Consider the following 223,720-nt stretch of genomic DNA (forward strand, 5'->3'; position numbering starts at 1 on the left):
ATGCAGATGAATACGATGACGACGAGCGGGCTCGACAATGGGGATGCGGCACCGCAGGCGTTCGGCTCCATTCGCCTGGAAGCGGCGGAAGTAAAGGCGGATATGAAGCAGAACGTATTGTTTGAGCGCGTCAGCGCGCGCTTGAAGGCTCAGGTCGGTCAGGATGTCTACGCCAGCTGGTTCGCCCGGCTGAAGCTGCATTCGGTCTCGAAGAGCGTCGTTCGCCTTTCGGTCCCCACGACCTTCCTGAAGTCGTGGATCAACAATCGTTATCTCGATCTCATCACCGGTCTGTTCCAGGCCGAAGATCCGGAAATTCTGAAAATCGAAGTCCTGGTGCGTACGGCGACGCGCCACGGCACGAAGGCGCTCGATGAGGCGGTCGCGCCGGAACCAGCCGCCCCCACGCAGATGCGCCGCCCGGCAAGCGCTCAGCCGGCCGGTCAGGCCGTCCAGCAGGCGGTTTCGGCCGTTGCCGCCGCAAGGCCAGCAAGCTTCGGCTCGCCGCTCTTCGGTTCGCCGCTCGACAGCCGCTTTACCTTCGACACCTTCGTCGAAGGCAGCTCCAACCGGGTAGCACTTGCGGCTGCGAAAACCATCGCGGAAGCTGGTCAGGGCGCCGTGCGCTTCAACCCGCTCTTCATCCATTCGACCGTCGGCCTCGGCAAGACCCACCTGCTGCAGGCTGTCGCCAATGCGGCGGTGCAGAACCCCAGGGCTCTGCGCGTCGTCTATCTGACGGCCGAATATTTCATGTGGCGTTTCGCCACCGCAATCCGCGACAATGATGCGCTGACGCTGAAGGATTCGCTGCGCAACATCGATCTCTTGATCATCGATGACATGCAGTTTCTACAGGGCAAGATGATCCAGCATGAATTCTGCCATCTCCTGAACATGCTGCTCGACAGCGCCAAGCAGGTCGTCGTTGCCGCCGACCGTGCGCCCTGGGAGCTGGAGTCGCTCGACCCCCGCGTCCGCTCGCGCCTGCAGGGCGGCGTCGCGATCGAATTCGACGCGCCGGATTACGAGATGCGTCTCGAAATCCTCAAGCGTCGCCTTGCTGTCGCCCGGCTCGAAGATCCGTCGCTCGAAATTCCCGCCGATTTGCTCCAGCACGTCGCTCGCAACGTCACGGCCAGCGGCCGTGAACTTGAAGGCGCCTTCAACCAGCTGGTCTTCCGCCGCTCCTTCGAGCCGAACCTGTCGATCGAACGCGTCGACGAACTGCTCGCCCATCTCGTCGGCTCCGGCGAACCCCGCCGTGTGCGCATTGAGGATATCCAGCGCATCGTTGCAAGACACTACAATGTCTCGCGCCAGGAACTGGTGTCGAACCGCCGCACCCGCGTCATCGTCAAGCCGCGCCAGATCGCCATGTATCTGTCGAAGACGCTGACGCCACGCTCCTTCCCGGAGATCGGCCGCCGTTTCGGCGGGCGCGATCACACGACCGTGCTGCACGCCGTGCGCAAGATCGAGGAACTGATTTCGGGAGACACCAAGCTTTCGCACGAAGTCGAGCTTCTGAAGCGCCTGATCAACGAATAGTCGATAGGTTTTTCCGAAAAATCCACGGCCGGAAGCGATTCCGGCTGTTTTCCTTTATAAGTTTTTTATTCTATACCTCCCGCGCATCAACTGCATTTCAAAGACTGAAGCGCCAAAACGGCGCGTGGGAGGAATGAATGAGTTTCGAAAAGATCGCCGTTCTCGGCCTGGGCAAGGTCGGACGGCTGGCGGCGACGCTGTTGCATGAAGGCGGCTTCGAGGTCATCGGCGTCGACGCGCAATTGCCGCTGAGCGACGTCCCCTTCAAGTGCCGCACCGGCGATATCTCCGATCCCCAAGTGATCGGCGAACTGCTCTCGAATGTCGAGGCGGTGCTGTCCTGCCTGCCCTATCATTTGAATATCGAATTGGCGCGCGCCGCCCATCTTGCCGGCATTCATTATTTCGATCTGACCGAAGACGTTCCGACCACCAATTTCATCATCGAGCTGTCGAAGACAGCCCGCGGCCTGATGGCGCCGCAATGCGGCCTGGCGCCGGGTTTCGTCGGCATCGTCGGCGCAAGCCTGGCAGACGGCTTCGATCGCTGCCGGTCGATCCGCATGCGCGTCGGCGCCCTGCCGCAGCATCCGACCGGACTGCTCGGCTACGCCTTCAACTGGTCGCCCGAGGGCGTCGTCAACGAATATCTGAACGACTGCGAGGTCATCGAGGGCGGTGTGCGCAAGCTTGTCTCGCCGATGGAATGGCACGAGACCGTCTATGTCGGCGGCGTCAAGCTCGAAGCCTTCACGACGTCCGGCGGCCTTGGCACCATGTGTGACACCATGCTCGGCAAGATCGACAATCTCGATTACAAGACCATGCGTTATCCCGGCCATATGGAGCTGATGAATTTCTTCTTCCACGAGCTGTTGATGCGCGACAAGCGCAAGCTCGCCGGCGAGATCCTGACCAATGCCAAGCCGCCGGTTGACGACGATGTTGTCTATGTCCATGTCGCCGCCGAAGGCACCGAGAATGGCAGCCTGCGCCGCAAGGAATTCGTGCGCGCCTATTACCCGATCGAGATTGCCGGCGCGCGCCGCACGGCGATCGCCTGGACGACGTCAGCCTCCGTCGTCGCTGTCATCGAGATGGTCCGCGACGGCCTGCTGCCGGCGACCGGCTTCCTGCACCAGGAGCATATTCCGCTGGAGATGTTTTTGAAGACGCCGACCGGCAGCCTCTTCAAGGCGGGTGCGACCAGCCACGGCTAAGAAATAGCCTCCGGTGCGGCGGCAATATCAATGCCGCCGCACCGAAAACCAATCCGTCGTATGGGTGTCAGCAGGCGAGATCGGCGACGACGGAATCGAGGATCAGCATTCCGGATGGCGTGCAGCGCAGGCGTGAATTGCCGATCCGCTCGATGAATTTATGTTCGAGCAGGAATTCCTCGCGTTTCGGGTCGAGGTCGCGGCCCGAAAGCTGCTGCCAGCGGGCGAGATCGACACCCTCCCTCAGCCGCAGCCCCATCAGCAGCAGTTCGTCGGACTGTTCTTCGAAGCCGAGCCGCTCCTCGTCGAGAATGCCGTGCCCGTCACGCTCGACCATGTCGAGCCAGGCTTCCGGCTTGCGTTCGGTCGCTGTCGCGAGCTTCTCCGGGCCACGCGTCAGCCGGCCATGGGCGCCCGGGCCGATGCCGGCATAATCGCCGTAGCGCCAGTAGGTCAGGTTATGCCGGCTTTCAGCCCCCGGTCGGGCGTGATTGGAAACCTCATAGGCCGGCATGCCCTCGCGCGCGGTGATCTCCTGCGTCGCCTCGTAGAGCAGTGCCGATTGCTCGCCGTCCGGTACGATCAGCTTGCCGGCCTTGTGCAGGCCGTGGAAGGGCGTGCCTTCCTCGATGGTCAGCTGATAAAGCGAAAGATGGTCGACCGCGTAGGAGATCGCCTCCTTCAGTTCCTTTTCCCATTCCTCGACCGTCTGGTCGGGCCGGGCATAGATCAGGTCGAAGGACATGCGCGGAAAGATATCGCGCGCCAGCCTTATCGCCTTCAGCGCGTCGTCGACATCATGCAGCCGTCCGAGGAATTTCAGATCCCGGTCGTTTAGCGCCTGCACGCCCAGCGAGACGCGGTTGACGCCGGCTGCCCGGTAGCCGCGGAAGCGTTCGGCCTCGACGCTCGAAGGATTGGCCTCCATGGTGATCTCGATGCCATCAGGCACATGCCAGTGCCGCGCAATGCCGTCGAGAATGGCGGAAACCGTTTCCGGCTTCATCAGCGACGGCGTGCCGCCGCCGAGGAAGATGCTCGTCACCGTCTTCGGTCCGCTCATGGATCGGACCGCCGCCATCTCCTTCAGGAAGGCAGCTGTAAAACGCTCCTGATCCACCGGCTGGTGGCGCACATGGCTGTTGAAGTCGCAATAGGGACACTTCGCCGCGCAGAAGGGCCAATGCACATAGACGCCGAAGCCCGGCTCGCCGGTATCGGGCAGCAGGGCCGCGTCGCGCGAGGTGCTTGGCGTGTCGAAATTGTCCACGAACAGACCTTATGCCTCCAGGCAGGTTTCAACAAAGAGTTTGAAGGCGCGGGCACGGTGCGACAGCGCTTGCGGCTTGCCGACGTTCCAGCCGTGTTTTTCCTCGCCGCTCATTTCGCCGAAGGTGATGTCGTAGCCCTCGGGCTGGAAGACCGGGTCGTAGCCGAAGCCCTGCGTGCCGCGCGGCGGCCAGACGACGCTGCCTTTCACCTCGCCGCGAAACAGCTCCGTATGCCCGTCCGGCCAGGCAAGGCAGAGCACGCTGATGAAACGCGCCGTTCGCTGTTCCGGCTTTGTTGCGCCGGCGTCCTGCAGCGCCTTTTCCACCTTCGCCATCGCCATGTCGAAATCGCGCGTGCCGTCGGCCTTCTCCGCCCAATTGGCGGTGTAGACACCGGGATCGCCGCCGAGTGCATCGACCACCAGCCCGGAATCGTCCGACAGAGCCGGCATGCCTGAGGCATTGGCCGAGGCGATCGCCTTGATCGTCGCATTCTCCTCGAAGCTCGTGCCGGTCTCATCCGGCTCGACGAAATTCAGCTCGGCCGCCGATTTGGCGGTGAAGCCGAGCGGCCCGATCAATTCCTGGATCTCGCGGATCTTGCCGGCATTGTGGCTGGCAACGACGATGGTCTTCGTTTCAAGCTTTCGCATTCAGATATCCTGTTCGATGCCCCAGATTTTAGGCTCCGCGCATTCCAGGCTGTTGCCATCAGGATCGCGGAAATAGATCGAGCGGCCGCCGTTCGGCCAGCGCACCTCGGATTCGATCGCAACACCCGCCGCCGTCAGCCGTTCGGCCATGGCATCGATATTGCGGCCGGACACCCGGAAACAGGCATGGCCTTGGCCGCTCGTGCCGTGCGGCGGCACCTGCAGTGCTTCAGGCGCCGGCGGCTTCACCGTTTCCTCGGGATTGAAGATCAGGAGAACGCCGGGGCCACAGCGGAAGAAGACATGCCGGTTGGCGGCGCGGGCGATCTTTTCAAGCCCGAGAACGTCTTCGTAGAACGCCTCGGCCTGATCGAGATCCCGCGCATAGAGCGCCGTTTCCAACATGCCTTCCAGCATGGGGTTCATCCTTCGACGGCTTGCTTCTGCAGCGCCACGAGTTCACCGATGCCGTTTCTGGCAAGCTGCATCAGCGATGTGAATTCGCCCTCGCTGAACGGCGTGCCTTCGGCCGTGCCCTGGATCTCGACGATCCCGCCGGTGCCGGTCATGACGAAGTTCGCATCGGTCTCGGCCGAGGAGTCTTCGATGTAATCGAGATCGATCACCGGCTGGCTGGCGAAGATGCCGCAGGAGATGGCAGCGACGTGATCCTTCAAGACCCGGTCGACCTTGATCATGTTGCGGCTTTCCATCCATTTCAGGCAGTCGTAAAGCGCGATCCAGCCGCCGGTGATCGAGGCTGTGCGCGTGCCGCCATCGGCCTGGATGACGTCGCAATCGAGCGTGATCTGCCGTTCGCCGAGTGCCTGCAAGTCGACGACGGCGCGCAGCGACCGGCCGATCAGCCGCTGGATTTCCTGGGTGCGGCCGCCCTGCTTGCCGGCGGCGGCTTCGCGCTTCATGCGTTCGCCGGTTGCCCGCGGCAGCATGCCGTATTCGGCCGTGACCCAGCCCTTGCCGGTATTGCGCAGCCATGGCGGCGTCTTTTCTTCAAGGCTCGCGGTGCAGAGCACATGCGTATCGCCGAACTTCACCAGGCAGGAGCCTTCCGCATGCTTGGAAAAATTGCGCTCGAACGAGACCTTGCGCATCTGGTCGATTTTTCTGCCTGAAGGCCGCATTCTTATCTCCTGGGGTTTATTTGACCGCTTCTACGATTGGCGGCGCTCATTTGCAAATTCCCTTTTGCCACGGGTGTTAGTTTGACTTACTTTTCGGGAAGTATCATCAGCACGGGTTCGAAAGCTTCATGGGCATCAGGTCGACGTCGGTTTCGGATGCCGTAGCTGCGCTGGACGAGCGCTCCAGGGAAATTTTTCGTCGCATCGTCGAAGGTTATCTGGAAAGCGGTGAGCCGCTCGGTTCGCGCAACCTGTCCCGTATCCTGCCGATGTCGCTGTCGCCGGCCTCGGTGCGCAACGTCATGAGCGATCTCGAAGAGCTCGGACTGATTTATTCGCCGCATGTCAGCGCCGGCCGGTTGCCGACCCAGATCGGTCTGCGCTTCTTCGTCGATGCCTTCATGCAGGTCGGCGACCTCTCGGCCGAGGAACGCGCCAACATCGACCGCCAGGTGCGGGCCGAAAGCGGCGGCAATCCCGTCGAATCGATGATGAACGAGGCAAGCCGCATGTTGTCCGGCATTTCGCGCGGCGCCGGCCTGGTTATCACCTCGAAAAGCGATCCGGTGCTGAAACATGTCGAGTTCATCCGGCTCGAACCGACAAAGGCGCTGGCTGTGCTCGTCGGCGATCATGATCAGGTGGAAAACCGCATCATCGAGCTGCCGGCCGGCGTTACCTCGTCGCAGCTGACCGAGGCGGCGAATTTCCTCAATGCCCATATGTCCGGCCAGACCCTGCCGGAGCTTCGCAAACAGTTAAGCCGGCTGAAGGACGACGTCCGCCACGAGCTCGATGCCCTCTCTCGCGATCTGGTCGAGCGCGGCATTGCTGTGTGGGCCGGCAGCCCGGACGAGGGAAAACCGACGCAGCTGATCATCCGCGGCCGCGCCAACCTGCTCGAAGGCCTCGCCGGCGCCGAGGACCTCGACCGGCTGCGCCTGCTGTTCGACGACCTCGAGAAGAAGGACAGCCTGATCGAGATTCTCAATCTCGCCGAAAGCGGTTCGGGTGTGCGCATCTTCATCGGTTCGGAAAACAAGCTCTTCTCGCTTTCCGGCTCGTCGCTGATCGTCGCGCCCTATCGTGACGACGACGATCGTATCGTCGGCGCCGTCGGCGTCATCGGCCCGACACGGCTCAATTATTCCCGCATCGTGCCGATGGTGGACTATACAGCCCAGCTCGTCTCCCGCCTTTCGCGCAATCAGCTTTGATGCGCAGCTCTCAGTCACGCGGAATTTTCGCTTCTTTGTCACGCAGACTTGATTTTTTTCGGTCAAACCTCGATATCGGGCGCATCTGAAGACACCAACCGGAGACCGTCATGACCGATGACACGACGAAAAACGGACCTGACGCACCTGCGGCCGATGCCGCAGCCGACGCTGCCGCCTACGTCGAGAACGAAACTGCGCAGCAAGAACCCGCCCAGCCGGACCCGATCGAGCTTCTGAAAGCCGAAAACGGCGAACTGCGCGACCGCTATCTGCGCCTTGCCGCCGAGATGGACAATCTGCGCCGCCGCACCGAGCGCGAGGTGAAGGATGCCAAGTCCTATTCCGTCGCGGGTTTCGCGCGCGACATGCTCGCCGTCTCGGACAATCTGCGCCGCGCGCTCGATGCCATCCCTCCGGAGACCAGGGCTGCGGCCGATGCCGGCCTGAGCACCCTGATCGAGGGTGTCGAGATGACCGAGCGCGCCATGCTGTCGGCTCTCGAGCGCCACGGCGTTCGCAAGCTGGAGCCGGTTGGCCAGAAGTTCGATCCGAATTTCCATCAGGCGATGTTCGAGGTGCCGAACCCCGACGTGCCGAACAACACGGTCGTTCAGGTCGTGCAGGCAGGCTTCACCATCGGCGAGCGCGTGCTACGCCCGGCCATGGTCGGCGTTGCCAAGGGCGGCCCGAAGCCGGCCGAAGCCGAAACCAACTCCGTCTTCGACGAGAAAGACGCCTGAGATCGTTTCCTTCCTCCTCGCGAGGAAGGAAACGAAGTTTTAGATGCGGGCGAAGCGTTCGATCAGCAGATCGAAGAAGCCGTCCGCATCGACATAGCGCATGACCCTGGCATTGCGCTTGCGCTCGGTCACGTGCCACCAGTCGACGACCGTCATGCCGACGGTGAGTTCGGACTGAACCTCGATCTCGACATTGCAGTCGCGGCCCTTAAAAAGCTCCGGCTTCAGCAGGTAGGCGACAACGGTCGGGTCGTGCAGCGGCCCGCCGTCGGAACCGTATTTCTCGATGTCGAACCGCTCGAAGAATTCCAGCATCTCGACCATGGCCTTTGCCGGTGCCGTGCCGATCTCGGCCATGCGCTTCACCCGGTCCTTGCGGGTCAGCAATTGATGCGTCACGTCAAGCGGCATCATCACGATCGGAACGCCTGAGCGGAAGACGATATCGGCCGCCTCTGGGTCGACATAGATGTTGAATTCGGCCGCCGGCGTGATGTTGCCGCCCTCGAAGAAGCCGCCGCCCATCATCACCAGCTCACGGATGCGGGGGACGATGTCGGGCGCCTTCTGGAAGGCCATGCCGATATTGGTGAGCGGCCCGAGCGTGCACAGCGTCACCGTGCCTTCCGGCTCTCGGCGCAGCGTCTCGATGATGAAGTCGACGGCATGGCCGGGCTGCAGCGCCATCGTCGGCTCGCTGAGTTCCGGACCGTCGAGACCGGTCTTGCCGTGCACATGTTCGGCCGTCACCAGCTTGCGGGCGATCGGCGCGGCGGCGCCGGCGAAAACCTTCGTCTCCGTCCGTCCGCAGAGCTCGCAGACGATGCGCGCATTGCGGCTGGTGAGCGACAGCGGCACGTTGCCGGCGACCGTGGTGATCCCCAAAACCTCCAGCTCATCGGGACTGCCGAAGGCAAGCATGATGGCGGCCGCGTCGTCCTGGCCGGGATCCGTATCGATGATGATCTTTCTTGCGCTTGCCATTCCGATCGTTCCATCCTCGCACTGCGTGTTATCGGGGTATGCACCGATTTCTTCACGTCCCGTCACAAATCAACACATTCCGCGCGGGCACGTTTTGATGCGAGGCAGCAGACGCTTTGTCAAGGAAAGAGCCTGACGCCACCGCCTTAAATTGAGAGGCCGACGCCGGCACGTCGCGTCCCATGCCTTGCAGCGCCGGGCTCCTCTCCCCATATTGGCGGCATCCGGATGCTGCCGTTAAGGTCCGGGATGGTCGCTTGCATCAAGGACTTGAAAAGAGATGAGCCGCATTACCCCTTTCGCCAGCCCGCTCCTTCTGGGCTTCGATGCCATGGAAAAGACGCTGGAGCGCATTTCCAAGGCGAGCGACGGATATCCGCCCTATAATATCGAACGCATCGGCGCCGACAGCGGCGCCCCGGAACGCCTGCGCATCACCCTTGCCGTGGCCGGCTTCAGCGAGGAGGAACTCGATGTCTCCATTGAGGAGAACCAGCTTCTGATCCGCGGCCGCCAGGTCGAACAGGGCGAGCGGGACTATCTCTATCGCGGCATCGCCGCCCGCCAGTTCCAGCGCACCTTCGTGCTTGCCGACGGCATGCAGGTCCTCGGTGCGGCCCTGAAGAACGGTCTGCTCTCCGTCGATCTAATTCGTCCGGAACCTGCGCGAATGGTCAAGAAAATTAACATTTCGGTCTCACAGTAGCACAACGGTTTGTCGAACCGTTGGTCCCTTCTCCCGGAGGAACAGGAATGTTGATGAAAGAAGCCACGTCTCACTTGACCAAATCGGAGCTTGCCCACATCGGCAACGGCGAGGTCGCCTATATCAGAAAAATGCGGACCGATGAGGTCGCCAAGTGCTTTCCCGAGGCGCCGGATATCGATCCGACCGTCGATCTCTGGGCACTCTTCGGCGCCGACGGCACGCCGATCCTTTTGACGGACAACCGTTCCAGCACCTTCTTCAAGGCTGCCGAGGACGAATTGAAGACGGTCAGCCTGCACTGACCGTCAAATACCGTCTGTCGCGTTTCACTGCTTGCGGTGCGCGGTCGTTCTATTCGAATTTCGCTGCGGTCGGGACGGATGTCGCGACATGTGCGCGTAGCCATCCTTCAGGTAGGCCAGTTGACGCTTGATTGAGATCTTCTGTGCGTGACGGGCTCTCTTACGCGAACCGGACCGCCGTTCTCGCGCGCGCCTTTGCCGCTACCTCCTCGCGATCACGAGGAGGTTGAGACGTTTCCAGCGAATCGAGCAGCTCGCGGGCGCATGCTGCGATCGAACTGACCGCGTGCTCGAATGCGAGCTCATTGCGCTTCGACGGTTTGGTCGCTCCGCTCACTTTGCGCACGAACTGGAGCGCGGCATCGTGGATCTCCTCATCCGTCGCTGGCGGATCGAAATTGAACAGGGGTTTTATATTTCGGCACATGACTTGCTCCCGGTCATTGTCTCTCTTCCATCTGAGAGGAGGGTGGCCAGCACGGAAAATAGTCGCGCGAGCGTTAATGGCAACCGGTCCACGGCAGAACTCTACGCGTCGCAAGGCAGGGTGCAGCGCCTTCAGTTTGGTCTGTTGTCGTTGTGGGCTTTGGAACCGGATCATTTCGGATCGAATCGACCTGAAATCTGAATGCGTCTCTTCATCAGAAGCTGCCGTGTGGCGACGTCCCCTTTGCGCCGCCAATAGCGCTCATCTGTTCGAAACCGGTGCCTTTTCATGCTACAGACGAGCGCCTGTATTCCGCATTGGCTTGTTCATGGTCGGCGACGAAAGGAGCTTGCATTGAACCAATCGCACCGATTTCCATTTTACACACAACGCCCGAGAGACGATGGATGCGGGGTCTTTGTCCTGCAGATGCTCACCGGCATGAGCTACGACGAGGTGGCAGCCATGATCGATTGGGGCGACGAATCGGCGCATTATACAACCTGGAACGACCTTTGCGGCGTGTTGGCGGAGATCGGATTGTCTGTCGAAGCCCCGATCAAAACCAGTCGATGGAGCGATATCCAGGGGGTCGCCATCGTCCACGTTCAGGGGGATCACTTCATGCTTTACGACGCGGAAAACGGTCTGTTCTATGATCCAGCAGAGATGGAAGGTCCAGGGGTGGCCAGCGATCGCGTTCCAACCAGCTATCTCACCGTATATCCACCGGCGCTAACCACCGCTACACTCAGGTAAGCCATCCTTCGGCACGGAAATCCGTCAGGCCAGCGTCCAGCGCGCTGAGGAACATCATGGCGCGTTCGCCCGACCCGGCTGAGCCTCAGACCTTCCTGAAGGTCAGATAGGCCGAAGACCGGCCCTCGCGCCGCGCCTTGGCCTCGTAACGTGTGCTCGGCCAGCCCTCATAGGGGGTCAGCCAATCCGCTGCATTGTCGGCCATCCAGTCGAAACCGCCATGGTCGCGGCATTTGATCAGCGTCCAGTTCACATAGGTATCGATGTCGGAGGCGAAGCAGAACAGGCCGCCGGGCTTCAGCACGCGGTGAAAGCGGTCGAGATTGGTTTTCGAGACGAAACGCCGCTTCCAGTGCTTCCGCTTCGGCCAGGGATCGGGATAGAGCAGATCGATCTGGTCGAGTGAGCCGTCCGGCAGCCAGTCGAGCAGCTGCGTCGCGTCGTCATTATAGACGCGGATATTGGAGGCACCCGTCTCGCCGATGCGCGACAGCAGCTTCTGCATGGAATTGACGAAGGGTTCGACACCGATGAAGCCGGTCGAAGGCGTCTCCAGCGCGCGGTGGATCAGATGCTCGCCGCCGCCGAAACCGATTTCCAGCCGCAATCTTTCGACCGGAACCGGGAAGAGGGATGTCAGCGGCTCCGGGGGAGCCGCCGAGAGATCGATCAGGAATGCCGGCAGGAGACTGTTCAGCGTCTCGGCCTGCTGTTCGCGCAGGGCCTTGCCCTTGCGGCGACCGAAGAAGGCTTCGGTCGCCCGGCCGCGGCGTTCCATATCCGTCATGCTTTATCTCAGGCCTTCACGCTTTCCTTGAGCGCCTTCACGAGGTCGGTGCGCTCCCAGGAGAACGAGCCGTCGCGGCCGGCCTTGCGGCCGAAATGGCCGTAAGCGGAGGTCTTGGCATAGATCGGCTTGTTGAGGTCGAGATGGCGGCGGATACCGGTCGGCGAAAGGTCCATATTTTTGCGGATAGCTGCTTCGATCTGATCCTCGGTGACCTTGCCGGTGCCGTGCAGGTCGACATAGATCGACAGCGGCTGGGCGACGCCGATCGCGTAGGAAATCTGGATCGTGCAACGGTCGGCAAGGCCGGCAGCAACGACGTTCTTGGCAAGGTAACGGGCGGCATAGGCGGCCGAACGGTCGACCTTCGTCGTGTCCTTGCCGGAGAATGCGCCGCCGCCATGCGGAGCGGCACCGCCGTAGGTGTCGACGATGATCTTGCGGCCGGTGAGGCCCGCATCGCCGTCCGGTCCGCCGATGACGAACTTGCCGGTCGGGTTGATGTACCACTTGCAATCGTCGGCGATCTTCAGTTCGCCGAGCGCTTCGCGGATATAGGGCTCGACGACGGCGCGAACCTTCTTCGAATCCCAGCTCTCGTCGAGATGCTGGGTCGAAAGCACGATCGAGGTCGCTTCCGAAGGCTTGCCGTCGACGTAACGCACGGTCACCTGGCTCTTGGCGTCGGGGCCGAGCTTGGCGACTTCGCCGTCGCCCTTCTTGCGGGCAACTGCGAGCAGCTGCAGGATCTTGTGGGAATAATAGATCGGGGCCGGCATCAGGTCCGGCGTTTCGCGGCAGGCATAACCGAACATGATGCCCTGGTCGCCGGCACCCTCGTCGCCCTGCTGGTCGGCGGCGCTGTCGACGCCCTGAGCGATGTCGGCCGACTGCGAGTGCAGGAGCACGTCGATCTTTGCCTTCTTCCAGTGGAAGCCGTCCTGCTCGTAGCCGATATCCTTGATGGCGCGGCGGGCGGCGGCCTTGAACTTCGAAGGATTGATGACGTCCTTGCCGTCCTTGTCCTTCTTCATCAGGCTCGGCGGCAGGCGGACCTCACCGGCGATGACGACGCGGTTGGTCGTCGCCAGCGTCTCGCAGGCAATGCGCACGCCCCATGGGTTGACGCCGGTCTTGGCCGCTTCGCGGTAGACCAGATCGACGATCTCGTCGGAGATGCGGTCACAGACCTTGTCCGGATGACCTTCGGCAACAGATTCGCTGGTAAAGAGATAATTCGCGCGCATTTCGGGATTCCCCTCAAAGAACAAAAGCCAGCTAGTAGGTACTCAGTTCGAGGGCCGATGACAAGCGCAGAAGGACATAAATATATCTTTATATCTGCGGCAAAGTGACAAATTTTGCCCCAAAAACGCAAAAAAGGCGGCCTTTCGACCGCCTTTCGAATTCTGCGCTGGGTCTTGGTTCAGTCGGCGTCGGCTTCTGCGGCCAAGGCTTTCACCAGCTCTACGACCTTCCGGCGAACCTTAGGATCGGAAATCTTGACGAAGGCGCGGTTGAGCTGCAGGCCCTCCGAGGAAGACAGGAAATCGACGACGTAGTTCGAGCTGGAGGTTTCCATGCCGCCGCCGGCATTGGAATGTTCGCCGGGCGCGTCCTCGAAGAAAAACGACACTGGAACATTGAGAATGTTCGAGATGTTCTGCAGACGGCTTGCGCCGACGCGGTTGGTGCCCTTTTCGTATTTCTGGATCTGCTGGAAGGTGATGCCAAGGCTTTCGCCAAGCTTTTCCTGGCTCATGCCCAGCATCGTACGGCGGAGACGAATACGGCTGCCAACATGGATGTCGATCGGATTCGGCTTCTTCTTGTTTTCAATCATGGTCGTGCCCTAGCTAAGAATTTCAACTGTTTCTAACCGGCATGCCCCTGATCCATCCCAAAACGCCACGTTGCAAGCGGTGAGGAACCCACCTTCGAACATACGTTAAGAACGCCGATTGCCATCACTATGCAATTTTAGGGGTTTTTGGTCAATTCAACCCGGAAATAAAACCTCTGCGAGAAATTAGCGCAATCAAAATCAGCAGCGCCTCGGTCAACCAGAAGTATGTTTGCCGGGGGATTGTCGTTCCAAGTCCCGCACCGATGCTATCGAGCGTTGCATCGACGAAGCCGGTTTCTCCAAGATCGAGCCCCGCAATAATTTCCCCATGCGCATTCACCAGCGCTGAAATGCCGCTATTGGCGTCGCGAATCAACGGCAGGCCGGTTTCGACAGCCCGGACCCGCGCCTGCTGGAAATGCTGGTAGGGGCCGGGGGTTGCGCCGAACCAGGCATCATTGGTGATATTGAGGATCGCGTTGGCGTCTTTAATGTCACCGGTCATTTCACCGGGAAAAATGATCTCGTAGCAGATCAGCGGATAGAGATTGAGCCCGCCGGGCAGCGCCAGCAGATGCCGGCTTGCCGCGGCCGAAAAGCCCCCCGGCATCTCCACGACGTTCTGGATGCCGAATTCGGTGAGCACGTCCTCGAAGGGCAGGTACTCGCCGAAGGGCACCAGATGCACCTTGTCGGAGGCGGCGATGATCTGTCCGCGGCCGTCGATCACGTAGATGGAATTATAGTAGCGCGGCGGCGTACCCGGTCCCATCTCCTCGGCGCGTACAGCGCCGGCAATCAGGATCTGATTGTCGTCGAGCGTATCGGCAATCCGCGTCAGCGCATCCTGGTTGTCGGTCAGGATGAAGGGGATCGAGGTTTCCGGCCAGACGATGATATCGGGTTTGCGCCCGCCATTCTTCGGCGCTTCGGTCGACAGCTTCAGATGCGTCTCGAAGATCGCGGCGCGGTCGACGTCGTTATCCATCTTCGCCGCCTGGTCGATCGCCGGCTGCACCAGCCGCACTACCGGCCGCTTGTCTTCAGGCAATGTGTCCGGCCGCGGCGCGAGATGGAGGGCATAGGCACCATAACCGAGATGGGCGGCAAAGAGCAGGACGGCGAGCGCGATGCCCGGCCGTGCCCCTTGCGACGTCCCGGCAAGGGCAGGCGCGGAAAAGACGAAGACGGCAAGGGCCGTCACGCCCATCGCCCCGATCAGATGCGCCGACTGCATCATCAGCGGAACCGGCATCATGCCGTAGCCGATGGCGTTCCAGGGAAAGCCGGTGAGGATTACGCTTCGAAGCCATTCCATCAGCCCGAAGCCTGCCGCAAGCGCGGCGATCCGCCCCATGCCGTCAGACCAGAAGATGCGGGCAAGGGCGGCCGCCAGCCCGTAGAAGACCGCAAGACAAGCCGGCAACCCGAGGATTGCCAGCGGCAGCGCCCAAGCGAATTCTTCCTGATCGACCAGCAGCGCATGGCCAACCCACCAGAGGCCGGCGACGAAATAGCCGAAACCGAACAGCCAGCCGGTGGCAAACGCCGGCCACAGCCTGCCGATCAGGCCGCTATCAGGCGAAGCCGCTGCCCCGTCGATCAGCCAGACGAGCAGCGTGAAGGAAACGAACATCGCCGCGAAAAAGCCGATAGGCGGCAGCGCCAGCACCGCGAACGCCCCGGCGGCGATGGCCAGCAGCGACCGTTTGAAACCCCAGACGAGGATAACCCTGTCCGCAAGCCGCTCCATGCGCACTCCCATCAAACCGCGAATCAACCCATTCGCAGTCTTTCAAAAAAGCGGCTCTTTGTCCCGTCAGTTGGGGCCGGTCAGTTGGCGGTCGATTCCGCCGGCCGGTCGTCGCCGGGAGCAGCGTCACCATCCGCCTTGGCGCGACGGCGGATCGCGTGGCGCTTGCGGGTGATGCGCAGCCGCTTGATGCGGCGCGGATCGGCGTCGAGGATGTGAAATTCGAAGCCCGGCAGCGCCTGGACGACCTCGCCGCGCACTGGGATGCGGCCGAGTGCTGAGAAGATCAGGCCGCCCAGCGTATCGACCTCGTCGACCTGCTCGCTGATGTCGAAATCCGGCCCGATCGCCTGGGCGATCTCTTCGAGCTCGACGCGGGCGTCGGCGACGAACATGTCCTCGGCGACGCGCTTGAACATCACCTCTTCGTCGTCATGTTCGTCATCGATGTCGCCGACCACCATTTCGACGATGTCTTCATGCGAGGCAAGCCCGTCGGTGCCGCCATACTCGTCGATGACGAGCGCCATCTGCGTGCGGTTCACCTGCATGCGGCGCAACAGGTCGGACGCCAGCATCGACGGCGGCACGAACAGGATCTTGCGGACGATGCCGGCCTCGGCCAGCGTCTTTTGCAGGTCGACCCGGGCGAGATCGAAATTCGGCTTGGCCGAACGCGTGGTCTTGTGGATGTTTTCGGGCGCGACCTCGATAGCCGGCACGGCAGCGGCCGGCTTCGCCGGGCCGCGGCGCTTGTTGCGCGCCTGCTTGGCGACGTAGGAGAGCAGGTCGCGGATATGCACCATGCCGCGCGGATCGTCGAGCGTATCGGCATAGACAGGCATGCGCGAGCGGCCGGATTCCTCGAAGAGGATCATCAACTCGCCGATGGTGATGTTCTGGTCGACCGCCTCGATATCGGCGCGCGGCACCATCACGTCGGCGACGCGCACCTCGCGAAAACGCAGGATGTTGTTGAGCATCGCCCGTTCGTCGGGCGAAAAGGCGTCGTCGCCGGCCGCATCGGTCATCAGCGCGTCGGCGAGATCCTCGCGCAATCGCGAACCCTGCTGCGGGCGAAGGATGCGCGCGGCGCGCGACCAGAAGGATTGCGATCGGCCGGATGGCCGACTACTACTGCCTGCCTCGTCGGAAGAGGAGGATGGCTCGGAGTCCTTGGCGTCTGCCGCCGGCTTCGTCGTAAAGTCGCTCATGGTTCCATTTTAAGGTCTTGACCCTCGTAGGGATCAGATAGGCCGAGCTGGGCCAAAATGCGAGTCTCCAGCCCCTCCATAATTTCGGCTTCGGCACTATTCATATGGTCGTAGCCGAGAAGATGCAAGAAACCGTGCACCAGAAGATGGGTCAGGTGGTCGTCGAAACTCTTTTCGAGTTCGGCCGCTTCCCGCTCCAGCGTCTCCCGGGCGATGATGATGTCGCCGAGCATCGGGCCGGGCATCTTGCCGGGCTGAACCGGAAAGGCCGGAAAGGAGAGCACGTTGGTGGCCTTGTCCTTGCCGCGCCATTCCGCATTGATGTCCTGGATCGAGGCATCGTCGGTAAAAACAAGCGAAACCTCGGGCGGCATCGTCGGGAAGGGCTGCTTCTCGCTGTCGCTGAGATAGACCACTGCCGCGCCGAGTACGCGTTCGCAAAACGACAGCAGCGTCTCCTCGCCGGGCCAGCCGATGTCCTCGACGCTGATCTGGATGTCGAGTTCGGCCATTAGCCCTGCCGGCTGACGTCTTCGGCGACGGCATACGTCGAATCATAGGCCCTGACGATGCGCCCGACTAGCGGGTGGCGGACGACGTCGGTATCCGTGAAGCGCACGATCGAGATGCCCTCGACGCCGTTCAGAAGCTGCAAGGCCTCGACGAGGCCAGATTTGACGCCGCGCGGCAGATCGATCTGGCTCGGGTCGCCGGTGACGATCATGCGGGCATTTTCGCCGAGACGCGTCAGGAACATCTTCATCTGCATCGAGGTGGTGTTCTGCGCTTCGTCGAGGATGATGGCGGCGTTGGCGAGTGTGCGGCCGCGCATGAAGGCGAGCGGCGCGATTTCGATGACGCCGGCAGTGATCGCCCGGTCGACCTTGTCGGCGGGGATCATGTCGTAGAGTGCATCATAGAGCGGTCGAAGATAGGGGTCGACCTTTTCCTTCATGTCCCCGGGCAGGAAGCCCAGGCGCTCGCCGGCCTCGACGGCCGGGCGCGACAGGATGATCTTTTCGACAGCGCCGCGCTCCAGGAGCTGGGCGGCATGGGCGACGGCGAGATAGGTCTTGCCGGTGCCGGCCGGGCCGACGCCGAAGACGAGCTCGGCGCGTTCCAGCGCCCTGATATAGGCGTCCTGCGTCGGCGTGCGGGCGATGATCGTCTTCTTGCGCGTGGACACCTGGGCCATCGTCAGCTTGGCTTTGCGCTCCATGGTCGGCAGGCTGAGCTGATCGTCGGCGGCGACCGCCATGCGGATTGCACCCTCGACGTCCGATCGTTCCACGCTGCCGCCTTTCTGAAGTTTTTCATAGAGATAGTCGAGCGTGCGCCGCGCCTGGTTGGTGGTCACGACATCGCCGGTGATGACGACCGAATTGCCGCGTGCCCGCGCATCGATGTTCAGCCGTTGTTCGAGCAGCTTGAGGTTCTGGTCGAATTGACCGAAGAGCTCGCTGGCGAAGCGGTTGTTCTCGAACGTCAGGACGAAGTGATTGGTATCGCTCGGCGTGCGGGGGTGGCGCGGTGAAGAAGAAACCAATTCTTGTCCGTTCAAGCGGTCGGGCTCCTTGGGTTAAACCGCAGCCTCTGCGCGTTCCGCAAACAGGCTGTTTGTTCCGGTTCCTGTGATTCGCACTTTGATAATGTCACCGATTTGCGATGCTTTTGCATCAACATTCACGGATTGAAGCCAGGGAGAACGTCCGATTAGTTGTTCCGGCATGCGACCGGGCTTTTCGAGCAACAGGTCGATCTCTTTGCCGATGCAGGATTCGGCAAATTCCTGCTGCTGCTTCAGAAGAAGCATTTGCAGGCGTTCCAGCCGTTCTGCCTTGATCTCTTCCGGCACCTGGTCCTTCAGCTCCGCGCCGGGCGTGCCCGGCCGCGTCGAGTATTTGAACGAGAAGGCCTGTGCATAACGGACCTCCTCCACAAGTCTCAATGTATCCTTAAAATCCTCATCTGTCTCCCCCGGAAAGCCGGTGATGAAATCGCCCGACAGCGCGATGTCGGGCCGCACCGTGCGGATGCGCTCGATCAGCGTCAGATATTCGGCGGCCGTATGGCGCCGGTTCATCGCTTTCAGGATGCGGTCCGAGCCCGATTGCACCGGCAGGTGCAGATAGGGCATCAGTGCGCTCAGGTCGCGATGGGCATTGATCAGCCGGTCGTCCATGTCGCGCGGATGGCTTGTGGTATAACGCAGCCGCGCCAGGCCAGGGATCTCGGCCAGCCGGTAGAGCAGGTCACCGAGGCTCCATGCCTCACCCCGCGGCCCGGCGCCGTGCCAGGCGTTGACGTTCTGCCCGAGCAGGGTGATCTCGCGCACCCCGCTGTCGGCGAGCTTTTCGGCTTCCTCGACGATCTGGGAAACCGGCCGCGACACTTCCGAGCCGCGTGTATAGGGCACGACACAGAAGGTGCAGAATTTGTCGCAGCCCTCCTGCACCGTCAGGAAGGCGGTGACGCCGCGGGCGCGGATCCTTCGGCTCTCGGCGATCGGCAGATGCTCGAACTTGTCCTCGATCGCGTATTCGGTATCGACGACGCGCTGGCCTTGTTTGGCCAAGCGTAGCGCCTCCGGCAGGCGATGATAGGTCTGCGGGCCGATGACGACGTCGACGGCGGGTGCGCGGCGCAGGATCTCCTCGCCTTCGGCCTGGGCGACGCAACCGGCAACGCCGATCATCATCTCCCGTCCGTCCGCCGCCTTCTTCTTTTTCATCTCGCGCAGCCGCCCGAGCGCCGAATAGACCTTCTCGGCGGCCTTCTCGCGGATATGGCAGGTATTGAGGAGAACGAGGTCCGCCTCTTCCATATCTTCAGTCGGCTCGTAGCCGTCGCGGGCGAGCGCATCGCTCATGCGCATGGAATCGTAGACGTTCATCTGACAGCCATAGGTCTTGATGAAGACCTTACGGCTGTTGCTGCCGTCGCGGAGGCTGTCGCTCGGAATTGCCTCGGGGGCCTGGAGAAGGGCGCTGTCCTGTGTCATGGCGCGCTATTTAGTGGTTTTTGCCGCCGGAGAAAATCGAAATCTTGTTCTAGAGCCTTTCCTGGTCAGATTGCAGCATTCTGTTGGCTCAAACTGAGTCGAATGCTCGACCGGCCGGCGCGCGTCGTAGCCAAGCTCTACGGCCAAGCCGGCCGATCGAGCAGGCGGCCCGTTTCAGCCAACCCGAAGGGCCGGGCATCTTTGCGCCAGGGCAGAGGCGATCGGCTCGGACGTACCAAAAGGTATGCCCTTCGCCAATCGCCTCTGCCCTGACAAAAACCTGCTCCGGCAGAATGCTGCAATCTGACCAGGAAAGGTTCTAGGAGATTTCCCGCCCGCGCAGGCGGCTGTTCAGGAGGTTGCGGATGCGCAAGGCGATCGTCGCGCTCACCTCCTTGCGGCTGGTCTCGGCGCAGTAATCCACCGCCTCGCCGAAGGAAACTTCGGCGTCGATGGCGCCGCAGCGCACGATGTCGATGAGATGCGGCAAGAGGTCGAGATCCCCTGGCCAGGCCGCGAGCCGCCGATGATAACGCCCCATGGCGATGCCGTGCACCCTGGTATAGGCAACCGCCACCGGCTGCACCACGACCGTTCCCGTCGGCGAATAAGGCACCGCCATCGCGGCGGCGCCGAACAGCGAGGACTTGACCTCGAGCAGCCGGTTGCCGTCCGAGGTCGTGCCTTCGGGGAAGAGCACGACGATCTCACCGTCGGCCATGCGCCCGGCGATCTCGTTTGCCTGATGGCCGGTCTTGCGCCTTTCCTCGCGTACGACGAAGACGCTCTTCTGCAGCTTGGCGAGCGTGCCGAAGATCGGCCAGTCGCGTACCTCGATCTTGGCGATGAAGACGACGTCGGCAACGGCCGACATCACCATGATATCCAGCCAGGAGGAATGGTTGGAGCAGAGCATCAGCGGCCGGCGATCTTCCAGCTTGCCCGTGACGCGGACGCGGATGCCGAGGCAATAGCAGACGATCCGGTGCCAGGTGCGCGGAAGCCTGCGGCGCAGCCGCCAGTCGAACCGCAGCGCCAGTACCTGCAGCGGTATGAGCACGATGCTGACGGCGAGGATAACGACCGCGGCGAAGGCGATGCGCAGCCAGGCGATCAAATGCTGGTCTCCCGGGCTGCCATTGCTTCAGAGATCTTCTTTCTTCAGCGGAACGCCGTAGAGCTCGAGGCGGTGGTCGACCAGCCGGAAGCCGTGCTCGCGGGCGATGCGCTCCTGCAGCGCTTCGATCTCCGGCGAGCGGAATTCGATGACCGTACCGGTCTTCAGGTCGATAAGATGGTCGTGATGTTCTTCCGGCACTGTTTCATAGCGCGAGCGTCCGTCGCGGAAGTCGTGGCGGGCGATGATGCCGGCATCCTCGAACAGTTTCACGGTGCGATAGACGGTCGAGATCGAGATCTTCGCATCGACTTTCACCGAGCGGCGGTAGAGTTCTTCGACGTCGGGATGGTCTTCCGAGTCTTCCAGGATGCGCGCGATAACGCGGCGCTGCTCGGTCATGCGCATGCCGCGTTCGGTGCAAAGCTCCTCAAGGGTCTTGGCTACATCAGTCATCGCCGGCCTATAGAGATATTCGTGTTTCGACAACGCCGCACGGCATTTGCGCCGGCCTGCATGTTATCTCGCTGCCAGGGAACTACCGAAGAACGCGCTTCATGACAAGCGCCGTGGAGAGGGCGCCGTTTTCTTGTTTGTAATAACCCTGACGTTCGCCGACCTTTTCGAAGCCGAGCTTGCGGTAGAGGCCAAGCGCTGCCGTATTGCCGTTATCGACCTCAAGAAACATGCTCTCGCCGCCGCGCGACCGCGCTTCCCGCATCGCCGCCTGCATCAGCCGCCAGCCAAGCCCGGCACGGGCGACCTTCGCCTGCACGGCAATGGTCAGGATCTCCGCCTCGCCGGCGACATGGCGGGCAAGAATGAACCCCGGAAGCGGCTTTTTCAGGATGGCATTGGTCTGGCGCGCGACGAAGCCGAAGACGGTATCCTGCATCAGCAGGCCGTGAAATTCACCGTCGCCCCAGGGCCGGGCGAAGCGCTCGCCGTGCAGGACGGCGACATCGCGGCAATCTTCGCGCTCCATGGCGATGATCTCGAATTCCGGTTTCAGCGTCAGATAGGCTTCCAGCATCGTCATACTCGTCGCGCAATTGCGTACCCGGCCTGCGGCTTGGCATCGGGTCCGCGCAGATAAAGGGGCTTCGGCTTTCCGGAATCGGGGGAGGCGGCAGCGCCCAGGCGCGCCACGATGGAGATCGGGAATCTGTTGGTGTGATCGCCGCCGGCGTCGGCCTTCAGGAGGGGCGTCGCCGAACCGGTAATCTCGCCGTCGAAGCCGGCAGCAAAAGCCTGCGCTTCCGCAACGCTGACTGCCCGTGGCGCGTCGAGGGGCGAACCGTCGGCTGCGAAGGATTGAAGATAAATTTCGTCCCGCTTGGCATCCATCGCCGCCAGCACGGCGCGATGAGGCGTCTTGTCGCGCTGGGCTGATGCCATGACTTCGAGCGTGGTGATGCCGACGGCCGGCACATTGAGGGAAAGCGCAAAACCGCGGGCTGCGGCAACACCGACGCGGATACCGGTAAAGGAGCCGGGACCGATGGTGACGGCAAGGCGGTCGACATCCGAAAGGGCCAGTCCCGCCTGATCGAGTGCGCGATCGACGATACCAATCAGATGTTCAGCATGCCCCTTGCCGATCATGTCCGATGCCTCCCCCAGCACCGTATTCCTGCCGCTGTCATAGACGGCGGCAGCGCAGTCCACACCCGCCGTGTCGAGCGCCAGAATGATCATGCCATCAATTTCCGAATAAACCAGTGTCGCCTATCGATAAATCCGTTCGGCCGAACCCGAGATGAACGGCCGGACGAATTTAGGATTTTTAAGCGGCAATCACTTCCTCCACTTCCGGAACGAAATGGCGCAGCAGGTTCTGCACGCCGTGCTTCAGCGTTGCCGTCGAAGACGGGCAGCCGGCGCAGGAACCCTTCATGTTCAGATAGACCTTGCCGTCCTTGAAGCCGCGGAAGGTGATGTCGCCGCCGTCCTGGGCAACGGCCGGGCGCACGCGGGTCTCCAGAAGCTCCTTGATGGTCAGCACGATCGATTCATCGCCTTCGTCGAAGAATTCGTCGCCGGCATCGGCGTCTTCGGAAAGGATGGAGGCATCGCCCATGACCGGCTTGCCGGACATGAAGTGCTCCATGATCGAGCCTAATATAGCCGGCTTAAGATGTTGCCAGTCGGCATTGTCCTTGGAGACGGAAATGAAATCATAGCCGAAATAGACGCCGGTGACGCCTGATATTTCGAACAGGCGGGCGGCGAGGGGCGAAGCTTGAGCCTCCTCTGTGCTGCGGAACTCGGCCGTGCCGTTTTCCATCACCACCTTGCCCGGCAGGAACTTCTGCGTGGCGGGATTCGGCGTGGCTTCGGTCTGAATGAACATCTGGTTCTCCATGCGGCCGGCCCATGGTTTCGGCCGTCTTTAGAATTCTTCAAAAGAAGATAAGCCGATTGACGGCTCTAATCAAGAGACTTGTACTCAAGAAATGCTGGAACAGGATGATTTTTAGGCCCAGTCGGTCTAAAATCAGAATCCTGTTCTAATCTAAATAGTTAGAGCGTGATTTCATCTGAAAACCGCTCGCACGTTTCGCTAACAGAGGGCGTCGATTTCCTCGTTGGTCAGCGTATCCGGCAGCACGGTGACCGGGATCGGAAACGCCGCCGCGCGGCCGGCGACCGAGGAGACCAACGGCCCTGGACCTTCCTTCGCCGAACCGGCGGCCAGAACCAGGATAGCTACATCGCGGTCTTCCTCGATCACGGCATTGATCTGTTCGGCAGCACCGCCCTCGCGGATCACGACCTCAGGCTCGATGCCGATGGTTTCGCGCACGATCTGGGCGATCTTGGCAACGACCGCCTCGGCCTCTTCGCGCGCTTCGGCCCGCATGATCTCTTCGACGCCGAGCCATTGCTGGAAATCCCCATCCGGGATCACATAGAGCAGCACCAGCCCGCCATTAGAATTCTTCGCGCGCCGGCCGGCATAATGAACGGCGCGTTGGCATTCGGGTGTGCCGTCGATCACCGCCATGAATTTGCGGCGGTGACCTTCGAGCCGTGAGAGTCGCTTCGATACCATGGCGCGGACTCTGACACCCGAAGCGGAAAATTTGCAAGTCCAGTTTTTCCTCTTCCCTTATGGGAAGATCCTCCTCTCCCGCGACAGGGAGAAGAGGAGATTTACCTCAATAGAGGAAGCCGATGACGTCGCGCACTTGGCGCATCGTCACCTCGGCTCGCGCCCTTGCGCGCTCGCCGCCCTTGCGCAGGATCGCGTCGATATGGCTGGTATCGTCCATCAGCCGGCGCATTTCACCGGTGATCGGCGCCAGCACGTTAATTGCCAGGTCGACCAGCGCCGGCTTGAAGACGGAGAATTGCTGGCCGCCGAATTCGGCAAGCACGTCCGCCTTCGACTTGTCGGCGAGTGCGGCATAGATCGCCACCAGATTGTCGGCTTCCGGACGGCCCTGCAGCCCGTCGATCTCGCTCGGCAATCCATCAGGATCGGTCTTGGCCTTGCGGATCTTCTTCGAGATCGCGTCCTCGTCGTCCATCAGGTTGATGCGCGAGAGGTCGGAAGGGTCCGATTTCGACATTTTCTTGGTGCCGTCGCGCAGCGACATGACGCGCGGCGCCGGCCCGCCGATCAGCGGCTCGACCATCGGGAAATAGGCATGCACCGGCTCGTTGCCGACGGTAATGTCGACGCCGTAGCCGGTCCTGCTGATATGCTCGGCATAGTCGAGGTTGAACTTCATCGCGATGTCGCGGGCAAGCTCCAGATGCTGCTTCTGGTCCTCGCCAACCGGCACATGGGTGGCGCGATAGACGAGAATGTCGGCGGCCATCAGGCTCGGATAGGCGTAGAGGCCGAGCGAGGCCTGCTCGCGGTCCTTGCCGGCCTTGTCCTTGAACTGCGTCATCCGGTTCATCCAGCCGATGCGGGCAACGCAGTTGAAGATCCAGGCGAGTTCGGCATGCTGCGGCACGGCCGACTGATTGAAGACGATATGTTTTTCCGGGTCGATGCCGGCGGCGATGAAGGCGGCGGCGATCGAGCGCGTCTGGCTCGGCATGTCCTCGTGCACAAGCTGGGCGGTGAGCGCATGCATGTCGACGACGCAATAGATACAGTCATTGCCTTCCTGCAGCGCCACGAACCGGCGGATCGCGCCGAGATAATTGCCGAGATGCAGATTGCCGGTCGGCTGTACGCCGGAGAATACGAGTTTCTTGAATTCGCTCATGTCGTCCTCAATAGGCTGGTGGAGGGCCTACAGCGCCGCGCGTCTTTTCAGACGCGCAAAGGACGCTGTAACATTCTAAATTGCTGCATAATTCCTTAAGTCGCTTCCGACTTAAGGAATTATGCAGTGGGCTCTGCGCCCATGTTGCTAACGCGGCGGCTTATGCACGGCCGACCGGTCGCAATCAAGGGGTTCAGGCAGCAGTGTGTTGGATCAGATCGAAAGTGTTGCCGTAGGGATCCGCAAAGACCGCAACCGTGCCGTAAACCTCGTGACGCGGCTCTTCCAGAAAGCGCACACCGGCTGCCAGCATCGCGGCATGGTCGCGGGCGAAATCGTCGGTCTTCAGAAAGAAGCCGACACGCCCGCCGGTCTGATTGCCGATGGCCGTGCGCTGCGTCTCGTCTGCCGCCTGCGCCAGCAGAAAGGCGGCTCCATCCCCACCCCTCGGCTTCACCACCACCCAGCGCTTGCCCTCCGGCTGCGGCTCGTCCTGAAGGCAAGCGAAACCGAGGCCATCGCAATAAAAAGCCTTGGCGCGGTCGTAGTCGTCGACGACGAGGGTGACGAGGAAAAGAGACTGGATCGACATGTGCTGCCTCGCATTTGAGATGTTTATTCCAGTTGTGAGCAGCAATTCCCCGGATTTTAAGCCGAATTGATCAACTGTCTTACTCACAATTGAGTATAAAATTTCACAAAAAAGCTTTTTTTGAACCGAAAATCCTTCGCCTGGTGCCGGCGCCGATGGGGCTGCCGCGGTCGCCGATCGGAGAGACCATGCAGAACGCAATTTTGCTCACCCTAGCAGGCCTTTTCGCCTTTCAATCAGCAACGGGTGCCGTCGGTCAAGATATGAAAGGGCATGCCGTTCATCTTGCAAAACATCAGGCACGTCTCGCCTACACGGTCCAGACCGTCAGCGTTCGTGCCGGCTGCTTTCCAGGGCGCCTGCGAGCGGTCCTGTCGCATATTGCTGCGACGACCGGCCGACGCCCTGTGATCACCTCGGGCCACAGGCCGCATCCCCGCCGCCATGGGTCCCTGCATGGAAAATGTCTGGCGGCCGATATCAGGATGCCCGGCCTGTCGGAGCGCACGATCATTGCTGCCGCAAGAGGCGCACCGGGCATCGGCGGCATCGGCAGCTATTGCAACGGCATCATCCATGTCGACGTCGGACCGCAAAGGCGATGGGTGGATTGCTGAAGCAATTTCCGGGAAAGGGCGGCCTCAACCGTCCTTTGCCGGCGCCGGCTTGCGGTTCAGATTGCGCCGGATCATGCCGAGATTTGCCCCGCCGACCAGGAAGGCGGCGGCGAAATAGATCAGCATGGCGATCGCAATGAGCAGCCCGAGGGTGCCGATCTTGGTGAGAAGCGGCGCGCCGGAAGCAAGCGATGGCGCCCAATATTGCTTGAGGAAGACGATGGCAGCACCCATGATGGCGGCGGCAACGATCAGCAGGGCGGTGCGCTTTGCCAGCGCCCATTCCCATGTCAGGTGACCGCGGCGCAAAAGCGTGGCGAACAGCAGCACGGTGCTGATCCAGCCGGCGGTGGCTTCGGCAACCGCGATGCCGGGCGCGCCCATATAGGGAAAGAGGGTGAGCGCCGTGGCGCAGTTGGTCGCAACCGCGATGGCCGAAAAACGCATCGGCGTCTTGGTGTCTTCGCGGGCATAGAAACCGGGCTGCAGCGCCTTGATCAGCACGAAGGCCGGCAGGCCGATGCCGTAAATCGCCAGGATCGAGCCGACGACGGCGGTGTTCTCTTGATGGAAGGCGCCGCGCTCGTAGAGCACGCGGATGATCTCGTCGGAGAGGATCCAGAGCGCGAAGGCGGCAGGGATCGTCAGGAACAGCACGAATTCGATCGAGCGGTTCTGCAGGTTCCCGGCCTCGCGCAGGTTGCCTCCCTTCAGCGCCCGGGCCAGTTCCGGCAGAAGCACCACGCCGACGGCGACGCCGACGACGCCGAGCGGCAGCTGATAGATGCGGTCGGCATATTGCAGCGCTGCGATTGCGCCGTCGCGGGACGACGCGATCGCCTGGCCGATCAGCTGATTGATCTGGGTGATGCCGCCGGTCACCGCCGCCGGCACCGCCAGGATCAGCAGCCGCTTGACATTAGGCGTCATCTTCGGGAAGCGGAAGCCGATGCTCATGCCGGCCGCAAGCACGCCGACATAGACGACGGCAAGCTGCAGGACGCCGGCGGCAAGAACGCCCCAGGAGAGGTACCAGGCGGTCGCCAGCGGATCGGCGCCGGTATAGAGCGCATAAAACAACGCCCCGATCATCACCACGTTGAGGAAGACGGGCGCGATGGCGGCGGCGAAGAAATGATGCAGCGAATTCAGCATGCCGCTCATCATCGCCGTCAGCGACATGCACATCAGATAGGGAAACATCACCGCCGCCATGCGGATGGTGATCGAGAACTTTTCGGGATCGTCGGCAAAACCCGGCGCGATGACGAAGCGCACCAAGAGCGGCATGGCAAGCTCCATCACGATGGTGATGAGGAGCAGCACCGAAAACAGCACGCCGAAGACTTCTTCCGAAAAGCGCTTGGCGCCATCGGTGCCGTTCGCCTCGATCTCCTTGGCAAAGAGCGGCACGAAGGCGGCGTTGAAGGCGCCCTCGGCAAACAGCCGGCGGAAGAGATTCGGAAAGCGGAAGGCGGCATAGAAGACGTCGGCCATCGGTCCGGTACCGAGGGCCGCAGCCATCAGCGTTTCACGGGCGAAGCCGAAGATGCGGCTGCCGAGGGTGGCGCCGCCGACGGTCGCGAATTTCTTGACGAGGCTCATGCGTTGGGGCTCATGCGTTTAGGCTCATATGGGGGAACCGGCCTTCTTTTCGCTGGCAGGCGGGGTCCGGGCGGTGGCGGCGGGTGCGATGATGCCGGAGGGCATGCGCTCACGCAGCTCGTCTTCTTCCTCGGCCATGACGGCCTTCATTCGGGCGGTGATGTTGGCGCGCTTGCTGTCGCCGGATATTTTCTGGCCGACCAGATCGGTGACGTAGAAGGTGTCGATCACCTTCTCGCCGAAGGTGGTAATGCGGGCCGACTGGATGTCGAGCGACAGATCGGACAGCACGGCGGTGATCTCCGACAGCAGCCCCGGCCGGTCGAGGCATTCGACTTCGATGACCGTGAACTTGTTCGACAGGCTGTTGGTGATGTTGACCGACGGCGGAATGACGAAGGCCTTGCTCTTCTTGCGGTTGCGCGCGCGTGTGGCAATGACCTCGGGCAGGCGCTTGCGGCCGGACAGCACATCCTCGATCATCCGGCCGATCGTCGCAGCCCGGCGCAGTTCGTCGGCATCGTCGGTAAATTCGCGGCTGACGTGGATCGTGTCGAGCGCCCGCCCGTCCGACGTCGTGAAGATCTGCGCGTCGACGATGTTGGCCCCGGCCGCAGCACAAGCGCCGGCAATGACGGCGAGCAGTCGCGGATGGTCGGGCGACAGTACGGTGATCTCGGTGATCGCATGGAAACTGTCGGTGCGCACCGTGGTGGCGAGCGCCTGGCCCGCCTTATCGGATTGGCGGATGAAATGGGCGTGGCGGATCTGATCTTCCAGCGGCACGGAGAGCAGATAGGGCTGGTAGTGCAGCTTGGTATAGATATTGCGATCCTTCTGGCTCCAGTCGGCGAGCGCCGAATGCAGCGCGTCGGCAGCAGCGTTGGCCCGCTCCTTGCGGGAGACCTCCGAAAAGCCGCCGGCCAGCAGCAGCTCGGTTTCGTAATAGAGCGTGCGCAGCAGCTGGCCTTTCCAGCCGTTCCAGACGCCGGGACCGACGGCGCGGATATCGCAGATCGTCAGGATCAATAGCATCTTCAGCCGGTCGAGTGACTGCACGCGGTCGGCGAAATCGGTGATGGTCTTGCGGTCGGTGAGGTCGCGGGTCTGCGCCACCATCGACATGGTCAGATGTTCTTCGATCAGCCAGACGACGATTTCCGTCTGCTTCTGCGACAGGCCGAAGCGGGCGCAGAGCTTGCGGGCGACGCGGGCGCCGGCGATCGAATGATCCTCCTGGCGGCCCTTGGCGATGTCGTGGAGGAGGACGGCGACATAAAGCGCCTCGCGGTCCTCGATGCCGGGCATCAGCTTGTTGGCGAGCGGATGCAGATCCTCGGCGCGCCCCTTGTCGATCTCGGAGAGAATGTCGACGGTGCGGATCAGATGTTCGTCGACCGTATAGTGGTGATACATGTTGAACTGCATCATCGCGACGATCTTGCCGAATTCGGGAATGAAGCGGCCGAGCACGCCGGCCTCGTTCATCCGGCGCAGGATGAGCGCCGGATCCCGCTTCGACGTCAGGATCGACATGAACAGCCGGTTGGCCTCGTCGTTTTCCCGCAAGGCATTGTCGATCAAGGCGAGGGAACGGGTAACGCGCTTCAGCGCGTCCGGATGGAATTCCAGCCCGTTGATGTCGGCGACGTGGAAGAGCCGGATGATGTTGACCGGATCGCGCTTGAAGACCTCGGGGTCGGCGAGCGCAATGCGGCCGCGGTCTTCGACGAATTCGACGCTGCCGGCGATCTTGCGGTTGCGATGGGTGAAGCGGCTGATGACGCCGGTGAGGCCCGGGATCGACTTCGCCTGCTGGTCTTCAAGTGCGGCGCAGAGGATGCGCGTGAGATCGCCGACATCCTTGGCGACGAGGAAGTAGTGCTTCATGAAGCGCTCGACGGCCGAAAGGCCTGGGCGGGTGTGATAGCCGAAGGCTTCGGCGATCTCGCGCTGGATGTCGAAGGACAGGCGCTCTTCAGCCTTGCCGGTCAGGAAGTGCATATGGCAGCGCACCGCCCAGAGAAAATCGTCGGCTTTCTCAAGCAGGCGGTATTCGTGCTTGGAGAGCACCCCGAGCTTTATCAATTCCGCCTGGTCGCGCACGTGATAATAATATTTCGAGATCCAGAACAGCGTGTGCAGGTCGCGAAGCCCGCCCTTGCCTTCCTTGACGTTCGGCTCGACGAGATAACGCGTGTCGCCCGCCTTGCGGTGGCGCTCGTCGCGCTCGGCAAGCTTGGCGGCGATGAATTCGGGACCGGTGCCGGTGACGATCTCCTTGTCGAAGCGGGTCTCAAGCTCGGTTTCCAGCCGCTGCAGGCCGCAGATGTAGCGCATCTCCAGGATGGCGGTGCGGATCGTCATGTCGGATTTGGAGAGCGCGATGCATTCCTCCACCGTGCGGGTGGCGTGACCGACCTTGAAGCCCATGTCCCAGAGCACGTAGAGCATGAATTCGACCGCCTTGTGCGTCTCTTCCGCCGGCCTGGGCAGGAAGAGGAACAACAGGTCGATATCTGAGCCCGGCGCCAGCGTGTCGCGGCCATAGCCGCCGACGGCGGTGACTGCGAACTTGTCCTTCTGCTGCGGAAAGATATGGGCGGTGGCGAAATTGTAGAGGACGGTGGTGATCTGGTCCTGCAGCCAGGAAATCCGGTAGGCGCAATTGAGCCCGCCGCCGTCCGCCATAAGTGCCTCGCGCGCCTTCTGGCGGCCTTCCGTGCTCGCCTTCTTCAGCACCGCCAGAAGATCGGCGCGCAGGACGTCGGGTCGGTTGCGGTTGGCCTCGGCAACGGCGTCACACTGCTTCTGTAAGAGCTCGACGTCGAGGATATTGGAGAAATCGAGGTCGCGCATCGCTGTCGCCGGGGCGGTTTCCTGTTCATGCCGGGCTGCCGGTTCACGGCCTGCCGCTTGTTTCGTCTGCATGCGCTATAGCCCCTTTGCCCTACGATTGACACGGGCTTTCATACTGCAAGAACCTTTAAATTTGGCGAAATGGTGTTGGTTCGTTGCAAGATGCACCGGCGCTTTGACGCAAGGCGCCGGCCGCTCCGAAATCTTCAGGCTTTCCCGAAATCTTCAGCCGGCGGCCCGCGCATTCAGCAGATGCAGCACCTGCCGTGTCTCGCGCATGATCTCCTCGAGCGCCTGCCTGTCGCATTCGCGATAGCCCGCCTTGGCAATCGAGGTGCCGAGCTCCGAGATCGCAGCGCAGCAGCGGGTGATTTTCAGCATACCGATCGGCGACGTCCAGCCGCGGGCGTTGCGGTCCTTATCGGCGCGCCGCATCGTATCGAGCATGGAGCAGATGAGCGACAGGCGCTCGGTTTCGCGAACCAGTTTTTCCATGAACACGGCGCGCTACTCCTATTTCAGCTTCTTCTTGAGGTCGTAAAGCGCATCCATTGCCTCGCGCGGCGTCATGTCGTCAAGGCTCATCGCCTTCAGCGCCTCCTCGACCTTGGAGGTCCCGCGGGCCGTTTCCTCGCGGCGCACCGCCACCTGGAAGAGCGGCAGGTCGTCGATCAACTGGCTCGCCGGGTTCTTGCGGTCGGCATCTTCCAGGCGGGTGAGCACGTCGCGGGCGCGCGCCACGACCGAGGCTGGAAGCCCGGCAAGGCGCGCGACCTGGATGCCGTAGGAGCGGTCCGCCGCACCCGGCCCGACCTCGTGCAGGAAAATGACGTCGCCGTCCCATTCCTTGACGCGCATCGTCGCGTTCGACAGCCGGCCAAGCTTTTCCGAAAGTACGGTCAGCTCGTGGAAATGTGTGGCGAAGAGGCCGCGGCAGCGGTTGGCTTCATGCAGGTGCTCGACGGCCGCCCAGGCGATCGACAGACCGTCGAACGTGGCGGTGCCGCGACCGATCTCGTCGAGGATGACGAGGGAACGGTCGCTCGCCTGGTTGAGGATCGCCGCCGTTTCCACCATCTCGACCATGAAGGTCGAGCGCCCGCGCGCCAGGTCGTCGGAGGCGCCGACGCGCGAGAAAAGCCGGTCGACGATGCCGATATGGGCCGATGTCGCCGGCACGAAGGAGCCCATCTGCGCCAGGATTGATATCAGCGCATTCTGGCGCAGGAAGGTCGACTTGCCGCCCATGTTCGGGCCGGTCAGCAGCCAGATCGCCCCGTCCCGGTCGCCGGTCCTCGGCGACAGATCGCAATGATTGGCGACGAAGGGGCCCCCCGCCTGCCGCCGCAGCGCCTGCTCGACGACCGGATGGCGCCCGCCCTCGATGGCAAACATCTTCGAACCGTCGACCTGCGGGCGGCAATAGGCCTGCTCCTCGGCAAGCAGCGCCAGGCCGGCTGCGACGTCGATGACGGCAAGCGCCCGGGCGCCCGACTTGATCGCCTCGGCTTCTGCAACGACGGCCGCCGTCATCCTGTCGAAGGCTTCGAGTTCGATCGTCAGCGCCTGGTCGGCGGCGTTGGCGATGCGGCTTTCGAGATCGGCAAGTTCGGTCGTGGTGAAGCGCATGGCGTTCGCCATCGTCTGGCGGTGGATGAAGCGGGCCTTCGCCTCCGCCGTTTCCGTCATCGGCGAGGCATTGCCGGCGGTGACTTCGATGAAATAGCCGAGGACGTTGTTGTGCTTGATCTTCAGCGACCGGATGCCGGTCTCCTCGGCATATTGCAATTGCAGGCCGGCGATGACGCGGCGCGACTGATCGCGCAGTGCCCGGACCTCGTCGAGCTCGGCGCTGGCGCCGTCGCGGAGGAAGCCGCCATCGCGTTTCAAAAGCGGCAATTCGTCGGCGAGCGTTTCGGCAAGCAGCTTTTCCACTGCCGCGGGAAGGGCCTGTAGCCCGGATAGCGCCTGGCCGAGTTCTTCGGGCAGCATCGCCTCGCCGAGCATTGCCGCAACTCCGCCCGCCGCGTCAAGGCCTTGGCGGATCGCCCAGAGATCGCGCGGGCCGCCGCGGTCGAGCGCCAGGCGCGACAGGGCGCGCGGCATGTCGGGCACATGTTTCAGCGTGTCGCGCAGATTGCCGCAAAGCAGGGGTTCGTCGATCAGGAAGCCGATCGAATCGAGCCGCGCATTGATGCGGGCGGGGTCGGTCAGCGGCGACATCAGCCGTTCGGCAAGAAGCCTGGCGCCGCCGCCGGTGACGGTGCGGTCGATCGCCTTCAAGAGCGAACCGTTGCGATCGCCGGAAAGCGTGCGGGCAAGCTCCAGATTGGCGCGGGTGGCGGGATCGATGAACAGCGTCGAGGCTGCACTTTCCCGTTCCGGCTTTCCAAGCGGCGGCCGCTCGGCAATCTGCGTCTTCTCGACATAGGCGACGGCGGCCGCGGCCGCTGCCAGCTCGGCGCGTGAAAAGGTGCCGAAGCCGTCGAGCGTCGCGACGCCGAAATACCTTGCGATCCGGCCTTCGGCGCTGGCGCTGTCGAAGAGCACGGAAGGCTGCGGCACGGCTGTCCGGCCGAGCACGTCGAAGACCGGTTTGAGTTCGGGATCGTGGAAGATCGTGTCGGGCAGGATGAGTTCGCGCGGATCGATGCGCAGGATGTCGGCAAGCAGGCGCGAGGCTTCGGTCTCGGCAAGCCGGAAGACGCCGGTGGAAATATCGATCCAGGCAAGCGCCAGCAAGGCTTCGCCGCTGCCGCGAATGCGGGTCAGCGCCATCAGATAGTTTGATTCCGAGGGCGAAAGCAGCTTTTCCTCGGTGATCGTGCCTGGAGTGACGAGGCGGACGACGTCACGCTTGACGACGGATTTCGCGCCGCGTTTTTTTGCTTCGGCCGGATCCTCGATCTGCTCGCAGACGGCGACGCGGAAGCCGAGCGAAATCAGCTTCTGCAGATAATCGTCGGCCGCATGCACCGGAACGCCGCACATCGGGATATCCTGGCCCATGTGCTGGCCGCGCTTGGTCAGCGTGATGCCGAGCGCGCGTGAGGCTTCCAGCGCATCCTCGAAGAACAGCTCGTAGAAATCGCCCATGCGATAGAACAGCAGCGAACCCGGATTGTTCGCCTTGATCTCGATAAATTGCTCCATCATCGGCGTCGCCGAGGCACGGCTTTCCGCCGTGGCGAGCTCGGCAGCCGAAAAGGCTTCATTCCCTGTGTCTATTCGTGCGTTCACGGAGGTGGAGTTTTTCCCAAAAAAACAGGTGCCAACCCTATCCGCGCGCCGCTATAGATGACAACAGCATTTGAGGAAGAGCAAAGCGTCGCCCACAGGACGTTGGAGGATTTATGCCCGATATCGATAAGAAGGACCGGCCGGTGACCTCGGTTACCGACCAGGAGGCGCTCGATTTCCACGCAATGGGCCGGCCCGGCAAGCTGGAGATCAACCCGACAAAGCCGATGGCGACGCAGCGTGACCTCTCGCTTGCCTATTCGCCGGGCGTTGCCGTGCCCGTGAAGGCGATCGCCGCCGATCCGCAGACCGCCTATGATTACACGGCGCGCGGCAATATGGTCGCCGTCATTTCCAACGGCACGGCAATCCTCGGCCTTGGCAATCTCGGCGCGCTGGCGTCGAAGCCCGTCATGGAAGGCAAGGCGGTGCTGTTCAAACGCTTTGCCGATGTCGATTCCATCGACCTCGAGATCGATACCGAAAATGTCGACGAGTTCATCAACTGCGTGCGCTTCCTCGGTCCTTCCTTCGGCGGCATCAACCTTGAGGATATCAAGGCGCCGGATTGTTTCGTCATCGAAAGCCGGCTGCGCGAGCTGATGGACATTCCCGTCTTCCATGACGACCAGCATGGAACGGCGATCATCGCCGCCGCCGGCCTGATCAACGCGCTGGAGCTGACCGGCCGCGACCTGAAGACGACGAAGCTCGTCTGCAACGGCGCGGGTGCGGCGGCGATCGCCTGCGTCGAACTCATCAAGGCGATGGGTTTTGCGCCCGAGAACGTCATCCTCTGCGATACCAAGGGCGTCATCTACCAGGGCCGCACCGAGGGCATGAATCAGTGGAAATCGGCGCATGCGGCAAAGACCGACACGCGCACGCTGGAAGAGGCGATGAAAGGCGCGGACGTCGTTTTCGGCCTGTCGCAGCAGGGCGCGTTTTCGGCCAAGATGATCCGCTCGATGGCGGAGCGGCCGATCATCTTCGCCATGGCCAATCCCGATCCCGAGATCACGCCGGAAGAGGTGGCTCGCATCCGCGACGACGCCATCATGGCGACGGGCCGTTCGGACTATCCGAACCAGGTCAACAACGTCCTCGGCTTTCCCTATATCTTCCGCGGCGCTCTCGATGTCCGTGCCTCGACAATCAACGACGCGATGAAGATCGCCGCCGTCAATGCGCTGGCAAACCTTGCGCGCGAGGACGTGCCCGATGACGTCGTTGCCGCCTATCAGGGCAACCGGCCGCGTTTCGGCTCGCAATACATCATCCCCGTTCCCTTCGATCCCAGGCTGATCTCCGCTATCCCGGTGGCGGTCGCGCAAGCCGCGATCGAAAGCGGCGTCGCCCGCAAGGTCATCACCGACATGGCCGGTTATGCCCGCGAGCTTTCGGCGCGCCGCGATCCGATCGCCTCGACGCTTGCCAGCCTTTACGAGCGCGTCCGGCGCCGTCCGAAGCGCATCGTCTTTGCCGAGGCCGAGGAAGAGCAGGTCCTGCGTGCGGCGATGTCCTATGCCAACCAGCAGCTAGGCACTGCCATCCTGCTCGGCCGCGAGGACCTGATTCGGGCAACGGCCGAACGCGCCGGCATCGATCTCAACCGGCCGGGCCTCGAAATCGTCAATGCCCGGCTTTCGACCCGGGTCGAGGCCTATATCGATTATCTCTATGCCAGGCTGCAGCGGCGGGGTTATCTCCACCGTGACGCCCAGCGGCTGATCCACAACGACCGCAACCATTTCGCCGCCACCATGGTGGCGCTCGGCGACGCCGACGGCATGGTGACGGGCATCACCCGAAACTATTCGACGGCGCTCGAAGATGTGCGCCGCTGCATCGACGAGAAGCCAGGCCACCGCGTCATCGGCGTATCCTTGGCGCTCTGCCGCGGCCGCACCGTCTTCGTTGCCGATACGGCGGTGCACGACATGCCGACGGCCGAGGAGCTTGCCGATATCGCCGAGGAAGCTGCGGGTCTCGCGCGGCGCATGGGTTATCCGCCGCGTGTCGCCCTGCTGGCCTATTCCACCTTCGGCCATCCTTCGGGCGAACGCTCCGAGCGGGTGCGCGAGGCGGTGAAGATCCTTGACAAGCGCCGCGTCGATTTCGAATATGACGGTGAGATGGCCGCCGACGTTGCTCTGAACCGCAAGGTGATGGAGCAATATCCCTTCTGCCGCCTCTCCGGCCCGGCCAACGTCCTCGTCATGCCGGCCTTCCACTCGGCCTCGATCTCGACCAAGATGCTGCAGGAGCTCGGCGGCTCCACGGTGATCGGCCCGATCCTCGTCGGTCTCGACAAGCCGGTGCAGATCACCTCGATGGGCGCCAAGGACAGCGACATCGTCAACATGGCGGCGATCGCCGCCTACGGGGCGGGTTCGTAAACTCCTCCGGTCGACACTATGAGACGGCATCTTGTGCCCGGCCGACGACACGTCGGCCAGGCACAAGTTTTTTGCGGTTTTGCGTCCGGAGCATGAAAACAAAGAAATAGAGCACTTCCGTGATTCGAAGAAAAACGGAAATGCTCTAGGTTGCAGATAATGAACTGCCGAAGTCGCGAACGATGAAGAGCAGCGATGCTAGCTCTTAGCTCGCGAAGCGGCCGGCATCGGCGCCGTAATAATTCAGGTAACGGTCCGAGATGCTGGAGATCGGCAGCACGATTAGCACGTCGGTCGTGTTGAAGGCATGATCGATGACCGCGCTGGAGCCGACCATCGCGCCGAGGCGGAGATAGCCCTTGATCAACGGCGGCAGGGCCATCAACGCCCGCTTCGGATTGATGGCTTCGATCGGCATCAAGTCCATGTTGCGGGCGAGATCCGGCAGCGCCCCGACGGCCCATTCGTCCTTCGCCAGCACGTTGTGGTAGAGAAAGGACAGCGCCAGCGCATGGCTTTCGAGATAGACGCCGGGGAAAGAGGCGCAGCCGAACATGGCGCTGACGCCGTGCTTCAGCGCATAGGCCCAGTTGCCCTGCCACAGAAGCTCGACGGTGCGCTTGGTGCGGTATTCCGGCAGCACGCAGGAGCGGCCGAGCTCCATGAAGCGCTTGTCCGGATGTTTGGCAATAAGGCCCTCGATTTCGAATTCGGAAGCCGAGTAAAAACCGCCATTGGCGATGGCGACATCTTGACGCAACAGCCTGTAGGTGCCGACGATCTGGTCTTCGGGGTCGCCCTCGATCGAGCGGTCGAGAACCAGAAGATGGTCGCAGACAGCGTCATAGGCGTCGACGTCACGCTGCCGGCGCATGGCATCCAGCGGCAGCTGCGCCTTCATTTCGTCGACGAAGACGCGGTAGCGCACGGCCTGGGCGGCATCGATCTCGCGTGCCGTGCGGGCAAGGCGGGTCTCCAGATTGCCGATACGGCCGAGGATATCGCCGTCCTTCTGTACAGCAGCCGTCGAGGGCGGTGCAGCCTCCGCGGTGGTGTCACGATTCAGGATGTCGATGGCGGACATGACGATTCTCCCGTTGCCGGCTTATCGACGCCATAAAACACTTCTCTACGACAGGAAAGTGACATTTTGAATTTCCCGGCGCAAGAAACATGCCGGTTCCCGAGGCGCTCACCGCGCCTCTGCCCGGCGGGCGGAAAGGGCGGCGACCGCTTGAACTTCGGTCAGCAGCCGCACCGGATCGACCGGCTTTACCATGACGCGGTTGGCGCCGTTGAGCAAGACCTGGCGGCGCGATTCGTCACTCTTGTCGGCCGTCAGCACGATCACCGGCACCGAGGCGAGATCGAGCCGCCGCTCATGGCCGCGCAGGCGTCCCAGCATGTCGATGCCATTGCCGCCAGGCATCGAGAGGTCGCTGATGATGATATCGGGCCGAGCATTCGCCTCGCAGAGCGCGTAGTCGAGCAGGGTCTCGAAATCCTCGACATGGCGCACCTTATGCCCGCCCTTTTCCAGGACGACGCGCACCAGCATGGCATTGATCGGATCGTCCTCGCCGAGCAGGATGCTGAGCCCGCTGGCGGCAACCAGCGTCTCCGCCACCGAAAGGCTGAAGCCCGGCTGGTTGTCGTTCAGCGCGTCACGCTTCTCCATGCCGCGCATGCGCCCGCGCAGCACGTCGATCAGCGACTGTTCGCGCAGCGGCCGGATCAGCCAGGCATCGAAGAGGTCGAGCGGATGGGCGCTACGCTCTTCCGGATTGACGAGCAGCACCTTGCGCAGACCAAGGGCGGCGATTTCGGCGCGATCGGCAAGATGGGCGGAAAATTCCGCCGACATCCGATGGTCGATGATGATATCGGTCGGCCGCCGCCCGCTCTTTACCAGCCCAAGCAGTGTTGCCCGCGCCGTCTCGCCGTCGCCGACAAGATGGCAGAGGCCGCCGAGCGTGGTGATCGTTTCGGCGATGGCGGTGCGCGCCGCACCTGCCGGCGCCAGCAGCACGACGCTGTTGCCTGAAAGCAGCGTGTTTCGCCGGTCGGGGCGCTCGCTGTCGATATCGACAGGGAAGCGGATGGTGAATTCGCTGCCTCGGCCCTTTTCGCTGGTAACCGTCAGCGCGCCGTTGAATTCGCGCATGATGCGGGCGGAGATGGCAAGGCCGAGGCCGGTCCCGCTGCTCTTGTCGACAACGCTGCCACCCTGCTCGAACTCGCCGAAGACGCGCGCCTGCTCCTCCGCCGTCATGCCGGGACCGCTGTCGGTCACGGTGATCGACAGGTCGTCGCCGTCGAGCGACACGCGGATGAAGACGCCGCCGACCTGGGTGAACTTCACGGCATTGCCGATGACGTTGAACAGAACCTGGCGCAGCCGCGCCGGGTCGAAGCTCATATTTTCGGGCACGTCGGAGGACACGGTGGCGCCGATCTCGATACCCTTTTCATGCGCCCGGTGGGCGAGCATCTCGACGACGCTTTCCAGAAGCTTGCGCAGCGATTCCGAGCGCGGGTGCAGCGCGAAGCGGCCGACTTCGATGGTGGAGAAATCGAGCAGATCCTCGACGAGCTGCGTCAATGCGTGGCCGGACTGGCGGATGTTGGCGAGATAGTTTTGCTGCTCCTGCGTCAGCCGCGTTTCGGCGATCAGATGCGTCATGCCGAGGATGCCGGAAAGCGGCGTGCGCACCTCGTGGCTGACGGTGGCAAGCAGCCTCGATTTGGCGGCGCTGTTATATTCGGCCTTCTGGCGGGCCTCCTCGCGGCCCTGCGCGATCAGCCGCTCGTCGGTGACGTCGCGGGCAACGCTCTGCAGCAGCAGGCGGCCGTTCGCCGGGTCGCGGGTAACGACGTCACGCCAGAGGAAGATGCGCTGGCCCTCCGGCGTCGAGATCTCGACATCGTAGCAGTGCGGTATCGGACCGGGGCGGAAGGCAAGGCCGATCTCCTCGCAGGTTTTTCCTTCCGGGCGCAGCCGCCCGGTCAGGCGGCGAAACGTGTCATTGGCGGAGATGATGCGCCGGTCCATGGTGCGGCTGACCGTGATGTCGCCGAGCACGTCGTGCACGTCGGCAAACAGCTTTGCGCCGCCATTCTCATCCGGCTTGGATTGGCCGGGGCGCTGCCCGGCCTTGCGCGAGCGAACCATCAGCAGGGCATAACTGGCGATGACGGCAAGGCCAAGAACGACGAGACCGCCCGAAAGCAGCAGCGGATCGCCGGCATGGGCAAGCAGCATCAGGATCGTTGCGGCAAGAAGGCCGGCGCCGCCAAGCCAGTAGAACAGCAGGCGCCGTGTCGGTGCAGGTCCGCCCTGGCGGTCATCGGCGCCCCGGGGTGCCGGTGCGTTCGGTCGTGCGAAGACCGCCTCCATCCGCTTCTCATGCGGCTTGGCGGCGGGTCCACCGAAGGCGGCGGACAATCTTTCCTGCAACTGTCCCAGGTTCTGCATGCTATCTGGATAACATGAGGCCCGTTCCGAATGCCTTCAGGATTTCGATAAGATTTTAGCGGCTGGCCTTTTTCGGCAGTAGCAGCTCATCGAGAATGACGCAGCCGGCGCCGATGGTGATGAAACTGTCGGCGAGATTGAAGACCGCGAAGGACCAACTCTCAGTGTAGAAAAGAATGTAATCGATCACATGCCCATAGGCGAAGCGGTCGACGAGATTGCCGATCGCGCCGGCGATGATCAGCGCATAACCGAGATGGGCGATCCAGCGATCCTTCGCCGTGCGGTACCACAGCCAGATGACGAAGGCGACGATGATGAGCCGCATGCCGACGATGAACCAGCCGTCCATGCCCGACAGCATCGAAAAGGCGACGCCGAGATTGTAGGTGCGGTAGAGCGCCAGCATCGGAACGACGGGCACGGCCTCCTGAAGCGGCAGGTAATGATCAACGGCGATCTTGACGGCCTGGTCGATGAGAACGGCGACGACGATGAAGAAGAGGATCGGCGCCGGGCGCGAAAACAGCGCCGGGCGTGCATGCGTCTGTTCGGTCATTTGCCCTCGGCAAGTGAGAGGAGATGGCGGCGTGCCTCGAAAAGCATAACGGCGGTGGCGACGGCGAGGTTCAACGAATCGGCGCGGCCCTGCTGTGGAATGCGGGCAAGCGCGTCGGCTTCCCTGGCCAGCTGCTCCGGCAGGCCGGATTGTTCGTTGCCCATCAGGAGCACGACGGGCTTTTTTCGGTAGTCGATCGTCCGGTAATCGACCGCGCCTGCAAGATGCGTCGCGACGACGGAAACGCCAGCCGATTTCCGCCAGGCGATGAATTCCTCGGGTGTCGCCCGCGCGACCGGAACGGCAAAGACCGAGCCCATGGTGGCCCGCACGGTTTCGAGCGAGAAGGGATCGGTCGTTTCTCCGAGAAGTATGATGCCGGAAGCCCCCGCCGCATCGGCCGTGCGGATGATGGTGCCGAGATTGCCGGGGTCGCGCACCCGGTCGAGCGCCACCCATGTCTCGCCGTCGCTCAGTCGAATACCCTTGAGCGGCGTCCAGCGCTGCTCGAAGATGCCGACGACCATCTGCGGGTTGTCGCGGCGGGTGATCGAGGCGATCACCTTTTCGCTGACCTCGAGGACCAGCCCGCCCGAGGCGACGGTCTTTGCCGCCATCTGCTCGACCAGCGGCTTGCCCTTGGCGGCCTTGGCATAGACCAGCGTGCGGATCGCCCAGCCGAGTTCGATCGCATCGATGACGAGCTTCAGTCCTTCGGCCAGGAAAGTACCGCTTTCCTCGCGCGACTTCTTGTTCGTCAGCGCCTTGATGTCCTTGATGATCGGATTGGCGAGCGAAGTGACTTCCTTCACCTGCCCGACCCTGCGCGGTCCCTGATCGTGGAAGTCCTTGCTCATTTCGGCACCCAGCGGGAAAAGAGGGAGGTGGAAAGCGCGCGGCCCTGCGTCTTGCCGTCGGTGCCCGCCTCGCGGATCACCAACTCGCCGGATTCGACCACACCGCCGGCGCCACGCATCGTCTCGCGCATCAACTCATGGATCGAATAGAAGCTGGCGCGGATCGAATAGGCCGTCAGCACCAGGCCCACGGCCTTCGGCGACAGGATCTCGCGGCAGACGTCGAGCATCAGGGGCAGATGCTCGAAGAGATGCCAGACTTCGCCATTGGGGCCACGGCCGAATTTCGGCGGATCGGTGAGGATGATGTCGTATTGGCTGCCGCGGCGTTCCTCGCGCAGGATGAATTTCATCGCATCCTCGCAGATCCAGCGGATCGGCAACTTCTCCATGCGCCCGAGCGCCTGGTTTTCCCTTGCCCAGCCGATCGCCTTCTTCGAGGCGTCGACATGGGTGACCTCGGCGCCGGCTGCGGCGGCAACCAGCGAGGCGACGCCGGTGTAACCGAAGAGGTTCAGCACCTTCAGCGGCCGGCCGGCCTTTTCAACCTGCTCTTTCATCCAGCTCCAGTGGACAATCTGCTCCGGGAAGACGCCGACATGACGGAAGGAGGTGAAGCGGCCGAGAAAATCGACACCGAGCAGATTGAGCGGCCAGGTCTCGCCAAGCGCCTCCTTCGGAAAGCGCCAGCGGCCGGCGCCTTCCTCGTCGGTATCGCCGGTGAAGGCGGCATCGACCTTTTCCCAGATATGGGCGGGCAAAGAAGGCCGCCACAGCGCCTGAGCTTCCGGACGGATGATGCGATAGGGGCCGTATTGCTCGAGCTTTTCACCGTTGCCGCTGTCGATCAGATGGAAGTCGCCGGCCCCGAGCGATTCGAGGATGACGGGCACGCGCTCAGTTGGACGCTCGCCGCTGCGTGTCATCAAAGGACGCACGACGGCGGCCGGCACAGCGGCCTCGCGGCTTGCCGCCGGCTGCGCGACCGGCTTCGGCGGCCGGCCTGCCCGATCGTCCCTGCGGCTTTCACCGGAAGGACCTGATGTTTTCTTCTGGCCCGGCCGGCCTTCTCTCTGTTTCAACGTGCTCTTCCGCGTCTCTGTCGGGGTGTGGTATCGGCTTTGTCCGCTGCAGCGCCGCGCGTCTTTTGAAACGCGCAAAGCACATTGCGGCACTTTGAATATGCAGTAGCCCAGAAAAGCGGGGCGGATCAACTGCACCGCCGGCCAAGCCCGGACAAGCGGCAAGGGTTCTCCCGGCGCGGCGCCTATTTCAAGCCTTCGGAGGCCTGTGTGCGAAGCCAGCTTTCCGCCGCATAAAGGGCCGCGACATGCATCGACTGCATGATGACGGCGCCGGACTGCAGGTCGCCAAGGATGGCAGCAAGATCCGCAAACAGCAGGTCGACCTTCTCTCCGGGGTCGAAAGACGGTTCGCCGGCCCGGCTGAGACCAAGCGCCAGCCAGCTCGTCACCACGTTGCTCTGGCTGGCGGCATTCGGATAGGAGGTGAGCAGCTTGACGAAGGTCGAGGCCTCATAGCCGGTCTCCTCCCGGAGTTCGCGCCGGGCCGCTGCCATCGCCGCATCGCCGGTCTCGCTGTCGCCGGGTTCGAGGCTGCCGGCGACCAGACCGAGCACGATCTCGCCGCGGCCGTGCCGGTATTCCCGCGTCAGCAGCACGTGCCCGTCAGGCATCACAGGGATGACGTTGATCCAATCGGGATAATCGAGCACATGGAAGGGCGCGACGACGGTTCCATCGGCGGTGACGCAATCGTCGCTCCGGACCCGGATCCAGCGATCCTCATAGGTGATGCGGCTTGCTGTCACGCTCCAGGGCTTCAGTTCGTCGTTCATCGGCCCATCCCTCATGTGTCAGATCGGAACCCGGCAGATAACATTCCGTCCCGCCTTGGCAAAGCGCTTTCGCACTGGGATAAGATGAGCGAATCGAGGATGGGGCCATCGAATGGATTTCACCGGCGAAGAACGCATCGCGGCGCCGCGGGACATCGTCTGGGCAGCACTCAACGATCCCGACATCATGCGCGGCTGCATTCCGGGCTGCCAGAGCATCGAGCGGCTGTCGCCTGATGTCTTCGAGGCGACGATCAAGGTCAAGTTCAGCCTGTTGTCCGCCACCTTCCATGGGCTGCTGACGCTTTCCAATGTCGATGCGCCGAAGAGCTATACGCTGTCGGCCGAAGGCAAGGGCGGTCTTGCCGGATTCGCCAGGGGCAGTGCCGATATCGTGCTTGAAGAAAGGGGTGCCGAGACCATCCTGCACTACCGGTCGAAGGCCGAACTCGGCGGTAGGCTCGCCCAGCTCGGCGCCCGCCTGCTCGATTCGACCTCGCAAAAGCTCGCCGAAGGGTTCTTTTCGGATTTCAATGCCGCTGTCGTCGCGAAGATGGCAGCGGGTTAGGCTTGGCGCGGGCGCAGGGTTTGTTTAAATCGGCATGATGACGTGGACCATCAGGCCGCCGCGGGCGGAAGACCAGGAAATACTCGCGGAGATTTATCTTTCCGTGCGCCGCGAAACATTCGTCTGGGTCGATCCCGGCAAATTCCATCGCGAGGATTTCGCTGCTCATACCAATGGCGAGACAGTCTTCGTCTGCGCGCATGAAAACGGCCGCGTTGCCGGCTTCCTGTCGCTCTGGCCAGCCGATGATTTCATCCACATGCTCTATATCAGCCCTGAATTTCAGGGCCAGGGTGCCGGTAGGGCGCTGCTGCAGGCGCTGCCGGAATGGCCGCAGCACCGGTACCGGCTGAAATGCCTGGTGAAGAACCGGCGGGCAAAGGCGTTCTACCTTTCCCACGGTTTCCACGTGACCGGCAACGGCGCCTCGCCGGAGGGCGACTATGAGGAACTGAGCTTTTTTCCGGTTTGACAGCCGCCGAAAGCCGGGCGCCGAACCCGAGCCCATCGAATACCGACCGGTTTTACCGCGCCGGCAACTGCCCGGCGATTTCCTCGGCGCGGTTCTTGTGGCGGTCGGCCTCGCTTTGCCAGCGGATGGCTTCCTTGGCCTCGGTGCGGGCGCGCTTGCGGTGTTTGCCCTGGCTGAACCAGGTGGCGGCCGCCCCGATCAGCATGCCCGCGATCAGCGCGACGACCAGGAAGACGAAGAAGGGCGCGGAAACCGCCAGCACCTGGTCTTCCGGCCGGAACGGATTGAAGGCGAGCGTGACGCTCTGCCGGTTGGCGACGCAGAAGACGATGAGGATGACGCCGAGCGGCAGCAGAATCAACAGGTTGACGATCTTCTTGGCCATTTGAGGTCTCCACGCGGCAGATTGCGCCGGTCTTTTTGAGGGGCGCGTTTCATGCTTACAGCGCCACGCGTCTTTGCAAGACGCGTAAAGCACGATGCGTTACCAGAATAGGAAAACGGCCCTCGAGTTCAAGTGCGGTTTCGCCGCAGGCAGCGACGGTTCAATCCTCTTCGTCGGCCTGGCCGGGATTGAGCCGCTCGCGCAGCTCCTTGCCGGTCTTGAAGAAGGGAACCCACTTCTCCTCGACGAAGACGGTATCGCCGGTCCGCGGGTTGCGGCCGGAGCGCGACGGGCGGTTCTTGACCGAAAAGGCGCCAAAGCCGCGCAATTCGACTCGGTTACCCGCAGCCAGTGCATCCGTGATCTCGTCGAGAACCGCGTTGACGATATTCTCGACGTCGCGATGATAGAGATGCGGGTTGCGTGCCGCAACAATCTGCACCAATTCGGACTTGATCACTTTCGCCCCCTTAAATTATTGATTTCTTATCAATCGTGGCCAACCTGCCAAACTGAAAGCAGCCCGTCAAGAAGCAACTTTGGGGGCAGGATTCCATTGATATCCTGGGTTTTCATGAGATCATCATAACCGAAGATCGTAATCAACCGAGAAACAGCCCCAGCGAGCAGAAAGGGCGTATTGCTCTTCTTGTCCCAGTCCACCATCGGCAGATCGCTGTCGATACCGCGTGACGTCAGATAGGCGCGGATCTCGGCCTCGCCGCCGATTGCATCGACGAGTTTCACCTTCAGCGCCTGGCGGCCGGTATAGATCGTGCCGTCGGCCAGTTTCAGCACCTCGTCGCGCGGCAGCTTGCGCCGGTCGGCGACGAGGTCGACGAACCAGTTATAGCTGTCGACCACCATGTTGCGGATCATCGTCTTGGCTTCCTCGCTCGCCTCGTGGAAGGGCGAGGGCTCGGCTTTCAGCGGCGAGGACTTGATCTCCTGCAGCGAGACGCCGATCTTGTCGAGCAGCGGCTGGATCTGCGGATACTGGAAGATGACGCCGATCGAGCCGGTGATCGAGCTGTCGCCGGCAATGATCGTATCGCCGGCGGTGGCGATCATGTAGCCGGCCGAGGCGGCAAGCGTGCGCACGTCGGAGACGACAGGCTTCTTGGCTGATATCGCACGGATCGCCTTGAAGATTTTTTCGCCGCCATAGGTCGTGCCGCCGGGCGAGGAGATCGAAATCACCACTGCCTTCACCTGATCGCTGATCTCGACCTTCTTCAGCCGCTCCAGAAGCTCGTCGTCATCGACGATCAGCCCGGATATCGTCACATGGGCGATATGCGGGCGCTCCGTCCCGGCATCGCCGAGGGCAAAGCGGTAGAAGGCGAAACCAAGTGCCACGATGAGGGCCACAGCGATGACGCGCCAGAAGCCGAGCTTACGACGCAGCCGCCGGCGATCGGCGATGATCGAACTGTCCATAAAAACCTCCAGCTGGCACCGGCTTCGGCATGCCGCCGATCGAACCGGTGAAATAGGGTGCAGCGGCCCGTACGAATGCCACTTTTCAATGTTTTTCCGTTTTGTTGCTTGTTGCAGAAAAAATTCCATATTGGCAAGCCAATGTAATAATGCGAAACGAACTGTGATTGGCGGCCGGCTTTGTTATCGAGGCGCGGCGATCACCGCACATGGACGAGGCCTATGCTCGATACCCTGAAGAACAACGGACATGCCGCCTATTCGGGGTCCGACAGGAATGCCTATGGCGATGCGTTGTTCCATTCCGCCCGCGTGCGGCGGCTGAAGATATTGCTGCCGGTAGCCGCCCTCATCATCGCGGCAGGCCTCAGCGCGGTGGCGTTGGTCCGCATCTATCTGCCTGAAAACATCAAGATGGAAGGCGCCAAGATCGAGAACGGCAAGGTCGTGATGGAAAAGCCGGCGATCTCGGGGCGCAATTCCGACGGCATCAACTATTCGATGCTGGCCGAAAGGGCGCTGCAGGATATCCGCAATCCCGATTTCATCACGCTCGAGACCATCAAGGCCGCTGTGCCGATGAATGATGGCCTGATCGCCCGTGTCGTCGCCTCGACCGCCGATTACAATCGCGCCACCGACAATCTGCATATGACGGCCCCCTTCACCCTGGTGCTGAGCAGCGGCCTCAATGCGAATTTCCAGTCCGCCCAGCTCGACATCAAGGGCGGAAACATGCGGAGCGACGACCCCGTCACCATCACCAAGGACAATGCCTCCATTGTTGCGAAGACGCTTCAGATAACCGATAAGGGGCGGGTGATCACATTCGAGGGGAATGTTCGCATGAATGTCGATCCATCCGCCATCCATAAACAGGGCACTTAACCAGCCGGGTCATCCATGACAAAAGATTGTCGCTTTTCCACTTGCAAGACAGGCATGGCATTCATTGCCGGCGCATTTGCCCTTATTCTGACGGCCTCGGGCGCCGGCGCGCAGCAGGCGACGGCGACGATGCCGGGCATGAAGCTGTCCAACGACCAGCCGATCCAGATCGAAAGCGACAAGCTGGAGATCCATGACCAGGAACACACCGCGCTCTTCACCGGCAAGGTCAAGGTCGTCCAGGGGACGACGACGATGCAGTCCGGCAAGATGACCGTCTATTACAAGGACAAGGCGGCAAAGCCGGCTGCTGACGGGGCGCAACCTGCTGCCCAGCCGGAACAGTCGGCCTCGCTTGCATCGGGAAGTGCTGATATCGACAAGATCCTGGTGACGGACAAGGTCTTTTTGACCTCGGGCACGCAGACGGCGACCGCCGATGACGGCAATTTCGACATGGCCTCGCAGACATTCATCCTCACCGCGGATGAGGGGAATAAAGTTATTCTGTCGGACGGGCCGAACGTTTTTACCGGCTGCAAACTGACGGTTCACATGCAGACCGGCCAGGCGGAGCTTGAAAGCTGCGGCGGGCGTGTCCAGATTCAGCTCGATCCGAAGTCGAAGCCGAATACACCGCAGCAGAAGCAGAACTGAGAAGCCGGCCTCCCACGTGAAATTAACATCGCTATCCACCATGTTCGGCAAGCCCGGGCCACAAGCTGCGGGCGCCGCCGACAAGAGCCGCTATCAGGGAACGCTGATCGCACGCGGTCTGACGAAGACCTATGCGACGCGGCGCGTCGTCAACGGCGTCTCGCTGGTGGTGCGCCGCGGCGAGGCCGTCGGCCTGCTCGGCCCGAACGGCGCCGGCAAGACCACCTGTTTTTACATGATCACCGGCCTCGTGCCGGTCGATGAAGGCACGATTGAGATCGACGGCAACGACGTCACGACCATGCCGATGTACCGCCGCTCGCGCCTCGGCGTCGGTTACCTGCCGCAGGAAGCCTCGATCTTCCGCGGCTTGACGGTGGAAGAGAATATCCGCGCCGTCCTCGAAGTGCATGTGAAGGACAAGGCCGAGCGCGAGCAGAAGCTGAACGAGCTGCTGGAGGAATTCCATATCCAGAAGCTGCGCAAGAGTGCCGCCGTCGCCCTGTCCGGCGGTGAGCGCCGTCGCCTCGAAATCGCCCGTGCGCTTGCGACCGACCCGACCTTCATGCTGCTCGACGAACCCTTCGCCGGCGTCGACCCGATCTCGGTCGCCGACATCCAGAATCTCGTTCACCACCTGACGGCACGCGGCATCGGCGTTCTCATCACCGACCACAATGTCCGCGAGACGCTGGGTCTCATCGACCGCGCCTACATCATCCATGCCGGTGAGGTCCTGACCCATGGCCGGGCGAACGACATCGTCAACAATCCGGAAGTGCGCCGGCTCTACCTCGGCGACAATTTCAGCCTCTGACGTCAGCTCCGGATGATTTTAGGCCGGATCGGCAGAAATTCACCATGCCGGCATAGTTCCGCTTGACCAAATACAATAAAAAAGCAATTTTTGGGCCAACTTGGATTTCCGTGGCCTGAAGCCTTGATCGGACGCGGTTTCCCGGAGGAATCGAGGGGAGTTTCGCGTCCGTCATGGCACTGTCCGCCAATCTTTTCCTGCGCCAGACTCAGTCTTTGGTGATGACGCCGCAACTGATGCAATCCATCCAGTTGCTGCAGATGACGCATTTCGAACTCAACCAGTTCATCGCCCTGGAAGTGGAGAAGAACCCGCTGCTCGAATTTCCGTCGAATGACGGCGAGGCGGGTGGCGAACGCGGCGAAGCCGAAGATGGAGAGTATGCTCATCAGCCGGAGGACGCCGGTTCTGACGACGGCTACGACAACCGCACCGAGGCGCTCTCCAGCGACTGGTATGACAATGGCGGCAGCGCCAGCACCAGCCGGCTGAACGACGAACTCGACGCCAATTACACCAATGTCTTTCCCGATGACGGTGCCCCGCAGCGCCTCGATGCGCCGGAGCTCGTCAGCCAGTGGAAATCGATGCCGGGCAGCGGCGAGGGCGCCGACTACGATCTTGACGATTTCGTCGCCGGCCAGGTGTCGCTGCGCGATCATCTCGCCCAGCAGATCCCCTTCGTCCTGCCTGACATGGCCGACCGGCTGATCGCGCAGAATTTCGTCGACCAGCTCGACGACTGCGGTTATCTGCAGGCCGATATCGTCGAGGCGGGCGAGAGGTTGGGCACGAGCCTCGCACAGGCCGAGCGCGTGCTCGCCACCCTCCAGAGCCTCGATCCGCCGGGTGTTTTCGCCCGCAGCCCTGCCGAATGCCTGGCGATCCAGCTCAGGCAGAAGGACCGATACGACCCGGCCATGCAGGCTATGGTCGAAAACCTCGAACTCCTGGCGAGCCGCGATTTCGCCACGCTGAAGCGGCTTTGCGGCGTCGACGAGGAAGATCTTCTCGACATGCTCGGCGAGATCCGCCAGCTCAATCCGAAGCCCGGCAGCGGTTTCGGGGCGGGCGTTTCCGAAGCGATCATGCCCGATGTGGTCGTCAGAGCCTCCTCGGATGGCGGCTGGCGGGTCGAACTCAATCCGGATGCGCTGCCGCGCGTGCTGGTCAACCAGTCTTATTTTTCCCGGGTGACAAAGAACGGCGAGGATCATGCCTTCCTCTCCGATTGCCTGCAGACCGCCAACTGGCTGACGCGCAGCCTCGATCAGCGGGCTAAAACCATCATGAAGGTGGCAAGCGAAATCGTCCGCCAGCAGGACGCCTTCCTGCTGCACGGCGTCGACTATCTGCGCCCGCTGAACCTGAAGACGGTCGCCGAAGCGATCAAGATGCATGAATCCACCGTCAGCCGCGTCACGTCGAACAAATATATGCTGACGCCGCGCGGTCTCTTCGAACTCAAATATTTCTTCACCGTCTCGATCAGCGCCGTCGCAGGCGGCGACAGCCATTCGGCCGAAGCCGTGCGTCACAAGATCCGCGCGCTGATCCTGCAGGAGAGCCCGGAGGCGGTGCTTTCCGATGACGATATCGTCGACATGCTGAAAAAGGGCGGCGTCGATCTCGCCCGCCGCACGGTTGCGAAATACCGGGAGGCGATGAACATTGCCTCTTCGGTGCAGCGCCGCCGCGAGAAGCGGGCGCTCGCCAAGGTCGCCGGTTTCTGACGCGGCAACGCTTCGACCTCGATCGAAGCATCCGGCTCGCAAATCCCGTTATTGCTCTCCAGCACCTAGCGTGTTTTGAGACGCGCGAACCGCGCTGCAACCCTTTGAATTGTCTTGAACGAAGATCGAAATGCCGACGATGACGCCGCAAAATTCCAACCTTGCCAGGGAGCTTTTCCTGCTGCTGGTGCTGGCGACCCTGTGGGGTTCCTCCTATAGCTTCATCAAGATCGGCGTCGAGACGATCCCGCCGATAACGTTGATCGCCACCCGCACGCTGATTGCCGGCGGCATTCTGCTGGCCGTCCTGCGCCACCGGCGTGTCCGCCTGCCGCGCGATCGTGCCACCTGGCGGCGGTTTTTCGTTCAGGCCTGTCTGAACAGTGTCGTTCCCTTCACACTGATCGCCTGGGCGGAACAGTCCGTCGATGCCGGATTGGCGGTGATCTTGAATTCGGCAACGCCGATCTTCACCTTCCTGCTGACCGTGCTGATCACCCGCCATGAGCAGGTGACCTTGCGACGGCTTTTCGGCGTCATGGCCGGGCTTGCCGGCATCTGCCTCGTCATCGGCGTCGAAGCGCTCGGCGGTCTCGGCGAAAGCCTGATGGCGCAGCTTGCCATCATCCTGGCGACCATCTGCTATGCAGGTGCCGCGATTTTCAGCAAGAACTTCAAGGGGCTCGATCCCGCAGTGCCGGCGGCCGGCTCTTTGATCTCAGGCGCGGTTGTTCTCTTGCCCATCAGCCTCGTCGTCGATCGGCCATGGGAGCTCGATCCGTCGGCGGCATCGATACTGGCGCTGCTTGCCCTCTCCGCCTTTTCGACGGCGCTTGCCTTTGTGATCTATTTCCGTCTCGTCCAGACACTGGGTTCGGTCGGAACCACCGCGCAAGCCTATCTCAGAGTGCCGATCGGTGTTGCGATCGGCATCGTTTTCCTCGGCGAAAGGCTGAGCCCGACGGCCTGGATCGGGCTCGTCTGCGTCATAGCAGGTGTCGCCGCCATGACGATCCCTGCAAGGAAGGGCACAACGCAGGCGCGAAACGCGTAGACTGGATGGGGTGGCGATCGGCGGTATGCCTTGCCTGGCAAGGTATCCGCCACACGTCGACCGAGTGCCGCCGAGGGTGATTCGGCGCCCTATTGACTTTTCGGCAAGCTCTGGCTAGAAGCCCGCCGCAATCGATGCCGTGAACGGCGTCTGGAGTTATCCCCAGCATCAGAAGGGCACCAAGGACCCGCAGGACTAAGCCGATCTTGCTTGAGATTGTGCGAAGTGCTTGGATGAACCTGAGGCTTGGCGTAAACTGATACCCGCAAACGACCATAAGAAGGGAAACTCCATGAGTGTGCGTGTATCCGGGAAACATATGGAAATTGGTGAATCCTTCCGTCAAAAGATCGAGGACCAAATTAGTATGGCCATCACGAAATACTTCGACGGGGGATATTCCGGCCAGGTGACCGTGGAAAAGGCGAGTTCTCGTTACTCGGCGGATTGCAAGCTTCATCTCGACAGCGGGGTGGTGCTGCATGCGGCCGGCGAGGCGACCGACCCGCAATTGGCTTTCGACGCCGCCTCGCAGCGGATCGAAAAGCGGTTGCGGCGTTACAAGCGCAAGCTGAAGGACCATCACGCCGGAAGCCATCTGAATGGTTTTGCAGAGGTCTCCTACACGGTTATGGATTCCGTTCCTGATCACGATGATGAAATCGCTGACGATTTCGCTCCGGCGATCGTCGCTGAAAGCACGAAGCAGCTGAAGACCATGTCGGTCGCCACCGCCGTGATGGCGCTCGACATGACCGACGAGCCGCTTCTCCTGTTCCGCAGCCCCGGCAAGGAACATCTGAACATCGTTTACCGTCGGCACGACGGAAATATTGGCTGGATCGATTCAGCCAGTATCAAAGGCTGAGATCAGGGTGGTGAGCGGCGGTATTGCCGCCGCTCCTTGCATTTGATCCCGGCGACAGAAGGAAAAAGAAATGGCATTGGCAGATTTGCTCCATCAGGATGCGATCATTCCCGCCCTCAGAGTAAATTCCAAGAAACAGTTGCTTCAGGAATTGGCTGCAAGAGCCTCCAGGATCACCGGGCTTTCCGAACGGGAGATCTTCGACGTCATCCTGCAACGCGAACGCCTGGGCTCGACCGGAGTCGGCAACGGCATCGCCATTCCCCACGGCAAGCTGGGAAACATCCATTCGATCGTCGGCATCTTCGCCCGGCTGGAGCAGCCGGTCGATTTCGAGGCGCTGGACGACCAGCCGGTCGATCTCGTGTTCCTGCTGCTTGCGCCGGAAGGGGCGGGCGCCGATCATCTCAAGGCTCTGTCGCGAATCGCCCGTGTGCTGCGCGATCACGATCTGGTCGCCAAGCTGCGTGCCACCGAGTCCGCCTCGGCGATCTATGCCTTCCTCAACGAAGAGCAGACGTCGAACGCTGCCTGAGCTATATTATCCCCGAATGTGAAAAGGCGCCTGATATCCCAGGCGCCTTTTGCATTATGAGGGGCTGAACGATCAGAACTCTTCCCAGCTGTCCTGCGCCACGGCAGCGGATCCGCGCGACGGGGCGGTCGCGCGAGGCGAAAGGGCTGAAGTCGCCGGCGCCCGCATCTTTTGCGCGACGGAGGCAAGGGCCGCGGCGTTGCCCGAACCCGAGACGTTGAAGCGCGTGGCGAGCGCCTTCAGCGTTTGTGCCTCGTCGTTGAGTGCGACGCTAGCAGCGGTTGCTTCCTCCACCATCGCCGCATTCTGCTGCGTCACCTGGTCCATCTGGTTCATCGCCTGGTTGATTTCCTTCAGGCCGACAGCCTGTTCGCTGGCCGATGCCGAGATCTGCCGGATGAGATCGTTGATGCCCATCACCTGTTCGGCGATCTTGTGCAGCGTGCCGCCGGCGCGCCCGACGAGATCGACGCCCTCCTTGACCTGGACGGCCGAGCTGTTGATCAGCGTCTTGATTTCCTTGGCGGCATTGGCTGAGCGCTGCGCGAGTTCACGCACCTCCTGGGCGACGACAGCAAAACCCTTGCCGGCTTCCCCGGCGCGCGCCGCCTCGACGCCGGCGTTCAGCGCCAGGAGGTTGGTCTGGAAGGCGATCTCGTCGATGACGCCGATAATCCGCGAAACCTCCGTCGAAGATTGTTCGATCCCTTGCATCGAGGCGATCGCTTTCTGCACCACTTCGCCGGACTTTTCGGCATCCTGGCAGGCGAGGTTGACGTTGTCGGCTGCCGTGCGCGCATTCTCGGCGCTGGAATCGACCTGCGCGGTGAGCTCGTTGAGCGCGGCCGCCGTCTCTTCCAGGCTGGCTGCCTGCTGTTCGGTGCGCTTGGCGAGGTCGGAAGCGCTGTTGCTGATTTCGCCGGTGCCGGAGCCGATATTGGCGACGCTGAGGTTCATCGTGTTGATGGTCTCTTCGAGGCTCGCGAGCGCGGCGTTGAAATCCTGTTTCAACTTGCCGTATTCGCCGGGGAATTCGTCGGTGATGCGGTGACTGAGATTGCCCTGCGACAGCTCGGAAAGGCCGGCGCCGACGATCGAGACGATATGGCGCTGCAGCGACACCGATTCCTGGCGCTCCGATTCCGAGCGGCTGCGCTCGGTCTCTGCGGCCCGCCGCTGGTCGACGGCCTCGTCTTCGAGGCGGCGGCTGTCGGCGAGCGTGAAGCGGAAGCCTTCCAGCGCCTTGGCGACCGAACCGACTTCATCGCTGCGGTCCTGGGCGGCGATCGGTTCGCCATAATGGCCGTCGCTCAGCGCCCTGACGCTGGCGACCAGCCCGCCGAGTGGCCGCTGCACGAAAGAGCGGACGGCGAAATAGAGCGCCAGCATGACCGCACCGAGCACGATTAGCCCGTTGACGATCATCATATAGGTCTGGTCTCGCACCGGCGCGTTGATCGCCGTGTGCGGCACGTCGACGAGCACGACCCAGGTGGCGTTGACGCCGGGGACCGCGAACGGATAGACGACGCGATCGAAGGGATCGAGGCCGTCATAGGTGAGGTTCCTGACGAGACCGGGCTGTTTGCTCGACAGCGCCGTCTTGACGACGTCGGCGCCCTCGCCGTCATATTCCTTGGTCATCAGGTCGGGGATCGGCGCGACGATCCAGTTGCCGGCCTGCGACAGCAGCGTGACGCGGCCCGAGCCGAAAGGATGCAGCGCCTGCAGCTTGTCGGTCAGCGACTTCAGCGAAATATCGACACCGCCGACGCCGATCATCTTGCCGCCAGACATGACCGGATAGGCAATCGAGGTCAGCAGCGTCGGCACATCCGTTCCCTCAGCCATATAGGGCGTAGTGATCGCCCCCTTGCCGCTATCTGCGGCAAGCTTCCACCATGCGGCGGTATAATCATTGTCGAAGGTCGAATATTGGATGCCGCCGTCCTTGGTCTTCGACCAGTAGGGTGTGAAGGCGCCGTTCTTGTTCGTGCCTTCGTCATTGTTGTTGGCGATCTCGGTGGTCTTGCCGTCAAGCGCGCCGAGCTGCTCGCAGAACCAGCTGCCGAAGGCGAAGGCATTCTGCTCGAGATTGGCCTTCAGCACGTTGATCATGCCCTTGCGATCGAGCGACTTGCCTTCATGGCCGCGACCGATGACGCCCGACATGGTGCGCGCGGCGCTGGCGAGTTCGCCGACATTGGCGGCGATTTCATTGGCGATCGATTTCGCCTCGAGGTTGGCCTGATCCATCGTCAGCGTCTGAACGCGATCACGGGTCTGGCCGATGAGAAAAAAGTTCGAAACGATGAGAACAAGCGCGATGGCGATGCCGGTGATGACGATGAGTTTCGCGGCAAGCGATTTCATGCGAAAAATGAACATGGGGTCCTCGGGCAAGGATACGCCGAACGGCCATTCTCCGGCGCAGGAGCAAAGGCTTCGCCCCGTCATGGAGCAGCCGCCTACAGCGCCGCGCGTCTTTTGAGACGCGCAAAGGACGCTGTAGCACTTTGAATCGCTGCATAATTTTATCCTTAAATCGATTCCGATTTAAGGAATTATGCAGTGGACGTCCGGATTCCAGAAGGCGGGAAGGAGCCGGCGACCACGAGGAACATCGCCGGAGATCTCTTAAATTTGAATGAAACTCGATCGATCAAGACAAGGAACATCGCCGGAACGCCCTGAATTACCGGGAGTTTTGCCAGCGGCTTCGCAAAGAGACGCCTCTATATCCTGTCTGCGACTTCCTCGCTCAAAGGGATCGATGGTTGCGCTCCGGCCTTGAGGCAGGCGAGCGAACCGGCGACCGCCGCGCGGCGCAGCGCCGAGACAAAATCGAGGCCATCGTCGAGGCTGGCGGCGAAATAACCGCAGAACGTGTCTCCGGCGCCGACCGTATCGACAGGTTCGATCTTGAGACCCTGCGCCCTTGAAATCGCCCCGTCGCGGATGGCGATGACCCCATCGCCGCCGAGCGTCACGATCAGCGTCTGGCCCGTCTCCGCATGCAGGCGCACAAGGGCTGCCTCGCGCGCTTGGGCGTCCATGCCCTCCTGCCCGGCGAGCCGCTCGAACTCGGTCTCGTTGGCAATGACGATATCGGCGAGCCGGCCGAGACGCGGCGCATCGGGGATCAGCGGCGCGAGGTTGAGGATGCTGGTGACGCCCTTGGCGCGGGCGGCCGACAGCGCGCGTTCGACGGCAGCAGCCGGCACTTCGAGCTGCAGCATCAGGATATCGCTTTCGTTCATGCGGCCGATCGCGGTCTCGGCATCGGCAGGCGTGACCTGGCCATTGGCGCCGGGAACGACGGCAATCATGTTTTCGCCGTCGCCGCCGACAAGGATCAGCGCCGTGCCTGTGGGACCGTCGACATGGCTGACGAGAGAAAGGTCGGTGCCCGCATCATCGAGCAGGGCCAGCGCTTCCGCAGCGAAAGCATCCTTGCCGACGGCGCCGGCCATATGCACATAGCGCCCGGCGCGGCGCGCCGCCAGCGCCTGGTTTGCGCCCTTGCCGCCGGCGGCCGTGGCAAAGCCGTTGCCGGCCACCGTCTCGCCGGGCTTCGGCAGGCGCTCGGTCGTGGCGATGAGATCCATGTTGATGGACCCGAAAACTGTGATCATGAATGTGTCCCGTCTTCTGGAGCCTGCAAGTGACATCATGCTCCTGCATGTTTCATGCAGGCGAGACACTGCCCGAAGCGGTCACTCCTCGTCAACCACCCGCAGCTTCAGAAGACCGGTGCGGCTTTCCACTGATTTGGCCGCGGCTTCGCTGTCGCGGGCGGGCTTGGCGTCGCCGCCTGCCTCGAATTCCAGCGCTTCGATCTTGGCGCCGCGCTTGGTGAGCTTGTCGGCTGATGTGACCACCATGTCGATATCCTTCTGCGCCATGGCGAAATGGCCCTGCAGCTTGCGCACCCGCTCATCAAGGCGGCTGAGATCGTCCATCAGGATCGCCACCTCGCCCTGGATCAGATGCGCCTGCGCCCGCATGCGTTGATCCTTGAGCACGGCTTGGATGACCTGGATCGACAGCATCAGCAGCGACGGCGAGACGATGACGATGCGCGCGCGGTGGGCCTTCTGCACCACCGGCTCGAAGTGCTCATGGATCTCGGCGAAGATCGATTCGGACGGCACGAAGAGAAAGGCCGTATCCTGGGTTTCTCCCTGGATCAGATATTTCTCGGAAATGTCCCTTATATGGACCTCCATGTCGCGGCGGAACTGCTGGCCGGCGATCTTGCCGGCCTCGGGGGTGCCGGCGTCGCGGATCGCGTTCCAGGCTTCGAGCGGAAATTTCGCGTCGATCACCAGCGGCGGCGCGCCGTTCGGCATGCGGATCGTGCAGTCCGGCCGCGAACCGTTGGACAGCGTCTGCTGGAAGGCATAGGCGCCCATCGGCAGACCGTCGGCGACGATCGTCTCCATTCTCGACTGGCCGAAGGCGCCGCGTGTCTGCTTGTTGGACAGAATGGCCTGCAACCCGACGACATCCTTGGCGAGCGTCTGGATATTGTTCTGCGCGGCATCGATGACCGCCAGCCGCTCCTGCAGCCGCTGCAGGTTCTCATGCGTCGATTTGGTCTGCTCGGTGATCGTCGAGCTGACGCGCTGCGACATGCCGTCGAGGCGTTGGCTGATCGTCTGGTTGAGTTCGCTCTGCCGCGCGCCGAAGACCTCGGTCATCGCTGCGATGCGGCCCTGCATCTCTGCCTGGATCTTCAAAAGCTCGCCCATGCGCGCTTCGTTTTCCTCAGCGCGAAAGTTCGCTTCCTCCGCCTGCTCGCGGCCAAGGCCGGCGCCGCGCAGCAGAAGCACGATCACCAGCAGGGCGAGGGCGGCGAGAACGCCGCCGACAAGCGCCAGCATGGCCGGGCTGATCGAGGCAAGGGAAAGGGCGAGCGATTCGGAATGGACGGTCATCCCGCAAGCATAACAGAAGAAGCCGCGATTTATAGATCAAAACGTGAACACAATGGACGGTCCCCAATATCTTCGCAAGCCGCTGCTCGTCCGTGTCCACCGAAAAGAAATGTCGCCGCGGCTTAACGATTGCTCAACCATATTGGCCAAAACCTGCGGCGCAGACATTCCTTCACGCGCGCGCCGCGCCAAGTACAGAGAACCCCATGACCGCCCAGCAGACCGACAATGCCCTCAGGCAGCGCCTCGATTTCATCGAACTGGATGAGGCAGCGCGCAAGTCAATGCGGGATCTGCGCCCTGTCATATCAGAGCTGATCGGCGGCGCACTCGACAAATTCTACGCCAAGATCGCCAAGACCCCCGCTGTCGCAGGCTTCTTCGCCGACAAGAACCATGTCGGCCATGCCAAGAGGCGCCAGCAGGATCATTGGGCCAATCTCGCGGGCGGCGCGTTCGACGAGAGCTATGTCAACGGCGTGACCGCGGTCGGCCGGACGCACGCCCGCATCGGGCTGGAGCCGCGCTGGTATATTGGCGGTTACGCCATCGTCATGTCCGAGCTCGTCAAAGGCATCATGGAGAAGCAGTGGCCGTCGATCTTTGCGCGCCAGCAAGGCAAGCAGTTGGCCGAGAAGCTGTCGGCCGTCATCAAGGCCGGCATGCTCGACATGGACTATTCCATCTCGGTCTATCTCGAGACGCTCGAAGCAAAGCGCCGTGCCTTGGAAGAGCAGCGTGCCCAGGCCGAATCCGATCAGGCGATCGCGCTGGAGCAACTGCGCCGCGGTCTGGAAGCGCTGTCGAACGGCGATCTCGAAGCCACCCTGCCGTCTGACCTGCCGGGCAATTTCCGGCAGATGGCCGAGGACTACAACCGCGCCGTCAGCGCCCTTCGCCAGTCCTTCGCCTCCGTGCGCGAGACCTCGGGCCATATCATGAGCGGCGCCGACGTCATTTCCAATGCGACCAACGATCTGGCGCTGCGCACCGCCCAGCAGGCGGCAGGCGTCGAGGAGAGTTCGGCCGCCCTGCAGCAGCTGTCCGTCAGCGTCGGCCAGACGGCCGCCAATGCCGAGAGGGCTTCGGACGCCGTGCGCGAGACGCAAGAGAAGGCGAAGAACTCCGGCGAACTCGTCACCAGCGCCGTCTCGGCGATGGCCGGCATCGAGAAGTCCTCGACGGGGATCTCCAAGATCATCGGCGTCATCGATGAGATCGCCTTCCAGACCAATCTGCTGGCGCTGAACGCCGGTGTCGAGGCGGCGCGTGCCGGTGATGCCGGCAAGGGTTTTGCCGTCGTCGCCCAGGAAGTCCGCCAGCTCGCCCAGCGCACCGCGGAAGCGGCCAAGGAGATCAAGAACCTGATCTCGCAGAGCTCGACCCAGGTCAATCAGGGCGTCGGCATCGTTTCCAGCACCGGCGAGGCGCTGAACGACATGATCAGCCGCATCGATATCATCAACCGTTTCGTCGCCGATATCGCCGCCGCTGCCCGCGATCAGGCAACCGGTGTCAACGAAGTCAGCCTCGCCGTCCGCAACATGGGTGCGATCACCCAGCAGAATTCGGACATGGTCGAGCACTCTTCGGCGGAAACCCGCCGGCTCAAGGACGAGGTGGAGACCCTGATCGAGCTGCTGCAGCACTTCCGTGCCCGACCGGAGGGCCGTTCCGCCACCAGTGCCCGCCGGGCGGCCTGAGGTGAATATGGCGAAATTCCAGGCGGGGATACAAAAAAGCGTATTCCTCGCCTGCCGGATAATTCCATAGTCGGAAAAGATGGGTTATGGGAACGCCATGACCATCAAGCCACTCATCATTCTTCCCGATCCCGTTCTCCGCCAGCTGTCCAAGCCGATCGAGCGGGTGGATTCCGACCTGCAGCGTCTTGCCGACGATATGCTGGAAACCATGTATGACGCGCCGGGCATCGGCCTTGCCGCGATTCAGATCGGCGTGCCGCGCCGTATGCTCGTCATCGACATCGCCCGCGAGGGTGAGGAAAAGCAGCCGCAGGTCTTCATCAATCCTGAGATCGTCAAATCCTCCGACGAGCGCTCCGTCTATGAGGAAGGCTGTCTTTCGATTCCAGATTATTATGCCGAGGTCGAGCGCCCGGCTGTCGTCTCGGTCAAATATCTCGACCGCAACGGCAAGGAACAGACCGTGGAAGCCGACGGCCTGCTCGCCACCTGCCTGCAGCACGAGATCGACCACCTGAACGGCGTGCTGTTCATCGATTACATCTCGCGGCTGAAGCGGGAGATGGTCATCAAGAAATTCACCAAGGCGGCCAAGTCGAAGGCGATCTGACGCTGCGTTGAAATTTCACCGGCAACGCACTATGATATCACTGATATCATAGTGGAGGCGCCATATGGGTGACTTTCTGATCAGAAACATTTCCGAAGCAATGAAACGAGACATTGCGGAATCGGCGCAGCGGAGCGGAAACAGCCTTTCCGACGAGGCCAAGGAGCTTTTGCGGGACGCGCTGAAAAGAAAAACCGAAGCAAAGCCCGAGACTTTGTCGGCGTATGAAGCAATACGCGCCGCTTTCGTCAGCGAAAACGCAGTTGACGATGAATTCGCTGCAATCATGGACGAAATCGAGGCCGCGCGGAAAAAGGATTTCGGCCGGCCGTTCGAGGATTTCGAATGATCGTTCTCGATACGAATGTGATTTCCGAGTTCGCCAAGCCATTGCCGAGTGAAAAGGTGAAGGCTTGGATATTGCGGCAGGATGGCTCGAGAATTTGGCTTTGCACGGTTGGCTTGATGGAGCAGATTTACGGAGCCGAAAGGGTTTTCTTGAAGACAGGATCAGACCGCTTCTTTCGCGCGATCGAGAATTTGGTGAAAGGCCAGTTTCGCGATCGTATCGCCGGCTGGGATTTGGAAACGGCCATGGCAACCGGTCGCTTGCGGGCGAAACGCGAAAGCATAGGGCGGCCGATTTCTGTCCAGGATGCCATGATTGCCGCGATCTGCCTTGCAAACGGCGCGACGCTTGCGACCCGCAACACCAGAGATTTCGAAGGGCTTGATCTCAAGCTCGTAAACCCGTTTGAAGACGGTTGATCCTCAATTGGCGAGATAAAATGTCTCTTCGCATCATCTTCATGGGAACACCGGAGTTCTCGGTTCCGACCCTGCGCCTGCTCGTCGATGCCGGACACAGGATCGTTGCGGTCTATACGCAGCCGCCGCGGCCGGGTGGGCGGCGCGGCCTCGATCTGCAGAAATCGCCGGTGCATCAGGCCGCCGAACTGCTCGGCCTGCCTGTCTTCACCCCGGTCAATTTCAAGGACCCCGAGGAGCGCGAAAGGTTTCGTGGCTTGAATGCCGATGTCGGCGTCGTCGTTGCTTACGGGCTATTGCTGCCGGAAGCGATTTTGAACGGCACCCGCGATGGCTGCTACAACGGTCATGCCTCGCTGCTGCCGCGCTGGCGGGGTGCGGCACCCATCCAGCGGGCGATCATGGCCGGCGACGCAAAGACCGGCATGATGGTGATGAAGATGGACAGGGGTCTGGATACCGGCGCCGTCGCACTCACCCGCGAGGTCGAGATCGGCCCGAACATGACGGCTGGCGAGTTGCACGACCGGCTGATGCTGGTCGGCGCCAAGGCGATGGCGGAAGCCATGGTGAAGCTCGAAATGAACGACCTGCCGCTGACGCCGCAGCCCGAAGACGGCGTGCTCTATGCCGCCAAGATCGACAAGGCCGAGACGCGCATCGATTTTTCCAGGGACGCCGGCGACGTACACAATCACATCCGCGGCCTGGCGCCGTTTCCCGGTGCCTGGTTCGAGCTCGAGATCGGCGGCAAGCCGGAGCGGGTCAAGGTGCTGGCGTCCGAGCTGGCTGAAGGGCAGGGTGCGGCCGGGCAATTGCTGACGGATGATCTGGTGGTCGCCTGCGGCTCGGGCGCGGTGAGGCTGACCAGGCTGCAGAAGGCCGGCGGCAAGCCGTTGGCGGCGGCCGATTTCCTCAGGGGCACGCCGCTTGCGGCGGGCACGAGGCTTAGCTGATGCCGCGTTTCCGCATGACCGTCGAATATGACGGCGGCCCCTATGTCGGCTGGCAGCGGCAGGAAAATGGCCACTCTGTGCAGGGCGCGATTGAGGCGGCGGTGCTGTCACTGACCGGCGAGACGGTCTTGGTGCGCGGCGCAGGCCGTACCGATTCCGGCGTCCACGCCATGGGGCAGGTGATCCATGCCGATCTTTCGAAGGAGTGGTCGCCCTACCAGTTGCAGAATGCGTTGAACGCGCATCTGAGGCTCGCCGGCGAGCGGGTCTCCATCCTCGACGTCCAGGCGGCTCCCGAGTTCTTCGATGCCCGTTTTTCGGCGCTGCGGCGCCATTACCTCTATCGCATCGTCAGCCGCCGGGCGCCGCTGGCGCTCGAAGCCGGCAAGGCCTGGTGGGTGCCGAAGGTGCTCGACCACGAGGTCATGCATGCCGCCGCCCAGAGGCTGGTCGGTAAGCACGATTTCTCCACCTTCCGCGCCGCCCATTGCCAGGCAAACAGCCCGGTGCGCACGCTCGACCGGCTGGATGTGACGCGCAATGGCGAGCTGATCGAGATCCGCGCCACGGCGCAGAGTTTTCTCCACAACCAGATCCGTTCCTTCGCCGGCACGCTGAAGCTCGCCGGCGAAGGCAAATGGACGCCTGATGATGTCGAGGCCGCGCTTAAGGCGCGCGACCGCAAGGCCTGCGGCCCAGTGGCGCCGCCGGACGGGCTCTATTTCATGCAGGTGGATTATCCCGAGGTGATCCCCGATCGCCGAAGGCCGGTCACCGATACCGATGATGATCTGTCATGAAAATACCGCTCCAGCAGGAGCCTGATCAGACGGGATAGATGCCGAGGAAGTGCTGCAGATATTCCGAAAGGATCATCGATGGCACGAGCAGCACCAGCGTCAGCGCCCCGACCATCAGCGCGTGACCGTGGCAGATCATCCGGATAATGCGCGCCAGCACGAAGACCTGCGCCAGCATGAAGGCGAGCAGCAGCAGCGAGACGAGGCCGATGGATCCAGGCAGGAAGAACACCAGCGCCAGCAGCAGCCCGTTGATATAGGAGAGCGGCACGCCGAGCCAGTTGACGCTGACGACGACGGGCGCGAAACGCTCGCCCATCCGGAAGGCAAGCAGCAGAACCCCGGCAAAAACCAGCGGCACGAACCAGTTGGCGACCTCCACGAGGCCGAGCCTGATATAGAAGGCAAAATCGACATCGGCTTCCGGCGGCATCGACCGCAGGAAGGCCTGTCGCCACCAGAGCCAGGAAATACCCATCGGCGGCAGGCACCAGAGCATCGCCCAGAACGAACGGTTGACGCCGCGCTCCGACATATCGAGATAGCGGAAGCCGCGCGGATCCAGCCGGATCAGCAGCCAGAGGCCGGCCAGGTAATATTGAACTTCCCTAAAGCCCGGCATTGGCGAACCAGCGGGCGATGAAGGTTTCGTAGATTGCAGTCAGCGTCTCCAGATCGGCGACAGCGACACGTTCATCGACCATGTGCATCGTCTGGCCGACGAGGCCGAACTCGACGACCGGGCAATAATCCTTGATGAAGCGCGCATCCGATGTGCCGCCGGTGGTCGAAAGCCGCGGTGACTGGCCGGCAACGCTTTCGACGGCTGAAGACAGCGAGGCGATCAGCGCATTGTTGCGCGTCAGGAAGACATGGCTCGGCCGGTCGGCCCAGACGATATCGTATTTCACGGGTTCGCGGCCCGGCCGCAACGCGCCGTTGCCGGCGGCGGCGTCGAGGCGCCGCAGGATTTCGGCGCGCAGCGTTTCGACCGTCCAGCTGTCGTTGAAGCGGATGTTGAAGCTTGCGGATGCCTTGGCCGGAATGACGTTGGTCGCCGGATTGCCGACATCGACCGTGGTCACTTCGAGGTTCGACGGCTGGAAATCACCGGTGCCGCCGTCAAACGGCGGGTCCATCAGCGCCTGCGTCAGCTGCAGCATGCCGCGCACCGGATTGTCGGCAAGATGCGGATAGGCGGCATGGCCCTGCACGCCGTGCACGGTGATTTTACCCGACAGCGAGCCGCGCCGGCCGATCTTGATCATGTCGCCGAGCCTGTCCGGATTGGTCGGCTCGCCGACAAGGCAGGCATCCCAGCGCTCGCCGCGTTCGGCCGCCCATTGCAGCAGTTTGATCGTGCCGTTGATCGCCGGGCCTTCTTCGTCGCCGGTGATCAAAAAGGAAATCGAGCCGTTGGGCGGCCCGTTTTTCTCGATATGCCGGGCGACGGCGGCGACGAAACAGGCGATGCCGCCCTTCATGTCGACGGCGCCGCGGCCGAAAAGCTCGCCCTTCGAAATCTCCGCTGCAAAAGGTGGATGCGTCCAGGCGGCTTCGTCGCCGACCGGCACGACATCGGTATGGCCGGCAAACATCAGATGCGGGCCGTCCTTGCCGAGGCGGGCATAGAGGTTTTCGATCTCGGGTGTTCCCTCTTCGCTCGCCTTCACCCTGTCGACCGCAAAGCCGAGCGGCGCAAGCATGGCCTCCAGCGCCGTGAGCGCGCCGCCTTCGGCGGGCGTCACGGACGGGCAGCGAATCAGCGTCTGGAGATTGGCGACGGGGTCGGTAGCGGTCATGGCGGTCGAACTATCCGGCGGGAATGGCAAAGACATGGCAAGGCGGGGCCGCCTCGCGTAAAAAGACGCCGTCTGTTTACCGGATCAATGTCCCGGTGTCATCAATCTCTGAGCAGCTCGTTGATGCCGGTCTTCGAGCGGGTCTTCTCATCGACGCGCTTGACGATGACGGCGCAGTAGAGATGTGGCGCCGGCTGGCCGTTGCCCATCGTCGCATTGCCCGACGGCATCGATCCGGCGACGACGACGGAATAGGGCGGCACTTCGCCGTAGCTCACCTCGCCGGTGGCGCGGTCGACGATCTTGGTCGACTTGCCGATAAAGACGCCCATGCCGAGCACCGAGCCTTCGCGGATGATGCAGCCTTCGACCACCTCGGAACGGGCGCCGATGAAGCAATTGTCCTCGATGATCGTCGGGCCGGCCTGCATCGGCTCCAACACGCCGCCGATGCCGACACCGCCGGAGAGATGCACGTGCTTGCCGATCTGCGCACAGGAGCCGACCGTCGCCCAGGTATCGACCATCGTGCCTTCGCCGACATAGGCGCCGAGATTGACGAAGGAGGGCATCAGGATCGCGTTCGGGGCGATATAGGCCGAGCGGCGCACGACGCAGTTCGGCACGGCGCGGAAGCCGGCGGCGCGGAAATGGTTCTCGCCCCAGTTTTCGAACTTCGAGGGAACCTTGTCCCACCAGGTCGAGTTGCCCGAGCCGCCCTTCACCACGTCCATGTCGTTGAGGCGGAAGGACAAGAGCACGGCCTTCTTCAGCCACTGATTGACCGTCCAGGCGCCGTCGGCGGAGCGTTCGGCGACACGGGCCTTGCCGGCATCGAGCAGATCGAGCGCGGCTTCGACCGCATCGCGAACCTCGCCCTTCGTCGACGTGTTCACATTGTCGCGATTGTCGAAGGCGGATTCGATGATCTTTTCGAGGGATGCGAGGTCGGTGGCGCTCATGAGAATTCCTTAAACTTCGATCTTTATCGTGGAGACGGGGTGTCTCCGGAATTGCGGTTGGCGGGGTTTACCCTGCTCTACAGCATGAAGCCGTAGAACGGAATGATTTTTCCGACAAGATCATACCTGGATTCAAGGCGTTATAGCGACATATCCGGCTTCGTAGCCGGCAATACCGAAAGGCATTTCGACATGGCGAAGGGACGAAACGGCGGATCGCGGCGCAAGGACGGCGTATGGGACCCGCTGAAGAGCAGCTCGACCGACAAGCAGCGCGCCGAGGCCGTGCCGAAGACGCCGCAGACGATGTCGCCTGCCTACCGCCTTGCCTATGTCGATCAGGATTTCCTCTGCCGCGAGGAGCTGCGGCCGATCCGCCTCCAGCTGGAACTGATGAAGCCGGAGATGATGCTGACCGAACGCGGCATTAAATCAACAGTCGTCATGTTCGGCGGCGCCCGCATTCCCGCCCCCGGCCAGAGCGCCTGGGCGGCCCGCAACGACATCCAGCGCGTCAACCTGGAGGCGGCCTCGGTTTATTATGATGAGGCGCGCAAATTCTCCCGGCTCTGCTCGAGATATTCGGCCACCTTCAATTTCCACGAATATGTCATCGTCACCGGCGGCGGCCCCGGCGTGATGGAGGCCGGCAATCGCGGCGCGGCCGACGAGGGCGCCCCTTCGATCGGCCTCAACATCGTGCTGCCGCACGAGCAGGCGCCGAACGCCTATGTGACGCCGGAGCTCAGCTTCAACTTCCACTATTTCGCCATCCGCAAGATGCATTTCATGGTGCGCGCCAAGGCGATCGCGGTCTTTCCCGGCGGCTTCGGCACGCTCGACGAATTCTTCGAGTGCCTGACGCTGATCCAGACCGGCCGCATGGAGCGCCTGCCGCTAATCCTCTTCGGCGAGACCTTCTGGAGGAGCATCATCAATTTCGAGGCATTGGCCGAATTCGGCACGATCGCGCCCGACGACGTCAAGCTGATCAGCTTCGTCGATACGGCAGAAGCCGCTTGGAAGATCGTCCAGGATTTCTACGAACACCGCGAATAGCAGCCAGAACGCGGCGTTTCGACGAAGCCCCACTCTTTCCCCGCCGGAGCAGGGGAAAGAGTGGGGATAGATCGGCTCGTCCGGCCTTACAGAAGTGGCCGGTCCGGCATGTCGTCGATCGAGATGACGCCGTCCTTGTTGCGGTCCATCCGAGTGAACAGCTTGTCCATGCCGGCTTCAGCTTCCTGTTTGGAAATCTGGCCGTTCTGGTCGGTGTCGACCCGGTGCATCATCACCGAGGCACGCATGATGTTGCCGCCATGGCGCATCCAGCGATGTCCGTCACGACCCTCGTGATCACCCTGAGGCGGCTGGCCCTGGTCGTTATTATCAGGCGTCGCGTCTGCGGTCTTCGCATCCTTGTTATTGCTGGCATCCTGCTTGCGCTGATCTCTCATCGCCTGCATCTGCGCTTTCTGGTATGCGCCGATTTCGCCTGGGGTCAGCGAGCCGTCCTTGTTGGAGTCGATCGCAGCGAAGATCTTGTCGATGCCGGCGGTCGCCTCGTCCTTGGAGATCTGTCCGTCCTTGTTGGTGTCGAACTGCTTGAGCATTCTGACATACGTGATTTCGCGGAAGGCGGCAGGCCCCGGACCGTGCATGGGACCGTGCCTGCCGGGGTGCTGACGCGGCCCGTCACCGGGCGCTGCATAGCCGGCTCCGGCGGCTGCGCCGAAGATGAGGGTGGAGGAAAGCGCTGCCAGTATCAGCTTGTTGCGGTACATCGTGTTTGCCTTTCGTAAGGTGTCCCCTCACGAAAGAAGCTATGGCAGCAGGCCCGCAAGACCAGTTAAACATCGGTAAGCTTGAGTGAAAACTTGGTAATGCTTCAGCCGGTAATCTTGCCGAGAAAAGCGGCAAGGTCGTCGGTGACGAAATCGATATGATCCTCATCGCCGCTGGTCTTTTCCCACCATTCGACGACCGTCTCTTCCAGATTGCGCGGCACCAGCAGCACCGTCTGCATGCCGAGCGCCTTCGGCACCGTCAGGTTGCGCGGCAGATCCTCGAACATCGCCGCCTTGGTGGTTTCGACCCGCTTCAGCGCCATGAACTTGTCGTAGGTCGCCTGCGCCGGCTTCGGCACGTAGTCGGCGGCGACGATATCGAAAATGTCGTCGAAATGCTCGAGAATGCCGAGCGCCTCCGCCGTCATTTCTGCATGTTTGACGCTGCCATTGGTGAAGATGAACTTGCGCCCCGGCAGCGCCTTGATCGCCTCGCCGAGTTCCGGCTGCGGCGTCAGCGCCGTGTAGTCGATCGCATGCGCCTTTTCGAGAAAGTCGTTCGGGTCGATGCCGTGATGGATCATCAGGCCCTGCAGCGTCGTGCCATGCTCGAGGTAATATTGCTTCTGCAGCTTGCGCGCCTCTTCCCGCTCCATCTGCAGGAGTGCCGCGACATAGGCGGTCATGTTCTTGTCGATCTGCGCGAAGAGATTGACATGATGCGGATAGAGCGTGTTGTCGAGGTCGAAGACCCAGTCTGTGACGTGCTCGAAATCGGCTTTATCAGGCGTGCGGTGGATCTTGGTCATGGCGGTCTTATGGCACGGCTTATCCGCCAAGGAAATCGACAAGAAAGAATAGACGCCCGATTTTCGGCGGACGGCGCAGGCACGGAATGCTAGAAAGCGGTCATGCTTTTCGAACGCCCCGACGATGATACGCTCTATGATGCCCTGATCGCGCGCAGCGCCGATTATGAGGGCCAGGCCTATGTCTGCGTCAAGACGACAGGCATCTTCTGTCGTCTGACCTGCCCGGCGCGCAAGCCGAAGCGGGAAAATTCGCTCTTTTTCGATACGATCGCCGCCTGCATGCATTCAGGCTTCCGTCCGTGCCAGCGTTGCAGGCCGCTGGAACAGCCGGGCAGGGAGCCGATCGTCGACGAGTTGCTTGCCGCGCTCGACCGCGAGCCGCAGCTGCGCTGGACCGAGGATGAGCTCGTGCGGCGAGGCCGTGATCCCTCGACCGTGCGTCGCGCCTTCAAGCGGGCGCTCGGCATGACCTTCCACGATATCGTCCGGTATCGCCGGTTGGGCGAGGCGGCCCGGCAGCTGGCCGATGGCGCGCGTGTCATCGATGCGCAGCTCGAGGCGGGATATGACTCCCCAAGCGGTTTCCGGGCGGCTTTCCAGCGGCTGGTCGGCAAGGCGCCGGCGCTGTCGCAGAACCGCGAACTGCTCTTTGCCGACTGGTTCGAGACGGCGCTCGGACCGATGGTGGCCGTCGCCGACCGGACGCATCTGCACCTTCTTGAATTCCACGACCGCAAAGCGCTGCCGACCGAACTCGAGGCGCTGCAGAAGCGTGTTCGCTCCTCGGTTGCGATCGGCCGCACGCCGGCGATCGACCAGATCGAGGCGGAGATTCGGGATTATTTCGAAGGGCGGCTCACAGTCTTCAAGACGCCATTGGCGCTTGGCGGCACGCCCTTCGAAAAACACGTCTGGGCAAAGCTCATGGATATCCCTGCCGGCCAGACGCGCGCCTATGGCGATCTTGCAAGGCAGATGGAAAGGCCGGAGGTCGTGCGTGCCGTCGGCCGCGCCAACGGCGCCAACCAGCTCGCCATCATCGTGCCCTGCCACCGCATCCTCGGCGCGGATGGTTCGTTGACCGGCTATGGCGGCGGGCTCTGGCGCAAGCAATGGCTGCTGCGGCATGAAGAGAAGATCAGAGCACAAGCACCTAACGTGGAGGAGACGGCATGAACCAGAGTGAAAAGGCCAAGGCGTTCGGCGCATTGCACCGCAAGGGCGATCCGGTTGTTCTCTACAATATCTGGGATGCCGGCACGGCCAAGGCGGTTGCCGATGCCGGCGCCAAGGCGCTTGCGACGGGAAGCTGGTCGGTCGCCGCTGCCCATGGTTATGCCGACGGCGAGAAGCTGCCGATGTCGGTGCTGGTCGAAACGGCAAAATCCATCACCGCTGTCGTCGATCTGCCGCTTTCGGTCGATTTCGAAGGCGCCTATTCGGCAGAGCCTGAGGGTGCGGCCGCCAACGTCGCCAAGCTGGTGGAGGTCGGCGCTATCGGCATCAATTTCGAGGATCAGGTGGTCGGTGGTGGCGGGCTTTATCCGGCCGAGAGCCAGGCCGCCCGCATCCGCGCCATTCGCGCCATGGCCGATGGCAAGGGCATTCCCTTCTTCATCAATGCCCGCACCGATCTTTTCCTGGCCGAGAGCGATCTTTCCAAACATGCCGGTCTGGTGGACGAGGCGATCGAGCGAGGCAAGGCCTATGCGGCGGCCGGCGGCAGCGGCTTCTTCGTTCCCGGTCTGATCGATCCCGTATTGATCGAGAAGATCTGCGCGGCATCGCTGCTGCCGGTCAACATCATGATGCGGACGGGCGCTCCGGACGTGAAGACGCTCGCCAAGCTCGGCGTCGGCCGCGTCAGTTATGGTCCGGGGCCTTACCGGTCGATGATGGAAAAGTTGAAACAGGAGGCGGCGGCGATTTATAGCCTGCTCTGACGTCGAATGCCCGAGGGCCGCAGGTCTGCTACGAAAGGCTGCGGCCCGGAATGAAATCCCGTTCCGCTCAGGAACGGAAGCGCAGATTCCGCCGGCTGAGCTGGCTGACCGAGGTGCAGCCCATCAGCTTCATGCCGCGCTCGATCTCGGTGCGCATCGTCTCCAGCGCCCGTTCGACGCCGGGCTGTCCGGCCGCGGCAAGCGGGAAGAGATAGTAGCGCCCGAGCCCGACGGCCTTCGCTCCCAGCGACAGGGCTTTAAGAACATGCGTTCCCCGCTGCACGCCGCCATCCATCATCACGTCGATCCGGTCGCCCACGGCGTCGACGATCTCGGCCAACTGGTCGAATGCGCTGCGCGAGCCGTCGAGCTGGCGTCCGCCATGATTGGAAAGCACGATGCCGCTGCAGCCGATCTCTGCCGCGCGCTTGGCGTCTTCGACCGACATGATGCCCTTCAGGCAGAATGGCCCGCCCCATTCGCGCACCATCTCCGCCACGTCGTCCCACGACATCGAGGGGTCCAGCATCTCGGTGAAATATCGGCTGATCGACAGCGTGCCGCCATCCATCTTGACGTGGTTTTCGAGCTGCGGCAGCCGGAAACGCTCATGAGTCAGCCAGTCGATTGCCCAGGAAGGCTTGATCGCGAACTGGGTCATGCCGGCAAGATTGAGCTTGAAGGGAATGGCAAAGCCCGTGCGCTTGTCGCGCTCGCGGTTGCCGCCGGTGATGCTGTCGACCGTCAGCATCATCGCCTGCACGCCGGCATTTTTCGCTCGCGCCATCATCTCGCGGTTGAGGCCGCGGTCCTTGTGGAAATAGAACTGATAGATCTGCGGCCCGTTGCTGATCTGTCTGGCTTCCTCCAGGCTGATCGTGCCGAGCGAGGAGACGCCGAACATCGTCCCGTGTTTTGCCGCCGCCGCCGCGACTGCCCGCTCCCCCTGGTGGTGAAAAAGACGCTGTAACGCCGTCGGTGAGCAATAGACCGGCATTGCGAGCTTCTGGCCCATGACGGTCACCGACATGTCGACCTCGGCCACACCGCGCAAAACGTCGGGCACCAGATCGCAAGCCTCGAAGGCCGCCGCATTGCGCCGGTACGTCACCTCGTCATCGGCACCGCCGTCGATATAGTCGAATATCGGCCCGGGGAGACGCCGTTTGGCCATGCGCCGGAAATCGTGAAAATTATAGCAGTCTATCAGGCGCATTTTGTTTCCTCGATACCCTGTTTCCGCGTCAGGAAGATCCGCCCTTCGTAAGTGAAGGGCGCAGCCTGGTTCAGGGAACGATCAGCGTTCCGACGCCGTGCTCGGTGAAGATCTCGAGCAGCACGGAATGGGCGGTCTTGCCGTTCAGGATGACGACTCCCTGCACGCCGGCCTTGATCGCATCGATGCAGGTCTCGACCTTGGGGATCATGCCGCCCGAAATCGTGCCATCTGCGATCAGCGCATGTGCTTCGGCGACCGAAAGCTCCTTGATGAGCTGGCCGTTCTTGTCGAGCACGCCCGGCACATCGGTCAGGAACAGCAGCCGGGTGGCATTCAGCGCACCGGCAATGGCGCCGGCAAAGGTATCTGCATTGATATTGTAGGTGGCGCCGTCGCGGCCAGGCGCCACGGGGGCGATGACCGGGATCATCTCGGAGCGGGCAAGCAGATCGAGCAGCGTCCGGTCGACCTCGACCACTTCGCCAACGAAACCGAGATCGAGCACACGCTCGATGTTCGAATCCGGATCCTTGATGGTCTTGCGCGCCTTTTCGGCGAAGACCATGTTGCCGTCCTTGCCGCAAAGGCCGATCGCCCATTCGCCGGTCTGGTTGATGAGCGCGACGATTTCCTTGTTGATCGAGCCGGCGAGCACCATCTCGACGATCTCGACCGTTTTCTGGTCGGTGACGCGAAGGCCGCCCTCGAATTTCGATTCGATGCCCATCTTGCTCAGCATGGCGCCAATCTGCGGGCCGCCGCCGTGAACGACGATCGGGTTGACGCCCGATTGCTTCAGGAGCGCGATGTCGCTGGCAAAGGCCTTGCCGAGCTCGGGATTGCCCATGGCGTGGCCGCCATATTTCACGACAATCGTCTTGTTCTCGTAACGCTGCATGAAGGGCAGTGCCTTGGCCAGAAGCCGTGCCTGCATTTCGCTTTCGGTTTCGTTCATGGGAACCCCGCAGAATTGTTCGCGGCCTTTTATCGCAAGTTTCTGACAGAGGGAATAATCCAGAGGGCAATAGTTTTTCGTATCTGTCGCGGAGCCGGACGTCGTTACCGTCTGGCGCACGCAAGCTTGAGATGAGGAACGGCATGCAAGGCGATGAGATCGCAGAGTTGATCGGCCGCGTCGCACTCGGCGACCGCAGGGCTTTCGTGGCCCTCTACAATCAGACCGGACCGAAACTTTTCTCGATCTGCCTGCGTATCTTGAAGGATCGCCCGGAAGCCGAAGAGGCCCTGCAGGAAGTCTATATCAGCATCTGGCAGCGCGCTCGCAGCTTTTCCGTCGCCTCGGGTTCGTCCTCGGCATGGCTGGCGGCAATTGCCCGCAACCGGTCGATCGATGCGCTGCGGGCACGCAAGCCCGTCGCCGACGAATTGGACACGGTCTACGATCTTGCCGATGCCGGACCCGACCCGGAAATGCAGACGGTGACCAAGGATGAAGGAAGGCGGATTGACACCTGCATGGAAGAGTTGGAAGCTGATCGTGCGGTCGCGGTGAAACGGGCTTATGTCGAAGGGCTGAGCTATCAGGAACTGGCCGATCAGTTTGGTATCCCGCTGAACACGATGCGGACCTGGCTCAGGCGCAGCCTCTTGAAACTGAGAGAGTGCATGGAACGATGACATCGCCCGACAAAAGCAAGGGAGACCGCTCCCGCGACGAGGTTCTCGCCGGCGAATATGTGCTTGGCGTCCTGTCGTTGCAGGATCGCCGGGTGGTGGAAGAGCGCATGCGCCACGACCGGCCCTTCGCTGCGATCGTCAGCCGCTGGGAAACCAATCTCTCCGCCTTCAACGATGAGTATGAAGGCGTTGCTCCGAACCGGGAAACCTTCAAGCAGATCGAGGCGCGGCTGTTCGGCGATGTCCAAAAGCCCCCGTCCTTTTCACAGGGAATCTGGAATTCCGCCGTTTTCTGGCGCTCGCTGAGCTTCGCCTGCATCGTCGTTGCCGCCAGCGCCGTCATATTCGCCTCCGGCGTGGTGCCGGAGCCGCAGGGACCGGCACCACTGGTGGCATCGCTTTCCGGCCAGAACAGCACCATCAATCTTCTTGCCTCCTATGAGCTGCAGAGCGGCCGGCTGAAGATCGTGCCGGCCGCCGCCGGCAAGCCGGAGGAGAAGTCGCTGGAACTCTGGCTGGTCCCGGGCAGCGGCATGACGAGATCGCTCGGCGTCTTCCAGCCGGGCGAAAGCGGTGAACTTGTCATTCCCGCCGAATTGCGCAGCCAAGTCGCCGATGGCGCAACACTTGCCGTCAGCCTCGAACCCTTCGGCGGTTCGCCGACCGGCCAGGCGACCGGTCCGGTGATCGCAAGCGGCCCCCTGCATCGACCATAATCGCACCGACCATAATGGTGCCGGCCATAATCGTGCCGGCGCAAATCAAATTTCTCCTGTCTGAAACTCTTCGGCGCGGCCCTCCGTAGTTCGAATTGTCCGGACGACGCTCAGGCATCAAGCCCCGCGGATGGTGTCCGGTGAGGAGAAAATCATGATCAAGTCCGTATTGCGCGGCTTCGCGCTCGCCGCCGCCATGTCCGCCGTCGCCTTTGCCGCCGCCAAGAACCCGGTGGTTGGCGGTGCGGCAATGTTCGACAGCAAGAACATCATCGAGAATGCCGTGAATTCCAAGGATCACACGACGCTGGTCGCCGCCGTCAAGGCCGCCGGCCTGGTCGGCACGCTCGAAGGCAAGGGCCCCTTCACCGTCTTTGCGCCGACCAACGAAGCTTTTGCCGCGCTGCCGAAGGGCACCGTCGATACGCTGCTGAAGCCGGAAAACAAGGCGACGCTCACCAAGGTTCTGACCTGCCACGTGGTTGCCGCCGATGCGATGGCCAAGACCGTTGCCAAGATGATCAAGGATGACGGCGGCGAGCACGACATCAAGACCGTCGGCGGCTGCGTGCTGAAAGCCAAGGAGAGCATGGGCAAGATCACGCTGACCGATGAAAACGGCGGCGTCTCCCATGTAACGATCGCCGACGTCAAGCAGTCGAACGGCGTCATCCACGTCGTCGACAAGGTGCTGCTGCCGAAGATGTAAGCCCGCTCGTATCGGCAGACGCATTGGGGCGCTCTTCGGGGCGCCCCAAACACAAACTGATGAGGTGGCTACCGCGTCTGAAAAGACGCGCGGCGCTCTATCGGGCCGCTTCAGCTCTTGGGAAGACGAGGGAGACACTCATGCCGGTGTCAGGGGATGAGATGACTTCAACCTCGGCGCGGGCATTCTGTTTCAGCGACTGTACGATCATCGCGCTCAGCTTTCCCGGCTGCGGCCAGCTCACATCCGGGGGAAGACCGACCCCGTTATCAGCAACGGTGATCCTGCACCCGGTATCGCTGACGACACAACGGAGTGTGATCTCGCCGCCATCACGCCCCACGAAGGCATGCTTCAGCGTATTGGTGAGGAGTTCGTTGATGACGAGACCGGCCGGCATGGCGACATCGACCGAAACCGGCCAGGTATCGACCTTCATGTCCAGCCGGATCCCTTCCACGGCATGGGCCGCCATCACCGAGGCGGCAATCTGGCTGACATAGGTGCCAAGATCGACTGTGGCGCCTCTCTCTTCGTCTGACAGCGAGCGATAGAGCAGGGCCAAGGCCTCAATCCGCCCCGCAAGCCGTGCAAACCTTTCGCTTTCCTCATTCTGTTGAGCATTGCGCGCCTCCATTCGGATGAGCGCCGTGATCATCTGAAGATTGTTCTTCACGCGGTGCTGAAGTTCGCGCAGAAGGACATCTTTCTCCGTCAGCAGTTCGCTGAAGCTCTCAGCGGCCGTCGCCTCATTGCGGGCAGCAAAGGCCACCAATCGGAAGAGTGGCGTGTCATCATCATCGACGATCGTATTCGACCAGACATCGATAATGACGGTGGTATCGGGTTCGGCCACCAGCGAGAAGGCACCAATATACTCCTCAGCAGAGGTCACAGCGGCCGTGAGCGGCACCTCTCCGGAGACGGCGGTAGAGTTCAATTCAATGTCCGGCCAGGGTTTTCCCTGGACCTCGGTTGCCTCAAGCGCCGTCAGCCGTTCGAATTCGAGGTTGACGTAAATCAGCGGCTCGTTGCCACCGAGTTCGGAGACAGCCACCGCGAATGGCACATGATCGAGAAAGTGTCGAAACCGGTCATCATCAAGGGCTTCGGCAAGATGGGGCAAGTTGCCGACGCCTTCCGGCGAAATCGGCTGGTCTTTGCTATCGGTCATCAATATTACTCTTGGACGCGGCTTTTCCCGCACAGCAGGAGAACTAGGGTTGCTTTAAAAACCGCGGGGACGCAAGCATTGATCGGCGGCACGTCCATCGATTTCCGGCCACAGGGTGATCTAAGCCCGGTCATAGGTAAATGACGTCAGCAGGGTCGTGACGAAATTGCTCGCCCTTTCCTTGACCAGCACTTCCGTCCATTCATCAGTCCCGCGCAGCCGTAAATCTGTGTAAATGCTGTCGACGGCCGCTTCTTCGATACGCTTGATATGCGTCTTGAACGAAGCCTCGCCGCCACCGTGATACATGTCTCTGATCACCATGCGCAGAATTTCCTGAATGGCGATCTGCCAGGCCGTATTGATCGACTGAAGTTCCTGCGGAGTCTCTGCCATTGATGCTTCCTTGATGTGAGTGAATATCAGCACGCTTTGGGTCGTGCTGCAGCGCGCGATCTGCATGCCGTCATTTCAGACGCGTTTTAAATCTCGAGCCTTGGCGATCGGGTTGTGATCTCAGCGGGCCCTGGCGCGTTTTGCAATGAGGGCAGAGGTTGCCGACACCCGGTCACTCTGTTCCCGCGCAAGTCGGGCCTCACGAAGCCGCAACGTCTTTGCCTGTTGCGATTGGGCGTCCGATTCGAGCTCTTCGGCCGCCTGGTTCTTCGCGAAGAACTGGGTCTGGACGTTGCCGAAGGCAATCTCCGCCCGCTGTCGAGATTTGCTGTATGTCTCTGTCATGTTGGCTCCGATACGGTTGGGCTCGACGCGCGAGCGAAAACAAAAAAGGCCAGGCAAATCGCCTGGCCTTGGATTGATAACGTGCTTCCGGCAGTGCCAGTACATCCGTGGTCAAAGGGAAGCAGATACCGATTTAAGCGTTCTGGAGATTGCAAGCGGACATCTTGCCCGACTTGTTGTCACGCTCGAGGTCGAAGCCGATCTTCTGGCCTTCGACGAGGTCGCGCATTCCGGCACGCTCGACGGCGGAGATGTGAACGAAGGCGTCAGCGTCGCCATTGTCAGGCTGAATGAACCCGAAGCCTTTGGTGGAATTGAACCATTTAACTGTGCCAGTGGTCATGATGATGAACCCTTTCATAGCAACATTGAAGAACCGCAACGCCAAGGCGATGCGGATGGTGATAGCGATTTTTGAAAGGAAGTTCGTTCAGGGCGCGGTGCCAATCGCGCGATAACCAAGCCAGCAAGCAAAATTCGATGCTCGCTATCTAGCTCAACAAGCTTGCGTCGTCAACCGTTAGTTTTCCGCGGGCGTTATGTTCAACCATTAGATGTCGCGGAGACCTTTACACCAAACGGGGCTCCGCGTCCGGGGCACATACGTCCTCTACTTCCACCGGGCGATGCCGACGGTTTCGGCGATCGCCTGGCGCAGCTCGTCCAGCCCATCGCCTTTTTCGGACGAGGTGGACAGAACGCCGGGATAGGCGGCCGGGCGCTTGCGGATCTTTTCTGCCGTTTCGGCAAGCAGTTTCGGCAAACCAGCCGCCTTGATCTTGTCGGTCTTGGTCAGCACGATCTGGTAGGAGACGGCGGCCTTGTCGAGCAGATCAAGCACGTCATCGTCGTTCTTCTTGATGCCGTGGCGGCTGTCGATCAGCACATAGACGCGCTTCAGCGTCGCGCGGCCGCGCAGGTAATCGAAGACGAGCTTGGTCCACTTGTCGACCTGCTCCTTCGGCGCCTGCGCATAACCATAGCCCGGCATGTCGACGATCGCCGTCGGCGGCAGGTCTTGGCCTTCGCCGGAATAACCGTCCGGCACGAAATAATTGAGTTCCTGCGTGCGTCCCGGCGTATTCGAGGTGCGCGCCAGGCCCTTCTGGCCGACCAGCGCATTGATCAGCGAGGATTTGCCGACATTCGAGCGACCGGCAAAGGCCACTTCCAACGGCCCTTCCGGCGGCAGGAAGTTCAGGGACGGTACGCCGCGGATGAAGATCCATGGGTGGCCGAAGAGCGGCTTTTCGGTTTCGGGCATGCGGGCTCTGCAATCTTTGGGTTGGGTCTTTTACCGGGCTTCGTGGTTTTGCGGGCGGATGTCAAGCTTCGAGGCCGCTGCAGCCTATTGCTTTGCCTCCTTCTTCCGCTGCCGGAAAAGAAAAGCCCCGCCGGAGCGGGGCTTGGCAAGCATCATTTCGACGGCGCCGTTTTTCGTCGAAACAGACCCTTCAGATTGTCGAAGAGTTCAACTTTGACGCCGTGGCGCTTCATGATCACCGACTGCTGCGCCACCGAGAGCGTGTTGTTCCAGGCCCAGTAGATGACCAAGCCGGCCGGGAAGCTTGCCAGCATGAACATGAATACCAGCGGCATCCAGGTGAAGATCATCGCCTGCGTCGGATCGGGCGGCGTCGGGTTCATGCGCATCTGCAAGAACATCGTGATGCCCATGATCAGCGGCCAGACGCCGAGATGCAGAATGGTCGGCGCCTCGAAGGGCAGCAGGCCGAACAGATTGACGATCGTCGTCGGATCGGGCGCCGAAAGATCCTTGATCCAACCGAAGAACGGCGCGTGCCGCATTTCGATGGTGATGTAGATCACCTTGTAGAGCGAGAAGAAGATCGGGATCTGCAGCGCCACTGGCCAGCAGCCGGCGATCGGATTGATCTTCTCTTCCTTGTAGAGCTGCATCGTCGCCTGCTGCAGCCCCATGCGGTCGTCGGCGAATTTCGCCTTCAGCTCCTCCATCTTCGGCTGCATGCGCTTCATGTTCGCCATCGAAGCGTACTGCTTGCTGGCGAGCGGGAAGAACAGAGCCTTGACGACGATCGTGGTGCACAGGATCGCGACGCCGAAATTGCCGAAGTAGCGGAAGAAGAAGTCCATCAGCTTGAACATCGGCTTGGTGATGAAATAGAACCAGCCCCAGTCGATCAGCCGGTCGAATTTCGGGATCGAGTAGCTGGCCTCATAACCGTCGATGACGGGCACTTCCTTGGCGCCGGCGAAGACGAGGTTCTTTAGTTCGATCGATTGGCCCGGCGCAACGGTGAAGGCATCTTCCTTGTAGTCGGCCTGATAGCGCGGCTGACCATCGGCAAAATGCGAGAAGCTTGCCTCATAGGGAGCGCTCTGCGGTGGAACGATCGTCGCGGCCCAGTATTTGTCGGTAATGCCGAGCCAGCCACCGGTGGATTTGGCCGGCTTGACGGCTTCCTTTTCGGCGGCGGCATATTTGGTTTCGACGAGTCCGTCATCGCCGATGACGCCGATGAAGCCTTCATGCAGCACGTAGACGGAGGGCGTCGTCGGCTTGTTGTAGCGTGTCACGCGGCCGTAAGAATTGAGCGCGGCGGGCGCCTGGCCGGCATTCTCGATCTTGTCGGCGACGGTGAACATGTAGCGTTCGTCGACGGAAATCGTACGGGTGAACGTCAGGCCCTTGTCATTGGTGTAGGAAAGCGTCACCGGCGTCTTTTCGGTGAGCTTGGCGCCTTCCGGAGCCGTCCAGAGCGTCGAGGGACCGGGAACGCTGCCCGTCGCGTCACTGCCGATATAGCCGAGCTCGGTGAAGTAACCGTCCTTGGTTTCGGCCGGGCTGAACAGCGTGATGATCGGGCTCGAGTCGTCGACGGTCTCGTGGTAGCCCTTGAGCTTCAGGTCGTCGAGGCGGGCGCCGGTAAGGTTGATCGAGCCGGAGAGGGCAGCAGTGTCGATGACGACGCGCGGGCTCTTTGCCAGCGCCTGCTCGAGCGTCGCTGTTGCGGCCGCCTGGCTGGTAGGTGCCGCACCGCTCGGCTGGGCCGGCGTCTGACCGCCTGCTGCCGGCTGCTGCACCTGCTCGGTCTGCTGCTGCGCCTTCTGGGCTTCCTGCGCCTTGCGCTGGGCCTCGATGCGCGGATTCATATAGAGAAATTGCCAGCCGAGGACGATCAGCACCGAGAGAGCGATCGCAATGAAGTAATTGCGGTTGTTTTCCATCATACGTTCCTGGGGCGTCCGTCTCCGGAGCGCCGGTGTTTCGGCCTGGTTTCCACGCGGGATTTCAGTTCCGCGGCCAATTCCTGGAAGGACGCGTCAAGCACGTCCCTGCGCGCGACAACCACATAGTCGTGTCCGGGCTGCATTGCAAACCCCGCATGAAGCCGCACCGCCTCTTTCAGGCGGCGGCGCATGCGGTTCCGTTCGACCGCGTTGCCATGTTTTTTGGTGACTGTAAAACCGACGCGTGCCTGGCTGTCGGGTTCCTTCCGGTCGAGGACTTCGAGAAGGAAAAGGCCGCCCCGGCGTTTTTCGCCCTCGCGCGCGGCAAGAAACTGCGGGCGGCTCTTCAGCCGCCCGACAGTGTGTTTCTTCTCACTGATCGTCAATTCGCCCGCCATCTCTTACCGGGCAGCCCGGCTTACGCCGACAGACGATTGCGGCCCTGCGCGCGGCGGGCTGCGATGACCTTGCGGCCACCCTTCGTGGACATGCGCGCACGGAAACCGTGGCGACGCTTGCGAACAAGCTTGGATGGTTGGTAGGTACGCTTCATTTATTTTAAACACCGCGGAGTGCGGCCCTTCTTGAATTTGCATAATGCAAGGAGCGTTGTTTTTCGAACGGGCGAGCCATGAAAGGCTTGAGTGACCGAACGTGCGCGGGCTTATAAGGATGAAGCCTGTAAAAGTCAATTATGCCTGATAATTTCACTCTGCGCAGCCGGCCCGAAAGTATTTTCGCACTCTGGTGTTAAGAAATAAGGCCTGCCCCGAGTGGTTGTAGTTTTCATCGCGGCAGATCGATAGCCCCGGTTTTCAGGCGCTTACGGGTCCCGACCGCATTCGGCATGGATCATTTCAGAAGCCACAATCGTAAATATTAGAAATCTAACTTTAATAAATTTCGCCGATATTCATCGCATCGACTGGGAATTTGCTTTCCAGGCAGTGGCGTAGCTAGGAGGCATTGCATTGAAGATCCGGGGCAAAATTAATCTGCTGGTTTGCGTGATGGGCGCGGTCGCACTTCTGATCGGCGCAACGGCATTGTCCGCCATGCACGAATACAGTCGCAACCTGACGGCTTATGAGCATGCCGCAGCCCGCGCCTATGCCGGCGAGCGGCTCAACCGTTTCGTCACGGCGGTGGTCATGGAGGCGCGCGGCATCTATGCCGCCAAAACGATCAAGGATACGCCGAACTTCGCCAAGGGCCTGATGGCCGATCTCGACGAGATCGACAAGGTCATCTCGGGCTGGGCGCCGCTCGTTCCCGAGAGCCAGAAGGCCGATTTTGCCAAGCTTGTCGCCCGCGCCGCGGAATTCCGCACCTTCCGCACGGAAACGGTCCGCCTCGGCACGGAAGTCGGCCCCGAAGCCGCCGGCCAACAGGGCAACAATGACGCCAACCGCGCCAACCGCAAGGCATTCCAGGCGGAAATCGACGCTGTCGTCGCCACCGACAAGGCAGCGCTGGAAACCGTCAACGCCGAGATCGAGAGCTTCCGCTCCTGGGTGCTGATGCTCGTGCTCAGCATCACCGGCATCGGCATCGCGGTCGGCGTCGGCATGGGCTTCTATATCGGCACCAGCCATCTCAGCCGACCGATCAAGCGTGTCACCCATGCGATCAAGGAAGTCGCCGACGGCAATTTCGACGCCGAGGTCCCCTTTGCTGGCCGTCAGGACGAAATCGGCGAGATGGCCGCAGCGGTTGCGGTGTTCAAGGCGAACGGCCTGGCCATCAAGCGCTTGAACGCCCAGGAGGCGGCGATGCGCGCCAAGAGCGACGACTTGCAGTCGAGCATGTCCGTCGTCGTGGCAGCGGCCGCGGCCGGCGATTTCGGCCATCGCATCAGCAAGGACTACGAGGACGATAACCTCAACCAGTTTGCCGGCAACATCAACACGCTGCTGTCGAGCGTCGATGCAGGCATCGGCGAGACCCGCCGCGTCGTCGCAAGCCTTGCCGAAGGCGACCTCACCCAGAAGATGAGCGGCAGCTTCCAGGGCGCCTTCGCCGAGCTGCAGCAGAACGTCAACAATACCTTCGTCACCCTGCAGGCGACGATGCGCGAAGTGCGCGAGACGACGGAAGCGATGAACGGCAACACCGCCGAGCTGCGCAATGCCAGCGACGACCTGTCGAAGCGCACCGAGCAGCAGGCAGCCGCCCTCGAAGAGACCTCAGCGGCACTCGACGAGATCACCGCCGTCGTCCAGAATTCCACCGAGCGGGCGCATGAAGCCACCATCATGGTGTCCGAAGCCAAGGAGAATGCCGGCCGCTCCGGCGTCGTCGTGCGCAATGCCGTCGAGGCCATGGGCCGGATCGAGCAGGCCTCGCGCGAAATCAGCCAGATCATCAACGTCATCGATGAGATCGCCTTCCAGACCAACTTGCTGGCGCTGAATGCCGGCGTCGAGGCGGCACGCGCCGGCGATGCCGGAAAGGGCTTCGCGGTGGTGGCGCAGGAAGTGCGGGAATTGGCCCAGCGTTCGGCAACGGCTGCCAAGGACATCAAGGCGCTGATCACCAAATCGGGCAACGAGGTGCAGGTTGGCGTCAAGCTGGTCCAGGCGACCGGAGAGGCGCTGGCTGAAATCGGCACCCGCGTCATCGCCATCAACGACCATATCCATTCGATCGCGACGGCTGCGACCGAACAGTCGACCGGCCTCAAGGAAGTCAATACCGCCGTCAACCAGATGGACCAGGTGACGCAGCAGAACGCTGCGATGGTGGAAGAGACCTCTGCCGCCACGCACAGGCTTTCGGCCGAAGCCGGTGGCCTGGTGCGCCTCATTGCCCGCTTCAAACTGTCGGATGATGCGCCGGCACCCGCGGCGCTCGTCCGCAACGAGCCGCATCGGCCGGTCGCCTCGCCCGCCCGCCGCGCAATCGCCAAGGTCGCCCGCGCCTTCGGCGGCAATGCGGCCGCAGCCGAACAGAGCTGGGAAGAGTTTTAAGCTTTACTGATCACGCGCCTTCGAACGCCGCCTCCGGGCGGCGTTTTCTTGTGGCGACATGACGCTGCTCGCAAAGATTTGAAAGCGGAGCATCTTGGTCTAATATAGAGCTCAACGGTAAGGGCGGCTGAAGTGCTGCCGATCGGGCGAGACCAGAATGCCGAACCAAGATCAGGGCGATAATCCTTCGGCGGAAAACCCGGCGGCCGGCGAGGCCGCAAGGGCGCCGTGCGCGTCTGCCGGCCTGTTCGGCGGCCTTTCCGGCAAGCTGCTCTGGCTCACCGTCGTCTTTATCATGCTCGCCGAAATCCTGATCTTCTTCCCCTCGGTCGCCAGCATGCGCGTGCGCTGGCTGCAGGACAGGCTGAATACGGCCGCTGCCGCCGCCATCGTCATCGATGGGCTACAGCCGGTCGAACTGCCGCGCGCGCTGCAGAAAGAGACGCTGGAGGCGACCGGCACCAAGGCGATCGTGCTGCGCAAGGACGGCACCTCGCGGCTGCTGGCGACGACCGATATGCCGACCTCCGTCGATGAGGCCTACGATCTCACCGATGTGCCGCCGGTGACGGCAATCCGCGATGCGCTCGACACGCTGGTCTTCGGCGGCGGCAGGATGATCCGCGTCTATGGTCCCGTCGGCGACACCAATACCGGCGTCGAGGTGGTGATGAAGGACAGGCCGCTGCGCAGGGCGATGTTCGTCTATTCCCGCAATGTCCTGTTGCTGTCGGTGTTGATCTCGTTTTTTACGGCGACGCTGATCTTCTTTGCGATCAACCGCATCCTCATCGGCCCGATCCGCCGGCTGACCGGCAGCATGCAGCAATTCTCCTCCGATCCCGACAACCCGGCCCATATCTATATCGGCGACGGCGGCCGCGACGAACTGGCGGTCGCCGGCCGCAACCTCACCTCGATGCAGATGGAGCTGCAAAAGACGCTGAAGCAGCAGAAGAACCTGGCAGCACTCGGCCTCGCCGTCTCCAAGATCAATCACGACATGCGCAATATTCTGGCGTCTGCGCAGCTGATGTCGGACCGGTTGGTCGATGTCGATGACCCGATGGTGAAGAGCTTCGCCCCGAAGCTCTTGCGCACCATCGACCGCGCCGTCGGTTACACCACCGAGGTGCTGTCTTACGGCAAGGCGAGCGAATCCGCACCACGCCGCCGCCATATCCGCCTGTTGGAACTGACCCAGGACGTCAAGGACATGCTGGCGATCGATCCGCAAAGCGGCATCGAATTCGCAGAGCAGATCGGCGCCGAGCTTGAGGTCGATGCCGATGGCGAACAGCTTTTCCGCGTCATCCACAATCTCTGCCGCAACGCGCTGCAGGCGCTGACCTCGCCAGGCGAGGGCGGCCCGGGCTCCGTCAGGCGCATCACCGTCTCCGCCCAGCGTGTCGGCAGCGTCGTCAGCATCACCGTGGATGATACCGGCCCCGGCATGCCGCTGAAGGCGCGCCAGAACCTCTTTGCCGCCTTCCGTGGCTCGGCCCGCTCCGGCGGCACCGGCCTCGGCCTCACCATCGCCCGCGAACTGGTGCTTGCCCATGGCGGCACGATCGCGCTGGTGGAAAAACCGACGGTCGGCACGCAGTTCCGCATCGAGATCCCCGATCGCCCGGTTTCACTGGAGGATTACCGCAGCCGGGCGCACATCGAAAAGTGACGGGGTTGCGCAAGGTGCGGCTGCGGGCAGACAAAGAAGCGATTTTTTCAGAAATGCTCTTGCATTGTCCCGAAGGACGTTTTAGAGGATCGCCACGCAAGCGGCACCGCCGCATTTTGCACGCACCCGTAGCTCAGCTGGATAGAGCACCAGACTACGAATCTGGGGGTCAGGAGTTCGAATCTCTTCGGGTGCGCCATTTCTCTTTTCATCGAAAATCTGCGACGACCTGCTGAACCGCGGGAAGAAATTCGCCGTTCCAGGCGCTTTGCCGACGCTTGTCTTCGTTCGGGCGATCAGCTGGAAGTTTCATTAACAACAGCGCAAGTAGGGCTGTTCAATTGATTGATTTTGGTTCTCGGTTTTGCAGTAATTTTGCCTGAGGATATCTTCAGCCCCGCGGAAAATGCGCAAACATCCGCTATCGAAGGTGGTTGAGAAAACGATCTTACATATAGAATTCTTCTAAAGATAACCGGAAATTAGCTGGTTTGCGAAAAATCTATTCGCAATGGCGAGGATCTCAAGCATAACGCAACTTTTGGGTCTCACGCGCATATTGAATTTCGTAGGACATTGGGACAAAGTGCCCGCCGCGTAACGAATTCGCGACTTTATTATTGCAGTGCGTGCATTTCATTTTTCCTGTGGATGCCCGGGTACGTGGTGACGTAAAGGCAAAATGGCTTTTGTTCTGAACACCTTTGGCAGGTTGCAACTCGTTGACGGGGAGGGGAGCCTCGTTGCCTTTCCCGAGAAAGGTTTGCTGCTTCTCGTCTATTTGTTGACGACCGGTGAAGGTTCGGCGGATCGAACGACCTTGGCTCGTTTCCTGTGGGGCGATGCCGATAGGGACGTTGCGCTTTCGACTTTGCGTAAGCTCATTTCGAGAATAAAGGCCCGTCAGGCCGAACTCGGAATAAACATTCTCTCATCCCAGGGGAATATGGTCTCTCTTGACCGCGGGTCTCTGTCTTCCGACCTTCTACTATCCGAGACCGACGAAGCGGTCGCGTCGTTCCCCCTGCTTAAGCATCTTGTGAAGCTGCTGAACCAGCCCTTTCTGGGGCCGGTTCACTGCCACAGCCGCGAGTTTCAGCAGTGGCTTGCCGAGCGCGAAAAATGTCATATCGACCTTCTCGCAAATACATTGAAAACGATATCTCGACGAGCGCAGTCGAGAACGGAATCCGAACTTCTGCGAAAGGCCGCAATCATCCTGTTTCGGACGGAACCGAAGGATCCGGATACGCTGCAGCTGCTGATAGAGATATTCAAGGCGGAGGAAGAAGTTGAATCTCTTCGTAACCATTTCGAACAGCGGCGTATTTCGATTTCGCGAGGGATCGCGGTACGCGGCGCATCCGACGGCGCTGACACAAAACCCGTTCGCCCGGCGTTGGTGCCGTCGAGGGAAAAACACGCAACGGCTGTTTCCCTTGAGCCCGAGGACGTCAGCATTGCAATTCCTCGCCTGGTGCTGCTTCCACCCAGAAATCAATCCATTCATCCCCAAGCCGGATTTTTAGCTGCGTCTTTGGTGGAGGATATCACGATTGGATTTTGCGCATTCAACAGCCTGCAGGTCATAGCCCCATATTCGGCGGTGCAAATCGGCCACCACATGGAGACCCAGAAGGCCTTCTTCGAACGACATCACGTCAACTACATTCTCGACACTCGGATCAGCAATGCGGGCGATGACGTCACCCTGTTCGCCCAATTGATCTTTTTTGACCAGAATCAAATTGTCTGGGCAGAGAGATTCAGCCTCGATCATCGGGACCTTGTCAAAGACAGAAGGACTGTCTCTCGACGGATTGCTCTTTCCATATCCAGCGAAATCGAGCGCCATGAGGCGTTGCGCGAGGATCTGAACCCCGCGGCCTACCATCGATATCTCGTCGGCAGGCGGCATCTGGCGCGGCTGACGCTTCCGAACCTACGGCGCGCGCGCAAGGAGATGAAAGCCGCACTCAGCCTCAGCCCCGATTTCGCACCGGCGCTGAGTTCGATGGCGCGGACTTACTCCAAGGAATGGTTGTTGACCGCGCGGGGTGATATCGATCTGTTGAAAACGGCAGAGACCTTGGCAAAGCAGGCCACCGAAACGCGTGCGGATTTTGCCGATGGATACCGCGAGTTTGGCGTGGCGAAATTGTTGCAGGGTGCATTTGACGAAAGTGCCGAGGCAATGGAAGTGGCGGAGAGCCTTGCCCCGCATTATGCGGATGTTATTGCCGACTACGCGGACACTTTGGTTCATTGTTCGCTCCCTGCAATCGCCTTGCGAAAGATCGAGCGGGCAATTGAGCTGAACCCGCTCAGTCCCGACACCTATTTCTGGACCGCTGCCGGCGCAAATTATGCCCTTGGCGAATTCGAGGCTTCGCTGGATTACATTGGGCAAATGGCCGATGCCAGTCTGGCCGACAGGCTATCAGCGGCAAGCTGGGCCATGTTGGGCCATCAGGACAAGGCGCGGATCTTCGTCAGGAGGTTTCGCGAAGTCAACCCGGACTTCGATGTGGACAAATGGCTGTCTGCGGTTCCGAGTAAGGAGCAATGGCACAAGGATCTTTACCGAGAAGGCCTGAAGAAAGCTGGATTTTAAACACCAATCATTAGAAGAGGGAAAAAGCATGGCTAGAGTTGTTGTTATTAGTGTGGAAGGCGATGATGCTCTGTGGGTCGCCGATCTGGACGCCGGCACCGTCGTGCCTCTTCCGTCTCCCAAGTCGGGCGGGCTGAAAGCGGTCACCGACCTTCGCTCGACCGGGGCAATCGTGACGAAAGGCGTCAATCTGGCCGTGGCTGTCAAGTCTGCGGATGCGGCATTGTCGGGACATTATGATGGCTGAACGCGTATAGTCTCTGCATCATCACGCTGGATGGCGGGCCGAATGACGCTCGCCGTCCGGCGCCAAATAGGACGCCGCACGGGTCGTGGCCTCATTCTTTGATGGGTATTCCGGCTTCGATCGCAGCGTCGATGAACGCCTGTCGCGCCTCTTCCCGGTTCCGTTTGCCCGACATCACATCCGCGCAAACCGCACAGGCCCTATCCAAGGCGGGGCCTTCTTCGGTCGGCCAGTCCTCAACCAGCGCCCATGTTGCGGCCTGGGTCGTCTGGATCACCACCCACTGATCCGGGCCTTCAAGGGCGAGTGTTACCGGCTTCTTCCAAATGGTTTGCATGATCTCAGAACCTCCGCTGCGTGCTCTCCGCCGCTGCAGCCTGCACACATAGGGCGATTCATCCGGCGTGGCGAGTGCGGTATGAACCAGATGCTTTTCTCGATCAGTGAACTGCAGGGATGTGCCTTTCGAAAAGGGTTTCGGGCCGCCGTTTTGCGCACTGATGCGACGCCTCTTAGAACCCCTGAACGAATTCACACGCCAGCAATGTCTTGCCGGGCAAGGCGTCGCCTTGGCGGGCAACGATAGAGACCTTTCCAGGCCCGGCCATTCCCGGTTCCGGCTGCAGATCTGCAGGAAGTTCAAGCGAATAGCCCTTCGTGGATGTGCCGAGCAGGTCCGAGGTCTCCCGCTTCAAACCGTATTTTGCGGCCAGATCGTCGGCGCGTTCGCCCTCGATCAAGACACCAACAGCGTTGCTAGCAAAGAAAATCTCGTTCGATTTAAAGCCTTCCCGACCGATCTGGTGGGGAATAGTGTAGATCGCCGCGCCCAAGGATGATGTGTCCGGCTTGGCCAAAGCTTCCACGACATCATAGATCTTCATTGCCGAGGTCATCGTATAGGGTGGCTTGCAAAGGGCTGCGTCAAAGAACTTGTCGTTGGCCGAATCGGCCAGAACCTGCCCGGCCTGAAGTGCCACAAAAGCGACGCATGCGGAGAAGGCAGCGTGGCGAATGAATTGAGCGTTGCGCATGGAATATTCCCGAGAGAGTAGCTGTCGCGGATTCGCTTGTTGCGAATGCCTAGGGGATTCGAAGTAATTATGCTACCCAAAGTTTAATCTCTCGGCTCCACTCTTCTCTTTCCGCCTGACCGTGCTGATGAACCTCTGATACGTCTGAAGTGAAGGATTGAAGCCCCGCGCCGTTCACCCTTTTATTTTGCCGTCGGCGACCGACCAGCGGCTGAGATGAAGGGCAGCTCGCCTGCACGCGGCAGCTGGCGCCCTCATGGGCGTAACCGGACGAGAATCTTGGCCCCGGGGACCCTCAACTGTTCCGCCAGCGCTTCCAAATCTTTCCTATCCGTTCCCGCCAGAACGATGCGACCATCCATGATCGGCTCCCTCATCCAGGGTTCCATGACGACCTTGTCGTTGATCAGCATCTGCGTTTGCCGTCCCAATATCGCCTGCGTGAAATCGCGAAATGTGGCAGCGCTTTCCGGGGTGAGCACGATGTTCAGGCCATGGTCGTAGGACACGGGGGAGAGGGTTACCTCCGCACTCTTCACCTCAAGCGAGACAGGCGCGATCGCCTTCGGTCCGTCATTGTCTGCAGCAACGGTCGTATCCTGCGATGCCGTTGGTGGCGCAGGCGGTGTCGAAAGCTCATCCAGGATGCCCGGCTTGGCCTTGGCCGATGGCAGCGGCTCGATATGCAAATCGGGCGTCTGCAACTCTTTTGCCGTCAGCACGGCGGGGAGCGGCAAGCTGGCCGGCATATCCTCGCGTTGGATGTGGGTGTAGGTGCGCAACGTCGTCCCTCCTGTCGTAGCGGTCACGATCTCCGACGCTTCGAGCGTCGAACCATCGTTCAGGGACACCACGAGCTCGACGCTTCGGCTCTTGCTGGCGCGTTTGACGGAAGCCAGCTGATCGGCCGTGAGGCTCTTTGCCCGCTCGGCAAAGCTGTTCATCAAATTTTCGATCGCCGGCTGCTGCGACTGGCTTAACGCTGCGGCGTCGGTTTCCTCCGACAGGGAAAGGGTTGCCGTGCCTGCGGTCGCGTCGATGGATTCCAGGGTCCAGGTCGAAGTCACCGGGACACTGACGCCGCCATAATCCTCGTCCCGGGAGGTCGCCGAGGCCTGGCCAATCTCCATCGCCTCCGCCTGATAGGATTGCCCTGTGGCAAGCAGTTGCGCCTCCGGCACCAAGGCCGCAACGATCTGAAGAGGGTTTGCCTCCAGCTTGGCGATGATGTCGTAGACCCCGCTTTGCCGCGCCGCAGAGGCGCCAGCCGCGGGAACGCCACCCGGTCCATCGGCCGCCATCGCCCGCATGCGCGCCACGATCTGATCGACACCGGAGAGATCGCGCGGGTTGCCGTTCAGGTCGGTTTCGAGTTCGAGCGCAGCGGTGCCATAGGCCGTGAGGGAATTCCGATAGAGCAGGTTCATCTGATAGCTGTCGGCAAGGCTTGCCATGCCTTCCGGCAAATCGGCGCTGAGGGACCAGCGGACCCGCATGCCGTCTTCATTCCGCGATAGGACCGTCATACGCTGGCGAAACGCGCCGCGCACCGTTATGGCCGAGGCGCCTGGCTTGTTGAACCAGAACGACATATCGGTCTCGGTCGCTTTTTGAACGCGGTAGCTGCGCTCGACTCCCGTCGCCGGCGCGTAGCCCGGGATCTCGATGCCGCCGGCGGACCATGCCGGATGGGAGAGTGTGAGGCACAGGCAAAACCAGACCAATCTCTTCCAGTACAATGATGTCATGCTGGCAAGGCTCCTGAACATCGAAGGTTGCGGCGCCTTCCGACTGCCGACAGCGAGCATATTTGCCGATGAGGAGGACGGGTAGTGCCGACGCTGCGATAATCGTTCTGCGCGAAACTGTTTCAGGTTTTCAAGATCGAGATCGAGAGATCAAGGTTAAGCACGTCTCATCGGCCGCTCTAGTCTGCCCCAAGACAGCGAAGCGAAAAACTATTGAGCGGTCGGGTGGTCTCTCTCATAGGCTTCCCTTTCTTCCTTCCCGAACAAGGATGAGTAAAAGCCGCTGCAAACCAGATATGAGCACTCATCCGGGTTGCCCGTTTGCCATCCCGGCTGGCAGAGGACGACGCGACGGAATTTGGCGTTGCAAAGCCCGTGGTTTGCCAAGAGCCGCGGATCGTTTCCGAAATACGCGCTTATGGCGTCCTGGTGAGTCCATGCGGGAACGATTTTCCAATCAGCGGCGCCGCCCTCAGCGCTCACATTGCCGGTCGCACAGAACGACCAATTCGAGATCACGACCGGCTGATCGCAGGGAAAGGCCTGGACGGCGCTTGCCAGTAAGATCGAAAATAAGGCCAGCAATCGCTTGCCGCAAACCACCACGCTCTTTTCCCCCATGCCGATCATTCGCATCGCGCTCCTATCCTTGAGATTCAGTGCCCTGATCCTAGCAGACGCAACCGGAGAATATAAGATCAAAACTAAGAATATTTTCCTAGTTCATGGATCGTTCTTGCGCTCGATTGCCCGGAATTGCAACCATGGAATGCCGGATGTCGAGCAAATTTTTCCCTATCGGCGAGGTGGTCGCCCGGACGAGCCGGGGCCGTCGCTCGCTTTATGAACAGAATTGCCGGTCTCGCAGCACAGGCAGATTGCCGAAGGATCGGCCAGCGACGGGGGCGATGGGCTGATGGCGGAATTCAACCCTCGTGACAAGAGCCGAACCAGTGCCGGCAAGACGCGGGCGATGGTGCGCAAGCATACCGCTCCGCCCAGATCGGAAGAAAGCGGGCGCGATGACGGCAGCCTTCGCTGGCAGTGGTTCACCATTCAGCTGCTGGAATCTCCGGCCTTCACGACATTGAGCGCCAATGCCTGCCGCGCTTTCTTCCGCATTGTCATCGAGCACACCTCGCACGCAGCCCTTGAGAACGGCAAGCTTGTCGTGACCCATCCTCAGTTCGTGTCCTACGGCGTCACCGGCGAATATGTGGCCGATGCGCTCGATGAGCTCGAATATAAGGGGCTGATAAAAGTTCGCCGCGGCCGGGCGGGCAGCGGTGTCGCGCATCCCAACCGGTTCACGCTGACTTTTGTCGGCGACCATGAAGGTGCGCCACCCACCGACGAGTGGAAGCGATGCACGGCGGAAAGGTGCCGGAAATGGTCCGAGACCGACCGCAAGATTGCCGCCGACAAACGCGGGCGCATCGGCAGGAAGAAAAAAATCCCACTTCGGAATCCCGAAATCCCCCCGCTTCGGGATTCCGAAATCCGCCGCGCTTCGTGAGCGGTGCAGATGGAGAAACAGGCAATGAATTCAATGCCGCAACCAATTTCGAGATTCCGAAGTGCTATATAGATCTTGGTGGGATATCCCTGCGAAGGCATTTGGCCACGATCAGGAACTCCGTCTCCCGACCCCCGGTCGGAATTCGCAGGCAATCCGTCAGCCTAGTTTCGCGCAACCTTCCTGATGTATCCGCAGGTTTGATGATCTTTAAGGCGCTTCAGCCGGAGGAATGCATGACGGTGGGAATTTTTCGGGCTCTGGCTGTCCTGGCGATGATGACGGCCCTTGGCGGCTGCATCGACCATGCCAATGATCCCGTGCTCCTGGCGGTCGGCGTGCCGGTCAATCCGCCTGCTGTTGCGCACGGCCTGTGCATGACCGACGGCAACGCCATGTATGACGAGGCGAGGAAGCAGTACCAGCTGCGCGCCCAATTGACCGGATATGCTCAGGCTGATGAGCTGGAGGCCGAAACGATTGCGCGCGCCGCCGCCCATCGCCAATATGTCGCCTGCCTCTCCGGCCAGGGCTACCGGACATTATACGCGAATTGAGAACGGAGAATTCACGTTTCCCGCCAGCGCCGTCTGAGCCCTCTTCCTGATCGCGACTTTTCACGTTTTTCGGCGATTTAGTCACGCCGGATCGCCTGCAATCACGAGTTTTGGAAGTTGCAGGCAACGGCGGAACTCCGCACCTGGGAAAGGCATTCTCTCGAGATAAATCCAGTAAGGAGGGTTTATCATGAAGATGCTTAGTCTCACCCCTTCCACCGCCGCACTCGGCGCCCTTCTCGCCCTCGCGTCGATCGTCCCCGCGCGAGCCGCACCCCTCGAGACGGTTCGGCCGCCTGCTGTCTCGGACGTGAAAATGGTGCAATATAAACCACATGCCGGGTCCTGGCATGGCTATCAGGGCTTCCGCACCGAGCGCCCTGGCACCCGCCGCCGCTCCGATGGCTACTGGTATCCGCTTGGCGCCTTCGGCGTCGAGGCCGGCACCACGGGCTCTATCGTCCGCCAGCCGGTCAACAGGTCGGCAGCTCCGGAAATGTGCAACCCTACGTTTTCCGGATCGATCGGTCCCGGCAGCATGCCCTGTGATAACGGCTATTGAGCCGGCAAATGAAAAAGGCGGCGATGAGCCGCCTTTTTCTCGATCGGGTCGCCGCTCACATGTCCGTGACCTCTGCTTTGGCACCGTAGTATGTGACAGATCGCCTTCCTAACTCCGGGGCGTAAATTCCCCGAATCCTCCCAAGGAGACGATTATGACCACGACTTTCAAGCACGGCCTGATGGCCGCTGCCTTCGGCGCAATCCTCGGCCTCTCGGCCTTCTCGGCCGCGGCAGCTCCCCTCCAGTCGAGCGCGACAGAGCAGGGTGCAGCCACGCGTCCGGTTGCCCAACAAGAAACCAAGGTTGAGCACGACAGGCGCACGACCGGTTCGATCGGCGAGCGCGCCTCGGAAACCATGGGCTCGACACATTATATGACGAACCCGAAGAAGCCGCTCAACATGGATTGCAAGCTCGGCTTCAACCCGACCAGCAGCTCCAGCTGCAACTACTGACGAGACGCTCGGCGTTTTCGCGATCGTGAGCGGCCGCAATGGGCTGAAGGGGCGGCCTCAGGGTCGCCCTTTCGCATGCGGGGTGACTGGTTGCGCTGGGTCGATTGTCGCCCCCTGGAAAATGTTGCGCTGAATGCAAAAATGCAATAAGTACAGAATCAAGCAAACTGGTGACAGTGGTGTTGCGAAAAGCCGCAGCCAAGAGCGATTGACGCCCTTGCCTTGGAATTGCCATGCTCGCCGCGATGGTCGCATTTCGTAATCAATCGAATTTCAGACAGGTGGGATAATCATGACTGCAAAGGCCGCATGCTCCGATTTCCTGCATTTTTTCCGCTCCTGGATCAGCAACCCGCTTCGGGTCGCGGCCATCGCGCCGTCGGGGGATTCGCTTGCCAGGATCATGACCAGTGAAATTGCCGCACTCGACGGTCCGATCATCGAACTCGGCCCAGGAACCGGCGTCTTCACACGGGCGCTTCTGGCGCGCGGGGTGAGCGAGGCGGATCTGACGCTGATCGAGTATGGTCCCGAGTTCATCAATTCGCTGCAGGCGCGGTTCCCGACGGCGCGCGTGTTGCAGATGGATGCGGCCCATCTCGCCCATGCCGATATTTTCGAGGGCGAACCGGTCGGCGCAGTCGTCAGCGGCCTGCCGCTTTTGTCCATGTCGCCGCGCAAGATCGCCTCGATCATGGCTGGCGCCTTTGCCTATATGCGGCCGGGCGGGGCCGTTTATCAGTTTACCTATGGTCCGCGCTGCCCGGTGCCGCGGCCGATCCTCGACCGTCTCGGCCTGAAGGCGGTGCGCATCGGCGGCACGGTGCGCAACCTGCCGCCGGCCTCCGTCTACCGGATTTCGCGCAGCAAGCCGCTGGAACTGTCGCGCGATCGCATCGGCTATCGCCAGAGTGAGACTGAAATCGACGACGTCGCCGCCTTTTCCAACGAAACCGGCGGCTGAACGATGATGCCGGGCCGGAATGGCTGAGAACAAGCGGACGGAGACCACCGAAGGCAGGCGGGAACGCAAGCGGCGGCAGACGCGCGAGCGCATCGAGCAGGCGGCGATGACCCTTTTTCTGCAGCGCGGCTTTGAGGCCACGACGATCGAGGACATCACCGAGGCGGCCGACGTCTCCAAGCGCAGTTTCTTCGATTATTTCCCCTCCAAGGAAGAGGTGGTTTTCGCCTGGCAGGATGCCTTCGCCGATCGCCTGATGGCGGCGGTCGCAGCAAGGCCGTCGGCAGAATCCTCGGTCGCGGCGGTCGAGGCGGCAATCACTGCAACCGTCATTGCCTCCGTCGACGAGCCTGGCCTGGCGCTTGGCGAACTCATCCATCGCACGCCGGCGCTGAAAGCCCGCGATCAGCTGAAATACGCCCGGCTCGAACAGAAGCTCGCCGAGGCGCTGCTTCTGCGCAAGGGAAATGACCCGCTCGAGCGGCCCCGCATGCGCCTCCTTGCGACAATCGTCATCGGTGCGCTGCGCGTCGGGGCTGAACTCTGGCAGCAGCGCTCGCCGGGCGCCTCGCTTGAGGATTTCGCCCGGGAGATTTTCGCCGACCTCTGGAAGATGCTGGCCGAATTCGGCGACGAGGCAAAGACCAGGCTTTGACCCAGACCGCCTGAGGATCGCGCGCTCTCCCCAAGCGTCGGTTCGATGTCGATGTTTCCGCTCATCCCCGTCATCACGGCCCTTTCATCGGAACTGGGCCGTCCTATATGTGCAAGCGTCGCAGCGGCCGCATTCTGCTGATCCCCACGATGGGCGGATCATCACCATGGCGGGCATCGCTTTCGATCAGGGCAGACATTCGCGCTCGAAGGTATCTTTGAAAGCCTCGGCACCTGTGCCGCCGCTGTTCAATCGCCTCCGACCGCTCCACCGATTTCAATGATTGATTGATAAGAGAGGAAAGACCATGTCCAGTTACAACGCAGCCCAATACAACGCAGCCAAGTCAGGCACCTTCAAGATTGGCGGCGATATCGAGATCAACCGTCTCGGTTTCGGCGCCATGCGCGTCACCGGCAAGGGCATCTGGGGCGAGCCTTCCGATCATGCCGAATCCATCCGCACGCTGAAGCGTCTGCCGGAACTCGGCGTCAACTTCATCGATACGGCCGATTCCTACGGCCCCGATGTCTCCGAATGGCTGATCAAGGAAGCGCTGCATCCCTATGGCAGCAAGTCGGTCATCGCCACCAAGGGCGGCCTGACCCGCCATGGTCCCGATATCTGGCTGCCGGTGGGACGTCCGGAATACCTGATCCAGCAGGCGCATAAGAGCCTGCGCAATCTCGGCGTCGAACAGATCGATCTCTGGCAGCTGCACAGGATCGATCAGAAGGTGCCGGCCAAGGAACAGTTCGATGCGATCAAATCGCTGCTCGATAGCGGCCTCATCCGCCATGCGGGTCTGAGCGAGGTGTCCGTTGCCGACATCGAGGCCGCCTCGAAGCACTTCAAGGTCGCGACCGTCCAGAACCGCTACAATCTCGTCGATCGCACCAGCGAAGACGTGCTCGATTACTGCGCCAAGCACAATATCGGCTTCATCCCGTGGTATCCGCTCGCCGCCGGCGACCTCGCCAAGCCCGGCTCACTGCTCGATACGATCGCCAAAAAGCACAATGCCGCGCCAAGCCAGATCGCGCTCGCCTGGGTGCTGAAGCGCAGCCCGGTCATGCTGCCGATCCCCGGCACTTCCAAGGTCAAGCATCTCGAGGAAAACGTCGCGGCGGTTGATATCACGCTGTCAGACGAGGAATTCTCCGCCCTCGACGCCGAAGGCAGCAAGCTCTTCAAGGCGGCTTGACGGGCAAACCCACGGCTTTCCGGTTTGTGCTAGTAAGCTGCCTCTCACCCTAACCCTCTCCCCGTAAAAACGGGGAGAGGGGACGTGCCATGCAAGAGGCCAATGGGGAACGGAAAGGTCGCGGCATATCCCCTTCTCCCCGCAAGCGGGGAGAAGGTGGCGGCAGCCGGATGAGGGGCAGGCCTATCGGCGATCCCCGGGCGCAAATTTTCGGCATAATTTTGACCATCTGGTCAAACATGCTGCAAAATGAGGCGGTGACCTGTTGTTTTGAGGGCAAGCCTTGCGTCCAGCGCATTGCTGCATTGCGGTATTTTCGCTATTCCGAATCAAAAGAATTGGCTATTACTATCTTCGTAAGCAGCGCACTCCTCCTCCCAGCGCTCTTACATCGGACTGACAACACTCCTCCTCCCAGTTGTCAGTCAGGATCAAGAGCCCGGCGCACCTCCTCCCGCGTCGGGCTTTTTTCTTTTCCCCAAGTCTCTTCCCCTCGAAATCGATCAATTGCCGATCCGGGCAACGCCGGTCCTGCGGTTTTCACGAGGGATTGCGCAAAACATAGGCTTCCACCGCCCGCGGTTTGACTCGGCAAGCCTCGTCGGACTATTTGAACGGGCGCCGCCTGTCCGGTGCGTGAACCGATTGGAGTTTGGTCATGATCGGCAAAAGAGGCGGCTTGCCCGCGGCTCTGACAGGTCTTCTGATTGCAACGATGGCGCTCGCCGGCTGCGGCGGCAGGCCGGTTGGTGTCATGCAGGCGGCCGGCACTGTGACCCCCGGCACCTCGAAGGTCGATCTTCTCGTCGCGACGACACGTGCTGCCGACGATAATCCCGCCGTGCTTTTCTCCGGTGAGCGCGGCACCGGGCTCGCCGTCAATGCCGTCGACGTCTCCATTCCGCCGGAAGCCAATCGCAAGGTCGGCCAGGTGCAATGGCCAAGCCGCCTGCCGGCCGATCCGTTGCGCGATTTCGTCACCGTTTCCGTCGATCCCCTGGAAGGTGAGCGGGCCGGCGAGACCTGGCTGAAGTCCCACATGCCGAAGAGCCGTCGGGTGCTGGTCTTCGTCCACGGCTTCAACAATCGTTACGAGGATGCCGTCTACCGCTTCGCGCAGATCGTGCATGATTCGCATGCCGACGTCGCGCCCGTCGTCTTCACCTGGCCGTCGCGCGGCAGCATCTTCGATTATAATTACGACAAGGAAAGCACCAACTATTCCCGCGACGCGCTGGAGGAATTGTTGACCCGCACCGCCGCCAATCCTGCTGTCAGCGATGTCACCATCATGGCCCATTCGATGGGCACGTGGCTGACCGTCGAAGCGCTCAGGCAGATGGCGATCCGCAACGGTCATGTCGCCTCGAAGATCAACAATGTCATCCTCGCTTCACCGGATCTCGACGTCGACGTCTTCGGCCGCCAGTTCGCCAGCCTCGGCAAGGAAAGGCCGCACTTCACCATCTTCGTCTCGCAGGACGACCGGGCTCTGGCGCTGTCGCGGCGCATCTCCGGTAATGTCGACCGGCTCGGCCAGATCGATCCCTCCGTCGAACCCTATCGCAGCAAGCTCGAGGCGGCCGGCATCACCGTGCTCGATCTCACCAAGCTCAAGGGCGGCGACCGGCTGAACCACGGCAAGTTCGCTGAAAGCCCTGAGGTGGTGAAGCTGATCGGCGACCGGCTGATTGCCGGCCAGACGATCACCGATTCCAATGTCGGGCTCGGAGAGGCCGTCGGCGCGGTGGCGATGGGCGCTGCCCAGACGGCCGGAAGTGCTGTCAGCGTCGCCGTCAGCACGCCGATCGCGATCTTCGATCCGCGCACGCGGCGCAACTACGATGCCCAGCTGAAGCGTCTCGGCCAGTCGATGAACAATACCGTCGGTTCGGTCGGCGACAGCGTCGGCGCCGGCCTGCCGGAAAGCCAGTAGAAATTCCACAGAGCAATTCCAGCAAAAGTGCACAGCGGTTTTGCGTTTCGGAATTGCGAAAAAACAAAAAGATAGAGAATTTCCGTGATTCGGAAAAAGCGGAAATTCTCTAGGCATCGCATCTTGATGTGATATATCAGATTCACGACGGCAATTCTGTCTGCCGTGCGATGGGTTGATGGCATGGCGGATGAGATGAAGAAGAGTGTGGCGGTCGTCGGCGCGGGCGTGATCGGCGCCTCGATCGCTTTCGAGCTGCAGCGGCGCGGCTTTGAGGTGACGCTGATCGACAAGGGCGAGCCGGGCCGTGGCACCTCTTTCGGAAATATGGCAAGCATCGCGCTCGATTTTGCCGCCGGTTCCGGCCCTTCGGCCTGGAAAAAGATCCCCGGCTGGCTGCTCGATCCGGAAGGCCCGGTCTGGCTGCGGCCGTCTTATGCGGCCAGGATGCTGCCCTGGTTCCTGCGCTTCCTCGCCGCCGGCCGGCCGTCGCGTCTGCGAGAGATCGAGGATGCCGGCATGAGCCTGTCCAACCGCGCGCTCGGCGATTTCAGGCAGATGCTCCAGGCGATCGGCGCACCCGAATTGATGACGGAGGAAGGATGTCTCGCGATCTACGAGACGGAGGCGGAATTCGCCGCCGATCGCGGCCATCTCGCCATGATGCAGCGCTATGGCCTCGAATTCGAGGTTTTGAGCAACGGCGCCATCCAATATTACGAACCCACTTTGTCATCGTCGATCGCCAAGGCCGTGCTGCTCCCCGACAACAAATCGGTCCGCGACCCCTATCAACTGGTGGTGAAACTCGCCGACGCCGCAAAGGCTGCGGGCACGGCCTTTGTCTCAGGCACCGTGCGGAATATCGAGCGCAGGGGCGATGGCGCCGCCGTCGTCCTCCTCGAGGATGGCAGGCGGATCGAGGCGGGTTCGGTTGTGCTTGCCGCCGGCGTCCACACCCGGTTCCTTGCCGAAAAGCTCGGTGAGCCGATCCCGCTCGAAACCGAGCGCGGTTATCACACGCAGATTATGAAGCCGGGCATCGCGATGCGCTATTCGGTGATCTGGCCGCATCGCGCCTTCATGGTGACGCCGACGGCGGGCGGCATCCGTGTCGGCGGCAATGTCGAGCTCGCCGGTCTTGACGCGGCGCCGGATTTCCGCCGTCCGCGGGTGCTGGTGCGCCATGCCCAGCGCGCGTTGCCCGGCCTGAAGGTCGAGGAGACGACCGAATGGATGGGTCATCGTCCGGCGCTGCCCGATACGATCCCGATCATTTCGCCGTCGTCGAAAATGCCCGGCGTTTTTTATGCGACCGGCCACGGCCATCTCGGCCTGACCTTTTCGGCAACGACAGCGCTGGTGATCGCCGATATGGTGACCGGCCTCAAGCCATCCCTCGATGTGACCCCGTTCCGCATAGACCGCTATTAGGAGGCCCCGATGTCCGATACCACGAAACCCGCAGCGCTGATCACCGGCGGCGGCCGCGGCATGGGCGAGGCGATCGCCCGCGAGCTCTCCGCCCAGGGCTATCAGCTGGCGCTGATGTCGCCTTCGGAAAGCTGTGAGAAGCTGGCGGCCGAACTCGGCGGTGTCGCCTCGCGCGGCGTGGCCGAAAAGGCCGAGGATCTCAAGGCGATCTTCGATCTGACGATGAAGACCCATGGCCGCATCGACGCTGTCGTCAACCTGAGCGGCCATCCGCCGAAGGGCGACCTGCTCGATATTTCGGACGAGAACTGGACGCTCGGTTCCGACATGATGATCCTATCGCTGGTGCGCATGGCGCGGCTGGTGACGCCGGTCATGCTGAAACAGGGCAAGGGCGCCTTCGTCAACATCACTACTTTTGCGGCCTACGAGCCGTCGCTGGTCTTCCCGGTTTCCTGCACCTACCGCGCCGCTGCCGGCGCCTTCACCAAGCTCTATTCCGATCGTTATGCGGCCGACAATATCCGCATGAACTGCATCCTGCCGGGTTATATCGACAGCCTCAACCACAAGCCCGAGACCGCCGAGAAGGTGCCGATGAAGCGCATCGGCCATGTGGAGGAGATCGCCAAGACCGCGGCCTTCCTGCTCTCCGACGGCGCGGGTTATATCACCGGCCAGAATATCCGCGTTGATGGCGGCGTCACCCGCCACGTCTGATCTGGAGTTTTCGATATGAGATGGAAGCGCACGATCCAGTTGCTGGATGTCCATGCCGAAGGTGAGATCGGCCGCGTCGCGATCGGCGGCGTGCCGAAGATCCCGGGCGATACCATTGCCGCCCAGCTGCATTGGCTGAACACCGATCCGAAGGGTGATGAGCTGCGCCGCTTCCTCTGCCTGGAGCCGCGCGGCGCGCCGATCGGCTCGGTCAACCTGCTGCTGCCGGCACGACACCCGGAGGCGGACGCCGCCTTCATCATCCTGCAGCCCGACCAGGCGCATGCGAGCTCCGGCTCGAATTCGATCTGCGTCACCACGGCACTGCTCGAATCCGGCATCGTCGAGATGAAGGAGCCGGAGACGATAGTCACGCTCGAAACCGCCGCCGGCCTCGTCAAGGCGACGGCGACCTGCCGCGACGGGCGCTGCGAAAAGGTCAGGCTGACCATGGTGCCCTCCTTCGTGCACGATCTCGATGTCGCAATCGACACGCCGCATTGGGGAAGGATCAAGGCCGATATCTGCTATGGCGGCATCTTCTATGCGCTGGTTGATGTCGGCCAGATCGGTCTGACGATCGAGAAGGCCAATGCCGCCGGCCTCGTCCAGGCCGGCATGATCCTCAAGGAGCTGATCAACCGCGACATCAAGGTCGTCCATCCCGAGATCCCGGCGATCTCGGGCGTCGCCTATGTGATGTTCCGCGATACGGAAGCCGACGGCACGGTGCGCACCTGCACCACCATGTGGCCGGGCCGGGCCGACCGCTCGCCCTGCGGCACCGGCAACTCCGCCAATCTCGCCACGCTCTATGCCCGCGGCAAGGCCAAGGTCGGCGACACCTTCACCTCGAAGTCGATCATCGGTTCGGAATTTGAAGTCGGCCTCCAGGCGGTGACCGAGGTGGCCGGCCGCCCCGCCGTCATCCCCACCATCACCGGCCGCGGCTTCACCTTCGGCCTGACCCAGGTGGCCTTGGACCCTTTCGATCCGCATCCGAACGGTTTTGCGCTGACGGATGTCTGGGGACCATCGGCGGGAGAGATTTAGGCGTTCAGGGCATGATGCCGGAAGTGTCAAGCGGTTTCCTGACCGGTTCGCTTCAATGGCTGCCCGTCACCCTAGCGCTAACCCGTCCTCCGGACCCCGTTGAGGAGAAGAGGGAGCCAGGACGCGGCACCCTCCAACGCGCCCCGTCCTTCGAGGCCCCTGCGGGGCACCTCAGGATGCGGCTCTCCTAAACGCCGCCGCTCCGGGCGCTGGCGAGGCGTCAGCGTCCGCACGATGCTTCGTTGGATGCGCCGCTTGACCCGAGGATGTCACGGAGGCGACGACGGCCGGCGTGCTTCTCCCTTAAGCTTTAAGATGACGTTTCGGAGAGCATGGACGGCCGGTCGGCCAAGTGGACAGCGCTTGTTCGACGACAGCCTCCAGCATCTCGCGGCTGAATCCGACATGCCGCGCCCCCATCAACCGCGTTGCAAAATTCTGGCGCTGACGTGGTCTGTGGCAAGCTTTTCGGCTGGCGCGGGCCTGCCAAGCAGATACCCTTGGCCGATGTCACAACCCAGGTCCTGAAGCCGCTGAAGCTGGCTCTCCTCTTCGATGCCCTCGGCGGTTATCGTCACGCCAAGTCCCACACCGAGAGCGATGATAGCCTTGATCACCTTGTCCTGCTTATCATTGGTTTCGAACGAAGAGACGAAACTCCTGTCGATCTTGATCTTGTCGAACCGGTAGTTGGATAGTTGTGAGAGGCTGGAATAACCTGTTCCAAAGTCGTCGAGAGCAATCCTGACCCCCGCATTCACCAGGTCGTCGAGGACGATTCGTGCAGTGACAGCGTCCTGGATGATTGCGCTCTCCGTCACCTCAAGCTCGACCCTGTGCGGCGGCAGACCGACATCGCCCAATATCTTGAGAATTCTAAGCCCCAGCAGTCGGTCGCTCAGTTGGATCGGAGAAAGGTTGAATGACAGGACAAGCTCACTTGGCCAGGAAAGCGCATCGGTGCAGGCGTGGCGAAGCAACTGGTCGGTCAATTCGACGATCAGGCCGGCTTCCTCCGCCACAGGAATGAATTCGTTCGGTGGGATGAATTCGCCGGAGGCCGTCTTCCAGCTTGCCAGCGCCTCGAAGCCGATAATCCTATTCGTCTTCAGGTCTACGAGAGGTTGATAGTAGGGAATGATCTCAGACTTCTGGATGGCTGCTCTCAGATCCGCCTCCACTCGAACCCGCTTTGCCAACTCGTCCTGCATCGAAGGCACGAAGCGCTTCACCAGATTGCGCCCCTGCTTTTTGGCGACATACATCGCACAGTCGGAATGTCGAATGGCCTGACCGAGGTCATCGCCGTTCTCCGGAAAAAGCGCAAAGCCGACACTGGCGCCGAGGTCGACGGCGACACCATTGAATGTGAACGGCTTGCCGATCACGCTCACGATGCGGTTCCCCAACGCGACAAGATCGGGATTTCCGGTGCGCCGCGCCAGGACAACGAACTCGTCTCCGCCAAGACGGAAAACATGCTCACGCGGAAAGAGGGAGGAGAGCCGCTGAGCAACGGTCTTCAGCACCGTGTCCCCGTGATCGTGCCCTAGTGGATTGATTCCAACGTTTGGTGCCCACGTTTGACGGCTGCGATGATCTCATCGGGGTCTGCTTTCCAGATGAATGGCTTTGGTTCGTGGTTGTGTTCTTTGACGAAGCGGTTGATGGCCGCCTGCAGGTCAACGACGGAGTGGAAAACGCCGTGCTTCAGCCGCCGGCGTGTCAGTTTTGCGAAGAAGCCTTCGACAGCATTGAGCCATGAGCACGATATCGGGACGAAGTGGAAGGTCCATCGTGGATGCCTTGCCAGCCAGGCGCGGACCTTCGGCTGTTTATGCGTCGCGTAATTGTCGAGAATGACGTGGACCGCCTTATCTTTCGGCAGCTCCGCCTCAATGGCGTTGAGGAACCGAATAAACTCCTGATGCCGGTGGCGCTGCATGTTTCGGCCGATGACCGATCCGTCGAGAACATTGAGGGCGGCAAACAGGGTGGTCGTGCCGTGGCGCTTGTAATCGTGGGTCATTGTGCCGGCGCGCCCCTTCTTGAGCGGCAAGCCCGGTTGGGTCCGGTCGAGCGCCTGGATCTGGCTTTTCTCATCGACGGACAAGACAATGGCGTGGGTCGGTGGCGAGACGTAGAGACCGACGACATCGTGAAGCTTCTCGGCAAAAGCCTTGTCATTGGAGAGTTTGAAACTGCGCCACCGATGCGGCGCCAGCCCATGCTCGTGCCAGATCTTGACGACGGAAGAGGCCGCGATCCCAACGGCATTTGCCATGGCACGCACGGTCCAGTGCGTTGCCTCCTGTCGAGGCGGTTCCAGCGTCAGCGCAACGACCTGCTCCACCACGTCGCTCTCCAGAGGCGCCATGCCCGGAGGCCTGCTCTTGTCGCGCAACAGGCCATCGACCCCCTCGGACATGAAACGCTCCTGCCAGCGCCAGACGCAAGGTTTGGACTTTCCCGTCGCCTGCATGATGGCGACCGTTCCCAGGCCGTTGCCGCTCATCAAGATGATCTTGGCCCGCCAGACATGCTTCTGCGGAGACGTTGGGGCAGCAATGATGGCTTCAAGCCGAGAACGGTCGGCGGCGGTGACGTCAAATGTGATCCCTGTGCGCATCCCCAACCGTCGCACAATCCCAAACGGTTGGGAATCTCAGGACGGAATCTTTCGTCGCGATCAATCCACTAGGAGGTCGTTGATCTTCTTGAAGCCGTCGAGATCGATGCTGAACACGGCATAGGTCTCTTGTGCCCTCTGATCGGCCATCGCCTGCGCGCATACGGAATCCAGAAATCTGCGGTTGGGCAGTTCGGTCAGCGTGTCGTGACAGGCAATCCAGTCCACGTTCTTTTCGGCCTGCAGCCGGCGATTGACCTCCCTCGAAAGATCCCGGATCCTCAGCGTGGAATAAATCAGCCCGAGAAACCCGGAGATATTGAGGGCGAGGAGCGCATGGTCCAGCGGATAGTCATGATGCTTCTCGATGAACGCATCCAGCCCTTCATGCCAGTCGAAGGACCACGACAGGCAGAAGAGAAGCAGGAAGACCGCCAGCCAGACAACGATCTCCACCTGGGGTCTGGTCGGTTGGCTGCGAGGCATATGAACAGGCTCCTGTTGTGTGACCAGCCGTCATGGCCAGTTTGGAGAACCGCATCGTCCCCGAGATGTTTTCAATCAACAGCCGACATGGCTGATGCTGGTATCACCGAATGCCGGGTCGGGCATTGCAGTCGTTGATCAAGCTGCGCAGCACCGACAGGTCCGTAAGATCGTTACCTTCGAAGGTTAATGGCGGGTTGCATTGACGAAGGTGCGGGCGTTTCGCTGCGTGAATTGGATATCTTTCCCGTAAATCGGATCGGGCTTCGATTCCATGGTGTCTGCCGGTCGCCGCTATCTGCGATTCTTCGAACGGCTGAAGAACCCGCCGGAGGATCAGTAGTCCTTGAAAAGAAATGGGCGTGACGGGTTTACAGCGCCCCCGCGTCTTTTCAGCATCTGCGCGTCGCCAGCGACCGCGGATCGGCTCGGCAATCTCGCCAGGGTAGGGCGCATCCCAGCGCCCCTCAACCTGCCAGCATGGTATCCGCCAGGCTGTAGCAGTGGCTCGCCTGATAGGCGTTCCGGCCTCGGTTCATGTGCGTCACATTGAAAGTCCGAATGGCGCGCAAGATGCGGCGCTCCGCCAGGAATTTGCGGATCGAGGCCGAGCCCCGCACATTGATGCCGAAAATGTCCTCGCCGCTCGGAAAAAAGTAACCGACGTCTTCGGGCGTCGTGACGCAGTCCTCGAGAAAACCCTCGTCCACATCGCCCTGCATGGGTGAATGGTCCGTGGTGAAATGCGAAAGATGCACCAGGAATCGTGCACGCAGACCCTCGCCGTCGGCGCAGAGCGTGAAAAGCTCCATCCAGCTCGCATTGACGCGGACGAGCGGCTTGTCGGAAGTCGAGGGCAGACATGAAACCGACCAGTAGTGACGCTCGGTCTTGCGCGGGATGGGGATGCAGGTCTGCCCGTATAGCCCGAGAATTTCCAGAACGTCTTGCGCCTGCGGGCGACGAAGCAGCTTCTCGAACCGTGGGACGTACTTGAACCGCTGTTCCAGGGCCTCCGAGCGCTCTTCGGCGTCGATCAAATCCGCCTCGCCTTCTATCCAATCGCGCTGCTGCTCAGGGTCCAGAAACTTGCGCAGACCGGTGGTGCTGCGACGACGAGTCGTGCTCATGTCAGGTACCATATGAGATCCGTGTCCTCATCGTCTGATCCCACCGGCCGCACAATAACATCCACTGAACGACTGGCGAAAGACTGACCTTCCGCTAGCCCGAAAGCCAAAGCACCAAACTGCTGCGCACTTTCGCCGGAATTGTTCTAGTAGACGAACGGATCGACTCCGGCCGCGGCATGGGTGCCCGGCTCTTTCGGATAGATCACGCCCTTGCGCAGGATGATGTTGGCGTAGAGCCTGGGCTCGCCGGTCTGGATCAAGGCATGGGCAGTCTTCACCCTGCCGTAGAAATCCTGGCCGATCAGCGGCACCACCTGTCGGTGCGGCTCGTGGCGAGCGCAGCAGTCGATCATCTCCTCATGCACGGGATCGAGCTTGTCGCGTTCGGCCTTGACGGTCGAGCGGAAGATCGCCTCCGCCACGAAATCGTCGATCGGCAGCACGCTGAGCACGGCATTGAGGACCGGGATCAGGTGGTGGCCGTCGAGCCGGATCAGCCGGCGGGCATGTTCGACGCCCGGATAATTGCCGTCGACGATGGCGATCTCGTCGCCGTGGCCCATGGCGCGAAGCGTAAAAAGCAGCTCCGGGCTCAGCAGCGGATCAAGTCCTTTCAGCATGGTCTACCTCCTTGAAGAGTACGTTCTGGTCGGTGAGGTACCGCGCAAAGATCGGCAGGCTGGCGCCGCCGATGGCGCGCGCCTGCGCGCCGACCGCGCCCTCGATGATTTCGGGCATGACGACGCCCTGCAGGTCGAGCTTGGCGGCTTCGTCGATCGTGGCCTGCACCACACGGCTGCGCACCCAAACGGGAAAGCCGCCGTCGATGACAGCCGCGCTAAAATCGACGATCGAGGCGGCGGCAACGATCGCCTGCGCCAGTGCCTTGGCGCTATCCTGGATCCAGGCTTCCATCGGCTCGCCGAAATCCACCCAGCCGTCGGCCGAATACCAGAGCGGCTCGGGATCGATGCCCCGCTCGCGCAGCATGTTTTCGAGCACGAAGATCGAGGCGATTTCAAGCAGCTGCATCGTCTCGCCGTTCTTGCCGCGCACCGGCAGCGGCCCGATCGCGCCCGCCGTGCCGGTGCGGCCGGAAAAGATCGCCGAATTGAGCACAATGCCGCCGCCGATGAAGGAGCCGATGAAGAAATAGACGAAATCCGGATAGGACGGCCCGACGCCGAAGACCAGTTCGGCGCCGCAGGCGCTGGTCGCATCGTTCTGCAGGAAGACCGGATGGGAGACGCGGGCGGCGATGTCGGCCTGCAGGTCGACGTCGCGCCAGACCTCCATGGCGCCGACCGGCGCGCCCACCTCTTCGGCCCAGTTCCAGAGCTCGAAAGGGGCGGCGATGCCGAGGCCGGCGATGCGGCCGCGCTGCTTGTCGTCGAGCCGGTCTTCGAGTTCCTGGATGCCCGAGGTGACGAAGTCGAGGATTTCATCCGGCAGCGGATAGGCATAGGTCCGGTGCAACTGCATGCGGATGCGGCCGACGAAATCCATCAACACCAGATCGGCGCTGCGCCGGCCCATCTTTAAGCCGAAGGAATAGACGGCATCGGGATTGATATGCATCGGGATCGATGGCTGGCCGACACGGCCGCGCACCGGTTCTCCGCGCGACAGCAGCCCTTCCTTCTCCAGCACCCGCATGATGACGGAGACGGTCTGCGCCGACAGCCCGCTGCGACGCGCGATATCGGCCTTCGACAGCGCGCCGTAGAGACGCACCAGCGACAGCACGAGCCGTTCGTTATAGGCTCGCACCCTGACCTGGTTCGCACCTCCGGCCGGATTCAGAATTGGTGGCGGGACCGGCGTGTGTTCCGGTCCATCCAAGGACGACATGGCCGCTCCTCCCGATTGTTGGCCTATGCCCTAATTCGATGGAGCATGCCACATCGAATTAATAATTCAATTGGATTTATTTATTGACAAGCCAATTTCTTTTCGCTCTTAATTGTCGTCGTCAAGGGCACGGGACCGCTGGGAGGCATTAGCGATCCACGGCGAAGTGTCATATCTTAAGCTTCCGGCCCCGCAGGGGCGGCGCCGGCAAACTCTGGGAGGAGTTCCATGAAGAAATCTGTTCTCGCTTTCGGCGCGCTCGCGCTTGGTGTCACCTTTTCCGCTCCTGTCATGGCGGCTGACGTTGCTGCCTGCCTCATCACCAAGACCGACACCAACCCCTTCTTCGTCAAGATGAAGGAAGGTGCGACGGCCAAGGCCAAGGAACTCGGCGTCTCGCTGAAGTCCTATGCCGGCAAGGTCGACGGTGACAGCGAAAGCCAGGTCGCAGCGATCGAAAGCTGCATTGCCGACGGCGCAAAGGGCATCCTGATTGCTGCTTCCGACACCAAGGGCATCGTCTCTTCGGTCAAGAAGGCCCGTGATGCCGGCCTGCTGGTCATCGCGCTCGACACACCGCTCGAGCCGGCCGATGCTGCCGACGCCACCTTCGCCACCGACAACCTGCTCGCCGGCAAGCTGATCGGCCAGTGGGCCAAGGAAACGATGGGCGACAAGGCCAAGGATGCCAAGGTCGGCTTCCTCGACCTGACGCCCTCACAGCCGACGGTCGACGTTCTGCGCGACCAGGGCTTCATGATGGGCTTCGGCATCGATCCGAAGGACCCGAACAAGATCGGCGACGAGGACGATGCCCGTATCGTCGGTCATGACGTGACCAACGGCAATGAAGAAGGCGGCCGCAAGGCCATGGAAAACCTTCTGCAGAAGGATCCGAGCATCAACGTCATCCACACGATCAACGAACCGGCCGCTGTCGGCGCCTATCAGGCGCTGAAGGCCGTCGGCATGGAAAAGAACGTGCTGATCGTCTCGGTCGACGGCGGTTGCCCGGGCGTGAAGTCGGTCAAGGAAGGCGTCATCGGCGCCACCTCGCAGCAATATCCGCTGATGATGGCAGCCCTTGGCGTCGAAGCGATCAAGAAGTTCGCCGACAGCGGTGAAAAGCCGAAGCCGACCGAAGGCAAGTCCTTCTACGACACCGGCGTCTCGCTCGTCACCGACAAGCCGGTTTCCGGCGTCAAGTCGATCGACACCAAGGAAGGCACGGACAAGTGCTGGGGCTGAGGCCTGATTGTTGAAAGCAGACCGGCCGGGGCTTGATCCCCGGCCGTTTTCGACGGACGATGTGCCGTCGCCTCACGAACCGGCTAATCAAAGACCGGATGGATATCGGTGACGGCCCCCGCGCGAGTTCGGCGCGCGGATGCGGAGGAGGAACCATGACCGGAACACAGGAATTCGAACGTGTCCTCGACGGCAGCGACAAGAGCGTTGCCTCCTTCGAGCACGAGAAAATCTCGCTGATCAAGCGCGCGCAGCATTTTCTGCACTCGACGCCGGCCGCCGTGCCGCTGATCGTGCTGGTGCTGGCGATCGTCATCTTCGGGATCACCATCGGCGGACGGTTCTTCTCGTCCTATACGCTGACGCTGATCCTGCAGCAGATCGCCATCGTCGGTATTCTCGGCGCCGCCCAGACGCTGGTCATCCTGACCGCCGGCATCGATCTTTCGATCGGCGTCATCATGGTGATCTCGGCGGTGATCATGGGCAATGTCGCCATCACTTACGGTATACCGACGCCGATCGCGGTCGCAGCCGGCATGCTTGTCGGCGGCCTTTGCGGATTGCTGAACGGCTTCCTCGTCGCCTACATGAAGCTGCCGCCCTTCATCGTCACGCTCGGCACCTGGAACATCGTCATGGCGACGAATTTCATCTATTCCGCCAATGAGACGATCCGCGACACCGACGTCGACGAAAAGGCGCCGCTGCTTCATCTTTTCGCCGTGAGCTTCAAGCTCGGCAGCGCCGTGCTGACCCTCGGCGTCATCGCCATGGTGCTGCTCGTCCTGGTGCTCTGGTATGTCCTCAATCACACCGCCTGGGGCCGGCATGTCTATGCCGTCGGCGACGATCCTGAGGCAGCCAAGCTCTCGGGCATTCAGACCAAGAAGGTGCTGCTGACCGTTTACGCCATATCAGGCGTGATTGCCGGCTTGGCCGCGTGGGTCTCGATCGGCCGCAACGGCTCGATCTCGCCGTCCTCGGCCGTCACCGATTTTAACCTCCAGGCAATCACCGCGACTGTGATCGGCGGCATCTCGCTGTTCGGCGGCCGCGGCTCCATTCTCGGCACGCTCTTCGGCGCGATGATCGTCGGCGTCGTCTCTATGGGCCTCAACATGCTCGGCGCCGACCCGCAATGGAAAGTCCTTTTGACAGGCGTGCTGATCATTGCCGCCGTCGCCATCGATCAGTGGATCAGAAAGGTTTCGGTGTAATCATGGCTCGCGAACCCCTTCTCACCGCCCGCGGTCTCGTCAAGCGTTATGGCCGCGTGACCGCACTCGACAATGCCGATTTCGACCTCTATCCGGGTGAAATCCTCGCCGTCATCGGCGATAACGGCGCCGGCAAATCCTCGCTCATCAAGGCGATATCGGGTGCCGTCACCCCGGACGAGGGGGTGATCACGCTCGAAGGGCGGCAGGTGCAGTTCCGCTCGCCGATGGAGGCGCGCGACGCCGGCATCGAGACCGTCTATCAGAACCTCGCCTTGTCGCCGGCGCTGTCGATCGCCGACAACATGTTCCTCGGCCGCGAGATCCGCAAACCGGGTGTGCTCGGCTCGATGTTCCGCATGCTCGACCGGCCGGCGATGGAAAAGCTGGCGCGCAACAAACTCTCCGAACTCGGCCTGATGACCATCCAGAACATCAACCAGGCGGTGGAAACGCTTTCGGGCGGTCAGCGCCAGGGTGTTGCGGTCGCCCGTGCCGCCGCTTTCGGCTCGAAGGTCATCATCATGGACGAACCGACGGCGGCGCTTGGCGTCAAGGAAAGCCGCCGCGTGCTGGAGCTGATCCTCGACGTGCGCGCCCGCGGCCTGCCGATCGTGCTGATCTCCCACAACATGCCGCATGTCTTCGAGGTGGCCGACCGGATCCATATCCACCGCCTCGGCCGGCGGCTGACGGTGATCGATCCGAAGGAATACACCATGTCCGACGCCGTCGCCTTCATGACCGGCGCCAAGGCGGTGCCGACGGAGCCCGTCGCCGCATGAACGCACGCATCGATGAAATCGCCGGCGCAGTTCTTGACCGCGCCGGCCATTCCAAGCGTTTCCTGGTCGCCATCGCCGGACCGCCGGGTGCCGGCAAATCGACTATGGCCGACAATCTGGCGGAAGCGCTGAAGGCCAAGGGCGAAAGTGCCGAAGTCCTGCCGATGGATGGTTTCCACATGGACAACGCCATCCTGATCGAACGCGGCCTGCTGGCGCGCAAGGGGATCCCCGAGACCTTCGATGTCCGCGGTTTCCTCGATATCATTCGCGCCGTCAGGCTGGCCGATCAGGAGGTCCTGGTGCCGGTCTTCGACCGCTCGCGTGAACTCGCCATTGCGTCGGCCCGCCCTGTTTCCCCCGATCACCGCTTCATCATCGTCGAGGGCAATTATCTGCTGTTTTCGCTGGGCAAATGGGCTGAACTCGAAGGCGTCTTCGACTTTTCGATCATGCTGGCACCGCCGATCGAGGTGCTCGAGGAGCGCCTCTGGGCGCGCTGGCGTGGTTACAACCTGACCGAGGAGGCCGCCAACGCCAAGGTCTACGGCAACGACCTGCCGAACGGCCGGCTGATCCTCGAAAACCGTCGCCCGGCCGACGTGACGCTGGAGATCGCGCTGGCGTGATGCCGCGGCGATTGTTTTCATGTAAAAGATAGTGCTATCGAGACGGCAGACGCATCGCTTCGGAGGCCTGCCATGCAATCGATCACCATCCGCCGTCCTGATGACTGGCACCTGCATCTGCGCGACGGCGCCATGCTGGAGGGCGTGATCGCCGATACGAGCCGCACCTTCGCCCGCGCCATCATCATGCCCAATCTCGTGCCGCCGGTCGTCACGTCAGCTGACGCCAAGGCCTATCGCGAGCGCATCCTCAAGGCCTTGCCTGATGGCCATCGTTTCCAGCCGCTGATGACGCTTTATCTGACCGAACATACCAGTCCCGATGACGTGGAGGAGGGGAAGAACAGCGGCCTCATCACCGCCGTCAAGCTTTATCCCGCCGGCGCCACGACCAATTCGCATGGCGGCGTGCGCGACATGGAAAAGGCGATGCCGGTGCTGGAGCGCATGGCGAAGATCGGCCTGCCGCTCTGCGTCCATGGCGAGGTGACGACGCCGGAGGTCGATATCTTCGATCGCGAGGCCGTCTTCATCGACACCGTGCTCGATCCGCTGCGCCAGCGCCTGCCGGAACTGAAGGTAACGATGGAGCATGTGACGACGTCCGATGGCGTCGATTACATCAAGGCGGCCAAGGGCAATCTCGCTGGCTCGATCACCACCCACCATCTGATCATCAACCGCAACGCCATCCTCGTCGGCGGCATCCGTCCGCATTATTACTGCCTGCCGGTCGCCAAGCGCGAAAACCACCGGCTGGCCTTGCGTGCGGCGGCCGTCAGCGGCGACCCGCGCTTCTTCCTCGGCACGGATTCCGCTCCGCATGTCGATCCGCTGAAGGAATGCGCCTGCGGCTGCGCCGGCATCTATACCTCGGTCAATACGATGAGCTGCCTTGCCCATGTCTTCGAACAGGAAAGCGCCCTGGAGCGGCTCGAAGCCTTCGTGTCGCTGAACGGGCCGGCCTGGTACGGGCTGCAGCCGAACGAGGAGCGCATCACCCTGTCGAGGCAGGCCGAACCGGTCGTCTTTCCCGCGAGGATTGAAACCGGCGCCGGCCCGGTGACGGTGTTCGATCCGATGTTTCCCCTGCATTGGCAGGTGGTTCAGCAGGCGTAAGCTTTCGAATTTCAATTTTAAATAGAATATTCATCTTAAACTTCGGCGCGACGTTAAACGCGTAACATTTGCATTGTGCAGTGCATCATTTGTTAACGGATGCATAAGACATTCCTCCTCGCAGACCGATAAGCTGCCATTCGAAGCGACAATAGCTGCGGAGACTGAAAAGCATGATGCTTGACTATAACTCCCTCTTGTTGGCGCTCGGCGTCTCCGCGGCCTGCCTTGCGGTGACGCTGATGGGCAGCTGGCTTGTCCGCCGCTCGGAAACCGTGCTGTTGACCGCCACCGTCGGCCTTGTCCTCGTCGTCAGCGGCATTTTCGTCTATAGCGCCTTTGTCAATACGCCGGAGACATGGCTCGGCGTTGCCAATTTCGTGCTGTTTCATGCCGGATTTGCCACCATCTGGGGGGCCGGCAAACAATTCCTCACCGGCCGGGTGTCTCTCCTCGCCATCGCGGTCCGCGCGCTTGCGGCGATGGTCTTCTCCGTCGTGCCGATGCTGGCAGGCTATGACGGCCTGGCCTTCATCGCCGACAATCTCGCCATCGCCCTTTTGCTCTTTGCCACCGCCCGGCAATATTGGCTCGCCCGTGCCGAAGCACCGGCGCCGCTGCTCGGCATCACGGTGCTTTATACGTTGACGGCGATCTCCTTCGTTCTCTGCGCCGCCGTGCTGATCTCCGACGGCAAGCTGGTGCTCGGCAAAGCCCCCAGCAACTGGGCCGAAGATCTGAGCCTTGCCGTCTGCATCGCCGGCATGACCGGGATCGGCGCGCTGTCGCTGGCGCTGCATCAATGGCGGCTCGCTGCCCGTCATCGTCTCGATGCGATCACCGATCCGCTGACCGGCCTGCTCAACCGCCGCGCCCTCTTCGACCAATACGGCACGCGTCCGATGGGAACGACCACGGCCGTCATCGTCTTCGATATCGACCATTTCAAATCCGTCAACGATCGCTTCGGCCATGCCGCCGGCGACCGAGTGCTCAATGTTTTCGCCGGCGAACTTTCGGCCCATTGCCGCACCGGCAACACCGCTGCCCGGCTCGGCGGCGAGGAATTCGTACTGGTGCTGAAGGAGATCATGCCCGGCCGGGCCGAACTCACGGCCGAGCGCATCCGCCGGGCGTTCGAGGCGCGCGAGATCCATATCGACGACGAGGTGCTGACATGCACGGTCAGCGTCGGCGTTGCCCCCGGCCGTTCGAAGAGCTTGGATTTCGACACCATGCTGAGTGCCGCCGACAAGGCGCTCTACGTCGCCAAGCGCGCCGGCCGCAACCGGGTCGAGCTTGCCAGCTACCTCAAGGCGGTTCCCGTCGAGGCAACGCGCACCGCGTCTTGATTCCTGACCGACCCTCTCATATTATCGCCCTCGGCCGGATGCGGCCAGCCGCCCCGCGACGCTTCTGCGTTATGGTGAATGCATCCAGACAACATCCTTCACATCCCTTGCCGTTTGGCGATCGATGGCGAACGGGTCAGCAGACGCGGGCACTGATCTTCCTGTTTGCCGCCAACGGAAGGATGACATCATGCGCGATTTTCGCGATGCCAAGCTCATGGCAAAGACATTGCGGCAGGCCCTTGCCGACCGCGACATTTCGCTGACCCACAGCGAGACGCTCGAAATCGTCGCCCGGCAGTTCGGGCTCGAACAATGGAATATCCTCTCGGCAAAGATCGACGCGGCAGGGGCGAACCCCTCTGCGATCGGCATCGAGCCACCGATGCCGATCTTCCGCATCTTCTCGGTCGAAAAGGCCATGGAGTTCTATTGCGGTTTTCTCGGCTTCCATCTCGATTGGGAGCACCGCTTTGGCGAAAACTTTCCGCTCTATTGCCAGGTCTCGCGCGACGGCATGGCGCTGCACCTCAGCGAACATTCCGGCGACGCCAGCCCCGGCGCCAAGGCCTTCGTCCGCGTCGCCAATATCAGGGCCTATCACGCCGAACTCTCAGGCAAGGACTATCGCTACATGAAGCCCGGCGTCGAGCAAGCGCCGTGGGGGCTGGAGATGACCGTCACCGACCCCTTCAGCAACCGCATCGCCTTTTGCGAACAGACGTAGCCTGCGCGGCCTTTGAGACCCGGGGAAGAGGTTCGATGTCATGCGAAATCTCCGCCCAGGAGATCGCCGCATGCCCCTCATCCGCCTGCCGGCACCTTCTCCCCGCTCGCGGGGCCAAGGGGATATGCCGCGCCTCTCCGTTCCTCGCTACCTCTCGCAGGGCACGTCCCCTCTCTCCGTTTTTTACGGGGAGAGGGTTAGGGTGAGGGGCAGGCGGCAATCTCCTGGGGCGGGGATTTTCTCCTGCTTGTGCCTAAAACGCCGCGAAACCGCATAGCCCACATTAGATAATCATCAGCGCCCGCACGAATGCGACCGAGGCGAGCAGCGAGGCGATCGTCCGCACATGGTTCCACCACGTCCAGTCCCTGGCATAGGTGGTCCATAGCTGAACCGCTTCCGGCCCATTGCCGCCGACCTTTGCCAGCGCATCGTTCATCGGCACGTTGAAGACGATGGTCGAGAGGAACGAGGCGAAGATGTAGAGGGTTGCTCCCGCGAGCATCAGAAAAGATGCCCCGCCGCGCCAGTCGATCAGGGCGAGCACGGCGATGACGAGGCAGAGGATCGCCGTCGGCACGAACAGGCCCATGAACGGCGAGCGGACGATCGTCACGTTGATCGAGTTCATTGCCGCGATGCCTTGCTCTGCCGGGATCCGCGAGAAGGCGGCCATGATGAAGGTCGAGAAGGCGAAGAAGATGCCGGCGACGAGGCCGCTGCCGATCGCCGCGGCGACGAGGGATAGGATCAGGATGATCTGCATGTCAAAACTCCTCCCAAATTTTGCAAACAAGAGAAACTCTCTCATTTGCAAAATGAGATAATCTCTCTTATTTTGTTTGTCAACGTGGAAAAGGAGAGATCATGTCGCAACAGCCGGTCGCAACGCGCAGGCGCCAGCAGGAGTCTACCGGCCAGCTGCGTCGCATCCCGAGCCAGCAGCGCGGCCGCGAGCGCTTCGAAAAGATCCTCACCGTGGCCGCCGAGCTGATCGAAAGCCACGGCAGCGACGGGTTGAAGATGAGCGAGATCGTCGAAAAGGCCGGTCTTTCCTTCGGCGCTCTCTACCAGTATTTCCCCGACAAGACCTCGATCATCCGCATATTGGCCGAGCGCTTCAACGAAGTGGGCAGGCGGTGCGTCGAAGAGGAGCTGGCGAAGGTGACCGACGCTGCGGCCCTACAGGGCGCGCTCGCCAATATCGCCGATGAGTATTACGCCTTCTTCCGCAGCGAGCCTGTCATGCGCGACATCTGGCATGCGACCCATACCGACAAGTTGCTGCAGCAGGTCGATGCCGAGGACATGGAATTTCATGCCCAGGCATTTCTCGCCGTGCTGGTCTGCCTGTGGCCGGATCGCGACCGCAGGGAGTTGCTCGCGATCGCCCGGCTGACGATGCAGCTTCTTGCCGCCGCCGTGCGTTATGCCGTGTCGCTGGATGCGGAGGAGGGCGAGAGGGCGCTTGCCCTGTTCAAGAAAATGCAGATCGTTGATATCGGCTGCCTGCTGCAGCAATAGCCCGCCTTTCGTCTGGAAACGGCGGGCTCTTGCTGCTATTCCCGCAAGGATCCAAGCCGAAGGAGAGCCGTATGATCCAGACCACATTTCCCGACCGCGCCGTGATGGCCGAATTGCTGGCCAAGATGCTCTGGGAAATCAAGGCGGTGCATTTCAATGCCGCTCAGCCCTATAAACTCTCCTCCGGCATGGCGAGCCCTGTTTATATCGATTGCCGCAAGCTGCTCTCCTTCCCGCGCATCCGTTCGACGGTGATGGATTTTGCTGCCAGCACCCTGCTGCGCGATGCCGGTTTCGAGCAGTTCGATTGCATCGCCGGCGGCGAGACCGCCGGCATTCCCTTCGCCGCGCTGCTGGCCGACCGCCTCGGCCTGCCGATGATCTATGTCCGCAAGCAGCCGAAGGGCCATGGCCGCAATGCCCAGATCGAAGGCAACATGCCGGAAGGGTCGAGGGTGCTCGTCATCGAAGACCTGACGACAGCAGGCGGCAGCATGTTCAAGTTCATCGATGCGGTCCGTGCCGCCGGCGGCATCGTCGATCATGGCATCGCGCTGTTCTTCTACGGCATCTTCGGTGAACAGCGCTTTGCCGATGGCAAGGTCAGGCTGCATCACATCGCCACCTGGCGTAATGTTCTGGCCGTCGCCAGGGAGCGGAAGCTCTTCGACGATAAGACGCTGTCGGAAGTCGAGGCCTTCCTCGATGCGCCGCTGGCCTGGTCGGGAAGGAATGGTGGCGTAAGTGAGCTTTCGCTCTAGCCAGTTGACAAAAGCTCGCCTAATCGGTTGATGAACGCATAGATGCTGTTGGGAGGAATACGATGATTTTGTGCTGCGGCGAAGCCCTGATCGATATGCTGCCGAGGGACACCACCCTCGGTGAAAAGGGCTTTGCGCCCTATGCCGGCGGCGCGATCTTCAACACCGCGATCGCGCTCGGCCGCCTCGGCATTCCCACCGCCTTCTTCACCGGCATTGCCGATGACATGATGGGCGAAATCCTGCTCGAGACACTGAAGGCGAGCAATGTCGATTACAGCCCATGCGCTATCACGCCGCGTCCCTCGACCATCGCCTTCGTCAAGCTGGTCAACGGCCAGGCGACCTATGCCTTCTACGACGAGGGCACGGCCGGCCGGATGATCACCACGGCCGACCTGCCCGTTCTCGGCGACGATTGCGAAGCGCTGCATTTCGGCGCGATCAGCCTGATCCCCAGCCCCTGCGGCGAAACCTACGAAGCCCTGCTCGACCGCGAAGCCGCAAGCCGCGTCATCTCGCTCGATCCGAACATCCGTCCTGGTTTCATCAAGGATAAGTCGTCGCACATGGCCCGCATCAAGCGCATGGCCGCGAAAGCCGACATCGTCAAGTTCTCCGACGAGGACCTCGAATGGTTCGGCCTGCAGGGCGACCATGATGCGCTCGCCGCCCATTGGCTGAACCACGGCGCCAAGCTCGTCGTCATCACCAAGGGCGCGGAAGGTGCTTCCGGTTATACCAAGGACCGCAAAGTCACGGTCCCGAGCCAACGCGTCACCGTCGTCGACACGGTCGGTGCCGGCGACACCTTCGATGCCGGCATCCTGGCTTCCTTGAAGATGGATGGTCTGCTGACCAAGCCTCAGGTCGCCTCGCTCGACGAAAAGGCACTCCAAAACGCCCTGACCCTCGGCGCCAAAGCCGCCGCCGTCACCGTCTCCCGCGCAGGCGCCAATCCGCCCTGGGCGCGCGAGATTGGGCTTTAAGGCTTAAGCCGCAACATCTCGATCCCCTCTTCTCCCCCCAGGGAGATCCGAAGGACGGGTCGGCCCGAGGGGTCAGATGCGCGAGGACGGGCCGCCGCCGATCGATCAGGAGCCTGTCCGGGAGTCACGCTCCAGTCGAGGCTCGGGAGCAAGTACCAAGTCTCCCAAGAAGTTTTCGCACCAAAGTGAGACGTCATGGGTTAGCAGATGCTCCATCATCATACTCCAGCGGTTGCGGCGCTCCTCCAGCGACATGGCAAGGCCCTTGGCGATGGCATTGGCAGTGCCTTCGACATCGTAAGGATTGACCAGCAGTGCGCCCTTCAACTCTCGAGCCGCGCCGGCGAAACGCGATAGCACCAATACGCCCGGCCGATCGGGATCCTGGGCGGCAACATATTCCTTGGCGACGAGGTTCATGCCGTCGCGCAACGGCGTGACCAGCCCGATCGTCGCCAGCCGGTAGAGGCCGGCGAGCACGTTGCGACTGATCGATCGGTTGACATAGCGGATCGGCACCCAGTCGACCGTTCCGATGGCGCCGTTGACGCGGCCGGCCTGTTCGGCGACCATCTTCTGCATATGCTCGTATTCGGGAACTTCCGATCGCGATTTTGGCGTGACCTGAAGATAGGTGACCTTGTTCTGGTAGGCAGGATTGCTGGTGAGGAAGGTTTCGAACGCTTCCAGTCTCTGAATGATGCCCTTCGAATAATCGAGGCGGTCGACCCCGATGATCATGTCCCGGCCTTCAACGCTGCGCCGGGTCTTCTGTACCATGATATGGTTTGCGGCTCTCTCGGCGAACTCGGCGAAACCTGCGGTTTCGATCCCGATCGGATAGGCGCCGGCCTTGAATATCCGTCCATGGGAATCGAACAATCCATTTCCGAGGTCGTCGCCAATTCCCTCCCTTCTGAGATACCCGGCAAAGTTCTGGAGGTCGTAGTCGGTCTGGAAGCCGACGAGATCGTAATGCGAGAGCCCGCGCATGATTTCTTCATGGACGGGCATCGTGACGAGAATGTCGGCCGGCGGCCAGGGAATGTGCAGGAAGAAGCCGATCCGGTTTTTCAGCCCCATTTGGCGCAGTTCGGCCGCCAGCGGAATGAGGTGGTAATCATGAACCCAGATGATGTCGTCCGGCTCGATCATCGGCGCCAACCTGTGAGCGAAGAAGCGGTTGACGCGGAAATAGCCGGCCATTTCCTTCCGGCCATATTCGGCGAGGTCCAGTCGATAATGGCAGATGGGCCAGAGAACGCGGTTTGCGAAGCCGCGATAATACTCCTCGACGTCGGTGTCGGTGAGATCGGTCAGCGCATAGGTGATGTTGCCCTTCTGCAGTTGCGACAGAGGGCCAGGTTCCCTGTCCCCGCTCGATTCTCCCGACCATCCCATCCAGATGCCGCCCCGCTCCTGCAGGGCTGCCTGCAGCGCGACGGCCAGGCCGCCGGCAGCGGCGCTCCCATCTTTGGCCGGCATGGGAACACGATTTGAAACGACGACAAGACGGCTCATGAGCTTCCTTTAATGAAGATGGGACATGAAAACGCTGGGTGACGAGCGTCTTGAGGCATCTCCTGAACTTGGGCAGGGACCGTGCAGTGAAGGCGCCGACATCGACAGAGCCCGGACGCGAGCGGCCCGGTGCAGATGCCAACAAGAACAAAGAACGGCGCATTTCCCGCACAGATTTTGCTTGAATCTAGGGCGATTCCAACGAATTGAAAGAATTCATTCTATAATTTTTTGATTCGGAGAACGTTCATCCGGTTTCGCACCGTGGGCCCCATCAAAAGGGATGTGCCAGGCCGACCGCTATCAGTTCGCCACTGCGGCGGCAATGTCGATGTTGGCGCCAATCCGCCCCGGCGCGTGAGATTGGTTTGTAAGGTTGGAGCCAGCGTCAGCCCGCCTGCCGGCACCCTCTCCCCGTTCTGACGGGGAGAAGGGAATATGCCGTAACCTCTCCGTTCCTCACTCGCCTTTCGCAGGGCACGTCCCCTCTCCCCGTCAGAACGGGGGTCCAAAGGACGGGTCGAGACGAGTGGCTTGACCCCGGCAAGGTTAGGGTGAAGGGCAATCTCGATCGCTTACTTCGCAAGCTTCGCCAGCGCCGCAACCAGCCCCTGCGTCGACGAATCATGCGATGCCGCACTTTCCTTGCCTTCGACGACAGGCAGCAGACCCGTTGCCAGTTCCTTGCCGAGCTCGACGCCCCACTGGTCGAAGGAGTTGATGCGGAAGAGTACGCCTTCGACGAAGACGCGGTGTTCGTAAAGCGCGATCAGGCGGCCGAGCGCATAAGGGGTCAGCTTGTCGTAAACGAAGGTGATCGACGGCCGGTTGCCGGTAAAGACGCGGTGCGGCGCGATGAAATCGGCCTTTTTGTCGTCCATGCCCTTGTCGGTCAGCTGCTTCTTGGCTTCTGCGAAGGTGCGTCCCTTCATCAGCGCTTCCGACTGGGCAAGCACGTTCGAGATCAGCAGCTGGTGCTGGTGGCGCAGTTCCGGCTCGAAGGCGTTGGCGGCGATCATGAATTCGGCCGGGATGATGCTCGTGCCTTGATGGATGAGCTGGTAGAAGGCGTGCTGGCCGTTGGTGCCGGGCTCGCCCCAGACGACCGGGCCGGAATTGCCTTCGACCGGCGTGCCGTCGATGGTGACGCCCTTGCCGTTCGATTCCATGTCGAGCTGCTGCAGATAGGCCGGGAAGCGCGACAGGCGCTGATCATAGGGCAGGATGGCGCGGGTGGGGTAGCCCAGCACGTTGCGATGGTAGAAGCCGATCAGGCCGAGCAGCATCGGCAGGTTTTCGGTAATCGGCGCCTTACGGAAATGATTGTCGACGGCATGGGCGCCGTCGAGGAACTTGCCGAAATTCTCAGGGCCGACGGCGATCATCAGCGGCAGGCCGATCGCCGACCAGATCGAATAACGGCCGCCGACCCAGTCCCAGAAGCCGAAGACGCGGGCGCTGTCGATGCCGAAGGCGGCGACCTTGTCGAGCGCCGTCGAGACGGCGGCGAAGTGGTGCTGCACGGCGGCTTCGCCGAGCGCCTTGGCGATAAAATTGCGCGCCGTCTGCGCATTGGTCATCGTCTCGACGGTGGTGAAGGTCTTCGAGGCGACGATGAAGAGCGTCGTTTCCGGCTGCACCAGCTTCAGGATGTCGGCGATATGGGCGCCGTCGATGTTGGAGACGAAATGCGCGCGCGGGCCGTCATGGAAGGGGGCAAGCGCCAGCGTCGCCATGACAGGCCCGAGATCCGAGCCGCCAATGCCGATATTGACGACATCGGTGATCGCCTTGCCGGTCGCACCCTTCAGCGTGCCGGAGCGGACGTCATCGGCAAACTTGCCCATGGCGGCAAGCACCGCATTGACGTCGGGCATGACGTCCTTGCCGTCGACCAGAACCGGGGTGTTGGAGCGGTTGCGCAGCGCGGTGTGCAGAACGGCGCGGTCTTCGGTGAAATTGATCGCCTTGCCGGAGAACATTTCCTCGCGCTTCGTCTCGACGCCGCCGTCTTCGGCGAGCTTCACCAAGAGCTTGAGGATGTCGTCGTTCACCGCCGTCTTGGAAAAATCCATCAGCAGATCGTCAAGCGCGACGGAAAAGCGCGAAAAGCGCTGCGAATCGGCGGCGAAGGCGGCACGGATATCGGTTGCCTTGGTGGCATCAGCGGTGCTTTTCAGCTGTTCGACGATGGCGTTCATGGGAGGCTCCTTTGGAGGCGGAAAGGTTGCGGAAACTATTCGCTTTCTCACCCGCAAATCAAGTTCAGCCACCTGCCGAAATAGAAAAAAGCCACCCGCGGCAAACGGATGGCCCCTTCAGGAAAGCCTCTAATTCATCAAATCGTCAAATTCAGCCGCGCAGGTCCTTGCGCAGGATCTTACCAACAGGCGACTTCGGCAGCTCGGTGCGGAATTCGATAAACCGCGGGCGTTTGTAGTTGGTGAGGTTGGCGATGCAATGGGCTTTCACCTCGGCTTCCGTCAGGTTCGGATCCTTCCTGACGACGAAGAGTTTTACCGCCTCGCCCGAATGTCCGTCCGGCACGCCGATGGCTGCAGCCTCGAGGATGCCGGCATGCATGGCGGCGACTTCCTCGATCTCGTTAGGATAGACGTTGAAGCCGGAGACGAGGATCATGTCCTTCTTGCGGTCGACGATCTTGGTATAGCCGCGGTCGTCCATGAAGCCCATGTCGCCCGAGCGGAAATAGCCGTCATCGGTCATCACCCGCGCCGTCTCCTCCGGCTTCTGCCAGTAGCCGGCCATCACCTGCGGTCCGCGGATGCAGATCTCGCCGACGTCGCCGAGCGGTAGCGAATTGCCGGCTTCGTCGCGGATGTCGAGTTCGGTGGAGGGGAGCGGCAGGCCGATCGTGCCGGTGAACTCAGGCGAATCGAAGCGGTTGGCGGTGGCAACGGGCGATGTCTCGGAAAGGCCGTAGCCTTCCGTCACCGCCGTGCCCGTCATCTTAAGCCAGCGGTCGGCGACCGGGCGCTGGACGGCCATGCCGCCGCCAAGCGACATGATCAGCGAGGAAAAATCGAGCTTTGCGAAATCGGCATTGTTCATCAGCGCATTGAACAGCGTGTTGAGGCCGGGGAAGATATGCACCTTCGACTTTTCGAATTCCTTGACGAGACCGGGAATGTCGCGTGGATTGGCGATCAGGATATTGTGGGCGCCGAGCGACATGCCCATCAGCGAATTCACCGTCAGCGCGAAGATGTGGTAGAGCGGCAGGGCGCAGAGGAAATTCAGCACCTCCGGCTCTTTCTTGCGTTCGAAGGCCGATCGAAGCCAGAGCGACAGCTGCACCTTGTTGGCGAGCAGGTTCTGATGCGTCAGCACCGCGCCCTTGGCAACGCCCGTCGTGCCGCCGGTATATTGCAGGAAGGCGATGTCGCTGCCTGTCAGCGTGACCGGCTGGAGCTTTTTTCCCGCACCTTCGCTAAGCACCTGGCCGAAGCTCTTGTGCTGAGGGATCGACCAGGAGGGAACGAGCTTCTTCACCTTGCGCACGACGAAATTGACGATCAGCCCCTTCGGCCCCAGCATTTCCCCGAGCGAGGTGACGACGACATGGCGCAGATCGGTCTTGTTGAGAACCTGTTCCACCGTGCGGGCGAAATTCTCCAGCACGAAGATCGCCTTGGCGCCGGAATCCTTCAACTGGTGTTCGAGTTCGCGCGGCGTATAGAGCGGGTTGACGTTCACGACGACGAGGCCGGCGCGCAAAATGGCATAGGTGGCAATCGGGTTCTGCAGCACGTTAGGCATCATCACGGCGACGCGGTCGCCCTTCTGAAGGCCGGTGCTTTGCAGCCAGGCGGCGAGTTTGCGCGTCTGGCTCTCCAGCTCGCGGTAGCGCATCCCCTTGCCCATGCTGGAAAAGGCGGTCCGGTCGGCATAACGGGCGCAGGATTTTTCCAGCAGTTCGGCAAGCGAGGCATATTCCAGCGGCGGAATCTCTGCCGGAACGATATCGGGATAAGCGGCAAGCCAGGGCTTGTCGGGCTTGGCTCCGTTCGGATGGACGGAAATGCTGTTCATCTGTCTCTCTCCCCTGCGGCCGCCGCGCCGACATCATTCGGCAGATAACCAGAAAGATCCTCCATCTTCCAGTCCGGCAGCTTATGCCATTGCCTGAACGGTTCAAGCCGAATGAAGCTATACTAACCTTGACGTAAACGTCAACATTCGGTCGCCGCGCGATCATGGGAAGGCCAGGGCACGATCATGGAAAGATGGGGAACTTTGAGTGCGCCATGACGTTGATCTTGCATACTCACCATGAGGAAACACCAAAAGGAGCGGCACAATGTTGAACCAGGATACTGACGCCACCCGCCGTGACCCGAATGTCAAGAGCACCCACTCGCTGATCGCCAGCGACCGCGTCGAGGGCACCCGTGTCTATGGGGCCGATGGCAAGCATATCGGCTCGATCGAACGCCTGATCATCGGAAAGCTCGACGGCCGTGTTGCCTATGCCGTGCTGAGCTTCGGCGGGTTCCTGGGCATCGGTCACGACCACTATCCGCTTCCCTGGGAAAAGCTGAACTACGACACCCAGCTGGATGGCTATCGCATCGACCTGACCAAGGAGCAGATCGAAGGCGCCCCGAGCTATTCGGACGATGACGACACCTGGTACAACGATAATGGCCGCCGGGTCTATGATTACTACGGCGTGCCGCCCTACTGGATGTAACGTTGTTCGATAGGCCGAGCTGGAAGGGCTCCGTGGATGCGGGGCCTTTTTGGTGTCTGGCGACGAGATCTTTCCTCACGCAAGGTCATTGGGTACTCGATCCGGCAGACGCTTGCTCACCCTCATGCCTGTGCTCGTCACAGGCATCCAGTGCGCCCAAGTCCTTGGGCGCGGAAGACTTTCCGCTTGGGGTTTGGGGTCATTCACCGCGCGGACGCGCGGTGGCTGGATTCCTGTGACGAGCACAGGAATGAGGGAGGTAGAAACTACGGCGCCTAATAGAAACCGAGTAGCGGGCCCACCTCGGCTGCGGGACCTCTTTAGTCCCCTGCGACAAGATCGTTGGCCGATCGCAGCACGGTGCCGATGACAATATCGTCTGCCACGATCGTCCTTGCCGTCCTCACAATAAACACATGGCTCTCGCCCGGCAGCAGCGTCACCAGCATCGAATCGACAACGGCATCCGGATCCAGCCGGTCGGCCATCAGGCAAAGATCCTTGAGGAAGTTTTGCGCCGTCACCTTGACCTGATACCCGCCGTCGATCCCGACGACATCGACCGCCAGTTGCGGTGCCGGCAAGGCAAGCTCGATATCCTCGACGAAATAATGGAAGGCGCGCCGGTCGAGCATCTGCACGACGATGACCTCGTCCTTCGGTAAGCCGGGAGTGACGATATCCTCAGGCAGAGGAAATTCCTTTGCTTCGAAGCGGTCGCAGAGCAGCCGCCAGAATTCGAATTCGGCAAGCACGGTTCCGTCGAGCCTCAGGCGTTTGCCGCTGATCTTCGCCCGCCAGAACAGCGTCCGTTCATTGACGGCGATCGCGGCAAGCCCGCCGCTGCGCGGCTGGATCGTCAGCAGGCGCGGATCATAGGCTGCCTTCAGCGCATACCAGAGCGGCTTGCGGCGCCCGGCCGAATCAAGCGCGGCCCACGAAGTCACCGGCCAGCAATCGTTGAACTGCCAGACCACCGCACCCTTGCAGATATTCCGATGCGAGCGCATGTGCTCGACGCCGAAGCGGATGGCGCGCGCCTGGTTGAGCTGGGTGGCAAAGTGCCAGTCATCCATTGTCCGCGGCTCCGGCAGATGGCCGGACAGGCCGCGGATCAGCTTGTCATTGCCATCAGTTGCCTTCTGATGGTGGAAGACACCGTTCGATTGCGGCGTCAGCGGCGCATCGTGCACGCTTTCTTCGATCGTCGCCCAGGCCGGCGGCGCCTGCCAGCCGAATTCAGAGCAGAAGCGTGGGATATAATTGCGGTAGACCTCGTAGCCGACATCGTTCCACACGTCCCAGATATGTTTGCAGCCATGGCCGTCGGCATTGGGTTCGATCTCCATCGAGCCAGAATAGGGACTGCCGGGATAATAGGGACGGTCCGGATCGAGTTCGGCTGAGAGTTTCGGCAGCAGGTCGAGATAATAACCGAGGCCCCAGCTTTCGCCCGCCTTGATGATCGGCCGCCAGCCCCATTCGTCGAAGCCCCAGATATTCTCATTATTGCCGTTCCAGAGCACCAGCGAGGCATGCGGCATCAGCCGCACGACATTGTCACGCACCTCCGCCTCGACCTCGCTTCTGAGCGGCTCTTCCTCCGGATAGGCGGCGCAGGCAAAGAGGAAATCCTGCCAGACCAGCATGCCCATGCGGTCGCAGGCCTCATAGAATTCGTCGGTCTCGAAGATGCCGCCGCCCCAGACGCGCAGCATGTGGATATTGGCGGCCTTTGCCTCCTCGATCCGCGCGGCATAACGCTCGGCCGTCACCCGCGGGGGAAAACAATCGTCGGGAATCCAGTTCGCCCCACAGATGAAGAGCGGTACGTCGTTGATGACGAAGGTAAAGGCCGAGCCGTGCTCGTCGGCCGAGGTATCGAGCCGCAGCGAGCGGAACCCGAGTTCGCGCTCGTGAGCGTCGAGCAGATCGTCGCTCCCATCGCCGATCAGCCGGAGCGTCATCGGATAGAGCGGCTGCGCGCCGAGATGGTGCGGCCACCAGAGCTGCGGCGAGGCGAGGGCAAGCTCGAAGGAAACCTCGTCTTCGTCGGCGGCGATCACCACCGTCTTGGTCACGCCGCCGATTTCGGCAATGAGCCTCAACGGCGTCGTGTCACCATGCCGCGCCAGCCTGGCATCCACTTTTATCAGCCCGTCGCCGCCGGCAAGCGTCGCGGAAACCCTGGTTTCGGCAAGCCGCGCCCGATCCCAGCTTTCCAGCCGGACCGGCTTCCAGACGCCTGCCGTCACCAGCGTCGGCCCCCAGTCCCAGCCGAAATTGCAGGCCATCTTGCGCAACAGATTGCCCGGTCCCGGATAGTTGTTAGGACGGTAGCCGTAATGTTTTTCCATCTCCGCGCCATAGGCGTAGGCGGAGCGAAAGGTGACAGAAAGGTCGTTGGCGCCAACCTTCAGCAGCCGGGAAACATCGAAACGATAGGTGCGGTGCATGTTGAAGGTGCGGCCGATCTCTTCGCCGTTGAGCGATATCACCGCGACCGTATCGAGCCCGTCGAAGACGAGTTCCTGCACCTTGCCATCACCAGGCATCGCCTCGAAGCTGCAGCGATAGGTCCAGTCGGTTTTGCCGATCCAGTCGTTGGTGATCTCATTGACGTCGATATAAGGATCGGGGATGAGCCGGTTGGCGAGAAGGTCGAGATGCACGCAGCCCGGCACCGTCGCGGGGATGGCGGCAGGCAGGCCGAGCCTTTCTGTATCGTTACAGGAGAGCGTCCAGCCGGAATTGAGCGCAGTCTTTTCGATCATGGCGGGCTCCTGTTGCATGCCGCTTGAAGCTGTGGGATTATCTGTGGTTTGGAACGTACCGGTGGTTCGGCATGGGATGCGTCAGAGAAACCGGCCGTGGCGCTGCAGCACCTCGATCTTGTAGCCATCCGGATCGCTGATGAAGAAGAAGAGACCGAAGAGCTTGTCGTCGCGGTTGAGCTCGACCAGTTCACCCGGATTGAGCCCGAGCGTGGACAGCCGCTCTCGCTCGACCGCCACCTCTTCGACCGAGACGGCAAGATGGCCATAGGCATTGCCGAGGTCATAGGGCGCGGTCCGGCCCTTGTTGACGGTTAGTTCCAGCTCAAAGCCGGTCTCGGCATTGCTCATATAGATCAGGGTGAAGGTTTCGAAATCGACGCGGTCGGCGACCGAAAGGCCGAAGGCCCTCTCGTAGAATTCGACGGAGCGCGCCTCATCGAAAACGCGGATCATGGAGTGGATCATCTTCGCCAAGTCTGCCTCCCATTATCATCAATTACGGCAGTCTTGGTACCCGTCCTTTTACGCCGCGCGCAAGCCGATTCTTCGCGTAATCGCCGCTTCGACGAGGCCCATGGCGTCATAGATCAGCACCGCCATCAGGCCGACGATCAGGCCGCCCTGCAGGATGAAGGCGGTATTGTCGGAGATCAGCCCGGCGATGATGACCTCGCCGAGACCCTTGGCCGCAACCGTCGAGCCGATCGTCGCCGTGCCGATATTGATGACGGTGGCGACCTTCAGCCCTTCGAGGATCAGCGGCAGGGCCAGCGGCAGCTCGACGCGAAACAGCCGCTGCGTGCCGTTCATGCCCATGCCGTCGGCGGCATCGAGCACTTGTGGCGAAACCTGCTTCAGCCCGGCGACGGTGTTTTCGAAGATCGGCAGCAGGCCGTAGAGAAAGAGCGCGATCAGCGTCGGCATGGCGCCGAAACCGGTGGCGGGAACGGCGAGCGCCAGCACCGCGACCGGCGGAAACGTCTGCCCGGCATTGGCGATGGCGCGCGACAGCGGCAGAAAGTCAGCCCCGCTTTCCCGTGTCACGAAGATGCCGCCGACAACGGCAAGCACGGCGCTACAGACGATCGAGCCGATCACCAACTGCAGATGCCCGACAGCAAGCGAGGCAAGGCTGTTTTGCGTATAGACGGGAGGTGCATTGTTGCTGGTCAGCGGCATTAGCATGAAGGAAAGCCACTCCGTCCTGAACAGCAGGATCAGGAGCAGGGCGAGCGCCGCCAGGCGGAAGAGATTGGCGACGAGGAGCTTCATGCCTTGCGGCCCAGTTCGAGAAGCCGCGTCATCGAGATCGATCCCACAGGCGCCTTTTCGCCGTCCTGCACGGCCGCCTCATCGACCCCCTGCCAGATCATCTCGGCCAGCGCATCGCGCAGGCTGAGCGACTGCGGCAGGGCATAGGCGAGGCCATTCTTGGCCGGCTCCATGCTCTCCTTCAGCGGCAGCAGCGACATCAGCTTCAAGGCCCGGTCGGACGTCCCGGTTAATTGCTGGACGAAGGGATCGGCGGGTTCGGTGAGGATCTTTTCCGGCGTCGAGCATTGCAGCAACCTACCCTCGCTCATCACCGCGATCTGGTTGCCGAGATGGAAGGCCTCATCCATGTCGTGGGTGACGAGAATGACAGTCGTGCCGAACTGCTTCTGGATCGCCAAGAGATCGTCTTGCGCCTTGCCGCGGATGACCGGATCGAGCGCGCCGAAGGGTTCGTCCATCAACAGCAGCTCCGGTTCGGCGGCCAGCGCCCGGGCGACGCCGACGCGCTGCTGCTGGCCGCCGGAGAGCTGATGCGGATATTTGTCGGCAAAGGTTGCCGGATCGAGGTTGAAGAGCCCGAGCAGTTCCTCGACGCGTTTGGCGATGCGGGCGGAATCCCAATCGAGAAGCTGCGGCACGGTGGCGATATTCTGCGCCACGGTCCGGTGCGGAAAGAGGCCGTGCCCCTGGATCGCATAGCCGATCTTGCGGCGAAGCTCGGTCACCTCAACGTCCATCACATTCTGCCCGCCGACGAAGATTTCGCCTTCGGTGATCGACACCAGCCGGTTGATCATCCGCATCAGCGTCGATTTGCCCGAGCCCGACGTGCCGACGATGACGGTGATCTCGCCCTTCTCGACGCTCATCGAGACGTCGTCGACGACGGTGGCGGCGCCATAGCGCTTGGTGACGTTCCTGATCTCGATCATGGTCATGCGGCGGATCCCCGGATGCTGTCGATGACCGCATCGAGGATGACGGCCGATGAGAAGGCGAAGAAGACGGTCGGCACGGCGCCGAGCAGGACGAGGTCCATGGCCGTCTGGCCGAGCCCCTGGAAGATGAAGATTCCGAAGCCGCCGCCGCCGATCAGCGCGGCGATCGTCACCATGCCGATCGCCTGCACCAGCACGATGCGGATGCCGGTGAGGATCACGGGAAAGGCAAGCGGCATGTCGATTCCAACAAGGATCTGTAAGCGTGTCAGCCCCATGCCGGCTGCAGCATCGCGCACCGAGGGGTCGACGCCCTGAAGGCCGACGACGGTGTTGGCGACGATAGGTAGCAGCGAATAGAGCACCAGCGCAATCAAGGCAGGCGCCGTGCCGATGCCGCGGATGCCGATCGCGGCGGCGAGCGGCACATGGGTGGCGAGATAGCCGAGTGGCAGCATCAACAGGCCGAAGAGTGCCAGACTCGGGATCGTCTGGATGAGGCTGAGCCCCTGCAGCACGATGGCGCGCAGCTTCGGCACCCAGAAGCAGAGGATGCCGAGCGGCAGGCCGAGAACAATGGCGATGGCAAGCGAGCCGAACGCGAGCAGCAGATGCGAGATCGCTTCGGTCTGGAATTGCGGGGCCCGGGTCGAGAATTCCTTCATGATCGAAAGGCTGTCGAGCAGGCCGGAGGAGAGCGAGATGAAGAGCAACGCCGTATAGGCCGCAAGGGCTGCGACCCGCATCCACGGCGCCAGCCGGATCTTCACCAGTGCATCGGATATGACGAGCCCGATCACCGCAAACAGCGCCCAGAAGCCGCCGCCGGGCGTCATCCGCGCCACCGTGCTGCCGGGGGGCGTTGCCGCGGTCGAGACGAGGCCGATCGCAACGATCAACGCCGCAAGACAGAGTGTCGCAATCGCAAGCCGCGCGATCGCATGGCGTAGGAACAGCGTGGCGAAGGCGGTGAGAAGGAGAAGGACGGTCAGGATGATGACGGAAGGCTGGGGAAGAAGCTGCATCAGCAGCATCGGCTTGCCGGCGGCGATGCGGTTTGCCTTCACGTAGAGGAAGGGCATCAGTGCAGTCGCCGCGATGCCGCCGGCCACCAGAACCACGCCGAGCCGGTCCAGCCTGCGGACCGCTAAGGTTTCTGCCATGAATCCCAATCCTGTCTGGCCAACCCTGTCAGGAAAGCCAATCCTGTCAGGAAAGAAAGCTCCGCCCTTAATCGGGCGGAGCGGGCTATGACTACTTCAGGAAGCCTTTTTCCTTGAGATAGGCTTCGGCGACCGACTTTGCCGGCTCGCCGTCGACCTGGATCTTGGCGTTGAGCTTGCGCAACTCGTCGGCGGTCAGGCTCTTGAAGATCGGCGAGAGCACTTCCTCGATCTTCGGATTGGCCTTCAACACCTCTTCGCGGATGATCGGCGTCGGGGCATAGACCTGCTGCACGTTCTTGTCGTCTTCGAGAACGGTGAGTTCGGCCGCTTCGATGGCGCCGTCGGTGCCGTAGACCATGGCGGTGTTGACGCCGTTCGTCTGGTCGGCGGCCGCCTTGATCGTTGCCGCCGTGTCGCCGCCGGAAAGAACGACCATCTGGTCGGGCTTCAGCTGGAAGCCGTAGGTCGTCTGGAAGGCGGGAAGCGCGCCGGCCGAATTGACGAATTCAGCGGAGGCGGCAAGCTTGGCGGCACCGCCGCCGGCAACCCATTTGCCGAAGTCCGTGAGGCTCTTCAGCTTGTTCGGGCCGGCGACGTCGCTGCGCACGGCGAGCGCCCAGGTGTTGTTGGCAGGCGACGGCGTCAGCCAGACGATCTTGTTGGCATCGTAATCGAGCTTCTTCGCCAGCTCATAGCCCTGGTCGATGTTCTTCCAGGCGGCGTCATCGGCCTTGTTGAAGAAGAAGCCGGCATTGCCGGTATATTCGGGATAGATGTCGATTTCGCCTGCGGTGATCGCCTTGCGCACGACGGGTGTCGCGCCAAGCGCGATGCGGTCCTGCGTCTTGATGCCGTTCGCTTCGAGAGCGAGCGCGATGACGTTGCCGAGCAGCGTGCCTTCCGTGTCGATCTTCGACGAGACGACGATGTCGGCGGCATGGGCCGCACCCACCGCGAAGGCGGAGAGCGAAACGGCAAGTGCGAGTTTCTTCAGCATGGAATATCCCCTTGTTAAACACCGTTGACCTACAGCGCCGCACGTCTTTCGGAGGTGCAAGGACGCTGTAGCACTTTGAATTTCTGCATAATTTATCCTGAAATCGGTTCCGATTTAAGGAATTATGCAGTGGCTCAAACCCCTGGCGGGAGGCCTGCGCATAGGAAATCTGCCGGCGAAGGCGACCAAGTCGCCATCATGCCGGAATTGCGTGCGTGATGGAAATAGCGTGCATGCCCGAAAAATCGATGCAAGCCCCCTCCAGTATTTGCGGTCGCGGCACAATTATGGCGGCGAATGCACGTCCGCGCTCGGAAACGCATTCCCTTTTCCAAGGCCGGCGCGATTTGTTTTTGTCCCCTTGCGTGTTTCCACGATATTCCCAGGCTCTGTTGCGGATTCCCGCCGCCCGGATTTTTCTATGATCGAACGATAGCCCGCCTCTCCGGAGGCAGGGATATCTTTTTTCCTGAACACATCATATCGTCCGGTTTTTCCAGCGCTTTCCGGAGGCGGCCGTTTGCATCTTGGTGCCCTGTTCATCGCAAGCCATGTCCTGACCTCCGGTTCGGTCCGCGAGACCGCGCGGCGCTTCCAGCTGTCGCCTTCCACCGTCTCGACGGCAATCCATAATCTCGAGACCGAACTGGCGATGACGTTGACAGAACGCGCTTCCGGGGAGCTGGCGACGCTGATCGCGAGCGGCAGGGTGCTCGAAGGCCTGGAGCCGATCATGGCTGCGATCGGCGAACTCGGCCAATGGGCCGGTCACGACGGCGCCGGGATCGACGAGGCCTGGGCATCCCGCATTCCCGTCAAGATCGTCACGATGGAGCGTTTTCTCGAAGTTGCCGACCAGGGCAGCATCAACCGGGCCGCCCGCCGCCTTCGCCTCGGTCAGCCGCAGCTTTCGCTTCAGCTTGCCAATCTTGAGAAATTTCTGAGGCACCGCCTGTTCGAGCGGCAGGCGCAGGGGTCGGTGCTGACGGAGGAGGGCAGGCGCGCCTACCAGATCTTCATGGCGATCAGCCAGGCGTGGAACGATCTCAAATCGTCGGCCGACGAGCGTTATCGGCGCACTGCCCGGTCGCTGCGCATCGGCTCGATCATTCCGACCGGATCGGAAAGCTGGGTGGCACGCTGCCTGGGGTCGCTGGTCTCCGAATGGAATGCGCGCCGCAACAACAATGCGATCTCGCTGGTCTCGATGACCGCCGACGATCTGCGCGAGGCGCTGAAGAACGGCCGCATCGATATCGCAATCCTGGATTCGGTCTTCGGGCTCGAAAGCTTTCGGCATCGCAAATTGCTGCAGACCGACATGGTGGTGATCGCGCCACCTGATAGCATCGAGACCAGCGTTGCCGATCTCGTCGCCGGCCACCCGATCTGCATGCCGAGCCCGCGGACCGGCCTCGGCCACGCGGCCATGGCCTTCAGCTACGAACGCGCGCCCAACCGGCGTCGGCGCGGCCAGGATATCACCGCGGCGGATTCGCTGCCTGTCATCGTCGACCTCGTCGCCAATCACGGTTACGTCTCCTTCCTCGGCCGCGTCAGCGCCATGCCGATCGCCGACAAGGTACGCATCGTCGATCTCGACGAGCACCTGCCGATGTCCTATCACGTCGCCTTCAACCATCGAAAAGCCGCCGCCGATGCCTGCGCTGTCATCATCGAGGTGGCGGCCAGAATTACGTCGGAAACCGTCGTACGCACCATAAGGCCGACGGACGCCGGAGCCAGGGAGACTGCAGCGTGACGATTTTGCTCGAAGTATGCGTGGACAGCGCCGAAGGCCTTGCCGCCGCGATCGAAGGTGGGGCCGGGCGCATCGAACTCTGCTCGGCGCTGGAGCTCGGCGGCCTGACGCCGCTGCCGAGCCTGATGCGGATCGCCGCGCGGGCACCCATTCCGGTCTATGCGATGATCCGCCCGCACGCCGGCCCGTTCATCTTTGACGGGGCAGACGAGGAAGCGATGATGATCGATATCGATGCCGTGCGCGCCGCTGGCCTCGCCGGCGTCGTCGTCGGCGCCAACCGGCCGGATGGTACGCTCGACATGCCGTTGATCCATCGTTTGAAGGCGCATGCCGCCGGTCTCGGCTCGACGCTGCATCGCGCTTTCGATCTGGTGCCGGATGCCGACCAGGCGCTGGAGCAGGCGGTCGAGCTCGGCTGCGAACGCATCTTGACCTCCGGCTGCGCGCTGAAGGCCGCCGATGGCCTCGACACGCTGAAGCGCATTTCGGCAAAGGCGGCCGGCCGGATCGAGATCATGCCGGGCAGCGGCATCCGCCCCACCAATGTCGGCGAGATATTGAAGGCGACCGGCGCCCGCGAGGTCCACGGTTCCTGCAGTTCACCGGTCGAAAGCGCCGATCCGCGCGCGGTCGCTTTTGGTTTCGAGGCGAGAAGCACGAACAAGACCGATGTCGCCGTCGTCAGGCAGATGCGCAGGGCGATTGAGGCGGTTGCAGGATAACGGAGCCTGCGTTTGTCGATTGCATCCCTCAACCTCCGTCATGCTCGGGCTTGACCCGAGCATCCACGGCCAAGCACTCTGCCTGCATGGCGGGATATGTTTACATCGTGACCAACCAGAAAAACGGCACGCTCTATATCGGCGTGACATCCGATCTGGAGCGTCGCATCTATGAGCACCGCGAGGGGCTGACGCCGGGATTTGCCTGGAAGTACGGCTGCACCCGCCTCGTCTGGTACGAGGAACATTGGGATATCGGCAGCGCGATCCAGCGCGAGAAGTCGTTGAAACGCTGGTACCGGCAATGGAAGATTGATCTTGTCGAGACCATGAATCCCGATTGAAACGATCTCTATCTTACGCTGTGGTGATGTTGTTGTCTTTGTCAGCGTGAGCGCGAAAGTCGCTTGCGGCCATGGGTCCTCGGGTCAAGCCCGAGGACGACGGAGGGTGGGGGAGCCGCAAGTACCGCCAGCGCAGCGGTTTTGTTGGAATTCCTCCAGACGTCCCGCCTCTTGCCGGTCTTTGTCCCCCACCTCCGTCATGCTCGGGCTTGACCCGAGCATCCACGCCCAGCACTCAGCGTGCATGTTACGCGTCGCACTCTAGCCACCTACGCGGATCACAGCCTTGATCAGCCCATTCTTCTCATGCGCCCAGCGCGCGAGATCGCGCGGCGCATCGGCAAGCGTCGTGCGGTGGGTGATGAGCTTGTCCACCGGCACCAGCCCTTTGGCGATCGAATCCGCCACATGCTCGAAATCGACGCGGGTGGCGTTGCGGCTGCCGATCACCATCATCTCGCGCTTGTGGAATTCGGGGTCGGAGAAGCCGATATCGTCCTTGACGACGCTGACCAGCACCAGCGCGCCGCCATGGGCGACGAAGGAGAAGGCCTTTTCCATGGAAGGCCCGTAACCCGTCGCATCGAAGACCACGTCGAAACCATCGCCATTGGTCTTTTCCAGTACGGCCTCCGCTGTCGCCTCGTTGGCAACGATGCCGGAGGTGAAGCCGAAGCGTTCCGACGCCATCTGCAGCCGCTCCGTACTGGTATCGAGCAGCGTCACCTCATGGCCGGCGATGCGCGAGAAGATCGCCGCCCCAAGCCCGATCGGCCCGGCGCCGATGACGAGCGCCCGCGCTCCCGCACCGGTCATCGAACGGCGCACCGCATGCGCGCCGATCGCCAGGAACTCGGTCGTTGCAGCCGCTTCGAGGCTTACACCTTTCGCGGCATAGAGGTTCTCGGCCGGAACCGAAATCTCCTCGCAGAAGGCGCCATCCGTATGGACGCCGAGCACCTTGATATTGGTGCAGCAATTCGGCTTGCCCTGACGACAGGCGATACATTGCCCGCAGGAGAGATACGGATTGACGATGACGGGCGTGCCGACCGCCATGGCAACGCCGTCGCCCGCTTCCAGCACCGTTGCCGAGATCTCGTGCCCCATCACCCTGGGATATTCGAGGAAGGGATGTTTGCCCTCGAAGATGTGGTAATCGGTGCCGCAGATGCCGACATGGCTGACGGCAAGCCGCACCCAGCCGGCGGCGGGAGCCGCTGGCGAAGGACGCTCGACGATATCGAGCACGCCGGGCTCCCGGCAAAGAACTGCTTTCATGGCGGGTCTCGCATTCTTCGAAAGGAGGAAGCCGGTTTGTCTGGCCGGCTCGCGCCGATGTGGCGCCGTATCAAAAACATCTGCCCCTCACCCTAACCCTCTCCCCGTAAAAAACGGGGAGAGGGGACGTGCCAAACGGGATGCTGGCAAGGGACGGAGAGGTTTACGGCATATCCCCTTCTCCCCGTCAAAACGGGGAGAAGGTGCCGGCAGGCGGATGAGGGGCAGGCGACGATCTCCCGGCCGGCGATCTCTTGCTCGCCTCTCAATTGCTCCGGCGGCGGCGCAGCTGGTCGAAGAACACGATCACGATGATCAGCAGACCGGTGATGATGCGCTGCCAGAAGGAGTTGACGTTCAGAAGGTTCGCGCCGTTGTTGATGGTGGCGAGAATGAAGGCGCCGATCAGCGGACCGTGCACCGAGCCGACCGCGCCGAACAGGCTGGTGCCGCCGATGACGGAGGAGGCGATTGCCTGCAGTTCCCAGCCGTCGGCCTGCGTCGCATTGCCGATGGCGATGCGCGAGGCGAGCAGCACGCCGACGAAGGCGGCGAAGGAGGCAGACAGGATATAGGCGAGGTAGATCATGCCCTTGACGTTGACGCCGGAAAGGCGCGCCGCCTCGGCATTCGAGCCGACCGCAAAGAGATAGCGGCCCCAGCGGCTCAGATGCAGGAAGATGAAGGAGGGGACCGCCACCAGGATGACCATCCAGAACAGGCTCGGAATACTGAGCAAATCGGCGCGGGCGAAATTGCTGAAGCCCTCATTGGTGATGTTGATCGTCGAACCGTTGGTGATCAAAAGGCCAATGCCGCGCAGCGATGTCAGGGTTGCCAGCGTGATGATGAACGGCGGCAGGCCCATATGCACGATGCCGAAGCCATGAAAGGCGCCGATCGCCACACCCATGAGCAGCGTCAGCGCGATCGCACCCCAGACCGGCACGCCCGCCTGCAGCAGCCAGGCGATGATCACCGTGCAGAAGCCGACGATGGCGCCGACCGAAAGGTCGATGCCGGCGGTGATGATGACGAAGGTCTGGCCGAGCGCCAGGATCGCCGTCATCGCGCCCTGACGCAGCAGGTTGGAAATGTTGAGCGGCGTCCAGAAGCTCGGGGTGACAACGCCAAGCACAATCCAGAGGAAGATCAGCAGGCCGATCAGTGTCAGGCCGAACAGGATGTTCATTTTCCGGCGCGGCGGCGGCGCGACGATTTCGGTGGGGGTGGCAGTCATGAATTTTCTCCCTCTTATTCTTTTGGCTCAGACGCCGATCGCTTCGCTGAGCACTTCTTCATGCGTCGCCGCGTGATAATCATGGCTCGCGACGATTTTGCCGGCGCGGAAGACGTGCAGCCGGTCGGCCAGTTCGTAGACCTCGGGCAGATAGGAGGAGATCAGGATGATGCCGGCGCCGTCCTTCAGAAGCTTGGCGAACAGCCGGTAGATCTCCGCCTTGGTGCCGACGTCGACGCCGACGGTCGGCTCGTCGAAGATGAAAAGCCTTGCGCCATGGCTCAGCCACTTGCCGATGACGATCTTCTGTTGGTTGCCGCCCGACATGCTGGAGGCCGGAACGCGCCGGCTCGGCGTCTTGATGCTGAGATTGCGGATCTGCTGGTCGGCATTGGCCGATTCGCGTGTGTGGTTGATCACCGGCCCGTGGCTCAGCCGCCCGAACACCGGCAGGTTGATGTTGAGGCCGATCGGCAGGTTGAGGCAAAGCCCCTGGTCGCGCCGGCTTTCCGGCGCCAGCGCAATGCCGAGCTCCATCGCCGTGCGTTCGTTGCGGATGTCGACACGTTTGCCCATCCATTCGACATCGCCGGATGTCGTCGGCTGGCGGCCGTAGAGCCCGAGCGCGAATTCGCTGCGTCCGGCGCCGATCAGGCCGTAGAGGCCGACGATCTGTCCCGCCTTGACGCTGAGCGACACATCTTCGAAGCCCGGGCCGGAGAGGCCGTTGACCGTGAGGATCGTCTCGCCGATCGCGATTTCTTCCTTGTGGTAGATCTGTTCGATCGAGCGGTTGATCATCAGCGAGATCAGTTCGGCATCGTTGGTCTCGCCGATCAGGCGCGTGCCGACATGCGTGCCGTCGCGCAACACCGAGACACGGTCGGCAAGCTCGAAGACTTCCTCCATGCGGTGGCTGATATAGACGATGGTGACGCCTTCGCCCTGCAGGCGGCGGATCAGCTTGAAGAGCTGCGCCGATTCCTGACGGGTGAGATAGGCTGTCGGTTCGTCGAAAATCAGGAACTGCGTGCCGCGCATCGCCGCGCGCGCGGTTGCCACCAATTGCTGCTGGCCGATGGTCAGCTCGCTTAGCAGCGCACCCGCCGGCAGGCCGAAACCGAGATCGTCGAGCACGGCCTGGGCCATCTTCTCCATCTGCTTCTTGCGCATCAGGCCATAGCGGTTGACCTCGTCGCCGAGGAAGAGATTGGCAGCGACCGTCAGGTGCCGGCAGAGCACGACTTCCTGGTGGACGGCGTTGATGCCGCGGGCGATCGCCTCGTTCGGCGTCGCCAGCCCCACCGGCTGGCCGCACCACAGCACTTCGCCGGCGGTGCGGGTGATGACGCCTGTCAGCAATTTGATGAGGGTGGATTTGCCGGCGCCGTTTTCGCCGACGATGGCGTGGATTTCACCGGCGAGAAAGGTCAGCGTCGCTGGCTTCAGCGCCTGCACATGACCGTAATTCTTCTGCAGGCCCTTGAGTTCGAGGATAGGCGATCCGGCGGGAATTCGATTGGCTTCTTTCAGCGTCGCGCTGTCATCATGGCGATGACTGACCTCTTCCAGTCCGATCATGGGACCTCTCCTCCTTGTGTCGCGTCTGCTCTCCATCCCCCGCAAAACATAGCACGGATGGAAAAGGCCGCGCCGGTTTTTGAAGCCGGCGCGGCCTGTCTGTTGTTATTACTTGATCTTCGGATTCAGCAGCGCGTCGATCTTCGGATCGGCCATATTCGCCTTGGTGACGAGGTTTGCGCCGGTGTCGACGTTCTCTTCGACCTTCTCGCCCTTGGAGACGGCAAGCGCCGTCTTCACGCCGTCATAACCCATGCGGTAGGGGTCCTGAACGACGAGGCCGGCGATCGCACCATCCTTGAGGAAGCCGACCGTCTTGTCGTCGCTGTCAAAGCCGATGACCTTGATCTTCTCGCCGAGCTTGTTTTCGGCAATCGCCTGGCCAACGCCCTGCGCCATGATCAGGTTCGAGGCGAAGATGCCGACGAGGTTCGGGTTTGCCGTGATCAGGTCGGTCATCATGTTGAGGCCGGTCGTTGCCTGGCCGTCGCCGTACTTGTCGGCAATCACCTTCAGGCCCGGATACTTGGTCTTCACCTGATCCAGGAAGCCTTCGCGGCGCTGTTCCAGCGAGCCGACGCCCGGAAGGTTGGTAAGGATGACGACTTCGCCCTCTTCCTTGCCGGTGGCGCCCTTGATAGCGGCGGCCAGACCGTCAGCGGCGATGCGGCCGCCCTGAACGTTGTCGGTCGTCAGGAACGACTTGAACGCCTTGGAGTCGGCGCCCGAGTCGATGCCGATGATCGGTACCGACTTGGCCGCTTCATCGATCGGCTTGCCGAGCGCCTTGAATTCGGTCGGCGAAATGACGATGGCCGCCGGCTTGCCGGCAACAGCGTTCTCAAGAATGCTGATCTGGCCGTTGACGTCGGATTCGGCCTGTGCGCCGAGTTCCGGCACGTTGACGCCGAGATCCTTGCCGGCCTTGCGGGCGCCGGCCAGAACGATCTGCCAGTAGAAGGACGTCGTGTCCTTGACGATGATCGGGATCGTCACGTCGGCTGCAAACGACGGTGCCGGCATTGCCGTGGCGATAACCGCGGCGCCTGCAAGCGCGGTAAAGGCGCGGCGGGACAGAAGGGATTTCACGAAACTCATAAGGGTTCTCCTCTCAGGGTGCGTTCTCCTCCGAATAAATCGACCGCTGAACGCAGGCGGACGATTTTTATCGATAAAAAACATTTGCCAGGTGAAGCTAGCCGAGGCGCACTCAAATTGCAAGAGTGCCAAACAGGCTTTTTTTCTTCGGTAAACTCCCGCCAAGCAACTGATTTTATTCCAATACCACGATCCCCTAAAATAGGGATCAGGCTTGATCGACCTCGTGCGGATGGACGACGCCCTTTTTCAAAATCAGGTTGCCGTACAGCCGGAATTCCGTCGTAGCGACGATGTAGGTGGCCTTGCGGGCCATCGCGTAGAAAGCAAAACGCTCGACCGGCACGATGCGGAAATCGCCGGCGTGCTTGGAAACGATTTGCTGGAATTCGGTGCAGACCTCGGGCATCGCATCGGGATCGCCGACCACCTCCATCCGCCACGCCGCTTCCGGCACGAAAGTGTCGAGCGTCATATGGGTCAGGATGGCCGCGGCCATGTCAGTGGCGCTGACGCCGTCGGCGCGAATGACCGGAGGGCCCATCGAGCCCGAGGGAAAATTGGCGTCCGATATGACGATATCGTCGCCATGTCCCATGGTCTTCAATGCATGGAGCAGGTCGGGGCCAAGCAGCGGATGAATACCCTTGAGCATAAACTCTCCTCAGACTCGCACGGCTTCGGCGCCGAGTGGCGGCGCGACCAGCGTATAGGGTTCGAATTCGGCATAGATCTCGTCGGCAAGCCGCGGCTCGACGGTCTCCATATTGCGCGTCAGGCTCGACGGCTTGGCCGTGCCGATCAGGACCGATGCGACGATCGGTTCGCGCAGTGGAAACTGCAGGGCGGGCGCTGCCAGCGGCACGCCGTGGCGTTTGGCGATCGCCTCCATCGCGCCGACCTTGGCAAGCACATCGTCATCAGCCGGCATATAGTCGAAATGCGATCCGGGGACCGGACCGGTGGCGAGGATGCCGGAATTGAAGACGCCGCCGACGACGAGCGACGTGCCCTTCTGCCGGCAGAGCGGCAGCAGTTCGGCGACGGCCGAGCGGTCGAGCAGCGTGTAGCGGCCGGCCATCAGGATGCAGTCGAGATCGGAATGGCGCATGACGTCAAGGCAGACCGGCACTTCGTTGACGCCGAGGCCGAAGGCGGAGATCGCGCCAGACGACTTGAGTTCTTCCAGCGCCTTCACGCCGGAATCGAGAAACTGCTTCTGGTGGACCGCATTCTTCGCCGCGCCATGTGTGTAGACGCCGAGATCGTGCACATAGAGAATATCGATGCGGTTGAGGCCGAGGCGCGCATAGCTGAACTCGACCGAGCGCATGATGCCATCATAGGAATAGTCGTAATCGGCATCGAAGGAGAGAGGATCGACATAGCTGTAATCAGGCACGGTGCCGGTCGGCACCGGCCGAAGCAGCCGGCCGACCTTGGTGGACAGCACGTAAGACCTATCCGGCTGGTCGCGCAGAAAATCGCCGACCCGCCGCTCGGCAAGGCCGAGCCCATACCAGGGCGCCACGTCGAAATAGCGGATGCCGCTATCCCAGGCCGCCTGCAGCGTGTCCATCGCCACCTCGCGCGGGCATGCGCGGTAGAGACCGCCGAGAGCGGCTGCGCCGAAACTGATTTCGGTCACCTCCAGCTTGGTCTTGCCGATCCGTCTCGTCTTCATCATTCCTCCTCACCAAGAAGCTGAACTATCCGGAGCAGTCCCAGGAAAAGCGTGAAGCGGTTTTCCCAGGGATTGCGTAAAACAAAAGGTCAGAGCGTCGCGCCGAGATGCCACGGCACAAATTCATTGTCGCCGTAGCCGAAGAGCTCGCTCTTGGTCTTCTTGCCCGAGGCCGTATCGACGATGAGATTGAAGATCTCGCGGCCCTTGCCGCTGATCGTCGCGTCGCCCGTGGCGATCGTGCCGCAATCGATATCCATATCCTCTTCCATCGAGGCATAGAGCGCCGAATTGCTGGAAAGCTTCAGCGATGGCGCCGGCCGGCAGCCGAAGCAGCTGCCGCGGCCTGTGGTAAAGGCGATCATGTTTGCCCCGCCGGCCACCTGGCCGGTCGCCGAGACCGGGTCGTAGCCGGGCGTGTCCATGAAGACGAGGCCGGGGGCCGTGACCCGCTCGGCATAACCATAGACCGCTGTCAGCGGCGAGCGCCCACCCTTGGCAACCGCGCCGAGCGACTTTTCAAGGATGGTCGTCAGCCCGCCGCGCTTGTTGCCGGGCGACGGGTTGTTGTCGAGCGAGGCGCCGTGCAGGGCGACGTAATCTTCCCACCAGGCGATCTTGTCGTCGAGCTTCTTTGCCACTTCGTCGCTGACGGCGCGGCTGCGCAGCAGATGTTCGGCACCGTAGATTTCCGAGGTTTCAGACAGGATCGCCGTGCCGCCGGCTGCTGCCAGCAGGTCGGCCGCCACACCCAGCGCCGGATTGGCGGTGATGCCGGAAAAGCCGTCCGAGCCGCCGCATTGCAGGCCGATGATGATCTCGCCGATCGACATCGGTACGCGCTTTTCCTTGCCGACATCGGCGGCAATTTCGCGCAGCATGCCCATGGCGCGCTCGACCGCGCGGCGCGAACCGCCGGCATCCTGGATATTGAAATGCCGCTTCGAGGCGCCCGCACCACTCTGGCCGTACAGCGTCAGCTGGTTGACCTCGCAGCCGAGGCCGATCATCAGCACGCCGCCGAAATTCACATGTCTTGTGTAGCCGGCGAGCGTCCGGTGCAGCACGTTCATGCCGTCGCCGGTCGAGCTCATGCCACAGCCCTGGTCGTGCACGATCGGCACGAAACCGTCGATGCCCTCGTAATGCGGCAGGATCGTCCGGTTCGCCTCGTCGGCGATTGCCCGGCAGACCGTGGTGGAACAGTTCACGCTGGCAATGATGCCGATATAGTTGCGTGTCGCCGCCCGCCCGTCGGCGCGGCGATAGCCCATGAAGGTGCGCGCCTTGTCATCGGTGGTCGCCGCTTCCGGCGCCGAATTGGCGGTCGCCGCCAGCCGGTCGTTTTCGAAATGCAGGTTGTGGCTGTGCACATGGTCGCCGGCCTTGACCTCGGCCGTCGTGCGGCCGATCGCCTGTCCGTATTTCACCACGGGCGAGCCGAGCGGAATATCCGCTATCGCCACCTTGTGGCCGGGGTCGATCTTCTCGCGGGTCTGAATGCCGGCAACCGTCGAACCCGGCGCGATTGCCGCCGTTGCGACCGCGACATTGTCACCGGCCGAAAGGATGATCCAAGGCAGTTTGTCCAATTTATTCTCCCTGGGAAAGGCTCGCTACATCGGCGAAAGCGCATTGATTTTGTTTTTTATCTACAATAAACATTTTCAAGTCAACGGGAATATTGATCCTGTGGACGAGGGAGGCAATGAGCCGCAGGCGACCGGAAATAAGCTAAAGGTCGTTTGAACAAGCCCCGGTCCGCTCCGTCCTGCTTTGAAGCGGGGCGACGGTCACGAGGGCGGAAAGCGGGGTCTGGTGGCAAGGCAGAATACGGTCTTCAAGGAAGCCTACAACAGGTATGCCGTAGCCCTGCGCACGGATACCGCGCTGCCCTCGGAACCGGAGATCGCCGCCCAACTCGGCGTCAGCCGCTCGACGGCGCGCGCCATCCTGACGCGGCTCAGCGAAGAGGGCATCATCCGCTGGAACAAGCGCCAGAAGACCGTGCTGCGCCAGCCGACCGACCATGACCTCTTTCCCTCCGAAGAAACCGACTCCCTGCATGATATCATCGAGCGCAGCTTCATGCAGCGCATCCTTGCCGATGATGCAGCACCCGGCATGCAGATCAACGAGCTGGAGCTTGCCCGCGAGATCGGCACCGGAACGACCAGCGTGCGCGAATTCCTGATCCGCTTCTCCCGCTTCGGCCTCATCGAGAAACGGCCGAACAGCCACTGGACGCTCAAAGGCTTCACCCGCGAATTCGCCCTCGAGCTTGCCGATGTGCGCGAAATGTTCGAACTGCATTCCGCCGCCGAATTCGGCCGGCTTTCCAGGGATAATCAGAGCTGGGCCGATCTTGCCGCTATGCGCGACGAACATCACGCCATGCTTGCCGACATCAACCAGCGCTTCAAGGATTTCTCCGTTCTCGACGAACGCTTCCACTTGCTGATCCACCGCGCCTCGAAGAACCGCTTCATCGCCGATTTCTACGACGCGATCGCTATCGTCTTCCACTATCACTACCAGTGGAACAAGACTGCCGCCCGTCAGCGAAACGAGCGCGCCATCCACGAACATCTGGATTATATCGCAGCGCTGGAATCCGGCGATCAGGCCGCAATCGAAATCGCCTGCCGCGCCCATCTGCACTCCGCCCGCCAGACCCTGCTGCAATCCCTGCCACAAGTCGCGACAGAGAGCGCCTGAGCGGGGGACATCTCGGCCCAGAGATCGCCGATGCCAGCCCCTCATCCGCCTGCCGGCACCTCTCCCCGCTTGCGGGGCTAAGGGGATATGCCGCGACCTCTCCATCCCTCTATCGCGTCTCGTATGGCACGTCCGCTCTCCCCGTCAGAACGGGGAGAGGGTTAGGGTGAGGGGCAGATGTTTTCGATACGGCGGATGGCAGCCAGCATGAAACATTTCGATGTGTAAGCCGTTATCGCGCTTATGGCCGACGCTAAACTCAAACCGAAATCGGTCGACGGCACCGAACCGCACGGTGCCGGGAACTCACCTCCAGAGACGGCATCGACTGTCGAGGTCATGCCGCCACCAGATGCCATCGAGCCCGATCCGGAGTTGACACCTGAAGAGGCCGAGCAGGCGCGCAAGCGGTATCTGCTCAAACGTTTCTGGATCAGCGCGCGCCGTTACTGGGGCCGCGGTGGCGACAAGTTCGCTTGGCCCTTCTCGATCGGGCTATTGGCCCTGATCGGCATGAATGTCGGCTTCCAGTACGGAATCAATCTGTGGAACCGCGGGATCTTCGACGCCATAGAGCGACACGATGCCGGCACCGTCTATTTCCTGAGCGCCGTATTCGTGCCGCTCGTGCTCGGAACTGTCGCCATTGTCACGATACAAGTCGCCGTGCGCATGATGATCCAACGTCGCTGGCGTTCCTGGCTGACAACATCAGTCATCGCGCGCTGGCTTGCAAACGGCCGTTACTATCAGTTGAATCTCATCGGCGGCGACCACAAGAACCCCGAAGCGCGCATTTCCGAGGATTTGCGGATTGCCACCGAAGCACCCGTCGATTTCATCGCCGGTGTCATTTCCGCATTTCTGGCGGCCTCGACCTTCATCGTGGTGCTCTGGACGATCGGCGGGGCTCTCACTCTGCCGATCGCAGGTTTCACCGTTACCATTCCCGGCTTTCTCGTCGTCACTGCGGTCCTCTACGCCGCGATCACCTCTACTTCGATGGCGGTCATCGGCCGCTATTTCGTCCACGTCTCCGAGGCCAAAAATCAAGCAGAAGCCGAGTTTCGCTACACGCTGACGCATGTCAGGGAAAACGGCGAGAGCATCGCGCTTCTCGGCGGCGAAGAGGAGGAGCGTAACGACCTCGATAAGACCTTCGCCAATGTGCTCAGGCAATGGGCGCTGCTTGCCCGCCAGCACATGCGCACAACGCTTGTGTCGCATGGGTCGATGCTGATTGCGCCTGTTGTGCCGGTCCTGCTTTGCGCACCGAAATTTCTCGAAGGCAGCATGAGCCTCGGACAGGTCATGCAGGCCGCCTCTGCTTTTGCCATCGTTCAGGGCGCGTTCGGCTGGCTGGTCGACAACTATCCCCGTCTTGCCGATTGGAATGCCTGTGCACGGCGCATCGCCTCGCTGATGATGTCGCTCGACGGGCTGGAGCGCGCCGAACAGAGCGACTCGCTCGGCCGCATCAAGCATGGTGAGACCGAAGGCGAGGCGATGCTCAGCCTCAACGATCTCTCCGTGTCGCTTGACGATGGCACCGCCGTGGTCACGGAAACCCGGGTTGAAATCGAACCCGGCGAGCGGGTGCTTGTGTCAGGCGAATCCGGGTCGGGCAAAAGCACGCTGGTGCGGGCCATCGCGGGTCTTTGGCCTTGGGGCTGCGGCAGCGTCAATTTCCATGCCGACCGGCGATTATTCATGTTGCCGCAACGGCCCTATATCCCTTCGGGCACGCTTCGCCGCGCGGTCGCCTATCCCGGCGCCGCCGATAGCTGGACGCCGGATGAGATCAAGGCGGCACTCGCCAAGGTGGGACTGGATTATCTGAACGACAAGATCGAGGAAGATGCGCCATGGGACCAGACCTTGTCGGGCGGCGAAAAGCAGCGGCTCGCCTTTGCGCGTCTGCTGCTGCACCAACCCGATATCATCGTGCTGGATGAAGCAACGGCAGCACTCGATGAGAAGAGCCAGGATAAAATGATGCAGATGGTGATCGATGAATTGCCTGAAGTCACCATCCTAAGCGTCGCGCATCGCGCTGAGCTGGAAGTCTTCCATAGCCGCAAGATCACGCTCGAGCGGCGCGAGGGCGGCGCAAAGCTTGTCAGCGATATCGATCTGATCAAGCGCAAGAGAAAACGGAACTTGCTGTCACGCGTTTTGGAGAAGCGCCGCTCCTCGCCGAAAGGCACTACGACCTCGAATGAAGGCGGCACAGTCCCCAAATAGAAACTCGCCGTTTGGCCACAAAACCATCAATCACCGGGCGAAGGCGCCGCGGTCGCAATTTGATCCAGATTGCCGATCAGCCGCTTGAGCAGATCGACAAGTTGTCCCGCTTCCGCATCCGTGAACCCGGTCAATGCCTCTTTATTCCCTTGAAACAAGACCGTAATCGCCTCCGGCATCCGTTCCTGTGCGGTTTTCGTCAACACGATACGGCTGCTGCGACCGTCAGCCGGGTCGCGTGTCCGCTCGATCAAGCCATCCCTCTCCATGCGTGCGAGCATCTGCGCCATCGGCGGTTGCTCGATCCTGGCAAAGCGGGCGAGGTCGCGTTGCGTGCTGGCCTTGCCATTTTGCAGCGCGACCAGCACCGGCAACTGGCCGACACCGAGGCCGAGCGGTTTAAGGCGTGACTCGCTGAGGCGGGCGAACCCCCGCGCCGCAAGACTGATGAGATGCCCCGGCGTTGAAAGCACGTCTTCGTCCATTCGGCTCACCCCTTGTCCTCGCTTGACCGTAAGATATATATGTACGTATGTATCTTGGTGCGCGGCAAGAGGCAATGGCGTTTCGATGCCGCACAGCGAATGTTTCAATCTCCACCGAGGAAACGATATGTCTGAAAATGACGTCGAAATGATCAAGCGCATCTATGCCAGCTTCAACGCCAGAGACATTGACGGTGTGCTTGCCGTGCTTTCCGATGATGTCACCTGGGCCAACGGCATGGATGGCGGCCACATCAATGGCCGTCAGGCCGTACGCGACTATTGGACACGCCAGTGGGCCGTCATCAGTCCACATGTCGAGCCGGTCGCATTTGCAGAAACCGAAGATGGTGCTGTCGCTGTCGAGGTGATCCAGTCGGTCTTTGACCTCGATGGCCGGCCGCTGGAGGGGCAGGCCCACGGACTGAAGGACAAGACCGTGATGCATATCTTCCGCATGGAAGGCGACAAGATCGTCCGTTTCGATATCCGGGATGCCCTGTAAGCTGGTACTCCCTATGCGGGATGTTGTGACGCGCCATTGTCAGGCCCGCCTTTCGGCCGTCGGGGGTCTGGCTTGTGCGTTCAATTCGCGTTTAGCCGGCGGTATCGGTTCAGAGCTTGCGCGCTTCCAGACGCCGCTTGTCGCGCTCGACATAGTCGGAGCCCAGCTCTGTCAGACGGAATTGCCGTTTTTGAAATTCCCCGCGGATCAAGATGAAGCCTTGCTCCTCGGCTTCGCTCAATGTCTTCAGGCTGGTGCCTTTAGGGGGAGACTGCCAAGCCAGGCCATCGGCGCTGTGCAGCAAGACCATGATCTTTAGAATTTTGTTTCTCCATGGCTGATGCATACAGCCGGGCTGCACCGCTTCAGCAATCCGCTTGTTCCGTATTCTCGATTTGGCGCCATCCAGGAGAAGCCCATTGATTTAAAAGGATTAATTTTGGCCAATCCGGAGTTTCGCAAAAGCTATTGTATAAAAGCTCCAATAGTCTTGGTCAATTCAATCACTCCGTCCCAACAAGTTTGGTCCTGCCTGGCGATTGGCCCGATGGCGCTTATTTCCATTGAATCCTGCCATCAGCGGCGCATAGTGCCGACGTTCCCGGCTTTGCCGGTTGAACGGATGGGGGAGCCGGTGCATGTCAGCAAATCTCGACGATATCCGTAACCAGCAACGTGAGACCTGGGACAAGTTTTCCGCCGGCTGGAAGAAATGGGACAGCTTGGTTCTCAACTGGCTCGCCCCGTTTGGTGACGCCATGCTCCGGCGCGCAAATCTCTCCAACGGTTTCAGCGTGCTCGACATAGCAGCTGGCACTGGCGAACCCGGCCTGACGGCGGCGGCGGCAATCCCCGAGGGTCATGTTGTCGTCACCGATCTCTCGGAAAATATGCTGACTGCTGCCGCCGAAAATGCGGCCAGACGTGGCCTCAAAAACTTCGAAACTCGCCTATGCGATGCGGGAACGTTGCCTTTTGCCGATGCCAGTTTCGACGCCGTCCTATGCCGGTTTGGGTTTATGTTCTTCCCTGATATCGCTGCCGCCGCCGGGGAGATGGCGCGCGTGGCAAAGCCCGGTGCGCGCGTCTGCGCCGCAGTCTGGAGCGTGCCTGCCAAAAATTCATGGGCGACCACGGTCATGGGTACGATCGCCCGCCACGTGGAAATGCCCTCGCCACCACCCGGCTCTCCGGGCCTGTTCCGCTGCGCGGGGGAAGGCATGATGGTCGAGACCTTCAGAGAGGCAGGCCTTCGCGATGTCGCCGAGGAAGAGGTGTCGGCGATGATGGTGCACGATACCCCCGAGCGTTACTGGGACTTCATGACCGAGATCGCCGCGCCTGTTGTCGCCGGACTATCCAGGGCAGATACGGCAACACGGGAGAAAATCCGCGCCGAGGTCCTGGAGCTAGCGCTCCAATCCGTCAGCAATGGCAAGGTTCACCTTCGCTCAACGGCAACCGTCATCACAGGCACGCGATAGCCTCAGAATCTCCTCGACAACGACCGTGAGCGGGGCTGCACTCCTCAGGCGCTGCGTGTCATAACATGATCCCGTATTGCCGCAGCACTTTCGAAAGGCGACATGAACGTCACATCCAAGGTCAGCGCGTGCTCGTGCGGGATATCAAGAACCACGGCCTGTTGGTTTCGTTGTCTTGAAGTCTCGACGTCGGTCGTTTTCAAATGGTCGCGCCGTGCGGGGGAGGAAACGCGACGCGCCAGTTCTTCTTCGGCACACAGCAATCTCACCGGAACAAACATCGCGGCGCGCTGTCCGGCGGCGTCAACGAACTGTTGGTACGTCCGCGCGCTCCGCTCATCGCCTTCGACACCGGCATGGGTGAAGATGAAATTCGCCGACGGGCCGCTATAGGCGGTGATCGCATCCAGGACGGCCTGCCGGACCCTGCCAGTGTACTCCCATATACCCTTAGGCAGCGGAGCAGTCCCCTCCTCGTCGAGGAGACGCAAGATCGGGTTGTTGAACCAATGATTATCAACGATCTTTGCTGAGATAAGCGAGCCGAGTTCTCTAGCGATTGTCAGCTTCCCGACGCCCGGGAACCCCAAGAGCAGCACGAAAACACTCATCGTCCGACAACTTTCCCAACACAATCCACCGCTGTCGAAACACAGCATGTCTGCGTTTCCACAAGCCGAACCGATTAATGCGAAGCGGCCTCGCTTGGAACCGCCGCCCCTTCGCGCTTCTGGCCATGACCGACCGGGATCAGCCAGGTGGTGAAGAAGGTCAGCACAGCGACGACGACCACGCCCCAGAAGCTCCAGTGCAGGGCCGCATTGAAGATCGAGCGGATCGCCGGATCGGCGGCGAGCACGGAGAGCCCGGTCGGCTGGTTCAGCGCCTCGTGCAGGCCGGCCGCCGCCTCGCCGCTCGCATAGTGGTTGATCCCGGCATTGAGGATGGCGCCGAGCACGGTGGCGCCGAGCGTATTGCCGAGGCTGCGGGAAAAGATGATCGAGGCCGTAGCGCTGCCGCGCATCGACCACTCGACACTGTCCTGCACCAGCACGATGCTGGTGAGGCTGATGAGACCCATGCCGAAGCCCATGAAGAAGGAGCCGGCGCCGGCAACGATCGGCGAGCTTTCCTGTGTCAGGAACAACAGGAAACAGGCACCAAAGGGAAACATCAGGCTGCCGACGCGCAAGGTACGCTGGATGCCGAAGGCCCTGTAGAAACGGCCGGAGAGAATCACCGCCAAGGGCCAGCCGACAACGAGCATGGTGAGCGTGAACCCCGCGACAAGAGGCGAGCGGCCGAGCACGCCTTGCACATAGAGCGGCAGGATTGTCGAAAGCCCGATCAGCGCCATGCCGGCCAGCAGCGTCGCCGCATTGCTGGTCGCAATCAGCCTCCGGCTCCAGAGCGGGATCGAGATGATCGGCTCCGGCGCCCGCTTCTCCTGGGCGAGAAAGAGCAGGCCCGCGATCACGAAGACGGCGAAAAGCGAAATCAGGATCCAGGCGCTGGCATCGGTTTCCGTCAGCATGACGAGCAGTGCGACGATCGAGATCGAAAACAGCACCGATCCGAGGTAATCGATCTTTGCCTGCTTGTGCGCCACGTCCTCCTTGAGGAAGATCATGAAGGCGATGATCGAGATGACGCCGATCGGCAGGTTGATCCAGAAGATCCAGGCCCAGGAGATGTTGTCGACGATGATGCCGCCGGCCAGCGGCCCGACGACAGCCGACGTCGCCCAGACGGTCGCCATCGCGCCCTGCACGCGGCCGCGCTCCTCGAGCTTGAAGAGATCGCCGATGATCGTCGTCGTCACCGGCTGGATGGCGCCGGCGCCCAGCCCCTGCAGCAGCCGGAACAGCACCAGCGACATCATCGACCAGGCAAGCCCGCAGAGCAAAGAGCCGACCAGGAAGATCAGGATGCCGCCGATCAGCACCGGCTTGCGCCCGAAAATGTCGGAAAGCTTGCCGTAGATGACCGTCGTCGTCGACTGCGCCAGCAGGAAGGCCGAAAACACCCAACTGTAATAGGAAAAGCCGCCGAGCTCCCCGACGATGCGCGGCATCGCGGTCGCCACGATCGTCGCCTCGATCGCCACCATGAAGGTCGCGAGCATGATGGTGGCGACGATAAGCACACGGTTCGAGCGTTGCGCTGCATTCGACATGACGATCCTCTTCGGGTGCTCCGCAGATGCCGGAAATATCGGCAGGCTGGCGAGATGTGGGGCGATGCGCCGCTTGCGGAGTGATGCCCGCTCTTTTACGTCCTCAGGGCTGAACGGTAAAGCAGTCCGCGACCGGTTTCTGTCGGCAGCCATTGTTTTCGCGTGATGTCAGGGAAGTTTCGGCCGAAAGCGCAGGCCCGGCGCCATTCCGCTCCGGGCCCTTCATTCTGTCAGGAAGGCGAACAATCACCTCATCCTCATTGCGGGCATGCCTCGCCCTGCGAGCCGGTATCCGCGCTTCCGCTGGTGCAACCCGGCGTTTGCTGCAGGTTGGGATTGACCCCGCCGGGATTGATCGTGCTGCGGCCGCTATTGAGATTGACGCCGCCATTGCCGGTGGTGCTGCCGGTGGTGCCGGAATCGGTGCCGACAGACCCTGTGCCTGTTGCACCGCCGCCGACAGACCCAGTGCCAGCCGACCCGGCCCCGGCGGAACCGGCGCCCGAACTCCCCGATCCGCCTATAATCGGTGCCACCGAAAGCCGCCCATTGGCATCCGCACCCCCGGCCGTCTGCGCCAGCGCCGGGCCGGCCAGGCCGATCGAAAGCAGTGATATCGCGATGAACTTGCAGGACATGATTTTCTCCATGCTTGTTGTCTCACGGGAGGAAACCGGCACGGGGGTGGCATTGTTCCTGTCGGGGTTGCGGTTTTCACGGCCGTTTGATTGGGGCAGATAATGGCGCTTGGGGGGACTACTGGACCTGTATCTCCATGATGGGCAGAGAATCGGGCTGTCGAGGCTCGAAACTTTGTTTAAAGGCCAGATCGGCCGCAGCGTCCGAATTGGTTGGATCGTGCTTGCTAAGCAGATCGACGCGCGTCCTCGTGTGTATCTGAATCATCCACACGCGTCGCTGTCAGCTTGTATCCAAGAGCTGCGGCAACACCGATAAGCGTCGAGAGTTTTGGGTCGCCTTTTTCACTGAGAGATTTGTACAGAGCCTCGCGGGTAACGCCGGCATCCCGGGCGACTTGTGACATGCCACGAGCTTTCGCAACAACGCCCAATGCGTGCGCAATATAACCTGCGTCACCGCTTTCAAACGCATCTTCAATGAGATGGGTCTGAGATTCCTCGGTATCCAGAAACTCGGTTGCGTCAAAAGGGATGATTTCAAGCGCCATCTCATATCTCCTTGGACATTTCGATTGCTCGCTTGATGTCCCGCTCCTGGCTGCCCTTGTCGCCCCCGCACAGGAGAATAACGACAACGCTGCCCTGCATTGCAAAATACAAACGATACCCAGGACCGTAGTCGAGCCTCAATTCCCCGATGCCATCGAAGAATTTGTGGTCTCCCAAATTGCCAGCCTCCGCACGAACGATGCGCGCAACAATTCGGTCTCTCGCATTCCGGTCCTTCAGCTTACGTAGCCATTTCTGGAATTCGACTGTCTGGAGAACCGTGTATTTCTGTGAACTATAGTTAACACCCTCCCGCGAGTAGTCAACTTTTTGTTGACCGGAGTGCTGAGACGGCCCTCCTGTCATTCGTCATCCATCAAGAGAAACTCCCGCGCCGCCTGAGGGCAGAGGAGCTTGAACTGCTTGATCAGCGGCGGCATGCCTGAGGCGCACGACACATCTGCGTCCTCTGGTAATGGAAAAGTGACACGCAGCGGTTCTCCACGAGGAGGAACGAAGGAAAGGGTGCCTTCGATGCAATTGGCGGTGGAGCGGTAGGTGTCTTTCCCATTCGCTTTTGTATACGTCGCCACGCACTGCTTTACAGTAAGTTTGCCGCCATGGGCTGTTGTCTCCCATCCTGGGTCTCGCTTGCAATATTCCTGGAAGTCGGCCCGAGTGACCTTTCCTTCCATAACTGCAGTGCTTGAATCGATGCCGGTCTTGCTGACAAGCGTTCCATTCCATCCGGCACAGGAGGCGAGAGGGAAGTCTGCTGCCTGTGCAGCGGAAAAGCTAAATGTGAAAAGCGCGATGCTTAAAAGCGATGTCCTCATAGATCCTCCTAATCGCAAACCTGCTCTCGTTCGATAGATATCGGTCGCGCATATGTAGGTGAAGGGCAGCCCAACCGCCTTGAGTGAAATAGCGCTCAAGCTGTTGAGGCTTTGCCTGCCGAATGGCCAAAGGTGGACGCAGAATTTTAAGAGAGGCTTAAAATGCGGGGTTTCAGCACGCGATGAAAGAAAAATGGTGCCGCTTGCAGGACTCGAACCTGCGACCCCATCATTACGAATGATGTGCTCTACCACCTGAGCTAAAGCGGCCCCTCACGGCCGAAGCATGCGGCCTGCGATTTGCATGGCGCTGATACAGCCATTGTTGGAAGATTTCAAGCACCCTGTCATGGCTTTGGCAAAAAAGAGGGGAGGGACGGCAAGGGCGCCTCAGAGCGCCAGCCGGGTGCGCGCCGCCTTGTATTCGGCCTCCAGCCGGTCGACGAGTTTGGCCACCGGCTCGACCGCCTTGATGGCGCTGATGCCCTGGCCGCTGCCCCATATGTCCTTCCAGGCCTTGGCGCCGCCGACGGCCTGCTCGAAATCCATCTTCGAGACATCGGCTAAGGGGAGATTGTCGGGGTCCATGCCGGCCGCCACGATCGAGGGTTTGAGATAGTTGCCGTGCACGCCGGTGAAATAGTTGGAATAGACGATATCGCTGGCGGCCCCTTCGACGATCGCCTGCTTGTAGGCGTCCGCGGCGCGCGCCTCTTCAGTGGCGATGAAGGGCGAGCCGATATAGGCCATGTCGGCGCCCATCGCTTCTGCGGCAAGGATGGCGCCGCCCGTGGCGATGGCGCCGGCGAGCAGCAGCGGCCCGTCGAACCATTCACGGATTTCCTGGACGAGCGCAAAAGGAGAAAGCGTGCCGGCATGGCCGCCGGCGCCGGCCGCCACCGCGATCAGCCCGTCGGCGCCCTTGCGGATCGCCGAATGGGCATGGCGGTTATTGATTATGTCATGCAGCACGATGCCGCCATAGGAATGCACGGCGGCATTGACCTCCGGCACGGCGCCGAGCGAGGAGATGACGATCGGCACCTTGTATTTGACGCAGAGCGAGAGGTCATGCTCCAGCCGCTTGTTCGACATGTGGACGATCTGGTTGACGGCAAAGGGCGCGGCCGGCCGGTCCGGATGGGCGGCGTCGTGGCGGGCAAGCTCCTCGGTAATCTCCGCCAGCCATTCGTCGAGCTGGCTTTCCGGCCGGGCGTTCAGCGCCGGAAATGCTCCGACGATGCCCGCCTTGCATTGCGCCAGCGTCAGCGCCGGGTGCGAGATGATGAACAGCGGCGAGCCGATGACCGGCAGTCTCAATCTGTCCTTGAGGATCGGGGGCAGGGCCATGGGTCACCACTTCCATTGACGTTTACGAAAACGTCAATCTCATAACAGAGATGAAAAGGCGATAAAAGAGCGGCTGCCATGCCTTCGTCGATTTCAGCCCGAATATATACGTCCGAGAAAGCTAATAGAATAAGGCCCGCAAGCGGTGAAACCTGCCGATATCCCCGCCGATCGATGGCCGCCACCCTCGCAAGGCTTGCGGTTTGCCGCACTTGACGCTACCGAATTTTGATGGAGAACGGCGGGGATTGCAGTCCGATGCCGAATTCAAGGTGAAGGACTGAATGTGAGCGGATTAGAAACGGCCATCAGAACGGCGCTCGAGAATTCCGATCGCGATAATCCGGAGGTTCGAGCGAGGATCTATCAGTCGGCCCGCCAGGCGCTGGAAGCCGGCCTGCGCAAGCAGGATATCACCGACACCGAAGTCGTCGCCCATCACCGCCACCGCCTGGAAAGCACCATCCACGCCATCGAAGGCGAGGAGCGCGACCGCCTTCACCCCCGCCAGAGGCCGCCTGAAGTACCCGTGCCGCCGGTCGTGGAAATGCCGGCGCCGCCGGTTCACCAGGCCGAAGCCGATGAGTTCGATGGCCCGATGGTGTCAGGCGAGACCCGCGCACCTGAGGTTATGCACCGCGGCGACGAGTCCAGCCTCGACGACGTGCATGCCGGCAATACAGATCATCTGGCCGCCGCCCCCGTCGGCGAGGAGCGGCTTGCCCGCGGTCAGCGCGCCACCAATATGGATTTCCGCCCGGAGCGGGCCGCAGGCCGTCGCAAGCCGCGCAAATTCTTTTCGAGGCTGCTCGTCTGGTGCGTGCTGCTGGCCTTCATCGGCATCGGCGCCTGGTGGGCGCATACGTCGGGCCTATTGATGTCGGCGGCCGAGCGCGACACCAGCGTCGCCAATCCGCCGGCAAGCACCCAGCCGGAGGATTTTACCGGCAATGACGACAGCGCCGGGAATGCGGGTTCTCACACCGATGAGCCGGTGACCATCGATCCGCAGAACAGTTTCTCGGCCGATTGGATCCCGCTGTTCAAGCCTGAGGACGCCGACAAGATCCAGAGCGGCCCGCGGGCGCGCACCGAGAAAATCGCCGAGAATGACGGTCCCGCTGTCCGGCTGATTTCCGAAAGCGGTGCGGCCGATGGCAATGTCTCGATCAGCGTGCCGCCATCGGTGCTGCAGCAGCTGGCCGGCAAATCCTCGACGATCGCGCTGACGCTGCAGTCCACCACCGACGAGCCGACCCAGATCACCGTCGAGTGCAATTTCCAGACGCTCGGCAATTGCGCCCGCCATCGCTTCACCGTCACCCGGGAAAAGTCGGATGCGCTGCTGCAGGTGAAGTTCGACCGCTCGCTGGCGCCGAATTCGCCGGGCACGCTGACGATCAACAGCGATCTCGACGGCAAGGCGCGCGGCATCAACCTCTTCGCCATCCGCATCCTGCCGGGGCAGTGATCCCGGTCCCGGTGGAGCCGGTGGCCCGGTCCCGGCAGAGCCGGTGGCCCCGGCTTCGATTGCGGGCCAGCCTGTTCGGAAAGCCCTATTTCAGGAAGCCTAGCCCTGAGCCGATGATCTCCTCGTCGACCGTTCCCAGCACTTTTTTGTCCTTACCGTCATAATCCATCTTGTTCAGCATGTGGCGGATGAGCTCAAGGCGCGCCCGCCGCTTGTCATTGGCGCGGATCACCGTCCAGGGCGCGAAATCCGTATGGGTTTCCTTCAGCATCCGGTTGCGCTTGTCGCTGTAGTCGTCCCATTTGGTCAGGGCGGCGATGTCCATCGACGACAGTTTCCAGACTTTCAGCGGATCGTGCCGGCGGTCGTGGAAACGCTTGAGCTGCATCTCGCGGCCGATATCGAGATAGAATTTGAAGAAGAAGATGCCCTCATGGGCGATGATCTTTTCGAGCTGCGGCGTCTGCTTGAGGAAATCCTCATATTGCTGCGGCGTGCAGAAACCCATGACAGGCTCGACGCCGGCGCGGTTGTACCAGGAGCGGTCGAACAGCACGAATTCGCCAGCGGTCGGAAACTGCGCCACATAACGCTGGAAATACCATTGCCCCTGTTCGCGCTCGGTCGGCTTGGTCAGTGCCACGACGCGGGCAAGGCGCGGGTTCATACGCGCCGAAGAGGCCGAGATCGTGCCGCCCTTGCCGGCCGCATCGCGGCCCTCGAACAGCGCCATCACCCGCTTGCCGGTCGCCTGCAGCCAGAACTGCACCTTGACGAGTTCGATCTGCAGCTTCTCCAGCTCCTCCAGATAGTCCTCTTCCTTGAGCTTCTTCTTGTAAGGGAAGTCGCCGGATTCCAGCGCGTGCTCGTCCACCCAGTTCGGCAGGGCGGGGTCGTCGACATCGAAGGTGCGTTTCTTGCCGCGGATCTCCAGCTCCACGGCCCTGTTTTCGACGTCCTCGTCCATATCAGCCTCCTCAGCCCGATCGCTTCTCGTCCTCCAAGCGAACATATTTACCGTTGAAAATCAAATCTCTCGCGGCCGGCCGGCAATTTTTCATGGGTTTCGGCTGCTGCCTTTCGCTTGGGACGCGGCAACCCGAAAACTTCTGTCATGAATTGCCGCTATCAGGCAGAGTTCAATATAACGAAAAACGAATCGACGCCGCGAGGGCACTTGCCAGACGAAACTCCATGGAGAAAAAGCCTGTTGGCGCGCATAAGGCGCGAACGGCCGGTGCTGCTTGCGGCGATCCTCAGCGCGCTCGCCGCGCTTGCCGCCGGCATGAACAAGTGGGTTGTGCTCGCCCTGCTGCTTGTGATGATCCTCACCGCGCTCTTCAATGAGGCGCCCGTCATCGAGGCAGAACCCGCCCTGCCGGTGGAAATCAAGCCGGAGGCGCCGCCAAGCCGCCTGCCGGAAGTTTCCGCCACACTTTCGGGCCTCGATATCCCCGTCATGCTGCTGTCGGAAGACGCCTCGGTGCTCTTCCAGAACCGCGCTGCCGAAAAGGCCTTCGGCGAGGTGGCGCTCGGCGCCCATATATCGGCCCGTATGCGTTCGCCCGGCGTGCTCGACATGGTGCGCGAAACCATCGCCACCAACGCGCCGAACCAGATCGAGCATTCCGAGCGGCTGCCCTCCGAGCGCGTCTATATCGTGCGCAGCGCCCCCATTGAATTCGCCGCTGAGGACGGTCCGCGTGAGCGCTATTTCATCCTCTCCTTCCGCGATATATCTGAGGTCCGCCGCATCGACCGCATGCGCTCGGATTTCGTCGCCAATGCCAGCCATGAGCTGCGCACGCCGCTTGCCTCGCTGCGCGGCTTCATCGAGACCATCCAGGGACCGGCGAAGAACGATCTGAAGGCGCAGGCGCGTTTCCTCAACATCATGCTCGATCAGGCGACGCGCATGAGCAGGCTGGTCGACGACCTGCTGTCGCTCTCCCGCCTGGAGCTGAAATCGCACATCGCGCCGGATGAGAAGATCGATCTGGTGCCGCTGCTCGGCCATGTCAGGGATTCGCTGGTGCCACTGGCAAAGGACGTCGGCGTCGACATCAACCTGCATTTGCCGGAAGGCAAGGTCGAGGTGCTGGGAGACCGCGACGAACTTGTCCAGGTCTTCGAGAACCTGATGGAAAATGCCTGTAAATACGGCCAGGAGGGCGAGGTCGTCGACGTCTGGGTGAAGAACGGCGCCGGCCAGCCGGTCGAGGTCAGCATCGTCGACAAGGGGCCGGGCATTCCGGCCGAGCATGTGCCGCGCCTGACCGAGCGCTTCTACCGCGTCAGCATCGAGGACAGCCGCTCGAAAAAGGGCACCGGCCTCGGCCTTGCCATCGTCAAACACATCCTCACCCGCCACCGGGCGCGACTGATCGTCAAGTCGGAAGTCGGCAAGGGCACCGATTTTACGGTGCGCTTCTGACGTATGTGTCGCGTGAGGAACGGAGAGGCTGCCGCAAATCTCTTCTCCCCTCGGGGAGAAGGTGCCGGCAGGCGGATAAGGGGGCCACACCGCACACCCTCACGTAAAACCTATTCCGCAACAGCTGCCCAAGGGCCTGACGATGGTCGAGACGACGTCTGCACGGTTGCATGGGTCATAGGAAAGACCGGCTTCGCTGGCCCCCCTCATCCGCCCTCCGGGCACCTTCTCCCCGAGGGGAGAAGAGGGAGTCGAGACGCTGCGGCATGTCCCTTAGCCCCGCGAGCGGAGAGAAGGTGGCGGCCGCAAGCGGAAAGTGCCCGCAACCGATCGCCTATCTGTCGTCAATTTTACAACGCGAGGTGGATTGACCGCCGAGCTTTGCCGGTCGCCCGACACGATCGATCGGTCGATTTAAAAAATAACATTACCAATCAACAGCTTAACCTGTCACAAATGTTTCATCGCTTTGACATAAAAGGACGGTGCTTACAGCGCTAAGAGAGTCTCGCCGATGAAAAAAGGCAATGCGAGGGCCTCTCTAAGGCCGCACTCACACAAGCCCAATGCCGGGAGATTTACATGAACACCTTCAAGCTCACCGTTGCCGCGCTCGCCGCAACTGCTGCTTTCGCTGGCGCTGCCGTCGCCCGCGACCAGATTCAGGTTGCTGGTTCGTCCACCGTCCTGCCTTACGCAAAGATCGTTGCCGAGTCCTTCGGCGAAACCTTCACCAACTTCAAGACGCCGGTCGTTGAATCCGGCGGCACGGGCGCTGGTCTGAAGGAATTCTGCAAGGGCGTTGGCGAAGACACCATCGACATTGCAAACGCCTCGCGTCCGATCAACAAGAACGAAGCCGAAGCCTGCAAGGCTGCCGGCGTAACCGACATCCAGGAAGTCAAGATCGGCTACGACGGCATCGTCTTCGCAACCGACGCTTCCAACCCTGACGTCGCCTACGTTCCTGCCGACATCTACAAGGCCCTCGCAGCCCAGGTCGTCGTCGACGGCAAGCTCGTCGCCAACCCCTACAAGAAGTGGTCGGAAGTCAACCCGAAGCTTCCGGCTGTTGATATCGCGGCCTACATCCCGGGCGAAAAGCACGGCACCCGCGAAGTCTTCGAACTGAACGTTCTCGCTGCCGGCTGCAAGGCCGCTGGCGCACAGGAAGTCATCGCCAAGGAAGTCGCCGACAAGGCTGCCCAGGCGAAGGCCTGCGTCGCAGTCCGCAAGGACGGCGCTGCTGTCGACATCGACGGCGACTATCCGGAAACCCTGGCACGCATCGCCGCCAACAAGACCGGCGTCGGCGTATTCGGCCTTTCCTTCTATGAAAACAACGCCGACAAGCTCAAGGTTGCGAGCATGAGCGGTATCGTTCCGTCCACCGAAACGATCGCCAACGGCACCTACCCGGTTTCCCGCCCGCTGTTCTTCTACGTCAAGAAGGCACATCTCGGCGCTGTTCCGGGCCTGAAGGAATACGTCAACTTCTTCGTATCCGACCAGATGATCGGCCCTGACAGCCCGCTCGTCGAATACGGCCTCGTTGCCGCTCCGGATGCCGAGCGCGACGCAATCCGCAAGGACGTCGAAGCCGGCAAGTCCATGTAATCATTTTGCCGGCGCGGTCCTTCTTGGCCCGCGCCGGCATTGCTTATGTCCCTGCGCGCCGGCGGTTCTGGAGCTGCAGGGTTGGAATTCCTTCTCCATGATTGGAAGCTGAAGGCAGGCTGATGAAGCTGCCGGGCTTTTTGGGGGCTATGGGCCTGGGGACGTAACGAATGAGCACATCCATCATACTTTTGTGCCTTGTGGTGATCGGTGCCGCCGCCTATCTGGTCGCGCGCAGTCGTGCCACGGCGCTTGCCGGAGGCCGATCCTCCGCATTGCATTCACGGCCGGTCTATTACGGCGCCTATGCGGCGATCTGGGCAGTTCTTCCCGCCCTCCTCGTCCTCTGCCTCTGGCTCTCCATCAGCCCCGGCATCATTCAGTCCTCGGTTCGCGGTGCTTTCCCCGACGACATCAAAGCGCAAGCCGCAGTCGAGCAGGATCTCGGCTATTCGACGGTGGCGACGGTTGCCCGCGGCATGACGATGCTGACCTCGGATGAAACTGCCGCGGTCGCCAACGATCCGGCTGCCCTGCAGGCCAAGCTCCTCGAAAAGGGCGTGCCGCTCGCCAGCCAGCCGCTGCCTTACATGCTCGACGCCGCCAAAAAGCTCAACGCGATGAGCATGACGAGCCGCATCGCCATGACGGCGATCGTCTTTGCTCTCGCCGTTGCCGGTGCCTTCTATGCGCTGCGTTCCATCGCTCCGCGCTTCCGCGCCCGCAACCGGGTCGAGCGCGTCATGCTCTGGGGCCTGCTGCTTGCCTCCTCGATCGCCATCCTGACGACGATCGGCATCGTCTTCTCCATGCTGTCGGAAGCCGCCCGCTTCTTTGCGGCCGTTCCCGCCATGGACTTCTTTTTCGGCACCGTCTGGGATCCGCGCTTTGCCGGCGCCGGCAGCTCCTCCTTCGGCCAGTTCGGCTTGATCCCGCTGCTGCTCGGCACGATCTATATCGGTCTGGTCGCCATGCTGGTCGCCGTGCCGGTCGGCCTCTTTGCCGCCATCTACATGGCCGAATACGCCTCGCCGAAGCTGCGCGGCGTCGCCAAACCGCTCCTCGAAGTGCTCGCCGGCATTCCGACGATCGTCTACGGCTTCTTCGCGCTCGTCACCGTCGGCCCGTTCCTGCGCGATTTCTCAGCCCAGATCAGCGGCCTTCTGTCCGGCAACTACAGCAACTTCATCCAGGCGCAGAGCGTTCTGACGGCCGGCATCGTCATGGGCATCATGCTGATCCCTTACGTCTCCTCGCTGTCGGACGACATCATCACCGCCGTGCCGCGGACCTTGCGCGACGGTTCGCTCGGTCTTGGTGCCACACGCTCCGAAACCATCAAGAAAGTGGTTTTGCCGGCCGCTCTTCCCGGCATTGTCGGCGCATTGCTGATGACGGCCTCGCGCGCCATCGGTGAAACCATGATCGTCGTGCTGGCCGCCGGTGTCGCCGCCCGCATCCAGATCAACCCCTTCGAGCCGATGACGACGGTGACCGTCAAGATCGTCAACCAGCTGACCGGCGACCTTGAGTTCACCTCGCCGCAGACGCTGGTTGCCTTTGCCCTTGGCATCACCCTGTTCTGCATCACGCTTTGCCTCAATATCTATGCGCTCTACATCGTGCGCAAATACCGGGAGCAGTACGAATGACGGATATTGTTTCTCCCACATCAGGCGTCACCGTTTCCAAGGCGCCAGTGCGCCGCGATATCGGCATCAAGCGCCGCTATGCCGCCGAGCGCCGGTTCCAGGCCTATGGCATCGCCGCCATCACCTTCGGTCTCGTCTTCCTCTTCATCCTGCTGTGGACGGTGATCGGCAAAGGTTATACCGCCTTCCAGCAGACGGCGATCACCCTGCCGATCGAATTCTCCGAGAAGACGATCGACCCGAACAACAAGCGTGCGACCGACCCTTCGGTGTTGATCGCCGCCAACTATCCGGTTCTCCTGCGCGACGCGATCGTCAAGCAGCTGAACGTCAATGCCGCGAGCCGTCCCGATGTGCGCGATGCATCCGCCATGCTCTCCAAGGGTGCGCCGGTTCAGCTGCGCGACATGGTCGTCGCCGATCCGTCGATCATCGGCAAGACGGTCAATGTCACGGTGCTTGCCGACGCCAATGTCGACAGCGCCAACAAGGGCCAGATCGATCTGTCGGTCGATGAGAAGAACCGCAAGGTCAACGACAAGCAGGTTGGCTGGATGAACGAGCTGAAGGCGAGTGGCGCTCTCCACAAGCAGTTCAACACCGGCCTCTTCGTCAACGGCAATTCCAGCCGCCCGGAGGCCGCGGGCCTGGGCGTCGCCCTGATCGGCTCGCTCTACCTGATGCTGATCGTGCTCGTGCTGGCGCTGCCGATCGGCGTCGCCGCCTCGATCTATCTCGAGGAGTTTGCGCCGAAGAACAAGCTGACGGACCTGATCGAGGTCAACATCAACAACCTCGCCGCGGTCCCCTCGATCGTCTACGGTCTGCTCGGTCTTTCCGTCTTCATCAACTTCATCGGCCTGCCGCGCTCGGCCTCGCTGGTCGGCGGCCTGGTGCTGACGCTGATGACCCTGCCGACGATCATCATCGCGACGCGCGCCGCCCTTCGCGCCGTGCCGCCGTCGATCCGCGCCGCGGCCCTCGGCCTCGGCGCTTCGAAGATGCAGATGGTGTTCCACCATGTTCTGCCGCTCGCCATGCCCGGCATCCTCACCGGCACGATCATCGGCCTGGCGCATGCGCTCGGCGAAACCGCGCCGCTGCTTCTGATCGGCATGGTCGCCTTCGTCGCCAACGCGCCGACGACACCGCTCGATCCCTCGACGGCTCTGCCCGTACAGGTCTATATGTGGGCCAACGAGGCCGAACGTGCCTTCGTTGAGCGTACTTCGGGTGCCATCATCGTCCTGCTCCTGTTCCTGATCGTCATGAACATGGGCGCCATCCTCTTGCGTCGTCGCTTCGAGCGCCGCTGGTAAACGGAGTTACAAGATCATGAACATGTTGACGGAAGCTGCAGTTGAAAAGGCGCTGGATCACAAGATGAGCAACGTCCCGTATAAGATGATCGGAAAGGATGTCTCGGTTTACTACGGCGAAAAGCGCGCGCTATTCGATGTGAACCTGAACATCCGCGAAAACACCGTAACCGCCCTGATCGGCCCGTCCGGCTGCGGCAAGTCGACCTTCCTGCGCAGCCTCAACCGCATGAACGACACGATCGACGGCTGCCGCGTCACCGGCAAGATCACGCTCGACACCGACGATATCTATGATCCCGATATCGACGTCGTCGAACTTCGCGCCCGCGTCGGCATGGTCTTCCAGAAGCCGAACCCGTTCCCGAAGACGATCTACGAAAACGTCTCCTACGGCCCGCGCATCCATGGCCTCGCCAAGTCGAAGGCCGATCTCGACCAGATCGTCGAGACCAGCCTGCAGCGCGCCGGCCTCTGGAACGAGGTCAAGGACCGCGTGCACGAGTCCGGCACCGGCCTGTCGGGCGGTCAGCAGCAGCGCCTCTGCATTGCGCGTGCCGTCGCCGTCAGCCCGGAAGTGATCCTGATGGACGAGCCCTGCTCGGCGCTCGACCCGATCGCCACCGCCAAGGTCGAGGAGCTGATCCACGAGCTGCGCGAGAACTACACGATCGTCATCGTCACCCACTCCATGCAGCAGGCCGCGCGTGTTTCGCAGCGCACCGCCATGTTCCACCTCGGCAATCTCGTCGAGGAGAACGACACCGACAAGATGTTCACCAATCCCGACGATCCGCGCACCCAGGACTACATCATGGGTCGCTTCGGCTGATTTTGGCGTCACCAAGCCTTTCCGTTATTCGAGGATAAAGCCCCATGGCATCGACACATATTTATTCTGCCTATGATGATGATCTGAAGTTCCTGTCCAGGCGGATTTCCGAAATGGGCGGCCTGGCCGAGCAGATGGTCGCCGAAGCCGTGCGGGCGCTCGTCAACGGCGATACCGCGCTGGCGCAGAAGGTCATCTCCGACGATGTGATCCTCGATCACGCCGAACGCGAAATCGGCGACAAGGCGATCGTCACCATCGCCCGCCGCCAGCCGATGGCCGCGGACCTGCGCGAAATCATGGGTTCGATCCGCATCGCCGCCGATCTCGAACGTGTCGGCGACCTCGGCAAGAACACTGCCAAGCGCGTCATCGCCGTCCAAAGCACCGGCGTTCCCCGCAAGCTCGCCCGCGGCCTCGAGCATCTGTCCGAGCTGGCGCTCGTCCAGCTCAAGGAAGTGCTCGACGTCTACACCAATCGTTCCGCCGACAAGGCGAATGCGATCCGCGAACGCGACAACGAGATCGACGCGATGTACACCTCGCTGTTCCGCGAGCTCCTGACCTACATGATGGAAGATCCGCGCAACATCACCAGCTGCACGCATCTTCTCTTCTGCGCCAAGAACATCGAGCGCATCGGCGACCACGCCACCAACATCGCCGAGACGATCTTTTACATGACGACAGGCGCGCAGCCGGAAGGCGACCGTCCGAAGGACGACAGCGCCAACACCGTCGGCGCGGTCACCGAATAACCGCCTACACCCCGCCGCTTGCGTGCGCGCCCATCCGGGCGCGCAAGAGGTCGCAGCCAATTTCTGAATTTGCGCAGGATGCATTGCTTAAATCACCCTGGTTTAAGGATCATGCGCGAGGAGACCGACACGCATGATCCCGAGAGTTGCAGTTGTTGAAGACGAGGAAGCCCTCAGCGTGCTTCTTCGCTACAATCTCGAAGCGGAAGGCTTCGAGGTCGATACCATCCTTCGTGGCGACGAAGCCGAAATGCGGCTTCAGGAGCGCACGCCCGATCTTCTCATCCTTGATTGGATGCTGCCCGGCGTCTCCGGCATCGAGCTCTGCCGGCGCCTGCGCATGCGGCCGGAGACCGAGCGTCTGCCGATCATCATGCTGACGGCGCGCGGCGAAGAGAGCGAGCGTGTCCGCGGATTGTCGACGGGCGCCGACGATTATGTCGTCAAGCCCTTCTCGACCCCCGAGCTCGTTGCCCGCGTCAAGGCGATGCTGCGTCGCGCCCGTCCCGAGGTGCTGTCGACGGTGCTGAAATGCGGTGACATCGAGCTCGACCGTGAGACCCATCGCGTCCATCGCAAGACCCGCGAAGTCCGCCTCGGCCCCACCGAATTCCGCCTGCTGGAATTCCTGATGTCGTCGCCGGGCCGGGTCTTCTCCCGCTCACAGCTGTTGGATGGTGTCTGGGGCCACGATATCTATGTCGACGAGCGCACCGTCGACGTCCATGTCGGCCGCCTGCGCAAGGCGCTGAATTTCTCCAACATGCAGGACGTCATCCGCACCGTCCGCGGCGCCGGTTATTCGATGGAAGCCTGAGGGCTTTCATCTGAGCCTGCTGGCAAAGCCCCGGCAAAACCCGCGACGTCATCCTCGGCCTTGTGCCGAGGATCTGCGCACGCCAAATTAAGCATTTGAAAATAAAGTTTTTTCTCTCAAGTGGTTGAGGTGATCAGATGCTCGGCACAAGGCCGAGCATGACGGAGGGAAACCTGAGCTTCCATCCGCGCATAAAAAAACGGGCCACTCGGCCCGTTTTCTGCATTCTAACGATGGTCAGCCCCCTCAGCTGGCCCGCGCGGCTGCCCGGCGGCGTTCGTTGACCGGCTGGTAGGCAAGCTTCTGGTGATAGCTGCAATAGGGCGAATTGTCGGGGGATTCGCAGCCGCAGAAATGGAAGTCGTCCTTCAGCGGATCGCCGACCGGCCACTTGCAGGTGCGCTCGGTCAGTTCCGTCAGGCCGAGGCGGCGCGAAATCGGCACCACCACATTGCCTCTCGGCACGTATTCCATTTCCTCGATCGTTTCGATCTCGATCTCTTCCTTCAGCATCGTCGCGCCCTGCTGGCGGGTGACGGTGCGGGTGGTGATCCGAGAGGCGAAGTTCGGCGCGCGCGGCGCCGATGTATTGCGCTTCGGCGTTCGCGCCGCGGTGTTGGTGCCGCCGGCCTTGGCACGGCCGGGAAGGCACAGCCGGTGCACTTTACCGATGACCGCGTTTCGGCTGACACCGCCAAGTTGTGCCGCGATCTGGCTGGCGCTCAGTCCTTCGGCCCAAAGCTTCTTGAGTTTCTCGACCCGCTCGTCTGTCCAGTTCATGCCCTGTCTCCACCTTTTGCGTTGGTGATGGCAGAATCCCTCACCGTTGTCCCGGGAGCTCCGAAACAAGAAACGCTTGATCAATTTTGGTGACTAGTTCCGCCGCATGCAGTCTAGTAATTGATCTTTAACCTAGTGTGAGCCTGACTCCGTGACAAGAGTCGCATGAATCCGGATGAATCGAATTCGTAGTTTTCCCCAACTTGCTGTCCCTGCGTGGCATTTCTGCAATAATGCCTGTTGAAGACTGAAAATGCCGCTGTACACCTGTGCTGCATACGCTAAGGGCGCCGTTTTGTTGACATTGCAGCGCGAAAAGGAAATAGTGCCACTCGCCGCCGCAAGGCGGCATTTTTGATTTTTCGGGCCTGGTTTCCTTAGCCGGAGTCATTGCCCGGCAACTTTGATGGAGATCGCGCCATGGCTGAAGCCGCGCCGCTTTATGACACCTATTCTCGTGCCCCACTGCGGTTCGAGCGAGGCGAGGGCGTATGGCTGATCACCGAAACTGGCGAGCGATATCTCGATTTCGGCGCCGGCGTCGCCGTCACCTCCGTCGGCCACAGCAATCCGCATGTGGTCGGCGCGCTGAAGGAGCAGGCCGACAAGGTCTGGCACCTGTCGAACATCTATGAGATCCCCGGACAGGAGCGTCTGGCTAAACGCCTGACCGACGCCACCTTCGCCGACAAGGTGTTCTTCACCAACTCAGGTGCCGAGGCGCTCGAATGCGCGATCAAGACGGCCCGCCGCTATCAGTTTTCCAAGGGCCATCCCGAGCGCTTCCATATCATCACCTTCGAAGGCGCCTTCCACGGACGGACGCTGGCGACGATCGCCGCCGGCGGCCAGGAAAAATATCTCGAAGGTTTCGGCCCCAAGGCGCCGGGTTTCGATCAGGTGCCTTTCGGTGATATCGAAGCGGTCCGCGCCGCGATCACCGAGGCGACGTCCGCCATCCTCATCGAGCCGGTGCAGGGCGAGGGCGGCGTTCGTCCTGCCACGCCTGAGTTCATGAAGGCGCTTCGCCAGCTCTGCGACGACAACGATCTGCTGTTGATCCTCGACGAGGTCCAGACCGGCGTCGGCCGCACCGGCAAGCTCTTCGCCCATGAATGGTCGGGCATCACACCCGACATCATGGCGGTCGCCAAGGGCATCGGCGGCGGTTTCCCGCTCGGCGCCTGCCTTGCCACATCAGAGGCCGCCTCCGGCATGAAGGCCGGCACCCATGGTTCGACCTATGGCGGCAATCCGCTTGCCATGGCCGTCGGCAGCGCCGTGCTCGACATCATCCTGGCCGATGGCTTCCTCCAGCAGGTGCGCGATGTCGCGTTGGTCTTCCGCCAGGGCCTCGCCTCGCTGAAGGATCGCTACCCCGATGTGATCGAGGATATCAGAGGCGAGGGGCTGTTGCTCGGCATCAAGGCTGCCGTTCCCTCAGCCGAACTGCTGCAGGCGATCCGCGCCGCCCATCTGCTCGGCGTACCCGCCGGCGACAACGTCATTCGCCTTCTTCCGCCGCTCGTGGTCACCGCCGAGGAAGCCCGCGAGGGCCTTGCCCGCGTCGAGCGCGCCGCCGAGAGCATTCGCGCCTCCAAGGTCAAGAAGACGGCTTGAAGAGATTGCCGCCTTCGGGCGCAGCACAGGTAAGAAGACGATATGAGCCCTAAACATTTCCTCGATCTTTCGGCAGTCACATCAGCCGATCTCAGAACCATCATGAACGATGCGCTTTCCCGCAAGCAGGCCTTCAAGGCAGGCCAGGGCGACAAGCCGCTCGCCGGCAAGATGCTGGCGATGATCTTCGAGAAGCCGTCGACCCGCACCCGCGTCTCCTTCGACGTCGGCATGCGCCAGCTCGGCGGCGAAACGCTGTTCCTCTCCGGCACCGAGATGCAGCTTGGCCGCGCCGAGACGATCGGCGACACCGCCAAGGTGCTGTCGCGTTATGTCGATGCGATCATGATCCGCACCACCGAGCATTCCCGGCTGGTCGAGCTGGCCCAGCATGCGACCGTGCCTGTGATCAATGCGCTGACGGATGACACCCATCCCTGCCAGATCATGGCCGATATCATGACCTTCGAAGAGCACCGCGGCCCGATCAAGGGCAAGACCATCGCCTGGACCGGCGACGGCAACAATGTGCTGCATTCGCTGGTCGAGGGTGCCGCGCGTTTCGGCTACCGCATGAACATGGCCGTACCCCTTGGCTCGGAGCCCAAGGATCACTATCTGAACTGGGCCCGCAATGAGGGCGCCGAAATCATGCTCTGCCATGATGCCGACCGTGCGGTCGCCGGCGTCGATTGCGTGGTGACCGATACCTGGGTCTCCATGAATCAGGAACATCGGGCCCGGGGTCACAATGTCTTCCAGCCTTATCAGGTCAACGCGGCCTTGATGGCGAAAGCCGGCAATGATGCATTGTTCATGCATTGCCTGCCCGCTCATCGCGGTGAGGAAGTGACGGACGAAGTGATCGACGGTCCGCAATCCGTGGTCTTCGATGAGGCGGAAAACCGTCTTCATGCGCAGAAGTCGATTCTTGCTTGGTGCCTGGGCGCGATCTGAACCATAATCGGACGTCGCGAGAGACAGACTCGCGACCGCGTGAGCGAAGGGCACGCTGGCCCATCGCTCTGAAACTAGGAGTTAAAAGCCATGGCAGAAGCTGCAGCCGCCCTCGGCCAGTTTGATTTCGCCGGCGATGACCATGTCGTCCCCTTCCAGGTGGAAGGGCTGGATGTGCGCGGCCGCGCCGTCCAGCTCGGCCCGATGCTCGATGCGATCCTCGAGCGTCATCATTATCCCGCACCCGTTGCCCGGCTGCTTGCCGAAGTCGTCGTGCTGACGGTGCTGCTCGGCACCTCGCTGAAGTTCGACGGCAAGTTCACGGTGCAGACCAAGGGCGACGGCCCGGTCGATCTTCTCGTCGCCGATTTCTCGACGCCGGAAAATGTCCGCGCCTACGCCCGTTTCGATCAGGCGCTGCTCAACAAGGCGATCGAGTCAGGCGAAACCGAGCCGGAGCAATTGCTCGGCAAGGGCATTCTCGCCTTCACCATCGACCAAGGCAAGTTCAGCCAGCCCTACCAGGGCATCGTTCCGCTCGACGGCACCACGCTGGAAGATATTGCCGGCGTCTATTTCCGCCAGTCGGAGCAGATCCCGACGCGCGTCCGTCTTGCCGCGGCCGAACTGTTCGACCGTGACGATGCGGGCAAGCCGCGCCATCGCTGGCGGGCAGGCGGCCTCGTCGCCCAGTTCCTTCCGGAAGCGCCGGAGCGCATGCGCCAGCCGGATCTCCACGGCGGCGACGGCGACACCGGCAGCCGCCCGCATGGCGAGGACGATGCCTGGCTCGAAGCCCGTTCGCTGGTCGAGACCATTGATGCCGATGAACTGACCGATCCGCTTGTTGGCACCGAGCGGCTGCTGTTCCGCCTGTTCCACGAGCGTGGCGTGCGCGTCTACGAACCGCGCGCCGTCTTCGACCGCTGCAGCTGCTCGCGCGACAAGATCAAGGGCGTGCTCAAGGGCTTTTCGGCCGAGGAGATCGAAGCCAGCCAGGAAAACGGCGAAATCGCCGTCACCTGCGAATTCTGCTCGACCACCTACCACTTCGAGCCGGCCGAGCTTCAGCCGGCCGAATAGGCTCAGTTCGCATTGACGGCTGCCCCTCACCCTAACCCTCTCCCCGTAAACGGGGCGAGGGACGTGCCTTGCGAGAGGTGGGCGAGGAACGGAGATGTCGGCGGCATGGTCCTTTCTCCCCGTTTACGGGGAGAAAGTGGCGGCAGCCGGATGAGGGGCCGGTATCGGCGATCTCGTGGGCCGAGGTGTCGTACCGCCTGTGGCGTCATACCTCAGTTAAGCACGCGCAGCAGCCCAGGCGAATCCAGCGAGAAGGCGGGGATGTCGACATCGAACATCTCGCCTTCGTCCGTTTCCATCTGGTAATGACCGAACATCAGTCCTGAGGGCGTGTCGAGCGGGCAGCCGGAGGAATATTCGTAGGTGTCGCCAGGGCTGAGCCGCGGCTGTTCGCCGACGACGCCGGGACCGGTGACCTCGTCAACCTGGCCGTTCTGGTCGGTGATGTTCCAGTAACGATTGACCAGCCGAACGGCGATGCCGGAATTGTTGCTGATTACAATCCGATAACCCCAGACATAGCGGTCATCGTCCGGATCGGATTGCTCCTCCAGATAGAACGGTTCGACGACAACTTCGATGTCTCTTGTGAGGGCGCGATACATGCCTTGCACCTTAGTCAAGATATCTTACCCGTATCTTATAAGAGGCCCTGTCCGTCAAGAAACGGAACAATTATCATCGCTGAAATGGCTGTGATCCGAAGGGTTTTCGATCGTTAAGCCTAATTGTCAGTGTTAATTCCGTTTCGGAACGCCGCGGCGGGCAAACTTGTTCCCCCCCCCCCCGGTCTCACCTTGGTGAGATCCGGCCTCACCTTGGTGAGGTCCAGCACGGCCGAACCCCGAGCATGTCGCGCAAAGATCGCGACGTGCTTTGATGAGATCCGGCCGAACCCGCGTGAGATCCGGCCGTCATGACTGTCGATCAGGCCGAGACCTTGGCAAGCGCCTTGGCGAAATCCTCGATCAGGTCGTCGGTATCCTCGATCCCGGCCGAAAGGCGGACCGTGCCCGGAGAAATGCCGAGTTCGGCGCGCGCCTCATCCGTCAGGTTCTTGTGCGTCGTCGTCGCCGGATGGGTGATCAGGCTCTTGCTGTCGCCGAGATTGTTGGAGATCTTGACGATATCGAGCGCGTTCTGCAGCGCAAAGGCCGCATCCTTGCCGCCCTTCAGCTCGAAGGCGACCAGCGTCGAGCCGCCGGTCATCTGCTTGGCGATGATATCGGCCTGCGGATGGTCCTTGCGGCCGGGATAGATCACCTTGGCGACCTTGCCCTGCTCGGCCAGGAAATCGGCGATCTTTGCCGCATTCTCGGTCTGCTGACGCACGCGCAGCGGCAGCGTCTCGATGCCTTTCAACAGTGTCCAAGCATTGAACGGCGACATGGCCGGGCCGGTATGGCGAAAATAATCGTGCAGGTTCTCGTCGATCCATTCCTTGTCGGAAAGCACGACGCCGCCGAGGCAGCGGCCCTGGCCGTCAATATGCTTGGTGGCGGAATAAACGACGATATGGGCGCCGAGCTCCAAAGGCTTCTGGAAAAGCGGCGTGGCGAAGACATTGTCGACGACGACCTTGGCGCCGATCTGGTTGGCGAGCTTGGCGACGCCTGCGATATCGATTACTTCGAGCGTCGGATTGGTCGGGCTTTCCAGGAAGAACACCTTGGTCTTTGGCGTGATCGCCTTTTCCCAGTTCGCCAGATCCCGGCCGTCGATCAGCGTGCAGTCGATGCCGTATTTTGGCGCCAGCGTCTCGACGACCCAGCGGCAGGAGCCGAACAGGGCGCGCGCGGCGACGATATGATCGCCTGATTTCAGCTGGCAGAGGATCGCCGCGGTGACGGCGGCCATGCCGGAAGCCGTGGCGCGGGCGTCTTCGGCGCCTTCGAGCATGCACATGCGCTTTTCGAACATGTCGTTGGTGGGGCTGCCGTAGCGGGCATAGATGAAGCCCTCCGTCTCGCCCTTGAAGCGGGCTTCGGCCGCCTCCGACGTCTCGTAGACGAAACCTTGGGTGAGATAGATTGCCTCGGACGTCTCGCCATATTGCGAACGCAGCGTGCCACCGTGGACGAGTTGGGTTGCCGGGCGCCAGGTCTTGCTCATGCCATCACCTTCACATAAAAAAAACCGGTCGCAAAAGCAGACCGGTTTCAACCCGGTCTTTTTAGCCACTTGTTTAACGTGGCTGCAAGCCGACCGGCCAAATCACCACGGGATAATTCTGCAATACTGCTGTTAGCTGCTTGCGTCAATTCCCCGAGTTTGGTTTTGTCGGCGGCAAATGATGGATGAGGCATGATGGCTCGCGAAACGGGAATTCTGGCGGATCGCGCGATCTCCGCGCTGTTCGAAACGGGGCGTCTGATCTCCGAGCGGGAGCTGGACCGCGACCAGATCCAGCCGGCAAGCCTCGACCTGCGCTTGGGCGGCAAGGCTTTTCGCGTGCGCGCCAGCTTCATGCCAGGCCCCTCGCATCTGGTGTCCGACAAGCTCGACCGGCTGAGCCTGCACGTGATCGACCTGTCCGAAGGCGCGGTGCTCGAAACCGGCTGCGTCTACATCGTGCCGCTGATGGAGAGCTTAGCGCTGCCGGTCGACATGTCGGCCTCGGCCAATCCGAAGAGCTCGACCGGGCGCCTCGATATCTTTACCCGCGTCATCACCGATTACGCCCAGGAATTCGACAAGATCCCGGCAGGCTATTCCGGCCCGCTCTATCTCGAAATCAGCCCGCGCACCTTCCCGATCGTCGTGCGCCGCGGCTCACGCCTGTCGCAGATCCGTTTCCGCGTCGGCCAGGCCCTGCTCGGCGAGCCGGAACTGTTGAAGCTGCACGAGAGCGAGACGCTAGTCGCCAGCAAGCTGCCGAACGTATCAGGCGGCGGCATTGCCCTGTCGATCGACCTCGCCGGAGACAAGGACGGCCTGATCGGTTATCGCGGCAAACATCACACTGCCGTCGTCGACGTCGACAAGAAGGCCGAGCACGACCTCTTCGATTTCTGGGAGCCCCTCCACAGTCGCGGCCGCAACGAGCTGATCCTCGATCCCGACGAATTCTATATCCTCGTCTCGCGCGAGGCCGTGCACGTGCCGCCGGATTATGCAGCCGAGATGACCCCGTTCGATCCGCTGGTCGGCGAATTCCGCGTTCATTATGCCGGCTTCTTCGATCCGGGCTTCGGCCATGCGCCTGCCGGCGGGCGCGGCAGCCGTGCCGTGCTCGAAGTGCGCAGCCACGAGGTGCCCTTCATCCTCGAAGACGGCCAGATCGTCGGCCGCCTCGTCTACGAACATATGCAGGAAAAGCCCGCCAGCCTCTACGGCTCCGGTCTCGGCTCGAACTACCAGGCCCAGGGCCTCAAACTCTCGAAGCACTTCCGCATCTGAGCCTTCCCGACCGCCGCGACTTGACAGCGGCCCACATCTGTTGGAAATCTCGCTTCATCGCGGGTGTAGCTCAATGGTAGAGCAGCAGCTTCCCAAGCTGAATACGAGGGTTCGATTCCCTTCACCCGCTCCAGCTATTCATCCATCGATATTAGATAACGGCGGCTGGCGACCCAGTTAAGCCAAGGCTTTCCAGTTTTTCTTATGTTTCCGGCAGAACTTGCTGGGGACCGGTGAAAGCTGGTCCCCATCGACTTTCGGAGAAGCAAGCTGCAACTCGCTGTGCTTGAACGAGTTGGAAACCTTCGGCACTACCTCACTTCGGCAGTTGAGATTTACACGCCGACCAAGACCTAATCCCCGAAAAACCGGATCTGCTTGTACCGACGATGCGCGATGGTCACGCTCCTGTCGGGCCAGATGATATAGGCTTCCTCCACGTGCCGGCGCTATTAGTCGATGAAATCATGCGGAAAGGCCGAGCGTTGCGGCCCTTGTAGCCGGCATCGGCGACGATACGGGAAAGCGTTGCAACACATTGTCCGATGCAGCGTGCCGGCTTAAGGATGCGCCCGGTCATTCCGGGGAAGAACGATGGACGGCAAATTCGAAAGTTACGATGCTGAACAGCGGGCCATGATAGATTGGTTGACCGGCCGGTCCCCCGATGCTCGTCATGCTATTGCGCAAGATCTGAACTTCGACTTCGCTGAAGATGTGTTCGAGTGGATCCTGACGCAGCCGGACTGCGATCTGGCAACTGCCGCAAGCTATTTCTGGCGGACAGAACCTTTCGACCTTCTCGAAAATTCTGCCTACAGGAGCGAAGACAGCATGACGGTGCAGCGGCTGATAGACCGCGTCAATGCGGGTTTTTATAGCCGGTCGGAGATTTTTTATGGCGGGCAGGAGCCGCGAGAAGGCGAAGAGGTGGACAGCTCGACACTTGAAGAAGCCGAACTGCTTCGAGAGTTTGCGCACGACCATAAGGCTTCCAATCTTCCCTGGACTTTACCTGAGGCGTTAGTGCCGCCGTTTGGGCATCGCGCAGTTCGCATCTCGGATGAAGAAGATCCCGATAAATCGGAAGAGCTCAGAAAGCTCTTTGCCGGGCTCGGGACAGGTTCCGGACTAATTCCAGCAGAAGCGATGGGGGCGGATCAGCCTCCAGGAAAGATGCCGCAGCCGGCGCAACAATTCACCGTCGGAAAAAAGCAGCAGCGTCGAGCAGGTCGCCTTTCACGCCGTTCTACCTTTACATCGCATTCGTTGCGGCGGGATGGGGATTGAGCTACGTCTTCGACCCTCCCAGGCACGTATATACGGTGATGCTCTGTTGCTGTCTCGGGTTCGCCCGCGCCACGTTCACGCAAGTGCGATTTGGAATGAAAGAGAAGGCTGACAAACGAGTGCAGACAGTCTCAATGGAGAGAAGCGTGGGTACCGCCAGGGTGAAGCCTCAAGGAATTTACATACTCGATTCAAATGAAAATTATGGCTGGGAGTTCGCGAACCGGAAGAGGCTGCAGCCAGATAGCGGCCGCCTCGGCCTTAATCACTTGGGCGTTCCGTGGCCGAGTAGCATGCTCGATTTGCCGCGTGGCCCGTGGCGAATACCGGACTATGCCGAAACGCCAAAGCTGATATTTGATCCGAAGCGAAAGGTGCAAGACATTTATGCGGTAGAGTATTTCCTCTTCATCTCCGACAAAATGAAGAGCTTGCTTGAGGAATTTGCTCCAATGTCATGCGAATATCTGCTTTGCGAGACCGAGTTTTCGAATGGAAAAGCCGGCCCGAGAATCTGGCAGTGCAGCGTTGTCGATTCATACCGCAAGGCAGTGGATGTCGAGAGTTCCCCCTTAATTCGCGTCACTCAATGGGGCGGCTATATGATATCGGGCGGAGCTGACTGGCATTTTCTGCCTGATGTCCTCAAGGGCACGCAGCTCTTCCGCCTGGTTGAGTATGCGGGGTCAATTTTTTGCGATCAAACATTCAAGGACCTTTGCAAAGACAGAGGTATTAAAGGCACCTCTTTCCAACAGGTCGGCTTTTTACCGAAATAGGGGCCTCAAACCCCGAAAAACCGGATCGGCTTGTAACGGCGATGCGCGATGATCAGGCTTCTGTCGGGCTGGATGATGTAGGTTTCCTCCACCTGCTGGCCGTATTGATCGATGAAATCATGCGGAAGGCGGAACCAACCGGTGATTTGGTCAGTTTGGTGCGCGGCTGGCTATAGGTCATGCTTCCAGGGATGGGCTCGAGGCCGGGGCCGTCCGTTCGCCGCCTTTTGAAGGCGCTTCGTGATCTTTTATGAAAAGGGTTGCGCGCAGGCATCGGCTCCTACAAGGAAACAGATGGCGCCTCGGCCGCGCGCAACCCCTAGCTTCGCCTTTATTTGGTCTTACTGACGCTCGTCTCAATCCTCCCCAATTGAGAGCTCACGTAGTCGCCATGGCGAAGCTTAGCGAATTCGTCGGTGGCTTGTGCCGGTGCGCTCTTGAAAACGTACCATTCACCGTCCGGTTCGCGTTTCTGATAGATCAGGCCGCCCTTCTTGCGGTGGCTGAAGCAGGTGATTGCTGTCGCCGTTCCGGTCTTGGCGTGCCAGTCGGCGTTGAAGCAGAGTTTACCCGTCTCCGTGATGAACCAGCGGCCCATGCCGAAGGACGGCGAGCCATTTTCCTGCGACCAGGCGGTAAAGCGACGCGCCTTTGCGGAGAAGTAGCCGGCGCCGGCTTTCCACATCCAGGAATTCTGGTTGTAGAGCCGATAGATTTCCGCGCTGCTCATCGGCTTTGCGGTCTCGATCCCCGCAGGCTCATTGGTTCCGGAAGCCGACGCGGCCGTGGCGATACCGCTGGTCAGGGCCACGGCCAGGAACATTTTTTGAAGCATGGACATGTTCAGGTTCCTTCTTGTTCAATTGATGCTTTCGCGGACGACCCGCCAGTCGGGGCGGCCATAGCCGTCCGGCCACGGATAGACTTCACGGTCGTTGAAGTAGATAACGGCGCTGAGCGCCGGGAACTGGGGATAGCGTTTCGTTACGCTCTCAGCCCAGTTTCGCACGAAGGAATCGCCGCCTTCGTAGCCGAGTTCGGCAACCATAATGGGCTTGCCGTAAGCGGCGACACGGGCGTATCCGGGCGCAAGGTGCTCGGCAAACGTCTGGTCACGGCCAGTCTTGTCCCTGTCGTATTGCTCCAGGCCAAAGACCGAGAGCCCGATGAGATCGACGACATCGTTGCCGGGATAAAAGGCTTGAAGCCCCTCATTGCCCTTCGGTGACCACATGTATTTGGCCGTCTTCAGGTGGACCTTGCAGACCTCCACCATCCGGCGATAGGCCTTGGCATAATCGTCGCCCTGCCAATGCGACCAGGAGAACTGGCTGTCGGTTTCGTCCATTTCCTGTCCCCAGCGAACGATGACCGGACTTTTCAGCTTGGCAGCAGTCGAGCAGACGGCGGCCATGTTCGCATCGCGCGAACCGTTGAGGATGCTGTGCAGCAGTTCCTGCGAGGTTTGGCGCGAACCGGTCGACCAGGTCCAGGGCTCGACCGAGATCAGCAGGGTGCGGCCACGCGCTTGCGCATAATCATCGGCGAGGGCGAGCGTGCCCAGATCGACATCTTCCCAGGGCAGGAAGAGGTGTTCGATCTTCGAATCGGGCGAGGCGCCCAAATCTCCGTGCGGATCATAGGCGCCGAACGTGATCGACTCCTTCGTGACGACCGGCATTTTGGTCGGCGGCGCAATGGACGATGTCGTCAGCGGCTGCCCTTCGGCAAAGCTGCCCAGAGCGGTCGGCAGGACCGCGACTCCCGACAGCAACAGGCCGGTTAACGACAACAGGGCTATTTTGGATGGGCTATGCATTGTGTATTTCCTCCACGCTCGGCCGCACATCCGGGTGAGCGGCATCCGTTCTCAGTTGGATCTCCTCCGGATCGGAAATCCATCGTGGTTTGAAGAAGATCGTGCGCAGCGCGGTCCCGCCCCGGCCTGCACCGGAGGCGGCGTAGCGCTCTTCGAACAGCTGAAGGCGGCCGCTGCCCCAGGCGAGTGCCTCGGTCGCATCCTTTCCGCGCATGACGGTTGCAACCCCCGGCAGCGCGACGAGCGCAAGAAGCACGGTCGCCATCGCCGGACGGTAGAAACGCGGGGCCGCCGCAACAGTATTTTCCTTCGAATGGCGCCCGACGATGACCAAAAGCAGCGCGCAGTAGATTGCCGCGTTCAGAATGGTAAAGAAGTAACCACCCTTGGAGGCGCCGGCATCGCCGATTGCCAGCGCAGGCAATACCGCCATCAGCGCCAGCAAACCGTAGGGCGCCAGGACACGCACCGGCAGCAGATCGACTTCGGACCGCCCTTTCGGCGTGACGCGGAAATCGACGAAGGAGCCTGTCACAAAATCGTGCACCGCCGCCAGCGTGCCGGCGAGCGCCCAGGGCCAGCGCGCGAAGAGAAAGAGCATGCATTCCCAGCTCAGGATCTTGGCGTCGTAGGGGCGAAACGAGCTGCTGGCGCGCCAGCGATAGGCCATGACCACGAGAGCGATAGAAAGCGGTGCGAAATGCGCCAGGAAATCGGGATAGGTCACCGTCACGAAGTTCTGGCCGCGCACGAGCGCGATGATCGGCAGCGCAAACATGAGCAACATAAAGAACGCAAAAAGCGGATACCAGAGTTGCGAAAAGAGGAACTGGAACTTGAGCCGGGGCGGCAGCCGGCCGACGAGGCTCGGCGAGTACCGCAACAGCACCATGACCAGGCTGCGCGACCACTGGAATTCCTGCGTCACGAGGTCGCTGAAGGTTCTGGGGCCGTCACCATGGGCGATGGCATCCAGCGCATGCACCCCCCGCCAGCCATCGGCATTCATCATCAATGTCGTCGAATGGTCTTCAGCCAACTCCGGACCGAGGCCGCCGATCTGTTTGAGGGCGACGGTACGCACCGCGTAATGCGACCCTATGCACATCGGCGCCAGGCCGCCATTGTAACCGGCTTGGAGCGAGCCATGCATGCTGGCCTCGGCATAGAGCCTTCCACGTGCCGACCAGCTTTCGGAAGCGTTCTTGTCGCAAATGCTGGGGGCCGAGACATAGCCGACCTTTGGATCGGCGAACGGACGCAGCATCTGGAAAAGATAGTCGGGCGCGGGAACATGATCCGCATCGAGTTGCGCCACGAAATCGTAGCGGCTGTAGCCGTAGTGATCGTAGAAGAAGGCGAGGTTGCCTTCCTTGCACCGCGTGCGTCGGGGCCACGACGTCCGATGATAATCGGATCGCCCCTTGCGGGTCGAGACGAGGACCCCGTGACGGGAGCACCAGTCGAGAGTCTCGGGGGAAGGGTCTTCGTCGGCAAGCCAGGTGTCGTGTTCCACCTCCTGGGCAAGCATCGCCAGCAGGGTTTCACTGACGACCGAGAAGGGTTCGGCCGGCGCCTTGGTCACGACCATGGCCACTCGACTGCCCGCCGGCAGGCGCAAGGGACCGTTCGGTCTTGCCGCCCGATAGAAGACGACGATGAAATAGGCCGGCAGAGCGGTAACCCAGGCAAGAACGAGGCTCACCGTAATTGTGCCGAAAGCATCGACGTGATGGCGCGGCTCCAGCCACCAGATCCAGAAATAGGCGAAGGCGCAGGCCCATACGGCCGCCGAGAACAGATATTCGGTCCGCCGATGTCCGGTCAGAACCGGGACAAGAAGCGGCTCGTGGGAGGGTTCCGGAGCATGCGTCGCTTGGATAATCGCAAGTTCGGTCACGCGCGCGCCTCCAGTCCGAAGAACGGAGCCGCCGTCCGCACGATGGTTTCGAGGTCGGAATATCGAGGCTGGAAGCAGAGCGTCTCGCGGGCCAGGCTGGCGTCGGCGTAGAGGCTGGGCGGATCGCCCGGCCGGCGTGGATGAATGACGACCGGGACTTCGCAGCCGGTCGTTTCCTGGATCACGCGCAGCACGTCCCTGATGGAAAACCCCCGCCCCGTGCCGAGGTTGACAGCGAGATTTGCTCCGCCTTTGGTGAGATGGGTGAAGGCCTGAACATGGGCACGCGCCAGATCTGCGACGTGAATATAGTCCCTTATGCAGGTGCCGTCAGGGGTGTCGTAATCATCGCCGAATATCTCCAGGTGCGGAATCCGGCCGGCCGCGGCCAGCAGCGCCCGCGGAATGAGATGGGTTTCCGGAACGTGCCATTCGCCAAGCTCGCCGTCCGGATCGGCTCCACAGGCATTGAAGTAACGCAGGGCAACATACCGCAGGCCGTAGGCCGCCGCATAATCGGCGAGCATATGCTCGAAGATCAGCTTGGTCTTGCCGTAGGGATTGATCGGAGCCTTCGGCAACGTCTCATCGATCGGCAGCACGGAAGGGACGCCGTAGACGGCACAGCTCGATGAGAAGATGACGTTTTGAAGCCCCGTCTGCCGGCAGGCATCGATAAGCGACAATGCACCGCAGACATTGTTATTGTAATATTTCGCCGGGTTTTCCACGGACTCGCCGACGTAGGCCGAGGCGGCAAAGTGGATGACGGCATCGGGAGCATATTTCTCGATGACCTCGATCAGGCATGACGTGTCGAGGACGTCACCTTCGACGAAAGGCCCCCAGCGCACGGACGAACGGTTTCCGGTCGTGAGATTGTCGTAGACGACAGGCTCAATCCCCTCCGAGCGGAGGAGCTTGGCCGTGTGGCTGCCGATATAGCCGGCACCGCCCGTGACCAGGACCCGGGGCGCATCCATCAGACCGCCTCCAGCTCGCGTGCCGGACGGGTGAGAACGCCATCGAAATAGTCGATCGTCTGACGCAGGCCGCTCGACAAGTCGATCTTCGGCCGCCAGTCGAGTTCCTGCATGGCAAGCGAAATATCGGGGCGACGCTGACGGGGATCGTCAACCGGCAGAGCGCGATGGATGATTTGCGACCGGGAACCGGTCAATGCGATCACCTGCTCGGCCAGCTCCCGGATCGTGAATTCGCCCGGATTGCCGAGATTGACGGGCCCCGTCAGCGACGACGGCGAGGCCATCATGCGGACCATGCCGCCGATGAGATCATCGACGAAACAGAACGAGCGGGTCTGGGAACCGTCGCCATATATCGTGATGTCTTGCCCCGTCAGGGCCTGGACGATGAAATTCGAGACGACGCGGCCGTCGTCCGGACGCATCCGCGGGCCGTAGGTGTTGAAGATGCGGATGATCTTGATCTCGACGCCGTGCGTGTTGTGGAAGTCGAAGAACAGCGTCTCGGCGCACCGCTTGCCCTCGTCATAGCAGGAGCGCGGCCCGAACGAATTGACGTTGCCCCAGTAGCTTTCGACCTGCGGGTGGACGTTCGGGTCGCCGTAGACTTCGGAGGTGGATGCCTGAAGGATGCGTGCGCCGGTGCGCGCGGCCAGCTCCAGAAGGTTGAGGGAGCCCAGCACGCAGGTCTTTGTCGTATGGATCGGATCGGCCTGATAATGCGGGGGCGATGCCGGGCAGGCGAGGTTATAGATCTCGTCGACTTCCAGATCGAGCGGGTGGACGATATCGTGGGCGACGACATTGAAGCGATCGACTCGCTTCAGATGGACGATATTGCGCCGCATGCCGGTGGAAAAGTTGTCGAGGCAGATCACCTGGTGTCCGGCGGCCAAAAGCGTGTCGCACAGATGCGATCCGAGGAAACCCGCACCGCCGGTGACAAGAACTCTCTTGGGAGCGCGAGATATTCCGGATGAATAATTTGTATCACGAGCCGAAGCTTGTACAGAGCGCGCACGAATCCTGCCAAGATAGTTCACGACTACCTCCCGTGTTTTCAGATTTTGCTATGGGATCTTCGATCTTTACTTCGACATCTCGCGAAACCAAGTCGTTCGATCATGCGAATATTTTATTCGTCCGGTTTTTCTTTTGGAATGAACCGATGCTTATTTAGATACAGCTAAGAAAGGCAATTGTCGTTATCCTCACGTCCTGGAAATTATCGCTCCGTACATTTCAGAGCGAAAAGGTGTATGGTAAACAACTTATGGAGGAGAATCTTCGGGCAATTCCGCTTTTTCAGACGGAGTTCTGCGGAGATTTCAGCCGCAAAACAATTGCTTTTCTCAATTTCCATGGCTCGGATTGGGTTATGCGCTGGAGGAATTGGATGGCTAAAGGGTCTGAATCCGACGATGATCCTGCCGCGGAACAGGAACGGCCGGCGCATATGGAGCGGCGGCGCTGGCCGCGTGAACCGGCCATGCGCAAGGAACGCCCGCCCCACGCCTCCCCTGCACTCGTGCCGCTGCGATTCTCGACGCAGGACCTGCCACCGGCAGAACAATTCCAGGCCTGGCGGGCACATATGGCGCCGCTCGTGGATGTTCATCTGCCGGAGGGAAAATCACCGGAAGACGGGTTCCTCGCGGAGCAGATCGGCTGGCATCTCGGCGATATCCTGATCGTCCAGCAGCGCGCGCATGCCCACAGATATGTCCGCGATCAGGCCATGCTTCGATCGAGCCCCATCGACCATTGGAACGTCGGCCTGCAGCGCAGCGGCCAAGCCTGGACCGAGGTCAACCGTCGTGTCACCGAGACCAGTGCCGGCGAGATACTTTTCATCTCTCTCGGCAGCCCCTATCGCGGACGGATGACCGATACCGAAGCTTTGCTCGTGTTCCTGCCGTATGAGCTGCTGGCTCGCGATGCGAGCCTTCTCCAGAGCGCCGGCAACACGGTTCTTTCGGGCAGCCACGCCGAGTTGCTCACGGGCTATCTCACGGGCCTCGAAACGAACCTCGGGAATCTGACGATAGAGGAAGTGCCCCGGATCATCCAAACCATCGGCGATATGGTCGTTGCGGGCGCCGCGTCGTCCACAAGGACTGATACAGGTCAAAACCAGACCAACGTGGGACTGATGGAGCGGGCGCACCGCTACATTCACGTCAATCTCCATTCGGAAAACTTGACACCGGACATGATGTGCCGCGCGTTGGGGATTTCGCGTACGCGGCTTTACCAGCTGTTTGAGGCGAACGGGGGCGTGCTCAATTATATTCGCAAGCGGCGATTGCTGCAGGCCTATGCGGATCTCAGCAATTCGGCCGACCACAGGCCGATTTCAGAAATCGCAGAAGCCGCCGGTTTCGAGGTCGCCGCCAATTTTACGCGCGCCTTCATCCACGAATTCGGGCTGAGCCCGCGTGAAATCCGAAGGACGATGGCAACCCAACAGCGGCCGGCTCCGGCCATCCGCTCGACGCGGCGTTACGGAAAAACGATCGGTGATTGGCTGGCCCTGACGAGTTGACCCGGCTCGGGCTGAAATCCGGACTCGAAGTCCGTTCAGCGGCGGTCGACGCGCTTGCCGAAGACACAGCGGACTTGATCCAGACCCATGGCCTCCGTTCGCAATTGAGGGAATATTTCCCTTCACCCGCTCCATCTCCCGCAAACCACGCCGACCAGGAAAGGCTCTAATCCCCGAAGAACCGGATCGGCTTGTATTGCCGATGCGCGATGATCAGGCTCCGGTCGGGCTGGATGATGTAGGTTTCTTCCACTTGCCGGCCGTATTGGTCGATGAAATCATGCGGGAAGGCGGAACCAACCGGCGATTTGGTGAGCTTGGTGCGCGGTTGGCCGCTATAGGTGATGCTTCCCGGGATGGGTTCGAGGCCCGGGCCGCTGTAGCTGACGGTGTTGCATCCCGCGAGAACGAGCGTGCCGACGAGGCCGATGATTGCAGGTTTCATATCCATCCCTCCCAATGCCGTGAATTGTGTCACTCTACGCCTTGCCGGAGAGAGTTCACGACACAAATGCCCATGCCGCTCCTCAATCCTTTGGGAAGCATTCCCGGGGACGTCGTGATCGAGCGGCCGGACGCAACATCACCTATGGATATTAGGGTGAGAATCCCGTTCCTCCAGATGCGCCGACGCATCCATTGCCGAAACCGGTGCTGTCTGCTAGATCGGCATCGTCGAAAAAGGCAGGATCGGTTGAGGTAAGCCCGGTCCCTTCCGTAAAGCGTCAAGAGCGCTCTCACGGAAGCTCTGCTCCGTGCCATGGCACGAGAACCCGCGACGTGATCCGCATGAAGATGCGGGATCCCGGCGGCGTGCGGAGACGGCAAAAAGCAGTCCCGGGATTTTTTCGAACGGAGACTGTCATGCGCTTGAACCATCTCGATTTCCACGTTCCCGACATCGCTGCCACGGCGGATTTCTTCATCTGCCATTTCGGTCTGAAGCTTAAGGATATGCGCGGTCAGAACGGCCTCGCGATCCTGGAAGACGATACCGGCCTCGAAATCGTCCTCAGCCACGCAATCGCAAAATTCGGCACCGCCGATCAGGTGGAGATGGGACGCCAGACCTATCACATCGGCTTCATCCTGCCCGAAAGGGCGGATGTCGATGCGGTCCATGCCGGGCTTGCGGCCACCGGTGCTGACCTGTCCGGTCCGCCGGCCGCCATGCGCGGCGGCTGGCTGTTTTATTGCACGGCGCCCGGAAACATCCTCGTCGAGATCGGCTGGCGGCCGGGTTAGACGATACCCAAAAAGGAAAGGGCGGCCGAAGCCGCCCTTGCCAATGCCTGTTTTGGCCGGCTTAGAATTCCGTCCAGTCGGGATCCTGGCTCGGCGATGTGCTGCTGCCGGCGCCGAAGGCGTTGGCGATCTTCTGGCCGAGCGCGCGGGCCGGCGAGGCGGCCGGGCGGGCGGTGCCTTCGCGGGCGACGCAGATCGGGGCTGCCCTGGTTGCCGGGCGGGCGGCAGCGCGTGGTGCTGCGGCGATTGGCGCACTCGTGGTGAAGCCGCCGGTGCCGGTCAGCCTGAATTGGCTAAGCAGATTGTTGAGCGCTGCCGCTTCCGTTGCCAGGTTATGGCTGGCGGCTGTCGATTCCTCGACCATCGCCGCATTCTGCTGCGTGCCCTGGTCCATGGTGTTGACGGCGGTGTTGATCTCCTGCAGCCCGATCGATTGTTCGCGGGAGGCTTCGGCGATCGCGTGGACGTGCTGGTTGATCTCCTGCACCTCTTGGACGATCGCGTCGAGCGCCTTGCCGGTCTCGCCGACCAGCGAGACGCCGGTCTGCACATGCGAGCCGGAGGTGCTGATCAGCGCCTTGATCTCCTTGGCGGCCTTCGCCGAGCGCTGGGCGAGCTCGCGCACTTCCTGGGCGACGACGGCAAAACCCTTGCCGGCATCGCCGGCACGGGCAGCTTCGACGCCTGCGTTCAGGGCCAGAAGATTAGTCTGGAAGGCGATGTCGTCGATGACGCCGATGATGTTGGAGATTTCGCCCGAGGACTTCTCGATCTGCTGCATGGCGGAGACCGCCTTGCGGACGACCTCGCCGGATTTCTCGGCGCCGAGGCGGGTGCGGGCGACGAGCTGGCTTGCCTCCTCGGCCCGCTTGGCGGCGTCGCGCACCGTCGTTGTGATCTCCTCCAGCGCCGCTGCCGTTTCTTCGACGGAGGCCGATTGCTGTTCCGTCCGCTGGGAAAGCTGGTCCGCGGAGGAACGAATCTCGTTGGCGCCGGCACCGATCGCCCGGGCATTGGCGCCGACCGTATGCAGGGTCTCGTTGAGCTTCTCGACCGAGTTGTTGAAATCCTCACGCAGCGCATCGAGATGCGCGACGAAGGGTTCGGCGATATGCGAGGCGAGATCGCCGGCGGCAAGGCGGCGCAGGCCGTCGCCGAGCGCGGTGACGGCGCGGTCGAGTTCCGATGCTTCGCGGGCCTTCTGCGCCTCGCGGTCGCGGCGCTCGCTGTCGCTGACGTCGCGGTCTGTTTCGGCGCGCGCTTCGATCCGGGCGCGCTCGATCGCATTGTCGCGGAAGACCGAAACGGCCTTTGCCATCTGGCCGACTTCGTCGCCGCGGTCGAGGCCGCTGACATCGCTTGTCGTATCACCCTCGGCAAGCCGGGTCATGCGCAGGCGCAGCTGCGTCATCGGGCCGGCGATGCCCTTCTGGGCGACGACCACGCTGAAACCGACGGCGGCGAGAACGGCGATACCGATCAGCACGAAACAGAAGACGATTCGCCCGTTGACGGAAGCAGAGAGTGCGTCGCCGCCGTCGTTGAGCATCGCCATCATCGCATCATTGTTGGCGATCATCTTCGGCGTCAGCGCATCAAGCTTGGCATTGATCAGGGCAACATTCGAAAGCGCACCGGCGCTGTCCTTGGCCTTGCTCTGTTCGATGATCTTGTTCGCCAGAGTTTCGATCTCATCGATGCCCGCCTGAATTTCATCGATCGCCGGCTTGCGGCTGGGCACCAGCGCCAGCGCCTGCTTCATGCGGTCACGCGCCTGCGGCAGCTTGCTCGGTGTGGCGAGCGCCGTCTGGAATGCCGGCGTATCGGGCTTCATGTCGGCAAGCAGGGTGACCTGCAACACCGAGGCCACCGCCGATGCGCTGGCGCGCGCGCTCAGCATCGAGGCCTGCGCCTCATGATCGATGAAAGCGCTGTAGGCAGCGTCCGCTCGGCGGAACTCGGAAATGACGTAGATCAGCCCGGCCATGGTGATCAGCCCCAGGAGCGCCACGACCGATATGATTTTGGTGCGGATTTTCAAATGTTTCAGCATGGAAATGTCACCCGATTGACTGGGCGTGCTCGCGCGCCCGGTGCTTTTGAAATCAATTGCTGCAGAAAAAGTGCTGCTTCAATATCGCGGTTTAGGGATTACGTTTGGGCTGACGCTTGCATCATGCGATCGGCTGGCGGGGTCCGATGTCGTCGCAACAAATAAGAGGCGATATTCTTTAATTCCGCGCTAACACGAGGGTGATGGATGACTGTGATTTTTAAGGGCTGAATTGTCGTCTCGGGTACGTTGCCATGGCGGGCATTACGGCGTCGGATCTCTGCAAGGAGCGGCGTTGCGGCGTGTCCTTCGAGGCTCCGGCCCTTGGCCTCCGCACCTCAGGAAGAGGTGCGTCAGAGGGTGGCGCGCTGCTACGAGGCCGATGAGTTCGTGACCGTCATCCGCGGCCCTTACTCCCACGCATATTCCCCGCCAGGCATGACTCTGATACATCTTGCCGACGCCGCACGCTTCGCGCTTAACCCAGAGACCAAGATCACGATGATGCAATCCAAGCTGGCATCCCTGACTCTGAAGGGTTTTTTCGCGCTCGGCCTGTTTCTCGGCGCGCTCTTTTCGAGTTTTGCCGCATCTGCCCAACAGGCGTCGCCCTCGCTGCCGCTGCTCTTCGATGCGCGCGAACGTCTTGCGAGACCCGATCTCTCCTCGCTGGTCCGCTTGCGTTTCCTGACGTCGGTCGATTTCCCGCCCTTCAATTTCACCGATCAGAACGGCAAGCTCTCCGGCTTCAATGTCGACCTCGCCCGCGAAATCTGCAGCGAGCTGGAGATTTCAGACAAGTGCCAGATCCAGGCACTCCCCTTCGCCGACCTCAGGGATGCGCTCGCCGCCTCGCAGGGCGATGCCGTCATCGCCGGTTTTGCCGTGACGCCGGAACTCCGCCGGCAATTCGTCTTTTCCAGACCCTATCTGATGCTGCCGGCGCGCTTCGTGCGCAATCTCGCCGTGCCGCTCGACGGAAGGACGGCTTCAGCCCTTTCCAGCCACCCGGTTGGTGTTGTCAGGGGGACGGTGCATGAGTCGATGCTGGCAGCCTTTTTCCCCACGCTCAAGGCCGAGCCGTTCGACACGAAGGACGCCCTGCTTGCGGCGCTCAAGGATCGCAAGGTCGATGCCGCCTTTGCCGATGCGCTGCAGCTTTCCTTCTGGGTTTCTTCGCCGGCCTCAGCCAAATGCTGCGCGCTGTTCGACGGCCCCTATCTCTCCGAGCATTTCCTCGGCGAGGGCATGACGATCATGCTGCGGCAGAAGGACAGCGTGCTGACATCAGCCATCGACCACGCGCTCGCCACGCTGTCGCGCAACGGCCGCCTCCAGGAAATCTATCTGCGTTATTTCCCCTACGGGCTTTATTGAATTATGCAGCAGTCCAAAGCTGATGCATTCAGCCCTTGCGGAAGCGGGCAATCGCGCTGCGCTCGATCGCCGCGCAGGTGAGCTTGTCGAGGCCGAGCCGGTCGCGCAGCAGGCTGAGCAGCCGCAACTCCTCCGCCTTGACCGAAAGATCGGCGGATGCCACCTCGACGGCCAGCGCATAGGCCGTGTCGTAGAGCTTTGCGGGGAGGGTGTCGCGCACGGTTTCGAGAACGACGTCGAGACCTTCCGGCCCGGCCAGCAGCGAGGCGCAGTCGCGCGCCACCGCAATCAGCTTGTCGTCATCGAAATCCCGGAAAACAGGCAGGAATCCGATCAGTTGGCCGATCCTTTCCATTTCCCTGTCGTTCATCGTGCTGTCGACGGCGGATGCCATCACCATCACGTAGATCAGCGCATCATGGGCGGAAAGCGGCTTATTCATCTCTGATTCCTTTTTCGATCAGCCGAGATTAGGAATTGGCGACAGCCATTACAAGGGATCGGCCCGATCCGGGACTGCCCGATCGCTGTCATGACTGCCGGTTTAATGGCGGCGCGGGTCGTCGCCGTAAAGGCCTTTTCCTGCCTGCCTGGCCTTTTCGGCGGCCGCCGTAAGCGGCGAACCCACTGCTGCTTCCGCCCAGCCGTTTTCTGCGAGCCACGCGCCGAGATCCTCTGTGCCGAGCCGGCAGGCAGTCGTTACTGTTTCCTTCCATTCCACCGTCTCGAGATCGCAGCTGACGCTGCGGTTACGCAACAACAGGCGCAGCGCCGTCTTCGCCAACATGCCGCAGGGCCATTGCCGGCCCGCTGGCCCGCATATCCTGTCGACAGGCGTCGGCACGATGCCGGCAATCTGAAGCCGGCGCTCGCCGAAGGAAAGCATGCCGGCATTGTCGACCATCGGCCGCGCCAGCTCCGTCGCCTTTTTCGCGGTCGGACTTGCCGCTTGCCCGGCCGCCGTCTCTGCTTGTTGCGGCAGATCGGCCGGTTTGGATGTCACCCCGTCGCCTGGCGCCGGAGAGGGCGGAGCCGCCGGTTCCGCTGAGCGAGCAATCACTTCGGCACGGTCGTCCGAGATTGTCGCACCTTCGCCGGCGTCGGGGGCAGCATCCGCCGCTGCCGTCGCCGTCTCCTCTGCGGACGCCGTCTCTTCGCCGGCTGTTCCGCCGCCAAGCCTTGCTTCGCCTGCCAGCAGCAGGCCGGCCACCACCGCCATCCCTGTGATACCTGTGATGAAGGCGGCAGGACGCATGGAATATCTTCCTATTGGCTGGCCCAGATGATGCGGGCGATCCAGTCGACGTCGGAAAGCTCGAGGGTGCGGTTGGGATGTTCGGGATTGAGCGACAGCAGCTCGATCGATCGCGGGCTCTGGCGCAGCAGCACCTTGGCCATCACCTCGCCCTCGTTTGTGCGCACGACGACACGGTCGTTGCGGCGCACCTGCGCCCCCGGCTCGACGATCAGCACGTCGCCGTCGCGATAAAGCGGCATCATACTCTCGCCCTGCACCTCCAGCGCATAGACACCGGCCTTTTGCGACGGGGCAGCCGGAAATTCCACCACGTCCCAGCCCTGGCCAGCCGGAAAGCCGCCATCGTCGAAGAAGCCGCCAGCGCCCGCCTGGGCGAAGCCGAGCAGCGGAATGGAGCTGCCTTGTGGCGGAAACACGTTTTCCTGCTGCCCGGCCGGCTGCTTGGAAAGACCGGCGTCCGGCCGCATGAAAGCCAGAAACTGATCCATGCTCGCCCCTGTGGCGTCGAGCACCTTGGCGATCGACTCCGTCGAGGGCCAGCGCAGCCGCCCATCGGCGGAAAGCCGTTTCGATTTGTTGAAGGAGGTCGGGTCGAGGCCGGCGCGGCGCGCAAGTCCGGATGGCGTCAGCTCGTGCCGTTCGGCAAGCCTGTCGAGCGCTTCCCAGATCTGGTTGTGTGACAGCATGCGCGCGATTCCGTCGCGGCATTCAACGCCGCGCTTCAACCATGTCGAATATTAATCGACCGTGCCGTCTGAGTAAAGATGAAAGAGGAATAAAATCCTGTTTCCAAAGGGAAATGTATCGCTCAGGCGACCATCGCCATGTTGATCTTGCCGAGCTGGATGACCGCCTGCGTCCGGCTGTCGACGTCCAGTTTCAACAGGATCGCCGAGACATGCGCCTTGATCGTCGCCTCGGAGACGCCGAGTTCATAGGCGATCTGCTTGTTCAGCAGCCCTTCGCCAAGCATGGTCAGCACCCGGCTCTGCTGCGGCGTCAGCGTATGCAGACGGTGGATCAGGTCGGCGACATCGGGATCCTGCTCCTGCCCGTCGCGATAGCTTTCCGGCGTGGCGATGTCGCCGGCAAGCACGGTCTGGATGCTGCGGCGAATATCCTCGATGCCGGAGGATTTCGAAATGAAGCCGGAAGCGCCGAGCTCCAGCGCCCGGCGGATGGTCGTCGCATCGTCGGTTGCCGAGACGATGACGATCGGCAGGCTGGCGAATTCGGAGCGCAGCGCCATCAGGCCGGAAAAGCCGCTGACCCCGGGCATGGCGAGATCGAGCAGCATCAGGTCGGCATCCGCATGGGCGCCGGCGACCCGGCGCGCGGCAGCGAAATCGCCAGCCTCGACGATCGATTGCCGGCCTTCCATACCGATCACTGCCTGGCGCAGCGCGTCGCGGAAAAGCGGATGATCATCCGCAATGATGATGGTGTGTTCGTGCATCGAAAACTCCCTCCCAAGAGCCCGATCATGCCTGCATGTGACGCCATCCCTCCGCGTTTCATGCCAGCTTGCTCGTATGGACTATATCAGATCATGTCTTCTGCGGAAGGGGATTGGTGTTTTCCTCAGCCTGGAACTCCTTCACCATCCCCATGAAACTCTTCATCATCCGCTCCATGATGCTGATCGAACGGTCGACCTCGGCATCGCTCGGCAGCGCGCGCTGGGCGACATTGCCCTGTTCGAGAGCCGTCACCCGCTTTGCCAGCCGGTCGAGTTCGTCCTCATAGGCCGCCCGCTCGTCGGCCGCCATCCGGCAGACGAGGGCGCCATCCTTGTCCTGGCAGATCGACATCGCGCCGGTCTGCCGGTCGAGCCGGATGAAATGATCGCCGCTCTTCTCCAGCTGGAAGCGTCCGGCATCGGCTTCGGCCGCCGCGGCCGCCAACGGCATGAAAAAAACGCCAAGCGTGATAACGAATGCCTTCATCGTCTCATCCTCCGGATTTTCAGGAGCATGATGCCGAAAAGTGTGCGCGGTTTTCGGACGACATCATGCTCTAATTCTGTTCCAGCTGTCCCGTTTTTCGGCGCCGGGGCGTGGACATCGCCGCCTCTTTCCGGCAAAGCCCTCGTGACCAAGGAACAGCCCATCGTGAGGCCATGATGACCCTGACACCGACCCTTTACAAGATCGTGACGGAAACACTCTGGCAGCAAGCCAGACAAACCGGCACTTTTCATGGCGCCGGCATCGATCTCAAGGATGGCTTCATCCATTTGTCGACGGCAGGCCAGGTAAAGCAGACCGCTGCCCTGCACTTTGCCGGCCAGTCCGGCCTGCTCCTGGTTGCCGTCGATGGCCGCGGCTTCGGTGACAAGCTGGTCTTCGAGCCCTCGCGCGGCGGCGATCTCTTCCCGCACCTCTACGCCGATCTGCCGCTTGCGGCCGTGCTCTGGGAGGTGCTGCTGCCGCTCGACGAAGCCGGCGCCCATGTCTTCCCGGAGCTGCAGCCATGATCGATCCCTTCAAGCGTCTCGCCCGCAAGGGTCTCTTCCTGTTCGATCCGGAAACGGCGCACGGCATGTCGATCGCCGCCTTGAAATCCGGCCTCGTGCCGGCCTGCCAGATCACGTCCGATCCGCGCCTGCGCCAGACCGTTGCCGGCCTTACCTTCGAAAATCCGCTCGGCATGGCCGCCGGCTACGACAAGAATGCCGAGGTGCCGGAGGCGCTGCTGAAGCTCGGTTTCGGCTTTACCGAGATCGGTACGGTGACGCCGAAGCCGCAATCCGGCAATCCGCGCCCGCGCATCTTCCGCCTGGTCGAGGATGAAGCCGTCATCAACCGCCTCGGCTTCAACAATGAAGGCCATGATGCCGCTTTCGGGCGCCTCGCCGCGCTGAGGGGCGGTGGCATGATCGGCGTCAATATCGGCGCCAACAAGGATAGCGAGGATCGCATCGCCGATTATGTGGCCGGCATCCGCCGCTTCTATTCGGTCGCGCGCTATTTCACCGCCAACATCTCCTCGCCGAACACGCCTGGCCTGCGCGACCTGCAGGGGCGCGAAAGCCTTGCGGTTCTGCTGTCATCAGTGCTTGCGGCGCGCGACGAGATGGCGGCGGCATCCGGCCGGAAGATCCCGGTCTTTCTGAAGATCGCCCCTGATCTGACCGAGGAAGGCATGGACGATATCGCAGCCGAGGCGCTTTCGCATGCGCTCGACGGGCTGATCGTCTCCAACACCACGCTGTCGCGCGACGGCCTTAAGGACCAGCGCCAGGCGAAGGAGGCGGGTGGCCTTTCCGGCGTGCCGCTTTTCGAAAAGTCGACGGCGGTGCTCGCCAGGATGCGCAAGCGCGTCGGCCCTGATCTGCCGATCATCGGCGTCGGTGGCGTCTCCTCGGCCGAGACCGCGCTGGAAAAGATCAGGGCGGGTGCCGATCTCGTCCAGCTCTATTCCTGCATGATCTACGAGGGGCCTGGTCTGGCCGGCGATATCGTCCGCGGCCTGTCGAAACTGCTGGACCGCGAAAAGGCCGGCCCGATCCGCGAGCTGCGCGATAGCAGGGTCGATTACTGGGCCGCGCGGAAGGTCTGATCGGCCCGCGACCGCACCAGCATCGCCAGGAAGAAACCGCGAAAGAGCAGGAAGGCGTTCATCGCTAGCCACAGGCCGTGATTGCCGAAGAGCGGCACGAAGACCGCGAGCATGAGGAGATAGCCGGCAAAAGATATCAGCATCCGGTTGCGCATGTCGGCCGACCATGTGGCGCCGATGAAGACCCCGTCCATCACGAAGGCGAGCGCGCCGGTCATTCCGGTGACCGCCGCCCAGGGCAGATAGGTTTCGGCCGCCTGCCGCACATCGGGTGAGGTCGTCAGCACCGAGATCAGCCAGGGGCCGGCGAGGAAGAAGACGGCGGAGCCGAGCGCCGCCAGTCCGAAGGACCACAAGGTCGTGAGCTTCAGCCCGCGGTCGAAGGCCGGCCGGTAATGCGCGCCGATCGCCCGGCCGATGATCTGTTCGGCGGCATTGGCAAGCCCGTCGAGGTAATAGCCTGATAGTAGGAAAAAATTCATCACCACGGCATTGGCGGCAAGCGTCACCGCGCCGAAGCTGGTGCCGATCCGCGTCATGATGGTGAAGGCGCCGATCAGCACGAAGGTGCGGATCAGGATGTCGCGGTTGAGCGCAAAAAGCTCGGCCAGCCGGTGCCGGGAAAAGACCTCGGACCATGCCGGTCGCGCTGCCTTGCCGAAGCCGCTGAGCACGATGAAAAGCCCGGCGAGCGCGCCGACGCTTTCGCCGGCCATGGTCCCCCAGGCGACCCCCGCCACGCCCCAATTGAGCGTCAGGCCGAGATAGATGGAAAGCAGGATGTTGATGCCGTTGATGATCGCCTGCAGCAGCAGTCCGATCTTGCCCTGTCCGCGCCCGAGCACGAAGCCGAGGATGGCATAATTCGCCAGCGCTGCGGGTGCGGCCAGCATACGGATCGAGAAATAGGTGCTGGTTGCCTCGGCGATCGCTCCTTCCGCCCCCATCAGCCTCAGCCCACCGGTGATTAGCAGCGGTGAAAGACAGAGCAGCGCCAGTCCGCAGCCGAGCGCCGAAATCATCGCCCGGGAAAAGACCGCCTGCTGCTCGTGCTGGTCATGACGGCCATAGGCCTGCGCCGTCAGCCCGGTTGTCGAAGCGCGCAGGAAGTTGAAGCTGCCGAGGATCAGATCGAACAGCATCGCGCCGATCGCCAGCCCGGCCAGCGCCTCCGCATTGCCCATGCGGCCGACGACGGCGGTGTTCGTCAGCCCGAGCAGCGGCGTCGTCATGAAGCCGAGCGTCATCGGAAGGGCGATCGACAGCACCATCCGGTGCGTCACGTCGAATGCGAGCGCGTTGCGATTGCTGCGTGTATCCATGCCGGCCTCGTCGCGACGGCACGACGCGTCGTTTCAGACGCGCAACCGACGCTGCATCACTTGAACTGCTGCAGGCGGAATCACCTCAGCTGGAAAGCACCATGGCCCAATAAGGCAGGTTCCTGGAAGATGTATTGTGGGCGACGGCGACGCCAAGGCCGCCATAACGTCCGAGCATGTTTTCCAGGTGATGCGGCGAGTTGATCCAGGCCGTCACCACGGCATCGACGCTCTGCTGGCCCGACGCGATGTTTTCGGCCGCCGGCAACCGGACGCCGCTCGCCTTGACGCGCGCGCCGAAACTGTCGGTCATGCCCATCAGATGCGCCATTTTGCCCGCACTCGCCATGCGTTTTGCCTGGAACAAGGCGGCAGTACTCGCCGCCGGATCGATGGTAAGTGGCGGCAGGCCGTTTTTGGCCCTGAGCTGGTTGACAAGCGGCAGCACGCTCGCCGTCTCGTCCTCGCCGTCCGACGGCGTGCCGGCCATCCGCGGGGTCGTGGTGCAGCCGGCGATGCCGGCGGCAAGCGCAAGTCCGGAAAGGCGCAGCAGGCCGCGCCTGGAAAGATCGATGGATGTCATGTTACCGGCGGTAGCTGAAAAGACGAAGGATGATGAAGAGCGGGATGACGATCGTCGCACCGAGGAGGAGATAGTCGCCGACGCGCCCAAGCGCCGAGAAGCCGCGGTACCAGATCTCCAGGATGAAATCACGTATGCCGTAGATGATGCCCCACGGCGTCAGGCCGAAGACGGTCATGACGAAACCGACGATCAGCGACACCACGATAAGCTTTATCAATGTGCGGCCGATTGAATCGCCGAGGAACCTGTTCGCCTGATCGGACATAAGCCATCTCCTGTTTGCCCTTGGAATAAGGTTGCGGCGCGGCGCCCGCAAGCCCTTTCCGGAATTGGCCGCTTCGCCTCTGAAATAGGACTTGAGTTTTTTTGTGGCCACCGCCAAATGCGGGCCAACCAACAGGTCCTTTCATGCAGCCTCACCAGCTTTCCTCAGGCGATGTCATCGCCGACCGCCGCGCCGATTATGCCAGGATGCTCGAAGAAGGCGGCGAGCCGGAAGCGGCTGCCGAGCTGATGGAACAGGCCCTCGAGCTTGTGCCTGCCTGGGCCGCCGGCTGGTATCGCCTTGCCACCTATCTGGAAAAGGCGGGCAGGGGCGAGGCCGCGATCGAGGCCTATCGCAGGACGCTTGCTCTCGGTTCCGATGACATTTTCGGCGCCGCCCTCAAGCTCACCCTTCTCGGCGACGCGGCCACGCCCGACCTGCCGCCGAGCCGCTATGTCGAGCGCCTCTTCGACGACTATGCCGACCGTTTCGAATCAGCGCTTGTCGAAAAGCTCGACTACAGCGTCCCGCAGAAACTGGCAGCGCTCATCGCCTCCACCGGCAGGCGCTACCAACGCGCCGTCGATCTCGGCTGCGGCACCGGCCTGCTCGGCCCGGAGATCCGGGCCAATGTCGACCACCTCGAAGGCTTCGATCTCTCGCAGAACATGCTGGCAAAAGCCGCCGAGAAACACGTCTATGACAGTCTCGCCCAGGCCGATCTCTCGCTCGCGCCCGATCTCTCCGGCGTCTTTGCCGATGCCGCGCGCCATCGCGCTGACCTGGTGACGGCAGCCGATGTGCTGATGTATCTCGGCAATCTCGAGAGTGTCTTTGCCATCGTCGGAGAGCTCGCTGCATCAGGCGCCGATATCGCCTTTTCCGTCGAGGATGCGGGGGAGGGCGACGGCTTTCACCTCGCCCCGTCGCTGCGTTACGCCCATTCGGAAAGCTATGTCAGGATGCTTCTTGCCCGTCACGGGCTGGAGATCCTCAAGATCGTCAAATCGGTCATTCGCAAAGATGGCGGAAAACCGGTTTCCGGCATTCTGTTCCTTACGCGCAAGCCCGCCTGAGCGAACATTTCTTGCGATTTTTTAATAGGTCAGCATTGCTTACCTATTTCGCTTGATCGGAAGACCGAAAAACCCGATACTGCACCGCATCGGCAGAGAGCCCGGCAATATTACGCCGAGGCGCTCGGGCTCCTTTCATGATCCAAAATTCCGTCGCGCCCGGGTCTTCCCAAGCGCGTTCTTGAACTCGTCTGCCGTGGAGACTGGCGACATGACACAGCTCATCAATGCCCTTGGCTTCTGGAATACGACTGCGACGCGCCACACGCCGATCGAAGACGTGCAGGGCATATTCTCCGGCAGCCTCGTTGCCGCTCTCGGCCTCTACGTGCTCGCCAGCGCCGGCCTTCTCACTGGCAGCACGGCCGGCGTCGCTTTCCTCCTGCATTATGCCTTCGGCGTCAATTTCGGGCTTGCCTTCTTCCTGCTCAACCTGCCGTTCTTCTATCTCTCCTGGAAGCGCCTCGGCATGGCCTTCACCATCAAGACCTTCATCGCCATCGGCCTGACCTCGGTGATTGCCGACGTGCAGTCGCGCTTCCTGTCCATTTCGAGCATCCATCCAGCCTGGGCGGCCCTTCTCGGCGGCCTGCTGCTCGGCTTCGGCCTGCTGGCGCTCTATCGCCACCGCGCCAGCCTCGGCGGTGTCGGCATTCTCGGTATCTACCTGCAGGAGCGGTTCGGCATCCGCGCCGGCCTCGTCCAGCTCGCCATCGACATGTGCGTGCTCGCCGCCGCCTTCTTCGTCACCACGCCGCCCGTCGTCTTCTATTCGGTGCTCGGCGCCGTCGTCCTCAACCTCTTCGTCGCCATCAATCACCGCGCTGATCGCTACATTGCGCTTTAGTTTTATGCATGACGTTATCGCAAAACCGCCGCACACTTTTGCGCGACATGCTCTAACATTACCAATCGGTAAGCCATTCTAAATAAAACGTAACTTGCCTGTGATCGGCCTTGGCGCGAAACTCATCTCGCGCCGGATTTGATGAGGTGAGCTATGTCAGATTTGGAAAAACTTGTCAGACGCCGTATGCAGGAAGAATATGCCAAGGGCGCTTCCGCGGAAGAAATTGCGAAAGTCGTCCGAGACCTATTCAACAGCATCGACCTCTCGGGCAATCGGTTTGACGCCGTTGCCGTACAGGCCACTCGGGATCACGAGTGATATTCGACCGACCCGAGATTTTCGGGTCGGTTGCACGGATGTTTTCCTCTCAGCAGATATCTCAGGCGGCCTTCGCTGCCGCATCAATCGGATGCTGCGAGCGGAAGCCGACGGCAAGCCGGTTCCAGATGTTGATGGCGCCGATCGCCACCGTGATCTTCGTCATCTCTTCTTCTGAAAAATGTGCCTTCAGCGTCTCGTAGTCGGCATCAGGCGCGCCTGTTTTGGCGATATTGGTCACCGAATCCACCCAGCCGAGCAGCGCCCGTTCGCGGCCGTCATAGACCGGCGATTCCCGCCAGACGCACATCAGGTTGATCCATTGTTCGGAGAGCCCATCATGGCGGGCTTCCTTCACATGCATGTCGACGCAATAGGCGCAGCCATTGATCTGCGAGGCGCGCAGCTTGATCAGGTGGATGAAGCGGCGCTCCAGCCCGGAGGACTGGACATATTGCTCGAGCGCGGCGACTGCCTTGTAGGCATCGGGAGCGGCTTTGGCGAAGTTGAAACGCGGTTGCATGCTCTTTCTCCTGTGTTATGGCTCAACGAGCCGTCTTGCGTTCATGGATTTCAAGGAAGGCGCAGCCTCTAGCTGCGATCGATCCGTCGTCGACGGTGGCAAGTTCGATGCCGATATCGGCTAGGCTCGTCTTGGCGAGTTCGGCGCGATAGACCCGTTCGGCCTTCAGCATCGCCGCGTTGATGGTGCAGGGCTGGGCGAACAAGCGATCGGAGACCGGGTTCGGTCCGCGCTGGCGGATTTCGGCGCAGCGGAACGCCGGCGCAGACCCCTCGACCGCGAGCACGATGTCGAGCAACGAAATCTCCTTCGGCGCTTTTGCCAGCCGATATCCGCCCTTCGGCCCCGGCACGGTATCGAGGATGCCGGCGCCCGACAGCGCCTGCAGATGCTTCAGCAGATAGCTCGTCGAGACGCCGTGGAATTCCGCCAGCGCGGCCGCCGACAGCACGCCGCCTTCGGAGAGGCCGGAAAGCATCGCAACGCTGTGAATGGCCTGCTCGACCCCATCGCCCATCTTCATCCAAGTGGCCTCCTCAATTCATGGATAAAAAATATCCATGATTAAGCTAGCTGTCAAGAGGTGTCCTCGCTGCTGCCACTTGCCTTTATCCTGACCCCGGATAGAAGACGGAAACGCCGACAGGGGAACATCATGGCATCCAACGCTTTCGCAGGCATTCTGAATTCCAGCGCCGACCGTCATTCGCTCTTCGACGACGCCCAGGGCATCGTCGCCGGCAGCATGCTCGCCGTGCTCGGCGTAACGCTTCTCTCCAGCGCCGGGCTGCTTGCCGGCGGCACGGCGGGCCTTGCCTTCCTCGCCCATTATGCGACGGGCTTCAGCTTCGGCCTCTGCTTCTTTGTCGTGAACTTGCCCTTCCATTATCTCGCCTTCCGCCGCTTGGGCCTCGCCTTCACCATCAAGACCTTCGCGGCCATCGCGCTGACCTCGGTCCTGTCGGAATTCGTCCCGGGCTTCATCAGCATGGCGCATGTCGATCCCATCGCCGGTGCGCTCTTCGGCGGCCTCGTCATCGGCGCTGGCATGCTGGCGCTCTTCCGCCACCGCGCCAGCCTCGGCGGCATCGGCATTCTCGCCCTCTATATCCAGGATCGCTTCGGCTGGCGCGCCGGCTTCGTCCAGCTCGGCTTCGACGGCATCATCCTGGCGCTCTCCTTCTTCGTCGCAAGCCCCTTCATCATCGCCTGCTCGGTGCTCGGTGCGATCGTTCTCAACCTCACGATTGCCATCAACCACCGCAAGGACCGCTATATCGCCATGTGAAGGCTCGCGGCTCTTCTTTTTCCCCGGCATTTCACTACCTTCCAGGCGTGGACCAGATCGATTCCGAAGCCCGTACCCTGCTTCCTGCCGCCTTTACCCGCTGGTTTGCGGAAAAGGGCTGGCGCCCGCGCGCCCATCAGCTGGAACTGCTCGCCCGCGCCGAGGCCGGCGAAAGCACGCTGCTGATCGCCCCGACCGGCGCCGGCAAGACGCTCGCCGGTTTCCTGCCCTCGCTCACCGATCTCACCCGCCGTGGCAAGATCCCGCCGGGCTCCGCCTTCACCGGCATCCACACCCTCTATGTCTCGCCACTGAAGGCGCTTGCCATCGACATCGAGCGCAACCTGATGAAGCCGGTCGAGGAGATGGGCCTGCCTGTCACCGTCGAAAACCGCACCGGCGACACGCCGAACGCCAAGCGCCAGCGCCAGAAGCTCAACCCGCCGGATATTCTGCTGACGACGCCCGAACAGGTCGCCCTGCTGCTGGCAAACCGGGAGGCCGAGCGCTTCTTCAAGGACCTGAAATATATCGTCCTCGACGAGCTGCATTCGCTGGTCACCTCCAAGCGCGGCCATATGCTTTCGCTCGGCCTAGCGCGTCTCCGCCGCCTTGCCCCCGGCCTCAAGACCATCGGCCTGTCGGCCACCGTCGCCGAACCCATGGATCTGCAGAAATGGCTGGTCGGCCAGCAAGAGGGTAGCGAACATCATGCCGGCCTCGTTGTCGTCGAAGGCGGCGCCAAACCCGATATCTCGATCCTGTCGACCGAGGAGCGCATTCCCTGGGCCGGCCATTCCGCCCGATATGCCATTCCCGATGTCTACAACAAGCTCGTTGAACATCGCACGACGCTGCTTTTCGTCAACACCCGCAGCCAGGCCGAAATGCTTTTCCAGGCGCTCTGGACGATCAATGACGACAACCTGCCGATCGCACTCCACCACGGCTCGCTCGACGTCGGCCAGCGCCGCAAGGTCGAGGCGGCGATGGCCGAAAACCGGCTGCGCGCCGTCGTTGCCACCTCCACCCTCGATCTCGGCATCGACTGGGGCGATGTCGATCTCGTCATCCATGTCGGCGCGCCGAAGGGCGCCTCGCGCCTTGCCCAGCGCATCGGCCGCGCCAACCACCGCATGGACGAGCCCTCGAAGGCGATCCTCGTGCCTGCCAACCGTTTCGAGGTCATGGAGTGCCAGGCCGCCCTCGACGCCAATTATATCGGCGCACAGGACACTCCGCCGGTCGGGCGCGGCGCGCTCGACGTGCTCGCCCAGCATGTGCTCGGCATGGCCTGCGCCGAACCTTTCGACCTGCTGGAACTCTACGATGAAATCATCAGCGCCTCGCCCTATGCCGATCTGAGCTGGGAAACCTTCGAGCGTATCGTCGATTTCGTCGCGACCGGCGGTTATGCGTTGCGGACCTATGAGCGTTACGCCCGCATCCGCAAGACCAAGGAGGGCCGTTGGCGCGTCTCCAATCCGGCGGTCGCCCAGCAATATCGCCTCAACCTCGGCACCATCGTCGAAAGCCCGATGCTGAATATCCGCATGGTCAAGCGCGGCGAGGGCGGCAGGATCGGTCGCGGCGGCGCTACCTTGGGGAAGGTCGAGGAATATTTCCTCGAGCAATTGTCGCCGGGCGATACCTTCGTCTTCTCCGGCAAGGTGCTGCGCTTCGAGGGCATCCGCGAAAATGAGTGCCTGGCGTCGCAGGCCTTTTCGCTCGATCCGAAGATCCCCTCCTATAATGGCGGCAAGTTTCCGCTGTCGACCTATCTCGCCGAGCAGGTGCGGGCGATGATCGCCGATCCCGATCGCTGGCGCCGCCTGCCGGATCAGGTGCGCGACTGGCTGTCGCTGCAGAACGACAAGTCGATGCTGCCGAGGCGCGACGAGTTCCTGATCGAAACTTTTCCGCGCGGCAGCCGCGGTTATATGGTCGCCTATCCCTTCGAAGGCCGTCTCGCCCACCAGACGCTCGGCATGCTGCTGACCCGCCGGCTGGAGCGGATAGGCGCCAAGCCCCTCGGTTTCGTCGCCACCGATTATTCGTTGGCCGTCTGGGGCCTCGAGGATATGGGCCTGATGATCGGCAATGGCCGGCTCAGCCTCTCCGACCTCTTCGACGAAGACATGCTCGGCGACGATCTCGAAGCATGGCTCGACGAATCCTTCCTGTTGAAGCGCACCTTCCGCAATTGCGCCGTGATTGCCGGCTTGATCGAGCGCCGCCATCCGGGCAAGGAAAAGAGCGGCCGCCAGATCACCGTCTCGGCCGATCTGATCTACGACGTGTTGCGCAGCCACGAACCGGATCACATCCTCCTGCAGGCGACGCGGCAGGATGCGGCGACGGGACTTTTGGATATTGGCCGTCTTGGCGATATGCTGAGACGAATCAGGGGCCACATCACCCACCGCGCTCTCGATCATATTTCCCCGCTCGCCGTGCCGGTGATGCTGGAAATCGGACGCGAGGCGGTGCCGGGTGAGGCCCATGACGCGCTCCTGGCCGAAGCGGCGGACGATCTGATCGCCGAAGCGCTCGCTTGACGAGAATTGGACCTGATGAGAATTAGGGCCTGACGATTTAGGAATGACGACCGTGATGAACCGCCTGGCGCTGGCGCGCGACATATCAGGACTGGCCGTGATGCCGGGCATCGAGACATCGGTCCATGGCATTGCCGCCGTCTGCGATCCGCTCGGCGCCCTCTATCTGCCCGATGCCGGCTTGCTCGTCGTTTCCGACCTGCATCTGGAAAAGGGCGCAGCCTTCGCCCGTCGCGGCATGATGCTGCCGCCTTACGATACGCTGGCGACGCTGACCGTCCTTGCCGCCGTCATCTCGCGTTATGATCCGAAGCTCGTCGTCTCGCTCGGCGATAATTTCCACGACCGCATCGGTTCGAAGCATCTGCCGGAGAATTTCCGCACGCTGATCGTCAATATGGCCCGCGGCCGCGAATGGATCTGGATCAATGGCAACCATGATCCGGATGGCATCGTCGATCTACCGGGCACATCCGCCGACGAGATGCATTATGCCGGCCTGACCTTTCGGCACGAGCCGAAGAACGGCTTGCAGAGCGGCGAAATCGCCGGCCACCTGCACCCGTCGGCGACTGTCCGCCGGCGTGAAAAATCCGTCCGCCGCCCGTGCTTCGCCACCGACGGCGCCCGCCTGCTGATGCCGGCCTTCGGCCTCATGAGCGGCGGCCTGGATCTCGGCCATCAGGCAATGAAGGGCCTGTTCGACAAGGCTTTGCTGGTGGCGCATCTGCTCGGCAAGGACCGGATTTATTCTGTCAGGTATGGGAATTTGTGGGGGTAGTACCCTTCATATTTGGACGGCTTACGCGGGCGCCCTTCAATACCCTCAATCGCACTCCTGCAGCTGCCGCTGATACGTCCCGGCCATCCGCGCAAACTTCTGCGCCGTCTGCTGCAACTGCCCGTTCGAGCGCCAGTCGCCGCGTTTGTATCCCGTCGGCCCGGAGTAATAGGCGAGATAGAGATTATAGGCATCGTTCAGCGGAATGCCGGTCTCCACGCTGTTCTGGTAGTGATACCAGCCGATGAAATCGATCGCGTCGGCGAAGTTCGCCCGCCGCGCGGTCCAGTTCCCCGTCTGCGACTGGTAGTGATCCCAGGTCCCGTCGAGTGCCTGCGAATAGCCGTAGGCCGTCGAAGGTCGGGTCCAGGGAATGAAGCCAAACAGCTTGGTGCGCGGCGGCCGCGCATAGGGCTGGAAGCCGGATTCGGTATACATCGTCGCCATCAGGATCGGCACGGGCACGCCATATTTCTTCTCCGTCCGCTCGGCGGCACTCTGCCAGCTGGAGAAGAGCCCGTCGCGCTCGTCGAAGACGGCACAGATGTTCCTCGTCTGCTTCGGCGCCGTCGCGCAGCCGGCAAGCAGCGCGAGACCCACGGCCGTCAGAACGATACGAGTACGCATGACAAAACCTCTCGTTTCCGAGAGATTACTAACTCGTAAATGTTAAAAACCGGTTTTTAGTCGAATGCGAACTTCCAGGCTGCTCTCTTGTGCGACCAGGGATGGATACCCTGGCCCGACCATCGGGACGGCATCGCACATCAAAATCCCTAAGCCTTGACGGGTTCGTAGCGCAGGATTACCGCGCCGCCCTCCGTCGTCGAGGATTCGATGAGCTTCAGCGGCACCTGGCCCTCTGCCTGTTTGAAAAGCGGATTGCCGCCGCCGAGAATGACCGGCACCAGGCAAACCCTGATTTCATCGATAAGCCCCGCTTTCAGCAGGCTGTCGGCAAGCTCGGCGCTGCCGAAGATGAAGATCGTCTTGCCGTCCTCCTGCTTCAGCCTCGTCAGTTCGGGGATCGGATCGCTGACGACGCGGGCATTGTTCCAGCCGGGCTCGGTCATCGTCCGCGACACGGCGATCTTGGCGATGCCGTTCATATAGGCTTTGATCTCACCTTCGCCCTCGGCGGTCGGCCAGTAGGAGGCCATGCCCTCATAGGTTTTGCGGCCGAAGACCAGCAGATTGCCTTCCTTCCCGAACTGTTCGGCATAGCGCTGCAACTCCGGGCCCCAGGCGAGATTGTGGAAGTCGATATCCCACGGCTTCGTGCCTTCGAAATAACCATCGAGCGTCATCAGGTTCCAGACAACAAGCTTCCTCATTTCCATCCTCTTTCTGAATTGCCAACCAAGATAGAACCGATTGCGTTAAGCAACTGGTTGAAAACTAGATTAACTGATAGCAAAATGCAATCGGTTTTTGGGGCATGGATAAGCTACCGCCAAAACATCCGAGCAAGCAGCAGCTGCCGCAGGCCTTCGCGCTCAGCGCCTTGCTGAGCCTATTTTCAGGAAGAAATCCGCTTGAGCGCCTTGCGGCAGGTCAGTCCTTGCGGAAGATCAAGCTGGCACCCCAGCCGGTGATCACGGCGAGCAGCACGGCCGCAAAGCCGTAAAGGATCGGCTGATCATGCGCCGCATCGGTGATCGTCTGCTCGATGCCGGTCTTGATGACCCGCAGCGGCAGCGATTTCTCGGTCACGAAAAGGCCGCTCTTGAACAGATAGGCGCGCACGCTGTGCACCCCGTTCGGAATGTTTGCCGGCAGGCGCAGGCTCGCCTTGAAGAGATTGGAGGAAACGAACCGCACGCCGCTCGGGTTGCGGTCGTAGAGCCCGCCGCCCTGCTGCAGCCGCCGGAAGGCGTCGCGGAACTCGCCGAGATTGCTGCCATCGCCGACGAAGCCCACCGGCGTTAGCGGAATGTGGTCGATGCCGATCCCCTGATCGGTCAGGTCAAGCGGCGTCACGATGTCGTCGATCATGCGCGAACTCGACATCGAATAGGAGTGCGGCACCGATTCGAAGGTCATCGAGCGGGTGTTCACCCAGATGCCGAAGACGCGCTCCTTTTTGCGCACCGTCGCATCCTCGCGCGGGCCTTCCAACACCACGACCACGTCGTATTGGCCGACGGCGAGCAGCAGCTGGTCGGTGTTCGAGAGCGCTCCGAAGATGGTCAGATCCGCGCCGTGGAAATCCGAGGTGATGGCGATTTCGCTGGTCGACGTGCCGATTTCCAACCCTTCACGCACCGCCTCCGTTGCCTGCCCCGGCAGCCACTGGGCTCCGGCAGAGGCCGGCAGCAAGCAAAGCAACGCGATGACAGCGGCAGCCAGGCGCATCAATTGCCCGCTCCCATCACCACCGAATAGACATCGGCCGGCGTCACCACCAGAGCGATGGCAAGACGCACGCCGACGGCGAGCACCAGCAGGCCGAGCAGGGCGCGCAGCTGTTCGCCGCGCAGTTTTTGGCCGACGCGCACGCCGTATTGCGCGCCGATGACACCCGCTACCATCAGGATGAAGGCAAGCACGATGTCGACGGAGAAGTTCGTCGCCGCCTGCACGATCGTCGTATAGGCGGTCACGAAGATGATCTGGAACAGCGAGGTGCCGACGACGACATTGGTCGGGATGCGCAGCAGATAGATCATCGCCGGCACCATGATGAAGCCGCCGCCGACACCCATGATCGAAGTGAGGATGCCGATCGCAAAGCCGAGTGCGACGATTGGAATGACGCTGAGATAGATCTTCGATTTCTTGAAACGCACCTTCAGCGGCAGCTTGTGCACCCAGTGCTGGTGGCCTGGCTTGCGCGGTGCAGGCGGCTCGTTGCGCGCTGCCCGCCGCATGGCATTGATGCTTTCGAGCAGCATCAGTCCGCCGACGGTGCCGAGGAAGACGACATACATCAGCGAGATGATCAGATCGAGCTGGCCGATGGCGCGCAGCAGCGAGAAGATCCAGATGCCGACCGTCGCACCCGTAAGACCGCCGACCAGCAGCACCGTGCCGAGCTTGACGTCGAGCGAGCCGCGGCGGAAATGCGTGATCGCGCCCGATATCGACGACGCCACAACCTGGTTGGCGCCGGTCGCGACGGCGACAACCGGGGGGATGTTGTAGAAGATCAATAGCGGGGTGATGAGAAAGCCGCCGCCGACGCCGAACATTCCAGACAGGAATCCGACGGCCGCCCCCATGCCGAGAATGATGAAAATGTTCACCGACAATTCTGCGATGGGCAGATAGATTGTCACAGCCGACCCCGAATGATGACCGCTCCTGCCGGGCGGTTTCTTGTCACGTCCCCGTTCGAATGCGCACCATACTGTGAAATCGTTGCCAGAGGCTTTCGATCGGCCCCGTGATTAGCCATAGAGATTGGCGGAGAGATCGGTGGCAGAGGATTCGCCGGATGCGCGGATCGATATGTCCGGGCATAATCCGGCTTTTTTCAGGTTTTGTGACAGGCGACGGCAAAATTGAAAAAAGCCTTGCGGCATAGTGCCGCCGGGCGTTTTTCATTGCCCGGAACAAAGAGTCGAGACGATCCCGCGTCGATGCGACGCGCCTCAGATCGCCTTGCCGGCCTGCTTGTTGCGTTCGAGCAGCGCCTTCACGGTCGCGTCGGTCACCCTGCCGTCCGGCTCCTGGCCGACCGACTTCTGGAAGTTTTTGATCGCGGTCACGGTCTTCGCGCCCATTTCGCCGTCCGGCACGCCGGCGTCGAAGCCGTTATTGTTGAGGATCGCCTGGATGTTGCGGACCGCCTTCTTCATGTCGACGCTCGCCGTCTTCGCGCCGGTGCCTGCCCATTCGTCGGGGATATCGATGGCGTTCGTGCGGTGGTCGACCGGCTCCGGCTTCCAGAGATCGGCCTTGGCGCGCGCCCGTTCGAGCTGGTCGGGCTTCATGGCTTTGGCCACTTCGTCGCGCTTCTGCGCCGCATCCTTGTCGCCGCCCTTGGCGGCGATCGCAAACCATTTGTAGGACTCTTCGAGATCCGCCGGGACCCCGTTGCCCCTAGCGCAGAGGATCGCCAGGTTGAACTGGCTGTCGGTGATGCCGAGGTTCGCTGCCTTGGTGAACCACGAGGCGGCCGTTGCATAATCCTGCTGGCCAAGCGCGCCGGAGGCGTAGAGCACGGCGAGATTGTGCATGGCGCTGGCATTGCCCTGGTTGGCCGCCTGCTCGTAAAAACCCTTCGCCTTGGTGATGTCGCGTTCGACGCCGTTGCCCTTCTCGTACATGCTGCCGAGCCGGTATTGCGCGGGCGCAAAGCCCTTGTCGGCCGCAAGCTGGTACCAGCTCGCCGCCTGCTTCTGATCGACCGTCATGCCGTTGCGGCCGTCCGAATAACGCGCGCCAATCTCGAACAGCGCCAGCGCATCGCCGCTGCTCGCCGCATCGGCAAGCGATTTCGGCTGGACGGTGTCGGGAATGGTGATGGCGGCCTGCGGTGCGGGTGCGGCAACGAAGCCCGATGTCTCCTGTGCCGCGCCGGACGGAGCGGGAGGGGCAAGGGTCGCTGCCCCTTCGCCGTCAAGCGGCACCATATCGGTCAGATGCTCGCCGGCGACCGGCGGGGTTGCTTCCGGCTCCGCCTGTTCGGCGGCGAGCGGTACCGCTTCCGCTGCCGGAGCGGTCGTTCCGAGAGCGGCGGCATCCGGCTGGGCAGGTGTCGCTTCGGGCAAGGCCGGCGCCGGGTTTTCCGCAGCACCGGTCAGCGCGGAGACTTCGGCTGGCGGCTGCGGCGCGCGCTCGCCGCTCGTCAGCGTTCGGGCGAGCGGAAAGGCCATGATGGCGAGCAGCACGGCGCCGACGGCCAGCAGGATCGGCCGCCGGTAGCGCGAAAAGGCGCTGGTCCTGCCGGTCTTGTCGGAAGCCTTGCCGGCCTTGTCGGCGGTCGCGCCCTTCTTCTCGGCCTTGCTGGCTGCCTGCTTCGGATTGGCATCCACCTCCATCGCGGCCGCCTGCGCCGCACGGCGTGCAGCAGCGATATAATCGGCGCGATCGGTTTCGCCGGCAGGTTTGCCGCGCGCCGCACTCTGGCTGGCGCGAACCCGTTCAAGGATCTTCTTCACGTCAGGTGCGCCCGAGCCCGGCTCGAGCAGTTCGTTTGCCGCATCGGTCGGCACCACGTCGGTGGGATCGATGGACGGCGCGGGGTCGATCATCGGACGTTCGGTCGCCCGGCTCTCGGCTTTCTTGCCGGGCAGCAGCCGCTTGCCGAGGCTGGCGAGCAGGCTGGCCTTTGCCGGTGCCTGTGCCGCTGTCGCAGCTTCCGTCGTCCTGGTCGCGGCTTCGATGGCGATCGCGCTCGTTCCGCTCATGGCGGCGGCTTGCGCCGGGGCGGCAGCTTCGGCTGCGACTTCGGCCGTACGGATAACAGGAGAAGCCTTTGCCGCCGGGACAGCGGCCGGCGTCCTGTTCACGTCGGCTTCGGCCACCATCAGCGCATAGGGATCGACATCGAAATCGACGTCGGCGACCGGCATCTGGGCGAGTGGCCGGCCGCGATCTTCCATGCCGTCGAGGCGGTCGGCGATATGCACCAGCGTCTCGTGCAGCGCCTGGAAAGTCTTGTGTGTGCGTTCCTCGCTATCGCGGCTGAGATCCTCGAGGTGGCGCAGATCCTCGGCCAGCGCCGTCAGCGCCGACATGTCGGCGGCGGGCATGACACCCTGCGGACCGCCATGGCGCGAATAGGCTTCGACCACGGCCTCTGCCGCCTGGCGTGCCGCCTCGATGATATATTCATCGCTCGTCGCCATATAGTCTTCGATCGCGCCCATGCGCTGGTCGAGCTCGGGGGGTATCGCAGCGCTCTCGCGCGGCGCGCTCATCAGCGCCGACAGATTGGCGATCTGGTCTTCGAGGTTCTTCAGCGCCCGCGGATCGGTCGGCGCTGCCGATGTGCTTTCCTCCAGGCGGGCGGCGATGTCGCTCAGCCGTCCTTCGAGACGCAGGAAAGCGCTGTCGTCGACTACCGCGGCGGGCGCCGGCGCCTGCTGCTGATAGGCCATCTCGTCGATGCGCCGCGCGAGATGGTCGAGCCGCTGCGCCAGCACGTCGTTGACGGCGCCATTCTCAAGCGCGTCGATTTTGCGGGAAATGTCGGACAGCGTGCCGGTGAGGTCGGGCTGCGGTGCCGTCTCCTGCGTGCGCTCCAGCAGATAGGAAAGATGTTCCAGCCTTTCGTCGAGCCGCGACGTCGCTTCCGCCTTCGTCATCTCCTCGACGCGTCCCGTCAGCGCCTCCAGCCGCATCGCCAGCTCGTCGGCCGGGTTCACGCGGTTGGCCGCATCATGGCTCATCAGGTCGATCTGGTCGGCCAGTGCCGACAACCGGTTTTCCAGCCGCTGCATCAGGCCCGGATCATTCGCAGTGGCCGTGCGCCCGCTTGCCGCGATCGCCCGGCTGATCTCGTCGAGCCGCATATCCATGGCGGCGAACTGTTCGGACATGACCCGGTCGTGCGGCTGGATCATATTGCCGAAATGCTCCATCGCCGTGGCGATCGAGATCAGCTTGTCTTCCAGCGCCCGAACCGCCGGGCTCTCGCCCATGCCGCCGATATGGCGCTTGATGTCGTCGAGCCGATAGGCAAGCGAAACGAGCTCTTCCTGCAGCCCCTCGGTATCGAGCGCCGCAAGCCGGTTTTCGAAACCGTCCCAGCGGTTTTCCATATGGCGCAGCGAATCCTCGCGGGCCAGCCCGTCCATCAGTGAGCGCAGCTCCTCGAAATCCTCGCGAAGGCCCGTGGCCTCCGGTGCGACGGAGCGGCCGGTCAGTTGGGTGATGCTGTGGGCAAGGCGGCCCATATCGGCGCGCATGTCGTCCGCGAAACGGCCGTCTCCGGCATTTGTCTTGATCTCGCGCAGCTCGGTGCGCAGCGCGTTCATCTCGCGGGTGACACCCTCGGAAATGTCGCGCTTCAGGTCCTGCCGCAGATTGACGAGCGCCTGGGCGATCTCCGTCATCGTATCGTCGCCGGCGCGCAAGACCGGTCCCGGCACTGGGGCAGCGGCGCGAGGAGCAGGTTCGCGAAGCTGCGGAGCCTGCTCGCGTGCGTAAGGCCGCTCGCGGCCGGCTTCAAGCGCGCGCTGGCGTTGACGAATTTCGGCAAGCGGATCCGGCCGCGGCTCGGGCGGGGCCTTTGCAACCCGGGGGGCATGGGAAGCGGCATAAGCATCGCGCTCGGCCGTTGCCGTGCGCGGCCGCTGTTCGCGCCCGCTGCCCATCAGCCCTTCGATACGCGCCTCCAGCCCTTCGATCGTGCGGTTCAGCGCATCGAGCGAGGTCCTGTCGGACTGTCGGGAAGGATTTGATCGCGATCCGTTCATCTTCTTGCTCGCTTCGACTGCTCGACCCCTCGTCAGAGCTCGATCGTTGGCTTTTCGTCTGCTGCCCGCTTTACGCGGACCTGAGCGCACCATTCATAAGACGATAGTCAATTAGACTTTCCTCAGGCTGAACGATGTAGCGGCATCCTTAAGGAACGCGGGACGGGGAAAAGGAATGCGGATCACTACTGCTCAATCCGCACCTTTCACGAAACGTGGTAAACAAGCCGTTAATGCCGATGGGAATTTTTTAACGTTTGTGTTCAAAACGCCATTTTTGGCGGCAATTGCCCCCGAACGCGTCACATCGAATGGCCACTCGCGCGCTCAGGCGGGCCTGGGATATTGCAGCTCGATTTTCACGCCTTCGGGTCCGTAGACGAAGACCTGGCCGAGATCGGTGTCGGGGATATCGTAATATTCGTAGCGATAGCCGCCAGCCTTGATGCGTTCCAGCGCCGGCCCGAATTCATAGAGGCTGAAGGCGACATGATTGAAGATGCCGGGCGGAAAATCGGTGCTGCGCGATGTCAGGCTGAGATGAATGACCGGGCGTTCGTCCAGATAGAGCCAGTGGCCGGGCGAGGCGAAGGGCGGCCGATAGCCTTCCCGAACGCCGAGTACCGCTTCCAGGAAGCCGATCATCTGAGGCGCATCGCGGGTCTCGATGGTGACGTGGTCCAGGCGCGGCATTGGTGTCCTCCCAGCCAGCGTTGACGGCAAAGTCTAGCCCGTTTGAAACCGCCGCGAAAGTCGCCTCGTCCGCCTATAACAGGGGCTCAGAAGCTCTCCGTCCAGGGCCGGACTTCCACCTCCAGCGACCACGCGCTGCGGTGCTGGCGAAGCACGTCGATGTAAGTCTGGGCGATCGAATCCGGCAGCAGCGTGCCATCCGGCTTCTCCACCCGGTCCGGCCGGATCTGCGAGCGCACCGCGCCGTCGATGACGAAATGCGCGACATGGATGCCCATCGGCCCGAGTTCGCGGGCTGCACTCTGGGCAAGGCCGCGCAGCGCGAATTTGCCCATCGCGAAGGGGGCCGACTGCGCAAAACCCTTCACGCTTGCCGACGCGCCTGTCATGAGGATGGCGCCGCGGCCGCGCGGGATCATCCGCCGCGCCGCCTGCTGCACCACCAGGAAACCGCCGAAAGCGGTGGTCGCGATGGCCTTCTCGACCTCGGCGGGATCGAGTTCGGCGAGCGGGCCGCGCTGACGGGCGCTGGCATTGAAGATCACCACGTCAGGTCCGCCGATTGCGGCGGCAGCCTCTTCGAAGAGTGCTGCGACGCTCGCAGGTTGCGAGACATCCGTTGTAAAGGCGCTGGCGCCGGTCTCCTCGATGAGCCCTTGCAGTTTCTCGATATTGCGGGCGGCGAGCCCGACCTTGACGCCGTGCGCCGACAATTGCCGGGCAAGCGATGCGCTGATGCCCGAGCCCGCGCCGACGATGAGTGCGCTCTCATAGGGAAAGTCGGTCATGATGTCTTCCTCGATGGATCGTCCCACAGACGTAGGACGTCGGAACGACTTGCGCCACTGCCCGGCCGATACTCTGTTCTGCGATGGACAAGGAAGATGAGATGGCGTCTGCTCTCCAGTACTTCATCGCGGCGGATTCGTGCTCTCGAATTTTTTCAAGAAAAGACGGCACCAGCGCAAAATTTGACGTTTACGCAAACGTCAATATTTTGTAAGACAGTGCCCAAGGCCGGCGCAACCCGGTCAGCCGAATGGGAGGAATTTGAGAGATGCCAGTCTACAAGGCCCCGGTGAACGATACGCTTTTCGTCCTGAACGACGTGCTGGGTCTCGAACGCTACAACAATCTGCCCGGTTTTGCCGATGCGACTCCCGATATGATCGAAGCGATCCTCGGCGAAGCCGGAAGGGTTGCCGAGGAAGCTCTCTTTCCGCTGAATTATTCCGGTGATCAGCAAGGCTGCACGCGCCACGACGATGCGAGCGTCTCGACGCCCAAGGGTTTCAAGGAAGCCTATAAAGCCTATCGCGAAGGCGGCTGGATCGGCCTTGCGGTGCCGGAGGAATTCGGCGGGCAGGGGCTTCCCTATACGCTGCATACCGCCGTCGGCGAATATACCTCCGCCGCCAACATGTCGCTGATGATGTATCCGGGCCTGACGCAGGGCGCGATCGCCGCACTCCTCGTCCACGGCTCCGACGAGCAGAAGGCCACCTATCTGCCGAAGATGGTGGACGGCACGTGGTCCGGCACCATGAACCTGACCGAGCCGCATTGCGGCACCGATCTCGGCATGCTGCGCACCAAGGCGGTGCCGCAGGCTGACGGCAGCTACAAAATCTCCGGCCAGAAGATCTTCATCTCCGCCGGCGAGCACGACCTGACCGACAATATCATCCATCTGGTGCTGGCCCGCATCGAGGGTGCGCCCGAGGGCACCAAGGGCATCTCGCTCTTCATCGTTCCGAAATTCCTCGTCGGCAAGGACGGCGCGGCCGGCGCCCGCAACGCTGTCTCCTGCGGCGCCATCGAGCACAAGATGGGCATCCACGCCAACGCCACCTGCGTGATGAATTACGACGAGGCGACCGGCTTCCTGATCGGCGCCGAAAACCGCGGCCTCAACGCCATGTTCGTGATGATGAACGAGGCCCGTCTGATGGTCGGCCTGCAGGGCATCGCCATTTCCGAGATCGCCTATCAGAACGCCGCCAGCTACGCCCGCGACCGCATCCAGGGCCGTTCGCTGTCCGGCCCCAAGGCGCCGGACAAGAAGGCCGATCCGATCATCGTCCATCCTGATATTCGCCGCACGCTGATGACCATCCGCGCTTTCAACGAGGCCGGCCGCGCCTTCCTGCTCTGGACCGCGCTCAAATCTGATATCGCCCACCGCGCTAGCGACGAGCAGGAGCGCCAGACGGCCGACGATATTCTCGGCCTCGTCACCCCGATCCTCAAGGGCGTGATGACCGACAAGGGCTTCGATCATGCCGTCATGGCCCAGCAGGTCTTCGGCGGCCACGGCTATATTGAAGAACACGGTATGAGCCAGTATGTGCGCGATGCCCGCATCGCCATGATCTATGAAGGCGCCAACGGCATCCAGGCGCTCGATCTCGTCGGCCGCAAGCTGGCCTTGAACGGCGGCCGCGCCGCCATGGCCCTCTTCAAGGAAATCGGCGATTTCTGCGAGGAGAACCGCAGCAACGACAAGCTCTCCTTCTTCACCAAGCATCTGAAGAAGGGCTTGAACGACGCCCAGGGCGCGACCATGTGGTTCATGCAGAACGCCATGGCCAAGCCGGACAATGCCGGCGCCGGCTCGACCGACTACATGCACCTCTTCGGCCTCGTCATTCTCGGATATATGTGGGCGAAGATGGCCAAAGCCGCCGAGGACGGCCTTGCATCCGGCGATGCCGCCCGCGAGGATTACCTGAAGAACAAGCTGGTCACCGCCCGCTTCTTCATGGAACGCCTGATGCCGGAAACCGCGCTTCGCAAGGCCCGCATCGAAGCCGGCGCCGACACGATGATGGAACTGGCTGCCGAAGCGTTTTGATTGTGTCCCCTTCTCCCCAGCGGGGGTCCGAAGGACGGGTCGAGACCGGTGGCTCGACCCAGGCAGAGGTGGCCCAAAGGGCCGGATGAGGGGGGCGCGCCGCAGGCGCGTCTTTCTTCTGGCTCCGGCTTTGTCGGACCCCCTCATCGCCTCGCTTTGCTCGGCACTTCTCCCCGCTGGGGAGAAGAGAAAAGATACGCATTCACCGGCGCCGCCGCGCCGTCAGGGAGATGAGACAATGACCGAGGTTTTCATTTACGACCACGTGCGTACGCCGCGCGGCCGTGGCAAGAAGGACGGCGCCCTGCATGAGGTGCCCTCCGTCCGCCTCGCGGCAAAGACGCTGGAAGCGATCCGCGACCGCAACGGGCTGGACACGGAAACGGTCGACGACATCATCATGGGCTGCGTCGATCCGGTCATGGATGCCGGCGCCGTCATCCCCAAGGCCGCCGCCTTCGAAGCCGGTTACTCCACGAAGGCGCCCGGCATGCAGATCTCCCGCTTCTGCGCCTCCGGCCTCGATGCCGTCAATTTCGGTGCGGGCAAGATCGCTCAAGGGGCCGACGATATCGTCATCGCGGGCGGCGTCGAAAGCATGTCCCGCGTCGGCCTTGGCATGTCCGGCGGCGCCTGGTTCATGGATCCTTCCGTGAATTTCCCGGCCTATTTCATGCCGCAGGGTGTCTCGGCCGATCTGATCGCCACCAAATACGGTTTCAGCCGGACCGATGTCGACGCTTATGCGGTGGAGAGCCAGAAGCGTGCCGCCCATGCCTGGGAAAAGGGCTGGTTCGACAAGTCGGTGGTCCCGGTCAAGGACCAGAACGGCCTGACGATCCTGGCCAACGATGAGCACATGCGCCCCGGCACGGATATGCAGGCGCTCGCCTCGCTCAATCCATCCTTCCAGATGCCCGGCGAGATGGGCGGCTTCGAGGCCGTCGGCATCCAGGCCCATCCGGAGATCGAGCGCATCAACTATGTCCATCATGCCGGCAATTCCTCCGGCATCGTAGATGGCGCCAGTGTGGTCCTGCTCGGCTCCAAAGCCGGCGGTGAGAGCATGGGCAAAAAGCCGCGCGCCCGCATCAAGGCTTTCGCCAATATCGGCTCCGATCCCGCCCTGATGTTGACCGGGCCAGTCGACGTCACCGAGAAACTGTTGAAACGATCAGGCATGAGCCTTGCCGACATCGACCTCTTCGAACTGAACGAGGCCTTCGCTGCCGTGGTGCTGCGCTACATGCAGGCCTTCGACATCGACCATGACAGGATCAACGTCAATGGCGGCGCCATTGCCATGGGCCATCCGCTCGGCGCCACCGGCGCGATGATCCTTGGCACCGTGCTGGACGAACTTGAACGCCGCGACCTCAACACCGCGCTGGTGACGCTCTGCATCGGCGCCGGCATGGGCACGGCAACGGTTATCGAAAGGGTCTGACGATGGGCTTCAACACCGGCACGATCGAAACCGAATATGCCGAGGTCAGCGAGCACTGGTCGCCCCGCGTCATCGCCGATCTCAACGGCCAGAGCGTCAAGCTCGCCAAGGTTAAGGGCCAGCTCGCCTGGCATTCCCACCGCGACGAGGACGAGCTTTTCCTCATCTGGAAGGGGTCGCTTACCATCGAATATCGCGACCGCCCGCATGTGCATCTGAAGGCCGGCGATTTTCATGTGGTGCCGAGGGGCGTCGAGCATAATCCTGTTGCCGAAGAGGAATGCTGGATCGTGCTTTTCGAGCCGTCGCTGACCAAGCACACCGGCGATGTCGTCACCGAAAAGACGAAGACCTTAGACGCGCAGCGCAGCCATTTGCCGGCCTGATCGGGGAGGAAACCCAATGACCTACACCAATTTCACGCTCGAAACCGACGCCGACGGCATCGCTCTCGTCACCTGGGACATGCCCGGCAAATCAATGAACGTCTTCACCGCGGAGGTGATGGCCGAACTTGACGCGATTATCGACGCCACGACCGCCGATGCGGCCGTCAAGGGCGTCGTCTTCACCTCCGGCAAGTCCTCCTTCTCTGGCGGCGCTGATCTGTCGATGATCAAGTCGATGTTCAGTTCCTACCAGGAGGAGAAGGCAAAGAGCCCCGAGACGGCGGTGCAGAACCTCTTCGGCCTGGTCGGCCGCATGAGTGGCCTGTTCCGCAAACTCGAGACATCGGGCAAGCCCTGGGTGTCCGCCATCAACGGCACCTGCATGGGCGGCGCCTTCGAACTGTCGCTCGCCTGCCACGGCCGCGTCGCCTCCAATGCCAAGAGCGTCAAGATCGCGCTGCCCGAGGTGAAGGTCGGTATCTTCCCCGGTGCCGGCGGCACGCAGCGTGTGCCGCGGCTGGCGAACGCCCAGGATGCGCTGCAGATGATGACGACCGGCCAGTCGCTGACCGGCTCCCGCGCCAAGGCGATGAACCTCGTGCATCAGGTGGTCGAGCCGGATCAGCTCATCCCCGCCGCCAAGCAGATGATCAAGGATGGCCTGAAGCCGGTCGCCCCCTGGGACGAGAAGGGCTTCAAGGCGCCCGGCGGCGGCATCTGGACGCCGGCTTCTGCCCAGCTCTGGCCGGCAGCTCCGGCGATCCTGCGCAGGGAAACATCGGGCAATTATCCGGCAGCTCTTGCCATCCTGAAATGCGTCTACGAAGGCCTGCAGGTGCCGTTCGACACCGGCCTGAAGATCGAGCAGCGTTATTTCACCGAGGTGCTGCAGACCCGCGAAGCCTTCTCGATGATCCGTTCGCTGTTCATCTCCATGCAGGAGCTCGGAAAAGGCGCCCGCCGCCCGGCAGGTCATGCGAAGACCGAGCTGAAGCATGTCGGCGTCGTCGGAGCCGGTTTCATGGGTGCCTCGATCGCTTATGTCACGGCCGCCGCCGGCATTCCCGTGACGCTGATCGACCGCGACATCGAAGCGGCGACCAAGGGCAAGACCGTCTCCGAAGGCCTGGTCAAGGATTCTGTCGGTAAGGGGCGTCTTACGCAAGATGAGGCGGCCGCATTGCTCTCCCGCATCACACCCTCGGCAGACTATGCCGACCTCGCCAATGCCGATCTCGTCATCGAGGCGGTGTTCGAGGATCGTGAGGTGAAGAAAGCGGTCATCGAGGCGGTCGAAGCCGTGCTGCCGGAAGGCGCGATCTTCGCTTCCAATACTTCGACCCTGCCGATCTCAGGTCTCGCCAAGAATTCGAAACGCCCCGCCGATTTCATCGGCATCCACTTCTTCTCGCCTGTCGAGAAGATGATGCTGACCGAGGTCATCCTCGGAAGCGACACCGGCGACAGGGCGCTGGCCGTTGCTCTTGATTATGTCTCCGCCATCAAGAAGACGCCGATCGTCGTCAATGACACCCGCGGCTTCTTCGTCAATCGTTGCGTGCTACGCTACATGTCGGAAAGCTACGACATGCTGATCGAGGGCGTGCCGCCTGTGATGATCGAGAATGCCGCCAAGATGGCCGGGATGCCGGTCGGTCCCCTGGCGCTCAACGACGAGGTCGCCATCGACCTCTCGCTGAAGATCCTCAAGGCGACGGTCGCCGATCTCGGCGAAAAAGCCATCGACCCCAGGCATATGGAAATCATTTCCCGCATGGTGGAAAAGGAGGGACGTTTCGGCCGCAAGAATTCCAAGGGCTTCTACGACTACCCGCCGAAGCCGGCGAAGAAGTCCCTCTGGCCCGAACTCAAGTCCTTCTATCCGCAGAAACCGGCGGACGAGGTAGACGTCAACGTCCTGAAGCAACGTTTCCTCGTCACCATCGCGCTCGAAGCCGCCCGCACGGTTGAGGAAGGCATCGTCACCGATCCGCGCGAAGCGGATGTAGGCTCGATCCTGGGCTTTGGCTTCGCGCCCTATACCGGCGGAGCGCTGAGCTATATCGACGGGATGGGTGCGAAGGCCTTCGTGGAACTGGCGGAAAAGTTAGCCGGTACTTACGGAATCCACTTCAAGCCGACGCCGCTGCTGAAGGACATGGCCGCCAAGGGTGAGACGTTCTACGGCCGGTTCGACCCCTATGAGAAGGTGGGGAAGGCGGCTTAGGCCGCCTTTACCATCCTGCCACGGCACGACGTCAAAGAATCCTCCATCGGCCCGCTCGACTTTCCCTAGCTGCGGCCTTGTCACGGACACAATTTCCGATTACATATCCGCGCATCGATCTTGCTAGATGAACTTTGAAACGGCCTCGTGTCGTTCCTGGCGAACTTCCTCCAAAATCGGTTTTCATCGCCGCTCGGTATTTATCCGAGCTGCAGTCTTCTATGAACGATTCGAAAAGGATATCGTCATGAGCACAGGTACCGTAAAGTGGTTCAACGCAACCAAGGGCTTCGGCTTCATTCAGCCGGATGACGGCGCAGCCGACGTTTTCGTCCACATCTCTGCCGTTGAACGCGCTGGCATGCGCGATCTCAAGGATGGCCAGAAGCTGTCTTACGAGCTCGTCCGCGACAACAAGTCCGGCAAGATGTCGGCAGACCGCCTCCAGGCGGCCTGAGCCTTAAGGCTCTAAATATCATCTCCGGATCGTGACCACGGATGTACTGGCACGGTTCGTTGAGATAGCAGGGAAGGTCGGGTTCACCCGGCCTTTTTTTGTGTCTGGCCGGTTGATGCCGTGCCCGATTGGCGGAGTAGCCGGCATCGCCTTGGCACATAGGTCGTGCCGTGTAAGCCCCCCTCTGCCCTGCCGGGCATCTCCCCCACAGGTGGGGAGATCGCAAGTGGCTTGAACTTCGTATCCATCTATCGTTTCGTCGTGCTGGACGCCGATTGTTTGGGGAAGCCAGTGAGCCCAGCCAATCTCCCCACCTGTGGGGGAGATGCCCGGCAGGGCAGAGGGGGCGGCCACGGCATGACCTTAGAGAATCTTTCGCATCGTCAAGCCGAGTGCGTCGCTAACGACAAAAGTCGCTCAACCTTCTGGCGCCTCGCCACCCTCAAGCATCTCCATCACCCGCGCCATCACGATCCGCGCCGCATCGAGTTCGGCTGACGTAAACGCGGCGCCGAGCCCGTCGGCCCATCCGGCTTGCGCGAGCTCGATAACGCCGAGCCGCGCCGCCCCTTCTTCCGTCAATCGTACCAGCTTGGCGCGCTGGTGCTGCGGGTTGTCGGCATAGGCGATCAGCCCTTCATTCTCCAGCGCATCGGCCAGCCGCTGCACGCCCTGGCGGGCGAGGCCGAGCGCACGGGCGATCTGCGCCACCGACATGTCGCTCCGTCGTGCCGCCGCCAGCACCTGCCAGCGCGCGCTCGTCTGTCCTGCCGGCTTTGCCAGTCGGTCGCCGGCGGCCGTCAGATGGCCGGCGAGACGAAGGGCGGTGATTGCGAAAGCGGAAAAGGCATCCCCTTCCATTGTCCGCTCCGGTCGATTTTGTTTGACAACATGTTGTCGATTTTGTATCTCATCCATAATGACAACATATTGTCATATCCGGAAACTGAAGGCAACGCCGAAGGAGGAGAGCGCCATGAAGAAAACCTACAGAGGAAGCTGCCATTGCGGCAAAGTGCACTATGAGGTGGACATGGACCTCGAGGAGGGCACTGGCCGCTGCAATTGTTCGATCTGCGCCAAGCGGCGCTATTGGGGCGCCAACGTCAAGCCGGAGGATTTCCGGCTGATGTGCGACCAGGCGGAAACGTCCGACTACCAGTTCAACACCATGAGCGGTCATCACCGCTTCTGCCGCACCTGCGGTGTGCCGGCCTATGGCGACGGTTATGTCGAAGCGATTGGTGGCGCCTATGTCTCGATCAACATCGCCTGCCTCGACGATATCACCCCTGAGGAACTGGCAGCACTGCCTGTCCGTTACTCCGACGGCAGGCACGATGCCTGGTGGAACGAACCGGCGGTGACGAGTTATCTCTGACGCAATTCCAAAAGTGCGCAGTGGTTCTATCGCTGATGTCGGATCGTCGTCCTCCCCTTCGTCCTCTGTCCATAACGGAGAAGGAGAACGACCGTGAAAGACGAAGCGAATGCGAAGATCGAGGAAGAGGCGATCATCGCCATGCTGATGATGCGCGCCAAGGCGCTGGGCGAAAAGAACGCCAAGGACGCACTTTCCTACGAGACCGAGGATGAAATCGAATTTTCGCTGGCGCCGCCGCTCGTCTACCACGGCCAGGACGAAGCGGGTCTGCAGGCCTGGTTCGATACCTGGGAAGGCCCGATCGGCGGCGAGGTGCGCGATGCCAGACTGACGGTTGGCGAGGATGTCGCTTTCTGGAGCGGCCTCACGCGCATGAGCGGGACCAAGACCGACGGCACCGCCGTCGATCTCTGGTTTCGCCAGACCCTCGGTCTCGTCAAGCAGGATGGCCGCTGGCTGGTTGCCCACCAGCACGCCTCGGTGCCCTTCGCCATGGATGGAAGCGGCCGGGCACTGCTCGATCTCAAGCCGTAAAGGAATGTCAGGCAGCACTCCCCGCGACCTTCCGCCGGTCGGCGCGAATGCTCACCAATCCGACGCCCATCAAAAGCAGGATCGCCGTCGCATAGATATCCGTCGTCAATGCGTAACCGGCCGATTTCGCTAGGAACCCGGCCAGAATCGCCGGCAAGCTGAAGGCGAGGTAGCTCTGGACGTAGAAGGCCGATAGCAGCCCGGCCCGCTCGTCCGGTTTGGCGAGCGGCATGATGGTGCCGATAGAACCGAGGAAATTGGTGCCGAAACCGACGCCGGTGAAAATCGTGCCGACGAGCAGCAGCGGTACATTGGCAAGATGCACGCCGGCAACGACGGTCAGGATGCCGAGCGTCTTGGCCGATACGCCGAAAACCAGATTGGCCGAGGCCGTCTTGCTGCGCCTGAAATAGACGGCGATTGCTCCGCTCACCATCAATGCGGTGACGACAGCCCCGCCCGTCAGCGGCGCGGGGCTGCCGGTTGTGCTGGCGACCAAGGACGGGACCAGCGAGAGATAGAAGCCTGCAAGCGTCCAGTTGGCGATGTTGATCGGGGTCACCAGCGACAGCGGCCGCTTCACCTGCTTGGGAATGGTGACCCGCGGTATCAGCGAGCCGAGAGCGCCCGGTCGCTTGGCCCCGGTCTCGCCTGTCAGCCAGATGGCAGCTGCCTGCAGCGTGAAGGCGACAAACAACAGCGCATAGACCAGATGCATCGGGAAGGGGCCGTATTGGATCAGGGCGCTGGTGCCCACTGCCCCCACTGCCATGCCGCAAAGCGGCGCGATCGAATTGACGATCTGTCCCTTTGCCCGGTCGACATCGACGAGCGCTGCTCCGATCGAGGCGCCGGCGATCCCGGTTGCCAGCCCCTGCACGATCCGCGCCGCGATCAGCCAGGCGGGACCGCTCGCGACGACGAAGAGGCCCATCGCGGCGATTTCGAGCACGAGGGCGAAAAAGATCACCGGCTTGCGGCCGAGATGATCCGAGATCGAACCGGCGATCAGCAGCGCCGCCAGCAGCGCGAAGGCGTAGACCGCGAAGATCACCGTGATCAGCACCGGCGAGACGGAAAAACTTTCCTGATAGATCCGGTAGAGCGGCGTCGGCGCCGCGGAGGCGGCGAAGAAGGTCGCGAGCGTCAGCGCATGAAAGCCGATCGAGGGACGCAGCGAATTCTCGGTGGATTTGGCTGCGGCGAACATATATAAGCCTCTTAAAGCTAAGCTGTTGCGTTAGCTTATGTAGAGCAGGCATTTCGTAAAAGCAAATTCTTTGCATTAATAGGTCTGTCAAAGATTTTGAACCATCGGTGTCAAAGGGCGAAAGTCGGGTTGCGCGCATGACAGTGAAAGAGAATCTCCGTCCGGGCGGCAGAAGCGCCCGGGTTCAGGCATCGGTGCACAAGGCGGTCCGCGAGCTGATGGCCGAGATGAGCCGCGCCGAGGTGACGATCCCGCTGATTGCCGGCAAGGCGGGGGTGACGCCGTCGACCATCTATCGCCGCTGGGGCGACCTGCAACAGCTTCTCGCCGATGTCGCCGTTGATCGGCTGCGGCCGGATATGCAGCCTATCGATGCCGGTAGCGGCAAGGCCGATCTCGAAACCTGGGCCGAGCAATATGCCGAGGAAATGTCCTCCGGCCCGGGCCGCGAAATGATCCGGGACGTGCTGGCGGCGCAGGCGGGCGCGAATGCCTGTAAATGCGCTGAATTTACCCGCCAGCAGATCGACGTCATCGCCGAGAGGGCCAAGGATCGCGGCGAGGCCTTTCCGGATGTCGAACGCGTCATGGACCAGGTCGTGGCGCCGATCATGTACCGCATCCTGTTCGGCGATGTGCCGGCGACAGCCCGTGTGCGCGATCTCGTCTCGCGCGTCATAGGCGCGGCGCTTTAAGCGTGCCTTTCACTCTGCGGCGGCGCGCTTGAGGCCGGAAATCTGGGTGATATAGGCGCGCAGCGCCGCCGGCCGCACCGGCTTGTGCTGGACGGCGATACCATGTCGCTCGGCCTCGCTGCGCACCTCCGGCGTGCGGTCGGCCGTGATCAGCAAAGCGGGGATATCGGCGCCGAACTGCCGGCGCAGATGCAGGATTGCGGCAATGCCGGTGCCGTCGCCGAGATGATAATCGGCGATGACGATGTCAGGCGGTCCTTGCTGGCCATCGAGGGTGGTGACGTCGGCGAGGCAATCCAGCGACTCCACCTCGCAACCCCAGCCGCTGATCAAGAGCTGCATGCCTTCGAGGATCTTCGGCTCATTGTCGATGCAGAGGATCTTCAGCCCGCTCAGCGCCTGGCCGGGACGGTCGGCGGGCGCAACCGCTGCTGCAGCCGCGGCCGGGCGTGAGACGTCGAGCGGCATGGCGATGCGGAATTCCGTGCCCTTGCCATGCGTCGACTGCAGCTCGACCGGATGGTTGAGCACGCGGGCGATGCGGTCGACGATCGAAAGGCCGAGCCCGAGGCCGGAAGCGGTTTTCGCACCCTCGTCCAGCCGCGCAAATTCCTTGAACACCGTGCGGAATTTCGACGGCGGAATGCCGATGCCGGAATCGATCACCTGGATGATCACCTGGTTGCCGCGCCGCCGCGCCCCGACCAGCACCTTGCCTGAAATCGTGTATTTGATGGCGTTGGAGACGAGGTTCTGCACAAGCCGGCGCAGCAGGTTAGGATCGGAGCGGACCCTGAGCGACGTCGGCATGACCACCAGCTTCAGCTGTTTTTCGCGGGCGATCGGCGCGAAATCGGTCTCGATACGCTTCAGCAGGTCGGAGAGCGCGACGGAGGCAAGCCGCGGTCGCATGGCGCCGGTATCGAGCCTGGATATATCGAGCACCGCGCCGAGAATGGTCTCGACCGATTCCAGCGCGGAATCGATGTTGCGCACGATCAGGCTGTTCTCGGATTGCGCCATGCGCTCGACCAATGCCGAGGAATAGAGCCTGGCGGCATTGAGCGGCTGCAGGATATCGTGGCCGGCGGCGGCGAAAAAGCGTGTCTTGCCGATATTCGCCTCATCGGCGGCGGCGCGCGCCTCGCCGAGTTCGCGGTTGACCCGGGTAAGCTCGGCCGTGCGTTCGGCGACGCGCTGCTCCAGCGTTTCATTCGCCTGTTTCAGCGCCTGGTCGGCGCTGACGCGCTGGGTGATGTCGGTGAAGGTGGCGACGATGCCCTTGTCGGGCATCGCGTTGGAGCGCACCTCGATGATCCGCTCGCCGCCGCCGAGCACCAGCGAAAAGGGCTTGTCGAGCGTCAGGAAATGCCGCACCGTCTGGCTGAGATCGCCGGGCGCGATGTCGCCGCGCTGGCTGAGCGTGGTGACGATCTCAGACAAGGGGAAACCGACCTGGCCGGCACTTTCCGGCAGGTCCAGCAATTGCCGGAAGCGCCGGTTCCAGATCGTCAGCCGGTTGGAACTGTCGAAGACGGCAATGCCCTGATCCATCTGCGAAAGTGCCGTCTGCAGCATGTCCTGGTTATATTGCAGCGCCTCGCTCGCCTGATCGAGCAGCCAGGCCGTGTCGGAAGAAGCATCCTCGATCTTCTGCAGGATCAATGACAGCACCAGCCGCGCCGAGGATGAGCCGATGGCGCTGCCGAGCAGCTGTTCGCTGAAATGGATGAGCGCCATATCGGCCGGCTGTTCGTCCTCCAGCTTGCGGCCAGAGCTTTGTTCGTAGGTTGTGAAAGAACGCTGCATGCGTTCTTCGCCGAGATAACGTGAGATCGCCGCTTTCAGATCGCCGACGCTGATGCGGGTCTTCCAGCCGCGTGTAGCAAATTGCGAGCGAGAATGCCGCTTGACGAAGATGCCGGCCTGAATGCGTTCCAGCGGCTTGGCGTTGCGGGTAAGCGAGCCGACGACGAAGAAGGCGGTGTTGACGAGCAGGCTCATCGCCGTCGCATTGACCAGCGGATCGGCGTCGGGGGCCGTAAACAGCGTGGTCCCGGGAAAGATGAAGCCGAGCACGGCGCTCGCCACATAGGAATAATCGGGGCCGCCGAGCGAGGGCAGGAACAGCAGGTAGACCCAGATGACGAAGCCGGAGGTCAGCCCGAGGATCGCGCCGCGCGCATTCGCCCGTCGCCAGATCAGCCCGCCGAACAGCGCTGGGGCGATTTGCGCGATCGCGGCAAAGGAAAGAAGGCCGATCGAGGCAAGGCCGGCGGTGCTGTCGGTCGAGCGGTAATAGGCGTAGCCGAACAGCAGCACGGCGAAGATGGCGCTGCGGCGGATGTTGAGCAGCGTCTTGGCAAAATCGTCGCGCTGGCTGGCGCGGCCGGCGAGTTTGCGCCTGAGGAAGATCGGCATGATGATGTCGTTCGACACCATGATCGACAGCGCGACGGAATCGACGATGACCATCGCCGTTGCGGCGGAGAAACCGCCGATGAAGATGATCAGCGACACGACCGGCATCTGGCCGGCAAGCGGCAGCGACAGCATGTAGAAATCGGCATTGCCGGTGCCGCCGAAGGTCAGCAGTCCGCCGATCGCCACCGGCAGCACGAAGAGATTGATTGATATGAGATAGGTGGGAAACAGGAAGCCTGCGAGTTTCAGCTGTTTCGGGGTTCGGTTTTCGACAACCGTCACGTGGAATTGCCGCGGCAGCAGGATGATCGCGAAAGCCGACAAGATGATCAGCGTGATCCAGCGGCTGATCGGCGTATGGTAGCTGAGCGCCGACATGACCAGCTCATTGTCGACGGTCTTGCGCCAGAGATCGGTGGGGCCATCGAACAGAAACCAGATGACGCAGACGCCGGCCGTCAGGAAGGCGACAAGCTTAACCACCGATTCCATCGACACTGCGAGAATGAGGCCATCCTGATGCTCCGTCGCATCCGTATGCCGCGTGCCGAACATGATGGCGAAGCAGGCAAGCACCAGCGTTGCGACGAGCGGCAGGTCGAGGAAGTAGAGATTGCCGCTGCCGATGCCGTAATCGGACGGATTGACCATGGCGCTGACGGTGCTGGAGATCGCCTTGAGCTGCAGCGCGATATAAGGAATGGCGCCGATCAGCGAGATCAATGCGACGATCGTTGCGACCGTCGAGTTCTTGCCGTAGCGCGCGGCGACGAAATCGGCCACCGATGTGAGCTTCTCCGCCTTGGCGAGCTCAATGATGCGGCGAAGCAGCGGCATACCGAGCGTGAAGACAAGGATGGGACCGATATAGATGCCGGCAAATTCCAACCCGCGCTGCGCCGCAAGCCCGACGCTGCCGAAATAGGTCCAGGAGGTGCAGTAGATCGCAAGGCTCAGCGCATAGACCACCGGCCAGCCGCCTTCCAGCGTGCGCGGGCCGAGCGCGCCCTGGCTGCGGTTCTTGCGGTCGCCATAGCTTGCCACGGCGAAAAGCAGGAGCAGATAGCCGAAGGCAGACGCGAATATGACCCAGCCTGGAAGCATTGACCCTCCGCCGGCGGAAAACACGCCGGGACCTCCCGCAACGTGGGTAGCTTAAGTCATTTCAGACGCTTTGAAAATTGCTGGCCGTCTAGGCCTTAAGTCAAAGACCGCGGGAGAGGTATTGCTGGATAATTGCGATTGCCGATTGATTAATCGCAATGAAGATGTAGCTAATAAATTCCATTGCATATGTTTGAAATGGATCAAAGGGAGACGGATCCGATGCTCAATGAGTTCAAGGCCTTTATCGCCCGCGGCAATGTCATGGATCTTGCAGTCGGCGTCATCATCGGCGGCGCCTTCGGTGGCATCGTCAAATCTTTGGTGGATGACCTCATTATGCCGATCGTCGGCGCCATTTTCGGCGGTTTCGATTTTTCGAATTACTTCCTCCCACTGTCGTCGGCCGTCAACGCACAGTCGCTCGCCGCCGCCCGCGAGCAGGGAGCGGTGTTTGCCTATGGCAGCTTCCTCACCGTGCTCATCAACTTCCTCATTCTCGCTTGGATCATCTTTCTGATGGTCAAGGGCGTGAACACCCTGCGTGCCCAGGTCGAGCGCCAGGAAAAGGCAGCACCGGAAGAGCCGCCACCGCCACCGGCAGACGTTCAGCTGCTGACGGAAATCCGCGATCTTCTCGCCAAGCGCCCGACGGCTTGATCCGGGCTGGAGCCCGTCCGCTGCGGCCGGGCTCATTCATCACCAAAATCGATATGCCATCACTGGTTATCATGGGATTTGCCGGCGCAAATCCGCTATGAAGGCGGAAACCGGAGATATGCATGTCGATCGTCAGCAGCCTTAGCCCGCGCGCCCTGGCGGCGCCCGAAAGCGGGATCGTCGAACTCGTCAACTATGCCCGTGGCCGCGAAGGCCTGCTTCCGCTCTGGGTGGGTGAGGGCGACCTGCCGACCCCTGACTTCATCAGCAGGGCGGCGATGGATGCGCTTGCTAGCGGCGAGACCTTCTACACCTGGCAGCGCGGCATTCCGGAGCTTCGCCAGGCGCTTTCCGATTATTACGACAGA

The 223,720-nt window shown here is 61.7% G+C and carries 216 protein-coding genes, 3 tRNA genes, 3 pseudogenes and 1 riboswitch (1 of these 223 cut by a window edge); of the genes and pseudogenes, 100 read left to right on the forward strand and 122 right to left on the reverse strand.

All coding sequences use genetic code 11. The annotated features are described in order from the left end of the window. Entirely contained in the window at positions 1–1,551 is a 1,551-nt protein-coding gene (dnaA, locus tag RLCC275e_RS00005; RefSeq protein WP_033181289.1) for a chromosomal replication initiator protein DnaA, read from the forward strand. A 137-nt stretch (positions 1,552–1,688) separates the two neighbouring features. Then, positions 1,689–2,771, forward strand: coding sequence for a saccharopine dehydrogenase family protein (locus RLCC275e_RS00010; protein WP_033181290.1), 1,083 nt, complete (start codon positions 1,689–1,691; stop codon positions 2,769–2,771). Between the two features lie 67 nt (positions 2,772–2,838). Here RLCC275e_RS00010 and hemW read toward each other — a convergent pair whose 3' ends face one another. The 4 genes from hemW to rph are packed head-to-tail and all read right to left on the reverse strand — an operon-like array spanning position 2,839 to position 5,837. Beyond that, positions 2,839–4,041: a radical SAM family heme chaperone HemW gene (hemW, locus tag RLCC275e_RS00015; protein ID WP_033181291.1), complete on the reverse strand. Its 1,203-nt coding sequence runs from the start codon at positions 4,039–4,041 to the stop codon at positions 2,839–2,841. A gap of 9 nt (positions 4,042–4,050) precedes the next feature. Then, positions 4,051–4,695, reverse strand: a complete 645-nt coding sequence (rdgB, locus tag RLCC275e_RS00020; protein ID WP_033181292.1) for an RdgB/HAM1 family non-canonical purine NTP pyrophosphatase — start codon at positions 4,693–4,695, stop codon at positions 4,051–4,053. Beyond that, positions 4,696–5,121 carry a VOC family protein gene (locus RLCC275e_RS00025; RefSeq protein ID WP_033181293.1) on the reverse strand — a complete coding sequence of 142 codons (426 nt, stop codon included), beginning with the start codon at positions 5,119–5,121 and terminating at the stop codon, positions 4,696–4,698. Then, positions 5,118–5,837 carry a ribonuclease PH gene (gene rph / locus RLCC275e_RS00030; RefSeq protein ID WP_017958689.1) on the reverse strand — a complete coding sequence of 240 codons (720 nt, stop codon included), beginning with the start codon at positions 5,835–5,837 and terminating at the stop codon, positions 5,118–5,120. Before rph ends, RLCC275e_RS00025 begins: the two co-directional genes overlap by 4 nt. A 128-nt stretch (positions 5,838–5,965) precedes the next feature. Here rph and hrcA point away from each other — a divergent pair, with 128 nt between their 5' ends. Then, on the forward strand, positions 5,966–7,054 hold the full coding sequence (gene hrcA / locus RLCC275e_RS00035; protein WP_003556035.1) for a heat-inducible transcriptional repressor HrcA: 1,089 nt from the start codon (positions 5,966–5,968) through the stop codon (positions 7,052–7,054). Between the two features lie 110 nt (positions 7,055–7,164). Continuing rightward, a complete protein-coding gene (gene grpE, locus RLCC275e_RS00040) occupies positions 7,165–7,797 on the forward strand; it encodes a nucleotide exchange factor GrpE (protein ID WP_003556036.1) in 633 nt (210 codons plus the stop codon). A 39-nt stretch (positions 7,798–7,836) separates the two neighbouring features. On the opposite strand, the gene RLCC275e_RS00045 is transcribed toward grpE, so the two are convergent. Next, positions 7,837–8,781 (reverse strand): nucleoside hydrolase, encoded by a 945-nt coding sequence (locus RLCC275e_RS00045; RefSeq protein WP_033181294.1) that lies wholly within the window; start codon positions 8,779–8,781, stop codon positions 7,837–7,839. A gap of 280 nt (positions 8,782–9,061) precedes the next feature. Between RLCC275e_RS00045 and RLCC275e_RS00050 the strand changes: the two genes are divergently transcribed. Both RLCC275e_RS00050 and RLCC275e_RS00055 read left to right on the forward strand, forming a co-directional pair. After that, complete coding sequence (locus tag RLCC275e_RS00050) at positions 9,062–9,487, forward strand: Hsp20 family protein (protein ID WP_012755762.1); 426 nt, start codon at positions 9,062–9,064, stop codon at positions 9,485–9,487. A 47-nt stretch (positions 9,488–9,534) separates the two neighbouring features. After that, entirely contained in the window at positions 9,535–9,792 is a 258-nt protein-coding gene (locus RLCC275e_RS00055) for a BQ00720 family protein (RefSeq protein WP_003556039.1), read from the forward strand. A gap of 160 nt (positions 9,793–9,952) precedes the next feature. Here RLCC275e_RS00055 and RLCC275e_RS00060 read toward each other — a convergent pair whose 3' ends face one another. Further along, positions 9,953–10,219, reverse strand: coding sequence for a DUF2277 domain-containing protein (locus RLCC275e_RS00060; protein ID WP_017995848.1), 267 nt, complete (start codon positions 10,217–10,219; stop codon positions 9,953–9,955). 354 nt (positions 10,220–10,573) lie between these two features. Here RLCC275e_RS00060 and RLCC275e_RS00065 point away from each other — a divergent pair, with 354 nt between their 5' ends. Beyond that, positions 10,574–10,978 (forward strand): hypothetical protein, encoded by a 405-nt coding sequence (locus RLCC275e_RS00065; protein WP_082229758.1) that lies wholly within the window; start codon positions 10,574–10,576, stop codon positions 10,976–10,978. 85 nt (positions 10,979–11,063) lie between these two features. Here the strand turns inward: RLCC275e_RS00065 and trmB are convergent, their stop codons facing one another. From trmB to RLCC275e_RS00145, 16 genes are all read right to left on the reverse strand, one after another. After that, on the reverse strand, positions 11,064–11,765 hold the full coding sequence (gene trmB, locus RLCC275e_RS00070) for a tRNA (guanine(46)-N(7))-methyltransferase TrmB (protein WP_033181296.1): 702 nt from the start codon (positions 11,763–11,765) through the stop codon (positions 11,064–11,066). A gap of 8 nt (positions 11,766–11,773) precedes the next feature. Further along, positions 11,774–13,012, reverse strand: coding sequence for a methionine adenosyltransferase (gene metK, locus RLCC275e_RS00075; RefSeq protein ID WP_003544852.1), 1,239 nt, complete (start codon positions 13,010–13,012; stop codon positions 11,774–11,776). 179 nt (positions 13,013–13,191) lie between these two features. Beyond that, complete coding sequence (locus RLCC275e_RS00080) at positions 13,192–13,608, reverse strand: helix-turn-helix domain-containing protein (RefSeq protein WP_003556045.1); 417 nt, start codon at positions 13,606–13,608, stop codon at positions 13,192–13,194. A 151-nt stretch (positions 13,609–13,759) separates the two neighbouring features. Next, positions 13,760–15,364 (reverse strand): apolipoprotein N-acyltransferase, encoded by a 1,605-nt coding sequence (gene lnt, locus RLCC275e_RS00085; RefSeq protein ID WP_033181297.1) that lies wholly within the window; start codon positions 15,362–15,364, stop codon positions 13,760–13,762. Positions 15,365–15,444: 80 nt separating this feature from the next. Further along, positions 15,445–16,578, reverse strand: coding sequence for a hemolysin family protein (locus RLCC275e_RS00090; RefSeq protein WP_033181298.1), 1,134 nt, complete (start codon positions 16,576–16,578; stop codon positions 15,445–15,447). After that, positions 16,575–17,090 carry an rRNA maturation RNase YbeY gene (ybeY, locus tag RLCC275e_RS00095; protein WP_027682000.1) on the reverse strand — a complete coding sequence of 172 codons (516 nt, stop codon included), beginning with the start codon at positions 17,088–17,090 and terminating at the stop codon, positions 16,575–16,577. Before ybeY ends, RLCC275e_RS00090 begins: the two co-directional genes overlap by 4 nt. After that, positions 17,090–18,139, reverse strand: a complete 1,050-nt coding sequence (locus tag RLCC275e_RS00100) for a PhoH family protein (protein WP_033181299.1) — start codon at positions 18,137–18,139, stop codon at positions 17,090–17,092. Before RLCC275e_RS00100 ends, ybeY begins: the two co-directional genes overlap by 1 nt. 18 nt (positions 18,140–18,157) lie before the next feature. Then, positions 18,158–19,579: a tRNA (N6-isopentenyl adenosine(37)-C2)-methylthiotransferase MiaB gene (gene miaB / locus RLCC275e_RS00105; RefSeq protein ID WP_033181300.1), complete on the reverse strand. Its 1,422-nt coding sequence runs from the start codon at positions 19,577–19,579 to the stop codon at positions 18,158–18,160. 319 nt (positions 19,580–19,898) lie between these two features. Then, positions 19,899–20,696 (reverse strand): lyso-ornithine lipid O-acyltransferase, encoded by a 798-nt coding sequence (gene olsA, locus RLCC275e_RS00110; protein ID WP_033181301.1) that lies wholly within the window; start codon positions 20,694–20,696, stop codon positions 19,899–19,901. Between the two features lie 27 nt (positions 20,697–20,723). Beyond that, positions 20,724–21,152 carry a Fur family transcriptional regulator gene (locus tag RLCC275e_RS00115; protein ID WP_003544875.1) on the reverse strand — a complete coding sequence of 143 codons (429 nt, stop codon included), beginning with the start codon at positions 21,150–21,152 and terminating at the stop codon, positions 20,724–20,726. Between the two features lie 82 nt (positions 21,153–21,234). Next, positions 21,235–21,735 (reverse strand): GNAT family N-acetyltransferase, encoded by a 501-nt coding sequence (locus RLCC275e_RS00120; protein ID WP_003556053.1) that lies wholly within the window; start codon positions 21,733–21,735, stop codon positions 21,235–21,237. Next, a complete protein-coding gene (tsaB, locus tag RLCC275e_RS00125; RefSeq protein WP_003556054.1) occupies positions 21,732–22,394 on the reverse strand; it encodes a tRNA (adenosine(37)-N6)-threonylcarbamoyltransferase complex dimerization subunit type 1 TsaB in 663 nt (220 codons plus the stop codon). Before tsaB ends, RLCC275e_RS00120 begins: the two co-directional genes overlap by 4 nt. Positions 22,395–22,482: 88 nt before the next feature. Continuing rightward, positions 22,483–23,049: a NifU family protein gene (locus RLCC275e_RS00130; RefSeq protein ID WP_003556055.1), complete on the reverse strand. Its 567-nt coding sequence runs from the start codon at positions 23,047–23,049 to the stop codon at positions 22,483–22,485. Between the two features lie 210 nt (positions 23,050–23,259). Continuing rightward, positions 23,260–23,751, reverse strand: coding sequence for a universal stress protein (locus RLCC275e_RS00135; protein ID WP_003544884.1), 492 nt, complete (start codon positions 23,749–23,751; stop codon positions 23,260–23,262). Positions 23,752–23,857: 106 nt separating this feature from the next. Beyond that, a complete protein-coding gene (gene trpS, locus RLCC275e_RS00140) occupies positions 23,858–24,922 on the reverse strand; it encodes a tryptophan--tRNA ligase (RefSeq protein ID WP_003544886.1) in 1,065 nt (354 codons plus the stop codon). Positions 24,923–25,115: 193 nt separating this feature from the next. After that, positions 25,116–25,514 carry a VOC family protein gene (locus tag RLCC275e_RS00145; protein ID WP_033181302.1) on the reverse strand — a complete coding sequence of 133 codons (399 nt, stop codon included), beginning with the start codon at positions 25,512–25,514 and terminating at the stop codon, positions 25,116–25,118. Positions 25,515–25,702: 188 nt separating this feature from the next. Here RLCC275e_RS00145 and RLCC275e_RS00150 point away from each other — a divergent pair, with 188 nt between their 5' ends. Then, on the forward strand, positions 25,703–26,131 hold the full coding sequence (locus RLCC275e_RS00150) for a YcbK family protein (protein WP_033181769.1): 429 nt from the start codon (positions 25,703–25,705) through the stop codon (positions 26,129–26,131). Positions 26,132–26,155: 24 nt separating this feature from the next. On the opposite strand, the gene murJ is transcribed toward RLCC275e_RS00150, so the two are convergent. The 4 genes from murJ to mutS form a co-directional block, all read right to left on the reverse strand. Continuing rightward, positions 26,156–27,736 (reverse strand): murein biosynthesis integral membrane protein MurJ, encoded by a 1,581-nt coding sequence (gene murJ / locus RLCC275e_RS00155; protein ID WP_003556059.1) that lies wholly within the window; start codon positions 27,734–27,736, stop codon positions 26,156–26,158. A gap of 24 nt (positions 27,737–27,760) precedes the next feature. Continuing rightward, complete coding sequence (locus RLCC275e_RS00160) at positions 27,761–30,667, reverse strand: [protein-PII] uridylyltransferase (protein WP_033181304.1); 2,907 nt, start codon at positions 30,665–30,667, stop codon at positions 27,761–27,763. Between the two features lie 153 nt (positions 30,668–30,820). Continuing rightward, positions 30,821–31,096: a hypothetical protein gene (locus RLCC275e_RS00165; RefSeq protein ID WP_033181305.1), complete on the reverse strand. Its 276-nt coding sequence runs from the start codon at positions 31,094–31,096 to the stop codon at positions 30,821–30,823. Between the two features lie 12 nt (positions 31,097–31,108). After that, entirely contained in the window at positions 31,109–33,835 is a 2,727-nt protein-coding gene (gene mutS, locus RLCC275e_RS00170) for a DNA mismatch repair protein MutS (RefSeq protein WP_033181306.1), read from the reverse strand. 113 nt (positions 33,836–33,948) lie between these two features. Between mutS and RLCC275e_RS00175 the strand changes: the two genes are divergently transcribed. Beyond that, complete coding sequence (locus RLCC275e_RS00175) at positions 33,949–36,234, forward strand: NADP-dependent malic enzyme (protein WP_033181307.1); 2,286 nt, start codon at positions 33,949–33,951, stop codon at positions 36,232–36,234. Positions 36,235–36,439: 205 nt separating this feature from the next. On the opposite strand, the gene olsB is transcribed toward RLCC275e_RS00175, so the two are convergent. From olsB to RLCC275e_RS00205, 6 genes are all read right to left on the reverse strand, one after another. Next, positions 36,440–37,318 (reverse strand): l-ornithine N(alpha)-acyltransferase, encoded by an 879-nt coding sequence (olsB, locus tag RLCC275e_RS00180; RefSeq protein ID WP_033181308.1) that lies wholly within the window; start codon positions 37,316–37,318, stop codon positions 36,440–36,442. A gap of 108 nt (positions 37,319–37,426) precedes the next feature. Continuing rightward, positions 37,427–39,709: a PAS domain-containing hybrid sensor histidine kinase/response regulator gene (locus tag RLCC275e_RS00185; protein WP_033181309.1), complete on the reverse strand. Its 2,283-nt coding sequence runs from the start codon at positions 39,707–39,709 to the stop codon at positions 37,427–37,429. A 55-nt stretch (positions 39,710–39,764) separates the two neighbouring features. Next, positions 39,765–40,268: a signal peptidase II gene (gene lspA / locus RLCC275e_RS00190; protein ID WP_012755795.1), complete on the reverse strand. Its 504-nt coding sequence runs from the start codon at positions 40,266–40,268 to the stop codon at positions 39,765–39,767. After that, positions 40,265–41,125, reverse strand: coding sequence for a TrmH family RNA methyltransferase (locus RLCC275e_RS00195; RefSeq protein WP_033181310.1), 861 nt, complete (start codon positions 41,123–41,125; stop codon positions 40,265–40,267). The genes lspA and RLCC275e_RS00195 overlap by 4 nt, the downstream gene beginning before the upstream one ends. Continuing rightward, positions 41,122–42,207 (reverse strand): class I SAM-dependent methyltransferase, encoded by a 1,086-nt coding sequence (locus RLCC275e_RS00200; protein ID WP_033181311.1) that lies wholly within the window; start codon positions 42,205–42,207, stop codon positions 41,122–41,124. Before RLCC275e_RS00200 ends, RLCC275e_RS00195 begins: the two co-directional genes overlap by 4 nt. Positions 42,208–42,392: 185 nt before the next feature. Further along, positions 42,393–42,983, reverse strand: a complete 591-nt coding sequence (locus tag RLCC275e_RS00205; RefSeq protein WP_033181312.1) for an NUDIX hydrolase — start codon at positions 42,981–42,983, stop codon at positions 42,393–42,395. 112 nt (positions 42,984–43,095) lie between these two features. On the opposite strand from RLCC275e_RS00205, the gene RLCC275e_RS00210 reads away from it, so the two are divergent. Continuing rightward, complete coding sequence (locus tag RLCC275e_RS00210) at positions 43,096–43,551, forward strand: SRPBCC family protein (RefSeq protein ID WP_033181313.1); 456 nt, start codon at positions 43,096–43,098, stop codon at positions 43,549–43,551. A gap of 37 nt (positions 43,552–43,588) precedes the next feature. Further along, positions 43,589–44,023 carry a GNAT family N-acetyltransferase gene (locus tag RLCC275e_RS00215; protein ID WP_033181770.1) on the forward strand — a complete coding sequence of 145 codons (435 nt, stop codon included), beginning with the start codon at positions 43,589–43,591 and terminating at the stop codon, positions 44,021–44,023. A 52-nt stretch (positions 44,024–44,075) separates the two neighbouring features. Here RLCC275e_RS00215 and RLCC275e_RS00220 read toward each other — a convergent pair whose 3' ends face one another. The 3 genes from RLCC275e_RS00220 to sppA form a co-directional block, all read right to left on the reverse strand. Further along, positions 44,076–44,408: a LapA family protein gene (locus RLCC275e_RS00220; RefSeq protein ID WP_003544923.1), complete on the reverse strand. Its 333-nt coding sequence runs from the start codon at positions 44,406–44,408 to the stop codon at positions 44,076–44,078. Between the two features lie 160 nt (positions 44,409–44,568). Next, on the reverse strand, positions 44,569–44,868 hold the full coding sequence (locus tag RLCC275e_RS00225) for an integration host factor subunit beta (RefSeq protein ID WP_003544934.1): 300 nt from the start codon (positions 44,866–44,868) through the stop codon (positions 44,569–44,571). Positions 44,869–44,897: 29 nt separating this feature from the next. Beyond that, positions 44,898–45,848, reverse strand: coding sequence for a signal peptide peptidase SppA (gene sppA / locus RLCC275e_RS00230; RefSeq protein ID WP_033181314.1), 951 nt, complete (start codon positions 45,846–45,848; stop codon positions 44,898–44,900). 222 nt (positions 45,849–46,070) lie between these two features. Between sppA and lptC the strand changes: the two genes are divergently transcribed. From lptC to ptsN, 7 genes are all read left to right on the forward strand, one after another. After that, positions 46,071–46,736 (forward strand): LPS export ABC transporter periplasmic protein LptC, encoded by a 666-nt coding sequence (gene lptC, locus RLCC275e_RS00235; protein WP_033181315.1) that lies wholly within the window; start codon positions 46,071–46,073, stop codon positions 46,734–46,736. A gap of 15 nt (positions 46,737–46,751) precedes the next feature. Next, positions 46,752–47,393, forward strand: coding sequence for an LptA/OstA family protein (locus RLCC275e_RS00240; protein ID WP_033181316.1), 642 nt, complete (start codon positions 46,752–46,754; stop codon positions 47,391–47,393). 40 nt (positions 47,394–47,433) lie between these two features. Beyond that, on the forward strand, positions 47,434–48,210 hold the full coding sequence (lptB, locus tag RLCC275e_RS00245; RefSeq protein ID WP_003556077.1) for an LPS export ABC transporter ATP-binding protein: 777 nt from the start codon (positions 47,434–47,436) through the stop codon (positions 48,208–48,210). 173 nt (positions 48,211–48,383) lie between these two features. After that, the gene (gene rpoN, locus RLCC275e_RS00250; protein ID WP_171891352.1) at positions 48,384–49,943 is read left to right on the forward strand and encodes an RNA polymerase factor sigma-54; all 1,560 of its coding nucleotides are present in this window, start codon (positions 48,384–48,386) and stop codon (positions 49,941–49,943) included. Between the two features lie 130 nt (positions 49,944–50,073). Continuing rightward, positions 50,074–50,997, forward strand: coding sequence for a DMT family transporter (locus tag RLCC275e_RS00255; protein ID WP_033179425.1), 924 nt, complete (start codon positions 50,074–50,076; stop codon positions 50,995–50,997). A 292-nt stretch (positions 50,998–51,289) separates the two neighbouring features. Continuing rightward, positions 51,290–51,865, forward strand: a complete 576-nt coding sequence (gene hpf / locus RLCC275e_RS00260) for a ribosome hibernation-promoting factor, HPF/YfiA family (protein ID WP_003556081.1) — start codon at positions 51,290–51,292, stop codon at positions 51,863–51,865. Positions 51,866–51,935: 70 nt separating this feature from the next. Then, positions 51,936–52,400 carry a PTS IIA-like nitrogen regulatory protein PtsN gene (ptsN, locus tag RLCC275e_RS00265; RefSeq protein ID WP_003556082.1) on the forward strand — a complete coding sequence of 155 codons (465 nt, stop codon included), beginning with the start codon at positions 51,936–51,938 and terminating at the stop codon, positions 52,398–52,400. Positions 52,401–52,472: 72 nt separating this feature from the next. Here ptsN and RLCC275e_RS00270 read toward each other — a convergent pair whose 3' ends face one another. The 3 genes from RLCC275e_RS00270 to RLCC275e_RS00280 form a co-directional block, all read right to left on the reverse strand. After that, positions 52,473–54,788: a methyl-accepting chemotaxis protein gene (locus tag RLCC275e_RS00270; protein WP_033179426.1), complete on the reverse strand. Its 2,316-nt coding sequence runs from the start codon at positions 54,786–54,788 to the stop codon at positions 52,473–52,475. A gap of 347 nt (positions 54,789–55,135) precedes the next feature. Continuing rightward, complete coding sequence (locus RLCC275e_RS00275; RefSeq protein ID WP_033179427.1) at positions 55,136–56,035, reverse strand: ribokinase; 900 nt, start codon at positions 56,033–56,035, stop codon at positions 55,136–55,138. Positions 56,036–56,116: 81 nt separating this feature from the next. Beyond that, positions 56,117–57,340: a DNA recombination protein RmuC gene (locus RLCC275e_RS00280; RefSeq protein WP_033179428.1), complete on the reverse strand. Its 1,224-nt coding sequence runs from the start codon at positions 57,338–57,340 to the stop codon at positions 56,117–56,119. 206 nt (positions 57,341–57,546) lie between these two features. Between RLCC275e_RS00280 and RLCC275e_RS00285 the strand changes: the two genes are divergently transcribed. The 6 genes from RLCC275e_RS00285 (at position 57,547) to truA (ending at position 62,180) form a co-directional block, all read left to right on the forward strand. After that, positions 57,547–59,043 (forward strand): globin-coupled sensor protein, encoded by a 1,497-nt coding sequence (locus tag RLCC275e_RS00285; RefSeq protein WP_033179429.1) that lies wholly within the window; start codon positions 57,547–57,549, stop codon positions 59,041–59,043. A gap of 97 nt (positions 59,044–59,140) precedes the next feature. Next, positions 59,141–59,656 (forward strand): peptide deformylase, encoded by a 516-nt coding sequence (gene def / locus RLCC275e_RS00290; RefSeq protein WP_033179461.1) that lies wholly within the window; start codon positions 59,141–59,143, stop codon positions 59,654–59,656. A gap of 64 nt (positions 59,657–59,720) precedes the next feature. Continuing rightward, complete coding sequence (locus RLCC275e_RS00295) at positions 59,721–60,005, forward strand: plasmid stabilization protein (RefSeq protein WP_018070090.1); 285 nt, start codon at positions 59,721–59,723, stop codon at positions 60,003–60,005. Continuing rightward, on the forward strand, positions 60,002–60,424 hold the full coding sequence (locus RLCC275e_RS00300) for a type II toxin-antitoxin system VapC family toxin (RefSeq protein WP_033179430.1): 423 nt from the start codon (positions 60,002–60,004) through the stop codon (positions 60,422–60,424). Before RLCC275e_RS00295 ends, RLCC275e_RS00300 begins: the two co-directional genes overlap by 4 nt. A gap of 20 nt (positions 60,425–60,444) precedes the next feature. Beyond that, a complete protein-coding gene (gene fmt, locus RLCC275e_RS00305) occupies positions 60,445–61,380 on the forward strand; it encodes a methionyl-tRNA formyltransferase (protein WP_033179431.1) in 936 nt (311 codons plus the stop codon). Continuing rightward, the gene (gene truA, locus RLCC275e_RS00310) at positions 61,380–62,180 is read left to right on the forward strand and encodes a tRNA pseudouridine(38-40) synthase TruA (RefSeq protein WP_033179432.1); all 801 of its coding nucleotides are present in this window, start codon (positions 61,380–61,382) and stop codon (positions 62,178–62,180) included. The genes fmt and truA overlap by 1 nt, the downstream gene beginning before the upstream one ends. A 25-nt stretch (positions 62,181–62,205) precedes the next feature. On the opposite strand, the gene RLCC275e_RS00315 is transcribed toward truA, so the two are convergent. The 3 genes from RLCC275e_RS00315 to dapD all read right to left on the reverse strand — a co-directional run bounded on the left by RLCC275e_RS00315 (position 62,206) and on the right by dapD (position 64,944). Next, positions 62,206–62,802, reverse strand: a complete 597-nt coding sequence (locus RLCC275e_RS00315) for a hypothetical protein (RefSeq protein WP_033179433.1) — start codon at positions 62,800–62,802, stop codon at positions 62,206–62,208. Next, positions 62,789–63,982: a succinyl-diaminopimelate desuccinylase gene (dapE, locus tag RLCC275e_RS00320; RefSeq protein ID WP_033179434.1), complete on the reverse strand. Its 1,194-nt coding sequence runs from the start codon at positions 63,980–63,982 to the stop codon at positions 62,789–62,791. The genes RLCC275e_RS00315 and dapE overlap by 14 nt, the downstream gene beginning before the upstream one ends. 101 nt (positions 63,983–64,083) lie before the next feature. Then, positions 64,084–64,944: a 2,3,4,5-tetrahydropyridine-2,6-dicarboxylate N-succinyltransferase gene (dapD, locus tag RLCC275e_RS00325; RefSeq protein ID WP_033179435.1), complete on the reverse strand. Its 861-nt coding sequence runs from the start codon at positions 64,942–64,944 to the stop codon at positions 64,084–64,086. Between the two features lie 192 nt (positions 64,945–65,136). Here dapD and RLCC275e_RS00330 point away from each other — a divergent pair, with 192 nt between their 5' ends. After that, positions 65,137–66,003 carry an LOG family protein gene (locus RLCC275e_RS00330; RefSeq protein WP_033179462.1) on the forward strand — a complete coding sequence of 289 codons (867 nt, stop codon included), beginning with the start codon at positions 65,137–65,139 and terminating at the stop codon, positions 66,001–66,003. A gap of 86 nt (positions 66,004–66,089) precedes the next feature. On the opposite strand, the gene RLCC275e_RS00335 is transcribed toward RLCC275e_RS00330, so the two are convergent. Together RLCC275e_RS00335 and RLCC275e_RS00340 are read right to left on the reverse strand one after the other, a co-directional pair. Beyond that, a complete protein-coding gene (locus tag RLCC275e_RS00335) occupies positions 66,090–66,728 on the reverse strand; it encodes an EF-hand domain-containing protein (RefSeq protein WP_033179436.1) in 639 nt (212 codons plus the stop codon). A 104-nt stretch (positions 66,729–66,832) separates the two neighbouring features. Further along, on the reverse strand, positions 66,833–67,540 hold the full coding sequence (locus RLCC275e_RS00340; RefSeq protein ID WP_033179437.1) for a pyrimidine 5'-nucleotidase: 708 nt from the start codon (positions 67,538–67,540) through the stop codon (positions 66,833–66,835). A gap of 102 nt (positions 67,541–67,642) precedes the next feature. On the opposite strand from RLCC275e_RS00340, the gene RLCC275e_RS00345 reads away from it, so the two are divergent. Together RLCC275e_RS00345 and RLCC275e_RS00350 are read left to right on the forward strand one after the other, a co-directional pair. Continuing rightward, a complete protein-coding gene (locus RLCC275e_RS00345; RefSeq protein ID WP_033179438.1) occupies positions 67,643–68,719 on the forward strand; it encodes a bifunctional transcriptional activator/DNA repair enzyme AdaA in 1,077 nt (358 codons plus the stop codon). Beyond that, complete coding sequence (locus tag RLCC275e_RS00350; protein ID WP_033179439.1) at positions 68,716–69,486, forward strand: isocitrate lyase/PEP mutase family protein; 771 nt, start codon at positions 68,716–68,718, stop codon at positions 69,484–69,486. Before RLCC275e_RS00345 ends, RLCC275e_RS00350 begins: the two co-directional genes overlap by 4 nt. A gap of 67 nt (positions 69,487–69,553) precedes the next feature. Here the strand turns inward: RLCC275e_RS00350 and RLCC275e_RS00355 are convergent, their stop codons facing one another. Together RLCC275e_RS00355 and argB are read right to left on the reverse strand one after the other, a co-directional pair. Then, positions 69,554–70,702 carry an alpha-hydroxy acid oxidase gene (locus RLCC275e_RS00355; protein WP_033179440.1) on the reverse strand — a complete coding sequence of 383 codons (1,149 nt, stop codon included), beginning with the start codon at positions 70,700–70,702 and terminating at the stop codon, positions 69,554–69,556. A 70-nt stretch (positions 70,703–70,772) separates the two neighbouring features. Further along, complete coding sequence (gene argB, locus RLCC275e_RS00360) at positions 70,773–71,660, reverse strand: acetylglutamate kinase (RefSeq protein ID WP_003556104.1); 888 nt, start codon at positions 71,658–71,660, stop codon at positions 70,773–70,775. Positions 71,661–71,803: 143 nt separating this feature from the next. On the opposite strand from argB, the gene RLCC275e_RS00365 reads away from it, so the two are divergent. The 3 genes from RLCC275e_RS00365 to RLCC275e_RS00375 all read left to right on the forward strand — a co-directional run bounded on the left by RLCC275e_RS00365 (position 71,804) and on the right by RLCC275e_RS00375 (position 73,768). Continuing rightward, positions 71,804–72,343, forward strand: a complete 540-nt coding sequence (locus RLCC275e_RS00365; protein ID WP_033179441.1) for a sigma-70 family RNA polymerase sigma factor — start codon at positions 71,804–71,806, stop codon at positions 72,341–72,343. After that, on the forward strand, positions 72,340–73,059 hold the full coding sequence (locus RLCC275e_RS00370; RefSeq protein WP_033179442.1) for an anti-sigma factor: 720 nt from the start codon (positions 72,340–72,342) through the stop codon (positions 73,057–73,059). Before RLCC275e_RS00365 ends, RLCC275e_RS00370 begins: the two co-directional genes overlap by 4 nt. A gap of 154 nt (positions 73,060–73,213) precedes the next feature. Continuing rightward, a complete protein-coding gene (locus RLCC275e_RS00375) occupies positions 73,214–73,768 on the forward strand; it encodes a fasciclin domain-containing protein (RefSeq protein ID WP_003556107.1) in 555 nt (184 codons plus the stop codon). 97 nt (positions 73,769–73,865) lie between these two features. Here RLCC275e_RS00375 and RLCC275e_RS00380 read toward each other — a convergent pair whose 3' ends face one another. From RLCC275e_RS00380 to rpmH, 8 genes are all read right to left on the reverse strand, one after another. Further along, positions 73,866–74,942, reverse strand: coding sequence for a sensor histidine kinase (locus RLCC275e_RS00380; protein ID WP_033179443.1), 1,077 nt, complete (start codon positions 74,940–74,942; stop codon positions 73,866–73,868). Positions 74,943–75,062: 120 nt separating this feature from the next. Then, positions 75,063–75,338: a hypothetical protein gene (locus RLCC275e_RS00385; RefSeq protein WP_003556110.1), complete on the reverse strand. Its 276-nt coding sequence runs from the start codon at positions 75,336–75,338 to the stop codon at positions 75,063–75,065. A gap of 120 nt (positions 75,339–75,458) precedes the next feature. Then, a complete protein-coding gene (locus RLCC275e_RS00390; RefSeq protein ID WP_003556111.1) occupies positions 75,459–75,683 on the reverse strand; it encodes a hypothetical protein in 225 nt (74 codons plus the stop codon). A 133-nt stretch (positions 75,684–75,816) separates the two neighbouring features. Beyond that, complete coding sequence (locus RLCC275e_RS00395; RefSeq protein WP_003556113.1) at positions 75,817–76,026, reverse strand: cold-shock protein; 210 nt, start codon at positions 76,024–76,026, stop codon at positions 75,817–75,819. Positions 76,027–76,293: 267 nt separating this feature from the next. Continuing rightward, the gene (gene yihA, locus RLCC275e_RS00400; protein ID WP_033179444.1) at positions 76,294–76,947 is read right to left on the reverse strand and encodes a ribosome biogenesis GTP-binding protein YihA/YsxC; all 654 of its coding nucleotides are present in this window, start codon (positions 76,945–76,947) and stop codon (positions 76,294–76,296) included. 152 nt (positions 76,948–77,099) lie between these two features. Beyond that, positions 77,100–78,893, reverse strand: a complete 1,794-nt coding sequence (gene yidC / locus RLCC275e_RS00405; protein WP_130693730.1) for a membrane protein insertase YidC — start codon at positions 78,891–78,893, stop codon at positions 77,100–77,102. Beyond that, positions 78,893–79,294 (reverse strand): ribonuclease P protein component, encoded by a 402-nt coding sequence (gene rnpA / locus RLCC275e_RS00410; RefSeq protein ID WP_003545005.1) that lies wholly within the window; start codon positions 79,292–79,294, stop codon positions 78,893–78,895. The genes yidC and rnpA overlap by 1 nt, the downstream gene beginning before the upstream one ends. A gap of 20 nt (positions 79,295–79,314) precedes the next feature. Further along, positions 79,315–79,449, reverse strand: a complete 135-nt coding sequence (rpmH, locus tag RLCC275e_RS00415) for a 50S ribosomal protein L34 (protein WP_003545006.1) — start codon at positions 79,447–79,449, stop codon at positions 79,315–79,317. Positions 79,450–79,867: 418 nt separating this feature from the next. Here rpmH and RLCC275e_RS00420 point away from each other — a divergent pair, with 418 nt between their 5' ends. From RLCC275e_RS00420 to RLCC275e_RS00440, 5 genes are all read left to right on the forward strand, one after another. After that, positions 79,868–81,865, forward strand: coding sequence for a methyl-accepting chemotaxis protein (locus tag RLCC275e_RS00420; RefSeq protein ID WP_033179446.1), 1,998 nt, complete (start codon positions 79,868–79,870; stop codon positions 81,863–81,865). Positions 81,866–82,022: 157 nt separating this feature from the next. Beyond that, positions 82,023–83,543, forward strand: coding sequence for a sensor histidine kinase (locus tag RLCC275e_RS00425; protein ID WP_033179447.1), 1,521 nt, complete (start codon positions 82,023–82,025; stop codon positions 83,541–83,543). A 122-nt stretch (positions 83,544–83,665) separates the two neighbouring features. After that, positions 83,666–83,742: transfer RNA gene (locus tag RLCC275e_RS00430), tRNA-Arg, on the forward strand. Between the two features lie 483 nt (positions 83,743–84,225). Continuing rightward, entirely contained in the window at positions 84,226–86,157 is a 1,932-nt protein-coding gene (locus RLCC275e_RS00435; protein ID WP_033179448.1) for a membrane protein, read from the forward strand. A gap of 28 nt (positions 86,158–86,185) precedes the next feature. After that, positions 86,186–86,404: a hypothetical protein gene (locus RLCC275e_RS00440; protein ID WP_033179449.1), complete on the forward strand. Its 219-nt coding sequence runs from the start codon at positions 86,186–86,188 to the stop codon at positions 86,402–86,404. A 91-nt stretch (positions 86,405–86,495) separates the two neighbouring features. Here RLCC275e_RS00440 and RLCC275e_RS00445 read toward each other — a convergent pair whose 3' ends face one another. The 4 genes from RLCC275e_RS00445 to RLCC275e_RS00460 form a co-directional block, all read right to left on the reverse strand. After that, positions 86,496–86,741, reverse strand: a complete 246-nt coding sequence (locus RLCC275e_RS00445; RefSeq protein WP_012755837.1) for a DUF982 domain-containing protein — start codon at positions 86,739–86,741, stop codon at positions 86,496–86,498. A gap of 175 nt (positions 86,742–86,916) precedes the next feature. Further along, entirely contained in the window at positions 86,917–87,438 is a 522-nt protein-coding gene (locus tag RLCC275e_RS00450) for a hypothetical protein (RefSeq protein ID WP_033179450.1), read from the reverse strand. A 254-nt stretch (positions 87,439–87,692) separates the two neighbouring features. Then, positions 87,693–89,186, reverse strand: coding sequence for a hypothetical protein (locus RLCC275e_RS00455; protein ID WP_033179463.1), 1,494 nt, complete (start codon positions 89,184–89,186; stop codon positions 87,693–87,695). 210 nt (positions 89,187–89,396) lie between these two features. Next, positions 89,397–89,888 carry a hypothetical protein gene (locus RLCC275e_RS00460; RefSeq protein ID WP_171816876.1) on the reverse strand — a complete coding sequence of 164 codons (492 nt, stop codon included), beginning with the start codon at positions 89,886–89,888 and terminating at the stop codon, positions 89,397–89,399. 214 nt (positions 89,889–90,102) lie between these two features. Between RLCC275e_RS00460 and RLCC275e_RS00465 the strand changes: the two genes are divergently transcribed. From RLCC275e_RS00465 to RLCC275e_RS00515, 11 genes are all read left to right on the forward strand, one after another. After that, on the forward strand, positions 90,103–90,702 hold the full coding sequence (locus tag RLCC275e_RS00465) for a hypothetical protein (protein WP_033179465.1): 600 nt from the start codon (positions 90,103–90,105) through the stop codon (positions 90,700–90,702). 236 nt (positions 90,703–90,938) lie between these two features. Continuing rightward, positions 90,939–91,259: a hypothetical protein gene (locus RLCC275e_RS00470; protein WP_033179466.1), complete on the forward strand. Its 321-nt coding sequence runs from the start codon at positions 90,939–90,941 to the stop codon at positions 91,257–91,259. A 190-nt stretch (positions 91,260–91,449) separates the two neighbouring features. Then, positions 91,450–91,821 carry a hypothetical protein gene (locus RLCC275e_RS00475; RefSeq protein ID WP_033179451.1) on the forward strand — a complete coding sequence of 124 codons (372 nt, stop codon included), beginning with the start codon at positions 91,450–91,452 and terminating at the stop codon, positions 91,819–91,821. 154 nt (positions 91,822–91,975) lie between these two features. Continuing rightward, positions 91,976–92,278: a hypothetical protein gene (locus tag RLCC275e_RS00480; protein ID WP_033179452.1), complete on the forward strand. Its 303-nt coding sequence runs from the start codon at positions 91,976–91,978 to the stop codon at positions 92,276–92,278. A gap of 292 nt (positions 92,279–92,570) precedes the next feature. After that, the gene (locus RLCC275e_RS00485; protein WP_033179453.1) at positions 92,571–93,242 is read left to right on the forward strand and encodes a class I SAM-dependent methyltransferase; all 672 of its coding nucleotides are present in this window, start codon (positions 92,571–92,573) and stop codon (positions 93,240–93,242) included. A gap of 19 nt (positions 93,243–93,261) precedes the next feature. Then, positions 93,262–93,897, forward strand: coding sequence for a TetR family transcriptional regulator (locus RLCC275e_RS00490; protein WP_033179454.1), 636 nt, complete (start codon positions 93,262–93,264; stop codon positions 93,895–93,897). Positions 93,898–94,204: 307 nt separating this feature from the next. Beyond that, positions 94,205–95,101, forward strand: coding sequence for an aldo/keto reductase (locus tag RLCC275e_RS00495; RefSeq protein ID WP_033179455.1), 897 nt, complete (start codon positions 94,205–94,207; stop codon positions 95,099–95,101). Positions 95,102–95,759: 658 nt separating this feature from the next. Continuing rightward, entirely contained in the window at positions 95,760–97,037 is a 1,278-nt protein-coding gene (locus RLCC275e_RS00500) for an alpha/beta hydrolase (protein ID WP_033179456.1), read from the forward strand. A 183-nt stretch (positions 97,038–97,220) separates the two neighbouring features. Next, positions 97,221–98,471 carry an NAD(P)/FAD-dependent oxidoreductase gene (locus tag RLCC275e_RS00505; protein ID WP_033179457.1) on the forward strand — a complete coding sequence of 417 codons (1,251 nt, stop codon included), beginning with the start codon at positions 97,221–97,223 and terminating at the stop codon, positions 98,469–98,471. Between the two features lie 9 nt (positions 98,472–98,480). Beyond that, positions 98,481–99,191 carry an SDR family oxidoreductase gene (locus tag RLCC275e_RS00510; RefSeq protein ID WP_033179458.1) on the forward strand — a complete coding sequence of 237 codons (711 nt, stop codon included), beginning with the start codon at positions 98,481–98,483 and terminating at the stop codon, positions 99,189–99,191. Positions 99,192–99,206: 15 nt separating this feature from the next. Continuing rightward, positions 99,207–100,244, forward strand: coding sequence for a 4-hydroxyproline epimerase (locus RLCC275e_RS00515; protein WP_033179459.1), 1,038 nt, complete (start codon positions 99,207–99,209; stop codon positions 100,242–100,244). Between the two features lie 419 nt (positions 100,245–100,663). On the opposite strand, the pseudogene RLCC275e_RS00520 reads toward RLCC275e_RS00515, so the two are convergent. The 6 genes and pseudogenes from RLCC275e_RS00520 to RLCC275e_RS00545 all read right to left on the reverse strand — a co-directional run. Next, positions 100,664–101,797, reverse strand: a pseudogene (locus RLCC275e_RS00520) (putative bifunctional diguanylate cyclase/phosphodiesterase); the annotation flags it as partial. Continuing rightward, positions 101,794–102,873, reverse strand: coding sequence for an IS630 family transposase (locus RLCC275e_RS00525; protein ID WP_130707161.1), 1,080 nt, complete (start codon positions 102,871–102,873; stop codon positions 101,794–101,796). The gene RLCC275e_RS00525 and the pseudogene RLCC275e_RS00520, both read right to left, overlap by 4 nt. Before the next feature lie 69 nt (positions 102,874–102,942). Then, positions 102,943–103,359: pseudogene (locus tag RLCC275e_RS00530) on the reverse strand (diguanylate cyclase domain-containing protein); the annotation flags it as partial. A gap of 467 nt (positions 103,360–103,826) precedes the next feature. Next, entirely contained in the window at positions 103,827–104,501 is a 675-nt protein-coding gene (locus tag RLCC275e_RS00535; protein WP_033181453.1) for a hypothetical protein, read from the reverse strand. 134 nt (positions 104,502–104,635) lie between these two features. After that, positions 104,636–105,112 (reverse strand): RbsD/FucU family protein, encoded by a 477-nt coding sequence (locus tag RLCC275e_RS00540; protein ID WP_033181454.1) that lies wholly within the window; start codon positions 105,110–105,112, stop codon positions 104,636–104,638. Then, positions 105,096–106,343 carry an ROK family transcriptional regulator gene (locus tag RLCC275e_RS00545; protein ID WP_033181455.1) on the reverse strand — a complete coding sequence of 416 codons (1,248 nt, stop codon included), beginning with the start codon at positions 106,341–106,343 and terminating at the stop codon, positions 105,096–105,098. Before RLCC275e_RS00545 ends, RLCC275e_RS00540 begins: the two co-directional genes overlap by 17 nt. A 228-nt stretch (positions 106,344–106,571) precedes the next feature. Here RLCC275e_RS00545 and RLCC275e_RS00550 point away from each other — a divergent pair, with 228 nt between their 5' ends. The 7 genes from RLCC275e_RS00550 to RLCC275e_RS00580 all read left to right on the forward strand — a co-directional run bounded on the left by RLCC275e_RS00550 (position 106,572) and on the right by RLCC275e_RS00580 (position 113,423). Continuing rightward, entirely contained in the window at positions 106,572–107,591 is a 1,020-nt protein-coding gene (locus tag RLCC275e_RS00550; RefSeq protein WP_003556143.1) for a sugar ABC transporter substrate-binding protein, read from the forward strand. A 155-nt stretch (positions 107,592–107,746) separates the two neighbouring features. Further along, entirely contained in the window at positions 107,747–108,811 is a 1,065-nt protein-coding gene (locus RLCC275e_RS00555) for an ABC transporter permease (RefSeq protein WP_033181456.1), read from the forward strand. Between the two features lie 2 nt (positions 108,812–108,813). Next, positions 108,814–109,596, forward strand: coding sequence for an ATP-binding cassette domain-containing protein (locus tag RLCC275e_RS00560; RefSeq protein WP_003556145.1), 783 nt, complete (start codon positions 108,814–108,816; stop codon positions 109,594–109,596). After that, positions 109,593–110,225, forward strand: a complete 633-nt coding sequence (locus RLCC275e_RS00565; protein WP_003556147.1) for a nucleoside triphosphate hydrolase — start codon at positions 109,593–109,595, stop codon at positions 110,223–110,225. The genes RLCC275e_RS00560 and RLCC275e_RS00565 overlap by 4 nt, the downstream gene beginning before the upstream one ends. 72 nt (positions 110,226–110,297) lie before the next feature. Next, the gene (gene pyrC / locus RLCC275e_RS00570) at positions 110,298–111,344 is read left to right on the forward strand and encodes a dihydroorotase (protein WP_003556148.1); all 1,047 of its coding nucleotides are present in this window, start codon (positions 110,298–110,300) and stop codon (positions 111,342–111,344) included. 173 nt (positions 111,345–111,517) lie between these two features. Then, a complete protein-coding gene (locus RLCC275e_RS00575; RefSeq protein ID WP_033181457.1) occupies positions 111,518–112,696 on the forward strand; it encodes a GGDEF domain-containing protein in 1,179 nt (392 codons plus the stop codon). Between the two features lie 190 nt (positions 112,697–112,886). Next, the gene (locus tag RLCC275e_RS00580; protein WP_033181458.1) at positions 112,887–113,423 is read left to right on the forward strand and encodes a glyoxalase superfamily protein; all 537 of its coding nucleotides are present in this window, start codon (positions 112,887–112,889) and stop codon (positions 113,421–113,423) included. Positions 113,424–113,706: 283 nt separating this feature from the next. On the opposite strand, the gene RLCC275e_RS00585 is transcribed toward RLCC275e_RS00580, so the two are convergent. Further along, entirely contained in the window at positions 113,707–114,189 is a 483-nt protein-coding gene (locus RLCC275e_RS00585) for an anthrone oxygenase family protein (protein ID WP_033181459.1), read from the reverse strand. Between the two features lie 101 nt (positions 114,190–114,290). Here RLCC275e_RS00585 and RLCC275e_RS00590 point away from each other — a divergent pair, with 101 nt between their 5' ends. The 3 genes from RLCC275e_RS00590 to RLCC275e_RS00600 all read left to right on the forward strand — a co-directional run bounded on the left by RLCC275e_RS00590 (position 114,291) and on the right by RLCC275e_RS00600 (position 116,697). After that, on the forward strand, positions 114,291–114,947 hold the full coding sequence (locus RLCC275e_RS00590; protein ID WP_033181460.1) for a TetR/AcrR family transcriptional regulator: 657 nt from the start codon (positions 114,291–114,293) through the stop codon (positions 114,945–114,947). A gap of 71 nt (positions 114,948–115,018) precedes the next feature. Further along, the gene (locus tag RLCC275e_RS00595) at positions 115,019–115,708 is read left to right on the forward strand and encodes an orotate phosphoribosyltransferase (RefSeq protein WP_033181461.1); all 690 of its coding nucleotides are present in this window, start codon (positions 115,019–115,021) and stop codon (positions 115,706–115,708) included. Between the two features lie 62 nt (positions 115,709–115,770). Next, positions 115,771–116,697: a carbohydrate kinase family protein gene (locus tag RLCC275e_RS00600; protein ID WP_033181462.1), complete on the forward strand. Its 927-nt coding sequence runs from the start codon at positions 115,771–115,773 to the stop codon at positions 116,695–116,697. A 105-nt stretch (positions 116,698–116,802) separates the two neighbouring features. On the opposite strand, the gene otsA is transcribed toward RLCC275e_RS00600, so the two are convergent. The 3 genes from otsA to RLCC275e_RS00615 form a co-directional block, all read right to left on the reverse strand. Then, positions 116,803–118,218 carry an alpha,alpha-trehalose-phosphate synthase (UDP-forming) gene (gene otsA / locus RLCC275e_RS00605; RefSeq protein ID WP_033181463.1) on the reverse strand — a complete coding sequence of 472 codons (1,416 nt, stop codon included), beginning with the start codon at positions 118,216–118,218 and terminating at the stop codon, positions 116,803–116,805. A gap of 575 nt (positions 118,219–118,793) precedes the next feature. After that, positions 118,794–120,419 (reverse strand): glucose-6-phosphate isomerase, encoded by a 1,626-nt coding sequence (pgi, locus tag RLCC275e_RS00610; protein WP_033181464.1) that lies wholly within the window; start codon positions 120,417–120,419, stop codon positions 118,794–118,796. Positions 120,420–120,570: 151 nt separating this feature from the next. Further along, complete coding sequence (locus tag RLCC275e_RS00615) at positions 120,571–122,271, reverse strand: long-chain fatty acid--CoA ligase (RefSeq protein ID WP_033181465.1); 1,701 nt, start codon at positions 122,269–122,271, stop codon at positions 120,571–120,573. A gap of 268 nt (positions 122,272–122,539) precedes the next feature. On the opposite strand from RLCC275e_RS00615, the gene RLCC275e_RS00620 reads away from it, so the two are divergent. Then, positions 122,540–122,932, forward strand: a complete 393-nt coding sequence (locus RLCC275e_RS00620; RefSeq protein WP_011650296.1) for a PRC-barrel domain-containing protein — start codon at positions 122,540–122,542, stop codon at positions 122,930–122,932. Positions 122,933–123,252: 320 nt separating this feature from the next. Here RLCC275e_RS00620 and RLCC275e_RS00625 read toward each other — a convergent pair whose 3' ends face one another. The 6 genes from RLCC275e_RS00625 to osmF form a co-directional block, all read right to left on the reverse strand. Next, entirely contained in the window at positions 123,253–125,706 is a 2,454-nt protein-coding gene (locus RLCC275e_RS00625; protein ID WP_033181466.1) for a glycoside hydrolase family 2 protein, read from the reverse strand. An 81-nt stretch (positions 125,707–125,787) separates the two neighbouring features. Continuing rightward, positions 125,788–126,183 carry a VOC family protein gene (locus RLCC275e_RS00630; protein WP_033181467.1) on the reverse strand — a complete coding sequence of 132 codons (396 nt, stop codon included), beginning with the start codon at positions 126,181–126,183 and terminating at the stop codon, positions 125,788–125,790. Between the two features lie 48 nt (positions 126,184–126,231). Beyond that, entirely contained in the window at positions 126,232–126,981 is a 750-nt protein-coding gene (locus RLCC275e_RS00635) for an ABC transporter permease (RefSeq protein WP_033181468.1), read from the reverse strand. Beyond that, positions 126,978–127,922 (reverse strand): ABC transporter ATP-binding protein, encoded by a 945-nt coding sequence (locus RLCC275e_RS00640; protein ID WP_033181469.1) that lies wholly within the window; start codon positions 127,920–127,922, stop codon positions 126,978–126,980. The genes RLCC275e_RS00635 and RLCC275e_RS00640 overlap by 4 nt, the downstream gene beginning before the upstream one ends. Next, complete coding sequence (locus RLCC275e_RS00645) at positions 127,919–129,085, reverse strand: ABC transporter permease (RefSeq protein WP_033181470.1); 1,167 nt, start codon at positions 129,083–129,085, stop codon at positions 127,919–127,921. The genes RLCC275e_RS00640 and RLCC275e_RS00645 overlap by 4 nt, the downstream gene beginning before the upstream one ends. Positions 129,086–129,176: 91 nt before the next feature. Beyond that, positions 129,177–130,085 carry a glycine betaine ABC transporter substrate-binding protein OsmF gene (osmF, locus tag RLCC275e_RS00650; protein WP_033181471.1) on the reverse strand — a complete coding sequence of 303 codons (909 nt, stop codon included), beginning with the start codon at positions 130,083–130,085 and terminating at the stop codon, positions 129,177–129,179. Positions 130,086–130,605: 520 nt separating this feature from the next. On the opposite strand from osmF, the gene RLCC275e_RS00655 reads away from it, so the two are divergent. The 3 genes from RLCC275e_RS00655 (at position 130,606) to RLCC275e_RS00665 (ending at position 132,916) form a co-directional block, all read left to right on the forward strand. Further along, entirely contained in the window at positions 130,606–131,847 is a 1,242-nt protein-coding gene (locus RLCC275e_RS00655; protein WP_033181472.1) for a LysR family transcriptional regulator, read from the forward strand. Beyond that, complete coding sequence (locus RLCC275e_RS00660) at positions 131,844–132,572, forward strand: copper homeostasis protein CutC (protein ID WP_033181473.1); 729 nt, start codon at positions 131,844–131,846, stop codon at positions 132,570–132,572. The genes RLCC275e_RS00655 and RLCC275e_RS00660 overlap by 4 nt, the downstream gene beginning before the upstream one ends. 86 nt (positions 132,573–132,658) lie before the next feature. Continuing rightward, on the forward strand, positions 132,659–132,916 hold the full coding sequence (locus RLCC275e_RS00665; protein WP_033181474.1) for a GIY-YIG nuclease family protein: 258 nt from the start codon (positions 132,659–132,661) through the stop codon (positions 132,914–132,916). Positions 132,917–133,177: 261 nt separating this feature from the next. Here the strand turns inward: RLCC275e_RS00665 and RLCC275e_RS00670 are convergent, their stop codons facing one another. The 7 genes from RLCC275e_RS00670 to RLCC275e_RS00700 form a co-directional block, all read right to left on the reverse strand. Continuing rightward, positions 133,178–134,197 (reverse strand): zinc-binding alcohol dehydrogenase family protein, encoded by a 1,020-nt coding sequence (locus RLCC275e_RS00670; RefSeq protein ID WP_033181475.1) that lies wholly within the window; start codon positions 134,195–134,197, stop codon positions 133,178–133,180. A 265-nt stretch (positions 134,198–134,462) separates the two neighbouring features. Continuing rightward, positions 134,463–135,437, reverse strand: a complete 975-nt coding sequence (locus tag RLCC275e_RS00675; protein ID WP_003545129.1) for an ABC transporter permease — start codon at positions 135,435–135,437, stop codon at positions 134,463–134,465. A gap of 27 nt (positions 135,438–135,464) precedes the next feature. Beyond that, positions 135,465–137,018, reverse strand: a complete 1,554-nt coding sequence (locus tag RLCC275e_RS00680; protein WP_033181476.1) for a sugar ABC transporter ATP-binding protein — start codon at positions 137,016–137,018, stop codon at positions 135,465–135,467. Positions 137,019–137,126: 108 nt separating this feature from the next. Continuing rightward, positions 137,127–138,116 (reverse strand): ABC transporter substrate-binding protein, encoded by a 990-nt coding sequence (locus tag RLCC275e_RS00685; RefSeq protein WP_033181477.1) that lies wholly within the window; start codon positions 138,114–138,116, stop codon positions 137,127–137,129. Between the two features lie 208 nt (positions 138,117–138,324). Beyond that, positions 138,325–138,771: an RbsD/FucU family protein gene (locus tag RLCC275e_RS00690; RefSeq protein WP_033181478.1), complete on the reverse strand. Its 447-nt coding sequence runs from the start codon at positions 138,769–138,771 to the stop codon at positions 138,325–138,327. Positions 138,772–138,780: 9 nt separating this feature from the next. Further along, on the reverse strand, positions 138,781–139,800 hold the full coding sequence (locus tag RLCC275e_RS00695) for an aldo/keto reductase (protein ID WP_033181479.1): 1,020 nt from the start codon (positions 139,798–139,800) through the stop codon (positions 138,781–138,783). Positions 139,801–139,889: 89 nt separating this feature from the next. Next, entirely contained in the window at positions 139,890–141,392 is a 1,503-nt protein-coding gene (locus tag RLCC275e_RS00700; protein WP_033181480.1) for a UxaA family hydrolase, read from the reverse strand. 226 nt (positions 141,393–141,618) lie between these two features. Here RLCC275e_RS00700 and RLCC275e_RS00705 point away from each other — a divergent pair, with 226 nt between their 5' ends. Further along, positions 141,619–142,518: a GntR family transcriptional regulator gene (locus tag RLCC275e_RS00705; protein WP_033181481.1), complete on the forward strand. Its 900-nt coding sequence runs from the start codon at positions 141,619–141,621 to the stop codon at positions 142,516–142,518. Between the two features lie 243 nt (positions 142,519–142,761). Further along, positions 142,762–144,762 carry an ABC transporter ATP-binding protein/permease gene (locus RLCC275e_RS00710; protein WP_033181482.1) on the forward strand — a complete coding sequence of 667 codons (2,001 nt, stop codon included), beginning with the start codon at positions 142,762–142,764 and terminating at the stop codon, positions 144,760–144,762. Between the two features lie 26 nt (positions 144,763–144,788). Here RLCC275e_RS00710 and RLCC275e_RS00715 read toward each other — a convergent pair whose 3' ends face one another. Next, positions 144,789–145,247, reverse strand: coding sequence for a MarR family winged helix-turn-helix transcriptional regulator (locus tag RLCC275e_RS00715; protein WP_033181483.1), 459 nt, complete (start codon positions 145,245–145,247; stop codon positions 144,789–144,791). A 127-nt stretch (positions 145,248–145,374) separates the two neighbouring features. Here RLCC275e_RS00715 and RLCC275e_RS00720 point away from each other — a divergent pair, with 127 nt between their 5' ends. Then, a complete protein-coding gene (locus RLCC275e_RS00720) occupies positions 145,375–145,752 on the forward strand; it encodes a nuclear transport factor 2 family protein (protein WP_033181484.1) in 378 nt (125 codons plus the stop codon). Positions 145,753–145,861: 109 nt separating this feature from the next. Here the strand turns inward: RLCC275e_RS00720 and RLCC275e_RS00725 are convergent, their stop codons facing one another. After that, a complete protein-coding gene (locus RLCC275e_RS00725) occupies positions 145,862–146,062 on the reverse strand; it encodes a hypothetical protein (protein WP_033181485.1) in 201 nt (66 codons plus the stop codon). A gap of 328 nt (positions 146,063–146,390) precedes the next feature. Between RLCC275e_RS00725 and RLCC275e_RS00730 the strand changes: the two genes are divergently transcribed. Next, the gene (locus tag RLCC275e_RS00730) at positions 146,391–147,236 is read left to right on the forward strand and encodes a class I SAM-dependent methyltransferase (protein WP_033181486.1); all 846 of its coding nucleotides are present in this window, start codon (positions 146,391–146,393) and stop codon (positions 147,234–147,236) included. Positions 147,237–147,280: 44 nt separating this feature from the next. Here RLCC275e_RS00730 and RLCC275e_RS00735 read toward each other — a convergent pair whose 3' ends face one another. From RLCC275e_RS00735 to RLCC275e_RS00770, 8 genes are all read right to left on the reverse strand, one after another. Then, positions 147,281–147,847, reverse strand: coding sequence for a phosphotransferase-like protein (locus tag RLCC275e_RS00735; protein ID WP_033181487.1), 567 nt, complete (start codon positions 147,845–147,847; stop codon positions 147,281–147,283). A gap of 74 nt (positions 147,848–147,921) precedes the next feature. Next, a complete protein-coding gene (locus RLCC275e_RS00740) occupies positions 147,922–149,412 on the reverse strand; it encodes an MDR family MFS transporter (protein ID WP_033181488.1) in 1,491 nt (496 codons plus the stop codon). Positions 149,413–149,669: 257 nt separating this feature from the next. Beyond that, positions 149,670–150,050, reverse strand: a complete 381-nt coding sequence (locus tag RLCC275e_RS00745; RefSeq protein ID WP_033181489.1) for a hypothetical protein — start codon at positions 150,048–150,050, stop codon at positions 149,670–149,672. Positions 150,051–150,277: 227 nt separating this feature from the next. After that, positions 150,278–150,601 (reverse strand): addiction module antidote protein, encoded by a 324-nt coding sequence (locus RLCC275e_RS00750; RefSeq protein ID WP_003556187.1) that lies wholly within the window; start codon positions 150,599–150,601, stop codon positions 150,278–150,280. Between the two features lies 1 nt (position 150,602). Then, a complete protein-coding gene (locus tag RLCC275e_RS00755; protein ID WP_033181490.1) occupies positions 150,603–150,968 on the reverse strand; it encodes a type II toxin-antitoxin system RelE/ParE family toxin in 366 nt (121 codons plus the stop codon). After that, positions 150,965–151,438 carry a hypothetical protein gene (locus RLCC275e_RS00760; protein ID WP_033181491.1) on the reverse strand — a complete coding sequence of 158 codons (474 nt, stop codon included), beginning with the start codon at positions 151,436–151,438 and terminating at the stop codon, positions 150,965–150,967. Before RLCC275e_RS00760 ends, RLCC275e_RS00755 begins: the two co-directional genes overlap by 4 nt. A gap of 194 nt (positions 151,439–151,632) precedes the next feature. Further along, positions 151,633–151,708: transfer RNA gene (locus RLCC275e_RS00765), tRNA-Thr, on the reverse strand. 120 nt (positions 151,709–151,828) lie between these two features. After that, the gene (locus RLCC275e_RS00770; protein WP_033181492.1) at positions 151,829–152,788 is read right to left on the reverse strand and encodes an NAD(P)H-dependent flavin oxidoreductase; all 960 of its coding nucleotides are present in this window, start codon (positions 152,786–152,788) and stop codon (positions 151,829–151,831) included. A gap of 286 nt (positions 152,789–153,074) precedes the next feature. On the opposite strand from RLCC275e_RS00770, the gene RLCC275e_RS00775 reads away from it, so the two are divergent. Beyond that, entirely contained in the window at positions 153,075–154,259 is a 1,185-nt protein-coding gene (locus tag RLCC275e_RS00775) for a hypothetical protein (protein WP_033181493.1), read from the forward strand. An 85-nt stretch (positions 154,260–154,344) separates the two neighbouring features. Here RLCC275e_RS00775 and ppk2 read toward each other — a convergent pair whose 3' ends face one another. Then, positions 154,345–155,226, reverse strand: coding sequence for a polyphosphate kinase 2 (gene ppk2, locus RLCC275e_RS00780; protein ID WP_033181494.1), 882 nt, complete (start codon positions 155,224–155,226; stop codon positions 154,345–154,347). 243 nt (positions 155,227–155,469) lie between these two features. Between ppk2 and phoR the strand changes: the two genes are divergently transcribed. The 7 genes from phoR to phoB all read left to right on the forward strand — a co-directional run bounded on the left by phoR (position 155,470) and on the right by phoB (position 163,688). Further along, entirely contained in the window at positions 155,470–156,693 is a 1,224-nt protein-coding gene (gene phoR, locus RLCC275e_RS00785; RefSeq protein WP_033181495.1) for a phosphate regulon sensor histidine kinase PhoR, read from the forward strand. A gap of 582 nt (positions 156,694–157,275) precedes the next feature. After that, positions 157,276–158,310, forward strand: a complete 1,035-nt coding sequence (locus RLCC275e_RS00790) for a substrate-binding domain-containing protein (RefSeq protein WP_130707163.1) — start codon at positions 157,276–157,278, stop codon at positions 158,308–158,310. 170 nt (positions 158,311–158,480) lie between these two features. Continuing rightward, positions 158,481–159,962, forward strand: a complete 1,482-nt coding sequence (gene pstC, locus RLCC275e_RS00795) for a phosphate ABC transporter permease subunit PstC (protein WP_027681884.1) — start codon at positions 158,481–158,483, stop codon at positions 159,960–159,962. After that, complete coding sequence (gene pstA / locus RLCC275e_RS00800) at positions 159,959–161,281, forward strand: phosphate ABC transporter permease PstA (protein ID WP_003556196.1); 1,323 nt, start codon at positions 159,959–159,961, stop codon at positions 161,279–161,281. The genes pstC and pstA overlap by 4 nt, the downstream gene beginning before the upstream one ends. 16 nt (positions 161,282–161,297) lie before the next feature. After that, positions 161,298–162,113, forward strand: a complete 816-nt coding sequence (gene pstB / locus RLCC275e_RS00805) for a phosphate ABC transporter ATP-binding protein PstB (protein ID WP_003556197.1) — start codon at positions 161,298–161,300, stop codon at positions 162,111–162,113. 44 nt (positions 162,114–162,157) lie between these two features. Next, positions 162,158–162,871, forward strand: coding sequence for a phosphate signaling complex protein PhoU (gene phoU, locus RLCC275e_RS00810; RefSeq protein ID WP_024321049.1), 714 nt, complete (start codon positions 162,158–162,160; stop codon positions 162,869–162,871). 133 nt (positions 162,872–163,004) lie between these two features. Then, positions 163,005–163,688, forward strand: coding sequence for a phosphate regulon transcriptional regulator PhoB (gene phoB / locus RLCC275e_RS00815; protein ID WP_003545181.1), 684 nt, complete (start codon positions 163,005–163,007; stop codon positions 163,686–163,688). A 246-nt stretch (positions 163,689–163,934) separates the two neighbouring features. On the opposite strand, the gene RLCC275e_RS00820 is transcribed toward phoB, so the two are convergent. Next, positions 163,935–164,468 (reverse strand): GcrA family cell cycle regulator, encoded by a 534-nt coding sequence (locus RLCC275e_RS00820; protein ID WP_003545183.1) that lies wholly within the window; start codon positions 164,466–164,468, stop codon positions 163,935–163,937. Positions 164,469–164,888: 420 nt separating this feature from the next. Between RLCC275e_RS00820 and RLCC275e_RS00825 the strand changes: the two genes are divergently transcribed. The 3 genes from RLCC275e_RS00825 to RLCC275e_RS00835 all read left to right on the forward strand — a co-directional run bounded on the left by RLCC275e_RS00825 (position 164,889) and on the right by RLCC275e_RS00835 (position 168,128). Then, positions 164,889–166,088 carry an aspartate aminotransferase family protein gene (locus RLCC275e_RS00825; protein ID WP_033181496.1) on the forward strand — a complete coding sequence of 400 codons (1,200 nt, stop codon included), beginning with the start codon at positions 164,889–164,891 and terminating at the stop codon, positions 166,086–166,088. Between the two features lie 42 nt (positions 166,089–166,130). Next, positions 166,131–167,045 (forward strand): ornithine carbamoyltransferase, encoded by a 915-nt coding sequence (argF, locus tag RLCC275e_RS00830; RefSeq protein ID WP_003545186.1) that lies wholly within the window; start codon positions 166,131–166,133, stop codon positions 167,043–167,045. Positions 167,046–167,135: 90 nt separating this feature from the next. Beyond that, entirely contained in the window at positions 167,136–168,128 is a 993-nt protein-coding gene (locus RLCC275e_RS00835) for an Hsp33 family molecular chaperone (RefSeq protein ID WP_024321047.1), read from the forward strand. Between the two features lie 212 nt (positions 168,129–168,340). Here the strand turns inward: RLCC275e_RS00835 and apaG are convergent, their stop codons facing one another. Further along, complete coding sequence (gene apaG / locus RLCC275e_RS00840) at positions 168,341–168,733, reverse strand: Co2+/Mg2+ efflux facilitator ApaG/CorD (protein ID WP_003556205.1); 393 nt, start codon at positions 168,731–168,733, stop codon at positions 168,341–168,343. 322 nt (positions 168,734–169,055) lie between these two features. Then, entirely contained in the window at positions 169,056–170,240 is a 1,185-nt protein-coding gene (locus RLCC275e_RS00845) for an O-succinylhomoserine sulfhydrylase (RefSeq protein ID WP_003556207.1), read from the reverse strand. Positions 170,241–170,280: 40 nt separating this feature from the next. Beyond that, positions 170,281–170,359: riboswitch (SAM riboswitch) on the reverse strand. 73 nt (positions 170,360–170,432) lie between these two features. Between RLCC275e_RS00845 and RLCC275e_RS00850 the strand changes: the two genes are divergently transcribed. The 4 genes from RLCC275e_RS00850 to RLCC275e_RS00865 all read left to right on the forward strand — a co-directional run bounded on the left by RLCC275e_RS00850 (position 170,433) and on the right by RLCC275e_RS00865 (position 173,596). Continuing rightward, positions 170,433–171,527, forward strand: coding sequence for a 2'-deoxycytidine 5'-triphosphate deaminase (locus RLCC275e_RS00850; RefSeq protein WP_018483955.1), 1,095 nt, complete (start codon positions 170,433–170,435; stop codon positions 171,525–171,527). A 59-nt stretch (positions 171,528–171,586) separates the two neighbouring features. Beyond that, positions 171,587–171,660, forward strand: a tRNA-Gly gene (locus RLCC275e_RS00855). A 461-nt stretch (positions 171,661–172,121) separates the two neighbouring features. Beyond that, positions 172,122–172,817, forward strand: coding sequence for a DUF4274 domain-containing protein (locus RLCC275e_RS00860; protein ID WP_033181497.1), 696 nt, complete (start codon positions 172,122–172,124; stop codon positions 172,815–172,817). Between the two features lie 146 nt (positions 172,818–172,963). Beyond that, complete coding sequence (locus RLCC275e_RS00865) at positions 172,964–173,596, forward strand: imm11 family protein (RefSeq protein WP_130707167.1); 633 nt, start codon at positions 172,964–172,966, stop codon at positions 173,594–173,596. A 5-nt stretch (positions 173,597–173,601) separates the two neighbouring features. Here the strand turns inward: RLCC275e_RS00865 and RLCC275e_RS00870 are convergent. The 6 genes and pseudogenes from RLCC275e_RS00870 to RLCC275e_RS00895 form a co-directional block, all read right to left on the reverse strand. After that, a pseudogene (locus RLCC275e_RS00870) lies at positions 173,602–173,870 on the reverse strand (hypothetical protein). A gap of 57 nt (positions 173,871–173,927) precedes the next feature. Then, positions 173,928–174,437, reverse strand: coding sequence for a DUF995 domain-containing protein (locus tag RLCC275e_RS00875; protein WP_033181498.1), 510 nt, complete (start codon positions 174,435–174,437; stop codon positions 173,928–173,930). An 18-nt stretch (positions 174,438–174,455) separates the two neighbouring features. Further along, positions 174,456–175,415, reverse strand: a complete 960-nt coding sequence (locus tag RLCC275e_RS00880) for a glycoside hydrolase family 26 protein (protein WP_438269880.1) — start codon at positions 175,413–175,415, stop codon at positions 174,456–174,458. Then, the gene (locus RLCC275e_RS00885) at positions 175,408–177,315 is read right to left on the reverse strand and encodes a glycosyltransferase family 2 protein (protein WP_033181500.1); all 1,908 of its coding nucleotides are present in this window, start codon (positions 177,313–177,315) and stop codon (positions 175,408–175,410) included. Before RLCC275e_RS00885 ends, RLCC275e_RS00880 begins: the two co-directional genes overlap by 8 nt. Next, a complete protein-coding gene (galE, locus tag RLCC275e_RS00890; protein WP_033181501.1) occupies positions 177,312–178,298 on the reverse strand; it encodes a UDP-glucose 4-epimerase GalE in 987 nt (328 codons plus the stop codon). Before galE ends, RLCC275e_RS00885 begins: the two co-directional genes overlap by 4 nt. Then, on the reverse strand, positions 178,298–179,344 hold the full coding sequence (locus RLCC275e_RS00895) for a UDP-glucuronic acid decarboxylase family protein (protein ID WP_033181502.1): 1,047 nt from the start codon (positions 179,342–179,344) through the stop codon (positions 178,298–178,300). Before RLCC275e_RS00895 ends, galE begins: the two co-directional genes overlap by 1 nt. 353 nt (positions 179,345–179,697) lie before the next feature. On the opposite strand from RLCC275e_RS00895, the gene RLCC275e_RS00900 reads away from it, so the two are divergent. Further along, positions 179,698–180,846 (forward strand): helix-turn-helix domain-containing protein, encoded by a 1,149-nt coding sequence (locus RLCC275e_RS00900; protein WP_033181790.1) that lies wholly within the window; start codon positions 179,698–179,700, stop codon positions 180,844–180,846. A 166-nt stretch (positions 180,847–181,012) separates the two neighbouring features. Here the strand turns inward: RLCC275e_RS00900 and RLCC275e_RS00905 are convergent, their stop codons facing one another. Further along, positions 181,013–181,291 (reverse strand): hypothetical protein, encoded by a 279-nt coding sequence (locus tag RLCC275e_RS00905; protein ID WP_003556229.1) that lies wholly within the window; start codon positions 181,289–181,291, stop codon positions 181,013–181,015. A 419-nt stretch (positions 181,292–181,710) separates the two neighbouring features. Here RLCC275e_RS00905 and RLCC275e_RS00910 point away from each other — a divergent pair, with 419 nt between their 5' ends. Next, on the forward strand, positions 181,711–182,091 hold the full coding sequence (locus tag RLCC275e_RS00910; RefSeq protein ID WP_033181503.1) for a VOC family protein: 381 nt from the start codon (positions 181,711–181,713) through the stop codon (positions 182,089–182,091). A gap of 61 nt (positions 182,092–182,152) precedes the next feature. On the opposite strand, the gene RLCC275e_RS00915 is transcribed toward RLCC275e_RS00910, so the two are convergent. Further along, positions 182,153–184,144 carry a methyl-accepting chemotaxis protein gene (locus tag RLCC275e_RS00915; protein WP_033181504.1) on the reverse strand — a complete coding sequence of 664 codons (1,992 nt, stop codon included), beginning with the start codon at positions 184,142–184,144 and terminating at the stop codon, positions 182,153–182,155. Between the two features lie 501 nt (positions 184,145–184,645). Between RLCC275e_RS00915 and RLCC275e_RS00920 the strand changes: the two genes are divergently transcribed. Next, a complete protein-coding gene (locus tag RLCC275e_RS00920) occupies positions 184,646–185,521 on the forward strand; it encodes a transporter substrate-binding domain-containing protein (protein ID WP_033181791.1) in 876 nt (291 codons plus the stop codon). Between the two features lie 28 nt (positions 185,522–185,549). Here RLCC275e_RS00920 and RLCC275e_RS00925 read toward each other — a convergent pair whose 3' ends face one another. The 5 genes from RLCC275e_RS00925 to RLCC275e_RS00945 all read right to left on the reverse strand — a co-directional run bounded on the left by RLCC275e_RS00925 (position 185,550) and on the right by RLCC275e_RS00945 (position 188,725). After that, the gene (locus RLCC275e_RS00925; RefSeq protein ID WP_012755943.1) at positions 185,550–185,963 is read right to left on the reverse strand and encodes a tellurite resistance TerB family protein; all 414 of its coding nucleotides are present in this window, start codon (positions 185,961–185,963) and stop codon (positions 185,550–185,552) included. Between the two features lie 102 nt (positions 185,964–186,065). Further along, positions 186,066–186,776 (reverse strand): thermonuclease family protein, encoded by a 711-nt coding sequence (locus tag RLCC275e_RS00930; protein ID WP_033181505.1) that lies wholly within the window; start codon positions 186,774–186,776, stop codon positions 186,066–186,068. A gap of 11 nt (positions 186,777–186,787) precedes the next feature. After that, positions 186,788–187,465 (reverse strand): S24 family peptidase, encoded by a 678-nt coding sequence (locus RLCC275e_RS00935; RefSeq protein ID WP_033181792.1) that lies wholly within the window; start codon positions 187,463–187,465, stop codon positions 186,788–186,790. Between the two features lie 122 nt (positions 187,466–187,587). Beyond that, a complete protein-coding gene (locus RLCC275e_RS00940; RefSeq protein ID WP_003556248.1) occupies positions 187,588–188,235 on the reverse strand; it encodes a response regulator in 648 nt (215 codons plus the stop codon). 91 nt (positions 188,236–188,326) lie between these two features. Further along, positions 188,327–188,725, reverse strand: coding sequence for a hypothetical protein (locus RLCC275e_RS00945; protein WP_033181506.1), 399 nt, complete (start codon positions 188,723–188,725; stop codon positions 188,327–188,329). A gap of 176 nt (positions 188,726–188,901) precedes the next feature. Here RLCC275e_RS00945 and RLCC275e_RS00950 point away from each other — a divergent pair, with 176 nt between their 5' ends. Both RLCC275e_RS00950 and RLCC275e_RS00955 read left to right on the forward strand, forming a co-directional pair. Then, complete coding sequence (locus RLCC275e_RS00950) at positions 188,902–189,255, forward strand: DUF952 domain-containing protein (protein ID WP_003556252.1); 354 nt, start codon at positions 188,902–188,904, stop codon at positions 189,253–189,255. After that, positions 189,252–190,340, forward strand: a complete 1,089-nt coding sequence (locus tag RLCC275e_RS00955) for a quinone-dependent dihydroorotate dehydrogenase (RefSeq protein ID WP_033181507.1) — start codon at positions 189,252–189,254, stop codon at positions 190,338–190,340. The genes RLCC275e_RS00950 and RLCC275e_RS00955 overlap by 4 nt, the downstream gene beginning before the upstream one ends. On the opposite strand, the gene RLCC275e_RS00960 is transcribed toward RLCC275e_RS00955, so the two are convergent. From RLCC275e_RS00960 to RLCC275e_RS00970, 3 genes are all read right to left on the reverse strand, one after another. Further along, positions 190,316–191,662 (reverse strand): MATE family efflux transporter, encoded by a 1,347-nt coding sequence (locus tag RLCC275e_RS00960; RefSeq protein ID WP_033181508.1) that lies wholly within the window; start codon positions 191,660–191,662, stop codon positions 190,316–190,318. The two genes, RLCC275e_RS00955 and RLCC275e_RS00960, sit on opposite strands and share 25 nt — an antisense overlap. 85 nt (positions 191,663–191,747) lie before the next feature. After that, entirely contained in the window at positions 191,748–192,245 is a 498-nt protein-coding gene (locus RLCC275e_RS00965; RefSeq protein ID WP_033181509.1) for a CAP domain-containing protein, read from the reverse strand. 1 nt (position 192,246) lies between these two features. Next, positions 192,247–192,513, reverse strand: a complete 267-nt coding sequence (locus RLCC275e_RS00970) for a DUF6460 domain-containing protein (RefSeq protein WP_003545236.1) — start codon at positions 192,511–192,513, stop codon at positions 192,247–192,249. 143 nt (positions 192,514–192,656) lie between these two features. On the opposite strand from RLCC275e_RS00970, the gene RLCC275e_RS00975 reads away from it, so the two are divergent. From RLCC275e_RS00975 to RLCC275e_RS00985, 3 genes are all read left to right on the forward strand, one after another. Next, on the forward strand, positions 192,657–193,589 hold the full coding sequence (locus RLCC275e_RS00975) for a class I SAM-dependent DNA methyltransferase (protein ID WP_033181510.1): 933 nt from the start codon (positions 192,657–192,659) through the stop codon (positions 193,587–193,589). 211 nt (positions 193,590–193,800) lie between these two features. Then, positions 193,801–194,436 (forward strand): YitT family protein, encoded by a 636-nt coding sequence (locus RLCC275e_RS00980; protein ID WP_012755954.1) that lies wholly within the window; start codon positions 193,801–193,803, stop codon positions 194,434–194,436. 153 nt (positions 194,437–194,589) lie between these two features. Further along, complete coding sequence (locus RLCC275e_RS00985; RefSeq protein ID WP_165402777.1) at positions 194,590–194,757, forward strand: hypothetical protein; 168 nt, start codon at positions 194,590–194,592, stop codon at positions 194,755–194,757. Positions 194,758–194,818: 61 nt separating this feature from the next. Here RLCC275e_RS00985 and RLCC275e_RS00990 read toward each other — a convergent pair whose 3' ends face one another. Beyond that, a complete protein-coding gene (locus RLCC275e_RS00990) occupies positions 194,819–195,280 on the reverse strand; it encodes a carboxymuconolactone decarboxylase family protein (protein WP_033181511.1) in 462 nt (153 codons plus the stop codon). Between the two features lie 22 nt (positions 195,281–195,302). Continuing rightward, positions 195,303–195,803, reverse strand: coding sequence for an RrF2 family transcriptional regulator (locus RLCC275e_RS00995; protein ID WP_033181512.1), 501 nt, complete (start codon positions 195,801–195,803; stop codon positions 195,303–195,305). A gap of 132 nt (positions 195,804–195,935) precedes the next feature. Here RLCC275e_RS00995 and RLCC275e_RS01000 point away from each other — a divergent pair, with 132 nt between their 5' ends. The 3 genes from RLCC275e_RS01000 to pdeM are packed head-to-tail and all read left to right on the forward strand — an operon-like array spanning position 195,936 to position 199,907. Further along, a complete protein-coding gene (locus RLCC275e_RS01000) occupies positions 195,936–196,568 on the forward strand; it encodes a YitT family protein (RefSeq protein WP_033181513.1) in 633 nt (210 codons plus the stop codon). A 47-nt stretch (positions 196,569–196,615) separates the two neighbouring features. Then, positions 196,616–199,126 carry a ligase-associated DNA damage response DEXH box helicase gene (locus tag RLCC275e_RS01005; RefSeq protein WP_033181514.1) on the forward strand — a complete coding sequence of 837 codons (2,511 nt, stop codon included), beginning with the start codon at positions 196,616–196,618 and terminating at the stop codon, positions 199,124–199,126. Positions 199,127–199,181: 55 nt separating this feature from the next. Continuing rightward, a complete protein-coding gene (pdeM, locus tag RLCC275e_RS01010; RefSeq protein WP_033181793.1) occupies positions 199,182–199,907 on the forward strand; it encodes a ligase-associated DNA damage response endonuclease PdeM in 726 nt (241 codons plus the stop codon). Between the two features lie 45 nt (positions 199,908–199,952). Here the strand turns inward: pdeM and RLCC275e_RS01015 are convergent, their stop codons facing one another. The 7 genes from RLCC275e_RS01015 to RLCC275e_RS01045 all read right to left on the reverse strand — a co-directional run bounded on the left by RLCC275e_RS01015 (position 199,953) and on the right by RLCC275e_RS01045 (position 208,755). Next, positions 199,953–200,534: a transglycosylase SLT domain-containing protein gene (locus tag RLCC275e_RS01015; RefSeq protein ID WP_003545252.1), complete on the reverse strand. Its 582-nt coding sequence runs from the start codon at positions 200,532–200,534 to the stop codon at positions 199,953–199,955. A 149-nt stretch (positions 200,535–200,683) separates the two neighbouring features. Continuing rightward, positions 200,684–201,241, reverse strand: coding sequence for a dihydrofolate reductase family protein (locus RLCC275e_RS01020; protein WP_033181794.1), 558 nt, complete (start codon positions 201,239–201,241; stop codon positions 200,684–200,686). Between the two features lie 220 nt (positions 201,242–201,461). Further along, positions 201,462–202,262 carry a TIGR02186 family protein gene (locus RLCC275e_RS01025; protein ID WP_033181515.1) on the reverse strand — a complete coding sequence of 267 codons (801 nt, stop codon included), beginning with the start codon at positions 202,260–202,262 and terminating at the stop codon, positions 201,462–201,464. Continuing rightward, the gene (locus RLCC275e_RS01030; protein ID WP_003556284.1) at positions 202,262–203,185 is read right to left on the reverse strand and encodes a sulfite exporter TauE/SafE family protein; all 924 of its coding nucleotides are present in this window, start codon (positions 203,183–203,185) and stop codon (positions 202,262–202,264) included. The genes RLCC275e_RS01025 and RLCC275e_RS01030 overlap by 1 nt, the downstream gene beginning before the upstream one ends. 315 nt (positions 203,186–203,500) lie before the next feature. Next, the gene (locus tag RLCC275e_RS01035) at positions 203,501–207,274 is read right to left on the reverse strand and encodes a peptidoglycan-binding protein (protein WP_033181516.1); all 3,774 of its coding nucleotides are present in this window, start codon (positions 207,272–207,274) and stop codon (positions 203,501–203,503) included. Between the two features lie 327 nt (positions 207,275–207,601). Beyond that, positions 207,602–207,967: a VOC family protein gene (locus tag RLCC275e_RS01040; RefSeq protein WP_003556288.1), complete on the reverse strand. Its 366-nt coding sequence runs from the start codon at positions 207,965–207,967 to the stop codon at positions 207,602–207,604. Positions 207,968–208,053: 86 nt separating this feature from the next. Next, positions 208,054–208,755, reverse strand: a complete 702-nt coding sequence (locus RLCC275e_RS01045) for an SDR family NAD(P)-dependent oxidoreductase (protein ID WP_003556290.1) — start codon at positions 208,753–208,755, stop codon at positions 208,054–208,056. A 269-nt stretch (positions 208,756–209,024) separates the two neighbouring features. Between RLCC275e_RS01045 and RLCC275e_RS01050 the strand changes: the two genes are divergently transcribed. The 5 genes from RLCC275e_RS01050 to RLCC275e_RS01070 all read left to right on the forward strand — a co-directional run bounded on the left by RLCC275e_RS01050 (position 209,025) and on the right by RLCC275e_RS01070 (position 215,341). After that, on the forward strand, positions 209,025–210,821 hold the full coding sequence (locus RLCC275e_RS01050; RefSeq protein WP_033181517.1) for an acyl-CoA dehydrogenase C-terminal domain-containing protein: 1,797 nt from the start codon (positions 209,025–209,027) through the stop codon (positions 210,819–210,821). A 238-nt stretch (positions 210,822–211,059) separates the two neighbouring features. Beyond that, on the forward strand, positions 211,060–212,268 hold the full coding sequence (locus RLCC275e_RS01055) for an acetyl-CoA C-acetyltransferase (protein ID WP_033181518.1): 1,209 nt from the start codon (positions 211,060–211,062) through the stop codon (positions 212,266–212,268). A gap of 2 nt (positions 212,269–212,270) precedes the next feature. Further along, on the forward strand, positions 212,271–212,654 hold the full coding sequence (locus RLCC275e_RS01060) for a cupin domain-containing protein (RefSeq protein WP_033181519.1): 384 nt from the start codon (positions 212,271–212,273) through the stop codon (positions 212,652–212,654). Between the two features lie 16 nt (positions 212,655–212,670). After that, a complete protein-coding gene (locus RLCC275e_RS01065; protein ID WP_033181520.1) occupies positions 212,671–214,884 on the forward strand; it encodes a 3-hydroxyacyl-CoA dehydrogenase NAD-binding domain-containing protein in 2,214 nt (737 codons plus the stop codon). 247 nt (positions 214,885–215,131) lie between these two features. Further along, a complete protein-coding gene (locus RLCC275e_RS01070; protein WP_003545273.1) occupies positions 215,132–215,341 on the forward strand; it encodes a cold-shock protein in 210 nt (69 codons plus the stop codon). A gap of 417 nt (positions 215,342–215,758) precedes the next feature. On the opposite strand, the gene RLCC275e_RS01075 is transcribed toward RLCC275e_RS01070, so the two are convergent. Beyond that, positions 215,759–216,202 carry a MarR family winged helix-turn-helix transcriptional regulator gene (locus RLCC275e_RS01075; protein WP_033181521.1) on the reverse strand — a complete coding sequence of 148 codons (444 nt, stop codon included), beginning with the start codon at positions 216,200–216,202 and terminating at the stop codon, positions 215,759–215,761. A 115-nt stretch (positions 216,203–216,317) separates the two neighbouring features. Here RLCC275e_RS01075 and RLCC275e_RS01080 point away from each other — a divergent pair, with 115 nt between their 5' ends. Next, positions 216,318–216,722: a GFA family protein gene (locus RLCC275e_RS01080; RefSeq protein ID WP_033181522.1), complete on the forward strand. Its 405-nt coding sequence runs from the start codon at positions 216,318–216,320 to the stop codon at positions 216,720–216,722. Between the two features lie 93 nt (positions 216,723–216,815). Continuing rightward, the gene (locus RLCC275e_RS01085) at positions 216,816–217,259 is read left to right on the forward strand and encodes a YybH family protein (RefSeq protein WP_033181523.1); all 444 of its coding nucleotides are present in this window, start codon (positions 216,816–216,818) and stop codon (positions 217,257–217,259) included. Positions 217,260–217,266: 7 nt separating this feature from the next. On the opposite strand, the gene RLCC275e_RS01090 is transcribed toward RLCC275e_RS01085, so the two are convergent. Beyond that, positions 217,267–218,469, reverse strand: a complete 1,203-nt coding sequence (locus tag RLCC275e_RS01090; RefSeq protein WP_033181524.1) for an MFS transporter — start codon at positions 218,467–218,469, stop codon at positions 217,267–217,269. Positions 218,470–218,606: 137 nt separating this feature from the next. On the opposite strand from RLCC275e_RS01090, the gene RLCC275e_RS01095 reads away from it, so the two are divergent. Beyond that, positions 218,607–219,164, forward strand: coding sequence for a TetR/AcrR family transcriptional regulator (locus RLCC275e_RS01095; RefSeq protein WP_033181525.1), 558 nt, complete (start codon positions 218,607–218,609; stop codon positions 219,162–219,164). A gap of 9 nt (positions 219,165–219,173) precedes the next feature. On the opposite strand, the gene RLCC275e_RS01100 is transcribed toward RLCC275e_RS01095, so the two are convergent. After that, entirely contained in the window at positions 219,174–222,692 is a 3,519-nt protein-coding gene (locus tag RLCC275e_RS01100) for a PAS domain-containing hybrid sensor histidine kinase/response regulator (RefSeq protein ID WP_033181526.1), read from the reverse strand. A 222-nt stretch (positions 222,693–222,914) separates the two neighbouring features. Between RLCC275e_RS01100 and mscL the strand changes: the two genes are divergently transcribed. Together mscL and RLCC275e_RS01110 are read left to right on the forward strand one after the other, a co-directional pair. Continuing rightward, positions 222,915–223,352 carry a large conductance mechanosensitive channel protein MscL gene (mscL, locus tag RLCC275e_RS01105; protein WP_033181795.1) on the forward strand — a complete coding sequence of 146 codons (438 nt, stop codon included), beginning with the start codon at positions 222,915–222,917 and terminating at the stop codon, positions 223,350–223,352. A 122-nt stretch (positions 223,353–223,474) separates the two neighbouring features. Next, positions 223,475–223,720, forward strand: partial view of a pyridoxal phosphate-dependent aminotransferase gene (locus RLCC275e_RS01110; RefSeq protein ID WP_033181527.1) — the beginning only. The gene runs 921 nt beyond the window's last position; 246 of the gene's 1,167 nt are visible here — the first part of the coding sequence; it begins with the start codon at positions 223,475–223,477; its stop codon lies beyond the right edge, outside the window.

It is taken from the genome of Rhizobium brockwellii (assembly GCF_000769405.2).
In the GTDB taxonomy this organism is placed as follows: Bacteria; Pseudomonadota; Alphaproteobacteria; order Rhizobiales; family Rhizobiaceae; genus Rhizobium; species Rhizobium brockwellii.

What these genes read in the sequence shown, in the direction of transcription:
- dnaA (WP_033181289.1), top strand. Translation starts at nt 1, where the DNA reads ATGCAGATGAATACGATGACGACGAGCGGGCTCGACAATGGGGATGCG.
- RLCC275e_RS00010 (WP_033181290.1), top strand. Translation starts at nt 1,689, where the DNA reads ATGAGTTTCGAAAAGATCGCCGTTCTCGGCCTGGGCAAGGTCGGACGG.
- rdgB (WP_033181292.1), bottom strand. Translation starts at nt 4,695, where the DNA reads ATGCGAAAGCTTGAAACGAAGACCATCGTCGTTGCCAGCCACAATGCC.
- RLCC275e_RS00025 (WP_033181293.1), bottom strand. Translation starts at nt 5,121, where the DNA reads ATGAACCCCATGCTGGAAGGCATGTTGGAAACGGCGCTCTATGCGCGG.
- rph (WP_017958689.1), bottom strand. Translation starts at nt 5,837, where the DNA reads ATGCGGCCTTCAGGCAGAAAAATCGACCAGATGCGCAAGGTCTCGTTC.
- hrcA (WP_003556035.1), top strand. Translation starts at nt 5,966, where the DNA reads ATGGGCATCAGGTCGACGTCGGTTTCGGATGCCGTAGCTGCGCTGGAC.
- grpE (WP_003556036.1), top strand. Translation starts at nt 7,165, where the DNA reads ATGACCGATGACACGACGAAAAACGGACCTGACGCACCTGCGGCCGAT.
- RLCC275e_RS00045 (WP_033181294.1), bottom strand. Translation starts at nt 8,781, where the DNA reads ATGGCAAGCGCAAGAAAGATCATCATCGATACGGATCCCGGCCAGGAC.
- RLCC275e_RS00050 (WP_012755762.1), top strand. Translation starts at nt 9,062, where the DNA reads ATGAGCCGCATTACCCCTTTCGCCAGCCCGCTCCTTCTGGGCTTCGAT.
- RLCC275e_RS00055 (WP_003556039.1), top strand. Translation starts at nt 9,535, where the DNA reads ATGTTGATGAAAGAAGCCACGTCTCACTTGACCAAATCGGAGCTTGCC.
- RLCC275e_RS00060 (WP_017995848.1), bottom strand. Translation starts at nt 10,219, where the DNA reads ATGTGCCGAAATATAAAACCCCTGTTCAATTTCGATCCGCCAGCGACG.
- trmB (WP_033181296.1), bottom strand. Translation starts at nt 11,765, where the DNA reads ATGACGGATATGGAACGCCGCGGCCGGGCGACCGAAGCCTTCTTCGGT.
- metK (WP_003544852.1), bottom strand. Translation starts at nt 13,012, where the DNA reads ATGCGCGCGAATTATCTCTTTACCAGCGAATCTGTTGCCGAAGGTCAT.
- RLCC275e_RS00080 (WP_003556045.1), bottom strand. Translation starts at nt 13,608, where the DNA reads ATGATTGAAAACAAGAAGAAGCCGAATCCGATCGACATCCATGTTGGC.
- lnt (WP_033181297.1), bottom strand. Translation starts at nt 15,364, where the DNA reads ATGGAGCGGCTTGCGGACAGGGTTATCCTCGTCTGGGGTTTCAAACGG.
- RLCC275e_RS00090 (WP_033181298.1), bottom strand. Translation starts at nt 16,578, where the DNA reads ATGAGCGACTTTACGACGAAGCCGGCGGCAGACGCCAAGGACTCCGAG.
- ybeY (WP_027682000.1), bottom strand. Translation starts at nt 17,090, where the DNA reads ATGGCCGAACTCGACATCCAGATCAGCGTCGAGGACATCGGCTGGCCC.
- miaB (WP_033181300.1), bottom strand. Translation starts at nt 19,579, where the DNA reads ATGACACAGGACAGCGCCCTTCTCCAGGCCCCCGAGGCAATTCCGAGC.
- RLCC275e_RS00115 (WP_003544875.1), bottom strand. Translation starts at nt 21,152, where the DNA reads ATGACTGATGTAGCCAAGACCCTTGAGGAGCTTTGCACCGAACGCGGC.
- RLCC275e_RS00120 (WP_003556053.1), bottom strand. Translation starts at nt 21,735, where the DNA reads ATGACGATGCTGGAAGCCTATCTGACGCTGAAACCGGAATTCGAGATC.
- tsaB (WP_003556054.1), bottom strand. Translation starts at nt 22,394, where the DNA reads ATGATCATTCTGGCGCTCGACACGGCGGGTGTGGACTGCGCTGCCGCC.
- RLCC275e_RS00130 (WP_003556055.1), bottom strand. Translation starts at nt 23,049, where the DNA reads ATGTTCATTCAGACCGAAGCCACGCCGAATCCCGCCACGCAGAAGTTC.
- RLCC275e_RS00135 (WP_003544884.1), bottom strand. Translation starts at nt 23,751, where the DNA reads ATGGTATCGAAGCGACTCTCACGGCTCGAAGGTCACCGCCGCAAATTC.
- trpS (WP_003544886.1), bottom strand. Translation starts at nt 24,922, where the DNA reads ATGAGCGAATTCAAGAAACTCGTATTCTCCGGCGTACAGCCGACCGGC.
- RLCC275e_RS00145 (WP_033181302.1), bottom strand. Translation starts at nt 25,514, where the DNA reads ATGTCGATCCAGTCTCTTTTCCTCGTCACCCTCGTCGTCGACGACTAC.
- RLCC275e_RS00150 (WP_033181769.1), top strand. Translation starts at nt 25,703, where the DNA reads ATGCAGAACGCAATTTTGCTCACCCTAGCAGGCCTTTTCGCCTTTCAA.
- murJ (WP_003556059.1), bottom strand. Translation starts at nt 27,736, where the DNA reads ATGAGCCTCGTCAAGAAATTCGCGACCGTCGGCGGCGCCACCCTCGGC.
- RLCC275e_RS00160 (WP_033181304.1), bottom strand. Translation starts at nt 30,667, where the DNA reads ATGCAGACGAAACAAGCGGCAGGCCGTGAACCGGCAGCCCGGCATGAA.
- RLCC275e_RS00175 (WP_033181307.1), top strand. Translation starts at nt 33,949, where the DNA reads ATGCCCGATATCGATAAGAAGGACCGGCCGGTGACCTCGGTTACCGAC.
- olsB (WP_033181308.1), bottom strand. Translation starts at nt 37,318, where the DNA reads ATGTCCGCCATCGACATCCTGAATCGTGACACCACCGCGGAGGCTGCA.
- RLCC275e_RS00185 (WP_033181309.1), bottom strand. Translation starts at nt 39,709, where the DNA reads ATGCAGAACCTGGGACAGTTGCAGGAAAGATTGTCCGCCGCCTTCGGT.
- lspA (WP_012755795.1), bottom strand. Translation starts at nt 40,268, where the DNA reads ATGACCGAACAGACGCATGCACGCCCGGCGCTGTTTTCGCGCCCGGCG.
- RLCC275e_RS00195 (WP_033181310.1), bottom strand. Translation starts at nt 41,125, where the DNA reads ATGAGCAAGGACTTCCACGATCAGGGACCGCGCAGGGTCGGGCAGGTG.
- RLCC275e_RS00205 (WP_033181312.1), bottom strand. Translation starts at nt 42,983, where the DNA reads ATGAACGACGAACTGAAGCCCTGGAGCGTGACAGCAAGCCGCATCACC.
- RLCC275e_RS00210 (WP_033181313.1), top strand. Translation starts at nt 43,096, where the DNA reads ATGGATTTCACCGGCGAAGAACGCATCGCGGCGCCGCGGGACATCGTC.
- RLCC275e_RS00215 (WP_033181770.1), top strand. Translation starts at nt 43,589, where the DNA reads ATGACGTGGACCATCAGGCCGCCGCGGGCGGAAGACCAGGAAATACTC.
- RLCC275e_RS00220 (WP_003544923.1), bottom strand. Translation starts at nt 44,408, where the DNA reads ATGGCCAAGAAGATCGTCAACCTGTTGATTCTGCTGCCGCTCGGCGTC.
- sppA (WP_033181314.1), bottom strand. Translation starts at nt 45,848, where the DNA reads ATGGACAGTTCGATCATCGCCGATCGCCGGCGGCTGCGTCGTAAGCTC.
- lptC (WP_033181315.1), top strand. Translation starts at nt 46,071, where the DNA reads ATGCTCGATACCCTGAAGAACAACGGACATGCCGCCTATTCGGGGTCC.
- RLCC275e_RS00240 (WP_033181316.1), top strand. Translation starts at nt 46,752, where the DNA reads ATGACAAAAGATTGTCGCTTTTCCACTTGCAAGACAGGCATGGCATTC.
- lptB (WP_003556077.1), top strand. Translation starts at nt 47,434, where the DNA reads ATGTTCGGCAAGCCCGGGCCACAAGCTGCGGGCGCCGCCGACAAGAGC.
- rpoN (WP_171891352.1), top strand. Translation starts at nt 48,384, where the DNA reads ATGGCACTGTCCGCCAATCTTTTCCTGCGCCAGACTCAGTCTTTGGTG.
- RLCC275e_RS00255 (WP_033179425.1), top strand. Translation starts at nt 50,074, where the DNA reads ATGCCGACGATGACGCCGCAAAATTCCAACCTTGCCAGGGAGCTTTTC.
- hpf (WP_003556081.1), top strand. Translation starts at nt 51,290, where the DNA reads ATGAGTGTGCGTGTATCCGGGAAACATATGGAAATTGGTGAATCCTTC.
- ptsN (WP_003556082.1), top strand. Translation starts at nt 51,936, where the DNA reads ATGGCATTGGCAGATTTGCTCCATCAGGATGCGATCATTCCCGCCCTC.
- RLCC275e_RS00270 (WP_033179426.1), bottom strand. Translation starts at nt 54,788, where the DNA reads ATGTTCATTTTTCGCATGAAATCGCTTGCCGCGAAACTCATCGTCATC.
- RLCC275e_RS00275 (WP_033179427.1), bottom strand. Translation starts at nt 56,035, where the DNA reads ATGATCACAGTTTTCGGGTCCATCAACATGGATCTCATCGCCACGACC.
- RLCC275e_RS00280 (WP_033179428.1), bottom strand. Translation starts at nt 57,340, where the DNA reads ATGACCGTCCATTCCGAATCGCTCGCCCTTTCCCTTGCCTCGATCAGC.
- RLCC275e_RS00285 (WP_033179429.1), top strand. Translation starts at nt 57,547, where the DNA reads ATGACCGCCCAGCAGACCGACAATGCCCTCAGGCAGCGCCTCGATTTC.
- def (WP_033179461.1), top strand. Translation starts at nt 59,141, where the DNA reads ATGACCATCAAGCCACTCATCATTCTTCCCGATCCCGTTCTCCGCCAG.
- RLCC275e_RS00295 (WP_018070090.1), top strand. Translation starts at nt 59,721, where the DNA reads ATGGGTGACTTTCTGATCAGAAACATTTCCGAAGCAATGAAACGAGAC.
- RLCC275e_RS00300 (WP_033179430.1), top strand. Translation starts at nt 60,002, where the DNA reads ATGATCGTTCTCGATACGAATGTGATTTCCGAGTTCGCCAAGCCATTG.
- fmt (WP_033179431.1), top strand. Translation starts at nt 60,445, where the DNA reads ATGTCTCTTCGCATCATCTTCATGGGAACACCGGAGTTCTCGGTTCCG.
- truA (WP_033179432.1), top strand. Translation starts at nt 61,380, where the DNA reads ATGCCGCGTTTCCGCATGACCGTCGAATATGACGGCGGCCCCTATGTC.
- RLCC275e_RS00315 (WP_033179433.1), bottom strand. Translation starts at nt 62,802, where the DNA reads ATGCCGGGCTTTAGGGAAGTTCAATATTACCTGGCCGGCCTCTGGCTG.
- dapE (WP_033179434.1), bottom strand. Translation starts at nt 63,982, where the DNA reads ATGACCGCTACCGACCCCGTCGCCAATCTCCAGACGCTGATTCGCTGC.
- dapD (WP_033179435.1), bottom strand. Translation starts at nt 64,944, where the DNA reads ATGAGCGCCACCGACCTCGCATCCCTCGAAAAGATCATCGAATCCGCC.
- RLCC275e_RS00330 (WP_033179462.1), top strand. Translation starts at nt 65,137, where the DNA reads ATGGCGAAGGGACGAAACGGCGGATCGCGGCGCAAGGACGGCGTATGG.
- RLCC275e_RS00335 (WP_033179436.1), bottom strand. Translation starts at nt 66,728, where the DNA reads ATGTACCGCAACAAGCTGATACTGGCAGCGCTTTCCTCCACCCTCATC.
- RLCC275e_RS00340 (WP_033179437.1), bottom strand. Translation starts at nt 67,540, where the DNA reads ATGACCAAGATCCACCGCACGCCTGATAAAGCCGATTTCGAGCACGTC.
- RLCC275e_RS00345 (WP_033179438.1), top strand. Translation starts at nt 67,643, where the DNA reads ATGCTTTTCGAACGCCCCGACGATGATACGCTCTATGATGCCCTGATC.
- RLCC275e_RS00350 (WP_033179439.1), top strand. Translation starts at nt 68,716, where the DNA reads ATGAACCAGAGTGAAAAGGCCAAGGCGTTCGGCGCATTGCACCGCAAG.
- RLCC275e_RS00355 (WP_033179440.1), bottom strand. Translation starts at nt 70,702, where the DNA reads ATGCGCCTGATAGACTGCTATAATTTTCACGATTTCCGGCGCATGGCC.
- argB (WP_003556104.1), bottom strand. Translation starts at nt 71,660, where the DNA reads ATGAACGAAACCGAAAGCGAAATGCAGGCACGGCTTCTGGCCAAGGCA.
- RLCC275e_RS00365 (WP_033179441.1), top strand. Translation starts at nt 71,804, where the DNA reads ATGCAAGGCGATGAGATCGCAGAGTTGATCGGCCGCGTCGCACTCGGC.
- RLCC275e_RS00370 (WP_033179442.1), top strand. Translation starts at nt 72,340, where the DNA reads ATGACATCGCCCGACAAAAGCAAGGGAGACCGCTCCCGCGACGAGGTT.
- RLCC275e_RS00375 (WP_003556107.1), top strand. Translation starts at nt 73,214, where the DNA reads ATGATCAAGTCCGTATTGCGCGGCTTCGCGCTCGCCGCCGCCATGTCC.
- RLCC275e_RS00380 (WP_033179443.1), bottom strand. Translation starts at nt 74,942, where the DNA reads ATGACCGATAGCAAAGACCAGCCGATTTCGCCGGAAGGCGTCGGCAAC.
- RLCC275e_RS00385 (WP_003556110.1), bottom strand. Translation starts at nt 75,338, where the DNA reads ATGGCAGAGACTCCGCAGGAACTTCAGTCGATCAATACGGCCTGGCAG.
- RLCC275e_RS00390 (WP_003556111.1), bottom strand. Translation starts at nt 75,683, where the DNA reads ATGACAGAGACATACAGCAAATCTCGACAGCGGGCGGAGATTGCCTTC.
- RLCC275e_RS00395 (WP_003556113.1), bottom strand. Translation starts at nt 76,026, where the DNA reads ATGACCACTGGCACAGTTAAATGGTTCAATTCCACCAAAGGCTTCGGG.
- yihA (WP_033179444.1), bottom strand. Translation starts at nt 76,947, where the DNA reads ATGCCCGAAACCGAAAAGCCGCTCTTCGGCCACCCATGGATCTTCATC.
- yidC (WP_130693730.1), bottom strand. Translation starts at nt 78,893, where the DNA reads ATGGAAAACAACCGCAATTACTTCATTGCGATCGCTCTCTCGGTGCTG.
- rnpA (WP_003545005.1), bottom strand. Translation starts at nt 79,294, where the DNA reads ATGGCGGGCGAATTGACGATCAGTGAGAAGAAACACACTGTCGGGCGG.
- rpmH (WP_003545006.1), bottom strand. Translation starts at nt 79,449, where the DNA reads ATGAAGCGTACCTACCAACCATCCAAGCTTGTTCGCAAGCGTCGCCAC.
- RLCC275e_RS00425 (WP_033179447.1), top strand. Translation starts at nt 82,023, where the DNA reads ATGCCGAACCAAGATCAGGGCGATAATCCTTCGGCGGAAAACCCGGCG.
- RLCC275e_RS00435 (WP_033179448.1), top strand. Translation starts at nt 84,226, where the DNA reads ATGGCTTTTGTTCTGAACACCTTTGGCAGGTTGCAACTCGTTGACGGG.
- RLCC275e_RS00440 (WP_033179449.1), top strand. Translation starts at nt 86,186, where the DNA reads ATGGCTAGAGTTGTTGTTATTAGTGTGGAAGGCGATGATGCTCTGTGG.
- RLCC275e_RS00445 (WP_012755837.1), bottom strand. Translation starts at nt 86,741, where the DNA reads ATGCAAACCATTTGGAAGAAGCCGGTAACACTCGCCCTTGAAGGCCCG.
- RLCC275e_RS00450 (WP_033179450.1), bottom strand. Translation starts at nt 87,438, where the DNA reads ATGCGCAACGCTCAATTCATTCGCCACGCTGCCTTCTCCGCATGCGTC.
- RLCC275e_RS00455 (WP_033179463.1), bottom strand. Translation starts at nt 89,186, where the DNA reads ATGACATCATTGTACTGGAAGAGATTGGTCTGGTTTTGCCTGTGCCTC.
- RLCC275e_RS00465 (WP_033179465.1), top strand. Translation starts at nt 90,103, where the DNA reads ATGGCGGAATTCAACCCTCGTGACAAGAGCCGAACCAGTGCCGGCAAG.
- RLCC275e_RS00470 (WP_033179466.1), top strand. Translation starts at nt 90,939, where the DNA reads ATGACGGTGGGAATTTTTCGGGCTCTGGCTGTCCTGGCGATGATGACG.
- RLCC275e_RS00475 (WP_033179451.1), top strand. Translation starts at nt 91,450, where the DNA reads ATGAAGATGCTTAGTCTCACCCCTTCCACCGCCGCACTCGGCGCCCTT.
- RLCC275e_RS00480 (WP_033179452.1), top strand. Translation starts at nt 91,976, where the DNA reads ATGACCACGACTTTCAAGCACGGCCTGATGGCCGCTGCCTTCGGCGCA.
- RLCC275e_RS00485 (WP_033179453.1), top strand. Translation starts at nt 92,571, where the DNA reads ATGACTGCAAAGGCCGCATGCTCCGATTTCCTGCATTTTTTCCGCTCC.
- RLCC275e_RS00490 (WP_033179454.1), top strand. Translation starts at nt 93,262, where the DNA reads ATGGCTGAGAACAAGCGGACGGAGACCACCGAAGGCAGGCGGGAACGC.
- RLCC275e_RS00495 (WP_033179455.1), top strand. Translation starts at nt 94,205, where the DNA reads ATGTCCAGTTACAACGCAGCCCAATACAACGCAGCCAAGTCAGGCACC.
- RLCC275e_RS00500 (WP_033179456.1), top strand. Translation starts at nt 95,760, where the DNA reads ATGATCGGCAAAAGAGGCGGCTTGCCCGCGGCTCTGACAGGTCTTCTG.
- RLCC275e_RS00505 (WP_033179457.1), top strand. Translation starts at nt 97,221, where the DNA reads ATGGCGGATGAGATGAAGAAGAGTGTGGCGGTCGTCGGCGCGGGCGTG.
- RLCC275e_RS00510 (WP_033179458.1), top strand. Translation starts at nt 98,481, where the DNA reads ATGTCCGATACCACGAAACCCGCAGCGCTGATCACCGGCGGCGGCCGC.
- RLCC275e_RS00515 (WP_033179459.1), top strand. Translation starts at nt 99,207, where the DNA reads ATGAGATGGAAGCGCACGATCCAGTTGCTGGATGTCCATGCCGAAGGT.
- RLCC275e_RS00525 (WP_130707161.1), bottom strand. Translation starts at nt 102,873, where the DNA reads ATGCGCACAGGGATCACATTTGACGTCACCGCCGCCGACCGTTCTCGG.
- RLCC275e_RS00535 (WP_033181453.1), bottom strand. Translation starts at nt 104,501, where the DNA reads ATGGTACCTGACATGAGCACGACTCGTCGTCGCAGCACCACCGGTCTG.
- RLCC275e_RS00540 (WP_033181454.1), bottom strand. Translation starts at nt 105,112, where the DNA reads ATGCTGAAAGGACTTGATCCGCTGCTGAGCCCGGAGCTGCTTTTTACG.
- RLCC275e_RS00545 (WP_033181455.1), bottom strand. Translation starts at nt 106,343, where the DNA reads ATGTCGTCCTTGGATGGACCGGAACACACGCCGGTCCCGCCACCAATT.
- RLCC275e_RS00550 (WP_003556143.1), top strand. Translation starts at nt 106,572, where the DNA reads ATGAAGAAATCTGTTCTCGCTTTCGGCGCGCTCGCGCTTGGTGTCACC.
- RLCC275e_RS00555 (WP_033181456.1), top strand. Translation starts at nt 107,747, where the DNA reads ATGACCGGAACACAGGAATTCGAACGTGTCCTCGACGGCAGCGACAAG.
- RLCC275e_RS00560 (WP_003556145.1), top strand. Translation starts at nt 108,814, where the DNA reads ATGGCTCGCGAACCCCTTCTCACCGCCCGCGGTCTCGTCAAGCGTTAT.
- RLCC275e_RS00565 (WP_003556147.1), top strand. Translation starts at nt 109,593, where the DNA reads ATGAACGCACGCATCGATGAAATCGCCGGCGCAGTTCTTGACCGCGCC.
- pyrC (WP_003556148.1), top strand. Translation starts at nt 110,298, where the DNA reads ATGCAATCGATCACCATCCGCCGTCCTGATGACTGGCACCTGCATCTG.
- RLCC275e_RS00575 (WP_033181457.1), top strand. Translation starts at nt 111,518, where the DNA reads ATGATGCTTGACTATAACTCCCTCTTGTTGGCGCTCGGCGTCTCCGCG.
- RLCC275e_RS00580 (WP_033181458.1), top strand. Translation starts at nt 112,887, where the DNA reads ATGCGCGATTTTCGCGATGCCAAGCTCATGGCAAAGACATTGCGGCAG.
- RLCC275e_RS00585 (WP_033181459.1), bottom strand. Translation starts at nt 114,189, where the DNA reads ATGCAGATCATCCTGATCCTATCCCTCGTCGCCGCGGCGATCGGCAGC.
- RLCC275e_RS00590 (WP_033181460.1), top strand. Translation starts at nt 114,291, where the DNA reads ATGTCGCAACAGCCGGTCGCAACGCGCAGGCGCCAGCAGGAGTCTACC.
- RLCC275e_RS00595 (WP_033181461.1), top strand. Translation starts at nt 115,019, where the DNA reads ATGATCCAGACCACATTTCCCGACCGCGCCGTGATGGCCGAATTGCTG.
- RLCC275e_RS00600 (WP_033181462.1), top strand. Translation starts at nt 115,771, where the DNA reads ATGATTTTGTGCTGCGGCGAAGCCCTGATCGATATGCTGCCGAGGGAC.
- otsA (WP_033181463.1), bottom strand. Translation starts at nt 118,218, where the DNA reads ATGAGCCGTCTTGTCGTCGTTTCAAATCGTGTTCCCATGCCGGCCAAA.
- pgi (WP_033181464.1), bottom strand. Translation starts at nt 120,419, where the DNA reads ATGAACGCCATCGTCGAACAGCTGAAAAGCACCGCTGATGCCACCAAG.
- RLCC275e_RS00615 (WP_033181465.1), bottom strand. Translation starts at nt 122,271, where the DNA reads ATGAACAGCATTTCCGTCCATCCGAACGGAGCCAAGCCCGACAAGCCC.
- RLCC275e_RS00620 (WP_011650296.1), top strand. Translation starts at nt 122,540, where the DNA reads ATGTTGAACCAGGATACTGACGCCACCCGCCGTGACCCGAATGTCAAG.
- RLCC275e_RS00625 (WP_033181466.1), bottom strand. Translation starts at nt 125,706, where the DNA reads ATGATCGAAAAGACTGCGCTCAATTCCGGCTGGACGCTCTCCTGTAAC.
- RLCC275e_RS00635 (WP_033181468.1), bottom strand. Translation starts at nt 126,981, where the DNA reads ATGAAGCTCCTCGTCGCCAATCTCTTCCGCCTGGCGGCGCTCGCCCTG.
- RLCC275e_RS00640 (WP_033181469.1), bottom strand. Translation starts at nt 127,922, where the DNA reads ATGACCATGATCGAGATCAGGAACGTCACCAAGCGCTATGGCGCCGCC.
- RLCC275e_RS00645 (WP_033181470.1), bottom strand. Translation starts at nt 129,085, where the DNA reads ATGGCAGAAACCTTAGCGGTCCGCAGGCTGGACCGGCTCGGCGTGGTT.
- osmF (WP_033181471.1), bottom strand. Translation starts at nt 130,085, where the DNA reads ATGCTGAAGAAACTCGCACTTGCCGTTTCGCTCTCCGCCTTCGCGGTG.
- RLCC275e_RS00665 (WP_033181474.1), top strand. Translation starts at nt 132,659, where the DNA reads ATGGCGGGATATGTTTACATCGTGACCAACCAGAAAAACGGCACGCTC.
- RLCC275e_RS00670 (WP_033181475.1), bottom strand. Translation starts at nt 134,197, where the DNA reads ATGAAAGCAGTTCTTTGCCGGGAGCCCGGCGTGCTCGATATCGTCGAG.
- RLCC275e_RS00675 (WP_003545129.1), bottom strand. Translation starts at nt 135,437, where the DNA reads ATGACTGCCACCCCCACCGAAATCGTCGCGCCGCCGCCGCGCCGGAAA.
- RLCC275e_RS00680 (WP_033181476.1), bottom strand. Translation starts at nt 137,018, where the DNA reads ATGATCGGACTGGAAGAGGTCAGTCATCGCCATGATGACAGCGCGACG.
- RLCC275e_RS00685 (WP_033181477.1), bottom strand. Translation starts at nt 138,116, where the DNA reads ATGAGTTTCGTGAAATCCCTTCTGTCCCGCCGCGCCTTTACCGCGCTT.
- RLCC275e_RS00690 (WP_033181478.1), bottom strand. Translation starts at nt 138,771, where the DNA reads ATGCTCAAGGGTATTCATCCGCTGCTTGGCCCCGACCTGCTCCATGCA.
- RLCC275e_RS00695 (WP_033181479.1), bottom strand. Translation starts at nt 139,800, where the DNA reads ATGAAGACGAGACGGATCGGCAAGACCAAGCTGGAGGTGACCGAAATC.
- RLCC275e_RS00710 (WP_033181482.1), top strand. Translation starts at nt 142,762, where the DNA reads ATGGCCGACGCTAAACTCAAACCGAAATCGGTCGACGGCACCGAACCG.
- RLCC275e_RS00715 (WP_033181483.1), bottom strand. Translation starts at nt 145,247, where the DNA reads ATGGACGAAGACGTGCTTTCAACGCCGGGGCATCTCATCAGTCTTGCG.
- RLCC275e_RS00720 (WP_033181484.1), top strand. Translation starts at nt 145,375, where the DNA reads ATGTCTGAAAATGACGTCGAAATGATCAAGCGCATCTATGCCAGCTTC.
- RLCC275e_RS00725 (WP_033181485.1), bottom strand. Translation starts at nt 146,062, where the DNA reads ATGGTCTTGCTGCACAGCGCCGATGGCCTGGCTTGGCAGTCTCCCCCT.
- RLCC275e_RS00730 (WP_033181486.1), top strand. Translation starts at nt 146,391, where the DNA reads ATGTCAGCAAATCTCGACGATATCCGTAACCAGCAACGTGAGACCTGG.
- RLCC275e_RS00735 (WP_033181487.1), bottom strand. Translation starts at nt 147,847, where the DNA reads ATGAGTGTTTTCGTGCTGCTCTTGGGGTTCCCGGGCGTCGGGAAGCTG.
- RLCC275e_RS00740 (WP_033181488.1), bottom strand. Translation starts at nt 149,412, where the DNA reads ATGTCGAATGCAGCGCAACGCTCGAACCGTGTGCTTATCGTCGCCACC.
- RLCC275e_RS00745 (WP_033181489.1), bottom strand. Translation starts at nt 150,050, where the DNA reads ATGTCCTGCAAGTTCATCGCGATATCACTGCTTTCGATCGGCCTGGCC.
- RLCC275e_RS00750 (WP_003556187.1), bottom strand. Translation starts at nt 150,601, where the DNA reads ATGGCGCTTGAAATCATCCCTTTTGACGCAACCGAGTTTCTGGATACC.
- RLCC275e_RS00755 (WP_033181490.1), bottom strand. Translation starts at nt 150,968, where the DNA reads ATGACAGGAGGGCCGTCTCAGCACTCCGGTCAACAAAAAGTTGACTAC.
- RLCC275e_RS00760 (WP_033181491.1), bottom strand. Translation starts at nt 151,438, where the DNA reads ATGAGGACATCGCTTTTAAGCATCGCGCTTTTCACATTTAGCTTTTCC.
- RLCC275e_RS00770 (WP_033181492.1), bottom strand. Translation starts at nt 152,788, where the DNA reads ATGGCCCTGCCCCCGATCCTCAAGGACAGATTGAGACTGCCGGTCATC.
- ppk2 (WP_033181494.1), bottom strand. Translation starts at nt 155,226, where the DNA reads ATGGACGAGGACGTCGAAAACAGGGCCGTGGAGCTGGAGATCCGCGGC.
- RLCC275e_RS00790 (WP_130707163.1), top strand. Translation starts at nt 157,276, where the DNA reads ATGAACACCTTCAAGCTCACCGTTGCCGCGCTCGCCGCAACTGCTGCT.
- pstC (WP_027681884.1), top strand. Translation starts at nt 158,481, where the DNA reads ATGAGCACATCCATCATACTTTTGTGCCTTGTGGTGATCGGTGCCGCC.
- pstA (WP_003556196.1), top strand. Translation starts at nt 159,959, where the DNA reads ATGACGGATATTGTTTCTCCCACATCAGGCGTCACCGTTTCCAAGGCG.
- pstB (WP_003556197.1), top strand. Translation starts at nt 161,298, where the DNA reads ATGAACATGTTGACGGAAGCTGCAGTTGAAAAGGCGCTGGATCACAAG.
- phoU (WP_024321049.1), top strand. Translation starts at nt 162,158, where the DNA reads ATGGCATCGACACATATTTATTCTGCCTATGATGATGATCTGAAGTTC.
- phoB (WP_003545181.1), top strand. Translation starts at nt 163,005, where the DNA reads ATGATCCCGAGAGTTGCAGTTGTTGAAGACGAGGAAGCCCTCAGCGTG.
- RLCC275e_RS00820 (WP_003545183.1), bottom strand. Translation starts at nt 164,468, where the DNA reads ATGAACTGGACAGACGAGCGGGTCGAGAAACTCAAGAAGCTTTGGGCC.
- RLCC275e_RS00825 (WP_033181496.1), top strand. Translation starts at nt 164,889, where the DNA reads ATGGCTGAAGCCGCGCCGCTTTATGACACCTATTCTCGTGCCCCACTG.
- argF (WP_003545186.1), top strand. Translation starts at nt 166,131, where the DNA reads ATGAGCCCTAAACATTTCCTCGATCTTTCGGCAGTCACATCAGCCGAT.
- RLCC275e_RS00835 (WP_024321047.1), top strand. Translation starts at nt 167,136, where the DNA reads ATGGCAGAAGCTGCAGCCGCCCTCGGCCAGTTTGATTTCGCCGGCGAT.
- apaG (WP_003556205.1), bottom strand. Translation starts at nt 168,733, where the DNA reads ATGTATCGCGCCCTCACAAGAGACATCGAAGTTGTCGTCGAACCGTTC.
- RLCC275e_RS00845 (WP_003556207.1), bottom strand. Translation starts at nt 170,240, where the DNA reads ATGAGCAAGACCTGGCGCCCGGCAACCCAACTCGTCCACGGTGGCACG.
- RLCC275e_RS00850 (WP_018483955.1), top strand. Translation starts at nt 170,433, where the DNA reads ATGATGGCTCGCGAAACGGGAATTCTGGCGGATCGCGCGATCTCCGCG.
- RLCC275e_RS00860 (WP_033181497.1), top strand. Translation starts at nt 172,122, where the DNA reads ATGGACGGCAAATTCGAAAGTTACGATGCTGAACAGCGGGCCATGATA.
- RLCC275e_RS00875 (WP_033181498.1), bottom strand. Translation starts at nt 174,437, where the DNA reads ATGTCCATGCTTCAAAAAATGTTCCTGGCCGTGGCCCTGACCAGCGGT.
- RLCC275e_RS00880 (WP_438269880.1), bottom strand. Translation starts at nt 175,415, where the DNA reads ATGCATAGCCCATCCAAAATAGCCCTGTTGTCGTTAACCGGCCTGTTG.
- galE (WP_033181501.1), bottom strand. Translation starts at nt 178,298, where the DNA reads ATGGATGCGCCCCGGGTCCTGGTCACGGGCGGTGCCGGCTATATCGGC.
- RLCC275e_RS00900 (WP_033181790.1), top strand. Translation starts at nt 179,698, where the DNA reads ATGGCTAAAGGGTCTGAATCCGACGATGATCCTGCCGCGGAACAGGAA.
- RLCC275e_RS00905 (WP_003556229.1), bottom strand. Translation starts at nt 181,291, where the DNA reads ATGAAACCTGCAATCATCGGCCTCGTCGGCACGCTCGTTCTCGCGGGA.
- RLCC275e_RS00910 (WP_033181503.1), top strand. Translation starts at nt 181,711, where the DNA reads ATGCGCTTGAACCATCTCGATTTCCACGTTCCCGACATCGCTGCCACG.
- RLCC275e_RS00915 (WP_033181504.1), bottom strand. Translation starts at nt 184,144, where the DNA reads ATGCTGAAACATTTGAAAATCCGCACCAAAATCATATCGGTCGTGGCG.
- RLCC275e_RS00920 (WP_033181791.1), top strand. Translation starts at nt 184,646, where the DNA reads ATGATGCAATCCAAGCTGGCATCCCTGACTCTGAAGGGTTTTTTCGCG.
- RLCC275e_RS00925 (WP_012755943.1), bottom strand. Translation starts at nt 185,963, where the DNA reads ATGAATAAGCCGCTTTCCGCCCATGATGCGCTGATCTACGTGATGGTG.
- RLCC275e_RS00930 (WP_033181505.1), bottom strand. Translation starts at nt 186,776, where the DNA reads ATGCGTCCTGCCGCCTTCATCACAGGTATCACAGGGATGGCGGTGGTG.
- RLCC275e_RS00935 (WP_033181792.1), bottom strand. Translation starts at nt 187,465, where the DNA reads ATGCTGTCACACAACCAGATCTGGGAAGCGCTCGACAGGCTTGCCGAA.
- RLCC275e_RS00940 (WP_003556248.1), bottom strand. Translation starts at nt 188,235, where the DNA reads ATGCACGAACACACCATCATCATTGCGGATGATCATCCGCTTTTCCGC.
- RLCC275e_RS00945 (WP_033181506.1), bottom strand. Translation starts at nt 188,725, where the DNA reads ATGAAGGCATTCGTTATCACGCTTGGCGTTTTTTTCATGCCGTTGGCG.
- RLCC275e_RS00950 (WP_003556252.1), top strand. Translation starts at nt 188,902, where the DNA reads ATGACCCTGACACCGACCCTTTACAAGATCGTGACGGAAACACTCTGG.
- RLCC275e_RS00955 (WP_033181507.1), top strand. Translation starts at nt 189,252, where the DNA reads ATGATCGATCCCTTCAAGCGTCTCGCCCGCAAGGGTCTCTTCCTGTTC.
- RLCC275e_RS00960 (WP_033181508.1), bottom strand. Translation starts at nt 191,662, where the DNA reads ATGGATACACGCAGCAATCGCAACGCGCTCGCATTCGACGTGACGCAC.
- RLCC275e_RS00965 (WP_033181509.1), bottom strand. Translation starts at nt 192,245, where the DNA reads ATGACATCCATCGATCTTTCCAGGCGCGGCCTGCTGCGCCTTTCCGGA.
- RLCC275e_RS00970 (WP_003545236.1), bottom strand. Translation starts at nt 192,513, where the DNA reads ATGTCCGATCAGGCGAACAGGTTCCTCGGCGATTCAATCGGCCGCACA.
- RLCC275e_RS00975 (WP_033181510.1), top strand. Translation starts at nt 192,657, where the DNA reads ATGCAGCCTCACCAGCTTTCCTCAGGCGATGTCATCGCCGACCGCCGC.
- RLCC275e_RS00980 (WP_012755954.1), top strand. Translation starts at nt 193,801, where the DNA reads ATGACACAGCTCATCAATGCCCTTGGCTTCTGGAATACGACTGCGACG.
- RLCC275e_RS00985 (WP_165402777.1), top strand. Translation starts at nt 194,590, where the DNA reads ATGTCAGATTTGGAAAAACTTGTCAGACGCCGTATGCAGGAAGAATAT.
- RLCC275e_RS00990 (WP_033181511.1), bottom strand. Translation starts at nt 195,280, where the DNA reads ATGCAACCGCGTTTCAACTTCGCCAAAGCCGCTCCCGATGCCTACAAG.
- RLCC275e_RS00995 (WP_033181512.1), bottom strand. Translation starts at nt 195,803, where the DNA reads ATGAAGATGGGCGATGGGGTCGAGCAGGCCATTCACAGCGTTGCGATG.
- RLCC275e_RS01000 (WP_033181513.1), top strand. Translation starts at nt 195,936, where the DNA reads ATGGCATCCAACGCTTTCGCAGGCATTCTGAATTCCAGCGCCGACCGT.
- pdeM (WP_033181793.1), top strand. Translation starts at nt 199,182, where the DNA reads ATGAACCGCCTGGCGCTGGCGCGCGACATATCAGGACTGGCCGTGATG.
- RLCC275e_RS01015 (WP_003545252.1), bottom strand. Translation starts at nt 200,534, where the DNA reads ATGCGTACTCGTATCGTTCTGACGGCCGTGGGTCTCGCGCTGCTTGCC.
- RLCC275e_RS01020 (WP_033181794.1), bottom strand. Translation starts at nt 201,241, where the DNA reads ATGAGGAAGCTTGTTGTCTGGAACCTGATGACGCTCGATGGTTATTTC.
- RLCC275e_RS01025 (WP_033181515.1), bottom strand. Translation starts at nt 202,262, where the DNA reads ATGCGCCTGGCTGCCGCTGTCATCGCGTTGCTTTGCTTGCTGCCGGCC.
- RLCC275e_RS01035 (WP_033181516.1), bottom strand. Translation starts at nt 207,274, where the DNA reads ATGAACGGATCGCGATCAAATCCTTCCCGACAGTCCGACAGGACCTCG.
- RLCC275e_RS01040 (WP_003556288.1), bottom strand. Translation starts at nt 207,967, where the DNA reads ATGCCGCGCCTGGACCACGTCACCATCGAGACCCGCGATGCGCCTCAG.
- RLCC275e_RS01045 (WP_003556290.1), bottom strand. Translation starts at nt 208,755, where the DNA reads ATGACCGACTTTCCCTATGAGAGCGCACTCATCGTCGGCGCGGGCTCG.
- RLCC275e_RS01050 (WP_033181517.1), top strand. Translation starts at nt 209,025, where the DNA reads ATGCCAGTCTACAAGGCCCCGGTGAACGATACGCTTTTCGTCCTGAAC.
- RLCC275e_RS01055 (WP_033181518.1), top strand. Translation starts at nt 211,060, where the DNA reads ATGACCGAGGTTTTCATTTACGACCACGTGCGTACGCCGCGCGGCCGT.
- RLCC275e_RS01060 (WP_033181519.1), top strand. Translation starts at nt 212,271, where the DNA reads ATGGGCTTCAACACCGGCACGATCGAAACCGAATATGCCGAGGTCAGC.
- RLCC275e_RS01065 (WP_033181520.1), top strand. Translation starts at nt 212,671, where the DNA reads ATGACCTACACCAATTTCACGCTCGAAACCGACGCCGACGGCATCGCT.
- RLCC275e_RS01070 (WP_003545273.1), top strand. Translation starts at nt 215,132, where the DNA reads ATGAGCACAGGTACCGTAAAGTGGTTCAACGCAACCAAGGGCTTCGGC.
- RLCC275e_RS01075 (WP_033181521.1), bottom strand. Translation starts at nt 216,202, where the DNA reads ATGGAAGGGGATGCCTTTTCCGCTTTCGCAATCACCGCCCTTCGTCTC.
- RLCC275e_RS01080 (WP_033181522.1), top strand. Translation starts at nt 216,318, where the DNA reads ATGAAGAAAACCTACAGAGGAAGCTGCCATTGCGGCAAAGTGCACTAT.
- RLCC275e_RS01090 (WP_033181524.1), bottom strand. Translation starts at nt 218,469, where the DNA reads ATGTTCGCCGCAGCCAAATCCACCGAGAATTCGCTGCGTCCCTCGATC.
- RLCC275e_RS01095 (WP_033181525.1), top strand. Translation starts at nt 218,607, where the DNA reads ATGACAGTGAAAGAGAATCTCCGTCCGGGCGGCAGAAGCGCCCGGGTT.
- RLCC275e_RS01100 (WP_033181526.1), bottom strand. Translation starts at nt 222,692, where the DNA reads ATGCTTCCAGGCTGGGTCATATTCGCGTCTGCCTTCGGCTATCTGCTC.
- mscL (WP_033181795.1), top strand. Translation starts at nt 222,915, where the DNA reads ATGCTCAATGAGTTCAAGGCCTTTATCGCCCGCGGCAATGTCATGGAT.